Below are 230686 nucleotides of genomic sequence, written 5' to 3'. Positions count from 1 at the left end.
GTCGCCAGCAGCAGTTCCTCGGTGTGGTCTTCAGATCGGTCGCCTCGACCAGCACGCTGCTGAACCCGAAGAAGCTCCTGGATGTCGTCGACGCGGCCACCTCCGCCCTGACCCTGGATCAGAACACCTCGCTGGCCGACCTGCGCCTGCTGGCCATCCGGATGCAGGGGATCAGCAGCGGTGCGGTGACCTTCGCGACCGTGCCGGCCACCCCGGGGAGGGCGGGCGAGCAGTCGGTACTCCTGGCGAAGCCCGATGAGCTGGCGGAGCTGCTGGACAAGCTTGGCGGCTCCCCGCAGCGCAGCGCCGCGGCACCCCACACCGGCGACTCGACGACCACGTCCGCACGTGCGGTGAACTGGTCACCCGCCACGGCTGCCCACCCGGCCAGGACGGCCGGCCTCGTCACGCAGCTCGACGAGGGGGCTCCTGGCACCGTCACGTTGGCCCAGGCCGCGCCCGCGCCGGCGGAGGGAGCCGGCTGCACCTACTGAAGCCCGCGCGCACCTGCGCCTGCCCGCACCTGCGCCAGCCCCGCGCACCTGTGAAGCCCGCACCCGTGCTGACGTCCGCCCTGGCGAGAGCCGAGGCGGATGCCAGCACGCTAGCGCGGACGGGCCCGATGCTCACCGCCCCGGCGTGGGCGGGGCGGTCGTTCGTCCAGTGCGGCGTTCAGCTCCGCGCCGAGCAGTACCGCGAGCGCGGTGATGTAGAAGAACAGCAGCGCTGCGACCGGTGCCGCGAGCGAGCCGTAGACAAGCTCGTTGCTGAAGACCAGCTCCAGGTACATCCGAAGCAGATAGCTGCCCACCAGCCAGAGGAACAGCGCGAGGGCGGCGCCCGGCAGCGCCCGTCGCCAGGGGCGTCGCTGGGGCAGTGCGAGATGGTAGAGCGTCGTCAGCATGGCCAGCGCCACCACGCCGACCACGGGCCAGAAGACGTCCCGCAGCAGCTCGTCCACAGCTGGGTGCCGGCCGGCGTCGAGCAGGTCGGAGAGCAGGCTGGGCCCGAGTACCAGCGCGGGCAGCAGGATGACACCGGTCGCTACCTGGGCCATGAACAGCCACAGCGCGAGCAGTCGGCTGCGGACCGCGGAACGGAGGTCCCGCTGGCCGTAGGCGATCGTGATCGTGTTGACGAAGGTCGCCATGGCGGTGGACCCGGTCCACAAGGACAACAGGAAACCGATGGAGATGACGTCCGGGCGGCCGCGAGAGAGGATCTGGTCGATCGTCGGCCGGACCGTTCCGTCGACCACCGACGCGGTCAGCAGGTTGTCGGCACCGCCGAGGATGCTCTGCCGGACGTTGTCGACGGCGTCACCGCCGAGGACGTCGCCGAGGTAGCCGATCGCACCGAGCAGCGCGAGCAGCAGTGGTGGCATGGAGAGCAGCTGCCAGAAGCCCGCCTCGGCGGCGAGCCCGAGGACGCGGTGCCGCCACGCGTTGGCGACCGTCGCCCGGGCCAGTCGCAGCGCGCCCCAGGGAACCCAGGACCTCGGCTGCAGCAGCCGCCGGGCGAGGTCTCGCACGGCCTCGCCCCGATCCGGGCCATCCGACCGCGCGAACGCCCGGAACCAGGTGAGGGCGCGCAACGCCCGCCTTGCGGCGACCCGCGCGCTGGTCGACAGCGCACGGCTCGACAGAGCACGCAGCCCACCTTCCGGGGCAGCCAGGGTGCGGCCCGGCTCGTTCCCGGTGGTGGACACACACTTACCGTATGACTGCCCGGCTATGGCGCGGGCGAGGGCACCTGCGGGGCTCGGCAGCCGTCAGCGGCGGCTCGTACGCCCGGCCTGGCGGCCACGACACCAGGCCGGACGTGAGTCGGGGGCATGCCGTGCGATCACGGCATGCCCCCGGTTGCGTGATGTGTCAGGAGACACTCAGCTTTTCGGTCTCGTCGTGGTACTCGACCGCGACCGAGCGGAGCTTGGAGTCGTGCGACTTCGCGTGGTGGCGGCAGAACAGCAGGTCTCCGCCCCCAGGCAGAACGACCCGGACGTAGGCCTGTGCGCCGCACCTGTCGCAACGGTCGAGGTTGGTCAGCGTCGGCTTCGTGGTAGTCCCTGTCACACCTTCTCCAACTGTGTTGAGCGGCCAGACGTTCCGCCTGACCATGTGACGGTTTACTCACAGCCGGCTCTCTCGGCGTCGTTGCACCCAGAGCGGCTTCCGCCGCCGGTGCCCCGTGGTGGCGGACCGGTGGCGGACCTCGCCTTTGGTGCCCCCCCGCCGGTCAGGGCCGGCGAGCACCAAACACGATGTCGTCCCATGCTGGCACCGACTTGCGTCCGCGTCGACCGCCTGCGGGACGTTCGCTGCCACGACCTGTCCCGTTCTGGCGCCCACGATTACCCGCAGCAGTGGTCTGATTGCCCTTGGACGTCTTTGAGGTGCCGTCCGTGGCGTCTTCCGCACTGTCGGTATCCGCCGAGGTAGGCGCGCCTTCGGTCGCCGTTGCCGGTGCGGTGGCGGCCGCCTCGTCGAAGGCGGCGTCAGCGGCGGTGGCGGCGTCGGTGGCAGAGATGTCCACGGCGGCGTCTGCGGTGGAGCCTGAGCCCTGGGCCGCGCCGGCGTCAGCAGGCACCCGCTCGTCCGGAACGATGTCACCGGCTGGCGCGGTGCCGGCTGGCGCGGTGCCAGCGGCGCGTGCGGCCGATGTGGGCGTGCCGGTGGCGGAGGCCTGCGGCCGTCCGGTCGTGGCCCGGGCTGCCGGCGCCCGGCGGGCCCCTCCGGCCGCCGCGGCGGGGCGCCGCGCTGGCCGCCGACTCGCCCCGGCGTCGTGGGTCTCGGCGGCGGGCGCAGCGGCTGCAGGCGCGGTCGGGGCGGGTGCCACGGGCTCCGCGGGCGAGACCGCCGCCGGCGGCCGGGTGGCCGCGGCCGCGCGTCGCGGCGCTGCCGGCTCGTCCGCCGCCGCAGCCATGCTCGCGGCAGCGGCAGCGGGTTGGCCTGGCAGGCCCGCGTGTGGCGGCTCGCTGCCCGCCTCCCGGGCCGGGCCGGCCTCGCCGTCTGGGACGGTCTCGGCCGCGAGGCCGGCGTCGAATGCCGCCGCTGTGCCGTCGAAACCGTTGCCCTCGAAACCGTCGCGGTCGAGCCGCTCGTCCTCGAATCCGAGCCGTTCGTTCTCGAACTGTTCGCCGGCGGCGCCTTCGTTCCCGAATCCCTGGCGGTCGTCCGGCTCGGCCCAGCTCTGCGTAACCTCGCCGCCGACCGCCTCCGCCGGCTCACGGACCTGCGCGGGCCGGTGCGGCGTGATCCGGGCGGGACCGACCGAACCGGCCCGGTCGCTGACCGGAGCATCGTGGCCGGTGGGCACGCTGTGGTCGGCAGGAGCATGGCTGTCGACCGGAGCGTGGTGTTCGACCGGAGTGTGGTGTTCGACCGGCGACACCTCGTCGGATCCCGCGACCGCACGGTCGCGGGATCCGAACCTGCCCGTCGGCGGCGTCGTGCGCCGGCCGGCTGCCTGCCGGCTGGGGACGCCGGGCAGCCCACCGGGGCCTCCGGGCCACGGGGTGGCGGCCGCGCGGCGCGAGGCGGGTGCTGGGCGGCTCGGCGCGGAGGGCGCGGCGGGGGTGCTGGATGGGGCCGAGAACTCGTCGGAGGCGCTGGCAGCGGGGCCGGTACCGGCGAGGTATCTGCCTGCGGCGCGTTCCCTCCTGGATCCGTCGGCGGGGACGCGTCGTTCCGGCGCCGCGCCGGTTTCCGTGGTGGGGCGCAGCCCGCCGTTGCGGCCAGCGCCGATCCGGGTCGGCCCGGTGTGCTCGGGCGACCTGGAACGGGGGGCGCCGTGGCCGGAGTTGCCGCCGCGGTCGGGCGCATAGCCGGTGGGCCGGTATCCGTCCGCGTCGCCATCGGCCTCGTGGCCGGTGCGGTACCCACGGGCCTCGTTGCCGGTGGTCTCGTACCCGGTGGTGTCGTATCGGCCGGTGCCGTAGCCGTTGGCCTCGTAGCCCGTGGCGTCGTAGCCGTTGGCGTCGTTGCCGTACCCGGCCTCGGGCCCCGGCCGACCGGGCGCGGCCGGGGCGTAGCCGGCCCGCTCGTAGTCGTTGGCCTCCCGGCCGGCGGTGGTCGCCGGGACGGATGCGCTGGCCGTGGCCGGCCCGGGCACGGCCGGGGTGAATCCGTCGCCGTCAGGCTGCGGTGAGTAGTGGTCGGCGGGCTGGTAACCGGCCTCGTCCGTGGTGGATCCGTACCCGGCGGTGGAGCCGCCCGGCGGGTAGCCCGTCGCGTTCGCGACCGCCGCGGACGGGACGGCCGCCGGCGTGGCGGGAAGCGACGACGGCTGGCTGTAGCCCGCGGCAGCGCCCATCGCGCCCGGGTGGGCCGGTGCGGCCCCCTGGTCATGCACGAGTGTGAGCGCGGGTCCGCCGGCGCGTGCCGGTGGCTGTGCGGGCGGCTGCGCCGGCGGGAGCTCGGCGGACTCGGGGGCGACCAGCGCGCGGGCGGCGTCGTCGTGCGGGCGCACGCGACGGACCACCGGGTCCCACGTCCAGCGGGCGCAGCGACTGTCGGAGGTGAGCTGAACCAGCCAGATCCCGTCCACGCGGCGCCAGGCGTCCCACTGGGCGGTCTCCGGGTCGTCCTGGACGCTGAGCAGGCGTGAGTCGACGACCTCACCAAGCGGGCGCCCGGGGATCCCGCCGGGATCCTTCGGTAGCAACGCCGCCCGGGCCTCCTGGACCACTCGGGCACGTTCGGCGAGCACGGGACCCTCGTACCGCTCGACCCGCTCGACCGGGATGCCGGCGGCGCGCGCGACGTCCGCCGCGGTCTCGCCGGCTCGCAGCCGCGCCTGGATCTCACGGGGGGTCAGCGCGCTTTCCGCGCGTACTTCACTACGTCGGGCCCCGCGCAGGGCCGCCCGTAGTCGATCATCGACGGCGACACGGAACTGTTCCGCGTCGCTCCGCCCGGCTGCGTCGGCGAGTACGAGGTAGCCGCCGTCCTCGCTGAGTGCGACCGCCCGCAGCTCGCGCATGGCGCCTTCTCCTCCCGTCGATCTCCTGCCGTGGGGCCGCCGCGGCGCACACACCGTGCCGCGGCGCCCGCACGGGGCCGAACACCGGTGTGCCCCGCTGGACACCCTGAGGGCGCACCGGAGCACGGAGTGCGCGCGCAACCGCCTCGCCGCCATGCGTCCCGGTAGGTGACAGCCTGCCATTGATGGCGCCAGACAGTCGCATTGCGGCGGACGACACGCACAGTCTGACTCTCGCGGAAGGTTCTGGACACGTCGGGGGCTTGTCGGCGGGGCCGGTGTGACGAATCACCGCCCGAGGTGCCACCCGTTCCGGATGGCCCGTTCGGGTGGTGTCGGTATCGACGCCGGCTTCGATGCCGGATTCGTCGGGCGCCAGGGGCACCGGCCGCCTCAGGGGCGCCGGCCGCCTCAGGGGCGCCGGCCGCCTCAGGGGCGCCGGCCGCCGGGGGGCCTGGTCGCCGGGCCGCGGCGGCGGGTCGGTCGTGGCACCGGCCGCGGGCGGGTCTGGTCACCGACGGCGACGAGGGCGGCGCCGATGATCCCCGCATCGTTCTGGAGCTGCGCGGGGACGACCTTCGTCCGCAGCTGGAGATGATCGAAGAACTTGTCGGCCTTCTTGCTCGCACCGCCGCCGATGATGATCAGATCTGGCCAGAGCAGGGCCTCGACCGTGGCCAGATACCGGTTCACACGCTTGGCCCACTTGTCCCAGGAGAGGTCCTCGCGCTCCCGGGCCGCCTCGGAGGCCTTCGTCTCCGCGTCGTGGCCGTGGATCTCCAGATGCCCCAGCTCGGTGTTGGGGACCAGCTGCCCGTGGAGGAACAGCGCAGTGCCGATGCCGGTGCCGAAGGTCGTCATGACGACGAGGCCGGACGTGTCGCGCCCGGCGCCGAAGGCCATCTCGGCGACTCCGGCGGCATCGGCGTCGTTGACGACGGAGACCTCGGTACCGCCCAGAGCCGAGCCGAGCGCGGTGGACAACGTCGCGGACACATCGGTGTCCACCCAGCTTGGATCGACGTTCGCCGCGGTGCGCGCGACCCCGGACTTGATCACTGCGGGGAAGGTCGCGCCGACCGGGCCCGACCAGTCGAAGTGCTCGACCACCTCGGCGACGGTCCGGGCCACCGACTCCGGGTCCGCCGGACGGGGCGTGGGAATCCGGAAACGGGGCGCGGCGAGCGTTCCGTCCTCGATGTCAACCGGGGCGCCCTTGATGCCGGTTCCGCCGATGTCGACCCCGAAGACCCGCATCTACCCCGTCCTCTCCGTCGTGCTCCGCAGTGTTCCGCAGTGTTCCGCTTCAGCGCGCCCCACGGTGCGCCGGGGCGCCGCAGGCCGTTCGTGGTCCGTTGTACGTACGTCCCGTCGCGGTACATCAGGTCGACGTACCGTGTCTCGCGATGTCGTTGTGTCGCCGTGCGTCCGGCATGTCGCTCTGTGTGCCCTCCGCTGGAGGTCGGCGCTGACCCGGCCGGGCCTCGGGCGCGGAGGCCGCCCGGTACCGGGCCGGTCGGTGTAGCGGGCCGGCCTGCTGGCACCTGTTGTAGTTTCGCAGGCCGGCGGGGCGTCGTGGCAGCGACGGGCGCTTTCGGCGGTGACGGTCGTTCATATGTGGCACGGTCAGCTCGCGCCGGTCGGTTCCCTGCGCCGCGCCTGGTACCTTGCGCTGCGTCGTCGTGCCCCGCGGTTGGTTCGGCGGTCGGTTCGGCGGTCGGTCCGCGGCTGGTGGCGGGCCAACGCGTGTGCCGGGTCCGCGGCCCACCTACTCTGGCCAAATGCGGCTAACCGATTCCTACGGGCGAGTCGCGACTGACCTGCGGGTGTCGCTGACCGACAGGTGCAATCTGCGTTGCGCCTACTGCATGCCCGCCGAAGGCCTCGACTGGCTCCCGAGCGCCGAGGTGCTGACCGACGACGAGGTGCTGCGGCTGGTCGGGATCGCGGTGACCCGCCTGGGCGTCACGGAGATCCGGCTGACCGGCGGCGAACCCACGCTGCGCCCCGGCCTGGTGCACCTGGTCGAGCGGATGTCGGCGTTGTCGCCCCGGCCCGAGATCTCGCTCACGACGAACGGCCTGCGGCTCGGTGGCCTGGCTGCCGACCTCGCGGCCGCCGGCCTCGACCGGGTCAACGTCTCCCTGGACACCCTGCACCCGGACCGTTTCGCCCGGATGACCCGCCGTGACCGGTTGGACGACGTTCTGGCGGGCCTGGCCGCGGCGGCCGAGGCCGGTCTGACTCCCGTCAAGGTCAACGCGGTACTCGTCCGCGGCCTGAACGACGACGAGGCCGCTGCCCTGCTGCGCTGGAGCCTGCGGCTTGGGTACGAGCTGAGGTTCATCGAGCAGATGCCGCTCGACGCGCAGCACGGCTGGCGCCGCACGGAGATGGTCACCGCCGGCGAGATCATGGAGCTGCTGCGGGCGGAGTTCACCCTGGAGCCGATGCCCGGGCGGGGCAGTGCCCCGGCGGAGCGGTTCAGCGTTGACGGTGGCCCTGGCACCGTCGGCGTGATCGGCTCGGTGTCGGCGCCGTTCTGCGCCGCCTGCGACCGGGTTCGGCTCACCGCCGACGGTCAGGTGCGCAACTGCCTGTTCGCGCGGGAGGAGTCCGATCTGCGCGGGCCGATGCGTGCGGGCGCCGACGACGAGGACCTCGCGGAGCTGTGGCGGCGTGCGGTCTGGGGCAAGCATGCCGGCCACGGCATCGACGCCCCCGGCTTCCGCCAGCCGCAGCGGCCGATGTCCGCGATCGGCGGATGACCGCGCCCGTCCCGGGAGCCCTCGGAGCCACCGGTACCCAGGGAGCCCCCGGAGCTCAGGGATTTCAGGGAGCCCTCGGAGTGCAGGGATTCCAGGGCGCTCAGGCTGACGTCGAGCCGTGGGACGCACTCGTGCTGGCGGGTGGGGCGGCCCGGCGGATGGGCGGTGACGACAAGGCGGCGCTGAGCGTCGGCGGAGCCCGTCTGCTGGACCGGGTGCTCGGCGCCGTGGCGGCGGCCCGCACGGTGGTCGTCGTCGGGCCGCGGCGCCCGCCGGTACCGGGCACGCGCGCGGTCAGGTGGGCCCGTGAGGACCCGCCCGGGGGCGGTCCGGTCGCCGCGATCGCCGCCGGCCTGCGGCTCGTCACGGCCACCCGGGTCGTCGTGCTGGCTGTGGACCTGCCGTTCCTCGGCGCCCCGGAGGTTCAGGGCCTGCTGGACGCGGTGGCGGCCGGCCCCGGCGGCCCGCAGGTGGCGCTGCTGAGTGACCCGGCCCAGCGGCCGCAGTACCTTGCCGCCGCCTGGCGCACCGTCACGCTGCGAGCCGTACTGCCGGTCGACCCGGCTGGGCAGTCGGTGCGGTCGTTGCTCGCGGGCCAGTCGGTGCGCACCGTCACCGCGACCGAGCGCGTCTGCCTGGACTGCGATGATCCGGCTGCCCTCGCCGTCGCCAGGGCCTGGGCCGTCAGCCCGGTCCCGGTCCCGCTCCCGGACTCGGACCCAGGACCGGGACCGCTCCCCGAGTAGGCGCCGGCCGCGGGCGAGCGGTAGAAGGCAGGCGGCAGGCGGCCGCGGTGTCGGACAGGTGAGGTGGCTGATGGCGAGCACGAACACGAACACGAAGCGGCCGGAGGACGGCGGGATCGAGGCCGTCCTGGATGAGTGGACGGCCCGGGTGGTCTCCGTGCTCGGGCTCGCGCCCGACAGCGTCGACGCCGCGCTCGTTCTCGACCTCACCCGCGATGTGGCGCACGGTGTCGCCCGGCCGGCGGCTCCGCTGACCGCGTTCCTGGTGGGGCTGGCGGCCGGGCGGGCCGGCGGCGACTCCTCCGCTGTCCGGGCCGCCGTCGACACCGTGCTGGCGCTGCTGCCGTCCGGCGACGGTGCCGGAGATGGCGGTGCCGGAGATGGCGAGCCGTGACGGCCCGCGTGTCGGGACCTGGGCGGTCGGCGTGCCGTGACCGGCGGCTGTGCTGCGGTCAGCGCATGCGTATCGCGCCGGTCTCGTCCAGGTAGCCCCGCATGTCGATGGCCATGGTGTGGACGTCCTCGGCCGCGGGTTCGGGGGCGTCGTCGGGCCCCGGGGCGTAGCGGAACGCCAGCCGCGGCAGCATCTGGGTGGGGGCGTCGACCAGCCCGGGGGCGGCTTCGATCAGCCCGGACTCCCAGTCGAGCTCCTTGCCGCTCAGCGGCCCCGACGRCAGGCTCTGCGCCGCCGGTGAGGTCGTGACCAGCACGAAATCGACAATGCCCAGGACCGCGATCACCGCGAGCGCGGGCAGCGCCGCGATCGGTTGCCACGCCGCCAGGCCGACCATGACGAAGACGGTGACGACGGTCAGCCCGCCGACGATGTGCCTGCGCACCGGGGGCAACGCGGGCACTTTGCGGCCACGCCGGTAATGGGCCATACCCAACAGTGTGCCCCCTGGGCCGCAACTGTCCGGAACGTGGGTCGCTGTTCGTCGCATGGCGGTATGCCCCGCCTGGCGTCGGTGGCTGTCGGTGACTGTCGGCGGGGCCGTCGGCAGTGCCGTCGGCAGTGCCGTCGGCAGTGCTGTTGGCGGYGCTGCCACGGGCCTGCGCCGGTGCTGCCGTGGGTCTGCCGGCCATGGGTCGACCGTGGTGGTCACTGTGGGTAGTTACCGAGTGGCGCCCCCGGGGAGGGGACCGCAGGGTGGAACCCGGCGGGGCCCGCGAACGGAGGAGTAGGCCGCGACAGCGGAGGGTATCCGCAATGACCCTTTCCGGCGAAATCCAGGTGATGTTGCGCCGGAACGAGTCACACTTGTCATGGGAAATGTGGATCCATGGCCCGGTGCCGCACCATGGGATCGACCTCGCGAGGCTGGAGGATCGCCGTGGAGGTTAAAAGTCGTGGCCACCTGCCGCGGCCACTGCCACCAGCCCGGCCGAGACGCGGGCCGCGGTCGCGTCTGAGGTCAGGCCCCGTCCTGGTCATCGCGGCGGTGGTGGCGCTGCTGGCCGGAGCGGCCGGATGTGGTTCGCCTAGTTACCAGTATGTGACGAACAAAAAAGACGGCGCGTTCCTGAAAGTGCCGGCCGGCTGGACGCATCAGGAGATGCCCGGCCCCGCGCTGTTCGGAATCGATGCCCGCAATGTGAGCCCGGAGATGCTGCGAACCCTCATGTCGAGGGAGTGGGTGGTCGGGCTTGACGCGTCGGAGAAGTTCGACGAGACGAGTCTGTTCGTTCCGGATGCCGCGTTGCCCAAGGGTTTCGTCCAGGTTCGTCACCTCCTCCCGGAGGAGGCCCGTTCGGTCTCCACCAATGACCTGCGCAACTTCGTCGTGACCGTCGACGACGCGGTCGCGGCGCAGGAGGAGGCGGTGCGCCGCGACCCCTACGGCGCGCGGCTCGCGCCGAGTTTCCTTCTGCTGCGGGACGAGTCGGTCTCGCGGGACGCCGGCGTCCATGGCGTGCATCTGATCTACCAGGTCGCGACCGCGGCCGGTCTGGTGACCATCGACCAGACGAGCCTGCTGGACCAGAACCAGACCGTGCTCTACCAGCTCGTCCTGGCTTGTTCGGCGTTGTGCTACGCCCAGCACGGCGTGCAGATCAGCGAGGTGACGGGCTCGTTCACGATCAAGCCGACGGACCGAGGGCAGAAGGCATGAGCACAGGCGACCGGGCGCGAGGCACAGCATCCTCCGCCACCGGCAGTGCGACCGAGCCGACGCAGCCGAAGCTGCCGGTGCAGCCGAACAGGCCGGATCAGTCGGAGCCCGACGGAGGCTCGCCGGCCGGTGCCGGGCAGCGCCGCCGCCCGGCGGCGTTCTGGGACAGGGCGAAGTTCCTGCTCCTGCTCGGAGCGCTGTTCATGTTCGTGGTGGCGGCGGATGTCTCCGGCAACCCGCTGATGACCTGGGGCGACGCGTTCCGCATCCAGGCGGAGTCCAGCTGGTGGATCCTGGCGCTGCTCGGCCTGGAGATCGTCCACCAAGTCCACATCTTCCTCGGTGAAAGATCGTCCGCCTACTACCTGTTCTGGACGGACAAGGTCTTCGGCCGCGCCGAGCGCCGGCTGCTGCGCCTCAACGACTGGAACCGGTTCCGGGTCAGCCGTGCGCTGAAGCTCGTGACGGCGTTCGCGCTCTTCCTGTTCGTCTACGCGCGGATCGTCGACCAGTCGGTCTTCGAGGCCATGGTCGGCCTTCCCGGCGCCGCATGGGACGCGATCCCCTACGTGCTGCAGCTCGTGCTGCTGCTGCTCGTCGTGGTCGGCCAGTTCGTCGCGATCTTCTGGTTCCTGTCCAAGGGCGGTGTCGAGGTCTACTTCCCGGAGGACATCAAGACCCGCTTCTCGGACGTCTGGGGCCAGGACCACGTGGTCAGCCGGGTCCGGGAGAACGTCTTCTACCTGGAGCGCCCCGAGGAGATCGAGGACCGGGGCGGCTACGTCCCGGGCGGCATCCTCCTGTGGGGCCCGCCCGGGACGGGTAAGACGCTGATCGCCGAGGCGGTCGCCGGCGAGACCGGCAAACCATACGTCTTCGTCGATCCAGGCGCCTTCTCCGCGATGTTCGTCGGCGTCGGCATTCTGAAGGTGAAGTCGCTGTTTCGGCGGCTCCGCAAGCTTTCGCTGCGTTACGGCGGAGTGATCGTCTTCTTCGACGAGGCCGACACCCTTGGTAACCGAGGTCAGCTCGCCACCGGGTTCGGTGGAAAGCTCGGCGGTGCCACCGGGGCGTCCACTCGTGGGAACGGGGTCTTCTCCGGCGGGCCGGGCACGTTTTCCGCCGCGCACAGCGCGTTCGGGGTTCCCGTGGGCCCGCACTCGCCCGACGTCTGCAATGGATTCTCCTATCTGGACCCCTCCGCGCAGGCCCGAATCGCCCGTGACCACACCGAGCGGCACAACTTCGTGATGGGTGGAATGGGTGGCGGCGGCGGGAACTTCGACGGAACCCTGCAGGCGCTGCTGACCGAGATGTCCGGGCTGAAGAAGCCCCGTGGATTCCTCAACCGGGTCGTCCGGCGCACGCTCGGAATGCGCCCGAAGCCGCCGCCGAAATACCGCATCCTGGTCATGATGGCGACGAACATGCCCCAGTCGCTGGACGAGGCGCTGCTGCGTCCCGGTCGTATCGACCGCATCTACAAGGTCGGCTACCCCAGCAAGGAAGGCCGCATCCGGACCTTCGAGGGGTACCTGGCCAAGGTGAGCCACGAGCTGACGCCCGAGCAGATCGAGCGCCTGGCGATCATGAGCCCGGAGGCGACCGGAGCCACCATCAAGGACACGGTCAACGAGGCCCTCGTGCAGGCCATCAAGGATGGTCGGGAGGTCATCACCTGGCAGGACATGCTACGCGCCCGGGTGATCAAGGAGTACGGCCTCGCCGACGACCACGAGCACATCGCGCGTGAGCGGCACAGCATCGCCCTGCACGAGGCCTGCCACGCGGTGGTCGCCTACCGGACCCAGCGCGGCCGGGTGATCGACCTGGCGACCATCGAGCGGCGCGGCGGCGTCGGCGGCTTCGTCGCGCACGTCGCGGTCGAGGACCGCATGTTCATGTGGAAGTCGGAGATGGAGACCCAGGTGATGGTCTCGCTGGCCTCCCTGGTCGGCGAGCGCATGTTCTTCGACGGCGACAACACCGTCGGCGTGGGTGGTGACCTGCGCACCGCCACGCTGCTCGTGTCCGGCCACATCTCCGCGTCGGCGATGGGCGAGACGCTGGCCTCCCGATCGGTCATGATCGAGAGCCAGCTGGGGCAGGCGTCCATAGATGTCGACCGGCCCTTCGGTGAGCAGGTCGAGGCCAAGCTGCGCGAGCTCTACGAACGCACCGAGGCTGTGCTCGCCGCGAACCGGCGTGAGGTGCTGGCCATGACCCATGCCCTGGAGAAGTACAAGACGGTCAGCGGGGAGGACATCGAGGCCATCATGGAAGGGGTGGCCGGGCCGACCATCGACGGCAGCAGCTACCTCGACCCCGGCTTCCTGGTCCTGGTGGAGGACTACCACCGCACGGCCGCGCTGGCACATCGCGGGCCGCAGCAGCGGGACCTTCCCCGGGAGCTGCCCGGGCTCGGCAAGGCGGCGGCCCGTGAGGCGCGGCAGCCCGCGCCGCAGGTGCTGCCGGAGATGCCGTCGCCCTCCGAGAACTGAGCTGACGGCGCGGAACGGTGCCGACGGCTGACCCGGGCATGGCCACAGGTCAGCCGTCGGCGCCGTCTGCCGTCAGCGCCGTCTGCCATCAGACGTCCTGCAGGGCGGTGGCGGAGCGGCCCGCTGCCGGGACCTGCCCGGCCGCTCCGGGACGCCCGGCGCTCCCCACCTCCAGGGCCGGCCTGGCCGCCGGCTCGTCCGGTCCATCCGGTCGATCCGGAACATTCGGGACGTCCGGGTCGTCCGGGACGGAGCCGGCGGGCACAACCTGGCACGTCTGGGCCCGCTCGGATGCCACCGCCGCTGTCGTGCGGTCGGCGGCCTTGCGTAGCGAGGCCAGGGCATAGAACGCTCCGGCGACGGCTGCGGCGCCGGCCAGCACCAGCCCGGCACGGGCACCGAAGGTCTGGGCCACCCAGCCCGCGATCGGCCCGCCGACCGGCGTCGAGCCCAGGAACGCGACGGACCACAGCGCCATCACCCGGCCGCGCATCTCGGGCGCGGACGACAGCTGCACGGTCGCGTTGCCGGTCGCGATGAAGGCGACGCTGGCGGCACCGACCAGGACCAGCGCGACGACCTCCAGAGCCAGCGTCGGAGCCGCCGCGGCGAGCAGGAGCACCACGCCGAACAGCCCGGAGGCCAGGGCGAGGGCGGCGATGCCGACGCTGCGGCGCCGGGCCACGAACAGGCCGCCGACCACGGCACCGGCGCCCATCGCGCCGGTGAACAGGCTGTAGGTCGCCGCCGACCCGTCGAAGGTCTCGCGCGCGACCAGCGGCAGGACCACCTGGAACTCGTACGCGAGTGCGCCGACCACCGCCATCATGATCAGGGGGACCCGCAGCCCGGTCGTGCGCATCGCATAGGCGAGGCCGGAACGTACCTGGCCGGGGGCCCGCGGCACCGGCTTGCTGGGCACCAGCGCGCTGGCGTCCATCCGGCGCAGCGCCAGGACGACGGCGGCGAACGACGCCGCGTTGAGCAGGAAGCAGCCGCTGGTCCCGATCAGGCTGATCACCAGTCCGGCGATGCCCGGGCCGACGACCCGGGCCGCGTTCACGGTCACCGAGTTCAGCGTGACCGCGTTGGGTAGATGCTCAGCCCCGACCATCTCCTGGACGAAGCTCTGCCGGGTCGGGTTGTCCACCGCGGTGATCAGTCCGATCGCCGCCGCGAGGGCCGCGACCATCCACAGTCGTGCGACGCCGGTCAGATCCAGGATCCCGAGCACCGCGGCGAGCGCGGCCAGCGAGACCTGGGTGCAGATCAGCAGCCGGCGGGAGTCCGAGCGGTCGGCGATCAGACCGCCGTAGGCACCGAAGAGCAGGACGGGCAGGAACTGGGCCGCGGTGACGAGGCCGAGCTCGGTGCCCGACGCGCCCAGCGAGAGGACCAGCCACCCGAGGGCGATCATCTGCATCCAGGTGCCGCACAGCGAGACCACCTGACCGCCGAGGAAGAGGCGGAAGTTGGGTACCTGGAGCGCGGCGAACGTGCCGGTCCGCGACCGTGTGCTCTCGGATGCGCCGACCGTGTCGCGCTGGACCACCCTCGACGTGACCGTGCGTCTCATACAGTGCACCTCCGTTCCGGTCAACGTCTCCGTGCTGCCAAATTATTTCGCGCTGCTAAGTAATTTTGCGGACGGCTCTGGCCCGGATGGGCGCCTCGCCGGCTCGGCGACCCGGCGCCGCCTGTGTGTGGCGGGGCGGGGTGGCGCCAGGGCGTGTCGACGAGTAGCATCGAACATACGTTCGATGACAATGCTGTCGGCGGCGCGTGGGCCTGCGGGCCAGCGGGAGTCGGGAGGTCGCGATGAAGGACGTCGACGAGCAGGTGGCTCACCTGGCCGCGGTGGATCCAGCCGAACTGCCGGACGGCGAGTTGGCGATGCTCATGACCGATGTGCGGCGGCTCGTCGACGCGACGGATGCCTGCTGGGTCCGGCTGCTCGCCGAGTTCGACCGCCGTGGTCTGTGGCGGCGCGACGGTACCCGGTCGGCCGCAGCCTGGCTGCGCCGGGAATGCAGGCTTGTGCACCCGTCGACGACGGCCGCGCTGCTCGTGGCGAGCGTGCTGCGGGTCCTGCCAGTGACGGCGGAGGCGTTCCGGGTGGGCTCGATCAGCTTCGAGCACGTCAGGGCGATCGCGCCGGCGGCGGAGGGCGGCCGGGTCGACCTGGTGCGCAACGCGGATCCGATCTTCGCGCGTGCGGCGCTGTGGATGAATCCGCGTCAGATGGGCAACGTCGTGCGGACGTGGATTCGTCTCACCGAGACCGAACATCCGGAGCCCGCGGCGCCCGCGGAGAACTCAGCGCCCGCGGAGAACTCGGCGCCCGCGGAGCGCCTGGAGCCGCCGGAGGGGGCGCCCCGCGGTCCCTGAAGGCGACCTGCGTCGGCCCCGCCGCGACGGCGGGGGCGGGCCCGAGAACATGGGCGGCCAACTACCGGGGCGGCCGAGAGCGGGGAGTCCCGGCCGGGCCGGGGGCGGCACCCGGTGTGCGTCCGCCCCGCTGTCAGCCGCACACCGGGTGCGACTGACAGCGGGGCGGAGACGAGCACAGAGCTACAGCGGGATGTTGCCGTGAACGTTCTTGTCCGTGCGGGCGGCGGCCAGCGCCTCGGCGAGCACGGTCGCGACCGCGCCGCGGGTCTCGCCCGGGGTGACGACGGCGTCCACCACACCCAGCTCGACGGCACGGTCGACGCCACCGACGGTGCGGACGTGCTCCTCGGCCAGCTCGGCCACCACATCCGGGCGGCGCTGCGCGGGAACCTCGGCGATCTTCCGCCGGTGGATGATCCCGACCGCGGCCTCGGCTCCCATGACCGCGAGCTGCGCGGTGGGCCAGGCGTAGACAGCGGTCGCGCCCAGGCACCGGGCGTTCATCGCGATGTAGGCGCCGCCGTAGGCCTTGCGCGTCACGACGGTGACCCGGGGAACGGTGCACTCGGAGAAGGCGTACAGCAGCTTCGCGCCGCGGCGGACCACGCCCTCCCACTCCTGGCCCACTCCGGGCAGGTAGCCGGGAACATCGACGAGCACCACCAGCGGGACCCCGAAGGAGTCACACATCCGCACGAAGCGGGACGCCTTCTCCGCCGACAGCGCGTCGAGGCAGCCACCGCGGCGCAACGGGTTGTTCGCGACGACGCCGACGGTGCGCCCGCCGATGCGGCCGAGGGCCGTCACGATGTTGCGGGCCCACTTCGGGTGCAGCTCGATGACCTCGTCGTCGAGCAGCCCGGCGACCAGCGGGCGGACGTCGTAGGCCCGGCGCGGGTTCTCCGGCAGCAGCGCACCGAGCTCGCGCTCCGGGACGTGGCCGATGGAACCCTGGTCGGCGAGCAGCGAGGTGATCGCCCGGGTCTTCTCGAAGGCGGCGTCGTCGGAGTCACAGGCGAGGTGGACCACACCGCTGCGGGTCGAGTGCACCTCGGGCCCGCCGAGGCTGTCCGCCGTGCACTGCTCGCCGGTCACCGAGCGGACCACGTCCGGGCCGGTGACGAACACCTTCGCGTCGGGCCCGGTGATGACCAGGTCGGTCAGGGCCGGGCCGTAGGCCGCGCCGCCGGCCGCGGCGCCCAGCACCAGCGAGATCTGCGGCACCAGACCGGAGGCCCGGACCGTCGCCGCGAACACCCGGCCGACCCCGTCGAGCGAGGCCACACCTTCCTGGAGGCGTGCTCCGCCGGAGTGCCAGATCCCGATGACGGGGCAACGCATCCGGACGGCCGACTCGATCGCGTGCACGATGCGGGCGCAGCCGTCCCGCCCCATCGCGCCGCCCTGGACGGTGGGGTCCGTCGCGAAGGCGACGACCTCGTTTCCGTCGACAAGGCCCTGGCCGGCGACAACTCCCGAGCTGTCGGCGGCGGCGAACAGAGAAAGGGAATCCGGGTCAAAAAAACGGCTCAGCCGCGCGACAGGTGTTCTCGGGTCGGTGCGATCGATGGTGGACAGACTCACCGTAGGTCTCCTAGGTTGAGCGGTATCAGTCTGCTCCTGCGCAGATGGCAGCGATGGACCTGGCTGCCGCGGGCTGTGGAGGGCGGCTACAGCCTGAGCCGGCGAAGCTGTGCTGTGAGCAGTTTCCGTCCACGTCTGTCGAATGCTGTTGAGGCAGGTTCAGCGTCGACGATGGAAAAGGCTCGGTAAAGCGGAAAAGCTGTGTTGTCATGCGAAACCGTGCGGTGACAGATGTGTGTCCGGGTTTCCCAGGCATGCCGTCGCCGATACGCCGGCATGATGCCCTGGGAAGACGCCGAACTCTGTCACACCGTGAATCCGTCTTGCGTCGTGAATCTGTTACACCGTGAAGGCGAGGCAGACGTCGTGCCCGCCGAACCCGAACGAGTTCGACAGCCCGGCGCCTGTTCCGAGCTCACGGTTGTCGATGCTCACGACGTCGAGAGCGATCTCGTCGTCGAGCGCGTCGAGGTTGCGCGTCGCCGGAACGATCCGCTCGCGCAGCGAGAGGAGCGTGACCACGGCCTCCAGCGCGCCAGCCGCCCCGAGCAGGTGGCCTGTCATCGACTTGGTCGAGGTCACCGCGATCGAGTCGAGGGCATCGCCCAGCGCCAGCCGCAGGCCCACGCCCTCGGCGACGTCGCCGATCGGCGTCGACGTGGCGTGCGCGTTGATGTGGATCACATCCGTGGGCTCCAGCGAGGCCGAGCGCAGTGCCGCCCGTACCGCCCGGGCGGCACCCGCACCGGTCGGATCCGTCGCGGCCACGTGGTAGGCGTCCGAGCTGATACCCGCGCCGGCGAGGGTGCCGAGCACCCGCGCTCCCCGGGCGGCGGCGTGCTCCGCGGACTCCAGCACCAGAACGGCCGCGCCCTCACCGAGCACGAAGCCGTCCCGGCCCTTGTCGAACGGCCGCGACGCGGTCTCCGGCGCGTCGTTGCGCTTGGAGAGCGCCTGCATCTGGGCGAAGCCGGCGATCGGCAGCGCGGCGATCGCCGCTTCCGTGCCGCCGGCGATCACGATGTCCGCCCGTCCGGCGCGGATGATGTCCAGCGCCAGCGCGATCGCCTCCGAGCCGGAGGCGCAGGCGCTGACCGGAGCGTGCACACCGGCCTTGGCGCCGAACGCGAGGCCAACCGTGCTCGCCGGGCCGTTCGGCATCAGCATCGGGACGACATGCGGGGAGACCCGCCGCGGCCCCTTCTCCCGCAGCACGTCGTGCTGGTGAAGGAGAGTGAGCACGCCGCCGATCCCCGACGCGACGCACACCGCCAGCCGCTCGGAGTCGACCTCCGGCGAGCCCGCGTCAGCCCACGCCTCCCGTGCGGCCACCAGTGCCATCTGCTGGYTGCGGTCGAGGGTTCTCGCCTCGACGCGCCCCAGCGGAGGCTCCACGGCCAACGGGGCGGCGATCTGGACGGGGAGCTGTTCGACCCAGTCCTCGGTCAGGCGACGCGCGCCGGAGCGGCCGGAGAGCAGCCCCTCCCACGTGGACGGCACGTCGCCGCCGAGGGGAGTGGTTGCCCCGAGGCCGGTGACGACGACCTGCCTGGGGGTGGGTGTCACGCGGCGACACCCGCCCGCTGGATGTAGGAGACGGCGTCACCGACGGTCTTGAGGGTCTTGACGTCCTCGTCCGGGATCTTCACACCGAACTTCTCCTCGGCCGCCACCACGACCTCGACCATGGACAGGGAGTCGACGTCCAGGTCGTCGATGAAGGTCTTGTCGGCGGTGACGTCCGCCGGCTCGACACCGGCGACTTCCTCGAGGATCGCGGCGAGGCCGTCGAGGATATCCGCTTGCGACATTGCTTTCCTCCTGGTTGCGGGATGCTGGTTACGCGAACCGGTCGAGCCGGTGGCTGACGGCCGGCCCGAAGTGGGCCGGCCCGGTCAGCGATGGTGCGTGCGGTGCCTCGTCACGGGGGCGATGACACAGCGGCTATGACACAGGGGAACGGGTGCTCGGGGGCAGTCGACGCACCCGGGGACATGGTGTTCAGGGGCATCGAACCACCTGCCCGCAGTAGGTCAGGCCGGCGCCGAAGCCGAACAGCAGTACCGGGTCTCCCGAGACCACCTCGCCGGCTTCCATCATCCGGTCAAGTGCGAGGGGGATGCTGGCTGCGGACGTGTTGCCGGAGTCCACCACATCGCGGGCGATCGGCACGTCGGGCACGCCGAGGCCGCCGGCGAGCGCCTCGACAATACGCAGGTTTGCCTGGTGCGGCACGATCGCGGCGAGCTCCTCGGGCGCGATCCCGGCCCGTTCGCAGACTGTGCGCAGGGTGGGGACCAGCGAGATCGCCCAGCGGAACACCGCCGGGCCCTCCATCCGGAAGGCGTTGTCGCCGCGCCCGGGGACCTGGATCGCCTCCGGCCGGGAGCCGTCGTGCCCCCAGACGGCCGGGCCGATCCGGTCGGCGTCGGCCGGGCCGATCACGACCGATCCGGCACCGTCCGCCAGCAGGATGCAGGTGGAGCGGTCGCTCCAGTCCGTGTAGTCGGAGAGCCGTTCCGTCGCGACGACCAGGACGTGGCGCGCGCTGCCGGCCCGCACCATGTCGGCGGCGGTGGAGACCGCGTAGCAGAAACCGGCGCAGCCGCCGTTGATGTCGAAGGTGCCGGCGCTGGACGCACCGAGACGAGCGGCGATCTGCGGCGCGGTTCCCGGGATCTGTGACGGCGCGGTGCAGGTCGCGCCGATGACGGCGTCGATGTCCGCGGCCGCGAGCCCCGCGGCGGCCAGCGCCTTCTCCGCGGCGTTGGCGCCCATCACGACCGTCGACTCCTCGCTGTCGGCGATGCGCCGCGTCGCGATGCCGGTCCGGGTCTGGATCCACGCGTCGGAGGTGTCGACCTGGCGGGTGAGGTCGTCGTTGGTGACCAGCCGGGCCGGCCGGTAGGTGCCGAGCCCCAGCATTCCCGCGCCGGTCATGAGCTCGCCCCGACCAGCGGGGCCGCCTGGGCGGGCACCGCCGCGGCGGCGGGCAGGTGCTCGGCGACGAGCTCGCGGGCCGCGTCGAGATCGGCCGGCGTCTTCACCGCGACGATCTTCGTTCCGCGCAGCTCACGGCGGGCGATGCCGGCCAGCGTGCCGGCGGGCGGCAGCTCGATCACCGCGGTGACGCCGGCTTCCCGCATGGCGGCGAGGCACAGGTCCCACCGCACCGGCGCGGCGACCTGGGTGACCAGCCGGGCGACCAGGTCGGCTCCGTCGTGGACGAGTGCGCCGTCGGCGTTGGAGAGCTGGCCGAGCGCCGGCGTACCGGGCTGGATTCCCGGGGCGACGGCGCGCAGCGCGTCGCGGGCGGGCGCCATGTGCTGGGTGTGGAACGCGCCGGCGACCGACAGCGGACGCAGCTTCGCTCCGGGCGGCGGCGTGTCGGCCAGCCGGGTGAGGTCCGCCAGGGTGCCGGCGGCGACGATCTGCCCGGCGCCGTTGCGGTTCGCGGCGGTCAGGCCCAGCGCCTCCACCGCGGTGGCGATCTCCTCGGGGTCACCGCCGAGCAGCGCGGTCATGCCGGTCGGCGTCCGCGCCGAGGCCTCGGCCATCGCGCGGCCACGCAGCCCGACGAAGAGCAGGGCGGCCTCCGGGGTGAGGGACCCGGCGATGGCGGCGGCGGTGATCTCGCCGACGCTGTGCCCGGCGACCAGCGCCTGCCCGCCGGCGGCGATGGCCGGCGATGCCGGCAGCAGGCCGAGCTGCTCGACGGCCAGCAGGCCGTTCGCGACGATCAGTGGCTGGGCGACGGCGGTGTCCCTGATGGTGTCCGCGTCTGCTTCGCAGCCGAGGTCGATGAGGTCCAGCCCGGCCGCGGTGGAGTACCAGCGGAGCCGGGACTCGACGCCGTCGAGCTCCAGCCATGGACGTAGCTGTCCAGGCGTCTGAGCACCCTGTCCCGGTGCGAGGATCGCGAGCACGTATCCACCTAACCCCGTGTGGCCGGTCGTTGTCGCTGGTGACGAGTCACCGATGTCTCGTCAGCTCATTGTGGATGCCCTACAAAGGGCCGGCACTGACGGTACGTTAGTCCTGGTGCGGGTCACCTGGTTGTAATGCGGTGACCCGGCAGTAAATCTGCTTGCTGTGACCGTTGTCGCACCGCCGGCGCCAGCCGGGTGGGGCGGTCACGGACGGGGTCGTGGTCCGGGGCGATCTGTAGGTTGCGCACCGTCGAGACGGCCGAGAACAAGGGCGATGTGCAGGACGAATCGCTCCCGGTGATCGGCCGGGTCGAGCCCGCAGAGATCCGCGGCCTTGCGTAGTCGGTAACGCACCGTGTTGGGGTGAAGGTAGAGGGCCCGCGCGGTCGCCTCCAGCGACGCGCCGTAGTCGAGGTATGCGCCGGCGGTCTCCAACAGCGGGCTGCCGGCGTTTTGTAGCGGCAGATACACCTTTCGGATGAGGCTCTGGCGCGCCTCCGGATCGCCGGCCAGGGCCAGCTCGGGCAGCAACGCGCTCGCCGAGACCGGGCGCGGCGCGGCGGGCCAGGCGCCGACGACATCCGCGGCGGCGAGCGCCGCGCGGGCGCAGTCCGGGGCTCCGGTGAGATCCGCGGCGATCGGCCCGACCACCACCGGGCCGGGGCCGCACGACGGCAGCAGGGCCCGGCCGGCGTCGAGCGCGGTCTCGGTGCCGCCGTGGCCGGCGCCACCACCCGAGGCGCCCGAGGTGCCCGCGCCGCCGGCTGCGCCGTCCGCCGGGCCGGCTCCCGAACCGCCCGCCGCCGCGGAGGCGGCGTGGGAATCTCCGCCGGCGGGGCCGAAGGCCCCGCCGACCACCATCACGAGCCGGTTGTGGTGCACACCGGCGAGCACTTCGAGCCCGGCGGCCCGTGCTCGCCGGTGGACCTCGTCCACCGCGGCCTCCGGGGACGTCGGCGGTGCCGGACCGACCACGACGGTGACCGCCGGCGGGTTGCGCCAGCCGACCGCCGCGGCCCGGGACGGCAGGCTGCGGTCGACATCGCCGCGCACGACCTGGTCGACGACCAGGGCCTCGAGCCGTGCGTCCCAGGCCCCGCGTTCCTCGGCGGCCCGCGCGTAGACCACCGCGCCGGCGAAGGCGATGTCCCTGGAGTAGCGCAGGACGTCCGCGAGCAGGTACTGCTCGTGCTCCGGCCCGGCGAGGGCCGGTACCTCCACCTCGATCGCCTCGACGGCGACCCGCACCAGGTCCACGAGGCGGCGGAAGGTGACCGCGCGGACCAGCTCGCGGGGCGCCACCCGGAAGACGTCGCCGGACAGTTCCCGGGCATGCTCGGGGCGCCGGCACCAGGCCACGAAGGAGGAGATCCCGGCCTGCACGACCAGCTGGATGTCAGCGCGGTGGCGCGCGGACATCCCCGGATACCAGGGAAGCACCTCGGTCATCCGGGCCGCGGCCCGGGCCGCGAGATGCCCGCTGGCCCGCTCGACCCGGCGGATCACCTCGTCGGTCGTCCCACGGGTGTGCGCCGGCCCGCCGGCGGCGGCGGCCGCCCGCCGCCCGCCGCCCGCCGCGCTGCTGCCGTCACCGCCGTCGGCGTCGCTGTCGGGATGCCAGGCCGGTGTGGTCACGTGACCAGGGCCCGCGGTGGACGACACCGGTGTGGACGAGGAGAAGGACGCGGAAGTCGCGGGGGAGAGCGACGGCGGCAGCAGCGGCGGCTCCGCCAGCGGTTCGTCGGCCCGCACACCTGCGGCCGGGTCGAGGTCGAGTGCGGCGGCCGGGTCGAGCCTGCCGCGCGGGGACGCCTCGCCTACCTCGCCTACCTCGCCTGCCTTGTCGACCGCCACGACATCCAGGATGACATGACGTCAGAGCTGGTCGGAGTAAGTGGCTGCCCAGTCATGCACCCGTGCGACGTACGCCCGGGTCTCGTCGAAGTCCGGGATGCCCCCAGCGGTGCGGACGGCGACCGGGCCGGCGTTGTAGGCGGCGAGGATCAGCGAGATGCGGTCGCCGGGAAGATCTGCCAGGGACTTGGCGAGGTGGGCCTCGTAGTTCGCGGCGGACGGGATCGCGTCCCGTGGTTCCAGCGGATCGGCCAGCCCGTCGCCGCTGCCGTCGACGCCGAACTGCGCCCAGGTCGTGGGCAGGAACTGCATCATTCCGCGGGCGCCGGCGTGCGACACGGCCCGCGGGTCGAAGCTGCTCTCCACCCTGGCCTGGGCGGCGAGCTGGGCAGCCGTCAGCACTCCGTAGGTGGCGGCGGCGGCCTGGAAAACCGGAACGAGGTCGGCGGGCACGTCCTCGAAGGACCGGTCGAAGATGTGGCTGCAGCCCGAGAGCAGTGAGATCACGATGACGGTGATCAGAACCGCGGGGGCAGGTGCGCGCCGGATCATGCCCCTCATTGTCGGTTCCGCCTCGGCGATGTGTCCGCGTGGTCGGGAACTTTCGGGTTACAACCGTGGCACGGCAGCAGGCGGCTCGACACACGTCTGCCCGGCGCACGTCTGCCCTGCGCGCATCGCGCCGGCACCTGTCGCCCCGGCCGGCGTCGACGCGGCGGTGCGACACCCTCACTCGACAAGACGGGTCCGCAGCGAGTGCAGGTCGGCCTCGGTGACCCCGGCGTGCAGCGCCCATGCCGTCGGCCCGCCCCAGATCCGGTCGACGGCGTCGAGGAAGCCGCGCATCACCTCCGGCCGGCAGCTCAGACTGTCCGCCGTGATCGCGTTGTCGGGCCGGCGGTAGGAGGGGCGCCGCGCCAGCCGCGCGTCGACCAGCGCGATCCGTTCGTTGGTCAGCGTGTAGTCGCTGATGATCGATTCCCGGTCGACCCCGACGATGTCGAGCACGAGCGCGGCCAGCACGCCCGTGCGGTCCTTGCCCGCCGCGCAGTGGAACAGCGCCGGCCCGGTCGTCGGCTGGGCGAGCAGGCGGACGGCGCGTGCCGCGGCGTCCCCGGCCAGCCGCAGGTAGCCCAGGTAGCGCTCGACCCGAGCGGCCGAGTCGAGATCCACGACGATGGCCGCGTGCCGCGGGTCGCCCGGCATCACCCACTGGCCCGGCAGGAACGAAAGGTGGTGGTAGGCGACGCTCTCGAACTCCAACGGCCCGCGCCCCTCGTGCGCCACCTCCTCCTCGGCCCGCAGGTCGAGAACGGTGCGCAGGCCGAAGGTCTGGCGCAGCCGCACCACATCCGCCGGGGTGAGCTCCTGCAGCGTGTCGCTGCGCAGGAGCACACCGTGGCGGGTCAGCCTGCCACTGGATGTCGGCATCCCGCCGAGGTCACGGGTGTTGTCGGCGCCTGCGAGATCGAACCACCGATGCACCCGTTGATCATAGAGCCATTCTCGTCGCCGTTCTGGGCTCGTGGCAGGCCTGACCCTGGCCCGTGAGAGGTAACAGGCTCTACAGGTCGGCCCGTGGGGTGCCCGGCTCGGGTTCGGGCTTCCGCGGCGAGACGATCGGGGGGCGCGCTTCGGAGACGCGGCCGTCCGACGCGTCGATGGGGCGCGCCGGGACGCCGGCCACGACGAGCCCCGGCCGTACGTCCTCGGTGACGACGGCGCCCGCGCCGACGACCGCACCGGCGCCGATCCGGGTGCCGCGCACGACACTCGCCTGCATGCCGACCCACGCTTCGGGGGCCACCTCGACCGCGCCACCGAGACGGGCGCCCGAGGCGACGGTCGTGTAGTCGCCGAGGCGGCAGTCGTGGGCCACCCCGGCGCCGATGTCGACGACCACGTGCCGGCCGGTCTCGATGTTGGTCGTGAGGCTGGCGAGTGCGCAGACGATGGTTCCGGGCCCGAGCTTGACGTCGCCGCCGAGGTAGGCACGGGGGTGCACGAGGGTCGCCGGGCGGCGGCCACAGGCGCTCGCGTAGCGGTCGATGCGTGCGCGCGACGCACCGGCGGCGACTCCGATCAGGTAGTCGGCCTCCAGCCCGGTCAGCAGGTCGAGCCCGCCGAGCACCGCGGTTCCGCGCCGCGCGAGTGGGTCGGGGTCGACCTCGCCGTCGTCGAGAAACCCCAGGAAGCGGTAGACATCCTCGGCGGCGGCGGCGTTGATCGCCTCGACGAGGTCCAGGAGCTCGCGGCCGTGACCGCCGGCTCCCACGATGACGAGCTGGCGTCGGTCGTCGGACACGGGGCGACCGTAGAGCGATGACCGCTCTCGTTCAATCGGACACTCTGAGTAGTCAGAGTGCGAGTGAAGATGCCGTTCGTGCACATCGGGTGGACGTGTCGGGCCGGTCGGGATGCGCTTCTCGGGAATGGTGCCGCCGCGCTACTACTATGAGTGTTCGGTCGACTTCTTATGGTGTCCAGATATGCGCGGGGCTGGTTGACCTCAGGGCCCATGCGCTTCGCAGGGAGTGATCCGGACGATGCAGGTGGGACTCGTGGAACCGGTGGGGCGGGCTCGGTGAGGGTCGTGGTGACCGGCGGTGCCGGCTTCATCGGCGCCCACCTGACCAGGGCGCTGCTCGCCCGCGGCTGCGAGGTGGTCGTCGTCGACGACCTGAGCACCGGTGCCCGGTCGAACCTGACCGGGCTGTCGGTGAAGCTCGTCCTGGGCAGCGTCACCGACCGGGAGCTCATGGAGGAGGCCTGCACCGGGGCCGCCAGCATCGTGCACCTGGCGGAGCGGCCGTCCGTCGAGAGATCGCTGCTCGACCCGCTGGCGACCCACCATGTCAACGCGACGGGCACGCTCACCGTGCTCGACGTCGCGCAGCGCAGCGAGACGCACGCCGTGATCGTGTCCTCGTCGGCGGTCTACGGCGACCGTGACGGCCGCCCCTGTGCCGAGTCCGATCCGCCCTGGCCGTGCAGCCCGTACGCGGCCAGCAAGCTGGCCGCCGAGGCCTACGCGCTCGGCCACCAGGCGAGTTTCGGGCTCCCCGTGCTGGTCGTGCGGCTGTTCAACGTCTACGGCCCGAACCAGTCGGCCCGGGCGGCGCATGCCGCCGTGATTCCGTCGTTCATCGACGCGGCGCTGCGCGGCCGTCCGCTGAACGTGCACGGCGACGGACGTCAGACCAGGGACTTCACCTATGTGGGCGCGGTCGCCGAGCTGCTCGCGGAGGCGGCCTGGCGCCGGATGACCCACCCCGGGCCGGTCAACCTCGCCTTCGGGAGCAGGACGGACCTGCTGTCGCTGGTCGGCCACCTGGAGGTGGTCCTCGGACGCCGGCTGGAGGTCGCCCACAGTGCTCCCCGCACCGGGGACATCCGCCACTCGCGCGCCAACACGGACGTCATGCGATCGCTTTTCGGTGCTGTCGAGGGCCAGGACCTGCGTGCGAGCCTTGCCGCGACGGCCCACTGGCACCGGGCCCGCCTGCATGAGAGCGCGGCCGGCACGACCCGCGCTGTCGGTGGCCCGCGCCGCTGATCGATCTACCGCGCCGGGCTCCCGTCTCCCGCTCCCGCCGGCTCGGGAGCAGCCGTCCGTTCGGGGGTGGCCGGCCGCCGGGGCGCCGGGATGCCGAGCCCGTGCTCCGCGACGTGTGGTTCGCGGACGTGTGGTTCGGAGATGTGTGGTTCGGAACTGTGCGGGTTGGCGGCGAGCGTGTCCGCGGCGAGCTGGTCGGCGGAGTGGTGGCTGGCGGTGTGGTGTCTGGTGGCGAGCTCGGCGAGGGTGGCGCGCAGCGCGTCCGGTTCGGTGTACGGGTCGACGGACCAGGCGTTCGCCGGGTCCAGCGGTGGCACCGGGACCTGCGAGATCAGCGGGTGACGCGGTCGGGTGTCGAGCTCGTCGGCGCCGAGCAGATCCTCGTGCAGCTTCTCGCCCGCGCCGAGGCCGGTGTACACGATGCCGACCGGCTTGGGTGCCCGCAGCGCGAGGCGGCGGGCGACGTCCGCGATGCGGACCGGTTCCCCCATGTCGAGGACGAGTGCCTCGCCGGGCGAGCCCAGCGCCGCGGCCTGCAGGACCAGCTGGACGGCTTCCTGGATGGTCATGAAGTACCGGGTGACCTCCGGGTCGGTGACGGTCAGCGGCCCGCCGGCGGCGAGCTGGCCCGCGAACACCGTCAGAACCGATCCGTTGCTGCCGAGCACGTTGCCGAAGCGGACGCTGACCAGCACACCGGTGGCCCGTGCGGCGATGTGCGCGGTCAGCCGCTCGGTGATCCGTTTCGAGTAGCCGAGCACGCTTCCCGGGTTCGCGGCCTTGTCGGTCGAGATGTTGACGAGCCGCAGCACCCCGCTGGCCGCCGCGGCCTCCAGAACGTTGAGCGTTCCCCAGAGGTTCGTCTTGACGGATTCTCCGGGAAAGCGCTCCAGCAGGGGCAGATGCTTGAGAGCCGCCGCGTGGAAGACGACCTCCGGCCGACGCCGCTCGAACAGGCTGGTGATCAGATCGGCGTCCCGGATGTCGGCGAGAACAGTGGAGTCGTCGTCGAGCATCGCCCGGCCGTGCAGGGAGAGCTGGACCGCGCGCAGCGCCGACTCGTCACGGTCCAACATGATCAGCTCTGCCGGGTCGAACGCATGGATCTGTCGGCACAGCTCGGAACCGATCGATCCGCCCGCGCCGGTCACAAGGACCCGCCGGCCGGTCAGGTACGCCCTGGCGGCCGTCATGTCGGTCTGGACCTGGCGGCGCCCGAGCAGGTCGGCGAGGTCCAGGTCACGGATGTCGCCGACACCGACGGTGCCGTCGATCAGGTCGACGACCCGGGGGAGAACCTTCACGGCGAGCCCGGCCGACTCGGCGAGCGTGCTGATCTCCCGTAGCAGGGCGGCGTCGGCGCTCGGGATCGCCACGAGCAGCGTGCGGGCGGCCGTGGCCGCGGCGACGGCGGGGATGGCCTCCCTCCCACCGCGGACCCGGACCCCGGAGAGCTGCAGGTTCCAGGTGCTGGGGTCGTCGTCGAGCAGCGCCACCGGCAGGTAGGGGCTGTCGGGCGTGCGCAGCATGGCGGCGATCACCAGGTGACCGCCGTCGCCGACGCCGAAGACGATCACCGGCTCGGCGGCCTCCGGTGACGGCCGGCGCAGCCGCTCCTCGATCCGCCGCCACAGATAGCGGATGCCGAACATCAGCACCAGGGTCACCGCGCCGCCCAGCGGCGGGACGCTCAGTGGAATCGCGCGTGGTGAACCGAATGCGAGAACCACGACGAGTACTCCGGCCACGGTGAGTGCAACCGCGATCACAATGCCCAGAATCTCGTCGAACCCGCCGAACCGGTACCGGCCGAGGTAAAGGTGCAGTGCGGTGCCCAGGAAGTGCAGCAGACACACCGCGAGAAAGAGAATGACCCAGAAGTCGGGGTCCGCGAGTGCGGCCGGATCCAGGTCGAGCCGTCCGACCTGTGCCGCGATGAGGCCGAATGCCAGCGAGCAGACGTCCAGGGCGATCTGCAGGCCGACACGTTGACGGAGATTGAGCCGCGACACGCGCTGTGCCAGGCCTGTCGTCCACAGACCGTGACGCGGCCCGTCTACTGTACGTCTCCACATGAGTCCACAGAGTAACTGTCGCTGTGGGTAAATGACCGGCTACCAATTGGTAAGTTGCGTTTGCTGAGTGTCACGGTGAGTGTTCGGGTGAGCTTCCCGGGAAGGCGGTCGACGAGTGGAACTGCGCGAATATGTGCACGTCCTGCGTCGAAGTTGGTTGCTTGTGCTGGCGTGTGTGCTGCTGGGCGGTCTGCTCGCGGCGACGGCCAGCTGGCGTCAGACGAAGATGTACGCGGCCTCGGTGACGATGGTGGTCTCCTCCTCCGACGAGGCCGTGAACGCAGCCAGCGCGTACCAGGGCGGGCTACTCTCGCAGCAACGGGTCAAGTCGTACGCCAACCTCGTCGCCAGTGAGCGGGTCGCGAGTGATGTGATCGCCCGGCTCCACCTGGCGGAAAGCCCCGCTGATCTGCGTGCGCGGATCGAGGCACAGGCCGTGCCGGACACCGTCCTGCTGCGGGCGGTCGTGCGTGACGCCGACCCCCAGCGAGCGAAGTTGATCGCGGACAGTGTCGGCGAGGCCTTCTCCGCCGCGGTCGAGCGGATCGAACGGCCGTCCGAGGACGAGCCGCCGTCGGTGCATGTGCGGGTGTGGGAACGAGCCAAGGCGCCGACCGCACCGATCTCTCCGCAGCCCGTCCGCAACGTGGTCATCGGCCTGCTCCTGGGCGTGATCGTCGGGATTGCCGCCGGCATCGGCCGGCACCGTCTCGACACCAGCATCGGCGGGGACTCCGACGCGAGCGTGATCACGGGCGCCGCGACCCTCGGCATGATCGGCTACGACTCGGATGCCAGCCGCCACCCGTTGATCGTCCACCTCAGTCCTCACTCGCGGCGCGCGGAGGCTTTCCGCCAGCTCCGCACCAACCTGCAGTTCGTCAACATCGACACCGGCCCGCGGTCGATCCTGGTGACCAGCTCGGTCGCGCAGGAGGGCAAGAGCACGACCGTCTGCAACCTCGCGATCGCCCTCGCCCAGGGTGGGGCGCGCGTGTGCCTGGTCGAAGGCGACCTGCGGCGACCGTCCTTCGGTGAGTACCTGGGAATCGAGTCCGCGGCGGGGCTGACGTCGGTGCTGATCGGCGCCGCGGAGCTGGACGACGTGCTCCAGCCCTGGGGCGAGGGCCGGGTTGGTGACGGACGGGTCGAGATTCTGCCCAGCGGCCCCGTCCCGCCGAACCCGAGTGAGCTGCTCGGCTCGCGCAACATGGCCGAGCTGCTCGAGGTTCTCGACAGCCGGTTCGACATCGTCCTGATCGACACGCCGCCCCTGCTGCCGGTGACGGACGCCGCCGTTCTGGCCACCCGGGTGGATGGTGCGCTGCTCGTCGCCCGTACGGGCCGGACGCGCCGCGAGCAGCTCCGCCGGGCGGTCGGGGCGCTGCGGGCGGTGGACGCGAACCTGCTCGGCACCGTGCTCACGATGATGCCGACAAAGGGCGCGAACTCTCATTACTACGGCAGCTACGAAACCTACGCCCCGCATCCTCGGCACCTGCGTTCCCGCGGGGAGGCAGGCTTCCCGAACGAGTCGTCGCCCGCCATCCCGGCCCAGGGCCGGGCCCGGGCCACCTCCGCGGCGGGCACGTCGTCGTCCGATGGCAGGCCGACCGACGGCAGGCCGGTCGATGGCAGGCCGGCCGACACCCGGGTGGCCGACGGCCGCGCCGCCAAGCCGACGGCGGCTGCGCGCAAGGCGGCGACCAGGGCCGCGGTCGATGCTGACAGCCGGCTCGGCGGCCGTAAAGGCTCCCGATCAAAGCCGCGTTCGGCCCCGCAGCCGTCCACGCAGCCAGCGACGTCGTCGTCGGCGGCGGAGGGGACGGATCAGGTGAGCGCCGAGGATTCCCCGGCGGTCGAGATCGCCGCGCAACGGCAGCCGGATGAACCCACGGCGCCGCTGGCCTACGGCACGGCCGACTATCCGGACCACCCGGCGGGCCGGTGACGGAGCGGCCGACGGGGGGAGCGGAGCAGCCGTCCGCGCCGTCGGCACCGCCGGCGGCGCGGACCGCGCCGCCGGTGCGGGAGACGGCAAGGCCAGTGGGCGAGCCGGTGGGAGGGGACGGCCCCGGACGCCCGAGAGGCGGCCGGGGCCGACTGCAACACCCGCGGCGACGGTTCATCCTGGCCGCCGCCTTGCTTGCCGTGGTGGTGTCTGCCGGTGCCTGGGTGGGTGTGCGAGGGCTGCTCGCCCGGTCGCAGTTGGAAGCCGCCCGGGCCCAGATCACCGGGCTGCAGTCCGCGCTTTCGGGCGGCGCTGTCCCCGGGGCGGCGGACCTGCGCCGGACAATGGACGAGATCGTCGCGCGGACGAGCTCGGCCCGGTCGCTGACGTCCGACCCGCTGTGGTCGCTGGCCGGGCATCTCCCGTTCGCGGGCTGCCCGCTGCGTTCCAGCGCAGCGCTCGCCGCCGCGCTGGACGGGGTGGCGACGAACGCGCTGGGGCCGGTCGTCGAGCTGGGAAACCGGTTGGACCCCAGCACCCTGCGGTCGGGTACGGCGATCAACGTGACGGCGCTGGCCTCGGCCCGGGTTCCCGCCGAGCGGGCGCGAGTGGCGGTCACCTCGTTCGAGAACGCGGTGCGGCGGGTGTCGCCCTGCGACGGCCTCGGTGATCAGCTGGGCGTCGACGCGGCCCGGAGCGAGGCGGCCGCGACCGGCGAGAAGCTGCACGGCGTCCTGGACACCCTGGTGCTCGCCACCCGGCTGGGCCCGGACCTGCTCGGCGCCAGCGGGCAGCGCCGCTACCTGCTGGTTGTGCAGAACCCGGCGGAGTCACGTGCGAACGGCGGCATCATCGGCGGGTTCGGCGTGCTGACGGCCACCCGTGGCCGGCTCGAGCTCGACGACATCTCCGGTAACGGGAACCTGCCGGGCGGTCCGACACAACAGCTCCCGGCCATGAAACTGCCCGCGGAGTTCGCGACCCGCTACGGCCAGTTCTGGCCGGCCCGGGTGTGGGCGAACGCGAACCTGACGCCGGACTATCCGACGGCGGGGCGGCTCTACTCCGCGCTCTACCGCGCCGGCACCGGTGCGACGGTGGACGGGACGATCAGCCTCGATCCGACGACCCTGGCCTACCTGCTGGCTGTGACCGGCCCGGCGGTCCTGCCGGACGGCCGAACGGTGCCGGCGGATCAGCTGGTCGAACTGGTCGAGTCCCGGGTCTATGCGCAGATCGACGATCTCGACCGGCGTGACGAGTTCTTCGCCTCGGTCGGGGAAGCCGTCTATCAGGCCGTGATTACCGGTGGGGGTTCGGCGGGCGACACCGCGAAACTTCTCCGGGCGTTGGCGCGCGCTGCCGGCGAAGGGCGCCTGCTGGTGTCAAGTAACCACGCCGAGGAGGAGGCGACGCTTTCGACGACCGCACTCGGCGGGGCGCTGCTGGATGTTCCCGGGCCTTTCCTGGGAGTGGTGACCCAGAACGCGTCGGCGAGCAAGCTCGACTTCTGGCTACGGCGCAGTACCGAGTACCGCATCGACCGCCGTCCGGACGGAACCGGACTTGCGACGATCACTGTTTCGCTGACGAACGCCGCCCCGGAGGGTCTCAGCGATTACGTCCGCAACCGCGGAGACGTCGACATCCCCGGCTGGCGTAATGAAGGGGCGCAGAACAACATCTGGATCTCTCTCTATACCGGGCGCGGGAGCGTGCTCGTCGATGCCAGCGTCGACGGGAAGCCGATCTCGCTGGCGGTGGGGGAGGAGAAGGGACGCCCGGTCCTGTCGAGCTATCTGACGGTTGACCGGGAGCAGACTCGGACGCTGCGGGTCCGGGTACTGGAGCCTTCGGCCGGACCCGTACTGACTCTCCGCAGTCAGCCTCTGACGTTTCCTGAGCGCCTCGTGGTAGAGGGGCTTCCTGTGGAGCGACCGTGGTCACGGAGAGTTATTGGATGACGGCTGCGGGTCGTAGACACGGAGAGTAACTCTCTGTAGTCTCCCTGTAGTCAATCATCCGACTGCTTGAACTGATCACCCGCAGGGAGAGTATCTGAATGAAGTTCCGAACTCTCGGCGTCGCGCTGGTAGCGGGCGGCGGGCTGGCGCTCGCTGCGCTGCCGGCTTCTCCGGCGACGGCATTCGATGACAAGGACACGCCCTACCCACCTGTCTCCTGTGCCGGAGACAGCGGGGAAGGTCATGTCACCAAATCCCTTCTCCTGTTGGGTGAGCACACGACCTTCAGTGGATGTGGATTCCGGCCGAACACATCAGTCGACATTCAGATCGACGGAATCAGCACCATCTCGGCCTTCGTCAACGGCTCCGGGCGCTTTAGCCAGCAGATCACACCCGGCACCGTGGGCACCCACATTCTCACTGGCGTGGGCGTGGCGGGCGGGCCCACGACGGCGTTCGGCGCAGACGACGAGGAGTTCTCCGACTCGGCCGGCGGCGACACGTTCACTGACCCGGCCGGCGACGAGTTCGACGACGGCTTCGGTGACGGGTTCGACGACGACTTCGACGACGAGGGGACGCCGCCGGCGGACGATCTGCCCGTCGACGGCGCATCGTTCGGCGGTCCGGACGCCGGTGGCCCGGTGGTCGACGTTCCGCCGACCACCAGCGACGTCCAGCCACCCGCCGCGGTGGACAGCCCGGCCGAGGACTCGCCGGGTGGGCTCGCGTCCGTCGTCCATCCGTGGAAGAAGACCCGGGTCGTCACCGCCAAGGTCACCGTCATCGGTCTCGGCCAGGGTGGGATCGACCCGATCGTGGCGGCTGATCTGATCAGCGACTGGGTCCGCTGGGGCTTGGACCGGAACGACAAGGACCGGTTCCGGGACGGGAACGGTTCCTGCTTCGGTGACGGGTTCGACAAGGACCGCAACAAGGACTTCGACAAGGACCGCAACAAGGACTTCGACGACAAGAACATCCGCAACGACAAGGACTTCAACGACAAGGACCGCGTGCACCGTGACGGCCTTGCCGCCCCGGTGGTGACTCCGCTGGCCGATGGTGACAAGGACGACCGCTTCAACGACAAGGATGGTCTGTTCAACGACAAGGACCGGCGCCGGGACGGTGACTGCATCATCGCTGGTGGAGTCGTCGGCGTGGGCGTCGGTGGAGCCGGGGTCGGTGCGGCCGGTGCCGGTGCTGGTGCTGGTGCTGGCGCGCTGCCCTTCACCGGTGTCGAGACCGGCGCGATGATGTCGATCGCGATCGCGCTGCTCGGTGGCGGTGTCCTCCTCCGGGTTGCCGCCCGGCGGCGTCGGCTGGCCGGCCGGGTGCAGGGCTGACCTGGACGGACAACCAGCGGGGGACAGAGACCACATCCCCAGGGTGGAATAATGATCCAACCCGGCGACTGAGGACGATCGTCCGCAGCCGTGGCGCGGACACGCGGCCACGGGCCGTGGTCAGGACAACCGGAACCGTTGGTTGATTCACGGTGCATCCGGTGCCACCCATGAAAGGCACGGGCCGCCCGCGTAGAGCGCGGGCGGCCCGTCGCCATGCCAGCCGTCGGCGCCGGTCAGCGGGAACCGCGGCGCAGCGGATCGAACGGAGCCAGCTCGGCGGGCAGGCGCCCGTCGACGAGCGTCTCCGCCACCAGCCGGCCGGTGATCGGCCCCAGGGTGATGCCCCACATGCCGTGCCCCCCGGCCACATGCACCCGCGGCGAGAGCGTCGGCCCGATGAGGGGGAGCCCGTCCGGGGTGCATGGCCGTGGCCCCACCCACTCCAGGGCGCGGGCATCGAGATCGACACCGCGCAGCAGCCTGCGCGCGGCCGTGACGATCGCGTCGATGCGGCGCGGGTCGGGCGGTGCGTCCGGTCGGCGGAACTCCATCATTCCGGCGACTCGCAGCTCGGCGCCGATCGGTGTGCACGCCACCCGGGCGGCGGGAAAGTAGAGCGGCCCGGTGGGCGGCTCCTTCACCGCGACGCTGAAGCTGTAGCCGCGCCCGGCCTGCACGACGGTCCGCACGCCGAACCGGGCCGCCAGCGGTGACAGCCAGGCCCCGCCCGCCAGCACCACCGCGTCGAACCGCACCGGCGGACTGRCATGGTCGGCCATGGTCAGCACCACCCGGGAGCCCAGGTCGATGACCTTGTCGACGGTGATGCCCTCCCGGATGACCCCACCGCGCTCGCGCACGGCGTCGGCCAGCGCGGCCACGAACCGGCCGGGATCGCAGTAACGCTGGCCGTGGATCTGGATCACGTCGGTGATCTGGTCGGACAGCAGCGGTGCCAGGTCCCGAGCCGTCAGCGGGTCGAGATCCTCGGCGTCGACGGGCTGGCCGCAGTGGCGCACCTCGTCGAGCTCGGTGCGGAACGCCTCGGCGCCGGCCCGGTCCTGAAAACAGGCCAGGAACGGGGCGGCTGCCCTGGTCGGTGCCGCGACTCCGCCGTCGGCGAGCTCGTCGAAGGCTTCCAGGCTGCGCTGGGTGAGCGACGAGAGGGCGCGCATCGCCCGGCGCCAGCGGGCCTGGGTGCTGTGCCGGACGAACCCGGTGAGGAAGCGGGCGAGAACGGGGTCGGCGGCGGGCGGCAGGAACACCGGGGAGTCCGGGCGCAGGAACATCCGCAGCCCGTAGCTCAGCACCGCCGGCTCGGGCAGTGGGGTGGCCAGGCCCGGAGTGAGCCATCCGGCACTGCCCCAGGACGCACCGGCGCCGCCGTGCACCGGACCGGGCGTCACCCGGTCACGTTCGAGGACCGTGACGCCCACACCGCGCTCCTGCAGGTACCAGGCGGTGCAGAGGCCGACCATGCCGGCACCGACGACCGCCACCTGATCCGGGCGCGGATCAACAGACAAACCAGACGGGGGACGAGGGTCCACGCCCCAGATGTTCCCCCGCGCGGGCGGTTCAGCCGTCCGGCCCGGGTGAGCTGGCCCAAAAGGGCCCGCCCACGGGCGGCGACAGGCACAGAACGTGCCGGCCGCCGCCCGTGGGCGGGGGTTGTGCGGGTGCGACCGCGGGTGCGGCTGGCTACCGCTTGGTCAGGGCCCGCAGGTACTCGCGGTTGAGGTTGCCGATGCTGGTCAGCGGGATGCCCTTCGGGCAGGCGACGGTGCACTCGCCGGTGTTCGTGCACCCGCCGAAGCCCTCTTCGTCCATCTGCGCGACCATGTCGCGCACCCGGCTCTCGCGCTCCGGGGCGCCCTGCGGCAGCAGGTTGAGGTGGGTGACCTTGGCCGAGGTGAACAGCATCGCCGAGCCGTTCGGGCAGGCCGCCACGCAGGCACCGCAGCCGATGCAGGTCGCGTTGTCGAACGCGGCGTCGGCGATCGGCTTCGGCACCGGCGTCGCGTGCGCCTCGGGGGCGCTGCCGGTGACGACCGAGATGTAACCGCCCGATCCGATGATCCGGTCGAAACCGGAACGGTCGACGACCAGGTCGCGCATCACCGGGAAGGCGGCGGCACGCCACGGCTCGACGTCGATGACGTCGCCGTCGGCGAACTCGCGCATGTGGAGCTGACAGGTGGTCGTCCGGTCCCGCGGGCCGTGCGCCTGGCCGTTGATGACCATGCCGCACATGCCGCAGATGCCCTCGCGGCAGTCGTGGTCGAAGGCCACCGGGTCTTCGCCCTCGAGGATGAGCCGCTCGTTGAGCACGTCGAGCATCTCAAGGAACGACATGTCCGGGCTGACGTCTGCCAGCTCGTAGGTGACCATGGCACCGCGGTCCTCCGGGCCGCGCTGCCGCCAGATCCGAAGGGTGAGGTTCACGGTCGGGGCTCCTTCGAGTGCTGTGTGGCTCGTCGCGCGGCGTGCGGACGTCCGTGATCGCGCCGCCTGCGGCGCTGTGGAAGCGGATGGCAGGAAACAGGGGCAGGGGCGGATGCACAGGCGGCTGGTGCCCCCGGAGTAACCCCCGGAGCGGGTGCCCCCGGAGCCGGCCGCCACCGCGCCGCCCCGACGGGGGCGGCCGGGCGACGGCCGGCAGCGAGGATCACGAGTAGTTGCGCTGGGCCAGGTGGACGTAGTCGAACTGGAGCGGTTCCCGGTGCAGCACCGGGGCCCCGCCCGTGTACTCCCACGCCGCCGCGTACGCGAAGTGCTCGTCGTCGCGCAGTGCCTCGCCGTCCGGGGTCTGGCTCTCCTCACGGAAGTGACCGCCGCAGGACTCGGCCCGGTGCAGGGCGTCGATGCACAGCAGCTCGCCGAACTCGAGGAAGTCCGCGATCCGGTTCGCCTTCTCCAGCGACTGGTTCAGCTCGCCGGAGTCGCCCGGCACCTTCACCCGACGCCAGAACTCCTCGCGCAGCTCCGGGATGCGGGCGAGCGCCTTGCGTAGACCCGCCTCGGTGCGGCCCATGCCGCACTCGTCCCAGATGAGCTCGCCGAGCTCACGGTGGAACGAGTCGGGGGTGCGGTCGCCGTTGATCTCCAGCAGGCGGCCGAGCCGGCCGGTGACATCGCCGATGACGGACGTCACCGCGGGGTCGTCCAGGCTGACCGAGCCGAGCTTGGTGCTGGCGATGTAGTTGCCGAGCATGGGCGGCAGCACGAAGTAGCCGTCGGCCAGGCCCTGCATGAGGGCGCTGGCGCCGAGGCGGTTCGCGCCGTGGTCGGAGAAGTTGGCCTCGCCGACGACGAACAGGCCGGGGATGGAGCTCTGCAGGTCGTAGTCGACCCACAGCCCGCCCATCGTGTAGTGGACGGCCGGGTAGATCCGCATCGGGACCTTGTAGGGGTCCTCGCCGGTGATGCGCTCGTACATCTCGAACAGGTTGCCGTACTTCTCGCGGACCTTGTCCTCGCCCATGCGCCTGATGGCGTCGGCGAAGTCGAGGTACACGCCGAGGCCACCCGGGCCGACACCGCGGCCGTCGTCGCACTGGTACTTCGCCGCACGCGACGCGATGTCACGCGGGACCAGGTTGCCGAAGGCCGGGTAGATCCGCTCCAGGTAGTAGTCGCGCTCGGCCTCGGGGATCTGGTCGGGCGAGCGGGTGTCGCCCTTCTGCTTGGGCACCCAGATGCGGCCGTCGTTACGCAGCGACTCGCTCATCAGCGTGAGCTTGCCCTGGTACTCCCCGGAACGGGGGATGCAGGTCGGGTGGATCTGCGTGTAGCACGGGTTGGCGAACAGCGCGCCGCGCCGGTGCGCCCGCCACGTCGCCGTGGTGTTGGAGCCCTTGGCGTTCGTGGAGAGGAAGAAGACATTGCCGTAGCCGCCGGTGGCGAGCACGACCGCGTCCGCCAGGTAAGGCGTGATCTTGCCGGTGACCAGGTCGCGGGCGACGATGCCGCGGGCCTTGCCGTCGATCACGATCAGGTCGAGCATCTCGGTGCGCGGGTGCATCTCCACGTTGCCGGCGTCGATCTGGCGCGACAGCGACTGGTAGGCGCCGATCAGCAGCTGCTGGCCTGTCTGGCCCCGCGCGTAGAAGGTGCGCTGGACCTGCACACCACCGAAGGAGCGGGTGTCGAGCAGGCCGGAGTACTCGCGGGCGAACGGCACGCCCTGGGCGACGCACTGGTCGATGATCTGCGTCGAGATCTGGGCGAGCCGGTAGACGTTCGACTCGCGGGCGCGGAAGTCGCCGCCCTTGACCGTGTCGTAGAACAGCCGGTAGACGGAGTCGCCGTCGTTGCGGTAGTTCTTCGCCGCGTTGATGCCGCCCTGCGCGGCGATCGAGTGCGCGCGCCGAGGCGAGTCCTGGAAGCAGAACTGGATGACGTTGTAACCCTGCTCGGCCAGCGTCGCGCCGGCCGCGCCGCCGGCGAGGCCGGTGCCCACCACGATCACGGTGTGCTTGCGGCGGTTGGCGGGGTTGACCAGCTTGGCGGAGAACTTGCGGCGGTCCCAGCGGGTCTCGATCGGACCGTCGGGTGCCGCGGTGTCGGCGATGTCGTCGCCAACTGTCCAGTAGGCGCTTCCACCGGAGCCGAGAGACGTCGTCTCAGGCATCTCAGTCCACCAATCCGGCCAGCACGGCGATGGGAACGACCATGAAGCCCGCCGCGATGAGAACCGCCAGAACGGTCGCGGCGATCTTAAGGTTCTTCTCCCGTGCCGCGCTGTGCACGCCGAGGGTACGAGCAGCGCTCCAGAATCCGTGATGGATGTGTAGTCCGAGCGCTAGCATGGCGATGATGTAGAAAAGTGTGACCCACCACACAGAGAAGCTGGACACCACGTTGTCGTAAGCGGCGCCTTCGACTCCGTTGCGGTTCAGCGTCAGAGCCGTGAAGTCGAGGAGGTGGTAAACGATGAACAGGGCGAGGACGATGCCGCCATACCGCATCGTGTTCACGGCGTAGCTGGCCTCGAGGCGCTGCCGGTGTGAGTACTTCTGCGGCCGGGCCTTGAGGTCACGCCGGCTGAGCTGGTAGGCCGACGTCGCGTGCAGCACGACTGCCACCGTCAGGACGGCCCGCATGATCCAGAGGAACCAGGCTCCGTGGAGCGCGGGGTCGCCGATCGTGCGCAGCCAGTGCGCGTACTCGTCGAAGCTGGTGCGACCGAAGAAGATCTTCAGGTTGCCCAGCATATGGACGAGTAGATAGAGCAGCATCACTGCTCCGGTGACGGCCATCACGGCCTTCTTGCCGATGGTCGACCGCCAGAAGATGCCTACGGGGGACGTAGGCCGCGCGTCGTTCGTTACAGCCACGCTGCGAACCCTAGGGATAAGTTCCCGAGTGGTCCAAGACATGATGGACCTGAGCTCGATAGCCTCTGCCTATCCTCGGCTACTCTTAGGTGTGCAGCTTCATCAGCTTGCGTATTTCGTCGCCGTCGCCGAGACCAGGCATTTCACTCATGCGGCAGAGCGTGAGCACGTGGCGCAGCCCTCCCTCTCGCAACAGATCCGTGCCCTGGAACAGGAGCTCGGAAGTCCACTCTTCAACCGAATGAGGGGGAACATCACACTGACGGTGGCGGGTGAGACCCTGCTGCCGCTGGCACGTCGGATCCTCGCCGACACCGAGACGGCCCGCCGCCAGGTGCAGGAGCTGCTGGACCTGCGCACCGGCACCGTCCGGCTGGGCGCGACGCCCAGCCTGTGCACCGGCTTCCTGCCCGACGTGCTCTACGCCTTCCATCGAGAGTACCCGGGTATCCGGCTGATCGTCGAGGAGGGCGGCTCCCGTGACCTCGTCCGTAACCTCGCGCAGGGGAACCTGGACCTCGCGCTGATCATCCTGCCGCTGCACAGCTCAGACCCGGCGCTGTCGACGACTCCGCTGCTGCGCGAGGACCTCGTCCTGGTCACCTCGGAGAACTCGCCGCCACCCGCACGGGACGGCCAGCTGCGGGTGGGCGACCTGCGCGGGCGGCCACTGGTGATGTTCCGCCGCGGCTACGACCTGCGGGAGTTCACCGTCGGGGCCTGCCGGCTGGGCGGGTTCGAGCCGACGTTCGCCATCGAGGGCGGGGAGATGGACGCGGTCGTCGGCTTCGTCGAGGCCGGTCTGGGCGCGGCCGTCATCCCGAGCATGGTCGCCCGGCGGCAGCGGCTGCGCAGCACCTCGTTCGCCCCGCCGGGCCTGCACCGGACGATCGGGCTCGCGCACCGGCGCGATGTCGAGCCGCCGCAGGCGGCCCGTGAGCTGCGGCGCAGCCTGCGGGCCTACCTGAAGAGCACGGCCGCGGCCGGAACCCTCCCGCCTGGAACCGATCTGCTGCCGGGCTGACCGTGTGGTGGCGGGTCGTCCGTCTGCCGGCGGGCTGACCGCCGCGGGCTTACGCCATACGGTAAGATTTTTCGTTCAATTGTGATCATTGCCGTTCGTGGGTGATCCGGACCTGGCTAGCGTTGCCGAGATCAGAGCTTTTGTCGGTGGGTGACGGGTTCGTGCACCCGAAGGTGGGTGCGTGGACGTGACCGTGCTCGGCGATCGGGCCGAGCGCATCGGCCTGTGGGCCGGGATGCGCCGGCGGGCGGAGAACACCCGGACCGAGCGGTCGAAGGTCGCGGTGGCCGCGGTGGCCGCGGTGGCAGCGGTGGCCGCGGTGGCGCAGCCGGAAAGCTCGTGGGAGCTCTCGGAGCGTGATGCTCCGAACGCTCGGGAGACTCGTGCGGGAGGAACTGTGAACAGCGTCGACGTAGCCCTCAAGGAGGCGATGGCCACCGAGGGCGCCATCGGGGTCGCGCTGGTGGACTTCACCAGCGGGATGACCCTCGGCACCCTGGGCAGCAGCCACACCTTCGACCTGGAGGTGGCCGCCGCCGGCAACACCGACCTGATCCGGGCGAAGATCCGGACGATGGAGAGCCTGGGGCTCGCCGACACCGTCGAGGACATCCTGATCACCCTCGGGCGGCAGTACCACCTGATCCGCCTGCTGCAGAGCCACACCGGGCGGGGGCTGTTCCTCTACCTGGTCCTCGACAAGTCGCGCGCCAACCTCGCGATGGCCCGGCACCGGCTGCGCACCATCGAGTCGTCCCTCGACATCTGAGCCCCGGACCGGACCACGTAGGCGGCGCCGAAAATTCTCCTCAAGGGGCACAAAAGGGGCGCAGGGCTGCCTGGCGACCCGCAAGAAAGAAGGATCGTGGTCGTTGGAACGGCCGAAATCGTTCACTCTTGCGACTCGCCGAACACGGGCTACCGGGCGGGCGCGGTGATGGTGGCGGTCCGACCCGGGTGAAGGATGGTGGCGTGACCACCACGCCGACACTGCGGATCACCGGGCGGGTTCTCGTCGGGCCCGAGGACGTGCGGGACGACCTCTGGGTCGTCGACGGGCGGGTGACCTTCACCGCGCCGGTCGGCGCCGCGGCGCGGGACGTCCGGACCGTCTCGGGCTGGGCGGTTCCCGGCCTGGTCGACGCCCACTGCCATGTCGGGCTCGTCTCCACCGGCGCCACCGACGCCCGGACCGCCGAGGAGCAGATCCTCACCGACCGGGCCAGCGGCGCCCTGCTGCTGCGCGACGCGGGATCACCGTCGGACACCCGGTGGATCGACGAGCGGCCGGAGCTGCCGCGGCTGATCCGCGCCGRCCGGCACATCGCCCGCCCCAGGCGTTACCTGCGCGGCTACGCCGCCGAGGTGGAGCCGGGCGATCTCGCGGCCGAGGTCGCCGAGCAGGCTCGCCGCGGGGACGGCTGGGTCAAGCTGGTCGGCGACTGGATCGACCGGGCCCAGGGCGATCTGGCGCCCTGCTGGCCGGCGGAAGCGGCCGGTGCGGCCATCGAGACCGCCCACGCGGCCGGAGCCCGGGTCACCGCGCACTGTTTCGCCGAGAGCTCGCTGGTCGATCTCGCCCTCGCCGGCATCGACTGCGTCGAGCACGCGACCGGGCTGACCGACGAGACCATCGGGCTGTTCGCCCAGCGCGGCATCGCGATCGTGCCGACCCTGGTGAACATCGCGACCTTCCCCCAGATCGCCGCCGGTGCCGAGGCGAAGTTCCCCGCCTACGGCCGGCACATGCGTGACCTGCACGCCCGCCGGTACGACACGGTCGCCAGCGCCTTCGAGGCGGGCATCCCGATCTACGCCGGCACGGACGCGGGCGGCTCGCTGCCCCACGGCCTGGTCGCCGAGGAGGTCGCGGAGCTCGTCGCCGCCGGGCTCCCGCCCCGCGCGGCACTCGCTGCGGCCTGCTGGGACGCCCGCCGCTGGCTGGGCCGACCGGGCCTGGACGAGGGCGCCTCGGCCGATCTCGTGGTGTACCCGGCCGACCCCACCGCCGACGTCCGCGTGCTGCGCGCCCCGGAGCTGGTCGTCCTGCGCGGTCGGGTGGTCTGACGGGCGGTCTGGCGGATCGCCTGGCGGGCGGTCTGACCTGGCCGGGTTGCGCCCGGGGAACCTCGGGCCCGGCCACTCGTTGTAGCCGGTGCGGGCTCTGGCCCGGATGGGCGGTGCGGTCGCGCAGTGCGGTCCGGTGCGGTCGCGCGGTGCGGGCGGGCGGTGCGGTCGCGCGGTGCGGGCGGTGCGGCGGCACCGAGGAGCAGGAGGCCAGATGGCGGAGCTCGTGTCCGGAGCCAACACCGAGCTGTCCGGCACCGTGATCTCCATGGAGCTGCCGGGCCCCTTCGATCTCTCGGCGCTCGTGCTCGGGCCGGACGGGCGGGTGTCCGGCGATCGGGACATGGTCTTCTACAACCAGCGGTCGGCACCGGGCGTCATGCTGCGTGCCACGCCGGGCTCGCCGGCCATCGAGCTCGACCTGAGCCGGCTGCGCCCGGGTGCCGAGCGGGTCGTGCTCGTCGCCAGCCCGGCGGACGGCGTCACGCCGTTCGGCCGGCTGCCATCGCCGCAGGCGACTGTCAGCGCCGCCGGCCGCACCGTCGCCACCCTGCGCCCGCCGCCGCTCGGCACCCAGACGGTCCTGCAGATCGCCGAGATCTACCGGCGCGGGCCGGGCTGGAAGCTGCGAGCGCTCGGCGCCGGGTACGCGGACGGGCTGGCCGGCCTCGCCCGTGACTTCGGCGTCGACGTGGACGACTCGCCCCCGGCGCCCGCTCCCGGGCGGTCGGTGCCGGTGCCCGCTTCCGGGCGGTCGGCGCCGGTTCCGCCGCCCGCGGCCCCGGGGGACGTCCTCGCCGAGGTGCTGGCGCTCACCAACGCCGAACGCGCCCGGGCGGGGCTGGCCGCGCTGACCGCCGAGCCCCGGCTGGCCGCGGCGGCCGCCCGGCACAGCGCGGACATGGCCGCCCGCGGCTTCTTCGCCCACGACACCCCGGAGGGGATCAGCGTCGCCGACCGGGTCCGGGCCGCCGGTTACGACTACTCGGTGGTCGCCGAGAACATCGCCGCCGGTCAGCGGACGGCACGCGAGGTCGTCGCCGGCTGGATGGACAGCCCGGGGCACCGGGCGAACATCCTGCGGCCGCAGGTTCGTCAGCTCGGCGTCGGCCGGGTCGAGGGCGGCGAGTACGGCGTCTACTGGACGCAGGTCTTCGGGTCGCCCAGGTGATCCTCCGGGTGCAGAGGTGATCAGGTACCCGGCCGTGGTGCCACCGACAGGTGTGCGCGGGGCCTGTGGCGGATGTGGCGTAGGTCCGATTCCGGTGGCGGCGCCGAGCCGAACGTCCTGACCACGCCGACCGCGAATCGGGCCGGGCGGGGCCGGAGATCGCAAATTGTGGATGGTTTGCTTGCCGAGCAGGTCTTTGTGACCATACGTTCCCAGCTGTCACCGTGATCCGTGATCAGGGTTGTTCGCGTTGATCAGGTGGGTCCACGGCGCGTTCGTGGGCCATGTCCGGAGGCGCTCGTGGCCCTCCTTGAGCGCAGGCAGACACCGGCCACCGGTGTGATGCGAGGTGGTGGCCGTGAACGACGTCATGGGCTACGTCCTGTTGAGCCTGGGCACCGGTGCCCTTTACGCACTGGTCGCCACGGGTGTCGTGGTGGTGCAGCGGGGCGCCGGTGTCCTGAACATGGCGCAGGGTGCGCTGCTGGCCTGGTCCGCCTACGCGTTCCACGGCGCGAGCAGTGTCTGGGGGCTGCCGCGGGCACTGGCGGCGCTGCTCGCCGTCGGCTCCACGATGGCCATCGGGGTCGCCTTCCAGCAGCTGGTGCTCCGCCCGATGCGCCAGGCGACGGCCGTGCTGCGGCTGATGGCCACGCTCGGACTGCTCATCGTCATCCAGTCGTCGCTGACGCTGATGTACGGCAGCGACGTGCGGAACTCGCCGACCGTTTTGCCGACGTCCAAGGTGACGTTGTTCGACACCGCGGTGGGTGTGGACGTCTTCACCCGCCTCGCGGTGGTGGTCGTGGTGGTGGCGGGGCTGTGGGCGGTGTTCCGGTTCACCACGCTGGGGCTCGCGGCGACCGCGGTGACGGAGAACGCACGGGCCGCGGCGACCCTGGGCTGGTCGCCGGACGCCGTGGCGAGCTGGGCCTGGCTCGCCGGGTCCGCGCTGGCCGGGCTCGGCGGTGTGCTGCTGGCGCCGCTGCAGAACCCGCTGTCCGCCGGTGGGCTGATGCTGCTGATCGTGCCGGGCCTGGCCGTCGCCCTGGTCGCCCGGTTCAGATCACTGCCGGCGGTGCTCGTCGGCGCGTTGGCGCTCGCCGCGGTGGAGCTGGAGCTGCAGGTCCACCTGGTGGCGGACCATCCCGTCTGGCGGGGCGTGGACCGGGCCGTTCCGCTGGCGGTGATCGTGTTCTATCTGGCGGTGCGCGGGCGCGGGATTCCCGACCGCGGGCATGTCGCCGAGCGTCATCCGTCGCTGGGCAGCGGCCGGGTGTACTGGCGGGCGCTGGGTGCCGCGGTGGCCGGCGCGCTCGTCTGTATCTGGTGGCTGCTGCCGGCGCCCTGGGTGAACGCGCTGAACGCGAACGCCATCTGGGCCATGATCATCCTTTCGGTGGTGGTGCTGGTCGGCTTCACCGGCCAGCTCTCCCTCGCCCAGCTCGCCTTCTCCGGCACGGCGGCCCTGATCGCCGGACGGCTCGTGGCGGTGCAGGGGTGGCCGCTGGAGGCGGCGCTCGTCGTCGGGGTCGCCGGGACGGCGCTCGTCGGAGTGCTGTTCGCGCTGCCGGCGCTGCGGACCCGTGGCCTGCAGCTCGCCGTCGTCACCCTCGGCCTCGGCGCCGCGGTGGACGCCCTGCTGTTCCAGCGCGGGTACCACTCGCCCGCGCCCGCGAGCCCGCTCGGTGACCTGTTCGGTGACCTCTCCAGGCTGGAGGGCACCGAGGTCGGCGACGCCACCCTCCTCGGCGTCCACCTGGACAAGGTCTCCGACCCGCGTGGTTTCGCCACCCTGTCCCTGCTGGCCTTCACCGTGCTGGCGCTGCTCGTCGCGAACCTGCGGCGCGGGCGGGCGGGCCGGCGGCTGATCGCTGTGCGGACGAACGAGCGTGCGGCGGCCGCCCTCGGGATCAGCGTCGTCGGGGCGAAGATCTACGCCTTCGCGCTCTCGGCGGCGATCGCCGGCTTCGGCGGGGTGCTGTACGCCTTCTACGCCTACGGTGAGCGGGGCAACATCGACTACGGCGGCGGGCTGTTCTCGCCGTTCGCGTCGATCCTGCTGATCGCCTACGCGGTGGTGGGCGGGGTCGGCTGGACCAGCGGTGCCTTCGCCGGCGCGACGATGGCCGCCGACGCGCTGGCGACCCGCATCGGCGCCTGGGTGGGAAGCCTGCTGGCGCAGCTGGGTGCCGTCCTGCGGCTGCTGCTGGCCGCCCTCGCCGCGATCATCGGCCTGGCCCTCGGGCGCGCCGTCGCGCCGCGCCGGCCGGCACCGGTGGGCGGGTCGGTGGGCGGGCCCGCGAGCGCGCCGGCGGGCAGGCCTGAGAACTGGGCGGCGGGTGAGCCGGCGCCGGGCGTGGGCGAGTCCGGGCCGCGTGGCGCCGGGCGCCTGGCCGGGCGTGCGCTGCCCTGGCTGACGGCCGCCGTCTGCGCGGGCGTCGCCTTCGCGGCGGGCGGGCGCATCGTCGACTGGCTCGCGGATCTCGACCGCTACGTCCCGCTGATCGGCGGTCTGGTGCTCGTCACCGTGCTGTCCCGGTCGGGCGGCGGCATGGCGCCGGAGAACGCCCGCACCGCCCGGCGCGTGCTCGAGCGCCGTTTCCCGGCCGCCCTCGAGCGGCGCGCGGCCGCGGATGCCGCCCGGGTCACCCGGCTGCTCGGCGCGGTACCGGCGATCGGCACCGTCGCCGCTACTCCGGTCGGTCCGGCCGGTCCGGCAGTCCGCGCCGCTCCGGTTGCTCCCGCCCAGCCCGCTGCCCCGGCCCAGCCGACTGCTCCCGCGGGGCCGGTGGCCAACGGGCTGGAGACCGGGCCGATGCGCCAGGTGGGATCGGTCGGCTATCCGGCCCGACCAGCGACGCTCTCCGCCTGGGGGCTCTCGGTGCGCTTCGGCGCGGTGGAAGTGATCCGCGGCGTCGATCTGCGGGTGGAGCCTGGCCAGATCGTCGGCGTCATCGGTCCGAACGGCGCCGGAAAGACCACAGTGATTGACGCGATCACCGGTTACACGGGGTCGGTCTCGCAGTCGCTGATGCTCGGTGAGGCCCGCCTCGACCGCCTGCCGGCCCATCTGCGCGCCCGGGCGGGGATCAGCAGGTCGTTCCAGAACCTGGAGCTCTTCGAGGACCTCACCGTCATGGAGAACATCCAGGCCGCCTGCGACCCGCGGGACGCCCGTGCCTACCTGGGGGACCTCGTGCTGCCCCGGGCCCGTCCGCTGCCGGCCGCCGCGGCGGCTGCGGTCGAGGCGTTCGGGCTCCGCGCCGATCTGCTCCGCCCGGTGTCGGAGCTGCCCTACGGCCGCCGCCGCCTGCTGGCGATCGCCCGCGCCGTCGCGACCTGCCCGTCCGTCCTCCTCCTCGACGAGCCGTGCGCGGGGCTGGACGAGAACGAGAGCGCGGGTGTCGCGACGCTGCTGCGCCGGCTCGCGGACCACTGGGGCCTGGGCATCCTGCTCAACGAGCACGACATGGAGGTGGTGATGCGGATCTGTGACCAGGTCGTGGTCCTCGACGGTGGCGAGGTGATCGCGCGCGGCACGCCCGGCCAGATCCGCGTCAACGAACGGGTGCGTGACGCATACCTGGGACCGGCCGACCCGGCCGTCGCAAGCAGCTCGTCCGGCCCGGCCGGCTCGTCCGGCCCGGCCGCCGGGACCAGACGATGACCCCCGACAGGGGGCTGCGCGCGATCGCCGACGCGGGATCCCGGAGCGGCACACCCGTCCTGAGCACGCGCGGGCTGTCGGCCGGCTACGGGGATGCCGGGCCGGTGGTGCGTGACCTCGACCTGGAGCTGTGGCCAGGCGAGGTCGTCACGTTGCTCGGGCCGAACGGTGCCGGCAAGACGACGACGTTGCTGGCCCTGAGTGGTGCGCTGCAGCCGCGCGCCGGCGTCGTCCGCTGGGGCGGCCAGATCACCACCGCGCCGCTGCACCAGCGCGCGCGGGCCGGGCTCGCCCTCGTCCCCGAGGACAAGTCGGTGATCATGAATCTCACGGTTCGGGAGAACCTGCGGATCGGCCGCGCGGACGTCGGCCTGGCCCTGCAGACGTTCCCCGAGCTCGAAAGCCATCTCGACCGACGGGCCGGGCTGCTCTCCGGCGGACAGCAGCAGATGGTGGCCCTGGCTCGGGCCCTCGCCCGCCGCCCCGCCGCGCTGCTGGCCGACGAACTGTCCCTCGGCCTGGCCCCGCGCCTGGCCGAACGGCTGCTCGGTGTCGTCCGGGCCGCGGCCGACGGGGGGCTGGCCGTGCTGCTCGTCGAGCAGCACGTGCGCAGCGCCCTCGCCGTCGCGGATCGGGTGGTCGTCCTGCGGCACGGGCAGATCTCCTGGTCCGGCCCGGCGCGGCAGGCGCGGGAGAACCCCGACCTCCTGCTCGGCGCCTACCTTCCGCTCGCCTGAGCGCGGGCGGTGGCGGCCCCGTTCAGCCGGGACCGCCACCGCCCTGTTCCGCGCCCTGCGTTCCCGCCCTCGTGCTCAGGACGTCCTGCTCAGGACGCGCCCTGCTTCAGCAGGGTCATCGCGTCGTAGGTCTCCGGCCCGAGCGACACGAACCCGCCGGTGGCGCTGTCCCACCGGGCACCGCGCATCGTCGTGTTGAAGACCCGCTCGACGCCGGGAACGGGGTTCGGGGTGGTGAAGTCCAATGGCGGAACCAGGCCGAGGTCGAGCCCCTTGGTCTTCCCCAGCTGGTCGAGCAGGGCCTGCGAGGTCAGCTCGCCGGGGACGGCGTTGCCGACCTTCTCCGCCACCTGCACGGAAAGCCAGGCGGCGGTGGTCCCGGTCGCCGAGCGCAGGTCGGCGGCGGCGTCGGCGTCGCCGGCCTTCTCCTCGTCGTCGAGCTCGGAGATCATCCGGGCCAGCTCGGGGAACTCGCCCTGCTGGCTGAGCTCGGGGAACGGACTGGCGACAACGAGGTTGTCGGCGGCCGCGCCGAGGCTGGCCAGGTACTTCTCCGAGAGAGTGCCGGCCGCGTGGCAGGTCCGCAGGCTGGTGCCGGCGCCCTTGATCACGGCGTAGGCGGCCTGGTCGAACACCACGAGCACCGCCCCGTTCGCCTTCGCCCTGGTGAGCTGGGTGACGGTCGGGGTGAAGTCGCTGGTGGAGATCGGGATGCGCAGCTCGGGGGCGAGCGGTGTGCCGACTGCCCGCGCGCCCGCCTGGGCCATCGTGATCAGCCGGTCGCTGTAGGACAGGTCGTACCCGACCAGGCCGATGCTCGACGCGCCGGCCTTGCGCAGCAGCGACGGGCAGACGGCCGGGTAGAAGGTGAGCGGGCTGAGCATGAAGCTCACCTTCGAGCTGAGCTCGGAGCCATCCGCGGCGATGCCGGCCGAACCGATGGCGGGGATGCCCGCCTGCTCCAGGATCGGCATTATCCCACCGGAGCCGGAAACCGCCGACACGACGGCCAGGACCTTCTCGTCCACGGCCTGCTGGGCGCATTCCTTCGCGGCCGCGGCGTCGTTCTTCTCGTTGCAGTGCACGATCTCCACGGGATGGCCCTTGATCCCGCCGCGGACGTTCACCGCGCGGGCGGCCGCCTTCGCCGCCGCCACCAGCTCGGGATAGTTGCTGCCGGTGGTCCCGACCGGTGCGATGACCATGAGCTTGACCGGGGTGCCCGATCCGGCGGCCGTGCCATCGGAGGCCGCCCCGCTGCTGTCGTCGCTCCCACCGCAGGCGGCGAGAGCCATCGCGGCTCCGATACAGGCTGCGCCGAGCCGCAGGCCCAGACCTCGTCTCACCGGCTAGTCCTTCCTTGTGCTGCTGGCGGGCTGGCGGGGCGGCGTGTCGGGCGCAGGCACCCGCGCAACCCCGGAAAGCCACGCCACGGTAGCCCTGTCCGGATGTGATCCCTACGGCAGGTGAGTCGAGAATCCGCTGGTGTGGCGTTTACCTAACGCTACGCACAGTTTTCGGGGATCTGCGGCCACGCCGGGGCGAGGCCGCACACACCCGTCCGGAGCAACCGCGGATACGCGGCCAGGCGGCGCAACGAGGCGTCCAGAGCCTTCCAACGGGCCGCTGCGCTCGCTCAGGTCGCGCTCAGCTGGCCAGGTGGCTCAGATGACCTGCGACCAGGCGTAGGTGAAGCCCATGACCTGGTCCGTGAGCGTTTCCAGATGGCTCGCGGCCCGCCGGTCGAGCACCTCGCCGCCCGCGCCGAAGGGCGCCGTGGAGGTGTCGATCGAGACGCCGAGGGGAGTCGGCCAGCCGCGCAGCGCGTGGACCGAGGAACGCAGCGCCGCGAGAGTGGTGCCCGCCGTCTGGGGGCCGTCCGCGCAGACGATCAGCCCGACGGCACGTCCGTCGAGGTAGGGGCGCGGTGCGTCCCGGAGATCCTCCAGGTAGTCCAGCGCGTTCTTGACCAGCCCCGACACACCGCCGTGGTAGCCGGGAGTGGCGATCACCACCGCGTCGGCCCGGGCGATCTCGGCGACCAGCCGGCGAGCCGCGGGAGTGCGCTCGACCTGGTCCGGAACGTACATCGGCAGGTCGATGTCGACCGAGCCGAGCAGCACCGTCTCCGCGCCCGCCGCGGCCATGGACCGCAGCACCGTCTCCAGCGCGCGCAACGACGCCGACTCCGGCCGGGTCGTCCCGCCTAAGCCCACGATCGTCGGGCGCCGCCGACGATCCGGGCGGGCGGCCTGGCCACTGCGCACGGCCAGTGCGGCGAGATCCCCGAGGACGTCCCCACCCGCCCGGTCGGCGGGGCGTGATCGCCTGCTCGTGTCCCGGCGGGCGAGCGGCTCGCCCGCACCCGTGTGCACACCTTCACCGCTCGACGTGAACGCGCTGTGCGCGTCGACCATCGACTCCTCCTCGTCGCAAACCGCTGCCGATCTCGCCCGCGGGACCTCGTGGACGAAATCTGCCTACCGCAAGGCGTGGGGCGGAAGCGACGGAAAGCGTACTGGCAGGTGTTCAGTGCCGATCGGCGCGGCGTCGCAATGCGGGCGGCAGCGCCACGGCCCCGGGGCCGAAGACGGCGACGTGGTCGTCGGGGTTCGACATGTGGCAGCGCCGCAGCGACAGGCAGCCACAGCCGATGCAGGTGTCGAGGCCGTCGCGCAGCCGTTCCAGTGCCTCGATCTGCTCGTCGAGCCGGCTGCGCCAGGCCCGCGAGATCGCGGTCCAGTCGGCCTTGGTGGGAGTACGTTCGGCCGGCAGGCGCTGCAGCGACTCGCGGATCTCGTCCAGGCTGAGCCCCACGTTGCGGGCCGCGCGGATGAAGGCCAGCCGACGCAGGGCGTGGCGCGGGTACCGGCGCTGGCCGCCGCTGGTCCGTGTTGTGCTCAGCAGCCCTTCCCGCTCGTAGAAACGCAGCGCCGAGGCACTGAAACCACTGCGGCGCACGACTTCACCGAGGGTCATGGCGTCCGAGGCGTCCATTTCCCGACCGTACAGCGGTCAACATGAAGTGAGCTTTAGGTTTCTGGGCCGGCGGCCTGACTCCGGGCTCGCTACGATTTGACCGTGCTTGCCGCGGTTCCCCGATCAGATGACGGTCCCGTGCCGGACGGCCGTCCGGGCTCGAGCGGTACGGGTCCGAACCGTGCAGCCCCGAACGGTGAAGCTCCGAACGGTGAAGCTCCCAACGGTGAAGCTCCCAACGGTGCGGGCGCGAACGGTGCGGGCGCGCAGCCCGGTGTGCTGGCCCTGCCGGAGGCGGCCGGCGGGCCGGAGGCGGCCGGCGAAGGCGCGCATCGGCGCTTCGACCCTCTTACCGGGCGCTGGATTCTCGTGTCGGCGGGCCGGGTCGCGCGCCCGTGGCGCGGCGGCGAGGAGAAGGTCGCCACCGACCTCCCCGCCTACGATCCCGAATGTCATCTCTGCCCCGGAAACGCGCGGGCCTCCGGCATCGGGAATCCGGACTACGACGGCGTCTACGTGTTCGAGAACGACTTTCCGGCGCTGCGGCCCGGATCCTCCGACGCGCCGGGCGGCTGGCTGGGTGAGGCCGCGCCGAACACGGCGAACGGTGCGCTGCCGCACATGGCGGACGGTGCGGCGCCGATGTCCGATGCCCGGGCGTCCGCGCTGCTGCGGGCGGCTCCGGGTGCGGGAACCTGCCGCGTCGTCTGTTTCGACCCACGCCACGACCTCACCCTGGCCAGCCTGCCCCTCGAGCGGGTCCGCGCCGTCGTCGACACCTGGGCCGACCAGGAGCGCGACCTGGCCCGTACCTGGACGTGGGTGCAGATCTTCGAGAACCGCGGGGCGGCGATGGGCGCGTCCAGCCCGCATCCGCACGGCCAGATCTGGGCGTCGTCGTTCATGCCGGACCTGCCGGCCACCGAGGACCGCTCCCAGCGGGCCTACCTGCAGGCGCAGGGGACCTCCCTGCTCGTCGACTACGCGGCGCTGGAGTCCGACCTCGACGCGGCGGGCGCGGCCTCCGGTCCGAGCCGGGTGGTGGTGGCGGACGACCACTGGGTCGTCGTCGTGCCCTACTGGGCGCTGTGGCCCTTCGAGACGCTGCTGCTGCCCCGCCGCCCGGTGCGCCTGCTGCACGACCTGACCGGCCCGGAGCGTGACTCGCTGGCAGGCGTGCTGCGTTCGCTGCTGCGCACCTATGACGCCTTGTTCGACAGTCCCTTTCCGTACTCGATGGGCTGGCATTCCGCCCCGGGCCCGCACAACGGCTCCGCCGGGCAGGCGACCGAGCACTGGCAGCTCCATGCCCATTTCCACCCGCCGTTGCTGCGGTCGCCGACGGTGCGCAAGCACGTGGTGGGCTACGACCTGTTCGCCGGGATGCAGCGCGACATCACGCCTGAGGACGCCGCCGCCCGCCTGCGCGCCGCGCGCCGCCGCGTGACAGAGCCGCCCGCCGCTGTGTGAGCCTGCCGGACAGGTCCCGAGCTCCGGCCGGCTGCTGCCGCCGGACAGGACTTGAGGATCGTGGTCGTGGGGACGACCGAAATCCTCGGATCTTGGAGCCGCTGTGGCGGGCCGGGGTGGGTCGGGCCGGGTCGGTGGCCGGTCAGGGTGTGCCGGGAAGGGCGTCGTCGGCGTCGCCGTCCACGCCTTGCTGGCTGGCCAGGCGTTGCTGGGAGGAGAACTCCCAGAGCTTCCCGGTGGCCCACCACGGCCAGTCGTGACCGCCGTCCCAGGGCACACCGACCACCACCGACGAGCTGGTCACCCGCGAGGATTCGGTGCGTGAGTCGGGGAACGTGACCTTCACGTAGTCCGACCAGCCTCCGCGCCAGGGCACGGTCGTGTCCTGGGTGCCGTGGATGTGCATCATCCGAATGGGCGCCTGCTGACAGGGCACGAGCAGCGCGCCGGCGACGACTCCGGCGGCGGCGAAGACCTCGGGCGCCTCGCAGACGGCCCGCGCCGCCATCATGCCGCCGTTCGAGTAGCCCCAGACGTAGACCCGGGCCGGGTCGACCGGGGTTCGTCGTTCCACGTCCGCCACGAGCTCTCGCAGGTAGGCGACGTCGTCGACACCGTTCACACCCGCGCAGCAGGTGCCGGAGTTCCAGGCCCCGTCGATTGCGTGCCCGTAGGCGAGGACGAATCCGTGCTCGTCGGAATACGGGGTCGCGCCGCTGAGGTCGCGCATCGCGGCCGCGTCGTGCAGGTACGCGTGAAGGAGGATCACCAGCGGTCTGCGCTGCCCCGCCTGGACGGTGGTGTGCAGGTCGTAGCTGCGCCCGGACGCCAGTGTGACGAGCTCGGTGTAGGTGGCGCCCGCCGCGGCGGTGGCGGCGGTGGCGGCCGGCGTCACGGTCGACGACGCCGCACCGCTGGTGGGCGAGGCCGCGGTCCCAGCGGCCACGGTCCCAGCTGATGAGGAGGCCGAGGCCCCCGACTTGGCGGCGGCGGTGCCCTCGGGCGCCGCGGCGTGCCGCGCCGCACCGGTCGTGGTGCCCGTCGCGGGGGCGGTCGCGGTGCCCGGGGAGGCCTCGGCGACCACGTGCGCGGCGGAGGCGGCGCTCGTCGCGGACGGGAAGCCGGTCGCCTCCAGCGCGACCTGTGTCGCGAGGAGGGCTGCGAGTGGCAGGCCGACGGCGACGAGGAGCGCGATGACTCGTCGGTGGCCGAACGCCACTGCACCCCCCACCCGGGCTCTCGATCAGGCAGATACAGGCAGATAGATGTATGTCGCTGACTTCGCCGCGGGGCCGCGGCCGAGGTCATCGTAATAGCGCCTCGGATCGGTGCTGACGGCCCTACCAGCCGTGATGCGGGCCGCGGCGGCACCGCCACCCCGGGTGGCGCCCGATGGTCATCCGCGGGGTGCGGTCGGCGGGCGAGCCGCCCATCCATACCCCACGGCCGCGGTTCGAAGATCTGCCGCTTTTGGTCGTTGGAACGACCGAAAGCCGCAGATCTTGTCGGGCAGCAACGCCAGCCGGCGGCGGCCCGCAGTCGTGGGAGCCGGCGACCCGGCGTCGTCAGAAACCCGTTGTCGTCAGACCCGTTGTCGTCAGACCCGGTGCCGTCAGGGATGACGAAGGCCGTCGATCGCCCGGTAGATGCGTTCCTCGGAGACCGGGTACGGCGTGCGCAGCGCCTGCGCGAACAGGCTCACCCGCAGTTCCTCGATCATCCAGCGGACCGCCGCGACGGGCTCCGCCGCGGCGGCGGCCGGGCCCAGCTCCTTGACCAGCTCGCGGTAGGCCGTCAGAACATGGCCCACCCGGGTGGTGAGCTGGCGATCCCGGGCGGCGTCGCCGGGCAGCCGGTCGACGCGCCGGGTGGCGGCGGTGAGATAGCGCTCCAGATCGGGCAGCCGCTCGAAGCCCGTCCGGGTCACGAAGCCGCGGTGGATCAGGTCGTCGAGCTGGCCGCGCAGGTCTGCCGTGGTCGCCAGCAACGCCGGGCTGGTCAGGGTGCGCAGGCTCCGGTCGACCTGGTGCGCCAGCGCCAGCACCCGCTCGGTGGCCCGCACCACCGCCAACGAGCGCTCCGGCAGCTCGGCGCGCACGACCTCGAGCAGGGCCCCGAAGCCGGCCTCGTCCCGGGCGGGCCCGCCCGCCCGGCGCAGCAGCGTGTCCGCGGCGCAGGCGACGCAGTCGTCCAGCAGGTCGCTGACGTCGCGGTGCGGATTGTTGCTCAGGGCCAGCTTCGCCGCGTTCGGCAGCCGACCGATGATGCCCCGGACGGGGGATGGCACGCCCAGCAGGAGCAGCCGCCGGGTGCCGGCCCACATCGCGGCGTCGGCCTCGTCCGGGTTGTCGAAGACCCGGACGGACACCGACGTGCTCTCGTCCACGAGCGCCGGATGGGCCCGCACGACATGCCCGCCGCGGGTGCGCTCGATCACCGTCGGCAGGGTGCCGATCTCCCAGGCCCGCAGGCCCGAACGCTCCACCCCCGCGGCGGCGGCGGAGACCACGGCCCGGGTCTTCGGCCGCAGCCGGGCCCGCAGCTCCGCCAGGTCCTTGCCCTCGGCGAGGGTCGCCCCGCGGTCGTCGACCACCCGGAACGTCATCCGCAGATGGGGCGGCAGCATCTCCACCAGCCGGGGCGGCGCCCAGACCCCGGGCGGCAGCGCGGCCCCGCTCATCCGGTGCAGCTCCGCCGCGACCGCGTCGGCCAGCGGATGGTCGTCCGGGGTGATCCGGTCGAGCACGGCCCGCGCGTAGTTCGGCGCGGGCACGAAGCCGCGCCGGACGACCTTGGGCAGCCCGCGGATCATCGCGGTGATCAGCTCCTCGCGCAGCCCGGGCACCTGCCAGGTGAACGGCTCGGCCGGCAGCGTCCCCAGCACCGGCAGCGGCACCCGCACGGTCACGCCGTCGGCGGCCTCGCCGGGCGTGAACTGGTACGTGAGCGGCAGCTCCACTTCGCCGGCGACCCAGACGTCCGGGTAGTCCTGCGTGCGGATCGCGCCGGCGCGGTCGTTGACCAGCATCGCCGCGGAGAAGTCGAGCAGGTCGGGCTGCGTGCGCCGGGTCGCCTTCCACCAGGTGTCGAAATGGCGGCCGGAGACGACGTCCGCGGGGATCCGCTGGTCGTAGAAGTCGTAGAGCGTCTGGTCGTCGACGAGGATGTCGCGGCGCCGGGCCCGGTGCTCCAGCTCCTCGACGTCCGCGAGCAGCTCCCGGTTCGCCTGGAAGAACGCGTGCCGGGTGTTCCAGTCGCCCTCCACCAGCGCGTGCCGGACGAACAGCTCCCGGCTCACCACCGGGTCGATCCGGCCGTACTGCACCAGCCGCGCGGTCACCAACGGGACGCCGTAGAGCGTGACCTTCTCGTAGGCCAGTGCCGCCGCCTGCCGGCGCGACCAGTGCGGCTCGCTGTAGGTGCGGCGCAGCAGATGCTCGGCCAGCGGCTCGACCCAGTCGGGCTCGACCCGCGCCACCGTGCGGGCCCACAGCCGGGACGTCTCCACCAGCTCCGCGGCCATCACCCAGGTCGGGATGCCGGGCCCACGCCGGTCGCCCTGGGCGTCCGGGCCCACGTCGGCCCCGCCGCCCGCGCCACCGGCGTCCGCGCCGGCTGCCTGCGGGCTCTCCGGCCGCGCCGGCCGCCGGCGGGCCAGCCCGGAACCCGGGAAGATCGCGAACCGGGCACCGCGTGCCCCGAGGTAGTCCTTCTTCTCGGGCTCGTAGCGGCCGATGTGGGACAGCAGCCCGGTCAGCAGCGCCTGGTGCAGCGACCGGTCGTCCGCCGGGCTCTCGTTCGGCGTCAGCCCCAGGTTCCGCGCGATCGAGCGCAGCTGGCCGTGGACGTCCTGCCACTCCCGGATGCGCAGGTAGTTCAGGAACTCGGTGCGGCACAGGCGGCGGAACTGGTTGGACGACCGCTCCTCGCGCGCGGTGCGCAGATGTCGCCACAGGTTCAGGATCGACACGAAGTCCGACGTCGGGTCGGTGAACCGGGCGTGGGCCAGGTCGGCGGCGGCGCGCTGCTCCACCGGCCGTTCCCGCGGGTCCTGGATCGCCAGCGCCGACGCGATGACGAGGACCTCCGACAGGCAGCCGAGCTCGCCGGCGGCGAGCACCATCCGGGCCAGCCGCGGATCGACCGGAAGCTGCGCCAGGCTGCGCCCGACCGGGGTGAGCCGCCGGCCGGGCTCGGCCTCCTCGACCAGCGCGCCAAGCTCGGTCAGCAGCCGAACACCGTCGGTGATCTGGCGCGTCTCGGGTGCGTCGAGGAACGGGAAGTCGGCCATCTCGCCGAGGCCGAGCGCCTCCATCTGCAGGATCACCGACGCGAGGTTCGTCCGCAGGATCTCGGGATCGGTGAAGGCCGGCCGGGCGAGAAAATCGTCCTCGGCGTACAGCCGGATGYAGATGCCGTCGGACGTCCGCCCGCACCGGCCGGCGCGCTGGTTCGCCGAGGCCTGGGAGACCGGCTCGATCGGCAGCCGCTGCACCTTCGTCCGATGGCTGTACCGGGAGACGCGGGCGAGCCCGGGATCGATCACATACCGGATGCCCGGGACCGTCAGCGACGTCTCGGCGACGTTCGTGGCCAGCACGATCCGCCGCCCGGTATGCGGGCTGAACACCCGGTGCTGCTCGGCCGAGGACAGCCGCGCGTACAACGGCAGCACCTCGGTGGCCGGGCGGTCCTGCCGGGCCAGCGCCTCCGCGGTGTCCCGGATCTCGCGCTCGCCGCTGAGGAACACCAGGATGTCGCCCGGTCCCTCGGCACACAGCTCGTCCACCGCGTCGCAGATCGCCGAGACCTGGTCCCGCTCGCTGTCCCGGTCGGGCTCCCGCTCCCGGCCTCGGTCCCTGGCGCGGTCCCGGTCCCGGTCGCGGTCGCGGTTCCGCTCCCGTGCGGGGCTTCGATCCGAGCCATCGTGCCGGTCACCGCGGTCACCGGCGTCGCCGCCGTCGGAACCGGTGAGAGGTCGATACCGCATCTCCACCGGATAGGTGCGGCCCGACACCTCGATCACCGGCGCTCCGTGGAAGTGGCGGGCGAACCGGTGCGGATCGATCGTCGCCGAGGTGATGATCACCTTGAGATCCGGGCGGCGGGGGAGAAGCCCGTGCAGGTAGCCGAGAATGAAGTCGATGTTGAGGCTGCGCTCGTGCGCCTCGTCGATGATGAGCGTGTCGTACTGGCGCAGCATCCGGTCGGCGGCGAGCTCGTTGAGCAGGATGCCGTCCGTCATCAGCTTGATGAGGGTGGTGGGCCCGACCCGGTCGGTGAACCGCATCTGATAACCCACCAGGCCGTCAGTGGCCGCGCCACCCGGCTGGTCGGGCTGATCGCTTGGATCGCTTAGATCGATTAGATCGTTTGGGTCGGGCTGGTCGGTTTCGGCGGGTTGGCTGGGCTGGTCGGGTCGGCCCTGCGCGGGGGCGGTGATCCGCTGGTCGCGCCCCGCGATCGTGCTGCCCAGCTCCGCCGCGATCCGTTCGGCGACGGTGCGTGCCGCGATCCGCCGTGGCTGGGTGTGCCCGATCATGCCGAGCACCCCGCGGCCCAGCTCCAGGCACAGCTTGGGGATCTGGGTGGTCTTTCCCGAGCCGGTCTCACCGGCGATGACCACGACCTGGTGGTCACGGATGGCGGCCAGGAGCTCGTCCCGGCGCTGGCTGACGGGCAGCTCCTCCGGGTAGTGGATGAGCGGCACGCTCGCCTGCCGCGTCGCGACCCGAAGGCGTGCGGCTTCGACGTCGGCCGCGATGCGTGCGATGGAGGACTCGCGCGCGCCGGCGTCCCGCGTCTTGCGAGCCCGGTCGAGGCGGCGGCCGAGGCGATGCGCGTCGACGGCCATCAGCCGGGGGAGGTGAGCGCGCAGCTCCGACAGCCGCGGCGGCGGCGATTCGGCTGGAGAGATCACTGGCAGCGTGTGTCCCGGGCGGTCGTCGGATCGGCGTTCCTGGCTGCCTCGGCGGACGCGGGTGGCGACCAGCGGACTACCCGACCGGTCACACTCCGCCCGCGCCGAGGCGGGTGGGCGCCGCCGTGGCGTGGCGGGGCTCCCGGGGGAGCATTGTGCCCGGGACGCCGCGTGCGGGCACCTGCTTTTCCAGCGTTCGGGTGGACGGACACATTCCCGCCGGGCCCCGCGGTGGCCGGAAGCGGTGGCGCTGCGCGCTGGTTCCGCGCGCTGGCGCTGCGAGGTGGCCTGGCGCCGCGGTCTGACTGCGCGTGGTCGAAAGGTTGTCGGTGCGGCTCCCTGGCCGGTCTTCGCCATCGAACGCTTCTGCTGGCCATGTCGACAATCCATGACAAGTCGGATGAAAGGGCTGCGGAGTCATCTGCTAATCCGCAAGAAGGAAGGATTTCGGTCGTCCCAGCGACCGAAATCCTTCACCCTTCGGACTCGCCCCACCGGGCCTCCGCGTTCGGGGGCCCGGCCGCGTTCGAGCACCGGCGTCGAGCGGGGGGAGGCCAGGACTCGGTACCGGCCAGGGTGCTGTATCAGGCGGCGGTTGCCGCCACGGCGAGGAGCACCAGAGCGCTGACGGCGGCGGTCGTCCGGATCGAGTTGAAGAAGTCCCAGCGGGCACGCTGGTCCTGCCAGTCACTCGGCGGCGCCTCCGGCTCCCAGCTGGCCATCGCGTTGTTGATCGGAAGGTCACCCCGCACGGTGACGAGGATGTTGGTGAGAACCGCGGCCGAGGCCACCGCCGCGAAGATCGCGGAGGTGGTCGCGCCATCCACCGCCGCGGCCACGGTCAGGGCCACGGCCGAGAGCAGGCTGGTGATCTGAAGCGGCTTCATCAGCTTCGGGTAACTGATGTCGAAGGCCTGCTTGACCAGCACATATGAGGTTGTGGGCAGCGAGTGCAACGCGGGTCGAACCGCGACGAGGCCAATAGTCATCGTCCCCGCGACGAGCCCGGTCAGAACGAGGGAGACCACGACGAGTGCCGAGACCATGGCTTCCGGCTCTCCATCCTTCAGGCGTGGCTGAGTGGATGCATTCATACCAAGCCGGGATGGTCCGGGTGACCCACTGTCCTTTTCATGCAAAGCACCTGGCCAGGACCCTGGACGGGCGGCGCTCGCACTGCTCGCGGCCGCGGCGCGCCCGCTGTGCCCTCGCACCCGGGGCGATATGCCGGGTTGGCATGTCACGGCCGGATCGGGCCAGGGCCGGCTGGGCGGGACCGGGCTGAGCCGGGTCGGGCGGGACCGGGCTGAGCCGGGTCGGGTGGAGCCGGGTCGGGCGCGGCGGAGCCGGGTTGAGCGGTTCCACGCGGCGGTTCCATGCACAGCGGAACCATGCGGAGCTGCGCGGATCCAGATCGGCGCAGGCGTGGGCGGATATCAGGCCGACCGGCGGACCGGCCCACCAGCCGATCGAGCGGCGGGGCGGCGGGCGGCGCGGTGGTTCAGAGCTGGGCGACGATCCGGTTCAGGAGATCGGGTGTGGCGGCCGGCGGCGGGCTGTCCACCGTGAGACGGTTCATCGCATTTGCGTAAATGTCTACTTCTTCCCTTTTATCCATATAGACGGCGCCGGTGAGCTGCTCCAGGTAGACCACGTCAGGCAGGTCCGACTCGGGGAAACGCAGGATCGTGAAGGCGCCGCCCTCCGCCGCATGGGCGCCGAAGGTGAACGGCATGACCTGCAGCGTCAGGTTCGGCAACGCGCACATCGTGATCAGGTGTTCGAGCTGGCGACGCATCACCTTGGGGCCGCCGATCGGCCGGCACAGCGCGGCCTCGTCGATCACCACCCACAGCCGGAGTGGGTGCTCACGGTAGAGGATCTTCTGCCGGTTCATGCGCACGCTCACCCGGCGTTCGATGACGTCCTGGGGGTCGCCGGCGCTGCCCTGGGTGATGACGGCCCGGGCGTATTCCTCGCTCTGGAGCAGGCCTGGGATGAACTGCAGCTCATAGGTTCGGATGAGCTGCGCCGCCTCCTCCAGCCCGATGTAGGGCTGGAACCAGTTCGGCAGGACGTCGCCGTAGCCGTGCCACCAGCCCGGGCGGTTCGCCTCGCGGACGAGGGTCAGTAGCGGCTCGCGTTCGTCCTCGTCGGTGACTCCATACAGGGTGAGCAGGTCCTCGACGTCGCGGCCCTTGAAGCTGACCCGGCCCAGCTCCATCCGGCTGATCTTCGATTCGGAGGCCCGGATGTGGTAGCCGGCGTCCTCGCGACTTATGCCCTTTTCCTCCCGAAGGCGACGCAGCTGCGAGCCGAGCAGGATCCGACGGACGGTCGGACCGCCTCCCGGCTGAGTGCTGGTCACTGTCGGCCCCCTTGACATAGGTCAATACAAGAGTACGTCATTCGATCTTCTGCCCTCGTTCACCCCGCGGCCTCTCGACCCGGTTCAACCGGTTCCGCCTTCGCGCTGTGAACTAGATACGTATACACGGTTTACGTTGAGTGTTCGGCACCGGCTCGGCTTGACGAGCCACAAGCAGGCGTGATCAGGCCCTTCCGAGTACCGCCTGTTTCATTGCCGCCCACACACCGTTGCATTCCTCCTCGACGTGGACCGTGTCGGGGGAGGCGCGACCGGGTGGCTGCGGCATCGATGGCGGCCCGGCCGGTCGGATGGGTCGGTCGCTGATTCCTGCAAGGACGCCACCATCCCGGGGAGGCTTCTTTGCCATGGCCGGCGCACAGGCCAGGTGCCTGGCCCGGGGCCTGTCTCCGAACCCCCTCGAACCGGTCGGTGTTGCCGGAACCTCACTGTGGCAGAAGGGTCACGCTGTGGTCGAGCAGTAGTGCTCCGCCGGAGGGTTTTCCGCAACGGCGCGTGTCCTCTTCCACTGTCGGGCCGCGAAGCCGCCCGCGGCCGCATGGCGCGCACCGCCTTCCGTTGTCCTTCTGTGTTGTTCATGTGGGGCGCCGTTCATTCGGTGCTGTCATCTCGGCAGGCCGGTCGGCACCGTGCCGCTTCACGCTGCTGCGGTGTCACATCCTGCCGGCCCGGCGAATACCCGGCGTGCGGACCCGGTGTACCCGCTGGAGTCGGACGGCGTGTTGACCGTACAGGCTCGCCGTGGCGCGTCCGGCGGGTGAGGGGACCTTCGTCGTTGCCTGGAAGGTGGGCCGCCGCCGCCCTGTCGAGGAGGCCGCGGTGAGCTGGCCGGGTGCCCGCAACCCAGCTCGGAGCACACATCGCGGCATCCGCGGGGCGTATGCCGGTGCCATTTCCGTGGCGTGCGGGGGAGTCGTTCGTCATCGGAGGCATCCGGGTCGAGAGGGCACGATCGGGTAACCGGCTGCGATGGAGTCGCGTCGAACGGGTTACCCCCGCGGGCCGTGTTCACCAGGACCGTCGTGGGTCGGGTGGAGATCGGCGCCGGCCGCGGACTTTCGATTGGTTGCTCCCGGCCTCCTCGTCGCCCCTCGTGGAGCCCGCGGTGGGCCGGAGGCTGCGGATGCCGCGCTGTCATGGTCGGTGTGAACTGGTTGCCGGTGGGTGTGGCCTGGTCGTTTCACGGTGCCTGAACTTTGATCCTGTGTTGCTTTGCTGTCTCAAAGGGGTGGCGCGGTGGGGGAGGTGGGGGCCTCGTGAGCGAACGCTGGATGCCGCAGGCGAGCGTCGTGTGCACATGGATAGCGGTCCGATGCACGTGCACACGCGCGTGCTGTATCGTGAGCCGAAGTCCGTGCAAGCGCACGAGCTGACCCCCGGAGGGAGGTAGGACGAGGCCTCTCGTCGGCTTGGACCCCTTGCGCGTGGGGCGGTTTCGTGGCCGCGGGCGAGCCGTGAGCCGCCTGAGAGAAAAGGCTCCCAGACCCTCGGTAGCACTCGCCTGGCTCCGGACGAAGGAACTTCAGGAGATCGACCTTGTCCAAGATCTACAGTGGTATGCCGGCCACAGCACTTCAATGGGTCACGTGGCAGAAGAGCCGGCGGAGTAACTCCCAGGGCAACTGCGTCGAGATGGCGCGGCTACCCGGAGACGCTGTGGCTGTTCGGAACTCCAGGCATCCCGACGGGCCCGCTCTGGTCTACACGCGGGCCGAGATTGAGGCACTCATCCTCGGTRCCAAGGATGGGGATTTCGACAACCTGCTCATCTGATGGGAACGACCGTGTCGGTACTCGGTGAGTACCGGGGGACTGCCTCTGGGGGTGGCGGTCACCGTGAACCACGCTCTATCCCCGTCCTGGGCGGGTACTCGGAAAAGCCGGGGCGGGGCCCCGGTCGCACTACCTGTAACCGCACCACCTGTAACCCGTATCGCCTGTAAGTGCAGCACTGATAACGCCGTGCCATCGTCAGTGCACCACCTGCTAACGCACCAACGCCGACTAGCGGGTAACCGGATTGTGCGGGGACCAGCCGACTGCTCGGCGCTACGACGGGATCTTGCGATCTCGAGGTAGTCCGCCCCGCTGGGTCGCGACCGGACACCGGCGTCCGGTCGGCGATCTCGTCAGGGGCTGGCRGATCTCCCCGCCGCGGTTTTCCCGCTGAGCCATGCACGGGTCTCCACGAGCCCTGTGCGGCCTGTCTGGAGGTTGTTGGTGTGAGCCGGTACGGCAGCGATCTGGCAGGTTCCTGCCGGCTCGGGCCTTCTCGACTGCCTGCCGCTGATCCTGCGGCGTCCTACCGCCGCGTCGCGGCTGGGTTCGACACCTACCGATTCGACCTCGACCCGCCGGGGCTGCCGCGAGCGCTGCCATGCCCTGTGCGCGCACCGGAGAGCCGAATGACGCCGCCGATCACCGATCGGATCTTCACGTCCGGGGATCTCCCGCTCCTGTCGCTGCCACGGGCCGACGGTCTGATCGTCTGCCGGTGGCTGCCCGACCCGGCCGTGGCCCGGCTGGGAGGTCCCGCCGACGTCGATACCCTGCTGGAGCGGCGCCGCACACAGGTGAGTTTCGACATCGTGGAACCGAGCTGGCTGGCGCGGGCCGCCGCCGAGCGGGTCCGCGGGCCGGGTGTCGACGCGGTCGTGATGCACGAGCATGGCGGCCTGCCCGGCCGAAGCGCCCTGGCGCTGGCCTTCGCCTCGCACCTGCGATCGGTGTTCCTGCGTGCCGAGCGGCAGGTCCACGTCGTCACCTCCGGCACCCGTCCGGACCTGACCGGCCTGGCCGAGCTGGTCCGCGTGCCGCATCTGGTCACCGTCACGGATGCCACGGGCGCCGTCGCGGATGCCGTCGTCTGGGAGGTCATGACCGGCGGCGAGTTCGACGCCTGGCTGGGCGGCGCACCACGCCCGGACCAGTGCGCCATCGAGTCCCACCTGCCGGGCCTGCTGCGGCTGCGAGGCCTGCACCGGGCCGGCCGGCTCGACCGGAGGCGCTGCGCGGTCCTGGCGGAGGTCTTCGGCGAGAGCGGGGAGAAGACGATCTCCGCGACGTTGATCCACCGGTTTCCCGATGTGGTCCTTCCGCTGGCGGCCGCCACAGTGGCCGCCTAGGGAACCGAAGCCTGGACGGTCGGCCGATGATCGCCGACCGACGCCTGCGCCGACGATTACGCCCCGCCGATGGCGCTGTCCCAGCGTGCCCGAACCGCGGCTGTGTGGGTTCCTGGATTTGCCGAGTGTAGTCGGACGAACACTCTTCGCGCTGGTCGGGCCGAGTGTGACCAGCCATCGCCGCCGCCCCATTGCATTGGACGGCACGAGGGTGCAAACATGTACCAGCTGCCCGGGGATCCCCCCGTACCCCGGGCGGCCTTTTTTATGTCCGTTCCCGGCCATCGCCGCGTTCCGGGCCGGACCAGGCCCAGCCCGGCCGCCAACCGTCAGCTAGGGCCAAGGGCGACCTTGCCGCGAGGCGGTCCCTGGCCGTGTGGTCCTCAGATTGCCCGTCTCCTCAGCTGTGACGCTGGTGCGGTTTGGGACGAGGCGGTCGGGTATCTGGACGAAGGTCGGCGTGCCGGGTACCGACCCGTCCGCTCGGATCTGCCCGACTGCCTGGTTCAGCGCGGCCTCGACGAGGCCAGGCAAGCCGTCGATCATCGACGGAACCGCGTAGATCGCCCGAGGGAACCTGCGCAGCAGGTCCACGGCGGCGGTGACCACCGAGGGCATCTCGCGGAACACCCGTTCGACCTGGACGGCGGCGCTGGAGCCGTCGGCGAGGCGGGCGACGCCGTCCGGCACGAGCGCGCCGGCGGCGACCACCGCCTCGTTCTCCGCGCGCCATCGGCGCGGGCTCACCCAGCCGACGACCGCGACGCCCGCCACCGGTGTCTGGTGTTCCAGGAGCAGCCGGGTCCGTGCGGCCTCGGCCGCATGCACGGCCGCGGTCACCGGCTCGTCGGCGCGGTGGTCGACCTCGCCGACGAGGCGCGCACCGTTCTCGGTGAGGCGGACGATCCGGCCCCGGTTGGCGAACAGGCCGTCCGCGTGGACCAGGTCCGCCTGCATCCAGCGCCGAACCACCGCCCGCGCCGCGTCGCGGGAGGTCTGCATCGCGGGGTCGAGCACGATTGCCAGGTCATCCTCGTAGGCCGAACCCATCTCCAACAACCAGGTCAGGCATCGAAAGTCCCGCGCGTTTACCCGTACGCGCCCTTTGTCCGATCTTTGCTTTCTGGCCGCCTGTACCATTTTGTGCCTTTCCTTGGCGCCGGTGCAGGCGCCGCCACAGTGTCCCCGCTGGGGCATCGAACACCCATAAGGGACGCCCCGGCTGGGCCGGGCAGGCTCGGGCCGGGACGTTCGGGGTCGATTCCACGGCTGGCCAGCTTGCGCGGGGGTCCTGCCGCGAGCCGGTTCATTTTTAGTGCAAATAGCTAGACGATATTTGTCTTTGCTGGACCTCAACGCTTCCGTGTTCCGAGTACTGGCCGGACCGCGAAGGGCCGAACCTGAACTCTGCTCGGGGGGTGCTGTGACCTGGGCCGATGCTGCTTATATGGGCTCGGTCCACTGTTGCCCGCTCCGCGTTCGAACGTCGGGATGTTTGTCGGGTGCCCGATTGTGTCAAAGGGGTGCATGCTGTCAAGGGGGTGTGGTGTGCCGGTCGGAATCGGTCGGTTTGCACATGCATTTTGCAGCCTACTCCTGTCGGTCGCGCGCGAAGTGAGCAGTAACGGGCTTCCGTGCGCTTTCCGACCCCCTGGCTGATGCCGGCGCGGCCCGGCGGCAGCTGAACACGGGGCGGCCGTGGCGCGTGGATCCTTCGGGCTTACCGGCCGGGCGGCGGGACGCCCGGCCGGGTGCGGACTACGGTTCCCGCCATGCCGTCAACCGTGACACTGCCAGCGTGGACCCAAACCGCGAAGTATCTCGCTCTGACCACGTTCCGCAAGGACGGACGTCCCGTCTCGACGCCGGTCTGGTTCGTGGTCAACGGCGCGGAACTGTTGGTCCTGACGGACGAGAGCAGCGGGAAGGCACGCCGGCTGCGCAGCTCGCCGCGGGCGACCGTCGCCCCGTGCGACGCCCGCGGGCGGGCCTCGGAAGGCCCGATCGAGGTCATGGCGGAGATCGTGCCGGAGCGGACCGGCGCGACCCGGGCCATGGTGAACCGCCGATACCGGTTGGCGGCCCCGCTGGTGGCGGCGACGTCGAAGGTCGTACGCACGGTGCGCAGACGTGATCCGGAGCGCCCGACCGCGATCCGGATCACGATGCCCGGCTGGTAGGGCTGGCAGGGCGGGAAGTTCTGGTAGGTCGCCGGCCCGCGTGCCTGGGCCCGGTGCCCGGTGCCCGGGGCGGTCAGGTCCGGTCGGGGGCGGCTATCGCCTCCGAGCGCAGCCGCTGGCCGACGGTCCCTTCAACGATCTTCCGCAGCACGGCCGGTCGGGGATCACGCCCGAGGACACCCTTGATTTCCAGGTCGGCCGCCAACTTCCGCAGCGCCGGGACGGTGAGCGGGCCCAGGTCGTCGATCAGCCCCATGGCGGCCTCTCGGCTGGGGGCGGCCCGCAGCGACCGGCCCAGCGCCGCCAGCATCGCCCCCGCGGGCGGCTCCACCGGCCCGCCGTGTCGGGTGGCAGCGGCGGCCCGGCGCGGGCGGTGGCTGGCCGCCCGGGCGGCAGCCGTCGCGCTGCCGCGCGGCTCCGCGCTGCGCGGACCGGTGTTGCCCGCGTCGCTCGCCTCGACGGCGTCTGGTGCGACGGGCACCACCGTGAGACGGGCGCGGCCGGTCGCGAGGTCGCCGACCTGCCGTGCGTCGAGGGTGGCCAGCAGCTCCGAGAGACGCCTCAGTACGAGAATTCCGATGTCGGCCGGGTCCGTCGCCCCGAGCGGAGCGTCACGGGCCACCGCGCGCGGGGATATCCCGGTGTCAGTACCCACGGTTCGCCGCCCCGATCCGCCGCAGGAACTCGTCGACAAGGGCGCGCAACTCCACCGCCAGCACCCGGGGTATGCGCTCGGAAAGTACCACGGGCAGCCGCGTACCGGCCGCTCCGGCGAAGTAGGTGTTGCTCTCCCGGACCATTGCCTCGAAAACCGGGACATCGAGGCTGCGCACCAGGTCGATGTGCGGCTGCATGGCGTTGATGGGCTGGCCGCCGTAGTACTGCACCATGGTGAAGACGATGCCCAGAATCCGCGGGTCGAGCCTTTTGACCTCCGGATGCCGGTCCGACTGCAGCCCGGCCACCCGGTTGTACTCCCAGGTGAAGCGATGCAGCCGGCTGAGGAGATGCTCGATACCCAGGGTCGACAGCTCGTCCGGCCGCGCCGGGATCAGCAGGTGGTCGCAGGCGGCGATCGCGGTGCGGGTGATGACACCGAAGTTCGGCGGGCAGTCGATGAGAACCAGGTCGTAATCGTGCGGGTGCAGCGTTGCCAGGCCGGTGACGAGCCGCTGATAGACGTCGAAGTAGTACCGGGTGGACCGCTGGGCCTGCGCGCCCCCCAGCCGGGCGGCCAGGTTCATCTCCACGTCCCCGAGGGAGAGATGGGACGCGACCAGCCCGAGCGCGCCGCCGTTGTAACTGATGGCCGAGTTGACCACCGGCGGTGAGGTGATGAACGGCGAGAGGTGCGGGACATAGGCCTCGCCGCGCCACGCCTCGAACCACTCCTTGATGGTCCGGTCGTCAGCGAGATTCGCACGCCATTCGTCGGGGCGGTAGAAGGAGAAAGTGAGACTTGCCTGCGGATCGAGGTCGATCATCAGGACGCGCTTTCCCCACCGGGCTATGTCCGCGCCGATGTTGGCGGTGAGTGTCGTCTTTCCTACCCCACCCTTGTAGTTGACGACTGCCACGACTTTCACGGCATCCTCGCTCCCGTACCCCGGCTGGCGCTGCTAAGAGGTAACCACATGCCGGTTCGAGGGCATTCGTGTGGCATGCCGGGAGCCGCTGACCGCCGGCCACCGGCTGCGCGGTGCCCGATCACCGGCCGACCTGTGTACGGATCCGCCCGGAGGTGCCCGGTAGGCGTTCTGACTCTCCGTGCATCCGTGCCGGCCCGAGCATCCGATGTCCTCCCGATGTCCGTCTGACGTCCTTCCGGGGCGCCTGATGCGCCTGAGGCGTCTCTCGGGGTGGCTGGCGTCCCCCAGGTGCCTGGGGTAGGCAGGCGTCCCGCGAATGCCGACCGCCGACCGACACTTCGGCGTACATCGTGCTGAACAGGAAAAATTATGGCGTAGGTACTGATCGGGCCCGCGAGTGGCTCTTCCGGGTGACAGGGGGCCGATCGGATCGTCCGAGGGACGCGACATCATGGGACGTACCGGCATCTGGCCGGCGACCCGCATCGGCGCGGCATCAGGGAGCCACCATGTCCGATCCATCTGTTGATCTAGCTGCCGACCCGGCCACCCTGGTGGACCGGCTGGCCTCGCTGTCGGAGTCCCAGACCGAGGAGCTCCTGCGGGGGCAGCGCGGGGACGCCGTCCTCGACGAGTTGTTCGCGCGGATGCGCGACAGCTTCCAGCCCGAGAAGGCCGGGGGCGAGGACGCACTGGTCCAGTTCGAGCTCGGCGGCGGCCCGGGCGGTGTGACTCGGGTCTTCGCGCTCTCCATCCGCGCCGCGGTGTGCGAGCTCACCATCGATCCGCCCGGCGGTGCCGTGCCGGCTGACGATCGCACCGTTACCGTGCGCACGGATCGGGTCCGCCTGGTTCGCGTGGTCACCGGTCAGGCGAACGCGGCCAAGCTCTTCCTCACCCGCAAGATCAAGATTGATGGTGATCTGAAGTTCGGTGGGCAGGTGGTGTCCTGGTTCGGGGTCACTCCGGAGAACTGAGAGGCGTGTCGGGGCGTGGGGCGTGGGGCGTGGGGCGGCCGGCGGCCGGCGGGTGATCCGGCTGCCGTGCCTGCGGCTGGCCCTCGCTCCGGCGAATGAATGTCCGGTGTAGGGCCACTTGTCTGGCATGGGTCATTCGTGAACTGGCGTGTCGGGCGAAAATAATCCATCCCGCGGTGGTGGTGGTCCGTGCATCGGTACCCTGCTCGAAGGGCGGTCGGCCGTGCACCCCGTGGCCGCCTCGCCGCTGGCTTCCCACGGTTCGCGCCTGATGTCAGTACCGCTGCCGCCGCGCTGTCGCCTTCGCGCTTTGCCTTCATCCGACGCTGTCGTCACGTCGCCCTCATCACATTGAGGTTCAGTGCCTCAGGCTCTTGTGGCTGGATGCCAGTGCCGGGTAGCTGCTGGCGGTCGAGTACCACCACGCCCGAAAATCGCGCGCACGCACGGTTGCATTTGTGTACTGACCGTAGATGGGTCGAGGGTGCTTCACGGCGCCAGCCCGGTTCTACGCAATCACTGTTGCCCGGGGTGTTGCCAAGACTTCCCATACACGCAACCATCTATCACCGTGACCTGTGACGACGTAATGCAAGTGGCCGACCCGGTCGAACGGGCAGCGCTCGCCGACCAGCTCATGTGGACGGCAAGCCAACAGCGTTCCGCGCTACGCGGTGTCCGGGCCGCCGCGATCAGGCAGGCTCTTGAGGATGGGTCGACCACGGCCGAGCTGGCCCGCCGGATGCGGGTCACCGAGGCCGACGTCGCCTGGATGGCTGATCATCCGGTGTCCACGCTGCGGGTTGTTCCGCTGAAGCCCGAGCGAGCGATGCGCATCGCCTGAGCGGGTCGTTTCCGCGGTATGAGGGACGTCGTCCGGTCAACGGCGACCGGGCACACTCCCTCGCTGTCCCTTCCCCGATCCGCCCCGGATGGGCGGAGCGGCCACCGGCCGCACCGTCGACTCCGCCCCGGCCGTGTTTCCCCCGTCGGGCTCGCACCTTCTTCGACGCCCTTCTCGTGCGTCTTCGTCCCCACTTTCCCGATGGCATCGATAGTGAGCCTTTTCCGTCTCACGGTGCACGGCCAGGGATGCCGAAGGCCCGAGCCGACGATATAAGGCGCAGTCGCACCCGTGGCTTCCAATGCCCGAAATCGCTGCAGCGGCCCGCTTCGGCAGTCGCCTTGCCCTCGTCGCCACCGCCTTCTCGGCCGTGGTTCGCGGCCATGCCGCACCGGCCTTTTCCCAGCGTCTGTGGCTGTTCATCTTTTCTGTCATAATTTGTCGGCAAGCAGGCCGTTGAAGGACCGGTGGCCAGGTAATACGCAGGCCTTTCGGTCGCCGCGGACGGCTTCGTCGGTTCCGCCGGCACGCACCCGACGTGCCGCCTGCGCGCGGGCGGGGCTCGCCCGTGCTTCGGCCTCGACCTGCGCCCGCGCCGCCGGCTCCGCATCCAGGTCTGCCCGCTCCGTCCTGGCCAGTCCCGGCCCGAAAAGCGTTTGACCTCAAGCTCGGTTGAGGTCTTACTGTCGCCGCACGTGGCCGGGATCGGCCGTCCGAGGCGGCCGCGTGGGCACACGAAACTGTCGGTACGGCGTGCTTCCATGCCTGCGACAGAGCTGGATCCCGACGCGGACAAGGTGGTGTTGTTGATGAGCCTGGAGTCCACGGCCTGGCACTCGATGTACTCGATGATGCACGCGCAGCGGGAACGGCGGCCGTTCTCCCGCGCCACCGTTCGCCGCATCGCGGGCTTCGCGGTGCCGCACCGGCGCAGGCTGGGCTGCTTTCTGGTGACGAGTGTCGCGATGGCTGTCCTGGCGGTCGTCACACCGGTCCTCGCCGGCCGGGTCGTCACCGCGATCGTGGACGGGTCGCGTCCCCGGGTGGTCGTGGTCCTGGCCCTGGTGATCGCCGCGATCGCGGTGGTCGAAGCCGGGCTGGGAATCCTCAACCGCTGGCTGTCCGCGGGCATTGGCGAGGGGCTGATCCTCGACCTGCGCACCGCCGTCTTCGACCACGTGCAGCGAATGCCGGTCGCGTTTTTCACCCGGACCAGGACGGGCGCCCTGGTCAGCCGGTTGAACAACGACGTCATCGGTGCTCAACGGGCATTCAGCGACACGTTTTCCGGCGTTGTCGGCAACCTGGTGTCACTGCTGCTCACGCTCGTGGTGATGGTCAGCCTCTCCTGGCAGGTCACGCTGTGCGCGCTCATTCTGCTTCCCGTGTTCGTCCTGCCCGCGCGGCGGATGGGTTCCCGGCTGGCCGGGCTGGAGCTCGAGGCGGCCAACCACAACGCGGCCATGGGCTCGCGCATGACGGAACGCTTCTCCGCCCCAGGCGCCACCCTGGTGAAGCTGTATGGGCGGCCCGCGGAGGAATCCGCCCAGTTCGCCCGCCGGGCCCGCCGGGTGCGCGACATCGGCGTACGTTCCGCGATGCTCCAGTGGGTGTTCCTGTCGGCGCTCACGCTGGTGTCGGCGCTCGCGCTGGCCCTCGTCTACGGGCTCGGCGGGTACCGCGCGCTGCGGGGCGACCTGGAGCCGGGTGCGGTTGTCGCGCTCGCCCTGCTGCTGACCCGGCTGTACGCACCGCTCACCGCCCTGGCCAACGCCCGTGTCGAGATCATGAGCGCGCTGGTGAGCTTCGAGCGGGTCTTCGAGATCCTCGATCTGGCGCCGCTCATCGTCGAGTCGCCGAACGCGCGGCCGGTGCCCGACGGGCCGGTCAGCGTGGAGTTCGACGAGGTCGACTTCGCCTACCCGACCGCCGAGGCCGTCTCCCTGGCGTCGTTGGAGGAGGTCGCCGTCCTCGACGAGCGCGGCGGCGCCGAGGTGCTCCACGGCGTGTCCCTGCGGGCGGAACCGGGCCAGATGATCGCCCTGGTCGGGTCGTCGGGCGCGGGCAAGTCGACGATCGCCCAGCTCATCCCGCGTCTGTACGACGTGGGCGCGGGCGCGGTGCGGCTGTCCGGGGTCGACGTCCGGGAGCTCGGCGCGGACTCGCTGCGCCAGGCCGTCGGCATGGTCACCCAGGACGACCATCTCTTCCACGACACGGTGCGCGCGAACCTGCTGCTGGCGCGGCCCGAGGCGGGCGACGAGGAGCTCTGGGGCGTCCTGCGCCGGGCCCGGCTCGCGGAGCTCGTCGAGGAGCTTCCCGACGGGCTGGACACGGTGGTCGGCGAGCGGGGCTACCGCCTTTCCGGTGGGGAACGCCAGCGGCTCACCATCGCACGCCTGCTGCTCGCCCGGCCCCGAGTCGTGGTGCTGGACGAGGCGACCGCGCACCTGGACTCGACCTCCGAGGCCGCCGTGCAGGCAGCGCTCGCCGAGGCCCTCGCGGGCCGCACCGCCGTGGTCATCGCCCACCGGCTGTCGACCATCCGCTCCGCCGACCAGATCCTGGTCGTCGAGGCCGGCCGGATCGTCGAGCGGGGCAACCACGCCGAGCTGCTGGCGGCCGGCGGGCGGTACGCCGAGCTGTACCGCACCCAGTTCGACCAGCGGGACCAGACCGACCAGCGGGACCAGGCTGGCCAGCAGGACCAGGCCGGGCAGCTGCCCGCCCAGCCCGGTCCCACCCTCGTCGGCGCGGGCTGACCGCGCCGACGAGACGTCAGCACAGGTCAGCCGGCCTGCAGGCCCTTCGACCAGAGGACGTTCCCGGCGACGTCGATGAGCTGGGCGGTCAACGCGCGCGAACGGCCGTCGATCGCCAGCCGGCCGAAGAACTGCAGGCCCGCGGACGGCGGCAGGTTCGACTGGCCCGCCGGTGGGGCCTTCACGAAGACCTGCTCGGGGCCGAACGTCGAGTCGAGCGTGTTCGGCCCGAACGTGCCGGCGTTCGCCGGGCCGGCGACGAACTCCCAGAACGGGTCGAAGTCGCGGAACGCGGCCCGGTCCGGGTGGTAGTGGTGCGCCGCCGTGTAGTGGACGTCCGCGGTGAGCCACACGGTGTTGCGCACCTTGTTGCGGCGGATCGACGAGAGGATCTGCGCGATCTCGACCTCACGCCCCAGCGGGGCGCCGGCGGCGCCCTGGGCGACACCCTCGATGGCGGTGCCGTCCGGGACGAGCAGGCCGATCGGCAGGTCGTTGGCGATGACCTTCCAGGTGGCCTTGCTCTTCTTCAGGCCGTCGATGAGCCAGTCCCGCTGGGTCGCGCCCAGGATCGCCGCACCCGCGGGGTCGTTCTGGCCGTCCGGGTTGGCGTTCTTGTAGCTGCGCATGTCCAGGACGAAGACGTCCAGCAGCGGGCCGTAGGAGATCTTCCGGTAGATCCGGCCGTTCGGGTCGCCGCGGCCCTGCAGCAGCGGGGTGTACTCGTACATCGCCTGCTTGGCGCGGGCGGCGAGCACGTCGACGCGCTTTTCGGTGTAGCGGGTGTCCGTGGTGAGGACCTCGCCGGGGTACCAGTTGTTCGTGGTCTCATGGTCGTCCCACTGGAACAGCCACGGCACCTCGCGGTTGAACGCCTTCAGGTTCGCGTCCAGGAAGTTGTAGCGGAAGTTGCCGCGGTACTCGGCGAGGGTCTCGGCGACCTTGCGCTTCTCGTCGATGACCAGGTTGCGCCACACCGTTCCGTCGGCGAGCGTCACGGTCTCGGCGAGCGGGCCGTCGGAGTACACGAAGTCACCGGAGCAGATCGCGAAGTCCGGCGACGTCCGGCGCATCGTCTCGAAGATCTTCATGCCGCCGAGGTCCGGGTTGATGCCCCAGCCCTGCCCGGCGACGTCGCCGGTCCACACCAGCGACACGTCCCTGGCGCGAGCCGGTGCGGTCCGGAACCGGCCGACCAGCGTCTCGCCGCCGCGGCGCGGGTCGTCCGCTGCGGTCAGCTTCACCCGGTAGAAGACCTCGCTGCCCGGGGGCAGACCGTCGACCGCGACGATGCCGGTGCGGTCCGTCGCGTCGGTCAGGCGGGTCACGCCCACCGTGCGCGCCGAGCGGAACGACTCCGTCCCGGACACCTCGACGGTCATCAGCGCCGGCCGGTCCGAGCGCGCCCAGATCACACCGCTGCGGGCGGTGACCTCACCGGACTGGATGCCCGAGGTGAAGGTCGGCCGACCACCCAGCACCTGCCCGGGGGTGCTGCCCGAACCCGAAGCCGAACCTGAGCCGGCCCACGCGGCCGGCGAGCCGAGCCCGCCAGCCAGGCCCATGGTCCCCGCGGTCGCRATGACGGCGCCACCGCGCAGCAGTGCCCGGCGCCCGATCGCGGCGGACCCGAGCGACCCGGCCTCGATCGCCCCACCAGTTTCGCCCGCGTCGGTGGCAGGTGTCCGGTGGTCAGGTGCGGTCATGGAGTGTCCCCATTCTCGGTGCCGCACCGTGCACCGCGCCCCCGGGCGTCATCCGCGCCACCTGCGCGGCGGCTCCGGCACGGCGTCAGCGTCGTTGCCCCCAGCGGGGAAAAGAGTGGCAATCATGGCGGACTGTCCGTCGACAGCCGACCGACGACGTGGTGAACGTTGCGGGACGGGACAGTGGGGACCTGGCGAGCGCGCCGATGCCGCACCCGATGCCCCACTGACGCCGCCCCGCACGTCAAGTGGACCGATGACCAGCGGCGACGGGACCACCGGGTGGTCTTGCCGTGTCGGGCATCGCCTAGAATTTCCGGCCCAAGCGCTGTTTGAGCAGGGCGGCGGAGGGAGACCGTGGGTTGAGCGGGCTGCCGGGAGCGACACGAGATCCACAGTGGCGTCCGAGGACGCTTCCGTTCGATCTTCGTGCTGGTGGTATTCCGCGACGCAGCGCGTCATCGCGGCTCGCCAGGGTGACCCTGGGGATGCTGTCGGTTCTGGTCTTCATCGTCACGGCCAGCGGTTGGGCGTTCTACACCTACGTAAACGAGAACACCGACCGGGTCAACCTCAGCCTGGGCAGCGACCGTCCCGAGCAGACCGAGGGAGCCACCAACTACCTGATCGTCGGCACCGACAGCCGGGCGAACAGCGGCGGAGCCTACGGTGACGTCGAGGGGCAGCGCTCCGACACCACGATCCTCGTGCACTTCAGCGAGGACGAGACCGTGACGATGCTGTCCTTCCCGCGTGACACCTACGTCCAGATCCCCAAATACACCGACAGCGCCGGCAAGGTTCACGCCGCACACAAGAACAAGTTCAACTCGGCCATCTCCGACGGCGGGCCCTCGCTGCTCGTCCGTACGGTCGAGTCGCTCACCAACCTGCGCATCGACCACTACGTGTCGATGGACCTGGAGGGCTTCAAAGCGATCACCGACGCCATCGGGGGCGTCGACGTGTGCGTCCTGCCGTCGACCTTCAAGGAGTACGTCTCCGAGAACGGCCGCACCAGCCGCAACACGAACGACCCGATGAGCGGCTTCGTGGGCGGCCCCGGGACCGTGCACGTCAACGGTGAGCAGGCCCTCGCGTTCGTCCGGCAGCGCCACGGCCTGCCCGGCGGCGACCTCGACCGCATCCACCGCCAGCAGCAGTTCATGGGAGCGGTCTTCCACAAGGTCATCGGTGGTGGGGTGCTGAAGAGCCCCAGCAAGCTGGAAGGGCTGATCAGCACCGCGACCGGGGCACTCACCCTCGACGACAGCACCGACATCATGGACCTTCGCAAGCTCGCCAGCCGGCTGACGGGCATCGCCTCCGGCGGCATCGCCATGCAGACCCTGCCGACGCACGCACCGGGCCCGACCGAGGGCGGCAACGAGCGAGGCGAGATCCTCATCGGCGGCCAGCGAGTGTCCGTGCAGCTGTACAACCCCGCAGACCTTGAGAAGATCATCGCCCCGCTCGGCGGATCCACCGGAGCGGCCACCACCGGCACCGGCTCGGCCGCGATGACCGTGCGGGTCCTCAACGGCACCACCATCGCCGGCCTCGCCGCGGGCGCCGTCGACGAGCTCACCGCCAAGGGCTACCAGGCGACGAACGCGGGCAACACCACCGACAGCAGCAACTACGTGACCTCCCGGGTCCGCTACGGCGCCGGTATGCAGGACGCGGCGACCGCCCTGCAGGCCCTCGTGCCGGGCGCACGCCTGGAAAGCGACGCCAGCATCACCGGCCTGCAGCTCATCCTCGGGACGTCCTTCGACGGCCTCACGGACGCCCCGGTGCCCGCACCGTCCGCCGCGGCGCAGTCCACCGTCGCGGACACCGGTTCCGCCGCGGCCACCGGTCCGGGCACCCAGGCCCCCGCGGCCGCAGGGGCAGGCGCCGGCGCGGCCGGTACGGCACCCGAGGCCGCCCCGCCAACCGCACCGAACTGCACCTACTGATCCCGGGCCCACCGGCGGCTGATCTCAGGCCTGCCGGTGGCTGCTCAGGCCTACCGGCGGTCGGGCTCGTCCGAGGCGTGGCTGCTGGAGCCCTTCGGCACCCGCTGGCGTGGGCTGAGCGATGTCCACTCCTGCGCCCAGCCGGCCAGCGGCTCCAGCACGCCCAGGAGCCGCCGCCCGTGGCTGGTCAGGCGGTACTCACCCGCCTCGTCCACCTCCACCAGGCCCGCTTCACGCAGCTCACGGGTCCGCTGGGAGAGCTGGGACTCCGCCGCACCCACCCGCGCGGCCAGCCCCCGAAACGAGGACGAGCCGCCGCGAAGACACCAGAAGACCGCGAGCGCGTGCCGCCGGCCGAGCAGGTCCACCAGGGTGAGCAGCTCGTCCGGCGCCCCCGAGCCGGACGGACCACTCACGCCATGCGTGTGCCGGCTGCTCAGTGGGTTCGCACCCCCGCCCCGTTCGAGCTGTGCGCGTCGCGGGGGAGCGCGAACGGGGCACTGTTCACATCGGGCTCTGTTCCACCGAGCATCGCGCGCACCCGGTGGAACAGAGCCCCGGCCTGCGCGGACACCACACCGGCCACGCTCTGGACCTCGGGACGCTCCCGCACCTCGCGGGCCTGGCGCATGATCGCGTCATAGTGCTCGCGGCCACCACGCGCACCCAGGACATATCCGACGCCAAGGGCGATGGCCACACTGGGCCTGATGCGCATGGTTCCTCCCGGGGGGCAGGACCGGGCGGGCGCGGCCGACTCCGCTGGCGCTCCGGCATGTCACTAGGCTTGTTTACTACCCCACCGGCAGCACCCGGGGAACCTCAGGTAGGCTGACGGACGTCAGACACGATCTGGACCGCCGATCTGGGCCGCGAGGTCGCCGATCTACCCGGAGCTGGTTGCCGGGTGACTGGTGTACGATCTGCGAGGGTTCCAGGTTCGTGGATGGCGCCCCGAACGGTCCTGCGTAGCTCAATTGGCAGAGCAGCCGGCTGTTAACCGGCAGGTTATAGGTTCGAGTCCTATCGCAGGAGCATCACCGCAGGTCGGGCGTTTGGCCGACTCTTTCGTGTAGATCATCTCTACAGAGTATCCACACTTTTTGTATCGTTCCTGGCCACAGGTCTGCCATGTTGGGTCTGCCTGGGTCCGCTCCGCACGGGCCGTGCGTACGCCGCTCGATGTGGTGGCCGTCACATCAATCTGGGTCTGATCTGTCGTCGCGGCGGGCTCCCGCATCGGGTCGCCAGCCGTCTGATGATCTCCCTCGGAGGTCCGCCGGAGGCGGACCTCCCTATGCCGGTGTCGACCGGGTGACCACGGCGGCGCGTGGAAGGCCCGGGGTCAGCGCTTCGCGGTCGGGTTCTGATCGATCAAATGGGCGTGGTTGTGGTGCGGGCCCGATGACCGCGGGGCGCGGCCGCCATCGCGCCGGGTGGCTATGCCGGTCACAACAAGCACCAAGGGGTGTGCCGGTAAGAAACGCGTCGCCAGACGTAGAGATCGGTCAATGTCCTTTCGGCCCGGAAGGCTGGCAAATTGATGTTCATTTGGCCCTGCATGACCACTGGACCCGAACGGCTCATGTTGGAGAGCATGCTCGACCGCAACCGGCAAGCGCTCGTCGACACCGTGCGAGGGCTGTCCGAGACCGACGCGCGGCGGCGCCTGGTCGTCTCACTCACCACACCGATCGGGCTGATCAAACATGCCGCCACCGCCGAGCGCATCTGGTTCCAACGCACCCTGCTCGGCCTGGACGAGTCCGCATGCGACGGCTACGCCACCGGTGACGACGGCAGTTTCGTTGTCGCCGACGGCGAAACCCTTGCAGACGTGATCGCCGAATTCGAGCGCGCCAGCGAGCGCTCCCGCGTGATCGCCGCCGACTTCGAGCTCGACGACACCAGGGCGCACCCCCGCGCCGGCAATGTCAGCCTACGGTTTGTCTACCTGCTCCTGATCGAGGATTTCGCCCGTCACGCCGGCCACGGTGACATTCTCCGAGAACAAATCGCCGCCGCATGATAGGCGTTGGCGGGGTTGCGCAGGATCTGGTTGCAACCCAGGTATCGGGCCCGGGCCTTGGTCGTTCGTCGGGTGGGTGGGCGGGCGCCGGAGTTCACTGTCGACTCGATTGTCGAGGTACTCGTAGTACTCCGCGCGTCTGACCTGTACTATCGCGCGGCGGGTGACGACATCGTGTGCCCGCGCCACGGAGGCTTCGACAACTGCTGTGATCGGCAGGACGAGCACATCCCGGTCCTGCGCCTGCCCGACTGCTCCCGCGTGTCCGGAGGATGCCGCGCGGTGAATTCTCCTGTCGTCTCCCCGACAACGCAATCCGGCCCGAGGTCTGACCAGCGGCTGCGGGAGCTGGCGCTCTGTCCGGTCATCGATCCGGGGGACTTCGTCGGGGGGATCATTGCTCTCGGCCATGCACCTCCGGCGATAATCAGCCGCGTGGGGCGCCACCCGCCTGACGGATGACGGCTGCGGCCGTTCCTGTGGTCAGGTAGCGGGGCCTGCGGCCGGCCTTCCGGCAGGAACCATTCGTTCGACGGGCCCAGGTGGGTGAAATGGCTGGCAGGGAGACGGGGCCGCGGCGGCTGTGGCTGCTCCGCGCGTCGCTGGGTTTCCTGCTGGTCGCGTGCGCGGTGACCATCGCTGTCTGGCGGTCGCCGGGTACACCCCCGGCCCGGGCCGCGAACCTGGACGACAGCTCCGCCTGGCTGCCATCCACGCCCGCCTGGGCCGGAGTGCTGGTGGACGGGGCGTCGGCAGCGGTGATCCGTCGAGTGTCTCTCCTGGGAGAGCCGTTGGCGGTCGCCCAGTCGGGGCCGGACGCGTTCGCCGTCCTGAAGGACGGTGCCGTCCAGCGCATCGATGGTGCGACGTTCGACCTGGGCGCTCCGGTGTCGTTCGTCGACGCTGGAACCAGAAACGCGGATGTCGGGCAGCTCGCCGACGGGCAGCCGCGGCTGGAGATCCGGGCCACGCCCAGTGCGGTCTTCGTCCGGGACCGGCTGACCGGCGTGGTCAGCATCGCCGACCCGAAGACGCTGCGGACCGTGCGGACCTACTCGCTGGCGGCCCCCGCCGGCATGGCTGAAGGGGCGACGATCAGCGACGCCTCGGCGGGTGCCGACGGCCAGGCACGGCTCTGGGCTGTCGACGGCACCGGCGGGCTCGTCAGAATCGACGCCGCCGGCACCCGCGTCTGGCGGAACGTGGTCAGCAACCCGGCGCTGGTGCAGCTGGTGACGGTGGCAGACAAGCCCTATCTCGTCGACTTCGCCGCCGGCACGGTGCGAACGATCGGGGCGGACGGTCTCGGCGACGAGCACGCATGCGTCGAGCCGCTGTCCGACCTGCGGACGGTCGAGGTCATCGGCTCCAGCCGGGGGACGGCGCTGTACCTGGTCAACAGCCAGCGGGGGGTGCTGGTGGTCAGTGACGTCGCGGCGGGCGGTTGCGCCACGGCGGCACTGCCGATCGCACCCGAAGGTCACACGCTCGGGCAGCCGAAGGATGCGGCGGGGCGCGTGTTCATCCCCGATCTGAGCACCGGTGCGATCATCGTCGTGGACACGACGGACCCGGCCCGCCCGCGGGTTCTGGCCCGCTCGGAAGTCGTGCACGGGCCGAGTGCCGCGCTCGAGCTGGTCGCGCAGGGCACATTGATGTTCTACAACGACCGTAATCGTGACATCGCCGGTGTCATCCGCGCGGACGGCACCGCTTCCGAGGCGCACGAGTTCGACCGGGGCGCGGCCGGCGTCGCCGCGAACACGCCGTCCGGCCCGGCGCAGACTCCGCCCCCGGCGCAGACATCCCCTCCGGCGCAGCCGTCACAGCCTGCGCAGACCTCCGCCCCGGCGCGGACGCCCCAGCCGACGCGTACCGCCGAGTCAAGGCCGGTCGTCCCGGTCGTCCCGGTGGTGCCGTCCTCGTCCCCTTCGACGCAGGCTTCCGAGCCGCAGCCACGCACAGCGCCGCAGGTCAGCAACTCGCCGACCGCTGCGCCGCGGACCTCGGCGCGGCCGCCCGCACGGTCCGGTGTAGAGATCCGCGTGACCGCCCAGCAGGTCACGACTGACAGCGCGGTGACCCTGCGGGTCGTCCCGCTGGGCGACACAGCACCGGTGGCCAGTGCCAGCTGGTACTACGGCGACGGCGCGAACGGGATGGGTCTCGACGTCACCCATTCCTGGGCCGCGGCCGGGACCTACACCGTCAGCGTCAGCGCCCAGCTCGTCGGCGGTGGTACTGCCACGGAGCAGGTCTCCATCACCGTGCGGCCGCGGACGGCCGCCCTCCCGTCGTCGCCGCCCGCGCAGCTGCCGACCGGAACGCAGCAGCCGTCGTCGGCCCGCCCGACAGCGCCCGGCGCGTCGCCGACGTCCCCGACGACGACCCGGTCGACGACTTCACCGGTGCGGACGACGCCGCCGCCTGCTCCGACTCCGACCCCGTCGCCGTCGACGGCTCCGCCGGTGCGGACGACGCCGCCGCCGTCGCCGAGCCCGTCCCCGTCGCCGACGACGGTGCCGCCGACGACGGTGCCGCCGACGACGGTGCCGCCGACGACGGTGCCGCCGACGACGGTGCCGCCGCCGACGGTGCCGCCGGCGCCGTCCACCTACTCGGAGACGTCCAACCACGGCGGGCACACGTGGACGAACTACCAGACCGCTGGTGGTACGCGCGGCCCGGACATCGCATACCACCAGACGGTGCAGGTGTCCTGCCGGGTGCGTGGCTACGTCACCCCGAACGGGAACGACTGGTGGTACCGGATCGCATCGTCGCCGTGGAACAACGCGTACTACTCCGACGCGGACGGCTTCTACAACAACGGCCAGACCTCCGGCCCGTCGAACACAGTCTGGGTCGACACCAGGGTTCCGCTGTGCTGATGGCGCGATAGAGGAGGCGGCGGGCGGCGGGCGGCGCGTGGCCGACCGCCGCCGACAACGCGAACGGCGCCGGCGGGGCTTTCCGCGGAACGGTGTATTTTCGGCCGTGTCGACTTTGCTGTGCGCTGACAGCATGGTCGGGTCACGGGGGGAATACGATGAAGGTAATGGCGTGCGCGCTCCGTGTGATGGCTGCGGCCATCGGAGTAGGCCTGGTGCTGTCGACGGGTGCCTGCGGCGGCGGATCGGCCGGGTCCGGCGAGGCTGACGGGGCCGGCACCGTCACCACATCGCCAGGTGCCTGGGCGACCGACATACCCGTTGAGCTGGCCGGAGGTGCTTCGTCACCGTCAGCCGCCGCGGCTGCGGATCCGGTCGCGGCGCCAGGTGCCGGGGGCGGTGCGGCGACGCAGTCGGCGGGGGCCGAGGGAACCGGTCCGCTCGCTGGAACAATCGTCCCCGCGGATTTTCCCATTCCGCCGGGAGCGACCGTGACGGTTTCCGAGGCAAAGGCGACCGACGCGACCATCAGGCTTGAGGGAATAGCTCCCGCCGCGGCCGTCGCCTACTATCGCGCGGCTTTGCCTGGCGCCGGGTACAAGTTCTTCCAGGAGGCCGGTTCCGAGGGGCGGACGAAGGTGACCTTCACCGGGCGGAGCCAGAGCGTTCAGGTGCTGGCCGGTGGTACCCGGACTCCCGACCTGGTCCTCGTCATCTTCACCCAGTGCACGAGCGCGGTGAGCGGTGGCGACATCGAGGGCCGGCGTAGCGACCGGGTCGCCTGCGTCTGATCCGGCCTGCGTCTGATCCGGCCGGTGGTGCTGGCTGGCCTGTGGTGCTGGCTCGTCCCACTCGGTTTCATGCTCCACCAGCGCGCCCCGATCCGTGATCGACGTCGGGACGAGTCCGAAGATCGGCGGGTGTTCCGTCGTTCTGACGACCTTAGTCCTCAGATCCTGCTCGCCGGCAGCCGCAGCCACGGTGACAGCCCGCGACGGCGGCGCGAAGTTCCTATGATTCTGGTCGTTCCGGAGTCCGTGGCAGAAGCCTGAGACGCGGCGGATCCGGGCCACCTGCAAGGGCCTGACGGAGCCGTGCTGACGGAATGCGAACCCCACCCACACGGCCACCCATCGAGGATCCCGCGCCGCCGCGCGTGCACCGGTAATTCACCTCAAGAGGCGCAAAAGGGGTGCAGAGTCGCCTGGCAACCCGCAAGAAAGAAGGATTTTGGTCGTCGGAACGACCAAAATCGTTCACTCTTGCGACTCGCCAAACCGCGCTGCCGGGCTGCCGGCTATCCGGCTACCGGGCGCCGGGGTGTCGGGCGCTCGGAGGGTCGGCCGCGTTCGCGGAATGCGAGCCTCCCCGCCCAGCGCCCAGCGCCCAGCGCCCAGCGACCGGCCCCCGGCGCCCGGCGCCCGGCGATCTTGATCGATGCCGGTCGGCGACAGGCTTCCTGGCGATCGCGGCCCGCAGGTCCTGCTCGGTAGCGGCGGTAGCTCGAAGCTCGGGAATCGCGATCGCGCCCGCCCTGCCGTCCTCGTCGTCTCGGATATTGAGATTGCGGTTTCGAACTATGAGATAGGCTGGGCGTGGAGAGACGGATCGATCCGTAGCGAGAAGGGCGAGGTGCGATGACGACACCCGCGAACACCTACACACACGGCCATCACGAGTCGGTGCTCAGATCCCATCGCTGGCGCACGGCCGAGAACTCGGCGGCCTACCTGTTGCCGGCCCTGCGGCCCGGGATGACGTTGCTCGACATCGGTGCCGGGCCGGGCACGATCACCGTCGACCTGGCCGAGCGGGTGGCGCCCGGGCAGGTCACGGCGGTGGAGATCAGCGAGTCCGTACTGGAGCTGGCCCGGGCGGAGGCTGCCCGTCGCGGCGGCACTGCCGCCGGTGGAATCGTCTTCGCCGTGGCCGACGTCCACTCGCTGCAGTTCGACGATGATTCGTTCGACGTCGTGCACGCCCATCAGGTTCTTCAGCACGTCGCCGACCCGGTGCTCGCGCTGCGCGAGATGCGTCGGGTGTGCCGCCCTGGTGGTCTCGTCGCCGCTCGGGACGGCAGCTACAGCGACTTCGTGTGGACACCGAGGCCGCCCGAGCTCGACGAGTGGCTCGATGTGTATCTGCGTACCGCGCGGGCGAACGGCGGGGAACCGGATGCGGGGCGCCACCTGGCGCAGTGGGCGCGCGACGCCGGGTTCACCGAGGTCGCGGCGACGAACGACGACTGGGTGTACGAATCAGAGGCTGATCGGCGCTGGTGGGGGCAGATGTGGGCTGAGCGGATCCTGCGCTCGGACATGGCGTCCCAGGCCCTGGCCGGCGGATTCGCCAGCCAGGCCGATCTGGAGCGGATCTCCCGGGCGTGGAGCGCGTGGGCGGCCACGCCTGGAGCGTCCATCACGATTCCGAACGGCGAGATCCTAGCCGTCGCCTGAGCCTGAGCCTGAGCCTGAGCCTGCGTCGCACCGCGCGGTGCCGTGCCCTGCCACGCTGCGCGGTGCCGCGCCCTGCCACACTGCGCGGTGCCGCGCAGTGCCCCGTGCCGTGCCGGCGGTTGGTCGAGTCGAAGTCAGGAGTGGTGGCCCGACGTCGGTTCCGCGGAACCGCCTGTGAGGGTCGCCCACCGGGCCCGCCAGGACATCACCGACCAGCCTGACGCGGCGCTCATCACCGAGCCGAAGCTCGCCCAGGAACCGACGCTCAGGACGGACACGGCCGAGCCGATCGAGCCGATCGACAGAACCGAGCCGATCGAGCCGATCGAGAGCACGGAGCCCTTCGACCACAGGCACAGGACGGAGTCCTCCGAGCCGATCGACAGCCGTGAGCCCTTGCGTGCTGACAAAGCGGAACCACTCTGCGTGCGCATGGGTCCATCATCGCGCCGCCGGGGCTGGCGGGCAGCGCTGCCCGCCAGCCCCGCCAGCCCCGGCGGCGCTGCGGGCTCCGTCAACGGCCGGCCGCGTGGGCGGCGGCCCGGCTGCGCTGGTTGGCGACCCAGCGCACCGCCGAGCGGCGCAGCAGTCCGGGGGCGAGCCGGTGGAAGCGCCAGGCCATCCGGGCTGACCGGGGCGCGATGAGCAGGGCCCGGTCGGCGGCGACGGCGGCCAGCACGTCCGCCGCCAGCCGGTCGACGTCGTAGGGCTTCCGAATGCCCTGGTCCTTCAGGAAGAGATCTCGGCTGTCGAAGCTCCCGATCGCGCCCTTGTCGAGGATCGGCGTGTCGACACTGGACGGGCAGACGACCGTCACGCCCACGCCGTGCGCGGCTGCCTCGGCCCGCAGTGCGAGGGACAGCCCGACGACGGCATGCTTGGTCATCACGTAGCTGGTCAGCAGACCGGAGGCGACCAGGCCGGCCAGCGAGGCCACGTTGACGATGTGCCCGCTGCCGGCGGCGATCATCCGTGGGTACGCCGCGGTGACACCGTGCACCACGCCGCGGATGTTCACGTCGATGATCTGGTTCCACTGGGCGGGGGTCAGCTCGGTCGTCTCGCCGCCGAAGACGATGCCGGCGTTGTTGACCAGCAGGTCGAGCCGTCCGTCCTGGGCCACGACGTCGGCGACGGCCTGCTCGACCGCCGCCGCGTCGGTGACGTCGAGCCGGGCGGAGCGGGCGCCGGGCAGGCCGCCCGCGGTGCGGGCTGCGGCGGCCTCGTCCAGGTCGGTGCAGATCACGGTCGCGCCGGCGCCGGCCAGGGCGCGGCACAGGGCGGCCCCGATGCCCGACCCGCCGCCGGTGACCAGTGCCGTTGTTCCGGCAAGCCGCCCCGTACGGCTCTCTGTACGGCTCCCCGTGCGGCTCCCGGCGGGCTTCCCTCCGTTCGCGGCGGAGGCTGTCCCGTCGGTGGCTGTCCGGTCGGTGGCTGTCCGGTCGGTTGCGGCCGGGGCCGGGCCGGGCGCGGAGGAGGCCGGGGCCGGCGTCGGGGTCGGGGCCGGGTCTGCTGTGGGGTCGGCTGCGGGGTCGGTCGTGGCCATCTCAGCTGTCCCCGAACGCGCGGGCGAGGTGGGTGAGCATGTTCGGGTAGCGGAGCATGTGCGCGCCGCCGTTGATGTCCAGGATCTCCCCGGTGATCCAGGCTGCTGCGTCCGAGCACAGGTAGAGGGCGGCCTGCGCGATCTCCTCCGGTGTGCCGGCCCGCCCCAGCGGGGTGTTGGCCAGGTAGTCCTCGGTGATGCCGGGGATTGCGGCGGCGGGGGCGGTCAGCGGGGTGGTGACCAGGCCGGGCGCGATCGCGTTGACTCGGATGCCTCGTTCGGCGAACTCCAGGGCGGCGACCTGGGTGAGCATCGACAGCCCCGCCTTGGCCGAGCAGTAGGCGGCCAGGCCCACGCCGGGCTGGCGGGCGTTGAGCGACGACAGTGACACCAGCACCCCGCCGCGGCCGAGGTGGCGCCCGGCGTGCTTGGCGACGAGGAAACCACCGGTGAGGCTGACGTCGACGACGGCGCGGAACTCCTCCAGCGACTGGTCGGCGATCAGGCCGAGGCTGCCGATGCCGGCGCTGTTGACGACGGCGTCCAGCCGGCCGAGCCGGTCGTGGACCCCGTCGAACAGGCCCGCGACCGATGCTTCGTCGGTCACGTCGGCGGTGGCGCTCTCATGTGGCCTGCCCAGTCCGCTGGCGACCTCCGCCGCCAGCGTGCCGTCACGGTCGGCCACCACGACCTGGTAGCCGTGTGCGGCTAAGACCTCGGCGGTGGCGCGGCCGATGCCGGAGGCCCCGCCCAGGACGACCGCGACCCGACCGGCTTCGCGCCCGCCCCCGCCTCCGTCCCCGCCTGCTTCTGCCTGCGTGCCTGCGAGCGTGCCTGCCGCAGTCCCGGCCTGCGGATCCTGCTGCGCCCCGGTCTCCACCGCTGTCTCCACGGTCGGCTCCACCGTCACCCCTCACGCGTGTCAGCTTTTATTGACATGTGTCAGGTCAGTTCCTAGTCTGTGCCCGGCACCTCTGTCCAGTCCCCTGGAGGAATCCATGAACGGGCCTCGCACGGCGGTTATCGGCGCGGGCATCAGCGGCCTGACCGCAGGCAAGATGCTCGGCGACTACGGAGTGCCGTACACCTGTTTCGAGTCGTCCGACCGCCTCGGCGGCAACTGGGCCTTCGGGAACCCGAACGGGCACAGCAGCGCCTACCGCTCGCTGCATATCGACACCTCGCGGCACCGGCTCTCGTTCCGGGACTACCCGATGCCGGACGACTATCCGGACTTCCCGCACCACACCCAGATCAAGGACTATCTGGACGGGTACGCCGACGCGTTCGGGCTACGCGAGCGAATCGAGTTCGAGAACGGTGTGACGCACGCGGAGCATCTCGACGGCGGCGGCTGGCGGCTGGCCACAGCCGACGGGAGCACCCGTACGTTCGACTTCCTCGTCGTCGCCAACGGCCACCACTGGGACCCGCGTTACGCTGACTTCCCCGGCACGTTCACCGGCCAGACCCTGCACTCCCACCACTACATCGACCCGGAGAACCCGCTGCGGTTCAAGGACTCGCGCATTCTGGTGGTGGGCATCGGCAACAGCGCCGCCGACATCACCGTCGAGCTGTCGTCCCGGACGCTTCGCAACCAGGTGACCATTTCGACCCGGTCCGGCGCCTGGATCGTGCCGAAGCTCGTCGGTGGCCAGCCGGGGGACAAGCTCTACCGCACCCTTCCGTACGTGCCGCTGAACTGGCAGCGAAACGTGCTCCACTTCTTCAACATCCAGTCGGCGGGGCGGCCCGAGCGGTGGGGGCTGCCGGCCCCGAAACACCGCCTTTTCGACGCCCATCCGACGCAGTCGGCGGAGCTCCCCGTCCGTCTCTCCAGCGGGGACGTCACCCCGAAGCCGAACGTCAGCCGGCTGGACGGATCAACCGTCCATTTCGAGGACGGGACGTCCGGCGAATTCGACATCATCATCTACGCCACCGGCTACAACATCACGTTCCCGTTCTTCGACGAGGACTTCGTCAGCGCGCCCGACAACCGGATCCGCCTGTACAAGCGGATCCTCCTGCCGGGGCTGCCCGACCTCGCGTTCGTCGGTTTCGCCCAGTCGACACCGACCCTCTTCCCGTTCGTCGAGTGCCAGTCGCGCCTGGTGGCCGCCTACGCGGCCGGCCAGTACCGCCCGCCGTCCGACGCCGAGATGGAACAGGTGATCACGGCGGATGAGCAGAAGTACATCGGCCGGATGGTCGACCGTCCACGGCACACTCAGCAGGTGGACTACTTCCTCTACGAGCACGACATGCGCACCAGGGAGCTGCCGCGGGGGCGGCGCCGGGCACTCGCCGACGGCCCGGTCCCGCTGACAGCGGCGACGGCCCTGAGTTGAGCGGTGGACAGGCCGGCGTCGGCGATCCGCTCGACCGGCGCGCACCCCAGCGCGGTGACCAGCGCCGGGCCGCGATGATGCGGGCGCTGGACGAGCTGCTCAAGGAGCACGACCTCGACGAGATCAACGTCGCCGCGATCACGGCCGAGGCCGGGGTCAGCCGGTCCGCGTTCTATTTCTATTTCGAGGACAAGGCGGCCTGCGCCGCCGCGCTCGGCTCGGACGTCTACCAGGAGGTCCTGACCGCCACCCACGCCCTCATCACCACCGGCGGGCCGCCGAGGGAACGGATCGGCAGGACGATCCGGGCGGTGCTCACCAGCGGTGAGAAGCACCGGCACCTGATCCAGGGAATGCTGGTCGCCCGCCAGCGCAGCGAGACCGTCCGAAGACTGTGGGACGAGTACCGGGAGTCGTTCATCGGTCCGCTCGCGGAAATGATCGACGCGGAGCGGGCCGCTGGCACCGCCCCCGCCGGGCCGGACAGCCGGGCGCTCGTCACCGTACTGCTCGAGCTCAACGAGCGCAGTCTCGAACAGCTGAGCACGGGCGGTCCGCTCAGTGCGGAACAGCGCGCCGAGGCGCTGACGGCGATCTGGCTGCGCACGATCTACGGCACCGATCCCGATCCCGGCCCTGGCCCCGATCCCGGCCCTGGCCCCGATCCCGGCTCTGGCCCCGAATCCGGCGCCGATCCCGATCCCGACGAAGTGACCAGCCCCTAGCCATGCCCCGGCTCGCCGCCGCCCACCCCGCCTCCGCCGCCACCGCTGCCGGCGGAGGCGGGTGGGTGACGGCGGCAAGCCACGACGATCGGACCGCAGATGACGAACACGCAGCTCACCTTCGAGGAACGTACGTTCCGTTCCGGGGACGCGGACTGCGCGGCCTGGTGGTTCCGGGCCGCCGACGACAGCCTGGCGACGGATTCCGGCCGGCCCGCCGTCGTGATGGCGCACGGGCTGGCCGGCACCATGGACTCCGGTCTGGAACCGTTCGCCGTCGGTCTCGCCGCGGCCGGGCTGGACGTCCTCACCTTCGACTACCGCGGTTTCGGCGCGAGCGGCGGAGGCCCGCGCCAGACGGTGTCCCTCGCCAGGCAGGCGGACGACTACCGGGCCGCGCTGACCGTGGCGGCCGGGACCCCCGGCGTCGACCCGTCCCGGCTGGTGCTGTGGGGGGAGTCGCTGTCGGGTGGCACCGTGCTGCAGGTCGCCGCCGGCCGGGCCGACATCGCCGCTGTCATCTCCATGGTCCCGCTGCTGGACGGGCCGGCCGCCGCGCTGTACGCGTTCCGGACCCAGCCGCCGCTGATGGTGGCCCGGACCTCCGCCACATCCCTGGCCGCCCGGCTGGGTGGGCTGGTCGGCCGCCCCGCGCCGATGATCCCGGTGGTCGGGCCGCCAGGCCGGCCGGCGGCGCTGACCCCGCCCGGCTACTACGACGACTACCTGGCGATCGCCGGACCGACGTGGCGCAACGAGGTCGCGGCCACCCTCGGCGGTGAGATCGGGCCCTTCCGCCCGGGCCGGACGGCGGCCTCGGCGCTGCGCAGCCGCTGGCTGGTCCAGATAGCCGACTTCGACCGGGCCGCACCGCCGTACGCGACCGCGAAGGCCGCCTTCCGCGGCCGGGCCGAAGTACGGCACTACCCGTGCGACCACTTCGACCTGCACGCCGGCAAGCCGTGGCACGAGGCCGCGCTCGCCCACCAGGCCGCCTTCCTGCGGCGGGCACTGCAGCCATAGGCACCCCGCCCGCCGCCACAGCCACCGCGGCTGCCAGCCACAGGCGCACCACGTGCCAGCCGACACCCCGCCCGCCTCGGGAAGGACGTCCCCCCGGGCCCTCAGGTCAGCTGGTGAGCAGGGCTGTCGTGGCGAGGCCGAGCACCGTCACCGCGATGGCGGCCCGAATGGGAAGCTGGGCCCGCTCGACCACCGAGGATCGTTCCGAGAGCGCGGACAGCGGGCCGGCGATCATCGCCAGCAGGGCACCCGCCCACACCAGGGCGGACAGGTCGGCCACGTCCGGGTCGAGCCCGACCACGACGATGGTGGAGATCAGTGCGGCGGCGAACAGGGCCTGGGGGAGCAGCAGAAACGACATCCGGGGCAGTGCGGTCTTCGCGGTGGCCCCGGATTCGGGGCGGCCGGCGAGCACGACGCGGACGAAGGCCAGCGCGTAGAGCGGCGCGTTGAACAGAGTGCTGGCGATCGTCCGGTGCGCGCCGCGCAGGCCGGTGTGGCGGGCGACGACCAGCATCGACCCGACCAGGTAGGGCAGGGCGTGCAGCACGTAGTCGGTCAGCGAGACCCCGGCGGCGATCTGCACCCCGGCCAGCGCGTTCATCGGCGGCCCGAGCAGGAACATCATCTGCGCGCACGCCACCAGGTAGCCGACGCCGGTGTGCAGGTAGTGGGCGCGCTGCCAGCCGGTCAGCCCCGGTTTGCGCAGCGGGTTGTCGAACAGCAGCAGGCGTAGCCCGTCCATCGCCCACCGGCTGCGCTGCTTGGCGTACTCGGCCGCGGTCGCCGGCGCTATGCCGACGGACACCGGCTGCGGGTGGTAGACGCTGCGCCAGCCGCGGGAGTGCAGCTCGTAGGAGGTGTGCAGGTCCTCGACGATGTTCCACTCGCTGAACCCGCCGGCGGCCGTCAGCGCCGACCGCCGGTACAGGGTGCCGTTGCCGCAGGAGGAGGCCGCACCGTCCCGGTCCTTCGCCGGCTGCACCGCCCGGTACAGCATCGGTTCGGCGTTGTTGAGGACGTCGTACCGGCCGACGTCGAAGCGCTGCTCGGTGCAGACGAAGCCGACCTGTGGGTTGCGCAGGTAGCCCAGGACCCGTTCCGCCAGGTCGGGGACGGCGACGTGGTCGGCGTCCAGCGTCATGATCGCCTCGGAGCCGGTGCGTGCGAGGGCGTGGTTGAGATTGGCCGCCTTGCCCTTCGCCCCGGTCGTGCGGGTGAAGCAGGTCAGCCCGAGCCGGGCGGCGAGCTCGTCGATCTCGCGCCAGTTCTCCCGGCGGGCGATCCGGCCGTCGTTGAGCACGTAGGTGCGGTGCGGGTAGTCGATCGCCAGCGCGGCCCGCAGTGTCGCCTCGACGATCTCCACCGGCTCGCCGCAGACGGTGACGAAGACGTCGAGGGTGCCGGTGGGCGTCGGCGGACGCCGCACCCGCCCGGGCCGGATCCGGGATGTCATCACCGCCGTCCACACGATCGTGAGGTAGCTGGCGACCTCCGCGCAGTAGAAGAGGAACCCGGTCACCCCGGAGCCGCCCAGGGTGCCGGCCCGCCAGGTCAGGTACCCGGCGCCGATCAGGATGACCGCGATCGCCAGGCCGGGCCCGGCGACGGCCGTGAGCCGTCCGACCGGCACCCGCTGCCAGGTGTCGTCCTCCGTCAGCGGCGCGGGACCGGCGAGGGTTTCGAGCGCGGTGGCGCGCCGTGCCGCGGGGCGTGTCGCGATGGACGTCCGCAGGTTGGATCCCTGTGCGGTGGGCCCCTGTGCGGTGGGCCCCGGTGCGGTGGACCTCTGCACGGGAACGGGAGGGGCTGCCGGAATCGTGGTGTTGACCGCTGCGGGTCCGGCGGACGCGCCTGGAACAGTGGAGAAAGCGGGGGCCCTGGACAGGGAGGTGGCGCTCCCGCTGATTCCTGACAACTGAGGCCGCACGAAGGCGTTTTCCACCGCCCAGGACGTGACGTCGTGGTCATCCGTACTGTTTGTGTCCTCGGGCCGGGCCTGGTCCACCACACGATCTCCTCTCGGTGTTCGGCGGCATCCTCCCATCTCGTCTTTTGTTCGAATGCACCGCCTGGTGGCTGGCTCGGCCCGCCCATGAGAAATCGACCGCCTTCTGGGGGTTCCGTTCGCGGGGCGCGTAAATGTCCAGAACATGGCATTAGGGCCGGCTTGGCCTGTACGGGTTCCACGCCTCGGCATCGTCTGATCCGCGGCATTCCGACATGCCGTTAAATTCAGGTGATGAGGATGTTGCTGTGATCTTCTGGATCGGGTGCGGCGGGTGAATGCGGTTGCGTAAGTGAGAAGCCCGTCGCAGGCGTCCGGGATGTGGCCGGGGCCCTTCGGGGCAGGTTGGTCGTCCGTGGCCGGGCCGTCATCCGCCGTAGATCGTGATCATGTTGGCGGCCGGGTGAACACCCGGCGCCGATGCGCCGTAGCGTCGAAGATCCGCATAGGCTGGGCGGCGTTAGGGGGACTTTTGGTCGCCGGGCGAGCCTGTCGCGGATCCCCGGGTTTCGGCTTCCATCCATTGTCGCTGTCGCTGTCGAGCAAGAAGTGATGATTTCGGCTGCTACAACGACCGGAATCCTCGTTTCTTGCGGATTGTCAAACCGGCTCCGCCCTGTTTGCGCCTGTTGAGGTGAACTGCTGGCGCTGGGTGGCGGCGCGGAATCCCGGTGGATCATTCAATGCAGGACAGTATTCTTTCGACCTCGTCTTCGGTCGGTGCCGCAGGTGCGGCCGTACCTACCCGGTCGGAGTCCTGGAGCATGAAGCCGTCGATGATGGATTCGACGTAGCGCCGCCAGAGATCGGGGCGTATGTCGACGGGGTAGCCGAGATTTCCCGTGAGCAGGAAGATCATTGGAAAGTCGGTGGCGGTGAAGTCATCTCGGAGGCGACCGCTGGCCCTGGCTCGGGCCACGATGCGCGTGATGACCGGCAGCAACCGCTCGCGTGCGAGCTCCTGGTTTCGTTTGGCGGCGGACATCATCGCCTGCCACAGCGCACGGTCGGAGAAGTGGTACTCGCAGGTGCGAACAATCGCCGCGCGCAATGCCTCGATCGGGTCGGCGACCTGCTCGGCCGCGAGCATGATGTCGCGCGCGGTGTCGAACCGCTGCTCGATCAGGGCGCCGAGTAGTGCTTCCTTGTCGGCGAAGTGCCGGTAGACCGTGCCGACCCCCATGCCTGCCGCGGCGGCGAGCTGATGGAACGTGACGTCGAGTCCGCGGATGGCGATGAGCCTGTCGGCGGTCTCCAGCAGGATGGCGCGATTGCGTACCGCATCCTTACGTGCACGTGGAGCGTCGGAGCCGCTGACCGTAGGTGTGGCGGACATGGGTGCATTCACTCCCGCGGGTGGGGTCGATGTCGTAAGGCTAGCTACCCGGTGTAGCGGGCGGGTCGGTAGGCGGTGGTGCGTCGAGTTCTACGGACCCGGGGCTGGGCCCAGCGCGACCGATCTGTCGATCAGTGTGCTGCTCGTCGTGAACAAGGCCACCACTTCACAAGTGGACCGGAGGTGTCCGCTTCCGTTAGCTTGGCTGAAGCGGACCGATGATGTCCACTTCGATCAGGCGGGATGGTCATGTCGCTAACAGGTACGGAAGCCGGCGTCGCAACACAGGCGCCGCCACGGGCGGACGCGGGCTCCGCCAGCCTCACCGACAAGCGCTGGTGGGTGCTGTGCGTGCTCGGCCTGGCCCAGCTGATGGTCGTCCTGGACGGGACGGTGGTGAACATCGCGCTGCCATCGGCCCAGCAGGCACTGGACTTCAGCAACGACCAGCGCCAGTGGATCGTGACGGGCTACGCGCTCGCCTTCGGCAGCCTGCTGCTGCTCGGCGGCAGGCTGGCTGACCTGTACGGGCGCAAGCGGATGTTCCTGCTCGGTCTGATCGGGTTCGCCGTCGCCTCGGCCGTCGGGGGCGCGGCGACCAGCTTCGCCATGCTGGTGGCGGCCCGGGTCGTGCAGGGTGCGTTCGGCGCTCTCCTCGCCCCGGCCGCCCTGGCGCTCCTGAGCACCACCTTCACCGACGTGAAGGAACGCTCCAAGGCGTTCGGCATCTACGGGGCGATCGCCGGTGGCGGCGCGGCCATCGGGCTGCTGCTCGGCGGCGTGCTCACCGAGTACCTGTCCTGGCGCTGGTGCATGTACGTGAACCTCTTCTTCGCCGCGGTGGCGTTCGTCGGCGGCGCCCTGTGGCTGCGTCACGAGATGGAGCAGGAGCGGCCGAGGATCGACATCCCGGGCATCGTGCTCGTCTCCACCGGCCTGTTCGCCCTGGTCTACGGGTTCTCGCGGGCCGAGACCGACGGCTGGTCCGACCCGGTGACGATCGGCTGCCTCGCCGCCGCCGCGGTGCTGCTGATCGCGTTCGTCCTCGTCCAGCAGCGGGTCGCCCAGCCGGTTCTCCCGCTGCGCGTCGTGCTCGACCGCTACCGTGGCGGATCGTTGGTGGCGATGCTCATGTCGGGCGCCGGCATGTTCGGGGTCTTCCTCTTCCTCACCTACTACCTGCAGCAGAACCTCGGGTTCAGCGCGGTGAGGTCGGGCCTCGCGTTCCTGCCCATGACGGCCGCGCTCATGATCTCGGCGCAGTTCGGGTCGGCGGTGCTCACGCAGCGAGTCGGGCCGCGCTACATCATCGCCCCTGGGCTGGCGATCGCCGGCGTCGGTCTGTGGATGCTCACCAACATCGATCTCGGCTCGACGTATCTGGGCAGTGTCCTGCCGGCGACCATGATTTTCGGGGCCGGTATCGGTGCCGTCTTCGCCTCCGCGATGAGCCTGAGCACCGCGGGCGTCGAGGCCAAGGACGCCGGCGCCGCGTCCGCGATGGTCAACACCGTGCAGCAGGTCGGCGGTTCGATCGGCACCGCGCTGCTGAGCACCATGGCGGCCACCGCCGCCGACAACTACATCGACTCACACGCGCCCGGCCCGATGCTGCCGGTGCTCGCCTCGCTGGAGAGCTACACCACCGTGTTCTGGTGGAGCGCGGGAATCATGATCCTCGCCTCCGTGATCACCGCCGTCGTCCTGCCGGGCCAGGTGCGTCAGCCGGGCGAGAACGAGGAGGAGGTCGTCGCCATCGGCGGCTGACCGACTCCGCTCACGGCCCCCGCTGACCACCCCGCCCGATGGGGGCATGCCCGGCATCACCCAGCGTCGCTCGTCAGCATGGGGGCCATGCGGTCGGCCGCGGTCAGCGGTCGGCCGCGGTCATTCGTAGATGGCGTAGTTCCACTGCGTCGCTGCCGCGTACGTATCCGCCGGCCTTCCCTGCAGGCAGAACCGGTAGTCCATCCGGACCGTCTCACCGCGGCCGACCGGCGGTATCTGTGCGGTCACCGAGTCGGTGGCCTTCGTGACCTTGATCTGGTCCAGCCAGTTCACGTAGATGACCAACGAGCCGCCTGCCGTCCCCCGGTCACCGCTGTTCACGAAGGTGATCGAGGTGCGGAAACAGGACGGGTCCGGGTCGGTCTGAGTCCAGCTCGCAGCCATGGTCAGGGTCAGCTTGGCCAAGGGCTTCGGCCTGGTCGGCACCGGTGGCAGGGGCGTGGGGGAGTGCAGGAGCACGGCACTGGACGTCGGCGGGGCCGCTGCCATCGCCGAGGCAGCCGGTGGCTGCTGGGCCGGTGTCGCCCCACCGCCCTGCCCGGCCGGTCCGTTGGAAGCGGACCTGGGCTGCGGCGCCGGAGCGGTCCGCGTCCCGTCCGCCGAACGTGCCGTGGACGATCTGGTGCCACCTGGAGCGGTGCCGGCGCTGGCACCGGTGACGCCTCCGACCGGTGCGCTCGCGGTGGACCCGGCCCGGCCCGGCCCCGGAGTCGGCGTCGGTAGGAGGCCGGGCTCCCGCCCGGACGGCGTCGGAGGCGACAGCCGCGCGCTGTCGCTGCTCGACGAGGCCCGAACCTCGGCGGAGCTTCCAGCCTCCTCGTGCCCGGGCCCCGTGCCACAGGCGGCCAGCGGCAGACCGACTGTGAGCAGAGCGGTCAACACGGCTGCGCTCGGACGGCGGCTGCCCCGACGCGTCGGCCTGATTCGCACGGAGCGCTCCCCGGATGAGTCGTCCGCATCCCACTGAGCTGACGGCGGGGAGCAGCCTAGTACCCGGGTGCCGCGCCACGGATGTGGAGTCCCTCGGCGTGGAGAAAGGCCGCGACATTGTCGGGGCCTTTCTCGACCAGCCCCGGCGAGGATGCGAGGCGATTTCGTGGCCGCACCGGCGGGACCGTGGGCAGGCGCGCAGACGCCGCGGTGTCGGTCAGTGCCTGCGGCGGGCTGCCGGGGGTCGAGCCGGCGCAGGCGCTGCTGAGGGCGCGGAAGGCTCCGACCAGGTGGCCTTGCCGAGGCATCGCAGGGCGTGCTGCGGCGGGCCGAAGCAGGCGGCGTGCCCGCCCCGGCCGGTAGCCCGGCAGTCCGGTAGCCCGCCCCGGCCGGTAGCCCGGTAGCTCGGCACTCCGGTAGCCCGGTTTGGCGAGTCGCAAGAGTGGAGCATTTTGGTTGTCCCGACGACCATCATCCTTCACTCTTGCGGGTTGCCAGGCGAATCTGCGCCCTTTTTGCCCCTCTTGAGGTGAAATGCCGGTGCTGCGTGGCGGTGCGGGATCCTCGATGGGTGGCTGCCTGGGCGCGGTCCGCCTTCCGTTGGCACGGCTCCGTCAGGCCCATGCCGGTGGTCCGGATCCGGCGTTGTCTCGGGATTCTGCTACGGGCTCGGCCGCAACCGAAATTCCGCACTTTCTGCGGATCRCCAAGTGACTCGGGATCGTTTCTATCCCTGTTAATTGTCAGACGGATCGGTGCGGCTCAACGGAGCCGGCGGGCACGCAGCACCACGTCGTCGGTGTGGTGCGCACCGGCACCGCCCTCGGGTGCGATCCGTGGGCGCTGCTCGTCGCACTCCACCACCCAGTCGTCGTCGAGCAGCGCGGCGACCATCGAGGGCCAGACGTAGTCGGCCGGGTTGAAGCCGCCGTCGTGCACCGGCTGGACGTCCATGCCGGCGTGGTGCACGAGCAGCAGCAGGCCGCCGGGCGCGACGGCGGCGAGCAGGGCCCGTTCGGCGGCGGCGTCGCGGGTGCGCAGCAGGGCCGGGTACTGCGCGGAGACGAGGTCGAAGGACGCCGGAGGCAGCACTGCCGGCGCTGCCTCCGTCAGCTCGGCGTGCACCCATCGCACTGTGACACCGGCGTCACGGGCGTGCTCGGCCGCTCGCCGCAGCGCCACACCCGAGACCTCGAGCGCGGTCACGTCCCAGCCGCGGTTCGCGAGCCAGACGGCGTCCGCCCCCTCGCCGCAGCCGACGTCGAGGACCCGTCCAGGCGTGAGCCCGGAGACCTCGGCCACCAGCCCGCCGTTGGGCTGCCCGCTCCACAGCTGCTCCCGCTCGACGTACCTCCGGTCCCACTCCGCCTGCACCGCGAGGTTCCCGAGATAGCCATCGGCGGGGGAGAGGGCGTCGGGCGAGGCGACGTCGGGTGCGGGCGCGGGCGATTCGGCGGTCAGTCTGTCGATCATTCGGCCACTCTCGCCCAGGGTGCGTCCGTCCTCCAACATTGTTTGCCGAACTGGCAAACCTGCGTTGGGCTGTCCGCTCACCCTGTCCGCTCACCCCGCGGGGGAGACCGGAGATCAGGTGCCGCAGGGGAGGGCGGCGGGCGCCCGGGCGGCCGAGGTCGATGCCGCCCATTCGGGCAGTGCCCGATCGTCCGGAGTCGGAGCCCAGCCGCCCGGGCCACACGCGTAACGCCAGCGGGGTCCTTCGGTCAGGTATTCGTCCAGTGCCTCGATGAGCTGGTCGACATCGGCGGTGGTCGAACCGACGCCGACACTGGCGCGCAGCGCGCCGCCGGGGGCTCCGAGTCGCCGCAGCAGCGGATGCGCGCAGAACCGGCCGGCGCGCAGGCTGATGCCGTGCTCGGCGGCGAGATACCCGGCGACGGCGTCCGGGTGATGCCCGGAGAGCGTGAACGTGACGACACCGACCGGAGCGCGCGTCCCGTCCGTGCCGGCGGTGGGCCAGCAGGCCAGCACCCGCACGCCGGGCAGGGCGCCGAGCCCGTCCGCCAGGCGGTGCCGCAGTGCCAGATCGTGCGCGGCGAGTGCCTCCGCGGGCAGTTGGGCCAGTGTGCGGCAGGCGGTCGCCAGCGCCGCCACGCCGGGCAGGTTCGGGGTGCCGGCCTCGTGCCGCGCCGGCGCGTCCGCCCAGGTGACGGAGTCCGGTGTGACCTCGCGGACCGCGCCACCACCGGCCAGGTAGGGCGGAGCGGCATCGAGCCAGTCACGCCGGCCGACCAGCGCCCCCGCCCCGAACGGGGCATACAGCTTGTGGCCGGAAAGCGCCAGGTAGTCGATGCCGAGGCCGGCCAGGTTGATCCGGGCATGCGGGGCCAGCTGGGCCGCGTCGACGAACAGGCGGGCGCCGGCGTCATGGGCGACGGCCGCGAGCTGGGCCAGCGGCAGCCGCTCCCCGGTCACATTGGAGGCCCCGGTGACCGCGAGCAGCGCGGTCGGCTCGGCGCGCAACGCCGCGGCGAGCGCGTCCAGCGTCTCCTCCGGAGTCGTTCGGGACTCCACCACCTCCCGGCGCACCGCCGACCATGGCAGCAGGTTCGCGTGATGTTCCAGATCGAGAACCACCACCCGGGCGGCCCGGCCCACCGCGTGCGCGACGCAGTGCGCGAGCAGGTTCACCGCATCGGTGGTGTTGCGGGTGAACACCACCGTGTCGTCCGTGCGCACACTCAGGAAGTGGCCCACCTCGTCGCGAGCGGTCTCGTACACCGCGGTGCAGACCTGCGAGCCGAAGCCGGCTCCGCGGTGCACGCTCGCCGAGTACGGCAGCAGCCGGGCCACCTGGTCGGCCACAGCGACGAGGCTGGGCGCGCTTGCCGCGTAGTCGAGGTTCACATGCCGGACGCGGCCACCGCCGACCAGTGGGACGTCCAGATCGGCTCCGACGACGGGCAGCAGCGCGTCGTGCCCCGCGCCGGCTGCCGCCGGGCCAGCCGAGGGCGGCAGGACCTGACGGTCGCGGAACCTGGCCGGGACAGCCCGCGCCGTGGTCGTGGCCCAGGCCGCGGGCGCGGTGCGAGAGGCGGGAACGGTTTGTGCGGCGGGCGCGGCGGCGGCGCGGGCGGCGGGATGGTCAAGGGCAGGCTGAACAGACGGCACAGCCGTGACTCCTTCGGGTCCATCGGACCCCGGTGAGGGTCCGCACTTGCCACGCCCGACACCCGGACGCGGCCTGGTCACAACCGGGGGCACCCCGCCGCGGAGGAGGGTTGCCGGCCAGCAAGCCCGGACTTGACGCTGGCACTCTTGACCTGGATGAGCGCAATGTGGCCTGATCGATCACCGTGCGCTCGCCGTGCTCCCACACGAAGACGGGACCACGACGCCGCCTGAGGCCACATACCGAGACTCAGAGCGACGCAGACAGACTACCTCTCCGACCGGCCAGGTCGACAAGCGCCTGAGGGTGCCGTATCCGTCCCGGCCGCCCTGCCGCGCGTTCCGGCAGCCCGCTGAACCTGGCCAGACCCGTTGTGGGTCCTTTGGGTCGCGGGTCCTTTGGGTGGCACAGCTGCCAGGGTGCGACCGGTCACGGCGCGCGGCCCGCCCAGATCCGTCACATCTTCCTTACACGAAGCGATGAGCAGGCTGTCGGTGACACAGACACCCCGACCGGATGACCGGCCGTGCTCCATCGCCGGCGTGGCGGACCAGAAAAGAGACCAATGACCAGACAGCGCAGCCTGGCCCGCGCGGACCAATCTCCCGCGCCGGTCCGTCAACGGCTCAGCAAGGTCCCGGAGGTGACCGCCCTTTTCTGGATCATCAAGGTACTGTGCACGACGGTCGGTGAATCAGCCGCCGACTTCCTCAACGTCAACCTCGGTCTCGGCCTGACGGGTACATCCGTCGTCACCGGGGTTCTGCTCATCGGTGCCCTGATCGTTCAGTTCACCGCCCGCCGCTATGTGCCGGTGACGTACTGGCTCGCGGTGGCGCTGGTGAGCGTGTTCGGCACGCTGGTGACCGACAGTCTCACGGACAATCTCGGCGTTCCCCTGGAAACGAGCACCCTGGTCTTCGGCGGTCTGCTCGGGCTCACCTTCCTGGCGTGGTACCTGGTCGAAAGAACCCTCTCGATTCACTCCGTCCTCACCGCACGGCGTGAGGCCTTCTACTGGCTGGCCGTTCTGGTCACCTTCGCGCTCGGCACGGCGACCGGCGATCTCATGGCCGAGGTGCTGGGGGTCGGCTACCTGATGACGGGAGTCATCATGATGGCGATGATCGCGGCCCTCGCGGCCGGATGGCGAAACGGGCTCAATCCTGTTCTCGCCTTCTGGCTCGTCTACGTTCTGACCAGACCGCTCGGCGCGTCGATCGGCGACTATCTCTCCCAGTCTCCGGACGTGGGCGGTCTGGGCCTGGGCGCGACAGTGACAAGCCTGATCTTCACGGCCGGCATCATCGGTATCGTCGTCTATTTCTCGGTCACCAGAGCGGACGTCATTCCGGCCGCCCCGGCCGCCCGTTCGGCCGGGGCCGGCTCGGGTTCCGCTTCCGACGCGAGGCCGGGGCGGGGCGGCCTGGTGCAGACGATCGTCGTCGTCTCCCTCGTGCTCGTCACCGCGGGGACGGGATACTTCCTGCGCAGGTCCGCGCTGGAGTCCGACACGTCGGGCCTGGCCTCGGTCGGTGGTCAGGCCTCCGGCGGTGGTCAGACGGCACCGTTCTCGCCCCTCGGGGACCTCTCGAAGTTCGCGATCATCACTCAGGACACGCTGGACCGCCTGAACGCCGGCCATCAGTCGGCGGCCACGTCCCGCGTCGGTGACCTCGAGACCGCGTGGGACAACGCCGAGGCCCGCCTGAAGCCGCGAGACGGCGCCGCCTGGACCGTGATCGACGACAGGATCGACACGGCCCTGCGCGCGCTCCGCTCGACGCATCCGGACGTGAACCGTGAACGGTCAGCGCTGACCGGCCTGCTGACCGACCTGCGCCCGCAGGCCGGTACCTGAACGACGGCGGCGCGGGGCCCGATCCGCCTGGTTTCATGTCGGTGTGCCGCATCAGCTGAGCCACCCCGGAGCCCGCAACGCGGTCCGCCTGGTCGGGCGGGTGCATCGATCGAACCGCCTCCGGCCGGCGTCATGACAGGTGTCACCCGCGGGGCGATCCCGGCGGGCCGTTCGCAGGCGGTGGTCAGGCCGGCGAGGCTGTCCGACGCCGCCGCGATCCGGGCCATCTACGCGCCCTACGTGCTGGAGACACCGATCACCTTCGAGGTGGAGGTGCCCGGCGAGGAGGTCATGCGCGCCCGCATGACCGCGCGGCCGCTGATGCCCTGGTTCGTCGCCGAGATCGAGGGCGAGGTCGCCGGCTACGCCTACGCCAGCCAGCACCGGGAGCGCGCGGCCTACCGCTGGTCGGCCGATGTCTCGATCTACCTCGCCGGCCGGCAGCGCCGGCGCGGGCTCGGCCGGCTGCTCTACACCCGGCTGATCGACGAGGTGCGCACGCTCGGCTATGTGACCCTGTTCGCCGGTATCGCCCTGCCGAACGAGGCCAGTGTGGGCCTGCACACCGCGCTCGGGTTCCGGCCGGTCGGTGTCTACCCCGCGGTCGGCCACAAGGCCGGCCGCTGGCACGACGTGGGCTGGTACGCGCTGCTGCCTCCGGGAAGCCCGCCTGCCGACCCGGCCGAGCCCCGGGAATGGGACGTCGACCACCAGGCGTCCGAGTCCGCCGCCGGCTGACCGGCTGACCGGCTGACCGGCTGATCGCCGCGGCCGGCCATCGCGCCGGGCGCTGCCAGACCCGCCGCGGGCACCCGCCACAGGCCCCGTGGTGCTGAGGCGCTGTGGCGCTGAGGCCCTGAGGTGCTGAGGCCCTGAGGTGCTGAGGCCCTGTGGGCGCTGTGGCGCTCCCGTCGAGCTCACATCCATCGAGCTCACATCGAACTCAAATTCGCGGCGACCTATCGTTCGGTCATGCGGGTGCTGGTGGTGGAGGACGAGACGCGTACCGCCGCGCTGCTGCGCCGGGGCCTGGCGGAGGAGGGGTTCGCGGTCGACGTCGTCGCGGACGGCGCCGACGCGGTGTGGCAGGCCACCGAGATCACCTATGACGTGATCGTGCTCGATCTGATGCTGCCGAGCCTTGACGGGTTCGAGGTCTGCCGGCGGCTGCGCGCCGCGGGGCGCTGGGCACCGGTGCTCATGCTCTCGGCCCGCGGCGCCGTGACGGACCGCGTCCGCGGGCTCGATGTGGGTGCCGACGACTACCTGGCCAAACCGTTCAGCTTCGACGAGCTGTCCGCCCGCATCCGGGCCCTGATCCGGCGCGGTGCCCACGAGCGCCCGGTCGTCCTGGACGTCGACGGGCTGCGCCTGGACCCGGCCGCGCGCACCGCGAGCCGCGACGGTGTCCCCCTGGACCTGTCGCCGAAGGAGTTCGCGCTGCTGGAATACCTGATGCGCCACCCCGGTGAGGCGCTGCGCCGTACTGCCATCCTCGAACACGTCTGGGACTTCGCCTACGACGGAACCTCCAACGTGGTCGACCAGTACATCGCCTATCTCCGCCGCAAGATCGACAAGCCTTTTGGTACGACGCAGCTGGAGACGGTGCGCGGGGCCGGCTACCGGCTGCGGACCAGCGCCCGGACGGACTGACCCATCGGGCGCCGCGGCGCCTCCCTCCGGGCACGGACGAATCACATCGTCCTCACATGATCCCGGTCCTAACGTGCACTTCCGTCACCGCGCGGCCGTTGCCGCCGCTGCCACCGGCGCGACCATCGCCGCCACCGGCGCGACCGCAGCCGCGCCCGATTTCGCCAGGAAAGGCGACCAGTGAGTGCCATCAGTGTTGGGCAGGCCCTTGTTCTCGGTGTCGTCGAGGGCGTGACGGAGTTCCTTCCGATCTCCTCCACCGGTCACCTCAAGATTGCCGAGGGGGTCATGGGCCTTCCCGTGGACGACCGGTCGGTCGTCGCTTTCACGGCGGTCATCCAGGTGGGCGCGATCGGGGCCGTGCTGGTCTATTTCTTCACCGACATCCGCCGGCTGGCGACCGCCTGGGTGCACGGGCTGACCGACCGGGAGCTGCGCCAGCACCACGAGTTCCGGTTCGCCTGCTGGATCTTCTACGCGACGCTGCCGGTGGTCGCCGTCGGGCTGGCCGCCAAGTCACTGATCGACGGGCCGCTGGCCTCGCTGTGGATTGTCGCGGGTTCGCTGCTCGCCGGAAGTGCCTTCATGTGGTTCGCCGACCGGTTCGGCCGGCGCAAACGGGGTGAGGACGACATCGATCTCACCGATGCCATGGCCGTGGGGTCGTCCCAGATCCTGGCCCTGCTCTTTCCCGGGTTCTCCCGTTCCGGGGCGACGATGTCGACGGCGCTGGTCCGCGACCTGGACCGGGTGGCAGCCACCCGGCTGTCCTTCTTCCTGTCGATTCCGGCGCTGACCGGCGCCGGGCTGTACGAGCTGAAAGACGCGGTCGGCGGCGGTGTCTCCATACTGCCGCTGGTGGTCGGCACCGTGGTCTCCTTCGCCGTCGCCTACGCCTCCATCGCCTGGCTGCTGCGGTATGTGGCCCGGCATTCGTTCGACGTCTTCGTCGCCTACCGGATCGTGGTCGGGCTGGCCCTGTTCGGGCTGCTGGCCACCGGCGCGCTGGCCGCGTGAGCGCCCGCCGTCCTGGTCATCATCGTGGGGAGCCGGCATTCCGCCCGGACATCGGAAGATCACAGAGGAAGCGTCGTTCGTGCCACTGCGAGTGAGACTGACCCTGCTGTTCGCGCTCGGCACCTCGCTCGTGCTCGTCGCCGCCGGCGTGCTCTTCTACCTGCTGCTGCGCAACGACCTGCAGAACTCCGTCGACGCCAGCCTGCGCACCCGCTTCTCGATCCTCGCCGCCCAGCTCCCGGAGGCGTCCGATCCGGCGACGGAGCTGAAGGAGGCCGGAGCCGGGCCCGCTCAGCTCCTGCGCCCGGACGGCACCGTCATCGCCTCGACCGACGTCGCGGGTTCGGAGCCGCTGCTCGACCGGGACCAGGTGGCGGCCGCCCGCACGGGCCTGACCTCGCTCACGCTCGAGCTGGAGCGGCACCGGGGGACGGACGATGACGAACAGGACGTGCGGGCGCTGGCCGGGCCGCTGCCCTCCGCGCCGCGGCAGACCGTACGACAGCAGACCGCCCAGCAGCAGAACATCCTGGTGGTGGCGACGGAGACCGACCTCGTGGACGCCGCCGAGGACCGGATCCGCAACATCATGATCGCGGCGACGGCGCCGACGGTGGCCCTCGCCGGGCTCGCGGCCTGGCTCCTCTCGGGTGCTGCGCTGCGCCCCGTCGACCGGATGCGCCGGCAGACCGCCGCCATCAGCGAGTCCGACAGCGCCGCCGAGCTGGACGTCCCCGCCACCCGGGACGAGATCGCGGCCCTGGCGACCACGATGAACGACCTGCTGCGCCGACTGAACGCCGCCCGAGCCCGCGACCGGGCCTTCGTCGCCGACGCCGGGCACGAGCTGCGCACCCCGCTGACGAACCTCAAGGCCGAGCTCGACCTCGCCGGGCGCCCCGGCCGCACCCGTGACGACCTCGTCGAAGCCGTCGGCAACGCCGCCGAGGAGACCGACCGTCTCATCCGGCTCGCCGAATCCCTGCTCACGCTCGCCCGGATGGACAGCGGCATCATCACCCCGCGCCGGCTGTCCGTCGGTGACCTGCTCGACCGGGCCAGCCGGGCGGCAGCCGGCCACGCGCAGACCAGGGACGTCACGATCCGGACGGACGCCGACCGCATCCTGACCGTCGACGCCGAGCCCGACCTGCTGCGCCAGGCTGTCGACAACCTCCTGGCCAACGCCATCCGGCACGCTCCACCCGGCACCGCCGTGGAGGTGGCGGGCCACCTGGCCGAGGGTGGGTCGGCCGTCGCCGTGCAGGTCCGCGACCACGGCCCGGGCTTTCCCCCCGAATTCCTCCCGCACGCCTTCGAACGTTTCCGCCGGTCCGACAGCGCCCGCACCCGGGATCACGGCGGGACCGGGCTCGGGCTCGCCATCGTCGCCGCGACCGCCCAGGCACACCACGGGACCGCCACGGCCAGCAACCATCCCGACGGCGGCGCCGTCGTCACCCTCACCCTCCCGACCAGCCAGCCCCCCGACGTCGGGATTCCCGGCCCCGGGACCGACGAGAGCCCCGCCTGAGCATGCCCACCAGGCCGCCGCGTGACGGGGTTCGCCCGGGTGGGACGGACCGGTCGCGGCCGCGTTCCCGCCGGCTCGTTCAGGCGGGATTCAGCCGCCACGCGGAACCCTGACCGCCGTGCGGATTCTCGTGGTGGATGACGACCCGAGCCTGGTACGTGCGCTGAAGCGGGGCCTGGAGGCGGAGCGGTTCGCGGTCGACGTCGCCCTGACCGGCCCCGACGGGCTGTGGCGGGCCGCCGAACACCGCTACGACGCGATTGTGCTGGACGTGATGCTGCCCGGTCTGAGCGGCTACACGGTGTGCAGCCGCCTGCGGGAGGCCGGGAACTGGGCGCCGATCCTGATGCTGACAGCCAAGGACGGGGAGCTGGACGAGGCGGAGGCACTCGACACGGGCGCCGACGACTTCCTCACCAAGCCGTTTTCCTACGTGGTCCTGGTCGCACGCCTGCGGGCGCTGATGCGCCGCGGGGCCCGCGAGCGGCCGGTCGTGCTGACCGCCGGCGATCTGCGCCTCGATCCCGCGTCGCACCAGGCGTGGCGGGGCGAGACGCCGATCGAGCTGACCCCGCGGCAGTTCGCCCTGCTGGAATGCCTGATGCGCCGGCCAGGCCAGGTGATCTCCAAGCGGGAGATCCTGGGGCAGGTGTGGGACTTCGCCTTCGACGGCGACCCCAACATCGTGGAGGTCTACGTCCGTCAGCTGCGTCGCCGCGTGGACGAGCCGTTCGGCCGCGGCGCCCTGCAGACCGTGCGGCTGGTGGGCTACCGCGTCGACCCGGCCGGCGGGTGAGATGCGGGGCCTGTGGCGTCGGCGGGCGACGGTTCGCGCCCGGGCCGCCGCGGTGGCGACCCTGGTGGTTGCCACCGCCCTCGCGGCCGGTGCCGCGGGGCTGCTTCTCACCCTGAACAGGTCGCTGGTCCGAGGGCACGACGACGCCGACCGTGCCCGGCTGCGTGACCTGGCGACGATGGTCGAGGCGAACGCGGTTCCCCAGGTCGTCCCGGTGCCCGGTGATGACGATGTGGCGCAGGTGGTCGAGAGCTCCGGCCGGGTGCGCGCGGCCAGCGAGAAGGTGCTGGGCCAGCCGAGGCTGACCTCGTTCGAGCCGAACGGCTCCGATCCGGCCGTGCGGACCGTCCTGTGGACGTCCGGCGGGGAGTCCGAGAAGTACCGGATCTGGGCGCTGCGAGTGCCCGCCGCCACGGACGGCGAACACGACCTGGTCATCTATGTCGGAAGCAGCGTGGAGACCGTTCAGGAAGCCGTCACCACGGTGCAGGGGGCGTTGGTCACGGGCCTGCCGGCGCTGGTCGCGCTGGCGGCCGCGGGCACCTGGCTGGTCGTCGGCCGCGCGCTGCGGCCGGTGGAGGCGATCCGGGCCGAGGTCGCGGACATCACCGGGGACATCGGCGGGCGTCGGGTACCCGTGCCGCTCGCGCGTGACGAGATCGCCCAGCTCGCGTCGACGATGAACGACATGCTCGACCGGCTGCACGCCGCGGCCGAGCGGGAGCGGCGGTTCGTCGCCGACGCTGCCCATGAGCTGCAGAGCCCGCTCGCCGCCTTCCGGACCCACCTCGAGGTCGCCCTGGCCCATCCGGACTCCGCGGACTGGCCGTCGACCGCGGACGAGCTGCTCGACGGCAGCCGGCAGATGGAGCGCCTGGTGCGGGATCTGCTCTTCCTCGCCCGCACCGAGAACAGGCGGAGCCAGCCTGGCCGGGACGCCATGAACCTGCTGGATCTCGACGACGTCGTCATGGCGGAGGCCGCCCGGCTGCGCTCGCTTCGCCGGGTGGCCGTGGATGTCTCCGGTGTGTCGGCGGCCCCTGTCCACGGCCGGCGGGACGAGGTCGCGCGGCTGGCGCGCAACCTGCTGGAGAACGCCGAACGCCACGCCAGGTCGACAGTCACCGTGGCTGTCCGTACCACCGGGACCGCCGCGGTGTTCGTCGTGGCGGACGACGGACCAGGGGTGCCGCCTGAGGACCGCGAGCGGATCTTCGACCGGTTCACCCGCCTGGACACCGCCCGCACCCGCGGGACCGGCACCGGGCTCGGGCTCGCGATCGCGAAGGAGATCGCCCAGCGGCATGGCGCGACCATCCAGCTCGACGACGCCGATCACGATCTTCGGGACGGCGACATTGCGGTCGAGGCCGCCGTCGCCGTCGAGGCCTACGGCGGTGTCACCCCCGCCCGGTGTGTCGGCGGGCGCGGGGCGCGGTTCGTCGTGTGCTTTCCCCTGCCGGCGGTGCCAGGGGCGGCCGCCCCCGCCGCGGGGGGCTGATCCCCGCCCCTCGCGAGGGCGGGGATCAGCGGACCGGTTCGACGTCACCCGGCGACGGTCACCCGGCGACGTCGTCCGTGGGGTCCTCGGGACCTTCGGAGTCCGCGGGGTCGTCGGGACCGGTCTCGGTGTCCGCGACCGCGCCGGTCACCGTGAAGTCGCGGTCCAGGGCGACATCCACGACTGCCTTGTCGGGTGTGGTGACCTCGACCTGGTAGTAGCCGTCCTCGTCGCCGACCTCGGTCTCGGTCACCTTCCCGCCACCGGTGTACGCCAGCGCGGCCGCGCTGGCCTGCTCCAGCGCGGGCCCGGTGATGGGAGTCGCGTTGTCGTCACCGCCGCCCGATGCCGAGGCCGCGGTCACACCGCCGCCCACCATCGCGGCGATCAGCGCGCTTCCCGCCGCGCCGATGATCATCTTCTTCCGTCGAGTCATTGCCTGGAGCCCTTCGTCGTCGTCCTGACCTCAGCCGCGTGACCGCGACGACCGCAGCGTGACCGAGGACGCCTGAAGCACCGCTGAATGCGACGGCAGGCAGGAGGCGGCCGCAGGCGGTGGGGCCGGCCTGCCGCCGAGGGGCAGGGTGCTGCGACCGCGCGGGGAGAAAGGCGGTATGTGTTTCACATCGTCCGTACATGTCGGCTGTAGCAGTCTTCGGTCGAGCGTGCGTGCCACGCCCGAAACGACCGGGAGGGGCCGCTGGTGAGCTCGGCATCCGATCTGTCGGCGGGCGCACCCGGACCGGAGCGGACCCGCACCGAAACCGCGCGCCGCCTGGTGGCCGGTGTGTCGGGTCTCCTGCTGACCGGGCTGTTGTACGCGGTCGTCAGCAGAAACGGAAAGCCGTTCGCGCTTGACGCCAGGTGGCACCGCTGGGCGCTGGACCACCGCAGCGCCACGTTGTCCGACATCGCCGTCGCGGTCACCGACACCGGGGTCGGTGCCTGCGCGTACGGTCTCGCCGCGGTCGCCGGCGCGGTCGCGGTGGGACGACGTGGACGGTGGTGGCTGGGCGCCGTGGTCGGGCCCGCGGCGTTGCTGATGGCTCAGCTGCTCCGGACGTCCCTGGCGACCGTTGTCGGCAGGGCACGACCACCGCTCGCGGACTGGATGACCCACCCTTCGGGTTTCGCCTTCCCGTCCGGGCACACCACCACTTCGGCCCTGGTCGCCGCCGGTCTTGCCGCGGTGCTGTACCGCCGGGCGAGGCGTCGGACCACCCGGGTCGCCGCTGTCGTCCTCCCGGGTCTGTGGGCGTTCGCCGTGGGGATCAGCCGGATCCTCCTCGGCGTGCACTGGCCCACCGACGTTCTCGCCGGATGGCTGCTGGTGGCAGTCCTGGCCTGCGTCTTCCTGCCGCCGTTGGCGGCCCTGCTCACCTGGGTCGGGCGGGACCGACCGGACCCGCCCGACCCGCCGCACCAGCCGAAGTAGCCGGGGACACGCCCGCACCAGGCCGCCGGAGTGACGCCGGCCAGCGCATCCTGACCCGACCAGCCGAGCCCCCTCGGCGGCAGGCGCATCTCGGCGTCCGGGCATCTAAGCACCTCAGCACCTCAGCGCTTCGGCACCTCAGCGCTTCAGCGCCGGTGATCATCCGCACCGTTCCGCACGTCGGTGCGTTCGGCGGGCCGTCCGGTCATCCGGCGCGCCGCCCACCGGATGGCCAGCGGGGTGAGGAGCACGACGAGGAACAGCCGCAGGCTCTGCACGACGGCGACGACGGGGACGTTGGTGTGGGTGGCCGCGGCAGTCGCGAGGACGGCGTTGATGCCGCCGGGAGTGGTGGCGAGGTAGGCCTCCAGGAAGGGCACCCCGGCCAGGCCGGCCAGGATCCAGGCAAAACCGGCGCAGGCCAGGCAGATCACCACGATGCCGCCGAACAGGTGCGGTATGAGGTGCCCGATGTGCCGGATGGCCGGGCGGGTGAAGCGCAGGCCGACCTCGAGCCCCACGAGGACCCAGACGACGTCCTGCAGCGGGCCCGCGGGAGCGAACCCGGGGGCGATACCGGTGGCCAGCACGGCCGCGGCCAGCAGCATCGGCCCGAGCAGCGACGGCGCCGGCAGCCGGCAGCCCCGCCCGACGCGGCTGCCGGCCACACAGATGAACAGCAGGGTGGCCAGGCCGGCGAGCTGATGCGACGAGTCGACCAGATGGGACAGATTCGGAAACGACCCCGGGGCGGTGTGCCCGGCGCCCGGCCCATGCAGCGCCAGCACGACCATCGGGGCGGAGAAAGCGACCAGCCCGACCCGCAGGTACTGGGCGAAGGCGACCACGCGGCTGTCCGCACCGAGGTCCTCCGCGTAGGCGACGATCGCCGCGGACCCGCCGGGGATCAGGCCCAGGACCGCATCCACCGGGCGGGTCCTGGTCCGGTACGCGATCAGCACCGCGACCCCGGCGCAGACGGCCACCGTGGCAGCGGTGACCACGGTCAGCGCAAGCGCCTGGCCTGCCGCCGATGCCAGTTGCGACGGGACGAGATACGACCCCATGAGCGCCCCGAGCACCGCGTGCGACGAGCGGGCGGCGGAGGCCGGCACCTGGCGGTGCACCAACCCGGTGACGGCGAGGGCCGCTCCGACGGCCAGCGACACCACCAGCTGGGGTGCTGGCACCGAGGCCATCTCACCGATCTCGCTGAGCAGGTAGCAGGCGATGGTGAGCACTATCCAACCCGCGGCCTGCACGCCTGCCCGGGAGCGCGTGCCTGCTCGGGTGTGCGCGGATGCCCGTGGACCGGGGCATCTCGTCATCTCGGCATCGGCCCGCCGGTCCGGAACCTGGGAATCCGCGACTGTGGAGAAGGTCATCGTCACCGCCGGAAGGTTTCATCGTCCGCCAGCTGGCCCGGACGTCGTCTCAAACGAGGGACGTAACTAACCCTGCCCGCCGAAGATGTGAATTCTCTGAAAGCCGGGCACTTTTAGGTCGACGCTTTCGGTGGTTCGCGTCACCTCGTTCGCGAAGTGAGCTGGATCGCCCTTTCGGGATCTTTCCTTGTGCCCATTCGCGGTCCGGGTGTCAGTGGCCCAGTGGGTGGGGTGATGTGTCAGGCGACGCCGGCTGGGCACAGTTCGTCGCCCGGCCCGACGGCATTCATGTCTTCACGGTTTCCGGTGATCTCCCGGGTAGAGCGTCGCCCACCGACGATCCAAGGTCGGAGTCCGTCGGTGGGCGAGCGCCCCGGCTACCCGTCGCTGCCGGGAAAGATCGGAGACTGGTGGCTGGGGGTGCCTGTCGAAATCCCGATCCCGGGAAATGGCGGATCCGGGGTCGTCGATATCGACCTGGCGGGCGGCGCGGGGTGAGCACGGACCGCCGCACGGTGACCCACCGGAGATTCCGCGCCGCCACACGGTGTCAGAAATTCATGCCAATAGCGACAGGTGGGACACGGCGTCACTCGGTGATCCGCAAGAAATGAGGATTTCGGTTGTTGCGGCAGCCGAAATCCTCACTTCTTGCTTGGCGGCAGCGGCAGCGGCAGTGGCGGCGGGAGTGGCAGGAGTGGCAGGAGCGGCGGGAGTGGCTGTGGAAGTCCGAGGCTCTGGATTCTGTGTATAGATCCAGATCGCTGAGATCGGTCACCCGGCGTCGCCGCGAACGGCGTGCTCCCGAGATTCCGGGCGGGCTGCCACGGCCTTCCGGCGGCGGGCGCGCAGAACCTCGACCAGAATCGGGATGACCGAGATCGCGACGACGAGAAGCAGAATCGCCTCGACGTTCTGCCGGATGAAGTCGATCTTGCCGAGAAAGAATCCCAGGATCGTGACGCCGCAGCCCCACAGGACGGCGCCGACGATGTTGTAGACGACGAAGATCCGGTAGTGCATGGCGCTGACGCCCGCGATGACCGGGGTGAAGGTCCGCACGATGGGGACGAAACGGGCCAGGACGATCGACCGCGGGCCGTGCTTCTCGAAGAACCCGTGTGCCTGGTCGACGTACTCCTGGCGGAACAGGCGGGAGTCCGGGCGGCGGAAGAGCGCGGGGCCGGCCTTCCGGCCGAAGAGGTAGCCGACCTGGTCACCCAGGGCCGCGGCGGTGCCGACGAGGGCACAGGCGAGCCACAGCGGCGTGGACACCTCGTCCCGGGAGATCAGCAGGCCGAGGGTGAACAACAGCGAGTCGCCGGGCAGAAAGAAGCCGACCAGCAGGCCGGACTCGGCGAAGACCACGAGCAGGACCACGGCCAGGCCGGCCTTTGCCAGGCTGTCCGCACTGATGAAGCCCGGCCCCAGGGCCAGCGTGTTCGATGCGATGCCGGTCACTGCCGAGGGCCTCCCGCGAGTCCGGCGACGGGGCCGGGTACCCGTCGATCCGTGACCGCACGGTAGGCCGGCGGCGATGTGAGTTCGGTGTGAGCGCGCGCCGCTGTGCGAATGTGCGGCTGTGCCGTGCTGTGCGGCTGTGCCGTGCTGTGCGGTGCCGTCGGTCAGCCGCCCGTCGCGGCCTCGGAGACCTCGACGATGCCGTGCAGGTAGAGGACGACCGCGACCGTGCTGGCCCAGCACACCAGGGTCGCGACCGTGAGCAGAACACCCGCCCAGGTCCGGCGGGCCGGCGGCTCGAGAAGGTCCTGGACCCGGTCGACGACGTGGTCGTGGGCGGCACCGAGCAGGTGGGGCGGCACCGCGGGCCGGGCGAGCGCGGCCAGGCCCAGCGCCTGGGCCACGGTGGACGGGTCGCCCACCGCGCGGACCGCGGCGGCGTCGGCCCACCGCTCGATCGCGTGGTCGACGGCGCGGGTCACCATCGCCGTCGGGGGACTGGCCGCGGCGGCGAGGCGGGTCAGCTGTGCGTAGCGGTGGTGATGATGACGGAGGTGGGCCTGCTCGTGGGCGAGCAGCGCCCGGCGTTGCGGGCCGGTCAGCAGGCGCAGCATGCCGGTGGAGACGACGACGCGGCGGTGGCGGCCCGGAACCGCATAGGCGTGCGCGTCATCGTCGTCCACGACAGCCAGTTCGCCCACGGCGGGGAATGCTCTGACCGCGGCCGTTGTCCGGCGTGCGGCCATCACCACCCGGATCAGGTGGACGCCGGCCCGACCGAGCAGGACGAGCGCCAGCGCGCCCACGGCCAGGCCGACGATGCTCGGAACCGGCAGCATCGCGCGCAGGACCGGGATGGACCAGTCGCTCGGGTGCGCGGCGGGGAAGACGGCAACGGTACTGAGATAGGCGGAGTACGACAGCCCGGTCTCGGTGGCCAGCGACACCGTCACCGCGAAGGTGGTGAGAAGCACGGTCGCGGCTGCCGGCGGGAGCAGTCGGGCCGCGCGCGGCGCGGCCAGACCGCCGACGAGGCCGACCACGACCGGGATCATGATCAACCCGAACACGACGGCGATTCTGGTCACTGCGGCGCCCGTTCCTGCGCGTCGGATGCCGGCGTCGCCTGGTCGGGTCCGGGGTGGCGGGCGAGCAGTTCCCGCAGGATGCGTTCGGAGTCCTCGTCGAGGGTTCCGACGAACTGGGAGAGCACCCTGGCGCGGTCCGTGCCGGCGTCGAGCAGCTTCTGCATCTGGCGGGCGGTGAGCCCGGCCTGGGTCTCCGACAGGCTGCCGACCAGCTGGTATGCGTAGGCCCGGCCCCGCGGGACGCGGGTCAGCGCCTGTTTCTCGTGCAGGCGTCGTAGCGTCGTCAGGATGGTCGTGTAGGCCAGGTCATCACCCAGCTCGGCCTGCACCTGGGCCGCGGTCATCGGCCCGTCGGCGGCGGCGAGGCAGGCGACGACCTCGTTCTCCAGGCCGCCGCTGGGGCGGGGGTGAGTTCGGCCGGCCACTGATGCCTCCCGTCGCTCGTCACTCGCTGCCCGTCGACGCCTGGTATCCCGCGTCTCCCAGCCGATTGTGACAGTGCGTTGTGTGCGGGAGCCGCCCACTGGGGGCTCGTTGTGCCGGCTCGACCCGATGGCGGGCGGAAAGCAAGCTTGCGTTTTCCGTGAACATTAGGTATGCCTTACCTCCACAACTATCGTCAGATAGTTGTTGATCTGGAGGATCGAGCGCCGTGTTCGCCAACTACCTGATCGGCCTGCGTGAGGGCCTTGAGGCCGCGCTGGTCGTGAGCATCCTGATCGCCTACCTGGTCAAGGTCGGCCGGCAGGACCGGCTGGTGCTCGTCGGCGGCGGTGTCGCGCTGGCGGTCGCCGTCAGCGTCGGCTTCGGGGCGCTGCTGACCTACACGTCGACGACCCTGCTGGCCGACTTCAGAAGCCAGGAGATCTTCGGCGGAACGATGTCGGCGATCGCGGTCCTGTTCGTCACCTGGATGGTGTTCTGGATGCGCCGCACCGCCCGCGGCATGCGGGCTGAGCTGGACGGACGGCTCGCCTCGGCGCTGGAGCTCGGCGCGTTCGCCGTCGCCCTCACCGCCTTCCTCGCCGTGGCCCGGGAGGGGCTGGAGACGGCGTTGTTCTTCTGGTCGGCGGTGCAGGCCGCGGGGAGCACCACCACACCCGTGATCGGGTTCTCCCTGGGCATCGTCACCGCGGTCGTCCTGGCCTGGCTGCTGTACCGGCGGTCGGTCCGCCTGAACCTGGCCCGGTTCTTCACCTGGACCGGCGCCGGCCTGATCGTGATCGCCGCCGGCGTGCTGGCCTACGCGGTCCACGACCTGCAGGAAGGCGGCGTCATCGGCGGCCTCGGCACCCTCGCCTTCGACGTCAGCGACCAGATCTCGCCCGGCTCGTGGTACGGGGCGCTGCTCAAGGGCGTCTTCAACTTCACTCCGCAGACCACCGTCGCCCAGGCGATCGCCTGGACCGCCTACCTCGTCCCCGTCATGGCCGTCTTCTTCCTCGGCCACCGGCTCCGCTCCGGCCAGCCGAGCCAGCCGAGCCAGCCGAGCCAGCCGGGACCGGCGGGCGCGGCGGGCCAGGTACCGCCCATCCCGTCGGAATCGACCAGCTGACGGCGCCGTCGGCGGCCGCCGACGCGGTCCGCCTCCGACCGATCCTTCGCACCGCCCAGAACCCCTGAGGAGAACCAGTGAAATCGCCTGTCAGTCGTGTCCTGCGCGTGGCCTGTCCCGTCGTCCTGGTCGCGACACTGGCCGCGGCCTGCTCCTCGGACGAGACGGCCAGCTCCGGCTCGTCCGGGGCGGCCGGCGCCGGCGGGGGACCGGTGGCGGTCAAGGCGGGCGACAAGAAATGCGAGGTGGCCAGCGTGGAACTGGCCGCGGGCCGGCACACCTTCGCGGTGACCAACACCGCGTCGCAGGTCACCGAGGTGTACGTCTACGCGGCCGGCGACCGGATCATGGGCGAGGTGGAGAACGTCGGCCCGTCGACGAAGCGCAGTCTGATCGTCGACCTGCCAGCCGGCGAGTACCAGGTGGCCTGCAAGCCCGGGATGGTCGGCGACGGCATCCGCACCGCGCTCAAGGTCACCGGCAAGGCCGCGCCGCCGCAGACGCTCGACCAGAACCTGCAGACCGCGGTCACCTCTTACCAGACCTACGTCGAGTCCGAGACCCAGGCGCTGGTCGACACCACCGCGACCTTCGTCGCGGCGATCGGCTCGGGTGACCTGGCCAAGGCGAAGGAGGCCTACCCGGCCGTACGCCTGCACTACGAGCGGATCGAGCCGATCGCGGAGTCCTTCGGTGACCTCGACCCGCTCATCGACATGCGGATCGACGACGCCACCGGAGAGACGCCGTTCGTCGGGTTCCACGCGATCGAGCAGAAGCTCTTCGAGCAGAAGACCCTGGACGGGACACAGCCGCTCGCGACCGCGCTGACCACGAACGTCGGCAAGCTCAACGAGCTGGTCAAGACGGTGGAGCTCACCCCCCTGGTGATGGCCAACGGGGCGAAGTCGCTGCTGGACGAGGTCGCCGCGTCCAAGGTCACCGGCGAGGAGGAGCGGTACTCCCGCATCGACCTCGTCGACTTCGCCGGCAACGTCGACGGCGCCAAGTACGTCTACAGCGCGCTGCGCCCGGCCCTGCAGGAGAAGGACCCCGAACTGGTGTCCACCCTCGACAAGCGCTTCCCGGCGCTGGTGAGCCTGCTCGACACCCACCTGGCCAAGCCGGGAGACAACGGCTACATCCCCGGCAGCCCTTACGTCTCCTACGACACCCTCACCCCGGAGCAGGTGAAGGCCCTCGCCGTCGAGGTCGACGCGATCTCCGAGCCGATCGGGCAGATCGCGGGAGTCGTGACCAGCAAGTGAGCACCGCACCCGACCCCGGCGGCCCGCACGGCCGCGAAAGTCAGCCAGCACCGGACTCGGCGCCGACTCCGGCGTCAGCGGCCCCGGCCCCAGCCCCAGTGCCGGCCCCGGCCCCAGCTCCGGCTCCGGCCCCAGCTCCGGCTCCGGACCCGGCTCCCGCGTCGCGCGGCTTCAGCCGTCGCCGCATCGTCGGGCTCCTCGGCGGCGCCGCGGTCGTCAGCGCGGGTGTCGGCGCAGGTGGCACCGCCGCCGCCTTCGCCGTCTCCACCGGGGACGACGGGTCACCGGAGTCGGGCCAGACGGTGCCGTTCTTCGGCCCGAACCAGGCCGGCATCGTCACCCCGGTTCAGGACCGGCTGCACTTCGCCGCCTTCGACCTCGGCGCGACCGCCACCCGCGAGGACCTGATCGCGCTGCTCACCGCCTGGACGAACGCGGCCACCCACCTGACCGTCGGGACGGATGTCGGCACCGGCGCGGTGACCGGCGAGCCAGGCGCACCGCCGGACGACACCGGTGAGGCACTGGGGCTGTCGCCCGCCCGGCTGACCCTCACGTTCGGCTTCGGCACCAGCCTGTTCACCGACGCCAAGGGCAAGGACCGCTTCGGGCTCGCCGCCTCACGCCCGCCGCAGCTCGCCGACCTGCCCGCCTTTCCGGGCGACGCGCTCGACCCGGCCCTCAGCGGTGGCGACCTGTGCGTGCAGGCCTGCGCCGACGACCCCCAGGTCGCCGTGCACGCCATCCGCAACCTGGCCCGGCTCGCCCGCGGCACCGCCTCGGTGCGCTACTCCCAGCTGGGGTTCGGCCGCACCAGCTCCACCTCGAACGCCCAGGTCACCCCGCGCAACATGATGGGTTTCAAGGACGGCACGGCCAACATCAGGGCCGAGGACACGGCCATCATGAACACCCAGGTCTGGGTTCAGCCCGGCGACGGGCCGGCCTGGATGACCGGCGGCAGCTATCTCGTCAGCCGCCGCATCCGCATGCTCATCGAGCCCTGGGACAGCACGCCGCTCACCGAACAGGAGCGGGTCATCGGCCGGGCCAAGGGAAGCGGCGCGCCGCCCGGAAAGAGCGACGAGTTCGACCCACTGGATTTCGGGGCCAAAGGTGCCGACGGTGAGCCGCTCGTCGATCCCAACGCCCACGTCCGACTCGCCCACTCCTCCCATAACGGCGGCGCCGTGATCCTGCGCCGCGGGTACTCGTTCACGAACGGCACCGACGACCTGGGCCGGCTCGATGCCGGGCTGTTCTTCATCGCCTACCAGCGCGACCCGCGCAAGCAGTTCGTGACCATCCAGAAATCGCTGGCCGGCAAGGCCAACGATGCCCTCAACGAATACATCCAGCATGTCGGCAGCGGACTGTTCGCCTGCCCGCCGGGCGTCCAGCCCGGAGAGTACCTGGGCCAGAAGCTTTTCGAACAGGCCCCCTGACGGCTTGTCCGGAAGCAGCTGCAACCGAGGCGGCGGGGGGAGGTGCGGGCGGGGCGCCTCGAAGCGTGAGGGATTTCGGTCGTTCTGGCGGCCAAAATCCTTTGTTCCTGCTTGGGGGCGGCCGCGTTCGCCCGGCTACCGATCCTGGTCGGCGCGATTCCGCGACAATGAGACGGGTCGGGTTGCCTCGGTCATGCGCGGTGGGGGAGAAATCGTGGTTGGCCGGTACGAGTGACGTCGTGGAGCTCCTGGTGGATTCCCTCCCGGCCTGCGCCCGGCAAAGTGACAGAGGTGTCTGAAACCCGAATCGTCCCGATCTGTTGAACGAATCGCGGGCGGCCCGCAGGCGGAAATCGCGGGCTCGCGGTGGCCGCGGACGGCCCCCGGCCGCGGCATAGCCGGCCCGGCACGACGTCCGGGTGTCTGCCGAGACCCCGACGAACCCCGTGACCAGCGGCTCGAGGGGCCGCTGGCGGTGCTCTCGGCGTGCTGGACGGGGGAATCCCCACCCCGCGGGGCCCGGCGAGGTGCGCGGAGACGACTCCTGAAGGGCTCTTCGTTTCTCTTCCGATCGCCGTCCCTCGGACGCTTGTGAAAATGGCGGAGAAGTGGATGTCAAGAGATGTGGAGAAAGGGAAACGCGGAGCCCTCTAGTCGCGGGGATGGAACAGGCCTGCCAGCGTCGAAAGCTGACCAGTGCTGTCAGAAACCAGAAGATCGGCCAGGTGAACAGGTCGCGGCCCGCGGCGCGGGAAAGCCAGCGACCCAGAGCAGCCCGGAGTCGCCTGGAACAGTCCGCAACCGATGTGTTGAGGATTGTGGTCGTTCCGACGACCACAATCCTCAGGTCCTGCTCGGCAGCAGTAGCAGTAGCAGTAGCAGCGGCGGCGGCAGCAGCGGCCAGCGACAGCGACAGCCGTGGGGGGAGTGGCAGCGGTGGGGGAGCGTCAGCCGGGGGTGATCGAGTAGCGCGGCATCGGGCCGGCGGGCTCGGTCAGCAGCCGGCCGATCTCATCGAGCGGCACGGGTGCGGCGACAAGGTCCGACCACGGAAGCTTCTCGTGGGTCTCGCCCAGGAAACGGAGCGCCGCCCCCAGGTGCCGGGGCTCGTAGTTGTGCACGCCGAGGATGGACAGCTGACGGCGTACCACCGCCTCCGGGTCCAGTGCGACGGCGGCGTCGGGCGCGACGGAACCGGCGAGGACGGCGGCCCCCTGGACGTCCAGGGCGGCCAGCCCGTCCTGCAGCGCCGCGGACGAGCCGGAGAACTCCAGCAGCATGTCGCAGGTCCCCGCCTCGAGCACGGTCGGCCGCGCATCGGTGGCGCCGAGCAGCCGCGCCAGCTCACGCCGCGCCGGGTGGTGGTCGATCGAGGTCACCGTGGACGCCCCGGCCCAGGCGGCCGCCGCGGCGGCGGCGAGCCCGAGCATGCCGGCACCCACGACGACGACCCGCCGGCCGGTCAGCGCGCCCGCGCGCTCGATGACGGCCATCACCGTCGCCGTCGCGCAGGCGGCGGGTGCCGCGACGGTGTCCGGCAGCTCGTCGTCGACGACGGCGATCGGCAGCCCGTGCGGGAGCAGCACATGTTCCGCGTATCCGCCGGACAGGCTCCAGCTGGAGCCCAACGCCTCGTGGCCGGCCTTGCGCACGGTGCGGCACTTCGCCGAGAATCCCGCGGCACAGCGGTCGCACGAGCCGCAGGGCAGCGTCACCGACCAGATGACCCGCTGGCCGAGCCGCAGGGGCTGCCCGTCCACCGCCGAGGCTTCGCCCGGGCCGAGCGCGACGATCTCGCCGACGGTCTCGTGGCCGAGAATCGAGGGGCAGGGCTGGCGGCGCCGGCCGCTGACGGTGTGCCGGTCGCTGCCGCACACGGTGGCCAGCCGAACCCGCACGAGCGCGTCTCCCGGCCCGAGCACGGGAACCGCGACGGGCTCGACGGCGACCGCGTCGCCCCCACGCCAGACAGCGGCACGCGTGTCGGACGGCTGGGCGGTCGCGGTGTGTCGGTCGATCGCGGCGCGTTCGTCCGCGGTGCGTTCGTCCGCGGCGCGTTTGAGGGTCACGGCGCGCCGACCAGCCGGCCGCGCACGCCGAGCAGCGCCGGCAGGTCGGCGACCGACGCCAGCAGGTGGGTGTGCCGGTAGGCGCCGAGCTCGTCGACGCCGCAGGCGCCGGTCAGCACGCCCACGACGAAGCCGGCACCGGAGTTGACGCCGGCTTCGAGGTCGCGCGGGGTGTCGCCGGCGACGAGCACGCGGGCGATGTCGGTGACACCCGCCCGCTCCATCGCCCGGAAGATCATGTATGGCGCCGGGCGGCCCGCCGCCACCTCGCTGCCGCACACGACGGCGTCGGCGATGGCGTCGCCGTCCCAGCCGAGGGCGGGCAGCAGCGCGTCCACGATGTCGCGGTCGAAGCCGGTGGTGAGCGCGACCCGGATGCCGGCGGCGCGTAGCTCGGCGAGCGCCTCGGGCACGCCGGGCAGCGGCCGCGGCGGGCGCTGGGCGTACGCGGCGGTGAGCCGGGCCCGGAAGTCGGCGACGACCGCGGCCAGCACCTCGTCGCTGGGGGGCGTGCCGCCGCTCGCGGTGAGCATGGTGCGCAGGGCCTCGCTCTTGGTGGAGCCGTGCCACCGGTCGATGTCGACCGCGCTCGGCGCGACCCCGTTCGCGAGCGCTGTCTCCCCGAGGACGCGGTAGACCTCCTGCCCGTCGTCGATCGTGGTACCGGCCATGTCGAGGACGACCAGGTCGATCGACGGAGCGATCGACGGAGCGATCGAGGGGGCGGTCGAGGGTGCTGTCATGTGAGGGTGCCCTCCAGGCTCAGCGGGTCGGAGTCGCGGCCGCGTTGCGGACGAGCGCGCAGCGCGCGTCGAAGGTGTTCTCGAGGGTGAAGCTGACCACCGCTGGCAGGTACCGGTCGTCGTGGTATTCGAGGACCTCGCCGTCGGGGTCGCGGGCGGTGCGCTGCTGGCGGAGCAGCGGGGCCCCTGCGACCACGCCCAGGTGCAGCGCGTCGACGGGGTCGGCGGCGACCGCGTCGATGACGTGTGAGGCGGTGGCGAACCGGACCCCGCGCGAGATCAGGTGCGCCCACATCGACCCCGAGCTGGTGTCGAAGTCGAACAGGTGCCGGCCGACGTGCTCGACGAACGTGCCGCGTTCGAGCATCGCGCGCTCACCGTCCAGGTAGCGCAGCCGCAGCACCTGCACGACCGGTACTCCCGGCGGGACGTTCAGCACCGTGCAGGCGTGTTCGTCGGCCGGGCGCAGTGCCAGTTCGAGTGTGTGCTGTCCGGGCTGGCGCCCGATCGAGTGCGCCCAGGCCGAGTACGACAGCAGCGTGTTGAACGACTGCCCCAGCGACGAGCTGCACACCACCGGCGGCTTGCCGGGCCCGCCGGTGATGACCCCTTCGGCACGCAGAGCGGCGAGCGCCTGGCGTACCGGCCCGAGCGAGGTCTTCCACTGGGCGCGCAGCTGGGACGCCGATGGCAGCGCGGTGCCGACCGGCAGCGCACCCGAGCGGATCTTCTCTCGGATGTCCTCGGCGATCATGGTGTGCAAGGCGGCGGCCACGAACCTGACTATATAGGTTGGCGAGCCGCTTGCCGCCGGTGTTGGAAGGCAAAAAGCTGTGCAAATGAACGAGAGGCGAACTCTCGACGACGTCACTTCCGGCCTGTTGACCAGGCTGTGGAGCGTGGCCGACCCTGCCTCTCATGACAGGTTTGGACGGCGTTCGAGCGGACGTCGTGGTGGTCGGCGCCGGCATCGTCGGGCTGGCTCACGCCTTCGACGCCCACACCCGTGGGCAGTCGGTCGTCGTCGTCGAGCGTGACGACCGGGCCGTCGGAGCCTCCGTGCGCAACTTCGGGCACGGCTGCGTCACCGCACAGTCCGGTCCGGCGCTCGACTACGCGCTGCGGGCCCGGGCCCGCTGGACCCAGCTGGGCAAGGACGCCGGGTTCACGGTGCGCGAGGCGGGCACGCTCGTCCTCGCGCGCCATGCCGACGAGCTGGCCGTGCTCGACGAGTTCGCCCAGATCCGCGGTGACGACGTGGTGCTGCTCGACGCCGCCGAGACCAGCCGGCGGGCCCCGTTCGCCGGGCCGGCGCTCGGCGGCGCCTGGTTCCCGCTCGACCTGTGCATCGACGCGCGCGCGGCGGCCGGCGCGATCGCGGCCTGGCTGGCCGCCCACGGCGTCCGCTTCCACTGGAACACGGCGGTCGGCGGCATCGAGACCGGCGCCGTGCACACCTCCCGGGGGACGATCGGCGCTGGCCGGACGGTGGTCTGCGTCGGTCACAACGTCGACCGCCTGTTCCCCGACCTGGCGGCCGACCACGGTGTCCGCCGCTGCGCCCTGCGCATGCTGCGGGTGCGTGACCCGCACGAGCTGCCCATCGACCCGGCCATCCTCACCGGGCATTCACTGCTGCGCTACAGCGGTTTCGACGAGTGCCCGAGCCTGCCGGCGCTGCGCGACCGGATCGCCCGGGAGGCGCCGCGCGCGGTGGAGGCCGGCCTGAACCTGATGTTCACGCAGCGCCCCGACGGCAGCCTCACCATCGGCGACACCCACGACTACGCCCTGACCCCAGCGCCCTTCACCGACGAGCGACGCGACGAGCTGGTGCTCGCCGAGACGGCCAGGCTGCTCGGGGTCGCGCGGCTGGACGTCCTCGAACGCTGGCGTGGCGTCTACGCCTCGGCGCCGCAGCCATTCCTCATCGCCGCCCCGACGGCCGGCGTGCGCGTCGTCTCCGTCACGTCGGGGATCGGGATGACCACCGCGCTCGGCCTGGCCCCGACGGTCCTCGACGACCTGCTCTGACTCACGGCCTGCTCTGACTCACGACCTGCTCTGACCCACGGCCTGGTCAGTGGCCTGCCCTGTTTCCGGCCTGTTCTGGTGCACGGCGGTCCCGACTCACGGCTCGGCCTGATCCGCCGTCGTTTCCGCTCCGCTCTTCTCCGCGCCCTTCCGCTTCTTTCCGCTCTGCTCCGCGTATCTTCCCCACTCACAGGAAGTCATCGTCATGATTGTTCGTCGTGGTGCCGCACTCGTGGCAAGCGCCATGGTTCTCGTACTCGCCGCCGCCTGCGGCTCCGACGACTCCGGCTCGAAGACGGACACCGCCGCCGGGAAGGTCGAGTGCCCGAACGGCGGCACGGTCCAGATGGCCGTCGAGCCGTTCGAGGACCCGGCCAAGCTCACGCCCGCGTTCAAGCTCGTGGGCGAGGCCCTGAGCCGGGAGCTCGGCTGCAAGGTCGAGACCACCGTCGTCACGGAGTACTCGGCCGAGGTCGTGGCGATGCGCAACAAGAAGATCGACGTCGCGGTGTTCGGCCCGCTCGGTTTCGTCTTCGCGAGCAAGAACGCGAACGCCGAGGCCGTCGCGTCGTTCGGTGACTCCACCGGGAAGCTCAGCTCCTACAAGGCCGGCATCTGGGTGCCGAAGGACTCCCCGATCACGAAGGTCGAGGAGCTGAAGGGCAGGAACCTGGCGCTGTCCAGCGCCGGCTCCACCTCCGGCGACGCGTTCCCGCGCTACGCCATCCGCACCGCCGGTCTGCAGGAGTCCGACGTCAACCTGACCTACGCGGGCGGGCACCCGCAGGCGCTGCTCGCGCTGAAGAACGGCAAGGTGGACGCCGCCGAGATCAACACGCAGCAGCTGGCCACCGCCACCGAGGCGAAGGAGTTCGACCCGAGCGGCTTCCGGCAGATCTGGGCCTCCGACCCCATCCCGAACGACCCGATCACCGTTCGCGGCGACCTGAGCCCGGAGTTCAAGAAGGCCGTCGCCGACGCGCTGCTGCACCTGTCCCCGAAGGACGTCGGCAAGCTGGGCGCGCTGCTGGACGTCTCGCCGCCCGGGCCGCTCGTCGCCGTCACCAGGGACACCTACCAGCCCATCTTCTCGCTGGCGCAGACCCTCGGCCTGACCGAGAAGGACGCCTGACCGTGTCACAGCCGTCCGGGCGGCCCGCGCCGCCCGGACCCGGCGCCGGCACCCTCGTCGCCGCCGGTGATCCGGGTGAGCTCGGGGATTCCCGTGAGCTCGGTGAATCCGGCGCGATCGGGGAAGCCGAGGCGCCGGTGCTGCTCGAACTCGTCGACGTACGCAAGTCGTTCGGGGCGCAGGAGGTTCTCGCCGGCCTCGACCTGTGCGTGCGGGCCGGGGAGTTCGTCGCCGTCCTCGGCGCGAACGGCTCCGGGAAGTCGACCGCCCTGCGCTGCGTGGTGGGCCTGCTCGAAGCCGACGGCGGGACCATCCGACTCGCCGGTGTCCCGCTGGACGCGGCGGACCTGCGGCGGACCGCCCAGGCGCGCCGCCAGGCCGCCATGGTCTTCCAGCAGATCCACCTGGTGCGGCGCCTCAGCGTGATCGACAACGTCTGCTGCGGGGCACTGGGACGGCTGCCGCTGTGGCGTTCCCTGCTGCCGATCACCTTCCCGAGGTCGGTGCGGGTCGAGGCGATGCGGTGCCTGGATCGGGTCGGGCTCGCGGCGCGGGCGGGGGAGCCGGCCGGTCGGCTCTCCGGCGGCCAGCAGCAGCGGGTCGCGATCGCGCGGGCGCTGWGCCAGCGCGCGTCGGTCCTGCTCGCGGACGAGCCCGTGTCGGCCCTCGACCCGGCGGCCGCCGAGAACGTCATCGGGCTGCTGCGTGACCTCGCCGCCGAGGGCTACGCGGTCGTCGCCGTCCTGCACCAGCCCGATCTGGCCCTGCGGTACGCGCACCGGGTCGTCGGCCTGGCCGCGGGCCGGGTCGCGTTCGACGGCGCCCCGAACGACATCCACGCTGACGAGATCGAGCGGCTGTACGCCGCCGACCGCGCCCGGGCCGGGGAGGCTCCTTGACCGCGACCGTGGACGAGACCGCCCTCGACGGGCCGGCGCCGGAACCGCCGCGGCGCCGCCTGATCGGTGCCGGTGGGCTGGTGCTGCTCGGGCTGGTCGTGGCGGTGCACGCGCTGGCGTGGCGCGAGACCGACATCTCGCCCGGCGAGCTGATGGCGGGCTGGCGGGGGATGGGGGACTTCCTGTCCGGCGCGTTCCCGCCCGACTTCTCGTGGTCCGAGGTGGTGCGCCCCGGCCTCACCGCCGCGCTCGTGACCTTCTACATGGGGCTGCTGGGGACGACCTTGTCGGTCCCGCCCGCGTTCGTGCTCTCCCTGCTCGCGTCGCGGGCGACCACCCGCAACGTGTGGGTCTACCAGGTGTCCCGCACCCTGCTGTCGACGTTGCGGGCGATCCCGGACGTCGTGTTCGCGCTGATCTTCGTCGCGGCGGTCGGGCTCGGGCCGTTCCCCGGCGTGCTGGCCCTGGTCGTGCACAACACCGGGGTCATGGGCAAGCTCTGGGCCGAGGCGATGGAGGAGAGCGACCCGGGGCCGCGCGACGCGCTGCGGGTCGGTGGGGCGTCCAGCCTGCAGATCGCCACCAACGCGGTGCTGCCGACGGTGCTGCCGCAGATCGTCGGGCTGCTGTTCTACCGGCTGGACGTCAACGTCCGTTCCTCGCTGGTGCTGGGCCTGGTCGGCGCCGGCGGCATCGGCTTCCTGATCAACCAGTCCATCCAGTTGTTCCAGTTCGACGAGATGCTCACCCATATTCTGATCGTCCTGGTTCTCATCATCGTGGTCGACCAGGTGTCGGCGCAGGTCCGGAAGCGTTTCGCGGAGTGACCGGCGCGGTGACCCGGGTCGAGGTCAACGGCCGTGAATACCTCTTCGGCGCCGATCCGGTCGTGGTGATCTGCGTCGACGGCAGCGCCCCCGCCTACCACGAGCGAGCCGTCGAGGCCGGTCGGATGCCCTGGCTCGCGGGCCTGCTGGCCAGCACCGGGGCCGGGGCCGGGGCAGGCACCGGCACCTCGTGGCCGGCGCACGGCGCGATGCCGGCGCTGACCAACCCGAACAACCTCTCCATCGCCACCGGGCGCCCGCCCGCGGTGCACGGCATCAGCGGCAACACCTACTGGGACGACGCGAGCGGCACCGAGCTGCCGATGACGTCCCCGGACCTGCTGCGCGCCCCGACGCTGTTCGCCGCCGCCCACGCGGGCGGGCTCGGCGTCGCCGTCGTCACCGCGAAGGACAAGCTTCGCCGGCTGCTGGGAACCGGCCTGGACGCACCCGGACCGGCCAGGACCGGTGCGCCGCGGCCGGGCGCGGTCTGTTTCTCCGCCGAACAGGCCGGCGCGGCGCGGATCGAGACCAACGGCATCGCGGACGTGCCGGGGCTGATCGGCCGGGCGGTGCCCGAGGTGTACTCCGCCGAGCTGTCCGAGTTCGTCCTCGCGGCCGGCGTCGCGCTGCTGCGGGACCGCCGGCCGGACCTGACGTACCTGTCGCTCTCCGACTACGTCCAGCACAAGCATGCTCCCGGCACCGCCGCGGCGAACGACTTCTACGCGATGATCGACCGGTACGCGCGGGCGCTGGACGAGCTCGGCGCGACCATCGTCCTCACCGCCGACCACGGGATGAGCGCCAAGTCCGACGCGCACGGCCGGCCGCGGGTCGTCCACCTCTGCGACGAGATCGCGCGGCTGCTGGACGGGCGGGCCGATCTACGTGTCGTCCTGCCCATCACCGACCCGTATGTGGCCCACCATGGCGCCCTCGGCTCACTGGCGAACGTCCACGTGGTGGGCGGCGTCGAGTCCGCGGCGTCAGCCGGGACGGCCGCGGCGGTGGCCGAGGCGCTCGCGACCCTCGACGGCGTGCAGGCGACCTACCTGCGCGCCGACGCCGCCCGGGAGTTCGCGATGCCCGCGGACCGGCTCGGTGACGTGGTCGTGCTCGCCGACGCCGCGACCGTGCTGGGGAAACGGGCCGCCGCCCACGACCTGAGCGGTCTGGACGTCCCGCTGCGGTCGCATGGCGGGCTCGGCGAGCTCGCGGTGCCGTTCATCGTCAACCGGAAGCTGATCCGCCCGCCGGCGGCGCTGGGGCTGGGTGCCCCCGCCCGGCACGGGAACCCGGCCGCRGTCGTCCACAACTACGACGCCTTCTACGCCGCCACCACCCTGGCGTGGCTGTCCCGGACCGCCGCCGAGGCGGCGCCCCGACCCCGCCCGGCGCCCTGACCCCGCCCGGCGCGCAGCCCTCAGCCGGTGCCGCCCGGGTCGGGATGATCGCCGACGGCTCGGGACTGCTCAGGACGGCTCGGGCCGCCAGTGCGGGTCGCGGCCGATGAACCCGAGCAGGCGGGTCTGGGCGTCGGCGCCCGCGGGCACGGCGACCGCCGGCCCGTACTGCCCGGATGACCGCAGGACGTCCTCCATCTGCGCCATTCCGTCGACGAGCTGGGCGCAGAAGGCGAGGTCGAGCCGGTCGTCCTGCCCGGTGGCCCGGGCGAGATCCCAGGTGTGCATGAAGACGTCGGCGGTGTAGATCATGTCGGTCGCGGCGGTGACCGACAGTTCGCCCACGTGCGGATTGCGCAGGATGTGGGCAGCGGTGGCCGGATCGTCGAGGAGCCTCTGCACGCCGGCGGTATGCACCTGCCAGGCGCCTGCCGGGTCGTCGTCGACGGACGGGCCGTGGGGCAGCGCCGGTCCGCCGCTGGCTTCGAGGAAGCCGGCGAACCACTCGCACAGGTGCCGGACCACGTCGCGTGCGGCCCACCCGGCGACGGGTGTGGGGGCGTCCCAGTCTCGGGTGCCGAGCACCCGGTCGGTGAACGCGCCCGCGATCAGCCGATGGCGCTCGGCGGGTGAGAGCCCGGCGGGTGAAACGGAGAGCGTGGAGTTCTCGGTCATGGATGTCGTCCCTTCGCCCGGCTGGTTCCCGGTTCAGACGGTGCCCGAGGAGACCAGGGCGGCCAGCTTGGCGTAGCCCTCGTTGATGCCGGTCTCCATTCCGCTGCGCAGCCAGGCGTCGCGGCCGTCGAAACTGTCGACCAGCGACTGGGCGTGCAGCCGGGCCCGGCCGGCACCGAGATCCTCGAACCAGATCGTCTCCAGCGCCACGTGGTCCGGCTCGCCCTCGAAGCTGAAGGTCTGGACGATCCGGTTGGGGCGGACGTCGTGGAAACAGCCGCGGAAACGGAAGTCCAGGCCGTCGCGGCGTGCGACGTAGCGCCAGCTTCCGCCGTTGCTTGCCTCCCAGTGCTCGATGGTGGTGACCATCCCGTCCGGCCCGACCCAGCGGGCGAACAGGTCGGGGTCGGTGTGCGCGCGGAACAGCTGTTCCKGCGTGGCGACGAAATCCCGGGTGAGCCGGATCAGCGGCACGTTCGGGTCGGCCTCGATCCGGGTCGTCTCGATGGCGGCCGTGGCACTGCTGCTGCTGGTACTCATCAGTCTTTTACCTTTCTCAGGCCGACTTCTCGCCGGCGATGTGGGACGGGTCGGCCGCCGCGGGGTCGTTCAGGGCGGCGAGCACCGCGTCGAGGCGGCGGTAGCGCTGCTCGGCCTGGCGGCGGTAGCGCTCGATCCACCCCGTCATCAGGTCGAGCACCTGTGCCTCCAGGTGGACGGGGCTGCGGTGGCCGGGGCCGGTGCGGCTGACCAGGCCCGCCTGTTCAAGGACTTTCAGGTGTTTCGAGACCGCCTGGATGCTCATGTCGTAGGGCGCGGCGAGCTCGCCGACGGTGGCGTCGCCCGCCGTGAGCCGGGCGACGAGATCCCGCCGCGTCGGGTCGGTGAGGGCTGAGAAGAGCCGTGACAGCTGATCCACCATCACCCCATCTAAACTCAACCGGTTGGTTGAGGATGAAGGTAGAGCGGGTGGGCGGCTACGTCAACCATCTGGTTGACGGGAGTGTCCCGGCGAAGGTGCGAAGGGGGCCTCAGCCCCGCTGCGGCGGGGCCGTCGTGGTGAACCTCGTCCACAGGCGTACCGTGCCGTCCTCGCCGGCGCTGGCGAGGATGTCGCCCTGCGGGCCGAAGGCCACCGAGCGCACCCGGTCGGTGTGGCCGCGCAGTGGCTCGCCGAGGGGCTGGGGCGCGGCCGGATTGGTCGTGTGCCACAGGCGCACGACATTGTCGAAGGCCGCGGCGGCGAGAATCTCCGCGACGGGTGAGAAGGCCATCGCGTTCACCCCGGCGCGCCCGCGGCCCCGCATCGGCTGGCTGAGCGGCCGCGGATCGGCCGGATCGGCCACATCCCACAACGTCACCGTCGCCCTGCCGACCCTCGTGGCGCCGGCGCTCGCGCCGGCGAGGGTGTCGCGACGCCGGGAGAACGCCACCGCGTCCACCTGACCGAACTGGTTGCCGAGCCGGTCGTGGATGAGCTGGGGGTTGGTCGGCTCGGTGAGATCCCACAGCCGAATCCTCTGGTCGGCCCCGCCGCTGGCGAGGATGCGCCCGCTCCGGGAGAACGCCAACGAGCACACCGAGCCCTGGTGGCCCAGCAGTGGCTCGCCGACCGGTCGCGGGGCAGTGGGATCGGTGACGTCCCACAGCCGGATCGCGGTGTCCCTGCTGCCGCTGGCGAGGATGCGGCCGTTGGGCGAGAACGCCACCGAGCTGACCTGGCCGGCGTGTTCGAGCGGTCGCCGGCCGGAAAGGCGCAGTGCTGTCGGGCCGGTCGGTCTCCACAGCTGGACCGTCCGGTCCGCGCCGGCGCTGGCCAGGATGCTGCCGCTCGGGGAGAAGGCCAGCGACAGGACGGTGCCGTCGTGGCCCTGCAGCGGCCCGCCGAGGGGCCGGGGGCTGACGGGGGCGGTGAGATCCCACAGCTGGATGCGCTGATCGGCGCCCGCGCTGGCGAGGATCTTCCCGCGCGGGGAGAACGCCACCGCGTGCACCGGCTTCTCGTGGCCGCGCAGCGGGGCCCCCAGGGCTCGCGGGTCAGAGCCGCGAGATGTGTCCGAACGGTTCAGGCGTGGAGTCCTGATGACGTTGGGCCCGGTGGGGCGAAGGATCTCGATCAGTTCAGGCAGGTCCGTCAGATGCAGCGGGAGGCCCGTGCGCGCCTTGTCGGCCCAGCCGGGGCCGTAGGCGTCGGTGGCGGCGTGGGCCAGGGCCAGGGCAAGCTCGGCGGCGCTGGAGTAGCGGTCGCCGGGCCTTCTCGCCAGGGTGCGCAGGACGACCCGGGCGATCCGGTCGTCCACGGCGCCCATCGCCGGCGGCTGGTCCCCGGCCCCGGTTTCCGGTCGCGCGATGTTCCCTTTGGGGCCGAACGGGAGCTGGCCGGTCAGGAGCTGGTAGAGCACGACACCGAGGGCGTAGATGTCGGTCGCCGGGGTGAGCTTCCCCGCGGTGATCTGCTCGGGCGCCATGTAGGCCTGGGTGCCGACCACGTTGTCGGTGTGGACGGCCTGGCCCACATATGACTTCGCGAGCCCGAAGTCGCCGACCTTCAGCGTGTTGTCCTCGGCGAACATGATGTTCGCGGGCTTGATGTCGCGGTGCAGCAGTCTCTGGTGGGCGTGGTTCAGCCCGGCGGCGACCGCGAGCCCCACTGCGCACGACTGCTCGGGTGAGAGCCGCTCGCGCCGCCCGTTCAGGGTGGCACCCGGAAGATATTCCATCACGACCACCTGCAGGTGGTGCTGCCCGAAGATCTGGCTGAACGAGTCGTATACCTGCACCACATGTGGATGATTCAGCTCGGCCAGTCGCTGCGCCTCGTCGGTCGCGCCGAGAATTCCCTTGACGGCAACCCGGCGATTCAATTGTTTCTGGGTTGCCTCCAGCACCAGCCCGTACCCACCCGAGCCCAGTTCGGGGCCCAGGACGATCTCCGGTCGCCGCGCTTTTACCGCAGCTGGTATCGCCGACCTGAGCCACCCGCGGCGCTGCTCTAAATTGGCGAGCAGGTAGTGGTTAGACCAGTTCGCCTCGTGGTCGTTCGCCCCCGTCATAGTGCCGCCATCATAGTGGCTGGCCGGGGCCCTGCCCGGGGCTTGCTCCGAGGATGGCCAGAGCCTGTCCGAGGTGGCTCGCGGGCCCGCCGGCCGGTTGATGCCGTGGTCTTCCGGTCCGTGGCCCGGTGGATTTCTCAAAGCGAGGGCAACCGTGGGCGGAGGTGTAGCGGGTGCGTGGTTGTCGGCCTGGCGGCCAACCTTGGTTGCTATGAGGCAAAGGCTCTGCCTGCTGGTTCGGTTATAGGCCGGGCTCGCGCCCCGGCCTCGGCTGTGATTTGCCCGCGGTGTGCGGTACGTTCATTCCGAGAGTCGGTATGCGGGTGTCGGGTGCATCGGCCTGAGCTGCGTACACCTGAGCTGCATTGGTCTGAGCCGCCTGCACGGGAGCGATGGTTGGTCGCCCCGCGGCGGGCCCGCGGGGGAGGGGAGTGGTCGGGTGGCGCGGCAGGGCCGCCGGCCGGCGGGTGCCGGCACGCCTCCCGTCGGCCCCCGCGGCCGCGGGGAAATGCGGGCGGGGCTCTGAGGGGCACCTCAACATCGGGCTGGGCGAAACATCGGGCTGGGCGGGCCACCGGCCACCCACACCGACAGATGGCGTAAACGGGGAGCGTCATGTCGAACGACAGTTTTTCGCAGGACCGGGGGTCGGGGCTTTCCGGGGGTTCCTGGCCGGGCGGTCTGCCTGACGAGGACCCGTGGGCGGAGGGTGGCAAGCGCCGGTCGCGTCCGACCCGGGTGCTGCTGTGGCTCTCCGGCGCCAACACCGATATTCTGGATCGTTTTCCCTCCGACGTCCCGAAGTACGTGGGCATCGGCGCCGCCGTGCTCACCACGTCGACCATGGCCGGTATCTCCTGCGCCTTCGCGCTACGGATGGCGCTGGGCCTGAGCCCGTTCTTCTATCTGCTGCTCGGGGTGGCCTGGGGTTTCGCCATCATGAGCCTCGACCGGTGGCTGGTCGTCTCGATGCAGCGCCGGGACCACTGGTATCAGATTCTGCCGATCGCGATTCCCCGGCTCGCCCTCGCGATACTGATCGGCGTCGTGATCTCGACACCGCTCGTGCTGCGAATCTTCGAGGCGGAGATCACGACCGAGCTCTCGCTCATGCGCAGCGAGCGCGACAGCGAATTCCTGGCCACCACGCAGACCGACGAGCGCGGCACGCGGATCAAGGCGCTGGAAGCGGAACAGAAAACGCTGCAGGCCACGATCGACACCAGCACCGACACCGTGGACGTCAGCACGGACCCCGACGTCGCGCGCATACAGAAGCTGGTCGATGCCAAGCAGGAGCAGTACGACGCCGCCGAGCAGGCTGTCATCTGCGAGAACGAGGGGACCTGCGGTAGCGGCAAGGTCGGCCGTGGCCCGGCCTACGCGGAGAAGGTGGCGCTCCGGGATCGGTACCGGGATGAGCTCAGTGTGCTGAACGGCCAGCTCACCACCGCCCAGGCGACCGCGCGGTCGAAGGCCACCGACACCAGGGGCGCGGCGCAGAACACCGCGAAGGGCCGGCTGAAGACGGTCGAGACGGAGCTCACGGACCTCAGGACGGCGCGCACGGCGGCCATCGAGAACTTCCGCAAGGAGAACGGCAAGGAGAACGGCCTGCTGATCCGCATCGAGGCGCTGGACAACCTGACCGCGCACCGGCCGGCCCTGGGCCTCGCGCACCGGTTCCTGCTGGTGTTCATCACGGCGATCGAGTGCCTGCCGATCATCGTCAAGTTCATCATCTCCGTCGGCCCGGCGAACGACTACGAGCAGGCGGTCGCCCTCGACGGGAAGAGCCGGCTGCGGGCCGAGGAGGAGCGCATCCGGCACCGGCGGGCGGCGGCGATCATGGCGAACGCCGGGCTGCACCGACGGCGGGCCATCGGCGTGGAGATACAGACCGAGGCGGCTGAGCACGCCAGCGAGGCCGCCCTCAACCAGCTCAAACGCCGGATGACCCGGGATGCGAGGCGCAACCCGCAGGCCTACATGGATCCGACGGCGTTCTCGACCCGGCGCCCCGCTCCGGTGCGGCCGGTCCCGGCACCCCGGCGGTCGCGGCTCGACAACCTGCTGGCGCGGATCGGGCTGCAGCAGGTCTCCGGCGGGCAGCACCCCAGCGCGGACCAGTACCAGCCCTACCCGAGCAACGAGCCGATCCCGCCCTCAGGCCCGTTCTTCGACGGCGATTCCGGCAACGGCTACGGCCAGTGGCGGAACTGACCAGCCAGGCGTGACCGGGCCCCGGGCCGCAGGGCCCGGGCCCTGCGGCCCGCGGGCGAGACCGGCGGGTGTGTACCGCACGGCTTGTGACGGGGATCCGGCCGGACGGCTGACTTCGACGACTCATGAGGGACGACGACGCGGTGAGCTGGAGCGCGGCCGAGGCCGCGGTGGGCTGCCCGGTGTGCCGGCGGCGGGTGGCGGAGCGGGACACCGCCTGCCCGCGGTGCGGCTGGCAGCTGCGGAGCCCCCAGGTGCTCGGCGAGATCACGGCACAGCTGCGACAGGCGTTCGACACCCGGCTGGCGCAGGCCAGGTGCAGCCACGACCTCCGGTCCGCCGCCCGGGTGCTGGCCGCGGCGGAGCAGGCCGACCCCGATCTGCCGGTCCGTCTCGCCGCGTTCATCCGCGGCGGGGACAGAACCGCCACAGAACTCGCCGCCGAGCTGGTTGAGCTGGCCGAGCGGGCCGCCACCCCGGCGGCCGCGGCGGCCGACCGGCCGGGTCTGCGCGGGCCCGAGATCGTGCTCGGCCCGCTTTTGCGGCGGATGGCCTCGGGTGGCCCCGCGCGGATCGCGGTCATCGAGCTGCGGCCCGACGCCGTCGTCGTCAGCACCCTGACGACCGGCTTCGACGGGCAGCCCGGCCGGCTGGCGGCCGCCCGGGAGTGGGCCTGGCCGGACCTGCTGCCAGCCCTGCCCACGGACCCCGACGCCCGCCGCCTGCGCCTCGCGGCGGGTCTGGAGGAGGACATCGCGCTCGGTCCGCTGGTGCCGGTGCTCGCCGCGGTGGCCGAGACGCTGGCCACCGAGATCCTGCTGATCCGGCCGGCGGTCGACTGGCCGGTGACCAGCCAGGTCGCGGACGTCCTGGCCGGCGAGCTGGGTCGGGCTGCCGGGCCGCGCCGGGCCGACGGCGTGCCGGCGGTCCAGCAGGCCCGGGCCCGGCCCCGGGAGCCCTTCGCCACCGCACTCGAGGCCGCGCGCCGGCAGCTGCCGCTCGCCGTCGGCTACGGGCTGGTCGTGGCGGACGTCGACCGGGTCACCCGTGGGGTGCGCCTCACCACCCGGATGCTCTTCCCGCCCGGCACCGTCATCGCCGACGGGCAGCCTCCCACCGCCGAGATCACCGTCTCGGTGCCGGCCGCCACCCCGCCCGAGCTGGCGTTGGTGATCGTCGCGGGCGGGGTGGCCGGCGCGGGCGGGGTGGCCGGCGCCGAACCGCATCCGGACGGCTGGGCACCGATCACGGTCGGCTGGGTCGCGGCGACCCCACGGGCCGACCTGCGACTGCGGTTCGCCCTGGACGGGCCGGGCCGGATCCGCTTCCTCGAACCAGCCGGAATCCGGGTGCACAATCCGGGCTGGCCGGAGCTGCTGGCCCGCGTCCCGCGGCGTTACGGCGCGGACCCGGTGGACGTGGTCTGCCTGGTGGAGATGGCGGGAACGGCGCAGGACGTGCTGCGCCGACTGGGGCTGGTCGACGATCTGATCGCCCTGGTCGTGGCCGAGCATCCCGACGCCGACGCGGTCCGCTTCGTGGTGCTCGGCTACGACGACCACGACTACCTGGGCCAGGGGTGGCCTGACCAGGGGCAGGTGGTGCGGACCGTCGGGCCGGCAGCGGGCCTGCAGGTCCGGGTGGCGCTGCGGGAGTGGGGCCCGAGCGTTCCCCAGCATGACCTCGCCGCCCCGTTGGAGGACGCGCTGGCCGTGGCGGCCCGGCTGCCGTGGCGGCCGGGGGCTGCCCGCGCGCTGGTGACCGTCGCCGCCAGGCCTCCGCATCCACCGAGGCAGCGACCCGATGATCTCACGCTTCCCTGCCTGGACCGGCACGACTGGAGAACACTCATGGACAGCCTGGCCACTGTGCAGCGCCCGCGTCGGGTGGCCGTTTGCGGGCAGGAAGCGTTCCTGGCCGGCTCCGGCTCCGGCGTCGGCTTCGGCGCTGGTTTCGGTTTCGGCGTGGGTGGCGGTGGGCGTGCCGGTGGTCCGTCCGGGGCCGGTGCGGTCTGGCGGGTGCTGGGTGCGGACGCGCTGCTCCTGCTCGAGACGGCTTCCGCGCAGGAGGTGGCCGACGCGCTGGGGCTGTTCGCCGGGTCCGCCGGGCAGCCGCTGCCGCTGCCGCTGGCACCGGCGTCGGCGTCGGCGTCGGGCGTCGCGGCGCCGGGTGGCCCGCGTTGACGCGTCCGCCGGCGGGCCCGCGCCCGTCGCCCCGGGGCCGGGTGCGCCTCGGGCTCTGGGGAGCGACGAGCAGCGGGAAGACGACCCTGATGGCCGCCATGCAGCTCGCCGCCATCCAGCACAAGCCCCGCGAGCCGGGGGGCAGGCACGTCCGGTGGACCATCACCAGCGCGGACCGGGCGACCGGAAGCGCGTTGGAAAGGCTGCGGAGCACCCTGGTCCAGGACCACCGTTTCCCGCCGGCGACGCTGGCCAACACACCGTTGCGGCTCATCTTCGAGGGCCGCGTGCTGCGGCCGGGCTCGAGTCCCGCGCGGCCGAGGCCTGAGCGCACGCCGCCGATCGATTTCACCCTCGACTTCCTGGACGTCTCCGGTGCGCTGTACTACCGGGGCGGGGGAAGCGAGATCAGCACCCTGGACGGCGGCAGCGGCAGCGGTGGTGGCGGTGGCGGTGGCTTCGAGGACGACGGGCTGAGGTTCGACGACGACGAGACCAGCGCGCCGACCCCGGCTCGCCGCCCTCCGGACCGGGGCGCGGCGCAGCACGAGGAGCTGGTCGACCATCTGGTCCGCTGCGACGGGATCGTCCTTCTCTTCGACCCGATCCGGGAGCGGGACCGCGCGGACGGCGACAACTACGCCTATTTCGATGCCATGATCAACCGTGTGCTCGAGAAGGTCCGCACCGCGGGGCGAAGCCGGGGCGGGCTGCTGCCGCACCACCTCGCCGTCTGCGTCACGAAGTTCGACGACCCCCGGGTGCTCGGGGTCGCCCTGGACGGCAGGCTCAACACGCTGGCCAACGGATCGGGGCCGCCCAGGATCGAAAACGATGTCGCCCATCGCTACTTCGATCAGCTCTGCAACAGATCGACCGGCGCCTCCCATCTACGAGACGCGATCGGCGGATTCTTCGACCCGTCGCGGGTTCGTTTCTACGCGACTTCCTCCATCGGCTTGTTCGTCGGCCCGGACGGCCGGTTCAACCCCGTCGACTACTCGAACATCGTGATGACCGGTGGGGTGCCCCGCATCCGCGGCCGGGTGGCGCCGATGAACGTCCTGGAGCCGGTCGTGGGCCTGGTGACCCGGATCAACGGGGAGCGCCGGTGACCGGCACCGTCGGCTTCGAATGGGCGCTGCTGGGCAAGGAGCCCGGGCAGCGCGAGGATTACCAGATCCTGTGCGCCGGCGGGGCCCGGCTTCGACCGGCGACGCTGGAACGCATCATCCAGCATTTCTCGCCCGGCTCGCCGGCCGGTGAGCGCGCGGGCGAGCCGGACGCGCTGCCGTGGATCACCTTCACCGCCGCGACGTCCGGCGAGACGCCCTACGTGGGAGTCGCGATCCGCGAATGGCCCGCGGACCCGGCCATGGCGGTCGACGCCACCGGCCGGGTCGTCATCCCCACCCGCTTCTTCTGCCTGCCGCTGGACGACTTCCGCCGTCACCTGGGGAGTTTCACGGCGCTGTACGAGGCGGTGCGGGTGGCGACCGTGAGCCAGCTGCGCCGGCTTCCCGAGGTCACCGGCGGCCAGGCGCTGTCCCTGCGCCCCGCCGCGTCGCCGCCTCGCCGGGCGGGTGCCCTGGCCAGCCCGGCCCTGCGCTTCCTGCGCGGCGCGGTCGTCACCGCCGCGTTGGCACTGGACGGTCCGGTCGTGGTGCGTGCCGTACCCGAGCTGGCCACCCATTCGGCCCGGATCGCCTTTCTCGATCTGGTGGCCGCGCTGCTGCCGGCCGGTGCCGAGGGCGCTCTCGCCGCCGGTACCTGGGTAGACGTCGCGACCAGCCACCGGCTGCGCGTCGCGTTTGGACAGGACCTCGGCGGCACCGGCCGGCTGGTCGACCCGACGGCACCCCCGCGGTTCGGCCCGCCGAACCCGAACGACGAATGGGCTCCCCGCTACGCCTCCCTGCTGGCCTACCTGATCGACGGCAACCGGCCGGCCGACCACGGCGCCGGTCACGGGCTCGGCCACGACGCGGGCCACGACAACGGGATCGGCCGCGACAACGGGCTCGGCCACGACCACAGCCACGGCGACGGCGAAGCCGGGTTGCGCACAGTCCTGGGATGGCTCGCCGAGGACATCACGCCGCGCAGCTTCAGCCGGCCCGGGGAGATCTTCCAGGCTCTCACCGAGACCGCCGCGCTGGACCTGGCCACCCGGTTCGCCGCCGGGAGGGCAGGCCCGGAGCACCTCCGGCGGCACCTGGCCGCCCTGCCCGCGCCGGCGGACCCGACCGGCGTCCTCCTCCCGTTGCTGCTGCCGTTCGCCCGGCCGGAGGACCTCACCCTGGTCGCCCGCCACTGGGCCCCGGCGCTGGCCCCGGCGGTGGTCGACCTCGTGGTCCGGCTCTGCGCCGCGGGTGGGCGGGAATACCGGGACCTGGCCTCGCACCTGCAGGGTGCGCCCGAGGCGATGTTCGCCGCGATCGTCGGCGGGCTGCTGGAGCCGGGAGCGGACGACGACCCGCCGCCGCTGGACGCGGTCGAGCTCGCCGCGGACATCATCCGGGAGCACGGAGGGGCGACCGGGGACCGGGCGACCTGGGCCCCGGTCCGCAACGGGCTCGCCGCCAGCCCGGCGCGCACCCTGCAGGTGCTGGTGCGGTACTTCGCCAGCCGGGGAGTGCCCGGGCTGCTCCAGCTGGTGGAGTGGCTGGCCGCCGCCGGGCAGCCGCAGACCGACGCGGTGCTGCGCCCGTTCCGCGTGCTGGGCGGCAACAGCGGCAACAGCCAGGAGTCCGTCGGTCACCCGGATCTCACCGCGGTCGGAGCCGCGGACGGGATCGGTGAGGCGGCGATGCTGACTGTCGTCCGGCTCGCCGGGTGGAGCGGCCGGGCCGAGGCGCTGACACCGGCGCTCGAGGAATGGCTCTGGGCCGAAGCCGACCGGGCTCCGTTCAGCGTCGCTCGCCGCAGAACCTGGACGGCTGCCCTGGACGAGCTGTGGCCGGACCGCCGCGCCGACGAGCGACAGCGGCTCGGCAGGCTGATCGGCGAGCCCAAAGCCCGCCGCCGGCTGCTCCGCCGGAACACGGAGCCCACCGACGGCGAGGCGGTGCCGGACGACCCGTCGTCCCGGCTGGCGGCGGGCACCCGCGTCCAGCTCGGCGCCGGCTGGGTCGATCCGGCCCCGTCACCGCAGCCCGCCTCGGCGGACGGCCGCGGAATCTGGGAGCTCGCCCGGCTGTACACCCCCGGCGTGCGCCGTGACGGTCCACCGGGCGGGACGTCCGACGGGCTGGTGCTGTTCGGTGACGGCGGTGGGCGGCTCGCGGTGTGCGGCGCGGACTGGTGCTGCCACACCGGCCTCGCGCGGTTCGTGGATTCGGGGGTCGGCATCACCGGCCTGAGCCTCGCGGCCGCCGCGTCGGCGGCAGCCGGCTCCCGGCCGAGCCGGCTGCAACTCGTCGCCGCCGACCAGCGCCTGGGTGCCCTGGACGTCGACGCGTTCGGCTTCGGCGCGGTCGCCGCCGTCGCCGCGGGGCTGCTCGACGGCCCGGTGTCGGTGGTCGGCGCCCCGCCGGCCCTGACCACCGAGCAGCGCCTGCGCTTCATCGAGGCGGTGCTCGCCCTGCTGCCGGCCGGTCTGCTCGCCGGGGTGGCCGTGACCACCGCGACCGACAACCCGACCCCCTTCCGGCTGGCCTTCACCACCCAGGGGCAGATCTCCGGCGGGCGGTCGAGGCTGCTGGTTCCCTGGGGTGACCTGCCGGAAGCCGCGGAGCCGCCGAGCAGCTACGGCCGTGAGTACTTCCGCCGCCTGCTGTCGGCCCGCGCCCTCTTCCAGGACACCGCCGGCCTGGTCCACGCGTTGTCCGCCTGGCGTGACCCACTGGACGTCGACCAGGCCGAGGACCTGCTCGACGTGCTCACCGACACGAACCCGGCCTTCGTCTCCCCGCTGCCGGCCAGCAAAAGCCTGGAGAAGGCCCGCAGYCGACGGCGGGCGGCGATGGCCGGCAGGTTCGCCCGGGAGCCCGAGGAGGCCGACGCCCTGCGGATCCTGCTCTCCGGCGGCACCATGGCCGACCTGCAGGACGCCGTCGTGTTCGCCAACCGCCTCGAGACGTTCCAGCGCCTCGACGGCATCCTCGCCCGACTGATCCGCGGCGACGGGAGGGACACCGACCGGGTGGCACGCACGCACGCCGGAGCGCTCCTGCTGCTGCAGCTTTCCGGCGGCGGAGAGGCCGTCCGGGCGGCGCTGCAGGAGCTGCCCGAGGCCGCGGTCTCCTGGATCATCCATCTCACCCGGTCGGGCAGCTTCGCGGCGCTGAACGCCGCGCAGGGCGGATGGCTCCGCTGGCTCACTCCGCCGAGCGGGCAGCTGCCGCCGGCGCTGGCCGTCTTCCAGGCACTGGTGACCCCGCGTCCCGCGCCGATCGATCTGCGGCTGCTGGCGGTCCATGGGGATGATGCGCTGTTGGCCGCGCTGCAGATCGCCCGCTACGGCGAACGGCACGGGCCGCCGGGCCGGTTCGCCCAGCTGCTGAGGGCCCTGCATCACACTCGCCCAGCACTGGTGGACTCGTTCCTGCGGAGCGGGGCCGCCGGTTCGAGTGCCGCCGTGGCGGGGCCGCCCAGATGAGCGCCAGGTCACCGGGCCACCGGGCGGGCGTCGACTTCGGCACCCAGTTCACCAGGCTCGTCATCCTGGACACCGACACCGACACCGACACCGACACCGACCGCGACCGCGCTACCGACGCTGGGCCTGGCACTGGCACTGGCACTGGCGCTGGCGCCGGCGGCCGGGCCGGGGCGTGGATGGTCACCGGTCCCGCCGCTGCGCGACCGCGCGGTCCGGTGGCGGCCGGGCGGGACCTCCTCTCGACGCTGGCCGCGGACAGCGAGATCACGATCGCGGGTGAGGCCGGCCCGTGGGATCTGCGGTCCGCCGCCGGCCTCGCCGTCGCCGTGACCGGTGACTGCTTCGCGACCGACTCCGGAGCGCAGGTCCGGACGCGGCTCCAGCAGGCGCTGGCGGCCGGGCTGGGGCTGCCCCAGGACGCCGTCGCCGTCCACAGCACGGCGGTGTGCGCCGCGGCCGTCCGGGCCGACCAGCTCGCGGTGGACGGGGGGCCGGGGATCCCGGGGCGCCTCGTGCTGGTCTGTGACATCGGCGCGGACTCGGTCGAGGCAGCCCTGGTCGAGGTCGCCACCGCCCCGGCTGGCACCGCCTCGGCCTCGGTGGGCATGGGGACCGTCCGGCTGCTGGAACGCTGGATCCAGCCTGGGTACGCCGGCCGCGGTTTCGCCGTGGACGCGGTCCGGCGAGCTGGCTCCGCCGGTCCCGCCGGACGCGTCGGACCCGGGGCATTCGGCGGGATCGGTGACGACACGGTGCCGATCAGGACGGAGAACGACCTGGTCCTGACGTTTCTGCGGGGTGCGCGTGCCGGCCGGGAGCCGGTCCGCGCCGGCCCGGTCGGGACCACGGCCGATCCGTACCGGGACGCCGGCAGCGCGCTGGTCTTCGGACCCGGCCGGGAGCTGAGCGCGGGCCAGCTGGCGGCCGCGTTCGAGCCGGTCGCCCAGACGGTGCGGGCCGCCGTCGGCGGGCTGCTGCGCCGGCGGGGTGACCTGCGCCGGCCGGAGGACCTGTGCCAGCCGGAGGACCTGTGCCAGCCGGAAGGCGGGGATGCCGTGGCGCGGGGCGGAGCCTCCTGGCCGGAGGTGATCGTCGTCGGCGGCCTCGGCTTCCTGCCGTCGGCGGTCGAGGCGGTCCGGACAGCGGTCGCCGAGGCCTGGCCGGCCGACCTGCCCGGCGGCTCCGACGCCTCCGGCGTCTCCGGTGTCTCCGGCGTGTCTGACGTCTCGGGAGTCCTCGGCGAAGCTGAGGCCGCCGGCGGCGGGGAGGCGCAGGTGCCGGTGTGGCCGGTCGCGGAGCCCGAGTACGCGGCTGCCCGGGGAGCCGCGCTGCTCGCCGCGGCGAGGGTCCGCGGGACGGAGCTCTACCCGCACACGGTGAGCCTGCGCGTCCACCGTGTCCTGGCCGGCCGGCTGACCGGCGGGAGCCTGCGGGTGATCTCGGCGGGAGACGTCCCGCTGGAACGGTGTGAGCTGGCCGGCGAGCTGATCACGGTCCACCATGACGGGTCCGCGGGCGGCGTGCTCGTCGTGGACGTCCAGGCCGACGGCGACCCGCCGCGGGCGCTGCGGGTGCGGCTCGGCGCCGAGCTGCCGACCGGCGACTACCACGTCGGGGTCAGGTCGGACCGCTCACAGCTGGGTGCGCTGCTGCTGAGCCCGGCCCGCGGCGGCCCGCCCACGGTGCTGCCGCTGGGCCGATACCAGCGCCGGCCTTAGAGCGGCGTCAGGCAGCGTCGGCTCTTCGACGACCTGGCGTGGGTCCGGCACTCCCGCGCGGGCCACAGATCCAGGGCGTCAGCCCCGGCCGGTCCATGTCGTGCCAGGTACGGCGGGCTGGGCCGTCACTCCGTCCCACAGCACCAGCGGCCGTAGCACGTCGTAGGTCTGGCCTCCATCGAAGCTCGTGAACACGGCGGGATCGGTGCCGTCGACGTAGGCGAAGCTCGGGCAGTCCTCGATCCCCGCGCCCATATCGGTGACCTGGACCACTTTGCCGGTATGAGCTTCCAGAACCGTCATCCGGTAATTACTGCGCAGCAGTCGAACGTTGCTGCCGAGGTCCTCGCACACGATTCCGGACGGAGACGAGCCGGTCCGGGTGACACACACGACGAGCTGTGTCCGGATGAGATCCGGGATGAGGGCACCGGACTGATCGCGGGTGAGAACATTGAACGCACCACGAAGGTCGTCCGGTGGATCGCTCCAGAGAATGGAGGTGAGGGCGACGGCACCGGTGTTCTGGCCAGGCTGGAGACCTTCGATCGGATGTGGCGCGGGCCCGGCATACGCCGGCATCGCCGGTATGTATCCGCCGTACCTGCACATGGCCTGCAGGCCCTCGCTGCTGGCCGGATGCGCCTGGGGCGGCCGGGCGGTCGGCGGCGGCGCCGCGGAGTCCGGTCCAGTCGGGCCGCTGGTCCCGGAGCAACCCACAAGCGCGGCCACCGTCAGCGCGAACAGTGCGGCGCCGATGAGACGGCCGCGAGGCCGTGACCGCGTCACATGACTGGCGGCATATCTTTGAAAGTGCACGAAGCAACCTTCCCTGTGCGGGTCAACGCAGGTTCGATCCTGCACCTGGGAACGGGGCACGAACACCGGACTGGAGGATTCTGGTCGTTCCAACGACCAGAATCCTCCGTTGTTCGCTTGCGGCCTCCGCCTGCGCCGCATCCTCCTCGGCGGCAGGTCTACCGGTCAGATTTTCGGTAGCCAGATACGCCACTGCCGGCCGGCTGGCAGGTTCCTGGCCCACGGGTTCCTGATCAGGAAGCGGCCGACCACCTTGATCATCACGGCCAGCCCGGGTGGTCGATCACGCTGGTCGATGTTGGCCTGGACCAGGCGGACGAGCTGCTCCAGCACCCTGAGCATGAGGTCCACCTGCGCCTCGTCCTGGGGCCAGCCGGTGTCGAGGATGGAACGGGCCAGGGCGGTCAGGGCCTGGTCGACCCGCCCGTCCGCCCGCCCGTCCGCCCCCTGCTCCCGCACCAGGGTGGCGAAGTGCTCCTGGAACGCCGCCGTGTAGTCCGTCGCCATCGTGCTGATCCGGCGTCCCAACGGCCTGCCGGGGGCTTCACCCAGGATCAGCAGGAGCAGGTCGTAGCGGGCCGCCCTGCTCGGGGTGCCGAAGCGGAAGCCGCGGATCTCGGTGGCCCAGTCCTGCCGGTGCCGCGGCGACAGGGCTGGGACGGTCTGCCACAGCCAGGGATCCAGCAGGACCACCATGGCGGCGCCGGTGCCGCGGAGCCGGGCGAGCTGGGAGAGCGACAGCAGGTAGCGGGCCCGGCCGTGCAGCGTTTCGACGACGTCCGGGTTGGGGGAGCCGTCGAGAACGGCGCGGAAGGGGCGCGTCTGGTCGGCGAGCTCGGGCGCGCCCTCCAGCCAGCGCAGCCAGCGTCGCGTCGACGCCGTCGCCTGACGCTCGCCGGCGGTTCTGGCGTCCATGGCTGTGCCTGTGCCTGTGTTCGGGGCGCCGTCGAGGCCGAGGTCGTCGAGAACGGCCAGGCGGATCAGTTCGAGGGCGAGGTCGTCCCGGGGCACCTGCGCGACCACGGCCAGCAGCCGCCGGCTGAACGTCCGCGCCGCGTCGTCGTCGCGCGGCCGCTCGTCGTCCCAGGCGGCGCGTACCAGCTCGGCGACCTCCTCCACCGCCTTCTCCTGGACGGCCTGCCACTGCTCGGCGTCCGTCGGGGCGGTGTCAGGCAACAACCGGCCCGGGGCCAGCCGCCGGGCGACCAGGGCGGCCAGTGCGTCGGCGGTGTCGCCCCCGCCCATCTCGTGCAGGTGGAAGTAGGCGCGTGCGGTCGCCCTGAGCCGGTGCCAGGCGGCGGGGTAGGCGGTCGGGTAGCCGGTGAGGTGGGCGACGAGGGCGGCCAGCGATCCGCCTGCCTGGTCGCGCAGCCGCAGCAGCAGATCGAAGTAGTCGGCGGCCGGGCCCGGCAGCTGGGCGGGCCGCGGTCTCGGGTCGCGCCAGCGCAGGACCAGGTCACCCTGGCGGGGCTGGTCGGTGAAGGCGAGCCGGATCCGGTGAGCGGCGCCGCTGACCGCCCAGGTGCTGGCGGTCAGCCGGGCCCGCTGGCCGTAGGGCAGCAGCGCCGCTACCGCGTCGAGGAATCGCAGCCGTGCCCGCGCGGTCGGCTCGTCGCGGCTGGGAGCCGGGAAGCCGAGGATGGCCACCCTGCCGGCCAGGACGAGCGCCGCGGCCTCGGCGGCCAGCAGGAACCACTGCTCGTCGTCGGTGGCCAGGCTTTCGGCGATCCGTGCCGGGTCGAGGCGCGGCACGGTGACGGGCAGGCTGCCCACGGCGGTCCCCGGCACCGCGGGCTGGGTTCCCGTCGCCGAGTGCTGGAGCATCGGGCGCTGGATCGTCGGGCTGGCCAGAGCGGTGTGCAGGCCCGTGTAGGAGACCGGAGCGGCGGCGAGCGCGCTGAACGGGACGCAGAGGTAGCGGGTGTGCGCGATGGGGCGCCCGGACGCGTCGGCCTCGTCGGACCAGGTGCGTTCGGCGATCCCGAGCACGGTCTGCCCGGTGTCGCGACCGAGTGGGGCGTAGCTCACCGTCACCCAGGGCAGCGACCCGGGCAGGCTGGTGCGCTGCGCGTGTGGCGGTGTTCCGGGGGAGTACCGGTGCAGGATCGTCTGGTAGGCGGACCTGCTGAAGTAGGCCTCGTTCGACCGGAGGACGACGTAGTCGGTGAAACCGCCGCGCTCCTTGCCCATGAGCGCCCACCCGACCCGCAGGGTGGGCCCGGCCGGCGTTGGCGGTCCGGGTACTGCGGCCGGCGGGCTCACAGCTTCGGCCTCACAGGTCTGGCCTCACAGGTCTGGGGGTGGGCCGGACCGGGTGAAGTCCGAGAAATCCGAGTCCAGCTCCGCGTCCAGCTCCGAATCCGGCTCCGGGGATTCCGGGGATTCCGCGGGTTCCGGGATGATCGGCGGTGGCAGCGGGTTCCGCCGGATCTCGTCCTCCAGCCACAGGAACGGCTCGAGCACGTTTATCGGCCGGATTTCGCCGCGGATTCGTGGGCGCCCGTCCGGCCCGGAGATCACGTTCTGGTTGTCGCGGTGCCGGAACAGCCGGCCCGGCTGCACATAGAACCCGATGGACGAGGTCGCGAAGTAGGCCACCCGATCGGGGTCGAAGAACCGACGGATGATCCGGCGAACCTGGGCGGCGCCGCCTGCCTCCCGGCCGTCGCACAGCCGCTCGAAGAGTTCGGCGGCGTACTCGCGGGGCACCTCGGGCAGCAGCAGGTCGTTGTCACCGCTGAGCATGTAGCCGTTCTGGCTGGCAACCCGGTAGATACCCGGATCGTCGATCTTGTTGACGCAGACCGCCAGGTAGTGCGGAAGCCGGCCGTTCCGGATCCGCCCGGATTCGTGGGACAGCCGGCCGATCTGGTCGAGCACCCGGGCGAAGTACTGGAAGGAGTTCTGTTCCCGGTGCTCGGTGACCGGGTCGAACAGGTAGACCAGCCCGTCGCAGTCGGCCATGGCGCGCATGACCTCGTCGGCGTCCGCGCCCGCGGTCTGCTCGGGGTCGAAGAGCGGGAGCCCCTCGTCCTCGTCGTCGTAGTAGTCGTGGTATGGGTCGTCGAGAACCTCGCCGAGATGGTTGCGGAACATGTAGCCGCCGACGTCCAGCGTGTTGACCTCGAACACCTGCTGGCCGGTGGCCAGCGGGCGCCGAAACCGCCTGCGCAGCCACGCGTTCAGCCCGCGCGGCGCCGGGTCCGGGCGGTAGAAGAGCCAGGAGAGCGGCTCGGCGGCCTCCGTCGCCACCGGGAACTTCTTGTCCGTGGTCAGGACGTCGACGTTTCGGCTCAGGAACGTCGACGACGCCGGGTTGGCCCCGATGACCATCCAGCGGTCTTCTCGGACCTGCTGGCCGGCGGCTATCTGCAGGGCGGCGAGCATGGTCGTCTTGCCGCTCTGGGTGGCTCCCCACAGCCCGATGCGCCGCTGGACCGGCGGCCCGCTAGGCGCCATGGCCGGACCTCGGGCTGGCTCCCGCGGTACTGCTGCTGGTGATGCTGCTCATGTGCCCCGTACCGCCCCCGATCCGGTTACCGACTGGGGCAGAACCGCCAGCGGCGGGGCAAATCTACCATCATCGTCACGCCCGCCCGGCTACTGACGGCGACCGGGACGCCGTGGCCGCCAGCTGTCCGGGTGCTGACGGACGCAGGACCCTCACTGTTGTGAGTAATCTTCGCATCATAAGATGACAATCTGCACTGCTCGTGTACCGGGGGGCCGGCTGTGTATATGGGGGACAGGCGCGCGTGAGGCTCGGGCCGGAATGGGACCGTTTACGCGAATGGGCCAGGCACAAGGCCGTCAGCGCACGTGGTCACTCTTCATCTGACGTGCTGGAGCAGATCGCCTGGCGAACACTCGACGAAAGTCGGCGGGCGACCTGCGGCCCGGCACTCGTCGCCCCCCGCCGGGTCCGGGTGCGGCTCAACTCGGACGATGCCAGGCGGGCCGAGGCGTCGCTACGGACTCTCGGGCTCGAGCTGAGCCAGGCGGGCCCGGCGGTCCAGGACGTCCTCACCGCCGCCCTGGAGCGGGAGGGCCGGCGACAGGTCTGGTTCCACGACGACTTCGCCGTGATCCTCGACGGCACTCCCGGGGTCCGGCAGGGCCGGCCGCAGCTCACGGTGGAGTCGCGGGCCGACTGGGGCCTGCAGGCGTTTCTCACCGACCCGCGGGACCCCGGCCGGGACCGCTCCCGGTCGCTGGGCCCGGCCACCGTCATCAACCGGGACCTGGTGTTCGGCGTCTCGCGCCGGCGCGACTCGCACATCTCCGCCGAGGCACATGCCGAGGTCCGCGTCAATCCCGACGGCCGGGTCACGATCACCCCGTCGCGGGACCCGCGTCACCAGGCCGTCGTCGGTGACACCCCGCTGGTCGCGGAGGTCACGCTGTCTCCCCGCGATCCGGGCTACCCGTTGCAGGTGGGGCACACCTGGCTGAATCTCTTCTGGGACCAGGGCTGGTTCATCTTTGACGACACGGCCGGGCGGGCGTCGCCGGCGCGGAGCGTGGGGCACCGGTGAGCAGAATTGATCATGCAGATGGCTCTGTTGGTGCTCCTGCTGGGGAACGTCGCGTTCGTCGCCTGGTGGGTGGTGCATGACCATGACTGACAGCGGCCTTGCCGGCGGTATCGACGGCGACACCCCGGAAGGCCCCCGGGGGAGCTGGTGGGTGCAGTTCGACCCCGAGGACGAGGTCAGCGGCCCTCCGTACCAGGTGCAGCGCGGCACGCTGCCCGGCCCGGGCGGTGCGGCGCAGGCCGTCGCCCGCAAGCGGGTCTCCCCGGCCGACGGGCAGGCCGCGGAGGATCTCCGCGCGGAGATCGAGATCCTGCTGACCCTCTGGCACGCCATGGAGCGCAACGGTCCGCGCCCGGACCGCCACCGCCCCTTCCGGTACCCGGACCAGCTCGTCCGCCTGATCGGTTTCAGTGAGCACGGCGACGCCCCGTTCTTCCTCACGACGTCGCTGTCCCACGGCGAGACGCTGGGGCGGCGGCTGCGGCGCGCGGGCCCGCTGGGCGCGGACGAATGCCGTCGGTTCGCGGCCAGCCTGTTCCACGGGCTGTACTGGCTGCAGGCCGCCGAGATCGTGCACCGGGACCTCACCCCGGAGAACATCCTCTGGGATGGCCAGACCGCGCTCATCTTCGACTTCAGCCACGCCTGCTGGGCGGGGGCGCACCGGCCGCACGTGGAAGCGCCGCCGTGGAGCACGCTGGACCCGCCCCGCGCCGACCTGATCGCCGATTTCACCGAGGACGTCTCCCGCGCCTGCTGGCTCATCCTGCACGCCGCGACCGGCGAGCCGCCGGAGTCGCTGCCCAGCTGGCGCCCTGATGCCGACGGCTACTGGCCCCGAGGCGAACAGCAGTACCCGGACCCGGACCCGGTTCCGGGCTGGTCCGGTGGAAGCTCGTCCGTCACCGAGCCGAACATCTCGACCTGGTTTCCCGAGGGCTTCTTCGCGGGTGTCTTCGAGCCCGGTTCCCCGGTGGTCGCGGCGGAAATGCTCGCGCGGCTGCGCGAACGGCGGCCCGAGCACCGGACGCGGTATGACCCCGCGGGGATGCTGGCCGGGCGGGACCGGTTCAACGGCCTGGTGAAGGACAAGGAATGGCGCCGGGCGCCGGTTGCGCCGTCGTATCCTCCGCCGGGCCGCAGGCGGCCCGGCCACAGCCGCCGCCGGCCCGAACCCGGGCCCGGGCCCGGGTTCGAACAATCCCACGACGAGACGATCACCCACAGGCAGCCTCCACCGGATCCGTATCCGGATCCGAGACCGGGACCGGTCTCGGGTGATCTGGCCATGAAGGTGATCGTCGCCATCGTCACGATCGTGGTGTTCCTGCTTGTGGTGATCGTCGGTCTGGGCAGCCTCTAGCGGTGGTGAGGAACGGGGGACAGAGCTGTGCCTGAGGTACGATGCCCGATCTGCCTGTACGTCTTCGATGAATGGCCGGACGCGTACGAGGGCGAGTTCTACGAGTACGACGCCGAACGGGATGTGTACGAGCCCGTCGACGAAAGCCTCCTGCGCAGTTTCCGGGAGGACGACCAGGACCAGCACCGGCGGCGTTTCCAGGCCTGGCTGGCAAGCAAATACCTCCGGTGCCCGAATCCCTTCAAGGACCCGACGCACTACCTTTTCTATCCCTACGGCTGGTACGGCGAGCCGTTCGTCATCGGGATGGTCGGGGCGACGACGGTAGGTAAGAGCCACCTGCTGGCGGCGATGATAGGCCAGCTGGTGAACCAGCGCGGCCTCGACGATCTCGGCCTGTCGGTGACGGTGGCCGACCCGCGCCGGCACCGCGAATACGTGCGTGACCAGGTGGACCCGCTGCTGGGCAGGTCGGCGGTACTGCCCGCCACCCTGACGCCGGAGGACGAGGCGGTGTCCTTCGTGGACGCCGTGATCATCACCAATCTCCGGACCCGGCGGGACCGTCTCGTCACCTTCTACGACATCCGGGGCGAGGATTTCGCCAGCAACCGGCGTTCCTCCGATTTCGTGAACGCCGCGGGGGCCCTGGTCTTCGTCGTGGACCCGCACCACAGCGGGCTGGCGGGCCGCCCGGGGAAGATCGACGACGAGGCCTTCAACGCCGTCCTCGGGAAGCTCAAGCTCGTCGGCCGGATGGATCAGCGCACCGGCCTGTTCGACATCGACGCCGCCGTCGTCGTGAACAAGTCGGACGTCCTGCGGTTCCAGCCTCCGGTCCAGGACTGGTACCGCCGGGAGCGCACCCGCGGCGAGGTGGACCTGGACGACATCCTGGACGAGAGCACCGTCGCCTACGGGCTGCTGTACAGCCGGAACGCCACGGCCTGGCTCGCGCCGGTACGTGAATGCCGGCGGGCGACCCTGCACTTCGCCTCGGCGACCGGAACCGAGGAAGCCCTCGACCGGCCCGGGTACTACCGCCGCCGCGTCCAGCCCAACCGGGTGCTGGAACCGCTGGTGGCGGTACTGGCGATGGCCGGCATCATCGACCGCTCGGTCTTCGTCGGCGACCGGACCGGAGAGGTGGGCATCTGACGTGTCCAGCCCTGGCAGCGCCGCGGACCCGCACCCGATCCATCAGATCGTCTACCACTGGGTGCCGGGCCGGCAGTCGCCCCTCGGCCAGGAGGGCGTCGGGCCGGCGCTGACCTCGCTGGAGGACCTGCGGCGACTCGCGTCCTGGAACACGCGGCTGCTCAGCACCGTGCTCGCCGCCTCCGGGCAGGGACCGGACGGATCGCTGTGCTACCTGCGCTTCGGGCCGGACGAGGCCGAGGGGGAGGCGGCGGTCATCCGCAGGGTCCCCGCACTCGACCCACAGGGCCGCGTCTCGGTCCTCGCGCATGCCCTCGTCGGCCCGGAGCACCTCCTGCCGCCACGCCTGGCGCTCGCCCTGCGGGCCTGGCCGCGCTGGTTCGGCGCGGGGTGGCACGGCGGCCTCGGACCGGCCGCCGGGCAGGTCGACGCCGTCCGGCTGCGACGTCCGACGTCCGCGGCGGGACTGCGTACCCCGGACGTCGAGACGTCGCTGCGCGGGCTCGGCGTGGCCGCACGCGAGCTGGACGAACCCCTGGTCCAGCTGGTGGCCGGAGTGCTGGCCGACCCGGCCGGCCAGGTCAGCGCCGTCGGATACCCGGGCCGGGTCGACCCGCTGATGTTCGGCCTCATCGAGGTTCTCGACGACCTGCTGGGCGGACTGCCCGGCCACGACTGGTCGTTCTCCACCGCCGAGACGGCGGAGCGCCGGTCCCCGCTGCGGCACATCTTTCTCGACCGCACGAGCCACTCCGACTTCGAGCAGACCCGGCTGCGGGTGCGATACGGGTCCGCGTTGCCGCCGGAGGACTTCGGCGCCGCCGCGGAGGTCGCCGTCGAGCTGGTGGAGGCCTATCGGGAGTACGGGCCGGGCGGAATGACCAGGGTTGCCCGCGCGCTCGCCGACCCGCTTCCGGACTCGCTGCCCGCCGTGGCGCCCTGGGTCGTCCGCGCCGCGAGCGCGCCGATGGCGGCCTCCGGTCACCTCTGGTCCCTGCGCCGGGTGCTGCAGGGCCGTGGTGGTGAAAGCGACTCGGCCGAGATCGGGCGGCCGGAGACCGCCGCGCTGCTGCGTGACGAGATACGGCGCCTGCGCGCGGACGGCTTCGGGTGGCTGCGCAGCGGCTGGCGGATGGGGACGGCCCCGGTGCTGGTGGCGTCCGCCGAGCCCGTGTGGGCGATCCTCGGTGAGCGACTCGTCGAGGCTGTGCTCGACGAGTCCCTCGCCGCCGCGTCGGACGACGTGCCTTCCGCGGCCGGCGCCGGTGACGGCCCCGACCCGGGCGTGGGCGACCTCGACCGGAATGTCGAGCGCGCGATCCAGCGCGCGGTGAGCGAATGCGGCCTCGGTCCGGCCGCGGTGCGGACCGTCGTGGAACGCTGGTGGGAGCAGATCGGTGCGAGCGAGCCGGGCGCCGCCGGCCGGCTGCGCGCCGCGCAGACCGCCATCAGGATCTGGGCCGAGGCCGGCCACCCCGACCGGGACCGCCCATGGGCCGGGAACCACCCGCCGGCCGGCCTGCCCGACCCGGTGCAGCGGCGGGAGCTCGGGGTTGTGCTCGCGCTCGTGCTGGCCGGCGTGCCGCTCGGCCGCGTCGCCGAACAGCTTCCCACCGGGACGGACGCCGCAACCCTGGCGACCACGCTGGCCGTCACGCTGCATGTGCTCAACAACCGGCTCGGGCACGGCGGGGACGCTCGAGTCATCGCGGACAGCGTGCTCGAGCCCGCCAGGGCGCGTGGGCAGATCCGCCGCCACCTCGTCGGCCCGAAGCTCGACCCGCTGTGGGCCGAGCCCGCGCAGCTGCCCGAGCCCGCGCTGCCGGAGTCCGCGCTGCTGCCGGAGTCCGCGCAGCTGTCGGGGTCCGTGCTGCTGCCCGAGCCCGTCGTGGAACGCCGGCTGATGGTCGACCTGCTGTTCCGGCCGGAGCTCGAAGATCCACGCACCGACAACGGCTGGCAGTTCGCCGAGGAGCTGCGCGGCCTCCTCCAGCACGGTCTCCCCCCGGGCCTGGTCGCCGAGCTTCTGACGGTCGCGCGGGACGCGGCGTCCTCCCCGCCGGCCGAGCCGGTGCTGAGCGCGTTCGTCGTCGACCAGTGGCTGGCGCGGCTCGGCCACCCCCCGCTCACCCCCCGCCAACGCCAGCCGCGCAGGCCCGCTCCGCCCCGGTCGGCGCGGGCGATCCGGCCGGCCGCTCCGTCCCGGCCGATGCCTCCCGCCGTGCACGCGCCCCCGGCCCGGAAGGCCGCTACGGCCCCGCCGCCCGCCGGCGGCCTCGCGGGCAGGCGGGCACCGGGCCAACAGCGGCGAATCCCGCAGGCGCCCGACCCACTTGACCAGATGCGCGCCGAGGACGCCGAGCGCCGGAGAAGCTGGCTGATCTTCTGGCTCTGCATGGCCGGGGCGACCGTCCTCGTCATCGCGATCTTCCTGCCGCTGCTCACGTGAGCACCGCCGCCACGGGTTTCGGCACGGTGGGCGGACGTCGATCGCGGGACCCGGTCGCGCCCTCGCACGCCGCGTGGCCGGGCCTGTTCTTCGCCGCGCTGGTCTTCGCCCTCTGGTGGCACCGGCCGGCCATGGTGGACCCGATGTGGGCCGTGGCCACCGTCGCCCTCCACACCATGATCACGGTGCTGCTGCTCCGGGGCGCCCGCCGCGTCGGCGACCCGGCCCTCGGCCTGCTGGTGGTCACCGTCCAGGCGCTCACGGCGCTCGGGTTCGTCCTGCGGATGCGGGTCGGTGTCGGGGACCGGATCTCGCTCGGCGCCTACCTGGTCGCCGTCGCCGTCGGCGTCGGGCTGTTCCACCTGGGCCGGTCGCTCGCGCAGACCGACCGGCGCCGGGAGGGCCCGGCGCGGAACCGGTGGATCAGACGGAACGGGCGCACCGGCAACGCGCTGCTCATCCTGGTGGTCGTATCCGGGGTGTTGGCGCTGAGAGCACCCATCGAGCGGGGTGCCCAGATCGGCCTCACGCTGGGCCCGCTGCACGTCCAGCCGACCGAGGTGTTCCGGTTCAGCCTGCTCGGCTGGATCGCGTTCCGGCTGAAGGCGCCGCCGGACGCCCCCCGCCTGTTCGGCTCCTACCGGCCCCCCGGGGCCGGCCGGGCGCTGATCGAGTACGCGCTGGTACCAGCCGTGGTGGCCACCGCGCTCTTTGTCAAGCTCTCCGACCTCGGGCCGGCGGTGGTGCTCTTCATCGGCATCGTCGGCCTGGTCGTCCACCTCACCGGCCGCTGGCGCTACGCCGCGGCGGCGACCGCCTCCTTCGCGGTGCTGGCAGCGGTCGCGATGCTGCTGGGCGTCGGTGTGCTGGGCGACCGGTTCGCCCTCTGGAAAGACCCCTTCTACATGGGCGAACACGGCTCGGGCCGGGCGCTGCAACAGCCCGGGAAGGCGCTGCTCGCCTACGCCCGCGGCGGGCTGCTCGGCGCCGGGCCTGGCCTCGGCCGAGTGGACAGCATCGGCACCGAGCGCCAGAACGACTTCATCCTCGCCGTGCTCGGTGAGGAGCTCGGCCTCGTCGGCACCCTGCTGACCGGTGTCCTGTACGCGCTGCTGCTCATCCAGCTGTTCCGGCTGGCCCGGCGGGCCGGTGAGGAGTCCTGGCTGCGGGCCTGGCTGGTCGGGCTTTCCGTCATGCTGGCGGCCAACATCGTCTGGCCGGCGCTGGCGACGACCAGGGTGCTGCCGATCTCCGGCATCACCACCCCGCTGCTCTCGGCCGGTGGGACGTCCATGCTGGTGGTGCTCGGCATCGTGGGGCTGGCCGCGGGCTGCGCCGGCCCCAGGCCAGCCGCCTCCGCCTCCGCCTCCGCCTCCGCCACTTCCGCCCCCGTTCCCGGTTCCGTCGCTCCCGCTCGCGGTGCAGTCGGCGCGGCCGGCCGCCACGTGACGAGGGCCGGGCGTCGGTCGCCGCTGACCTGGCGGGCGCCGGCACTCGCCGGGCTGCTGGCAATCGTCACCGCCGGCTCGCTGCTGAACGCGCAGCTGGTCACCGCCGGCGCCTGGCTGGGCGACCACGACCGCAGCCGCGGGATCGCCCGCACCGAGCGGGCGACGTTCAACCGGGGCCGGATCCTCTCCGCCGACGGCACGGTCCTCGCCGCAACGGTGGGGTCCGGCGTCGACGCCACCCGCCACGGGACGTCCACGGGCCTGCCGATCGGTGATTTCCGGCCGTCCAGGAAGGACACCGACGGCACCGGGCTGGAGAACACCTGGGCGCTGCAGCTCGAATGCGGCACTCGGCCGGAGGAGGGCCTGGCCGGCCCGCGCGGCCTGCTGGGGCAGCGATGCCAGCCCGCCGACGTGCGGACGTCGTACAACGCCGAGATCCAGGAGGCGGCGGTCCGCGCGCTGGCGGAGGCGAAGCAGGCCGCCCCGGGATCCCGCGGCGCCGTCGTCGCCCTGGACCCACGCACCGGCGGTGTGCTGGCGATCGCCGCCGACGACGACCTCGCGACCACCGTCACCGGGGACGCCAGCCAGCCCGGCTCGGTGTTCAAGATCGTCACCGCCGCCGCCATCGACCCGGCCAGGCTGAACGCCTACCACCTGGCACCGCACAGCAGCCTGCCCCTGCCGGACGGCCATTCGCTGCGGAACTTCGGCGGAAGCATCTGCCCCGACAGGGACATGGTCGGGATCCCGGCCCTGGTGGACGCGCTGCGCCAGTCCTGCAACACCGCCTTCGCCATGGTCGGCAAGGACATCGGCCCGGAAGGCATCACCCGGGCGGCGGCTGCCTTCGGGTTCAGCACGCCCGGCCCCGGCCCCGCCGACAAGCCCGGAGGCCAGCCCGCCGACAAGCCCGGCGCCGGGCCCGGCGGGCAGCCCGCGGACAGGTCCGGTGCCGCGTCCGCCTGCCGGGCCCTCGGGCTGGAGCCGCTCGGAAAGCACCAGTGCGACCTGGACGGCCTGTCCGTCGACGTGTCCTCCGTCGAGTCCGGCACCGCCGACGGCGAGCGCTGCCTGCCGGAGCACCTGGCGATCGGCCAGGCCTGCGTCTACGCGACGCCGCTGCAGATGGCACTGGTCGCCGCGGCTGTCGCCGCGGGAGGCCAGCTGCGTCCACCGCACATCGTCGAGCAGGTCGAGCGGGATGCCACCGTGCTCTGGAAAGCGCCCGCGGTCGCGCCACGGCCGGTGATCCCGCCGGAGAACGCCGAGATGATCCGAACCGGCATGGTCGAGGCCGTGAACGCGGGCACGGCGAAGGGGGCTGCCGTCCCCTGTGCCCAGGTCGCCGCGAAGACCGGAACGCCGGAGACCGGGCCGCCCTCGGCCAACCCCGACACCAACGCCTGGACGGTGGCGTTCGCCCCGGCGGAGGAGCCGGAGGTCGTGGTGGCGGTCTACCTGAAGGCACCCGCCGGTGGCCATCTCACCGGAGGCGCGAACGCGGCCCCGGCCGCCGCCACGACGCTGCGGACCGCGCTGGTCGCCCTGAAACGGGCTGACCACTGCTGAGCCCGCACCACCGGATCAGGTGCTCAGGGCAGGAGCGCGTCGGCGAACCTGCCCAGCCACTCGCCGACGGGCTGGCTGCCCGTACTGATCCGCAGAACGACCTGGTCGGCGCCGGCGGCCTGGTATTCGCGGATGCGGGCGACGATGGTGTCGAGGTCGCCCCATGCTGTCACCGCGTCGAGAAGCCTCGCATCGAGACCCGCGATCTCGGGCTCGGTGAATCCCATGCGCCCGAAACTGCGCCGATAGCCGGGCACGGTGCTGAGAAACCTGATGTTGTCGGCGGCGATGGCCCGCGCGGTCGCCGGATCCTTCTCCGGGATGACACTGAGCAGGACGGCGATCGCCGGGCCGGCCCCGAGCGTCACCCGTGCCTGCGCGACATATTCGGGGGTGACCAGGAACGGATAGGCGCCGGCGGCACGGTCCCGGGCGAGCGTCAGGACCCTCGGGCCGAGCGCGGCGAGGATCCGGGCCGACGCCGGTACCCCGGGCTTTTCGGTGTCGAGAACGTCGAGATAGGAGCTGAGCGTGTGCAGCGGCCTGGCACCGTGCGCGCCACCGAGGCCGACGACGAACCGGCCGGGGAAGGACTCCTCCAGATCCGCGTAGGTCCGCGCCACCTCGCCGGCCGGCACCACATCCACGGGGACAATGCCGCTGGCGACCTGGATGCGTTCCGACCCGCGGACGACCCGGTCGATGACGGGCAGGTTGTTGCCCTGGCCTCCCGCCAGCCACAGAGTCGAGTAGCCCGCCGCCTCCGCCTCGCGCGCGAAGGCGACTTCGGCGTCGGGCCCGTCAGTCGGCAGGCTGGCGGCGGCGATGCCAAGGGATCCGAGAGTGACCATGCACAGCGCAACCTCACCCTGGCGGCCTGTGTTCCGCGTCACCGGATCCGATCGCGGTCGGCACCTCCCGCATCGCCGGCACCTCCCGCATCGCCGGCACCTCCCGCATCGCCCGTGGCTCCCGCATCGCCCGTGGCTCCCGCATCGCCCTTCGGCCGTCCCAGGACGCGGCTGTGTGTCACATTCGCGCGCCGTGCGGTGCTGTGTGGGTATGGACCTGATTCGGCACAGGCAGGCGGCGGGTGTCCCCGTCCTGGCGGGCCCCGGGGCGGCTGCCGTCACCGCGGCTCGCCGGGGCGGCGAAGGGGGCATCGCCGCCGGCGGGGGCAGGGGCGCCCGGGTGGCGCGATCCCGTCCGGCGCGCGGCGCGGCGGCAGGCGAGGCGGCAGCGGTGCGGCCTGACCTCGACGAGGTGTTCCGGCGTGACTACCAGGTGGTCGTCGGCGTGGCCGCCCGCGTGCTCGGCGACCGGGACCAGGCAGAGGACGTCGCCCAGGAGGTCTTCCTGTCGTTCAGCGGCTGCTCGGTTCCCGGGGCCCGGGCCCGCGGGTGGCTCTGCGTCGCCGCCGCCCACACCGCGCTGAACACCATCCGCTCGCGTCGTCGCCGCACCGGGAGGGAGGAGGCCGCCGCCACGGCCGAGCACGCCACCGTGCCGGATGTGGCCGACGCCGTGGTCCGGCGGGACGAGCACCGCCGGGTGCGCGCCGCCCTCGCCCAGCTTCCCCGCACCCAGGCGGTGGCGCTGGTCCTGCGTCACAGCGGCCTGAGCTACGCCGACGTCGCCGCCGCTCTCGATCTTTCCCCGACCAGCATCGGCACCACGGTGCGCCGCGCCGAGTCGGCACTACGCAAGGAGCTGAACCGCCATGGGTCACACGTCTGACGGCGTGCTGCGCCGCCTGCTCGACGAGCCGGCCGGAGTGACCGACGCCGACCGCGAGCACACCGCGGCCTGCCCACGCTGCCTGGCTGTGCTGGCCACCATGCGCGCCGACGCCGACGCCGTCCACGCCGCACTGTCCTTCGCCGTTCCCGCGGGCGGCGAGCACGCCGTCGGTGAGCACGCCGTCGGTGAGCATGCCGCGGGTGAGCACGCAGCCGGCGAGCATGCCGCCGGTGACGTCGATGCCGCCTGGCGGCGCCTGGTCGCGTCCATGCCCGCCGCGGGAACGGGGCGTAAGGCGTCCGCCGGCGAGCGTGGCCGCGCGCACGCCCGTCCGCGCACCGGTCGGCCGTCGTTCGGGCGGCGGTTCGCGGGTCGCCCGGCCGTCGCCGCGCTGGTCGCCGCCACGGTTCTCGCCGGCGCCGGCACCGCCGCCGCGAACGGCTGGCTGCAGATCTTCCAGACGGAACGGGTCGCGGTGATCGGCCTGGGCCCCGAGGACCTCGTCGCGCTGCCGAACCTGGGCGCCTACGGTGACCTCGACATGGTCAGCGAACCCGACCTGCGCGACGTGGACTCCGCGGCCACCGCCACCAGGCGGACCGGCCTCGACCTGCCCGCCGTGACCAGACTGCCGGGCGGCATCGTCGGCGAACCGGTCTACGAGACGATCGACCAGGTCGAGGCGGTGTTCACCTTCTCGGCGCAACGCGCCGCCCAGGCTGCGGCCGACGCGGGCGAGACCCTGCCGCCGGTACCTCCGGGTCTGGACGGCACCCGGGTGCGGATGGTCGCCGGCCCGGGTGCGGCCCGGGTCTGGTCCTCCGGCTCCGGGGMACCCGGCCTCGTCGTCGCCCGTGCCGTCGCGCCCCGGGCCTTCTCGACCGGCGTCCCGTTCGAGACGGTCCGCGACTACATGCTGTCGCTGCCCGGCCTGCCGGCCGACGTCGCGGCCCAGCTGCGCACCTTCGCAGCCGACGGCTCGACCCTGCCGCTGCCGGTGCCCACCGAGGAGGCCACCACCCGGGAGGTGAAGGTCAACGGCATTCCCGCCACCGCGCTGACCAGCCGCGACGGTGCCCTCACCGCGGTCGTCTGGGTGCAGGGCGGGGTGGTGTGCGCCGTCGCCGGCTCGCTGACCGAGAACGAGATCCTCACCGTCGCCAGGGAGCTGCGTTGACGACAGTCGCCGAAGGATCCGCGCTCGACGCGGCAGCACGACTGGTCGGGGACCTGCGACCGTCGTCCGCCGTGTGGGCCTCGGGCCTGCGCAAGCGGTACGGCCGCCGCACCGCGGTCGAGGACGTCTCCCTGGAGGTCGGCCGCGGGCAGGTGGTCGGGCTGCTGGGCCCCAACGGTGCCGGCAAGACCTCGGTGATCAAAATGCTCCTCGGCCTGGTCCGCCCGGACGCCGGCGAGGTGCTGCTGCTCGGGCGGCCGGCGACCGACCCGGCCGCGCGAGCCCGGGTCGGCTACCTGCCGGAGCTGTTCCGATACCAGCCGTGGCTCAGTGCGTCCGAGGTGATGGCCCTGCACATCAGGCTCTCCGGCGCCGACGTCACGGCCGGGGAGCGGCGTGACTGCCTCGGCCTGGTCGGCCTCGCGGGCCGCACCGACGACCGGGTGGGCGGCTTCTCCAAGGGCATGCAGCAGCGGCTGGGGCTGGCGGTCGCGCTGGTCGCCCGCCCCGAGCTCGTCATCCTGGACGAACCGACCAGCGCGCTGGACCCGCTGGGCCGCGCCGACGTCCGTGACATCGTGCTGGACCTGCGGTCGCGGGGCGTCGCGGTGCTGCTGAACTCGCATCTGATCGGCGAGGTCGAACGGGTCTGCGACCGGGTCGTGATCCTCGACCACGGCCGGGTCGCGGCCGCCGGCACCCTGGCGGAGCTCCTCGGCCAGCGTGAGCTGCGGCTGCGGCTCACCGACGTCCCACCCGCGGCGCAGCGACGTCTCGCCGCCGTCGGCCGGGTCGAACAGTCCGGCGACTGGTACACCGTGGCCCTGCCGCCCGACGAGGCCGGGGCCACCGGGGCCACCGGCGCCACCGGGACCGTCGGGGCCACCGGGGACGTCGTCCCCGGGCTGGTCGCCGAGCTGGTTGGCCTGGGCGTGCGGGTGCACGCGGTCGAGCCGGCGCGGATCAGCCTGGAAGAGCGCCTGCTCGGCATTCTGCGAACCGGCACCGCCGGTCAGCCGGAGGGGAAGCGATGACAGCGCAGCAGGCGACGCCCGCCACGCAGCCGACGACGCAGGCCAGACAGCCGGCGCCGCCCCGGCCGACGCCGGGGCGGACGGCATCCCGGACGACTCCGGAACGGCTGATGCCGGTCCGGACGGTGCTCACCATCGCCGGGCTCACCCTGCGGGAGGCGTCGCGGCGCAAGGTGATGCGTGCGCTGGGGGCGCTCACCGTCCTGCTGCTGGCGCTCAGCGCCTGGGGGTTCTCCCAGCTCGGCGCCGCGGCCGACGACGGCGGGCTCACGTCCGGCGAGAAGCTGATGGCCTGCTCCCAGATCCTCAACCTGGTGATGTTCGGCTTCAGCCTGATCGCGGCCCTCGGCACCGCCTTTCTCGCCGGGCCCACCCTCGCCGGTGAGACGGAGTCGGGCATCGCGCTGGCGATGCTCGCCCGGCCGATCCGGCGCTCGGCGTTCCTCCTCGGAAAATGGCTCGGGCTGGTCGTGTTCGGCACCGTCTACGTGGTGCTCGCCGGTGTCGCGCAGTGCCTGGTCGTGCTGGCGACGTCCGGCTACTGGCCGCCGGAGCCGGCGACGGCACTGGCCCTGCTCGCCGCCCAGGCGATCGTGCTGCTGACCCTGGCCGTCCTGCTGTCGACCGCGGTGTCGCCGATGGCCTCCGGCGTGGTCTCCATCGGGCTGTTCGGGTCGGCCTGGGTCGCCGGGGTGATCGGCGGCGTGGGCGCGGCACTCGACAACGAGGCCGTGGAACGGGTCGGCACCGTCTCGCGGATCCTGCTGCCCACCGACGGACTGTGGCGCGGGGCGATGCACGGCTTCCAGGACCCGTCGGTGCTGCACAGGTTCGCCGCGGGTGAGTTCGAGGCCTTCCCGTTCCTCAGCGTGCATTCGCTGACCGCCGCCTATCTGGCGTGGGCGGTGGTCTGGGTGGTCCTGGTCTGGAGCGTCGCGGCGGCCTCCTTCCGGCGCCGCAACCTCTGAACGACCCAGCTTCTGAACCACCCAGCTCCGTCCGGCGCCGGGTCAGTGCCCGATACCGAGGTACTTCTCGTAGATGTCGTCCGCGGTGATGTCGTTCGCCCTTCCGGCGTGAATGACCGCGCCGTGGTTGAGGATGTAGACAGTTCGGGCCAGTGCCAGCGCGCGCTGCACGTACTGCTCGACCACGACGAGCGAGACGCCGCGCTCGGCCAGCCGAGCCAGCAGCTCGTAGATCGTGTCCGTCACCCGCGGCGAGAGCCCGAGTGAGGCCTCGTCGACGACGACGAGCCTGGGGCTGGTGATGTAGGCACGGGACAACGCGAGCATCTGCTGCTCGCCGCCGGAGAGGCTGCCGGCGGCCTGCCGGAGCCGGGTACCGAGAGCGGGGAAGAGGTCGACGGCCTCGGCCACCGCCTTCTCGGCATCGCGGCCACGGGCCTGGATGGTGATGTTCTCCCGGACGGTGAGCGAGGGAAAGATTCCTCGCCCCTCCGGGAGATGGCACACCCCGCGCCGGGCAAACCGGTGCGCGGGCTCTGCGGTCATGTCCTTTCCGTCGAGGGAGACCCGGCCGGACCGCGGTCGCAGGAATCCCGTGGCGGCGCGCAGGAGTGTGGTCTTCCCGGCGCCGTTCGGGCCGAGGAGCGCCACGACCTCACCGTCGCCGACGGTGAGGCTCACGCCGCGCAGAACTGTCGTGTCGCCGTAGCCGGCGGTCACCTCGTGGAGAGTCAGCATCGCCGGCTACTCGTGTGCCGGGAGGGCCAGGCGCTGGTCGGCGGCCGATTCAGGCCTGTTCCCGGCCGGCTCGGGTCTGGCCGGCTCGGATCCGTCCGGGGCCGGTTCGGGTACGTCCGCCGTGGTGAGGGCCGCGCTGCCGAGATAGGCGGCGCGTACCCGGTCGGAGCTCTCCATCTCGCTGGGAATCCCCTCGAAGATCAGTTTGCCGAAATCGAGCAGATAGACGTGGTCGCAGATGCTGCGGACCAGGGTCATGTCGTGTTCGACGAGCAGGACGCCGCAGCCGCGCTCCCTCACCACCGTCTGGAGAACCTGGCCGAACTGCTCGGTCTCATGTTCGTCGAGCCCGGAGGACGGCTCGTCCAGCAGCAGCATGTCGAACGGGCCGGCGAGGGCTCGGGCGAGCTCCACCAGCCGCCGCTGCCCGATGGGCAGCAGCCCGACCTGGACGTCGGCGATCCGCGTCGTCCCCGTGAGTGCCAGTGCCTCGTCGACCGCCTCGGACAGCAGGCGGCTCGACGGGCGCGATCCCATGAGGTGGGTGAACGGGTTCGCGCCGGCCAGGGAGGCCTCGCGGCCCATGCCCACGTTCCGCCGCACGCTCAGGCTGTTGAACAGCTCGGTCCGCTGGAACGTCCGGCCGAGCCCGCGCCGGGCCCGGCGTGCCGGCCCCTCCCGGGTGACGTCGAAACCGTGCAGGAGGATCTGCCCGGAGCTCGGGCGGTTCAGCCCGCTGCACGCGTTGAAGGTGGTGGTCTTGCCCGCGCCGTTCGGGCCGATGAGGCCGGTGATGGCGCCGGGTGGTGCCTGCAGGCTGACGCCGGCCACGGCCTGGACCCCACCGAAACGCACGGACAGATCACGGACGACCAGCCCGTCCCTGCCGGTGGGCTCGCGGCGGGACGAAGCGGATCGTTGCCGTGCGAGCGCCAGCCCCGGCCCGGCTGTTGCCGGTGGCTCAGCTCTTGCCGGTGGCCCGGCTGTTGCCGGTGGTTCAATCGTTGGCGGTTCAGCGGAACCGGCTGGCTCGGGTGCTGTAGTGGTCGGGGCTATGTCCAGCGGGGCGGCGGGAATCGGCGCCCGGCCGCCGAGGTGGTCGAGGAGGCGCCGCGCGGGCGCGGGCATGGTGCCGCCTCTTGTGCCGTACGCCGCGGTGGCCGCGCCGAGCCCGAAGAGCAGGGTGAGGATGTCGCCGGTCGTGTCCCCCGAGATGTAGGCGGGCAGCACGCTGTAGCCGATCGCCGCGACGATGGCGTACCACGGCTCGCCGACGGTGACGATCACCACCAGCACGACGAGGGTCAGTGAGTTGAAGGACGGATAGTAGGTGCCGACGCCGTAGTAGAAGAGCATGGCGTTGAGCGCCCCCGCCAGGGAGGCCACCGCCGAGGCGACGCAGAAGACGATCACCTTGAGCACGCTCGACGTCGTCCCGTGCGTCTCCAGCGCGAGTGGCGAGTCGGCCAGCGCCTCCAGCAGGCGGCCGAGCCGGCCGTGGCCGATCGCGGTGATGCCCACGGCAACGAGCACCGTGATCACGAGTAGCAGGTAGTAGAAACCCTCGTCGCCGGCGAGGTCCAGGCCCGCGATCGACACCGCGGGGCGCGGCGCCTCCAGCCCCAGCGGTGACTGCCCGAACATGAAGCCACGGGTGTAGAAGACCTGCTCCGCGAGGATGCCGAAACCCAGCGTGGCCAGCGCGAGGAACACTCCGGACACCCGTACGGCCGGTATCGAGATGAGGGCGCCGACCGGCACTGCGACCAGTGTCGCCAGGATCAGCGCCGGCAGCCACGGCATCGTGCTCGCGAAATGCCCGAACGCCGCCGCGCCGACGGCGGCGAACGCCAGGTGACACAGCGAGATCTGGCCGGATCGGCGGACGAGGAGCCCCAGCGAAAGAAAGAGCATGATGTTGATGAGCGCCGCCGACCACACGGAGACGTAGCCCGCCTGGATCGTGGGGACCGCCGCGAGCAGGCCGACCGCCACCACGCCCGCCGACAGGCGCACTCGGATCGGCGCCTGGTAGGAGCGGCGGACACTCGCGGCCGCCACGAGCCGCCGCTGCGTGAGCAGGCGGCGCGGGAGCACGATGAGGACCACGAAGAGGACGACGAACGGCAGCGCGGGTGCCAGCCCACCGATCCAGGTGGACGTCGCCGAGTACTTGTCGACCAGCGCGCTGGCGACGCCCATCACCAGACCGCCGACGAAGGTCAGCGGCAGGTTCGTGAAGTAGCCGATGGCTGCGGCCCCGAACGCCGCGAACACGACCGTCGTCAGGGTGACGCCGTCGACGAGCTGCCCCGGCGCCAGCAGCAGGCCCGCCACACCCGAGAAGAAGCTGCCGATGAGCCAGGCCCAGCGGCGGACCAGGACCGGATCGTCGCCGCTCATGGACACGAGCTCGTGGTTGTCGACGACGCCGCGCATGACGATGCCGATCCGGAACGCCTGGAAGAAGCGGTACAGAATGGCCGCGGCCGCCGCGGACAGTACGAAGAGGATGATTTCTTCCCAGGTGATGTTCACCCCGGCCAGCCGGATCGTCGACTGCGGCAGGAAATGCGGGAACTCCGGCGGGGTGGCCTCATGCCACAGCAGCCCGAGACTCGAGACGATGAGGATCAGGCCGACCGTCGCGACCACCTTGACGGTTTCGCTGGCACCCGCGAGCGACCGGGCGAGCAGCTCGAGCGCCAGCCCGAGCAGCGGCGCGAACAGGAGCAGGGAAATCGCGGCGGCCACCGGCCAGGGCAGGCCGTGGTCGACCCGCAGGAAATAGAAGCAGAAGGCGACGAGCGCCGCGACGGCACCGTAGCCGAAGTTGAAGATTCCTGACGTCTTGTAGGTCAGTACCAGGCCTATTCCGGCCAGGCCGTAGACCGCGCCGGTCGCGAGACCGACGACGATGAAGGGAAGGAAGTCGTCCACGGTGAGATCCGGCCTCCGGTGGCGAACAGACGGTTCGACGAGGGCGTGCCGGCCCGGATCTGTCCTGAACCGGGCCGGCACGCCCGCTGGCTGGTGCTGACGGGGCTGCCGGGGTTGCCGGTGCTGACGGGGCTGGCAGCGCTGGCAGGTGCTGGCCGGGCCTGCGTAGCTGCCTGCTACGAGGTCGAGCCGTCCTTGCAGCTGCGCTTTCCGTCGTTGACCAGTGCCGGCTTGCCGTCCTGGACCCGTCCGACGTACCAGCAGTTGACCTGGTTCGCCTTGCCGGCGGTGAAGGTGAGCGGGGGCGCCCAGCCGTCCAGCGTCTCGTCCTTCAACGAGGTGAGGCCCTTGGTGATCGCCGCGGCCGACACGTCCTGCCCGGCGCTGACGCCGGACGACTCGACGCCGCGCTCGACGAGCAGCCCGCCGGTCCAGACCTGGGCGGCCAGGGTCGTCCACGACTGCGGGTCGGTCCGCAGGCCGGGGGAGTACCGGTCGACCGCCTCGTTCAGCTTCTGGACCTGCGGCTGGTCCACGAAGAACGGAAGAATGGGGAAGGCGATCCAGAGGTTGTTCTTCGTCACGGCGTTGTCGACGAGCCGCATCGTGAAACCCGTTCCGGCCTCGATGAGGGTCGGGTGGAAGTCCTGGCGGGCGCAGTCGCCGGCGACCTTCTCCAGCACCGACGCGGAATGGCTCACATACAGTGCGGTGACGCCGGCCTGCTTGGCCGCGACACACTGGGATGTGTAGTTGGCGGCGGTCGCCGAAATGGACGCGCTGTGGATGACCGGGAGTCCCAGCTCCTCGCCGACGCCCTTCATCAGACTGACGGTGTCCGCGCAGCTGGATGACTCGGCGCAGTACAGGATGCCGAGGTTGGTCGCCTTCGCGAGCTTCGCGGTCGAGATGATCGCGTACGGCAGGGCGTTGGTCGTCTGCCCGGAGGGGTAGGCGTTCGGGTCCTTGCTGAACACCGCGTTGAAGAAGTCACCGCCGACAACCGGGATGCCGGCGTCGTCCGCAGCCTTGATCCAGGTCGAGACGAGCGTGGTGAGGTTGATGATGACGTCGACCTTGTCGGAGATCGCCGCCTTTGCCTTGGTGACGGAGTTTCCGGGGTTTCCGGCGTCGTCGTACAGTTTGAGCTTGACCGGGTGCCCGTTGATGCCGCCGGCGGCGTTTACCGACTTCGACCAAGCCTCAGCGACCTTGCTGGCGGGGCCGATGCTGTGCGCGAAGGATCCTGTACAACTGCAGATCACCGCCACGTTGACCGGTGTTCCAGCGGCTGCCGAGCTGTTCGCGTCGGCCGAGTCGCTCGATCCTGAATCGCCACACGCCGCAACCGTCATGGCGACGAATGCCAGCATGGCTATCAGGAGCCTGCGTAAGTGCATTTCTCTCCCCTGGTTGGAGCGGCTAGGTGGGGGACTCTAGTGAATATTCACTCACCAATCAAGGCTAAGGAGTGCACTTCTTTTGCATCGATTGCCCGTCGAATGCCCAGATTTGTCCGCATTTTCTACCTCCCCTGGCCGTGGTTCGACCACTTTCCGTAGTCAAGCGCGTACGAAATTCCRCCTGGCGGTGTAGATGGTCGGATGCCCTGGGTGGGGTGGTGAGCGCGAATTGCCTACAGCAAAGGTCTAGCGGAGTACATGCTTACTCTGCTACTTTGCGAACGCTGCAGGCCAGCCGCGTCGGCCGCGGGTTGGTCGACGTCCCTCCCCGCCGACGGCACCGCTTTGCCCGCCAATTTGAATGGGGGTTGTCATGGCAGACACCGGGATGGACCGGACACGCCCACCCGTACATCTGTGCATCGGCGCCGAGCGGCTCGCCGCGGGGTCGGGTGGCACGTTCGAGCATGTCGATCCGTGCACCGGTGAAGTCGACGCGATCGTTCCCCTTGCCGGGCCGGCAGAGGTGGAGCAGAGCGTGCGATTAGCGCACGAGGCCTTTCTGCGATGGCGTGACGTGCGTCCCGCCGAACGACGCAGGTTGCTCTTCCGGCTGGCCGACCTCATCGAGCAGAACGCGGCCGAGTTCTCCCGGCGAGCGATTCTCGACAACGGTATGGCGGTGAGCTCGGCGGTCGGGCTGGTCGGCGGTGCGGTGGAGTGGACCCGGTACTACGCCGGTTTCGCGGACAAGATCTCCGGTCGGGTGGCGTCCTCGTTCGGCCCGGACGGCGAGTTCAGCTACACCCTCGCGCAGCCCTACGGCGTCATCGCCGCGATCATCACCTGGAACGGCCCGCTGACCTCCCTGTCGATGAAGGTCCCGCCGGCGCTCGCCGCGGGCAACACCGTCGTGGTCAAACCGTCGGAGCTGACACCGTTCGCCGCCGAGTTGTTCGCCGACCTGGTGGAGGCCGCGGGGTTCCCGCCGGGCGTCGTCAGCGTGCTGCCCGGCACCGGCGAGGCAGGAGCGGCGCTCGTCGAGCATCCACTGGTCCAGAAGGTCTCGTTCACCGGTGGTCCGGTGACCGCGAAGGCCATCCTGCGGACCTGTGCCGAGCAGATGAAACCGGCCTGCCTTGAGCTCGGTGGCAAGTCGGCCAACCTCGTCTTCGACGACGCCGATCTCGACGCCGCGATCGCCTGGGGGACGCTGCGCGTCCTCGGCACGGTCAGTGGGCAGGGCTGCGCCTTTCCGACCCGCATGCTCGTGCAGGAGTCGATCTACGAGGAGGCGATCGATCGGGTCGCGCGCCTGGTCAAGGGGATCCGGGTGGGTGACCCGTGGGACACCGCCACCGACATCGGCCCGGTCGTCAACCAGGCCGCGGTCGACCGCATCCTCGGCATGATCGAGCAGGCCGGGCTGGACGGCGCCCGGCTGGTCGCCGGTGGCGGGCGCCTGCAGGGGCCGCTGTCCGGCGGGTACTTCCTCGAGCCGACGGTGTTCGCCGACGTGGAGCCGCACAGCGAGCTCGGCCAGGTCGAGGTGTTCGGCCCGGTGCTGTCGATGATGCCGTTCTCCACCGAGGAGGAGGCCGTCGAGATCGCGAACTGTACCCGGTACGGGCTGTCCTCCTACGTCCAGACCACGGATGTGCGCCGCGCGCACCGGGTCGCCGAGCGGCTCGTGGCCGGCGCGACCATGATCAACGGTGCGCCGAACATGATGGTGAACCGCCCGTTCGGCGGTCTGGGCCTCAGCGGCTACGGCAAGGAGGGCGGCCCGGACGGCCTGGCCGAGTTCCAGCGGATCAAGACCGTCGCGATGGTCTGACCCGTGTGACCGAAATCCCAGACCAGAAAACCGTGAACGCGGCGGCGTTCTCCGGGGAAGGGAGATCCATGGCCACTGGATCCGGTTCGGCGGGTGGAAGGATTTTCGGGCCGCCCGGCGCACATTCATCGGGCCAGCTGGTTCCGACTCTCGGCGTGATGCTTCCGGTGTTCGGCACCATCGACGGGAGCATCAGTCCGTCGAGCATCGCCGAGGCGGCGGTCTACGGCGAGCGGCATGACATCGACGGTCTGTGGCTGGGTGACCATCTGGTGCATCCGCTCCCGCTGCTGGAGTCGATCGTGACGCTTGAACACGTGGYGAGCGTGACCACGCGGGTGCGCGTCGGAACGTCGGTGATGCTGCTCGCCCTGCGAAACCCGCTCGCGGCGGCGAAGCAACTCGCGACCATCGCCGCCTATCACCCGGGGCGTCTCACGCTCGGCGTCGGCGTCGGCGGTGAGCATCCGGCGGAGTTCCGCGCCAGCGGGGTACCACTCGACCAGCGAGCCGCACGGTTGGAGCAGTCCGTGCTGCTCCTGCGTGAGCTCTGGTCCGGCGAGCCGGTCACTTCCGACGGCCCGTTGCAGGGGGTGCGCATAGCACCGATCCCGCCGCGGATACCGCTGCTTTTCGGCGGGCACACGCCTCCCGCACTGCGGCGCGCGGCTCGGCTCGGTGATGCCTGGGTCGGCTTCTACAAGGACGTCGACGGGTTCCGCGCGGCCAGGGACACGATTGTCCTCGAACGAAAGCGGCTCGGCCTGGAAGACATCGACTTCCCGCTCGGGATGGTGCTTCCGACACTGATCACCGAGCGGGACACCGGCGCCGACGACCGCGCGGCCGAGTTCATGCGCGGCGCCAGTACGAAGAACTTCCAGGCCAGCCCGGCACAGTACGTGCTCGCGGGCACTCCCGAGCGGGTCGTGACGCGGCTCGCCGAGTACCACGCCGCCGGGTGCGGGCACTTCATCCTCGCGATTCTCGACCAGGGACCCGCCTATCTGGAGCAGCTCGCGGCCGTCTGCGAGCAGGTTCTTCCCGCCGTGCGGTCATGGGTGAGCGGTTAGCAGGCACGACGGCCCCGGCGCGGACGCCCGGCGCGGACGAGACCGGATCTGATCAAGGGGATCAAGGGGAGAACATGGCACGTCTGGATGGCAGGATCGCCATCGTCACCGGCGCCGGAATCGGGCAGGGCCGTTCCACCGCGCTTCGCCTCGCGAAGGAGGGCGCCAAGGTACTCGCCGTCGACGTGAGCGGCGCCGAGAGGGACACCGCTGCGCAGGCACCGGATCAGATCGAGCCGGTCCACGCGGATGTCACCCGCGGCGACGAGGTTCAGGCGCTTGTCGCGGAGGCGGTCGGGCGRCATGGCCGACTCGACATCCTCTGCAACGTGGTCGGTGTCGCCGGCATCGCCCAGGCGCCCATTCCCGACATCGACGAGGACGACTACGACAGGCTCCTCGCCATCAACCTCAAAAGTGTCTTCCTCGGCATGAAGCACGCGATCCCGGCGATGGTGGCATCGGGCGGCGGATCGATCATCAACTGGTCCTCGGTCGGTGCCCTGGTCTCGTCGCCGCAGACGGCCGTCTACGGCGCTTCGAAGGCCGGGATCCTCGCGATGACCCGTGCCGCGGCTCGTGAATGGGGAAAGTCCGACATCCGGGTGAACGCCATCTGCCCCGGCTTCGTCTACCCGACCGRCATGACCCTCATGGGCGAACGGGAATTCCCCGAAGCGGTGTCGCGGGCCGCCTCGAAATCGGCGCTCGACCGCCCCGGCCACCCTGACGAGATCGCCGCCGTAGCCGCGTTCCTCGCCTCGTCGGACGCCTCGTACGTGACCGGAACCTACCTTGTCGTGGATGGCGGCTGGACCGCCGGCTAGACAACCTGCCTGGCGGTCACCCGCCTGTTCGCCCGGTTCCCGGCCCTCGCGCTGGCCACCGACGAGCCGGTGTTCCGGCCGCATCTCACGGTGCGCGGCTTCGAGACGCTGCCCGTCATCCTCTGACGGCATCCTCTGACTGGCTCTGTCCTGAAATCCGTCCCTACCGGTGCCGCGGAGCCGGTTCGTGTACCGAGACGGGAAGGCGTTCCGGACCGCGCAGGATCACGTTCGGCTTGAAATCCGGCTCGTCGGTGAGCGGGTCGATGGTGATTCCCCGTTCGATCACGCGGCGCAGCAGCGTCTCCATCTCCAGCAGGGCCAGCCCGGCGCCGAGGCAGAAATGCACCCCCAGGCTGAACGCGAGATGGCGCGGGGGAGCCGCCTGGCGTCCGTGGAAGCGGGTGACGTCGAGGCGGTCCGGGTCCGGGTAGGCGGCCGGGTCGCGGTTCGCGGCGGCGAGCAGCACCGCCACCCCGGAACCGGGCGGCAGCAGCTCGCCGGCGAGCTCCAGCTCGGTCAGCGCGTCGCGGGGGATCAGCTGGATCGGCGCGTCGAAACGCAGCAGCTCCTGGACGGCGCTGGGAACCAGCTCCGGCTCGGCGTGCAGGGCGGCGAGCTGCTCCGGGTGGCGCAGCAGCGCGAGCAGGCCGTTCCCGATCAGATTGACGCTGGTCTCGTGCCCGGCGTTGAGCAGCAGGTTCCCGGTGCCGAGCAGCTCGGTGTCGGAAAGCCCGTCACCGTTCTCGTCGACCGCGGCCAGCGCGCTGATCAGATCATCGGCCGGATGGTCGCGCCGGGAGCGGGCCAGCTCCCGGAAATAGTCGTAGAAGGCGGCCGTCGACTCGTCCCGCCGGGTCTTCTCCTCCGGGCTGAGCAGGATTTCCGGGTCCAGCCCGCGGGCGATGGCGATCGACCACTTGTGAAAGACCGGGTAGTCCGTGGCGGGAATCCCGAGCAGCTCGCACACGATCGTCATCGGCAGTGGATAGGCGAGGGCGGCGATCAGATCGGTCTCGCCGGCGGAGACCATGTCGTCCAGCAGCTGGTCGACGAGCCGCTCGATGCGCGGCGCCAGCCCCGAGATCATGCGCGGGGTGAAGGTCCGGCTGACCATTCCTCGCAGCCGGGTGTGCTGCGGCGGGTTCATGAAAAGAAAAGAGTCGCCGCCCCGGAAGGCGCCGTCCGGGCCCTGGTTGTGCCCCCAGGACGGGTTCTGCAGCACCGCGGTGCATTCCGCGTGCCGGGTCACCAGCCGGATGCCGAGCGGCGTCTCGTGTACCGGCCCGCCCTCGCGCAGCTGTGCGAACAGGGGGTAGGGGTCGGCGCGGTGCGCCGGGCTGAACAGATCCAGCAGGATCCGGGTGACGTCGTCCGCGGGCAGGGTCGAGGCCATCGGTCCTCCCTCCGAGATCGGTGTCGGGCGATCGGTGTCGGGCGATCGATTTCGGGCGATCGGTGTCAGGAGACCGGGGTCAGGCCCGGGCGGCCATCTGCAGGGCGGCCAGACCACGAACGACGATGTTCGGCTTGTAGGGCGGGTCGTCGTCGAGCAGTTCGAGCGTCCCGGCCCGGCGCAGCAGGCGGTCCAGCAGGATCTCCATCTCCAGCTGCGCGAGCGGGGCGCCGAGGCAGTAGTGGATGCCGAGGCTGAACGCCAGCTGGTGCGGCGGGACGGGGGTCCGCTGGTGGAACCGGGTGACGTCGAGGCGGTCCGGATCGTGGAACGCCGCCGGGTCACGGTTCGCCGAGTTGATGAGAACGACGACTCCCTCGCCCTCGGCGAACGTGCGCCCGCCGATGGTCAGCGGCCGGGTGGCCGACCGGGTGGTCAGATGCACCGGCGGGTCGTAGCGCAGGAGCTCCTCCACCGCGGCCGGGACGAGCTCGGGCCGCTCGCGCAGCACCTGGATCTGGTCGGGATTGCGCAGCAGCGCGAGGATGCCGTTGCCGACCAGGTTCACCGTGGTCTCGTGGCCGGCGACCAGCGTCGTCACACAGGACGTCAGCAGTTCCAGCTCGGTCAGCACGTCGCCCTGGTCCTCGACGGCGGCGAGCGCGCTGAGCAGGTCGTCCGCGGGCTGGCGCTTACGCTCGTCGATGAGCTCCCGGAAGTAGGCCTGGAAGTCCCGGGACGCGGTGCTGCGGTCGGCCCGCTCCTGCGGGCTTAGCAGGGCATCCGGGTCGAAGCCGCGCCCCAGCCACTGGGACCACTGCTGGACGAGCGCGTGGTCGGCGGCCGGCACCCCGACCAGCTCGCAGACGACGGTCAGCGGCAGCGGGTAGGCGATCGTCTCGATGAGGTCGAACTCGCCCGCGGCCAGCGCGTTGTCGAGCAGACCGTCGACGAGCCGTTCGATGCGTGGCCGCAGGCCCGCCACCAGCCGCGGGGTGAAGGCCTTCCCGACCAGCCGGCGCAGCCTGGTGTGGTCCGGCGGGTCCATCCACAGGAACGACGTCGGCAGCTCGGCGGCCGCCTCGTGCGCCTCGACGTCCCCGTGCAGCTGCGCTGCCTCGTCGGCGTGGCTCCAGGCCGAGTTCTGCAGGACGGTCACGCAGTCGCTGTGCCGGGTCAGCAGATACAGGCCGAGCGGAGTGCGGTGCAGGGGGCCGGCCTCGCGCAGGCTCCGGCACAGCGGATAGGGGTCGGCCCGGTGCTCCAGGCCGAACAGCGCGAGAATGGTCTCGGTCAGGTCGATCGTGTCCGAGTCGATCGTGTCTGATACGCCGGGTGATGCGGCTGACGCGTTCACCGACAACCTCCTGCTGCGGAAAGYCGTGCGAAAACCGTAAGGCGCCGGATGTCGAGACGGCGAACGATAGGTGGTTTTCATAATGTGATTGATTTCGGTCGAGCGCCTTGACCGGTGATTTTCGCGGTGGGCAGGATTTCGCTGCTGAATCCTTGTGGATCGCGCGGCTGATCGCAGGCCGACAGCTGTGGGAGGGCGATGTGGCAGACGCCGGTAGCTCGGAGCGCCGTGGGCGGGCGGTGGTGCTCGGAGCGAGCATCGCGGGCATTCTCGCCGCCCGGGTCCTCGCCGACAGCTACGAGCAGGTGGTGGTGCTCGACCGCGACGACCTCACCGGGGTGCTCCAGCGCCGCGGCACCGCGCAGGGCCGCCACCTGCACGGGCTCATGGAACGCGGCCGCCGGATCATCGAGGACCTGTATCCCGGGGTGACCGCGGAGCTCGTCGGCCTCGGTGCGCCGACAACCGAGGTCCTGACCCGATCCCGCTGGTACCTCAGCGGCCTGCGGGTCCATCCGACGTCCACCGGCCTCACCACGGTGCTGGCCAGCCGGCCGCTGCTGGAAAGCACCCTGCGGGCCCGCACCGCCGCGATGCCTGGGGTGGAGATCCATGCGGGTGTCTCCGCGTCCGGCCTGGTCGCCGCACCCGCGGCACCCGACGGCGCGCGGCGGGTGGTGGGCGTTCGGGTCACGGCAACGGACGCGGCCACCGCCGCCGCGATCGACCACCTCAGCCAGGAAGCACCCCGCCTCCTCCAGGACGCAGCTCGCCTCGACGGAGACGCGACCGGCAACGGCCAGGACGCATCCCAGGGCGCCCGCGGCGGAGCCGTCATCGCGGCCGACCTCGTCGTCGACGCGACCGGGCGGGCGTCCCGTGCTCCCGACTGGCTTGCCGAGATCGGCTGCGACCGGCCGGTCGAGGAACGTATCGACATCGACCTGGGCTACGCCTCACGCACCTACGAGCGCCGCCCGGAGCACCTCGACGGTGACCTCGGTGTGGTCGTCTCGACCATGCCGGGCTGGCGCGGCGGCGGCGCGATCGTGCTCGAGGGCAACCGCTGGCACGTCACCCTCGGCGGCATGCTCGGCGACCACCCGCCCCTCGACGAGGCCGGCTTCCAGGCATTCGCGTCCACCATGCCGGTTCCGGACGTCCACCAGATCGTCACCACCGCCCGGCCGCTGGAGGATCCCGTCCCGCACCGGTTCCGCGGATCGGTGCGCCGCTACTTCGAGCGGCTGGCCGCACCGCCCGAGGGCTTCCTCGTCATCGGCGACGCCGCCTGCAGCCTCAACCCGATCTACGCGCAGGGGATGACCGTCGCCGCCCAGCAGGCCGAGGCGCTCGCCGGCTGCCTGCACGCGGGCCGCGCCGACCTGCCGCGGCGCTTCTACCAGGAGGCCGTCACCCGCATCGAGTTCGCCTGGCAGATGTCGACCAACGCCGACCTGAACTACCCGGGCGTCGTCGGCAACCGCACCCCGCGGGTCCGGATCATGAACGCCTACATCCGCCGGGCCCACATCGCCGCGCACCTGGACCCCACGGTCGCCCGTACCTTCATGCGCCTGGCGAACCTGGTGGAGCCACCCTCCAGCCTGCTGCGGCCGCCGATGGTCGCCCGCATCCTGCGCCACGGCTTCTCGGCCTCCGTCCCCACTCCACGGACCGGTGCGTCGTCCGTTTCGAAAGCCTCGCCGGGCACCGCGGCGGCCCGGGCCTCCCGGTGAGAACTGGCTGATCCGGTCCCGCTGTCGCCGCTGTCGCCGCTGTCGCCGCTGTCGCCGCTGTCGCCGAGCAAGATGTGAGGATTTCGGCTGCTGCAACAACCGTAATCCTCACTTCTTGCGAATTGCCAAAACCCTTATGTCGCTATTGGTGTGAATTGATGGCGCTGTGCGGCGGCACGGGATCCACCCTCAGCCGGCGCGGCGGTCTCCCGGGGCGTAGCCGCGGACGAAGAGCCCCACCGCGGAGCGCAGCGCCGCGTCAAGGGCCGGATCGTCGAGCCCGGGCGGGTGGTAGACGGCGAAGGTGCCGAGCTCGGTCATCTCCCAGACGGTGCCGCTGACCAGGGCGATGAAGTGGCCTGCGGCGCGGGCGGGGTCGTCGATGCGCAGCGCGCCGCCGTGGGCGAGGCGAGCGAGCTGGCCGATCAGCTCCGACCAGACGGGCGCCGCGACGCGCTGGCGCCACAGCTGCATGAGCGGTGGGTTGCGCGGGCCTTCGGTCTGAACGAGCACACGGAGCGAGGCGCTGCGTGGGTCGAGGAAGGTCGCCATGATCCGGCGCGCCAGCTCGTTCAGATAGACCTCGGGGTCGGGCAGCTCGCTGGGGAAGTGCGCCGTCGCCTCGCGCAGGGTTTCCAGCGTCGCGGTGATGTGCTCGTCGATCACGGCGAGGAACAGTGTCTCCTTGTCGCCGAAGTGGTTGTAGATGGTCTGGCGGGAGACCGGCGTGGCCGCGGCGACGTCCTCCAGGGTGGTGGACGCGTAGCCCTGGCGGACGAAGAGCTCCAGCGCCGCAGCCATGATTGCTTCACGTTTGGCCGGGCGGCCCCGTGCGGGCGCACGCGGGGCTGGTGGGACTCGCTCGGGCACCCCTTCAGCCTAGTCTTGGACGTCGGTGTCTAAAATTCTAGACGATCACGTCCTGATTGGTGTCCGGGTGTGTGGGCGCGGCGTCGCCGGCCACCACGGGGCCCTGGCGAAGGAGACGAATTGACCGAGGCTGAGGCTGAGCGTTCGCACACCGCCGTCATCGGTGCCGGCCCCGCGGGGCTGACCGCCGCCTACCAGCTCGCCGCCCGCGGCGCGGCCGTGACGGTCTTCGAGGCCGACGACGTCGTCGGCGGGATCAGCCGCACCGTCGTTCGTGACGGCTGGCGGTTCGACATCGGCGGGCACCGGTTCTTCACCAAGGTGGCCGAGGTCGAGGTGCTCTGGAACGAGATCCTGCCCGCCGACGACTTCCTGCTCCGGCCACGGATGAGCCGGATCTACTACCAGGGCAAGCTTTACGACTACCCGCTGCGGGCACTGAACGCCCTCGGGAATCTCGGGCCGCGCGAGGCCGCCCTCGCCATCGGGTCCTATCTGCGGGCCCGAATCCGTCCGCCGCGAGACCAGGATGCCAACTACGAGTCGTGGCTGGTGGCCAGGTTCGGTTGGCGTCTTTACCGGACGTTCTTCAAGACATACACGGAGAAACTGTGGGGAATCCCGGTCAGTGAGATGCCGGCGGACTGGGCCGCCCAGCGGGTGAAGAACCTCTCCCTGTCCGCGGCGATCGTGAACGCGGTCCTCCCGAAGCGCAACCAGAAGAACATCACCAGCCTCATCGAGGAGTTCCGCTACCCGAAACTCGGGCCGGGGATGATGTGGGAGGAAGCCGCCCGCAAGGTGGAGAAGATGGGCGGAGAGGTCATCATGAACTCCGCGGTGACGACGATTCACCGGGCCGACGGGCGAGCCGTCGCCGTCACCGTCACCAACCGGTCCGGGCAGCGCCAACGGGTGCCCGCCGACCACGTCATCTCCTCGATGCCGATGTCGGCACTGCTCAGGAGCATCGACCCGCCTCCGCCGGCGGATGTCCTGGCGGCGGCGGACGACCTGCGTTACCGCGACTATCTGACGGTCGCGCTGATTGTGCCRCAGGAGTTCAGCTTCCCGGACAACTGGATCTACATCCACGATCCCGGAGTTCGGGTCGGCCGCATCCAGAACTACGGGTCATGGTCGCCGTATCTGGTCAAGGAAGGCCGCACCTKCCTCGGCCTGGAGTTCTTCGTGTTCGAGGGCGACGACATGTGGACGAAGCCCGACAGCGAGCTGGTCGTGCTCGGCACCGCGGAGCTGGAGGCACTCGGGCTGGTCCGCCCGGGCATGGTCGAGACCGGCTATGTCGTGCGGGTCCCCAAGGCGTACCCCACCTACGACCAGTTCTACCGGCGCAACGTCGACGTCATGCGGCGCTGGCTGGAGGAGAACGCTCCGAACGTCTACCCCGTCGGCCGCAACGGAATGCACCGGTACAACAACGCCGACCATTCGATGCTGACCGCCATGCGCACCGTCGAGAACATTCTCGACGGTACCGGGTACGACGTGTGGGAGGTCAACGTCGAACAGGAATATCACGAGGAGAAGTCGGCCACCGGCGCGAAAGCCCGGGCGACCGGCGGAACCGGCCGCGACGCACCGGTCATCCCGCGCCGGTAGCAGCGGCCCCTGGGCCCCGCAGGCCCCCGGCAGGCACCCTGGCCCCTCTGGGGCAGGGCTCAGATCGCCGAGATCGCGTCCCAGATCGGGGGCCAGCAGGCGACCGCGGTGACCACCGCCGCGGCGGCGAGCAGGCCCGTCGCCAGCAACGGACGGGCCTGGCGGCGCAGCCGGACGGCGAAGGGCGCGCCGCCGCCTGGCGCGGCCCTGACCTCCTGCGCCACGACGAAGCCCAGCACCAGCAGGAACACCAGCGTGTCCTGCAGGGCGAACAGGAGGTACCCCGCCGTCGCGCCCGCGTCGTAGACGGCGAGGTGAAACCAGCAGACCGCCAACGGCAGCACGACCATGGCGATATAGGGAGCGACGAGCCGCAGCGACATCGCGCCGGCATCGTCACCGACACCCTTCTTGGTGATCATGTACGGCTTCTTGACCCGCAGCACGACCTGCACCAGCGCGGAGAGGACGATCACCCAGCGGGCCGCGTGCAGCACGATTCCGCGCCAGGTGAGACGCACCCGGCGCGGCACGTGCCACGGCCGGCTCCACCACCAGACACCCGCCCCGACCGCGCTCAGCGGCAGGCTGTGGACGACGAACTCCAGGTAGTGAATCGTCGCKATGCGCCAGTTCAGGCACAGCGCCGCCAGCGGCAGCGCGAAAAGGGTCACCATCGACAGGCACCAGAAGGTGTACCAGGTCTGCGAGAAGAGGAACTGCACCGCCTGCCGTGGCCGGTAGTTCCGCAGCAGGCGCGGCGTGTGCCACAGCAGGACCTCGATCATCGAATAGGCCCAGGCGAACTGCTGCGAAAGATAGGTCTCGAACGTCTCCGGCCCGTCACCCACCGCGATGATGTCGGGGACGAAGACGCCCTGATACCCGCGCGCGGCGAGGCAGACCGTGTCGAGATGATCCTCGGCCCGGGTCGGCTGGAAGCCGCCGATCTCACGGATCGCCGCGGTGTCGTAGGTGCAGTGGGAACCGATGATGAAAGGAGTCCGGGAGAAGCCGTAGAAGCCCATCTGCAGCGGGCCCTGCAGCCCCAGCTCCTGCTCGGCGGCGCCGCGGGCCGTCCAGTGCTCGAAGTTGCCGTAGACGCTCGGTGCCTGGACCCACTTCACCATTGGGTCGGCGAAGTAGCCGAGGACCTGGTGCAGGTAGTCCGGGTTGGGAATGTGATCGATGTCAAGCTGGGTGAAATGGCTGTACCCGCGGCCGTGGGCATCGAGCCAGGCGTTGACGTTCCCGGCCTTCGTCTTGCGCTTGAAGGGCGGGAAGCGCCGGTTCCAGCCCGCCACACCCGCCTTCCCCCAGCGGGCCTCGTCATGCCGGCAGAAATATCGGACGCCGACCGAGCGGGCCATCTCCTCGATCTCCGGCGAGGGGACCTTGTCCACCAGGATCCAGCTGTCGTGCGGATAGGCGATGCGGCTCATCGCGACCAGCTGACGCCGGACGATCTCCAGCGACTCGGAGCCGGGAACGGTCAGGCTGACGACCGCGACCCGACCGATCGCCCCGGCATCCTCCGCCCGCCGCACCGGGATGCGAACGGGCCGCCGCATGTTTCCCACGAAGATCAGGTACATCGTCGCGAGGAACGTGCCCACGTAGAAGAAGGACAGCGACATCAACACGAACAGCGGCGCGGAGCCGATGTTGCCGGGACGCAGCCACCACTGCCAGAAGAAGACGACCGCGGCGATCCAGCAGACCACGACCAGCCGGTACTGCCAGGCCTGCGACCGGCTCATCACAGCCGCCGCCCGGACCCGAATCCCAGCGCCGTCCGCCGCCCCCGGCGTCCGCCCGCGGCCGGGGCTCGGCACCCGCGGGCGACGCTGCACCCGCACGGTCACCTGGTCGACACCACCGACCGAAAGCGGCACCGTGACGTCATCCAGATCCAGGAAGGCCGTCACATCCGCGGCCTGGGAGGGCACTGTGGCTTCGGCCGGCCAGGGCGGCGCAGCCCTGGTGCCTGCCGCTGCCCCGGGCCCGGGTGAATACGCCGACGTCGTGCCGTCACGCAGCGGGCTACGCACCTGTCTCTCCCCCCACGAACCGCGCGACTGATCACGCGGCGGAAAACAACGAGCGAGCGGCTGGTCGGTCTCGGGGGTCGCCGAATGCGCGGACAGGTGCCAGGGTCCGTCGCGGGCCCGAATCCGCCGCAGGCCCGAAAGAGATGTCCGGCAGCGCGGGCAGGATTCGCCTGCCGGCGGCCCACCCGGGCCGCCGGCGAATGGCGCAGGTCACATTGCTCGGGCCCGTCGGTATGGACGTGCGGGTGACCGAGGAATTCCCTTTCGTTGCACGTCCAGCCCCCTCCCGCATCCGATCGAGCGCCGAGGTATAGATCGGCGTAGTCCGGACAGATGGTCACGCTAAGGCATCCCGGGCGGCTTGGCAAAATTGATGCACACAGCGTCCGGGTGGACGCTCTCCGGTGTCGGAGCGGAATGTGGTAACGCAGGTCACTTTGTTTTTCTGCTCACACTCTCCGCTGTCCGCGCTGATAGCTGAGATCACTTTCAGGTGGCGGCGGAATGCTTTTCGTGGCCAGGTATCCTGCGAGATCTGAGGCGTTGCCCGAACGGTGGGCCCGGGAGTCTCCCGGCGAAGCCGCCGGGGCCCGAGCCGTCGTGCGGGCCCCGCGGCCCGAGATCGCGGCGCCCGCGGGCCGCTCGGCCGGGAGGGGGGCGGGAACCGATGCGGGGACGGAGCGTGCGGGTGGCCCCTCCTGCGCGGGTGGCCCTGCCGCTGATCCTGGTCGCCGTTCTCGCCGTTCTCGTCGTGGTGTCGGTGCTGGTCACAGCGCTGAGCGGGCCCGGTGCGCGCCCGGCGGAGGTGCTCGGTGTCCGCGGCGCCGACATCTCCTTCACGCTGCAGGAGGAGGCCGCCGGCACTGCCCTGTCTGACGGCGGGCAGCGACGTCCCGTCGAACGGATACTCGCCGCCCGCGGCGCGAACTACGTCCGGCTGCGGGTCTGGGTCAGCCCGCCCGCCGGTTACAGCGACGAGAAATCGGCGCTGACACTCGCCAGAAGAGCGCACAGTGCCGGGCTGAAAATCATGCTGGTGCCGCACTACTCGGATTTCTGGGCCGATCCGCACGCACAGGAGCCGCCGGCCTCATGGCCTCGGTCCGACCTGGCGGCCATGAAGCGGAGAATCGGCGATTACACCCGGGATCTCGTGTCGAGGTTCGCCGCGCAGGGCACCCCGGTCGATATGATCCAGATCGGCAATGAGATCACCAACGGAATCCTCTGGCCGCTGGGCTCCGTCCAGGCCGGCACCGCCGACGAATGGGCGAGGCTCGCGGACCTGCTGAACAGTGCCATCGCCGGCGCCCGCGAAGGCGCCCCGGGCCGGCATCTCCCGGTGGTCCTTCATGTCGACAGCGGCGGGGACAGCGGCCTGTCCCGATATTTCTTCGACAGCCTGATCCAGGCCGGTGTCACATCCTTCGACATCATCGGCCTGAGCTACTACCCGTTCTGGAACGGCTCGCTGGCCGCCCTGCGCGCGAACCTCGACATGCTCGCCTCCCGCTACCACCGCGGAATCCTCATCGCGGAGACGGCCTACCCGCAGAGCCTGGCCGCGGCGAAGCCCGGTGACTGGGTAAACACACCCGACCAGCTACCGGACGGCACCGCCCTGCCGGCGACACCAGCCGGCCAGGAACGGTTCTTCGCCCAGCTGCGCCAGATCCTGAGTGACGTGCCCGACCATCGCGGCCTCGGCTTCTTCGTGTGGGAACCGGCCTGGCTCACCGTGAGCCCGAAACCCGGCGAACCGATGCCCGCGGCGAACCTGGCCATGTTCGATCGCGATGGCACCGCGCTGCCCAGCCTCAACGCCTTCGCGGCCATCCCGGCCGCCGCATCGGGCGCTGCTCCGGGCGCGAGCTGATCCCGGGCCCGCGCGCGGCAGTGGAGGAGCCGGGTTTCGCGGCCGTGCGGCTGATCGGAGCCAAGGATTCATCTCGGTTTTGCAGTTTTCGGACCCAGTTTCACTTTCGGTTGAAATGCGCCGCGAAGATTTACTGCATATTCGCTCTCGGGTTGCTCTGCCTGATCGACTGTCTGGGATTCTCCTGGACGGGTTTCGCCGGACCTGGACCGGAATTCCCTCCGGCCCCGGCGGGGCCAGTCAGGAGAGCGTGGTGTCCCCTCGTGTCTTCAAGGCGGCGGCTGTCGCCRTCGTTGCCATCCTGGTCGGCGTGCTCCTCGCCGCCGCGCCGGCGAACGCGACGCCCCCGAACATCCCCTCGGCAAGCACCGCACTGAGCCGGCTGAACTCCCTGACGGTCGCCGCCGAGTCGCACTCCTCCACCTACGACCGTGACCTCTTCCCGCACTGGATCACGATCTCCGGCGCCTGCAACACCCGTGAGCAGGTCCTGAAGCGCGACGGCACCGGTGTCGTCGTGAACAGCAGCTGCGCCGCGACCTCCGGCTCCTGGTACAGCCCGTACGACGGCGCGACCTGGACGTCCGCCTCCGACGTCGACATCGACCACATGGTTCCGCTGGCGGAGGCGTGGGCGTCCGGCGCCTGGGCCTGGACCACGGCGCAGCGCCAGACCTACGCCAACGACCTCGGCGGCCCCGAGCTGTGGGCGGTCACCGACAACGTCAACCAGTCGAAGGGCGACAAGGACCCGGCCGAGTGGCAGCCGTCGCTCACCTCGTTCCGCTGCACCTACGCGCGTGCGTGGGTCCAGGTGAAGTACTACTACAGCCTCACCGTCGACAGTGCGGAGAAGTCCGCCCTGACGACCATGCTCGGCACCTGCTGAGCCCYGCAGAACTGACTTCCGCGTGACTACGCCTGGCTGCCCACATCCGAACCCGCGGGCAGCCAGGTCCTGGCGTGGTCAGAGCAGGCCAGGGAGAACCTTCTCGAAAAACGGATGGTCGCCGGCGAAGGTGGGTTCCAGCTGGAGGAACTCGGCCGGGGTAACCCAGCGGGCGGCACTCACCTCGTCCGGGTCGAGTGCGAGCTCGCCGGTCTCGGCCGACGCCGTCCACCAGTGCAGCCGGAAGGTTCCGTTGTCGGTGTCRCACTCCCAGACCTTGGCGCCGGGGGTCACCGTGAGCCCGACCTCTTCCTTGACCTCTCGGACCAGCGCCTCCTCCTGGTTTTCACCGGGTTCGATGCGCCCGCTCGGCGGCGCCCAGTAGCCGGATCGCTCCGTCCGCGGCCCCCGCTCGATGACGAGGACCCGCCCGGCTCTGGTCAGCACGGCCACCACTGCCTGTTTCTGCGCCACGGCGTTGATGCTGCCACGGCGTCCGGTGCCGGGTCAGCCCAGCGAGGGGGCAAGGCCGGAGGGTGTGGGCAGGTCGCAGGCCGGTTCCGCGGAACCGGCGGTGAGGCGGACCGGGATCACGCCGGCCCAGTAGCCCGAGTCGAGGTCGGCCTCGTCGTCGTTCGGTGGTCCGGTGCGGGCCTTGAGTGCGACGTCCGTCGACTCGGCGTCCAGGTCGAGGGCGAGCACGGCGGTCGCCGCCAGCTCCTTCGAGGTGGGCGGGCGGCACTGCGTCGAGCGGTCTACGGCAACCCGGTCGACCAGTGCGGCCAGCGCCCGTTCCTTCGCCGCGGGGTCGAGAACGTACTCGGCGTTCCCGTGGATGATGACGGAACGGTAGTTGAGCGAATGGTGGAAGGCCGACCTCGCGAGGACGAGACCGTCGAGCAGCGAGACGGTCACGCACACCGGCAGCGGTTCCGGCCGAGCCGCGGTGAGCAGGCGGGCCGCGGTCGAACCGTGGACGTACAGTACGTCGCCGATCCGCGCGTGGAGGGTGGGCAATACGTGCGGTCGGTCCTCGGCGGCGAAGCCGACGTGGCAGGTCAGCGCCTCGTCGAGCACGGCGTGCACCGCGGCGCGATCTCTGGTCACCCGCTGGGTGGCCCGGGTGGGTGTCAGCATGGCGGAATTCTGTCCCGCCGCCGTGGCCCGTGACGACTGCTTTTCGGCGCCGGCCGCACCGGTGCCGCGGTACCGCAGTGCCTTGGAACGGCGGTGCCGCGGTACCGCAGTGCCTTGGAACGGCGGTGCGGCGGTGCCGCGGAACCACGGCACCGCCGCGCTTGCGCTGAACCTGCCTCGTTAGCCCCGGCCTACCTGACGATGACCCGGGCGCGGGCGATGTTCTGGACGAGTGTGTAGGGCGCCGCCGCGTCGCCGTTGCGTTCGGAGGTCACCCGCACGACCGCAAAATACGTCCCGGGCCTGGTGAAGGCGTGGCTGATGGATGTCTGGACGGTGCTGCCGGGGTTGTCGATTTCGGACTGGTCCGGGTAGGTGCCCCTGCCGTCGAAGTCCCATTCGACGCGGACGATTTTCCCGCTGCCGGGTGGCGCCTGGGCGGAGACGGCGAGCGTGACGGCCTCGTCCGGCCTCGCGTCGGCGCGCACCGCTGCCGGCCGGACGTCCCGGGTGCCGACCTTGCTGATGGTCAGGTTGACGACGGGCTGTACTCCCTTCCGCTGCTCGGCGGTGGGTGCGAGGTTCACCTGCGAGTCGCTGTCGACGGTGTACGAGCTGCTGGCCGGTGGCGCGGTGCCCTGGGTGACCCAGGCGTCCAGGTCGAGCAGGGCCTGCTGGGCCTCGCCGCCGTAGCTGACGACGTGCGTCTCGGCCGCGTCGTCGCGCGGTGAGCTGTGCACCGCGTTGTCCATGTACCACAGGCGGTAGCTGTCGTTCAGCTCCGCGCCGAGGGTGGTCTGTGCCTGGGTGCGGTACCAGTCCGCGGGCCAGGGGAACGCCTCGACATCCAGCAGCGAGGCGAGCATGATCATTTTTCCGTGGAACTTCCCGGTCGGGACGGCTCCGCTCGCCGCCTGGGCGAAGGTCGGCCCGGCGAGGACCGGCCGCTGCGGATACAACGGCGCGCCGTCCGAGCCGCGGAACTGGTTCCAGCCGTACATGTCCGCCGAGGGGACCTGATAGCGCTGGTAGTACTGCAGCGCGAGCAGCCACGAGTTGTCGAGGCGCACGTGGTCGCCGGGGCGGATCGTGCCGATCGCGGCAGTCGTGGCGGCGTCCGCATCCTTGCGGAAGGTGACCTCGGTGCCTTTCGAGCCCGCGGCGATGACGGACTTGCCGGCCGCGGCGCCGCTGGTGACGACGATGTCCGCGCCGGTCAGGTCACCGGCCGGCACACCGGACAGCCGCAGCCCCGTCGGCGGGCTCCCGACCAGCTCCGTCACCTCGGCGTCGTACTGGAAGCGGGCGGCGCCGGCCGAGGACGCCGGATCGGTGCCCGCGTAGCCGGGCTTGCTCCAGAAGTCGTCGACGTAGGTCGGGTCGAGGATGCGGACGCCACCGGCCACCGCGTAGAAGGCGCCGCCGTCCATCTCGGCGTGGTCCCACCACCCGCGCGGGGAGAACCCGAGGCGGGTGGCCTCCCTGAGCACCGCCTGCTGTTCGGTGTTCAGCCCGGCGTAGGGATCGCCGCTGCCGCCGGGCTCCATCGCGTCCACGATCTGGGGGAACTTGTCACGAAGCACCCGCAGCGCGAGCAGTTGCGTGGTCATGCTGCTCGGAATCGCGTTCGGGGTACCGGGGACGATGGGCACGCCGCCGTCCCACACGCCTTCGGTGTTCTCCAGGGCGCCGATGGTCTGGTAGGCGCCGCCGCTGGCGCCGTAGATGTAGCCGCGGGGCCTGGCGGAGTCGGCGTACACCTGGGCGGCGACGGTGCGCGAGAGGTTCGCGGCGGCCGCGTTCGCGCGGTAGCCGCCCAGCTCGCCGGCCTTCGGCAGGCCGCCGGCGTTGTTGGTGCGGACCAGGTAGGCGCCGTTCGAGAGGGCGAAGGCGATCGTGGCCGGCCCGGCGTCGTCGGTGGTCAGGGTCGGGTAGGTGTACTGGAAGAACCGCCCCGCGTAGCGGTCCGGGAAGTAGAAGGCGAACGTCGCCTCGGTCCCGCTGAAGCCTCCGTGCACGTAGCGGAAGTCGACCTTGACCTTGGTCTCCGGGTCGGTGACCGTGCGGCGTTCGTCCTTGTCGACGTAGGGCTGGTTCAGCTTCGGGTCGACGCAGGAGCCGGTGACCACGGGCGTCGCGTCATCCCTGGTCCGGCACGGCTGGCCGGGCAGCGGCGTCGAGATCTGTAAGGGACGCCCGACGTTGCTCTTCCACGACGCGGTCGTGGCGGGCGTGCCGGTGGTGTCGGCGTCGGGCTTTCCGTCCGATGTGCAGGCGGCCGCGAGCAGGCCCGCTGCGAGCGCGCCCGCGGCGAGCCGGATCGTCGCGCCGCGGGGCGCGGGCTTCCTGAATGACCTCATCGCATCGCTTCCTCGGGTTCCTTCGTTGCCGATCGTCGATCATGATCGCTATGAAAACTGAGCGAACCATAAAGAACTGCCGTCAACAAGGAGGAGTAAAGGTATAAATCGGACTTAACGGGCGAGAATCGGCTGCAGGACCTTCATGTCAAATCAGGTTCGGGATGGGCGATGCTCGGTACATGGCATCGACGGCCAGCCGCTCGCGCGGCCGCTACGCCCGGACGGCCGGGCGCCGACGAGAGATCGCTCAGACGGTCCTCGATCTCGTCATGGAGAAAGGTCACGCGCAGGTGACGATCGCCGAGGTCGCCAGGCGGGTCGCGACCAGCGAGGCCACCGTCCTCTACCACTACCCGAGTAAAGATCATCTGCTCGTGGCCGCGCTGGAGCGGGACGACGAGCTGGCGGTGGATCGGGCCGAGCGCGACGGTGTGCCGCCCAGCGCCGGCCTGCCCGGCCTTGACCTGGACGCCCTCGGCGCGTACGCGGGTGGCGAGGGCGTCCGCGAGGCGGTTATGCGGCTGCGTGTCGTTCTCGCCGGTCAGGCCGCGATCCCCGGCCACCCCGCCGAGGAGTACGTCGCCCAGCACCACCGAGCCGCGGTCGAGACCTACGCCCGGCTGGTCGCCGATCGCCAACGTGACGGGAAGGCGCATCCGAGCCTGGACCCGGTCGAGGTCGCACGGCAGTTCATCGCCCTTTGGGGCGGCCTGCAGGCCCAGTGGCTCGTAGCCCGTGACTTCGATCTCGGGGCGACCCTGGTCAGCGCCTTTCGCCGGCTCTCCGGCCAGAACTGGATGGAGGCGACCCGCGCCGTGCTGGAGCCGCCGAGCGGCATCTGAACGACGCGGCGGCCGGGCTGGGTCGGATCACGGGCCTGGTCGGATCAGGGCTGGGCCGGATCAGTCGCCGCCGCGCAGCTCCAGGGTGCAGCATTTCGGGCCGCCCCCGGCCTTCTGCAGCTCGGACATGTCCACGCCGATCGGTTCGAAGCCGCGGTCGCGCAGCTGCGCGATCACCCCGGTGGCGCCGTGGGGGAGCACGACGTGACGGCCGTCGGAGACGGCGTTGAGGCCGAACGCCTCGGCGTCGTCGGTGGAGGCGGTGATGGCGTCCGGGTAGAGCTCCTGCAGCCGGCGGACGCTGTCGGCGCTGAAGGCCTGCGGATTGTACATGATCAGGTCGTCGTCGAGGACGGCGAGGGCGGTGTCCAGGTGGTAGTAGCGCGGGTCGGTCAAGGTGAGGGTGACCGTCGGCAGGCCGAGGAACTCCTGGATCTCCGTGTGGGCTTCGGGGGTCGTCCGGAAGCCGGAACCAGCCAGGATGCGGGCCCCGGCGGTCAGGCAGTCGCCCTCGCCCTCGTTCGTCCACTGTGCCTGGCGGACCACGCTGAACCCGTGGTCGGTGAACCAGCCGCGGAACACGTCGGATTCGGGGCGCCGCTGCGCGTGGCGGAACCGCGCGACGAGGACCCGCCCGTCGACGACGGTCGCGCCGTTGGCGGAGAACACCATGTCGGGCAGGCCGGGGCGGGGTTCGAGGACGTCCACCCGGTGTCCGAGCTCGAGATACAGGTCGCGCAGCGTGGTCCACTGCTCGAGCGCGACCTTGGGGTAGGTCGGCAGCTCCGGGTGCATCCAGGGGTTGATCGAGTACTCGACGTCGAAGTACGTCGGCTCGACCATGAGGTAGTGGCGGCCGGTGGCGGTCCGCTGCATAGGCCCTCCGAGTGCCTCAGGTGCGCGTGTCCCTGTCCCTGTCCCTGTCCATTCTTACGGGCATGGCACGTGCTCCCTGGTGCGAACCACCGCGAGTCGGGTGATGGGTCACATTTCGCACCCCGACCGGCGCGCTCGAGCCTGCGCCTGGGTGCCGCCTGCGCCTGCGTTGCCGCGGGGCCTTCTGCGGAAGGGCACAATGAGCCCTACAGGACCGTGAACGCGACAGCCGAACCTGCCGCGAAAACCAGCCATTGGTGTCAGATTTCCAGAGGAGCCCGGGGCTGCGCCCGGGCGTCATCCGGCGGTGCGGACGGGCGCCCGGCGGTGGCGCCAAAGGACCGGCGCGGCGGCCCCGATGGCGGTGAGGGCGGACGTCCAGGCGAGGTGGCGCAGGTCCGCCCAGGAGAACCGCTCCGAGAGCAGCTTCGCCAGCAGCAGCTCGACGGCGCTGACCGCGAGGGTGGCGATCATCCACCACAGGACCGCCGCACCGATCTCGCGGGAGACGCTGCGTTCCCGGGCTTGCTGCACCGATCGGATGAGAACGCCGCGGGCGGCGTATTCCGCTGTCCGGCGGGCCCGCCGCCGGCGTACGGGCCGTCCGTGCCCACCGGCCACCCACTGGATGTAGGTCTGGCGCAGGTCGTCGCTCTGCTGTGACCACTGTTCCCAGGCGCCGGGGGCGCGCCGCAGCGCGTCGGCAAGCTCGACCGGGAGCTCTGGGCCCGCTTCGTCTCCAGCCATCCGGGCATTGTCGTGGCGTGCGGGTGTCCCGGATGGCTGAATGCGTGAAGGACCCCGCATACCGGACGTACGTGGGCTTCGCGCCTGACACGGACAGCGTGGAAGGCTGTTCCGTAGATGCGGAGGAAGAGCTATAGTTGATCCGCAAATAAGGATCAGAGCCTTCTGTGTTGCCGTGACTGCGGCTCCATCGGGTGGGAGTGGAGGGTCGACACCATCACGACCGCCCAGACCGTGTCGGGCAGGCAGCGGCGATCGCCGGTCGAGAGGGCTGTTCTCGGCCTGCTGATCGGGTGCGTCCTGTTCGCCTCCTCCGCTTTCGGGGTCCTGCTGCTCATCGGGCCCTTCGTGAAGTCGCTCGGCGAAAGCGAGGCGACCTACGGGGCACTCTGCGCCRCGGCGGCCCCGACAACCGCGATCGCGCTGCTGCTGTTGCTGCGGTACCCGCGCAAGGTCGCACCGCACCGGCTGCTGGCCGTGGCCTGTGTGATGTACGCCGCCGCCGCGCTGCTCGCCGCCGCCACCGACTCGGTCGGCGCGTGGCTCGTGGTGGCCTGTGTCGTGCTCGGCACGGCCTGGTCGGTCACCTACACGGCCGCACCGATGATCGCCTCCGATCTGGCGACGGACGCCGACCGCGCCACCCTCATCGGCTACGCGACGGGGACGATCCAGGTCGGTTTCGGGATCGGGCCGGTGCTCGGCAACGCGCTGCGCCGGGCCGGGCTGTCCTACCAGGAGGTCTTCGTCGCCGGGGCCGGGCTTGCCGTGGCCGCGGCCTGCCTGGTGGTTCCGCTGGCGATCTTCCTGGGGCGCCTTCGCGTCGGCGCCTCTCCCGCCGAGGCCGCGGTTCGCGATGCTGCCGCTGATGGTCCGGCCCCGGCCCCGGCCCCGGCGTCGGCACCGGCGGCCTCGCGCAGTGTTTTCCGGTCGCCCAGCATCGTGCCGCTGGCGATGGTCCTGCTGTGCGCCTGCGTCTTCACGACGATGAACAGCTTCCAGACGACCTTCGCCGACAGCCGTGACCTCGATTTCGACATCTTCTACGTGACGTACACGATCGCGGTGATCGCCGTCCGGCTGGGGCTGTCGCGCTTCCTGCCGGACAGCGCCTCGGACCGGGTGGTGGCCGTGACGACGATCGGCATGATCGGGTCGGTCACCGCGTTCGTCTTCGTCGGTTCGAGTCCGGTGCTCTACTGCGTGGCCTCTCTCGCGCTGGGCTGCACCTACGGCCTGGGCCTGCCGGCCTTCCAGGCACGGGCGGTGAACCTCGCCGGCCCCGCCGAACGGGCCCGGATGCTGCCGATGGCGGGCCTGCTCTTCGAGGTGGCGATCCTGGTCTTCCCGCTGGTCGCCGGCTCCGTCGTCGGTGCGAGCGGCTACCGCGGGCTGTTCGCGCTGCTCATCGGCATCACGGCAGCCGTCACCGCGCTCGGCCAGATCCGCGGCCGCCGCCCAGAACGCGTGGCGCCGCCGCCGCTGCCGTCCGTCCCGACTGCCGCGGTGGCGGATGGCGGTTCCGCGGAACCGGCCTGAACACCCCGGTTCCGCGGTTCGGGGCGGTTCCGCGGAACCGCCCCGAACCCGAACCCACCCGAGCCGCGCCCCGCGATCGTCTGGAGGGCTGGATGTACTTCTCCACCACCTACGCCGAGGCCCGCGGCCGTCTGCTCGCCGCCGCGGCCGACCGGGGCGGGCGGATCACGTCGCTGCGCAACGACACGGCGAGGGGGGCCGGCGGCGAGGAACTGTTCACCGACGTCATCCAGCTCGGCCAGCTCCCCGGCGCCGGCGCCGGCAGCGGCAGCGGCAGCGGCAGCGGTGGCGGTGGCGGTGGCGCAGCGCTGGTGCTGGTCAGCGGCACGCACGGGACGGAGGGCTTCGCCGGCTCCGCCTGCCAGCTCCGGTTCCTCACCGAGTTCGACCCGGCCACCGCCCCCGGGATGTCGGTCGTGCTGGTGCATGCGCTGAACCCGTTCGGTTTCTCCCACCGGCGCCGGGTCAACGAGGACAACATCGACATCAACCGGAACTTCGTCGATCATGACCGGCGCCCGGTGAACGAGGGGTACTCGGCGCTGCACCGGGGGCTGCTGCCGGCCGACTGGGAGGGGCCCGCGCACGCCGCGGCCGACGAGCAGATCTTCGCGCACCTCGCCGCGGTGGGGGAGCGTGCCACCCAGCTCGCGATCACCGCCGGTCAGTACCACCACCCCGACGGCCTGTTCTACGGCGGCGCCGAGCCCTGCTGGTCGAACACGACCTGGCGCTCGATCATCCGCGAGCATCTGACGGGCTACGACCGGATCGCCTACCTCGACCTGCACACCGGTCTGGGAGCGCGCGGCGCCGCGGAGCCGATTTTCCGCGGCGGCGAGGACCCGGGCGCGTTCGACCGGGCCCGCGCCTGGTACGGGCCGGCGCTGACGGACTCCGACGACGGGACGTCCAGCTCGACGCGCATCGGCGGGAACTCCGCGCGGGCGCTGATGGACGAGCTGCCCGACACCGAGCTGACCGCGATCACCCTGGAGTTCGGCACCCAGGACGCGATCACGGTCCTGCGGGCGCTGCAGGCCGACAACTGGCTCTGGCTGCACCGCGCCGCGGCGGGCCGCGAGGCGGCCAAGGAGGCCGGTGACGCGGTCGAGGTGACCGAGGAAGTTGAGGTGACCGAGGAACAGGTCGCGCGCATCGCCGGGCTCGTCCGCGCGGCGTTCGACCCACCGGACGAGGCCTGGCGCACCGAGATCCTCGACCGCGGCCTGGCCGTGATCGCCGCAGCCGTGACCGGCCTGACCGGTGTGACCGGCCTGACCGCGAGCTAGGCGCCGGAGGTCAGGACAGCAGCTCGCGGATGTCGTCGGCGTCCAGCGCCGTGTCGACGAACTCGCCGCTGTCCATCACGCCGGAGAACAGCTCGGCCTTGCGTGCCTTCAGGGCCATCACCTTCTCCTCGATGGTGTCCCTGGCGACGAGCCGGTACACCATGACATTGCGGGACTGGCCGATGCGGTGTGTACGGTCCACCGCCTGYGCCTCGGTCGCCGGGTTCCACCAGGGGTCGAGCAGGAAGCAGTAGTCCGCCTCGGTCAGGTTCAGTCCGGATCCGCCGGCCTTGAGACTGATGAGGAAGACCGGCGCGGAACCTTCCTTGAACCGTCGCAGGACCTCGGGGCGGTCGCGGGTCGAGCCGTCGAGATAGCAGTGTTCGATACCGGCGGCGGTGAGTGTTTCCCGGACCCGGCCGAGGAACCGGGTGAACTGGCTGAAGACGAGGGCCCGGTGCCCGCCGTCGGCGACGTCCCGCAGCTGCTCGAGCAGGACGTCGATCTTCGCGCTGGGCGTGTCGTCGTGCTCGTCGTCGACGAGGCCGGCGTGCAGGCTGAGCTGCCGCAGCGCCGTGAGCGACCGCAGGATGGTGAACCGGTTACGGTTCAGGTCGCCGATGAGGCCCAGGATCTTCTGCCGTTCACGCTGCAGGTGGGTCTGGTAGATCCGCCGGTGCCGGGTGTGCAGCTCGACCTCCAGGATCTGCTCCTGTTTGGCGGGAAGCTCCGGCGCGACCTGTTCCTTGGTACGCCGCAGCATCAGCGGCCGGATCCGGCGCCGCAGCTGCGCCAGGCGCTCGGCGTCACCCTGCTTCTCGATCCGGCGGGCGTAGTAGGCGTCGAACCGGCCGCGGTTCGGGAAAAGCCCCGGCGCGGTGATCGACAGCAGTGACCACAGCTCCATCACGTTGTTCTCCAGCGGCGTTCCGGTGACCGCCAGCTTGAACGGCGCGGGCAGCAGCCGCGCGCACTGGTACGCCTTCGACTGGTGGTTCTTGACGGTCTGCGCCTCGTCGAGAACCAGGCCGGCCCAGGAGACGGCGGAATACGCCTCGATATCGAGGCGGAAAAGCGTGTAGGACGTCACGACCACATCGGCGCCCGCGATGATCTCGGGGAGGGATCCGCCGCGGCGGCGCAGCGTGTCGGTGATGGCGGCCACCCGCAGCGACGGTGCGAACCGGGCGGCCTCCGCGGCCCAGTTCGCCACCACGCTCGTCGGCGCGACGATGAGGAACGGCGGCTGCCCCGGGTCGGTCTCGCGGGCGTGGCAGATCAGCGCCAGTGACTGCACCGTCTTGCCGAGCCCCATGTCGTCGGCGAGGATGCCGCCGAGCTGGCATCCCCACAGGAAGGTCAGCCAGCGAAACCCGTCCGCCTGGTAGGGCCGCAGCGTGGCCTGGAGGGTGTCCGGCGGCTCCTTGGCGCCGGCGGCGTCGAGGGCCAGCAGGCCCGACACCTGCCGGCGCCACGCCTCCGCCTGGCGCACGACCACGCCGATGCCGGTGAGCTCCTCCCACAGCCCGGCCTGGAAGCGGCTGATGCGCAGCTCCCCGCCGGAGCCGGCGCCGGCGCCGGCTCCGGGGGTGTCCCGCAGCGCCTTCGCCTCCTCGACCAGGGTGCGCAGCGCCCGCAGGTCCGGCCGGTCCAGGCTGAGGTAGGCCCCGTCGTCGAGCAGCAGGTAGGGCTCCTGCCGGCTCAGTGCCGCCAGCAGCGCCGCGAACGGGATCTCGCGCCCGGCCAGTGTGACGGCGACACCGAGATCGAACCAGTCCGTCTCACCCGGGACGTCGTCCGTCGACACCTCGATCCGCAGCAGCTCCCCGGCCTCGCGGTAGTCCGCGGGACGTCCGCCGACCTCGACGGTGAGACCGTCGACCCCGGTCAGCTGCGGGAGCAGCCCGGTGGCGAACCGCATCGTCTCGACACCGGCGAGGCGCACCGGAGCGGCCGAGACGTACTCCTCGCCCGGCGGCCGGGGGACGTCGCCACCCCCGCCCGGCGCCAGCAGCGCGGTGGACCCCGGTGGCAGCCGCAGCCCGGCGAGGATCTCGGCCTCGGCCACCTCGTCACGGAACCCGCCCGTGGCGGCGGTGGTGGAGGCGCTGGCCAGCGGTGTGCGCTGCCGAGCGCCGCCGACCGTGTAGGCCCATTCCCAGGCGATCTCGACGGCGTGGCCCGGGCCGAAATCCGCCCGCATCACCAGCTCCGGCGGTGTGATCACCGGCGGCTCGAACGAACCGTCACTGGAGATGATCCGGGCCACCCGGCGCAGCCGCGGGTAGAACTCGTCGACGAATCGCGGCTGTTCGGCGGCCGGAATCCGCAGGACCTCGGTCTCCATCGTCATCTGGATCAGCGCGGCGGAGGCTGGCACGCTCAGCCGGACGAGTCGCAGGTGCCAGTCCTCAGGACGATCCGAGGCCGCGATCTCCGCCCCGTCGATGCCCACGACGCCGTGATCGCCGATGAACGCGATCGGCGCGACCGCAAACGCGGCATCCGCGTCCGCATCCGCGTCGACGTCTGGGGCGAGGCCCCCGTCGATGTCCGCGTCGACGTCGGTCAGGCACAGCAGCGGAGCGACGGTGAGTTCCGCAGCACCGGCACCGGCACCGGCTTCGCCTTCAGCACCGCCTTCGCCTTCGGCTGAGGTCACGTCCAGGTACAGCTCCGCGGAGCTGTACCGCTCGATGTCGGCGAGCCGCCGGTTGCCGTGCACCAGCCGGACTCCGGCCGCGGCGGCCTCGTCGAGCAGCGGCCACAGCCGCGGACTCGTGAAGGCGCCGAGGTCGAGGTATTTCACGTCGCCGTACACGTAGGCGCCGTACCCCGTCTCCTCCTGCCCGGAAAGGTAGACGGCGTACATCTCCCGCAGAATTCGCAGGTGCGCCGGGAGATAGCTGTCGCGCTGAGCGCCGTACGGGGAGTTCAGCTTCGACCAGGGGAGCGCGTTGATCCAGCCGGTCTTCCCCGCCTTCACCAGCCGTGCCCGCACACCCACTGACGGCCCGCCGCCGCGACCTGCGCCGCCCCTTCCATCACTGCGCCGACGGCCCCGCCCGCCACGGCTCGACCGCGCCGCCGGCACTTCGGCGGACTCGGCGGAGAGGGTCAGCTCGATGGCGAGCGGCGTCGTGCCGTGCGGCTCGTTCGTGGCCGATCGTTCGCCGATCAGGGCCGCCAGCGACGACGCCCAGTCCCGTGCACCGGTGGCGTCAGACCGGTGAGCAGGGGTGCCACCGGCGCGGCCGGCACCGTTCGAACCGGCACCGCCCGAACCGGCGCCGGTATCGCCGGCGCGGGTGGCCGCCGCCAGCACCAGCGCGACGGCGTGCTTGCAGTCGAGGCCGACCGGGCAGGTGCACCGCCCGCCCTCGAACCACCACTGCTCACCGGAGCCGACGCCGGTGAACTGCACGGTGGTCAGGTACCGCTCTCCGTGGCTTCCCGCGACCACACCGGCCAGGGTGTTCCCCGCCGGACGCCACGACACCTGGAGGACGGCTCCCTCCTGGGCGTACCCCAGCCCACGCCGGTAGGTGGTGTCACCCACAGCGACCCGCAGATGGCCCCGATCGACGTCGCACAACTCGGCGGGCAGCATGCGTACGACGCTAAACCCGTCCCATCCCGACCCAGGCACCCCTACCTGCGGAGACCACGTGGGGGTCGACCCCGGGAGGCCCGCGATACCCGCGTCGGCGTGGAAGGGGCACACGCGGTGGGGACGGACGACTGGGCACCGCTGAGGATCCGGCCCCGGTCGCCGCGGTAGACGCATTTCCGCAGGTCAAAGGGTCCGTCCGGAGAGCGGCTCGGTGAGCTTGCCGCGGATCGGAGTTCGGGCCGAACCCCGACGGTCTTTTTCTTGACCCTTCCGAGTACCCCTAATGGGGTTATGGGAAGGTTTGCAATGACTTATGGGGCCTGAGTGGGGGGCCGGAGGCAGGGGGATCTGTGACTGCAAGTGACGAGGGGTGGAACTCCGGATCGGCTGCGCCGGACTGGGTGCCGGCGGGCGTGGATCTGAGGACTGACGTTCCGCACTCGGCCCGGGTTTACGACTACATCCTGGGCGGCAAGGACAACTTTCCGGCGGACCGTGCCGCTGCCGAAGATATTGTGAAGGACTGGCCGCATCTCCCGGTATCCATGCGGTCGAACCGGAGTTTCATGGCCAGGGTCGCCCGCGTCCTGGCCGAAGAGCACGGCTTCCGCCAGTTCCTGGACATCGGAACCGGCCTGCCGACCCCGCCCAACCTGCACGAGGTCGTCCAGGAGGCCGCGCCCGAAGCGCGGATCCTCTACGTTGACAACGACCCCATCGTGCTGGTGCACGCGCGTGCCCTTCTCACCAGCTCGGCGGAAGGGCGGACGTCCTATCTCGACGCGGACTTCGGCGACCCGGCGGCAATCCTGGGCTCGGCGCAGCTTCAGGAGACCATCGACCTCTCCCAGCCGGTGGCGGTGAGCCTGATCGCGATCGTCCACTTCATTGTCGACGACGATGTCGTGCGGTCCCTCATCGAGCAGCTCATGGCGCCGCTGGCGCCCGGGAGCGTTCTGGCGCTGTCCACCTGCACAGCCGACAGCGCGCCGGAAGAAGTGCGGGTGGGTGTGGCCGCGTACAACGCCAATGGAATCCCGCTGGTCGCGCGGGACAAAGCCCGGGCGGAAAGCCTGTTCACCGGTCTCGAGCTCATCGATCCCGGCGTGGTTCTCGTCAACCACTGGCACTCCGACGAGGCAGCGGCCGCCACGGACGACGCGCACGTCCACATGTACGGCGGAATCGCCCGGAAGTCCTGAGTGCCTCTCGCGCGGGGCTTTCCACGGCCCCGCGCGAGCCCCGGCGACGTCGGAGCGCCCACAAGCGCACTGTCCTGTCCGCGCTGCCACTGGCCAGCAGGTCGCCGTCCCTGCTGGGCGTACTGCAGCCCAGGCCGGTAGGTGGTGTCACCCACAGCGACCCGCCATGCGTCTGACGCTGAACCCGTCCTATCCTCGCGCAGGACACCCGTACCTGTGGAGACCACGCGGGGGCCGACGCCGGGAGGCCCGCCACGCCCACGTCGGACCCGTTGCCCCGGATCCGTCTGGTGCCTGCTGATCCGCTGGTACAACAGGCCGGTGGTCACCTTTCGTTGTGCAAGCTGTAAGCAGCCTCTGACCAGCGAGGTGAGGGCAGGTAAACCGCTGGGAGAGCTGGCAGGCCCGGGGCCGTCTGGCCATGGAGCCGCGCCGCCGTTGATCGCGCAGGGTACATTCATGGTCAACTTTGATGGCAGTTTGTTGATTCTGAACCCGAATGACCTTCTGGGAACGGCATGTCACGCCGACCCTCGGCGGCGCATTGGTTGCTGCGGCCCTGACGGGCAGAATGGCCCCAATCTGGTTTGCTCGGGCTGTGGCGTCGAAGTCGCAACGGAGGAGCGCGACTGCTGGACCGACAATCTGGTCGCGCTGATTGCCGCTGCGGTTGTCGAGGAGCCAAAGAACCAGTAGCAGAGGGCGGCTTTCCACAGCCCCGCGCGGCCCCCGGCGCCGCCAGTGGTCGGCGACGAGTCTGGTCAGGTGCTGATGACGAGGTCGTGCTGGGCCTGAGCCATCGCGGTGACCTCGGACGCCGGTACCAGCCGCAGGTCGGTCCGGCCGTCGGGGAACATGGTCGTGACCAGGCGCAGGTCGGTGCGTCGCAGGGAGAGGCCGGACAGGTCCCGCAGGGCGTCGGCGACGACGAGGTGGGCCACCGCGGAGCCGGCGGCCGGGGGGACAACGACCACGTCACCGTCGGAGCGGCCCACTCCGTTCACCCACTTCACCGCCGAACGGATCTGCTCTGCGGCTCCTTCCCACACCACACCGGTGCGGTGCACGACGACGGCGCCGCCGCGGGCCGGCATCGGTGCCCGCGCCGCGGTTTCGCGCTGGCGCGGTTCCGCGGAGCCGCCCACTGGGTCGCCCACTGGGTCGCCCGCTGAGTCGCCCACCACCGAGTGCAGCTGCCCGTCGGGTAGCAGGGAGCGGCACCGGATGTCCACGCCGTGGGTGCGGGCCCAGGCGACGGCCGAGTGGTGCAGCACCTTCGCGCCGTGCCGCGACATCGTGATCATCATGTCGTAGGGCAGGTGTGCCAGCGTGCGGGCGTCCGGCACCAGGTGCGGGTCGGCGGTGCAGATGCCGGGGGAGTCGGAGAAGATCTCGCAGGCCGGCGCGCCGAGCGCGGCGGCGGCGGCGATCGCGGAGAGGTCGGAGCTGTTGCGGCCGAGCATGACCGGGTGCCCGTCCGGCCCGATGGCCTGGCCGCCGGGGATGACCAGCACCTGGCCCGGTTCGGCGAGCTTCGTCAGCATGGCCGGGTCGATCTCGGCGAGGTCGGCGTGGTGCGGTTCGCCGGTTCCGCGGAACCCGGTGTCGGCGGCGGTCAGCGCGAGGGCGGGCAGGCCGGCGTCGCGCAGCGCGGCGGTCATGAGCGCGACGTTGACGGTCTCCCCGGTCATCAGCGCGGTGCCGAGCAGGTCCCGGTCGGGGTCGGGGGAGACGGACCTGACCAGGGCCGAGAGCCGGTCCGTCTCGCCGGCCACGGCACTGACCACGACCACCGCCCGCGCGCGGCCCCCGGCCCCGGCCCCGGCGCCGGTTCCGGTTCCGGTTCCGGAACAGCCGTCACTGAGGCGGTCCGCGACGTACCGGGCGATGAGCCGGTGCGAGCCGGGGGCGGCGAACGACGCGCCCCCGAACTTCAGGACGATGGCGGAAGCGGCTGCGGGTCCGCCGGTCAGATCCATGTGGACTCGGTGGCGAGCCGGGCGATCTCCACGGCGGTCAGCGCGGCGCCGACCATGAGGTTGTCGGCGACGACCCACATCAGCAGCGAGCACGGGTCGTCCAGGTCGGCGCGGATCCGTCCGACATGCACCAGCGAGCTGGACTCCACCGAGGAGCACACCTGCCGCGGCCGCGGATATCCCTCGTCCTCACCGTAGGCCCGCACGCCGGGGGCGGCGCGCAGCGCGTCGAGCGCGTCGGCGGCGGTGACCGGCCGGTCGAAGGTGATGTGCACCGCCTCGGAGTGCCCGTTGACCACCGGCACGCGCACCGCGGTCGCGGCGACCCGCAGCGCCGGCAGCTCGAGGATCTTGCGGGGCTCGCGGCGCAGCTTGTGCTCCTCGTGGGAGATCCCGGCGTCGTCGCGCAGGCCGATCTCGGGCACCAGGTTGAACGCGAGCGTCCGCCCGAACCTGCTCGGCGTCTCGGCCGGCTCACCGCCGTCGAGGACCTCGCGGGACGTCGCCGCCAGCTCCTCCAGGCCGCGCAGCCCACCACCGGACGCCGCCTGGTAGCTCGCCACGACGAGCCGTTCCAGGTTGCCGAGCGCCCGCAGCGGGTGCAGCGCCCGGACCAGCTGGATCGTCGAGCAGTTCGGGACGGACACGATCCCGCGCGCCGGGCGGGTCGCCATCGTGTGCGGGTTGACCTGCGGGACGACCAGCGGGACGTCGTCCTCCATCCGGAACGCCGAGCTGTTGTCGACGACCAGCGCGCCGGCGGCGGCGACCTTCGGGCCCAGCTCCAGGCTGATCGGCGCGCCCGCGCTGAAGATCGCCAGGTCGAGCCCGGCGTGCTCGGCCCCGGCCGGGTCGAAGTCCTCCAGTGCCACGACCTGCTCGACCTTCAGGTCCAGGCCGTACTCGGCGGCGAGGTCGCGGCCGGCGGAACGGCCCGAAGCGACCGGGACCACCCGCTGGACGCCGGGCAGCGCCCCGGCATCCAGCAGCTGCAGGCACTGCTTGCCGACGACGCCGGTCGCGCCGATGACGGCGATGTCCACTGTTCTCGTGCCCCTTCTCGGTCTGCGCGGTGCTCGGTCTTGCGCGGTGCTCGGTCTTGCGCGGTGCTCGGTCTGCGCGGTGCTCGGGCGGTGGACGCCCGGGTGGTGGACGCTCAGTCGGTGGCGACGGCGTCCTGGTCGGCGAACTGGGCGTCGAGGTCCACCCAGCCGCCGTCGACGAACATCAGCTCACCGGTCACGTACGTCGCGGCGTCGGAGGCGAGGAACACCGCCGGGCCGGCGATCTCGCTGGGGCGGGCCCACCGGCCGAGCGCGACCTTCTCCGCGTAGGCGCCGGCCCAGGCGCTGCTGGCCCGGATCGGCTCGGTCAGCGCCGTCTCGACCGGGCCGGGGGCGATCGCGTTGACCCGCACGCCGGCGCGGCCCAGCTCGGCGGCGAACACGCGGACCATCTGGGCGAGCGCCGCCTTCGTCCCGGCGTAGATCACCTGGCCGGGCTCGACGACGCGGCTGCTGATCGAGGAGATCACGATCATGCTGCCGCTGCCCTGCGGGGCCATGATCCGTCCCGCGCCGCGCAGGACGTTGAAGCCGCCGCGCAGGTTGACGTCGGTGACGGCGTCGTACTCGGCGTCGGTGTACTCGATCAGCGGCTTGCGGATGTTGATCCCGGGGGTGCAGACCGCGACGTCGAGCCGGCCGTGCTCGGCGACGACCCGGCCGAGCCAGCTGTCGACCTCGGCGGAGCTGCGCACGTCGACGATGCTGGCGTCGGTCGGCCCGCCGGCGGCCTCGATGGCGGCGGTGGTGGCCTTCAGCCCGTCGCCGTCGACGTCGGAGCAGGCCACGACGGCGCCCTGCTCGGCGAACGCGACCGCGATGGCCTGGCCGATTCCCGACGCCGCCCCGATGACCGCGGTGATCTTTCCTTCGAGTCCCAACATGCGCGCTCCCGTTCAGGTGACCGATGTGATCGACGTGACCGACGTGATCGACGTGACCCACGTGATCGGCACGGCCTACGTGGCCGGTACGGCCGACGCGGCTGACGTGCTCGTGGACGGATCCGCGGAGCCGCGGGAACGGCCGAGCCGGCGGGTGAACCCGTCGAGGATCGCCGTCACGGTCTCCGAGGACCGGATGTGAACCATGCAGAGGATCCGGTCGCCGGGACGGGTGTGGCGCCGGAAGTAGTCGTTGACCGCCGGGTCGTCGCAGGTGGGCCTGGCCTGGTAGAGGTCCGTCGGCACGCCGATGCCGCTGATCCGTCCGCACCGGCGGTCGAAGGGTGCACCCGGCGCGACCGCGTCGGCGACCCGGGAGGCGAGCTCACCGAGGCGGGCGTCGCGCTGCTCGCGCCGCGGGTCGGGGTAGAGCACCGCGCCGGGCAGCTGGCCGTACGCGCGCATCGCGCAGTAGGCGACCGGGTTGTAGGTGCGCAGCACGTTGATCCGCGGGAACTCGGCGGTGGCGACGACCTGTTCGAGCAGGGCCAGCCAGCTGGAGCTGAACGCGGCACCGCCGCGCAGGTCGCGGTCGACGAACTGGATGCCGATGTGCAGGAACCGTTCGGCGGCGGCGGTCGACGCCCAGCTCGCACCGAGCGCGGCGACGGGACGTCCGTCCGCGCGGGTGCAGACGACGAGGTGCTCGGTGGAGCGGAACAGGTCGGGCCGGGCCTCGAACAGCGCCGTCATGCGCAGGTCGGGCAGCGCGGCCGCGAGGCCTTCCTTGAGCCACCGGTCCGTCCCGGTGTCGAGCGGATTGTCGTCAGAGTGGAAGCGCAGCAGGTCCAGGGGCGGGGCCGGGGCCGGGGTCGGAGTCGGGGCGGGATCCGGAACCGGGTCAGAGGCCAGGCCCGTCCCGGCCGGCACGGAAGGAGTCGTGCCGGCCGGGACGGCGGGCGCGTCGGCCACCGCCGAACCGGCTGGTGGAGCCGACGGCGCCTGGGCGGCCACCATGGCTCAGACGAGCCCGGCGGCGAGTGCCTTGCCGGCGGCGAACGGGTCGGCGTCCGCACCCGTACCCGCTGCCGCCTCGGTGGTCGCTGCCGTGCTGGTGGCCGCGGCCTCGGCCGGGCCGGTGTCCGCTCCGGCGTCGGCCGTCCCGCTCGCGACGACGTGCTGGTAGAGCTCGAGGAAGTAGGCGACCCAGAGGTTCGCGACGACCTCCATGTGCTCGATCACCCGGGCCTCCTCGGCCGGCGACCCGACCAGGGAGACGAGGACGTCCCAGACGAACGTGGCGTGCTCGTCCTCGATGTCGGTGCCGACGTGGCGGCGGGCCCCGGCGAGCTTCTCCCGGCCCAGCGCCTGCTCCAGGTTGCGCACCCAGGAGGGCTGYGTCTTCGTCGTCACGTACTCGACGAAGTAGACGCTGCACAGCAGCGCCAGCGGCGTTCCCTCGAACTCCATGCCGTACTGCAGGTAGCCGGTCAGCAGTTTGGTCGAGGCGAACGGCTCGGTGGAGTAGATCTCGTCCTTGCTGACACCGATCTTCGCGAGGTCGCCGGCGAACCACTCGTCGTGGAGCATCTCGTCCTCGACGTAGTGCGCCCATTTCGCGCCCCGGACCGGGTCGCGCTTCGAGAAGTAGCCGATCGCCAGCGCGTCGATGGTCCGCTTACGGCGCAGCCGCAGGATCGTCTCGATGTTGTGCCGCTTGTAGTACTCGATGTTGATTTCCTTGCCGGACATCTGGTGGTCCGCGTACGGGATGTCGGCGTAGAACTTCGCGATCCGGGCGTCGAGCGTGTCGTCGATCTGCTGGCGCAGACCGGGTGAGACCTGACCGGCCCGGGCCTTCGCCGCGGCACGCGGCTCGCCGTACCAGTCACGCGGGTTGTCGTCCATGGTGCGCTCCTTTCGGAAAGCTCTGGCTTCAGAAGAAGTCCGGTTCTCGGGACGGATCTGCCGCTCGACGCTCAGCAGCCGCAGTCCGGGGTGCGCCGGCGTACCAGCCGCCGCGGCGGGACGGGGCCGGCCACCGTGGTCCCGGCCTCGTCGGTCATCACCGTGTCGACACACGTGAACGTCAGTGCGTAGCGGGTGGTGGGGGTCAGGCCGAAGCCGAGGTGCACCACGCCGTTGTTCGCGCCGAACATCTCGTTCAGCCCGCAGTTGCCGGGCTGCTGGCGCAGCACCGGGTTCAGGCCGATCCCGAACTCCCACAACACCCGGTAGGCCTCGTCGGCCGCGTACAGGTCGGTCAGCGCCGCCACCGCGCCCTTTCCGGCCGGGTCGGTCGGACGGACGTCCGTCACCAGGCCGTTGGTGAAGGTCATGATCACCGGGTTGTCGCGCAGCGCGTCCAGGTCCTTGAACAGCGTGGCCTGCTCCTCGACACAGTCCGGATCGTCACCGCGGTGCACGATCGGGGCGCCGAGCAGGGTGATGGTCCCGTTCAGGTCGAGGCGCTGGGACGTGTCGAACCGGTACAGGCCGGTCGGGGCGGCACTGGCCTCACCCGACGGCGCGATCTGCTGCTCGCCGGGGCCCAGCGTGCCGGCCTGCTGGTTCCACTCGTAGTCGGCCGAGATGGCGAAGGTCGCCGACGTCGCCTCGCGGGGCGCGGTCAGCCAGACGTACGGGGTCTCGCTCAGTGCGCCGAACAGCCGGTCCGCCCGCGCCTCCAGCGCCACCGGGTCGGTGCTCTCGACGACGGTGAGGAAGTAGGCCACCTGGGCGTCGGTCACCGGCGTCGACCCGCAGGGCATGGCGACCAGACGTCGCCCGGGCCCGAGGGACGCCGGTTCGGGGGAGGTCACGAACCGGTCCGGGCAGACCACGAAGATGTCAGCGCTCGCCGGGCAGCGATCGGAGCGCAGGACGTCGTCGAGCGACTCGTCGGCCTCGATCGTGCCGATGGCGGCCCGACTGTACCGGGTGCTCGGGGCGAGGGCGAAGTCCTCGACGCGGTCGGCCTGGGTGAGGAGGAGGAACGTCTCACCGGGATTCCCGAAGACGTGATGCCGGTCGGGATGGACGACGAACTGTGCCATTGAGTCCTCCCGATTTCGGGAATTCCGGCCCACCTGGGCCGGCAGGGAAGTCATGAAACGACGTTCTGTGTACGGTCCGGAACCTCGATCTGGGGCGGGTCGGCCCGGTCATAGCCGGCCCGCCCCAGTCGACGGCATCAGCCGAGGAGGGTGCCCAGGTAGCGGTCGTTCTTCTTGACCTGGATCTTCTTCTGCTCCATGCTGCACCTCCTTCGCGGGTCTACGCGGTGGGCGGGAAATCGGCGAGAGCGATGCGTCTCGCCGCCCGGTCAGCCGAGGAGGGTGCCCAGGTAGCGGTCGTTCTTCTTGACCTGGATCTTCTTCTGCTCCATGCTGCACCTCCTTCGCGGGGTCTACGCGTCGGGCAGGAAGTCGGCGAGGGTGGTGCGTCTCGCCGCGCCGGTCAGCTGGCCAGGCCTACCGGAGTCTGGGGCGGCAYCTGGGTGATTTCGTTGTCCAGGACGCCGAGGAGGACGTCGCCGCGGTCGTTCGTGACGACGGTGCCGGGGGCGATGATGTCGAGGTGGTACTGGGTGAAGGGGGTGAGCCCGATTCCCCAGTGCAGGCAGCCCTGGGTGGCGCCGTACACCTCGTTCATCGCGTGGTTTCCGGGCAGTAGTTCGAGGGTCGTGTTCACCGCGTGGCCGATTTCCCATACCAGGCGGTAACGTGAGTCGACCTTGAAGAGCGCCGCCAGCATGTCGACCACCTGCTGGCCGGCCGGGCCGATCGCTTGGAGTGCTGTTATCTTACCGTTCTCCACGGTGGCCCGTACCGGGTTTTCGCGCATTGGCCACAGTTCGCTGTGAACGCGCTTCTGGTCGAGCCGGGAGAAGGACGGGGTGCCTGAGTGGAGAATCGGGAGGCCCGCAATGATTATCTCGCCGTCGAGAGGCAGGGACAAGTGCTCCTCGAATTCGATTATTTCGATCGGCAGCACGCTGATCTCGCCGGCCGGCACGATCTGCTGCTCGCCCCAGTCCACGCGGCCGGCCTGCTGGTTCCACACCAGCTCGCGGTCCCAGAGCCGCATCCGGGCCACCGTGCCGTACTGCTCGTTCCGGTATTCGAGCACGTCACCGCGCTCGGCCAGCTCGAAGAAGCGGTCGGAGAACGCCTCCTGGGCATCGGGGTCGGTGGCCTCGATACAGCGCAGGAAGTGGGCCAGGACGGACAGGTCCGTCGGAGTGGAGTTGCAGGCCATGCCCAGCAGCTTGCGGCGCGGGCCGAGCACGTCCGGAGGTGGCGACTGGAAAAAACATTCTGGCGACATGACCAGCACGTGTGCCTGTTCGGGAACCTCTTCCCGCATGATGCGCGCAAACTCCTCGGTCCCGCCGGTGAACACGATTATTCGTGTTCCGACGTAGCCCTCGGTGTTGACGACCTGCACCTTGTCCAGCAGAGAGGTGTTCGTCACCAGGCAGAACTCGGTGTCGGTCGGATCGCCGAACTGGCGAATTCTGGTCGGATCGACGACGAGTTCCGTCATGAGATCTCCTCCGGGACGAGGATGACTGAGTTGGCTTCGCGATGGGAACCGCGGCGTTTCCGTCGTTCCTGGCTGAACGACAAGGACGGTGCGGTGCGATGATGGCGGCGGCCGGGCGCAGCCCGCGTCCGCCGTGCCACCTCGGTGTGGCGATCGGTGCTGAACCGGGGAAACTGATCGCGCCGGGTGTTCTTTCCACCGGGTCGGGCCTGCGTCATTGGCGGCCCTGGATCATCGGATAACATCCGGCCGGTGGTGGTGTGACCGCGGCGACTTCGTGCCGGCGAGAACTTCTTCCGCTCTCCACATTCCGCTGGGAGAACCTGCCAGAATGTGTCGACCCGCTGACCGGGCGGATCTGTTGAATCGGATTCTAGCGTGTTCTGGAATGGGCTGGAAGGGGTTCACTGTGAAAACTTCATGTTTCGCGGCGGCTGTTGGGCCGGATGGTTTCCCGGTCTCCTCCGATCCCCCATCGACGGATCGGGAAACCATCCGGCCGGCCCTCATCCCCGTGGTCCCGAGACGAGTCGGGTCGGGATCGGGACGCAGGTGCGTACCTCGTGTGTTCCGTTCCCGGCGGGCAGCTCGATTCCGGTCACGTGGACGTCCACGCCGTAAAGCCGGGTCAGGCTCTCGCCGGTGACGACGTCCGCCGGCCGGCCGGCGGCGACGACCTGGCCGTCGGCCATCAGCACCGCCCGATCGGAGTACGTCAGCGCATGCGACGGCTGATGCGACGTCATGACCACGGAATGGCCGTGGCGGGCCAGCTCCTCGACCACCCGCAGGATCCGCACCTCGTTGCCGTAGTCCAAGGCGGCCGTCGGCTCGTCCAGCACGAGCACCGGTGCCTGCTGCACCAGGGCCCGCGCGAGCAGGACGAGCTGTCGCTCACCTCCCGACAGGTGCGGGAAGGGGCGGTCGGCCAGGCGGATGATCCCGAGACGGTCGAGCTGGTCGCGGGCGAGCCGGCGGTCCGCCTCGCTCGGAGCGGACAGCGGCGGGAGGTGCGGCGTGCGGCCCATCACCGCGATGTCCAGTGCGGTGAAGGGGAACGGGGTGGACGCGGTCTGCGGCACATAGGCCACCCGCCTGGCCAGGTCGCGGGCCGACATCGAGCCGACGTCCCGCCCGTCGATGCGGACGGTGCCCCGATGCGGCCGGAGCAGGCCGAGCAGACAGCGCAGCAGCGTCGTCTTCCCCGCGCCGTTCGGTCCCAGCAGGCAGCAGACCTCGGCCTCGGCCAGGGTCAGGCTGACCCCGGTCAGCCGATGGCCGCCCCGGGGATAGCTGAACGTCAGATCATCCATCTGTACTCGCGGCGCCGCGGCCGTGCGCGCGGCCGCGGCGCCGCCCGGGGAGTCCCCGGTCTGTGGTGTCGCCGGCCCGGCGGCCTCGATCACAGCCACTGTCGGCCCGCCCTGGCCAGAAGCGCGACGAAGAACGGCGCGCCGATGAGTGCGGTCAGGATGCCCAACGGAAGGTCGAGCTCGGTCGCGGTGCGGGCGACGTCGTCGACGGCCAGCAGATACCCCGCCCCGAGCAGCGTCGTCACCGGAAGCATGCGGTTGAACGACGGGCCCGCGGCGAAACGGGCCAGGTGCGGGACGACGAGCCCGACCCAGCCGATGATGCCCGCCACGCTCACCGCCGTAGCGGTCATCAGCGTCGACGCCGTGATCGTCACGGCCCAGATCCGGGTGCGGTTCACGCCGAGCGAGCGCGCCTCGTCGTCACCGGTGGCGAGCACGGTCAACGGCCAGCGCACCGTGTAGAGCACGACCAGGCACACCCCGATGATGATCGCCGGCACGAGGAGACTGTGCATGCTGGCCCGGCCCAGGTTGCCGAAGAGCCAGAAGGTGATCTCCGGCAGGGTCGTCTCCGGGTTGGCGAAGTACTGTGCGCTGGAGATCAGCGCGTTGAACATGGCGCCGATGATGACCCCGCCGAGCACCAGGATGATCAGCGAGCCGCGGCCCACGAGCCGCGCGATGCTCACCGCGAGGACGGCCGCGAGCAGCCCGCAGCCGAACGAGATCGTCTGCAGCGCCGCGGTGGGCAGGCCGATGAGGATCGACACCGAGGCTCCGAAGCCCGCGCCCGCCGCCACCCCGAGAACCTCCGGGGACACCAGCGGATTACGGAACATCGTCTGGTAGGCGGCCCCGGACGACGCCAGCGCCGCGCCCACCAGCAGCGCCGCGAGGATCCGCGGCAGCCGGATGTTCATCACGACGGCCCGCTCCTGCCCGCCGATCTCCGGGCCGATGCCCGCGATCTCATGGGCGAGGATCTTCACGACGGTCTCCGGGCTCAGCGAGAAACGCCCCAGCCCGAAGGAGACCACGACGAGCACCGCGAGCAGCACCGCGAGCAGTCCGACGCGGCCGCCGCTCACCAGCAGCGCCACGACCCTGCCGCGCGCGGCCCGGGGTTCGGAGGTCGTCCCAGGCCCGTCAGGCACCTCCGCCGAACCTTCGGATACCGAGCCGTCAGCGACCGAGGCGACAGAGGTGTCTGCGGTTGCGGCGGTGCCTGTGGTGTCTGCGGTGTCTGCGGTGTCTGCGTTGCCGGAAGTCCCGGCGGAACCGGCGGCACCAGCGGCGTCGGTGGCGTCGGCGTCCGTCTCACCGGACGGCTTCGCGAGCTCGCCGGGCATCGATGGGGCGCTCATCGGCGGGCCGCCAGACTCGCCGGCAGGTTCTCCAGCCGGGGGACGACCTCGCCCGCGAAGAGCCGGACCGTGTTCTGCTGGATCCGCAGCGGGACGGAGGCGCTGAACGAGGGGCGGAGGCTGACCCGTTCGATGCCGAGCGAGTCCCGCAGCTCCGCCATCCGCCGCGCCACCGTCTCGGGACCGCCGACGATCGCGGTCTCGTGCAGGAACCGGGCCGGGTCGAGGTCCGGCTCGCCGCCGGTCAGGTGCCCGTGCTCGTGGACGCCGTGGGCGGCCAGCCGCGCGGTGAGCTTCTCGACGAGCGGGCGGGCGATCGCAACGGCCTCGCTGTCAGTGCGAGCGACCAGGCAGAACCGTTCGATCCGCAGGTCGCAGGCGCGGCCGCCATGGGAGGTGAACACCGCGACACGGCTGGCGAGTGACGGCCCCGACTCGACCGCGGCGAGGATCAGGCCGTGGCCCCGGCTCGCCGCCCACGCGACCGACTCGTCGGAATGCGCCGCGACCTCGACCGTGGGATGCGGGTGCTGTGCAGGCGTCGGCCCGACCCGGTACTGCGCGCCGTCGGCGACGACCGGATGCCCGCGCCAGTACCGCAGCACGGTGTCGAGCGCCTCGGGCAGATCCACACCGTTCCCACCCGGGGACCGTGCGACCCGCGCGTATTCGGGGATGGGCCAGCCGACACCGAGAATCACCCGACCGCCCGAGATCCGGTCGAGCGTCGCGAGGTCGGCGGCGAGCCGGATCGGGTCGTAGAGCGCCAGGTGCAGCGCGGTGAACCCGATCCGGATCCGGCTGGTGGTGGCCGCGACGGCCGCCGCCATCGGAACGGGCGCCGGCCGCGCCCGCAGCGTGCGTGAGCCCACCGAGGTCAGATGGCCGTCGCTGAACCAGAGGCTGTCGAAGCCGAGCTCCTCCGCGACGCGCCCCAGCTCCGCCAGGGAGTCGGGTCGCGTCGTGTCGAGGTCGCCCCGGCCACCGGGAAGGCCGAACTTCATGATCGTCGTCGCAGGCTGGGTACCTGTCTGCGACGCAGACTGCGAAACTGGCGTGTACTCAAGCGTTTCCCCCCGACCAGCCATGCCCTGACGGCGTTTGGTGATCAAACAGTTGCTGAAGGTGTCCGCGGGGGGAGTGCGTCCCTAGGGCAGCGGTGCGCAGGGGGTGGCGTCGGGCTCTCGTTGCCCGTCACTCCTCAGATGCGGAACGAATCGAGAGTAGCTCACGCATCTGCGGATGTCATGGCGGTCATCTCCCTAATCCACGGATCCGCTGGCGTGACCGGATGTCCAGGTAACGGGCGAGTATTGCGGAAGTACTCGCCTTGTAACGCGGCTGGCGAGCGACGTCGCAAAGGGGTGAGAAGTCGTCCGATACGTCACGGTTCGTCCGATTTTCTGAGAGGGACTGTCGGATGCGACCGGATGGCAACGTGACGTCTTCGTATCCGCAGATACGGCTATCTGCAGATGCTTGCTCCTTAGATGCGGAGATTCGCTAGGGCGCGGGAAGCAAGCACGGTATGGAGCCTCTTGCGCCTCGTCCCTTGCCTGACCCTGCTCGGGGCGGCGGGCGCTCTCGCACCGCCATCGCATCGAGCCCGCTCCGCTCGATTCACTTCCCCGGCACACACAGAGAGACGGTCAGATGTCGCCGCACCCCATCCGCAGGGTCCTGTTCCGGCGGTTCACCGCCATGCTCGCCGTTCCCGCCCTCCTGATCGCGGCCTTCGTCGCGTTCGTCCCGGGCGTGGCGGCCCAGGCCTCCGGCGGCTCCTCGTCGCACAGCAGCGCGCCCGAGCACCCCTCGAAGCCGAAGCCGACGCCCAAGCCCGGCTCCTTCGTCGTGAAGGGCGAGGTCGAGAAGACCCTGCGTCTCACCGTCGCCGACCTGGCGAACTACCCGCAGTACACCCAGACGGTCTCGTTCGTCAGCGGCTCCGGCACGCAGACCCACACCTACACCGGTGCGAAGCTCGTCGACCTGATCACCGCGGCCGTGCCCAAATTCCGCACCGAGGTCAAGAACGACCTGCTGCGCTACGCGGTGCTGGTCAAGGCCAGCGACGGCTACGAGTCAGTCCTGTCCTGGCCCGAGATCACCACCGGCTTCGGTGGCGTCCAGGCCCTCGTCGCCTCGACCGAGGACGGCGTCTCCCTCGCCGACGTCGGCCCGCGGCTGACCGTTCCGTCCGACACCAAGGGCGGCCGGTACGTCTCGTGGATCACCTCGATCACCCTGGTGCGCGTGGGTTCCTGACCCCCTCCCACACGCCAGGTCCGCGCGCGGACCTGCGCCGGGCCCGGTGCCGGAACCGGGCCCGGTCCGGAGGCGAGCTGGGCGATTCCCGGGTCGGAACAGTGCGGAAATCCTCGGGGGATTCAGGGGAGCCTCGAGGATCCGCGAATTCCCGAACCCGACGACCACCACCTCCGGAATCGGCGATTCCGGAAGCCCGGCCCATGGAAGCGGGAAACCGGGACCCGATTCGGGATGTGCGCGCGGCCACGCCGGTCGGGCCACCGGCCGGTCGTGCGGGTGGGGCGGACGATGACGTCCCCCACCCGCACGATGGTGTGGATCCAACCAGCTCAGGTGACACGGGCCACGGCACTTCCGCGCGGACGCAACCGGGCCGCAACAGGACCTCGTTACTGTCCCAGACATGACCTTGAGCATCCGTAACCGGCTGACCGGGACCGTGTCCGACATAACCAGCGGCGCGGTGATGGGTACCGTTCGCATTGAGCTCCCGAACGGTGAAATCGTCACCTCCGCGGTCACCATGGACGCCATCAAGGAGGTCGGCGTCGGAATCGGCTCCGCCGTCGAGGTGCTCGTGAAGGCGACCGACGTCTCCCTCGCCACCGGCGAGACGTCCGGGCTGACCATCCGCAACCAGCTCAGCGGCACCCTGGTCGGCCTCGACACCGGCGGCGCGATGGCCCTCGCCCGTATCGCCCTTTCGTCCGACGTCGAGCTGACCGCGGCCATCACCCGCGCCTCCGCCGACGACCTGGGCCTCGCCCCGGGCACGCCGGTGACCGCCCTGATCAAGTCGACGGAGGTCGCCTTCTCCGCGCTGTAGAGCCGCGGGGCACAACCGGCCGCGCTGTTGCGCTGCTCGCGGCATTACATCTTGCGGAAGTCCCAGCTGGTGAGCTTCTCCGGGGTGACCCGCAGCCACGCGTGCCGGCCGTCGTAGTGCATCTTGTCGCCGCCGGTGTACTTGCGGGCGTACAGCAGCTCCGGGGTTTCCAGGTCGGGGTCGGGGGCACCGCCGCGCGGGACGTCCCCGACGCTCCCCACTCGTCCGCGGATCTCCACCCCGCGCAGCTCGGTGAAGGCGTCACCGGTGTCGACGACCACCGCCACCCGCGGATCCCGCTCAAGGTCCGTCCAGCGCTGGCTCTTGACGACCGAGTTCAGCCACAGCGACGTGCCGTCCCAGGCGAACCACAGCGGCGTCAGATGAGGGCCACTCGGGCTTGAGGTCGCCACCCGGCAGGTTCGCTGCTCGGCGAGGAAGACGTCGATCTCGGCCTGGCTCATGGCGATCTTGCGGCCTCGGCGCTGCTCTCTCATCGTTGTCCCTTCGTGGGCTGGGTGCCCGCCGTACACGACGGTGCCGAACGAACGTATGGCTGGCAGTACGCCCGGCGCATCGCCTTCGCCGGGGATTCGCGCTCGGGATTCGCGCTGGGATTCGCGCGGTGAACCCGCATCGCCCGGCCGGAGGGTCCGCCACGGTTCCGCGGTGCCGCGGGTGGGGCGGTTCCGCGGTGCTGTGGTGACCTACGCGGTGCGGCGGTTCCGCGGAACCGCCGTGGCCTACCCGGTGGGCCCGCCGACCGCGTGGCCGAGTGCCACGCCGAGGAACGCGGCGCCGAGACCTGCACCGACGCTCAGCGCGACATTCAGGACGGCCTGGCGGCGGTCGCCGTCCCGCGCCAGCCGCACGGTCTCGTACCCGAACGTGGAGTACGTGGTCAGCGCGCCGCACAGCCCCGTGCCGGCAGCGGCCCGGACCGCGGCGGACGCCGGCAGCCCGACCAGGAACCCCAGCAGCAGCGACCCGGCGACATTGACCGCCAAGGTGCCCCAGGGCATGACCGAACTGTGCCGGGACTGGACCGCCCGGTCGGTGAGATACCTCAGCGGCGCGCCGAGCGCCGCCCCCAGCGCGACCCACAGAACGGTCACCGCGCACCACCTCCGCTCCCGCTCCCGCACCCGTCTCCGTCGCCGTCGCCGTCGCCGTCTCGAGCGACGCCGCCCGCGTCGGCATGGGTGTCGGCGCTGAGAGCAGGGCTGAGGTCGGGGCCGACGTCGGCGACGAGGCCAGGATTCGCGACAACGCCGAGATCTGCGCCGAGGTCGGGGCCGGGGTCGGTCGGAGCGTGCCGGCGCAGGGCACGCTCCGCCAGGGCGGAACCCGCTGCGACGGCGGCGAGTGCGGCAACGACGGACACGGCGAGGAACACCAGCGCCGTGTCGACCGCGCCCGCGTCGACCGACTGCTGCACGTCGACGACGTAGGTGGAGAACGTCGTGTAGCCGCCGAGCACACCGACGCCGAGAAATGGCCGGACCAGCCGCCGCCCCGCCCAGACGGTCGCGACCAGTTCCATCAGTACACCGATGAGAAAGCAGCCGGAGGTGTTGATCGCCAGGGTCGCGCCGTCGAAGTCGCCCGGCTCGTGCGGGAAGGCCACCGCCAGCCCATGGCGGGCGAGTGCCCCCAGCGCACCACCGACGGCGATGGCCCCGAGCACCGGCCAGGGGGCGGGCCGCAGTTCCGCCCGTTCGCCAGGATCGGACAGGTCGACATCGGGGTCGACCGGACGAGGGTGCGACGGCGACGGCGACGGCGACGGCACTGACCACTCCGATCCCACTGAAGACACAGCTCAGACGCAGTTTCGCACCGCTGGCCGCACATCGTCGCCCGGGACGCCCGACACAGGACATCCGGTCACGGTCAGGCATCATCGATCAGTTCACGGTGAAATTCCCGATCCGCGTATGCGGTCAGAGCAGCCAGTGATTCTGAGCTCCCGGCTACCGCTGCTTCTGTTACCGAGCAAGACCTGAGGGTAATGGTTGTTGGGGGCCGGCCGCGGAATCCCGAGCCCTAGCCTCGGGCTACCGTTGCCGCCGAGCAAGACCCGAGGATTTTGGTCGTTGGAACGACGAAAATGTGCAGATCTTCGAGTCGTGGCCCACGGCTGCCGATTCGGCTGCCGTTGCCGCGTGGCAAGAATTAAGAATTTTGGTCGCTGGAACGACGAAAATCCTCAATTCTTCGGGCTGTGGCTTGGGGTTGCCGCTGCTGCCGGGCGAGATCTGAGGATATGGTCTCCAGGGAGTGTGCACCGCCCGGTGCGGACGTCCATGGACGTCGTGCATGCCGACAGGAGGCGCGGTTGAGTCCTGCCTGGGTACCGGTCGACGGTTCGCGGGCGCGCTCGGCGCTGGCGAGCCTTGCCGCCATCAGCCCGTACTTCGAAGCCGACGTTCTGGACGCAATCGAACGCCCCGCGCCCACGGCCTCCGCCAGCGACGTCGAACATGCTCGGTTCGAGCCCGTCGCGGTCGCTGAGCTCAACAGCGGGGGCGCCGCGCTCGCCGCGGCCGTCGACGGGGTCAACGAGCGGCTGGGCGGCGTCGAGCGGCGGGTGGCCGCGTCGACGCTCGCGCTCGGCCATGCGGCCCGGTTGTGGTCGGTGGCGCTGGGCACGTGGGCGACCTCGGGCATCGTCCCCGACCTCGACCCGGCGGTGCTGCGGGTGCAGCCGCGGCTGACAGCCCCGCTCCGGCTGATCGTCGACCGGCCCGCCGGCTGGCGACCCGCACCGGCCGCATCGGCCGCACCGTGGACACCGGCCGCATCGGCCGCGCCGGGGACACCGGCGACGCCGACCACGGCCGCACCGACGTTGGCCACACCGACCTGGCCGGCTGTGCAGGCCGAGGGCCACCTGGAAGCGGCGGACCTGATCCGCGAGGTGATCGTCGAGCGGAACCTGCGGCCGTACTTCGCGGCCGTGCGGGCCGAGACCGGGCTCGCGCTCGGCCTGCTGTGGGGGAATGCGGCCTCCGCGCTGGTCGGCGCCACGGGGATGCTGATCCGGTTCCTCCGCACCCAGCCGAATAAGGCCAGCACGGCTCCGGCCACGGCTCCGGCCACGGCCGCGCGTCTGGCTCGGGCCTGCGCCGAGGACTCGGGGGCAGGCATTGGCCGGCTGACCGCGCGGCTGCTCGCGACCCCGCCGCTGGCCGGCACAACCGTCCACAGTCTGACCCCGGACGGTCAGCTGGTGGTCCCGTCCGTCGTGCGGCGCAGCTGTTGCCTGTTCTACCGGGTACCCGGTGGCGGCACCTGCGGAGACTGCCCGCTGGACCGGCGCTGAGAAACGGGTGGCGTGACACGCCCTTCCTGCCCTTCCTGCCCGACGGGGCGTGGGCGTGCGGGCGCCCCGCGGTGAATCCTGCGCCATTATTCAGTACGCGGCAATAAAAGAGGAGACCGAATTGCCGCTGGTTCATCGCGGTGGTTGATTTTTGCTCGTCAAGTCGTGATCAGAATCGGCCTGGTCAATTCTTGCTCCTGATTCCCGTCCGGTTGTCGGGTTCGTGTTAGCGTTACCGACTCCCAGGGGGGTGTGATGCAGGTCTCCGACCATGACCCGGACTACGACGTCGGCCCCGGGCCGCTGGCGTCGCTCTGGCGTTACCGGCTCGCCTCATCCGTGGTCATAGTTCTGGCCGTACTCGCCGGCGTGATTCATGGTTTGCTCGCCGCGCCGCCCACGAAAGCCCTCGCCCGGATCGGCCTGGCGAATCCCCGCGGCCTCACGGTGATTCTGGGTGGCAGTGCGTCCGGTGCGGATCTCGGCCGGTACGCGAGTGCCCGGGCCCGGTTCGCCGAGAGCACCGACGTGCTGGCGACGGCGGCGCGGTCACTGACGGACGGGACGTCGCTGGCGACACTGCAGACGGCGGTCGAGGTCACCGCCACCGCGGATGCGGACGTTCTGGTCGTGACGGCCACCGGCTCGGGTGCCGAACAGGCGGAACGCCGGGCGGACGCCGTCGTCGCGGCGTTCCGCGAGCTGACCCTGCAGTCCACCAACGACACGGTGAACAGCCAGCTCGCGGCGGTGGCACGGGCGCAGACCCAGCTCGACCAGCTGTTCACGCCTGGCCCCGGCGACAGCGCGCGGGCCGCCGCGGCGRCCACCGCGCTCGGCGAGCTTCAGCAGACCGCCGCCCGGGCCCAGACGGAGGCGGCGCTGTTCGGCTCGGGAACGGTCTTCGTCGAGAACGCGACGGTGCCGCATCCGTCCAGTGACGCGGCGCGGGCGGAACGGGGCGGCCTGCTCGGGCTGCTGCTGGGAGTGCTGCTCGCGGGCACGGTGGCCTGGCTCCGGGCCGGCCGGCGGCGCGAGGTCGGTGACGGCGAGGCGGCCGCCCGGTTGTTGGGCACCCGGCTGCTGGGCGAGGTCCCCACCACCGGGGAACGCGGCCGTTTCGGAGAACGCGGCCGTTCCACTGAGCGTGGCGATGCAAGGGAGCGTCGCGGTGTCAGGGAGCGCGGCGGTATCAGGGGACGCGGCCGTTCCGTTGAACGTGGCCGCGCCGACGAGGCTGACGGGCCACGGAGCTCTCCGCAGCCTGGCCACCACGCCGCCGCCGGCGTGCTCACCGCCGTCGGCGGGCGCGGGCTGTACGTCCTGGCCAGCCCTGGACGCCAGGACGGGCGGACGGCGACAGCCCTGGGCCTCGCGACGGCGCTGGCGGCCGGCGGCTGCCGGGTGGCGCTGGTGGACGGTGACCTTCGAACCGGCCGGCTCACCGCCCGGTTCGGGCTCCCCGCGGCCGCGGTGGGGCTCGCCCAGCTCGCGCGGGGAACCACCGACCTCGCCACCGCCATCCGGACGTATTCGACCGCGGAGGGCGGCGAGCTCGCCTTCGTTCCCCGCGGCCAGCTGGCCACCGACCCGGCCGGGCTGCTGGGCAGGGCGGAGCTCACCGAGACGATGAGCCGGCTCAAGAAGCTCTTCGACATCGTCCTCGTCGACACACCGGCTACCGGTCCGACCGCCGACGCGTTCCTGCTCGCCGCGACCGCGACCGGGATCATCGCGGTGGCTCGTTGGCGCACCCCGGGCGGTCCGCTGCGGCGGCTGCGCGCGCAGGCCGACGCCACAGCCGTTCCCCTGGTCGGAGTGGTGCTCACCCATGGCCGCCGGGTGCGTGGCGGCTACCAGGACGCCTACGGCGAGCAGATCGCCTTCGACGTCGAGCGGACCCAGACGCTGCGGCCGCGGACGTCCGGGGACCGGCCTGACCGAACCCCGCCGCACGAAGCCGCCGCCCCGCACAAGTCACCCGTGCACAAGCCGTCGGTGCACAAGCCGTCCGTCGCCGCCCGGCTCTGATGCCCCACAGCGACGGCCTGCCACAGCCGCCAGAGCCGCCAGAGCCGCCAGAGCCGGCAGGGCGGCCAGAGCCGGCAGGGCGGCCAGAGCCGGCAGGGCGGCCAGAGCCGCCAGCGCGGCGAGAGCGGTCGCGGCCGGTCGGCGGACGTCCCGGTGGACCGTCCGGTGGACCGCCCGGCCGATCCGTCGCCCGACGGATCGGTGGACGGGCCGGCGGTGCGGTCGCTGCGCAGGCCATCAACGCGGGCGGAAGCCTGGTGGTGCAGCTCGCCGCCGCCCGTGCCCTCGGCGCCGACCGGTTCGGCGCGCTGGYCCTGCTCGTCTCCTGCCTGGTCCTGTGCACGGCGCTCTACACCGCGTTCGTCGGTGACGCACTGACCGTGCTCGGTCGGGACGATCCGGCGGTGCGCGGCGCCGTGCTGGTCGCGCACGGGGTCCTGGTGACGTCCGCCGCGGGGGTCGGTTTCGGGGTGGCGATCGGGCTCGCCGGCCTCGGGCCGGGTGTCGGGGCCGCCTACGCCGGGCTGATCGTGCTCTGGCTGCACGAGGAGCTCGGGCGCCGGGCGCTGATGGCCGGGCTGTCGTTCTGGAAGCTGGCGGCGAACGACGCCGGCTACGTCGCGGTCACGCTCCTGACTCTCACCGCGGCGGGCGCGGCCGGGATGACGGTCAGCCTGCTCATGGTGATCCTCGCGATGGGCGCGGGGGCCGCCGTCGCCATCGGGCTCGCGTTCGGGCAGCTCCCGCTCGCCCAGCTGCGTCCCGCCTGGCCCACGGCGGGCCTGGTGCGCGAGGTCGCCGGTTTCGCGGTGTGGCGTTCGCTGCAGGCCGGTCTCACCCCGGCGCTGCTGTTCACGGCGCGGGTGCTGATCAGCGCCGTCGCCGGGCGGGGCGTGCTCGGCCAGGTCGAGGCGGCCCGGCTGATGATCGCGCCGGCGCAGACGGTGGTCGCGGCGGCGGGGAACGTCCTGCTGCCGGCGTTCGCGGCGGATGGTGCGACGTCCGCCCGGCGGGCCCGTCGCGCGAGCGTGGCGCTGATCGGGGCGACGGTGCTGGTCGGCGCGGTCGCCCTGCTTGTCGTCGGCCCGTTCGCGGATCTGGTCGTCGGGCCGGGGGTCGAGGTGCCTCGCGGCGCCGTGCTCGCCTGGTCGGTGTACTGCTGCGCGCTCGCGGCCGGCCTGCCCGCCGCGACGGCGCTGGTCGCGCGCCGGCGCACCCGGACGGTGTTCCTGGCCTGGCTCGGCGACGCGCTGGTCGGGGTCACCCTGGTGGTCGTCATCCTGGCCGCCGGGCATCCGGTCGCGGTCCCGGTGGGCCTGGCGGTCGGCCGGCTGGGGAGCGCGCTGTGCCTGCACGTCCTCGCCAGCCGCACGGACGAGCAGGCTCGCTCCCGGCACCGGCACCGGTCCCAGCAACCGGGCTGGCAACCGGACCGGCGTCCAGGCCGGCAGCCAACGCTGCACCGAAGCCGAGGCTGGCCCCGCTCGCGGGCCCGGGCCTGGAACCGAGGCCTTCGGTCGCCGGGCACGGGCGCGGGTGCGGGTGCGCGGCGGCTGCCCCGGCTCCTTCCCAGCCCGAACCGGTGGGCGCTGGCCGCCGTCGTGCTCCCGCTCATGCTCGCCAGCGACTACAAGGTCCGGCTGCGCGGCAAGGAGGCGACGACGTCCGGGCAGGCTGACCTGTTCATCCTGGTGGAGATGGCCGTGTACGCGACGGTCGGCGTGGTGCTGCTGCTGACCGTGGCGCGGGCGCCCGCGCAGCGGCGCAACGCCACCGTCGTCGTCCTGGCCTGGGTCTTCGGGTCCTACTGTGCGCTTTCCGTGGTCTGGTCGCCGTACGGCAGCCTGGCGGTGGTGCGTGCGGCGCAGCTGCTGCTCACGGTGGCCGTGGCGCAGACCGCGGCGCGGTACGCCAGCCGCGCCCAGCTGCACGGCCTGGCCCACGCCTTCGCCGCGACCGTCGCCGGCTCGGTGCTGTTCGGCGCGCTGCACCGGTTCCCGCCGGTGAGCGGCGAAACTGCCGGACGCTTCACCTGGCTGTACGTCCACCCGGTCGTCGCCGGGATCTACCTGGGCGCCGCGACGGTGATCCTGACCGTCTACCTGACCCGGCCGGGCCGGGGGCACCGCATCTGGCCGACCTGGACGTACCAGGTGCTGCTGGTCGTCGTCGGGTCCGGGCTGCTCGCCTCGCGGACCAGGGGCGCCCTCGGCGGGGCGGTCGTCGCCGCGCTGCTGGCGATGGTCTGCGGCGCCCGCGGTGCGCGCCGGCTCGACCTGCTGGCCACGATCGGTGTCTTCACCGCGATCGCGGCGGTCACCTCCTCGGACGTCGTGCTCTCCTACCTGAGCCGGGGCGAGTCCGCCGAGAAGCTGGCCACGCTCAACGAGCGCACCAACCTGTGGTCGCTCGCCCTCGACGCGTTCGAGCAGAAACCGATGACCGGCTGGGGGCTGACCGCCTCCCGCGGGATCTTCCTCGACGCGATCGGTCTCGGCGGTGGGCACAACGCGTTCGTCAACGTCCTGGTCGACGGAGGTGCGATCGGTGCGCTGCTCTGGCTGGCGCTGCTGGGCGGGATCGCGGTCACGCTGCGCGGGCTGTGGCGCCGGGCCCGGCCGGACGAGCGGGCGGACGAGAGGGCGGACCTGACGTTGCTGACCGCGCTGCTGCTGTTCCTCCTCTTCGACGGCCTGACCGCCGAGCACATGGCGGCACCCGCCAACGTCGCGAACATCCTGCTGGCGGTGATCGTCGGCTGGACCGGCGCGTTGACCCGCCGACGGGCCGGTTCCGCGGGGCCGGCACCCGAGCGAGGTCCGGTGACAGCGGGACGTTCGGTGCCCGTGCGAGGTCCGGTGCCTTCGGGACGTTCGGTGCCCGAGCGAGATCCGGCGTCGGCGGGACGTCCCGGAGGTTCGGGCGGTTCGGGGCCGGCGCGCCCGACGGGCCGGCCGGCGCCGGAGCGGATCCCGGCCGGGGCCGGCTGATGGCCCGCCGGACGGTCCTGTTCGCGCACCCCTCCGCCGAGCTGTACGGCGCGGACCGGATGCTGCTCGACTCGGTGCGCGGGGTCGTCGCCGCCGGCGCACGTGCGATCGTGGTCCTGCCGGACCGGGGGCCGCTGTGGCCGCTGCTGGAACAGGCCGGGGCCGAGGTCCGGGCCGGCGACGTCCCCGTCCTGCGCAAGCGATACCTGCGCCCGCATCGGGCCTTCGGCCTCGCGGTGCGGATGGTGGCCGCGGTCGGGCGGCTGGTCCGGCTGATCCGGCTGGTCCGGCCGGACGTCCTCTACGTGAACACGATCACGATCCCGGTCTGGCTGGTGGCCGCGCGGCTGTGCCGGCTGCCGAGCCTGGTCCACGTGCACGAGGCGGAGCGCACCGGCCGGCTCGTCGGCGTCGCGCTCACCGCCCCGCTGCTGCTGGCCCGGACGATCGTGGTCAACAGCTCCGCCGCGGCGGCCACCCTCGCCGCGGCCATGCCGGCGCTGGCCGGACGGACCGAGCTCGTCTACAACGGGGTCGCCCGCGCCGGCGGCCCAGCCCTGCCGCCCCCGCTGTCACCGCCGGTGCGGCCGGGCACTCCGGCTCGGCTGGTTCTCGTCGGCCGGCTCTCCCCGCGCAAGGGGACCGACGTCGCCCTCGACGCGCTGCTCAGGCTCCGGGAAGCCGGCCGCGACGTAGAGCTCGACCTCGTCGGCAGCACGTTCGAGGGGTACGAGTGGTACGAGCGCCAGCTGCGGGACGCCACCGCCGACCCACGGCTCGCCGGTCGGGTGCGCTTCCACGGCTTCCAGCCCGACATCGAGCCCTTCCTCCGCGCGGCGGACGTCGTCCTGGTCCCGTCCCGGGTCGAACCGTTCGGGAACGTCGCGGTCGAGGCCCTGCTCGCCGGACGTCCGCTGGTCGCGAGCGCCGCCCAGGGGCTCGTGGAGATCGTCAGCACGGAACGCACTGGCCTGCTGGTCCCCCCGGACGACCCCGCGGCCCTGGCGGCGGCGGTCAGCGCCCTGCTCGACGACTGGCCGTACGCCGCCCGACTGGCGGAGGCGGGGCGCGCCGACGCCGCCGAACGGTTCGGCATGGAGCGCTACCACGCCCAGATCAACGCCCTGATCGGCACACTGACCGCGGCCCGAGGTCGCCGCTTGAAGATCATGGGATTTTGGTCGTTCTGACGACCAGGATCCTCAACTCTTGCCCGGCAGCAACGGCTGCCCGAGGCTCGGGAGCCCGCGACGGGCTTCGGAACGAGGCCACGGGTATTCCGCGGTCCCATCGGAAATCTGCGGGAAAGGTGGCACGGAAGTGCCGGTCGGCCCGGCGGCCAGAAATCCTGTGAACCATAACGGAGGTTCGGGTGTCGGTATCTCGTCCGTGGCCTCAGGAAAAGGTCGCAGGAATCGATGGAATTCGTCGGTGTCGCGGGCGGGAACTGGCTGGTGAAGCGCGGTGGGTCGTAGGGTTTCCGGCGTGAGATCGTTATCCGTCCTTGGGAGCGGTGTGCTGGCCGGGGTTCTCGCGGCCGTGGTCGCGCTGGCCGGTTGCGGAGGTGGCGACGACGACGGGGCGGGGGACGACCCCTACCGAAAGCAGGGCCCCTTCCCGACCGCGCTCGCCGCCGTGCCGAGCGCGCCGGCGCCGACCGCCGGCCCGGCACCGTTCACGGCGCCGGCGTCCGGGGCCGGCAAGGTCGTCGTCTCGGTGGCTGACATAAGCCCGGTGCGCTCGGCCGGCGAGGGGCCGGGGCAGTTCGTCGGCCGGCCCGCGGTCGCCTTCACGCTCGCCCTGCGCAACGACTCCGGGCAGGTCGTCGACCTGAACGGGGCCAACATCACCGTGTCCTACGGTGCGGACGACACACCGGCGCAGCCCGACGACGGCGGCACGGTGCGTCCCCTGGCCGGCCCGCTGCAGCCGGGGCGCACCGCCGACGGCGTCTACGTCTTCCTCATCCCCGAGGACCAGCGCGCCAGGGTCACAGCTGTCGTCAGCTACGACCCGACGAAACCCGCGGTCGTCTTCTCCGGTCCGGTCGGCTGACATCCCGGTCGGCTGACATCCCGGTTGGCTGGCGGGGCGGTCCGCTGGCGCGCGGGTTGGCGCGCATCCACCGCGGGCATCGGTCTCAATAAGCGGCCTGATCTGTTTATCGGGTCGACGAAATCCCGGTCGAGCTTGTTGATTCTCCGTTGACTTTCTTTGGTTTCCGTGGCGTGCTGCCATGCAAGGCTAATTCGTCGCAATGCTGAACGGTTGAGCTGCTGCGGGTCGCTGTGTAAGGTTCCCCGAAAACCGGCGCAGCTGTGAATTCATGCTGGTTAATGGTGGGCGTGCTTCCGGTCGCGCTCGGCGTAGGAAGAGCGTGATGCGGGTGACGCGGCGAAAGTCAGGGCGAGACGGAGATTTACCTGCCGGCGGCGCCGGCCAGCCTGCCGGGCGTGGCGGGTTCGCCGGGCGCGGCACGGTCGTCGGGCATCGGGGGTTCGCCGGGCGCGGCGGGTTCGCCAGGCGCCTGGTCGGTTTGGCCGCGGTCGCCGCCCTGGCCGTCGTCGGCACCGGCGCGTCCGTCCTGCTGACAGCGCCGGGAGCCGCGGCGGACACCGCGCCACCCGACCCGTCGACACCGGCGACGGTCAGCGCGGACGCGCTGCCGACCGTCCAGGTGAACGGTGTCGTGTGGGCGCAGGCGACCGTCGGCAACACCGTCTTCGTGACGGGCAGCTTCACCGCGGCCCGGCCCGCCGGCGCCGCCGCCGGCGTGAACGAGACCCCGCGGGGCAACCTGCTCGCCTACGACATCACGACCGGCAACCTGATCGCGGGCTTCAACCACACGCTCAACGCCCAGGGCCGGGCGATCACCGCCTCACCCGACGGCCGCAGGATCTACGTCGGCGGTGACTTCACCGCCGTCGACGGGCAGACCCGTAACCGGATCGCCGCGTTCAACACCGTCGACGGCTCCCTTGTCAGCGGCTGGACGGGCGGCGCCGCCGCGTCGGTACGCGCCCTGACCGCCTCCGACTCGACCCTCTACGCCGGCGGGGTCTTCGCCTCGGCGATGGGGAACACCCGCTCCCGCCTGGCCGCCTACTCGACGTCCACCGGGGCTCTGCTGAACTGGGCGCCGGCGGCCGCGAACGGCCAGGTCAACGCGATGGTCCTGACCCCTGACCGGTCCCGGGTCATCGTCGGCGGCCAGTTCAACTCCCTCAACGGCGTGTCCGCGACCGGGCTCGGCGCCGTCGATGCCACCACCGGCGCGACCCTGCCATGGGCGGCGAACAAGATCGTGCGCAACTCGGGTGACAAGGCGAGCATCGACAGCCTGCGCACCGACGGCACGAACATCTACGGGTCGGGCTGGGTCTCCGGGGCGACGAGCGGCAACCTCGAGGGCAGCTTCGCCGCGAACCCCACCACCGGTGACCTGATCTGGATCGAGGACTGCCACGGTGACACCTACGACAACTTCGCCGTCGGCGGCGTCCTGTACAACGTGGGGCACGCGCACTTCTGCGGCAACATCGGGGCGTTCCCGCAGACCGATCCGATGTCCTATTACCGGGCGCTGGCCTTCACCACCAAGGCGACCGGCACCGTCGGGCGCAACACGCTGATCGGCTACGCCGACTTCGCCGGCAACCCGGCCCCGACGCAGCTCAACTGGTACCCGAAGCTCGCCGCCGGCACGTTCACCGGCCAGGGCCAGGCCGCCTGGTCGATCACCGGGAACAGCAGCTACCTGTCGCTGGGCGGTGAGTTCCCGTCCGTGAACGGGACGCCCCAGCAGGGCCTGGTCCGTTTCGCGATCCGCGCGGTGGCGCCGAACCGGGTCGGCCCGGTCTACTCCGCCGCGGCTCTCACCCCGACCGTCCAGGCGGTGGGCGCGGGCTCGGCGCGGGTCAGCTGGACGACGACCTACGACAACGACAACGAGGCCCTCACCTACCGGATCGTCCGGGACGGCAACACCGCGAGCCCCGTCCACACCACGACGATCAACGGGCGGTTCTGGAAACCGCAGCCGGCCACGTTCGTCGACACCGGCCTGAGCGCCGGCACCCACACCTACCGCGTCTACGTGTCCGACCCGCTCGGCAACGTCACGCCGGGCCCGACCAGCGCACCGGTGACGGTGACGGGCGCGGGCCCCGCGCCGACCAGCGCCTACGCCCGGACGGTCCTGGCCGACGGGCCGGCCAACTACTGGCGTCTCGGCGAGACGGCCGGCACCACGACCTCCCGTGACCTGGCCGGCGGCGCGGACCTGCGCCTGGGGAGCACCGTGACCCGTGGCACCCCGGGCGCGATCGCCGGTGACGCGGACACCGCCTCGACCTTCAGCGGCACCTCCACCGGTTTCGGCGCCACGCCGACGGCGGTGACCGCGCCGGCCACGTTCAGCGCCGAGGCCTGGTTCAACACCACCTCGACCCGTGGCGGGAAGCTCCTCGGCTTCGGCGGCAGCAACACCGGGACGTCCTTCAGCTACGACCGGCACGTCTACCTGACCAACGCGGGCCGGGTCACGTTCGGCGTGAACCCGGGCGGCTTCCGGACGATCACCAGCGCCGGTGCCTACAACGACGGGCGGTGGCATCACGTGGTGGCCACCCTGTCCAGTGCCGGGATGTCGCTCTATGTCGACGGTGCCCAGGTCGGCCAGGATCCGGCGACGACGTCCGCCCAGGCGTTCAGCGGCTACTGGCGGGTCGGCGGGGACGCCCTGGGTTTCTGGCCGGACCGGCCGACCAGCAACTTCCTCGCCGGTGCGATCGACGAGGTGGCGATCTACCCGACCGCTCTGACGCCGGCCCAGGTCCAACGGCACAACCAGGCCGGCAGAACAAATTAGGAGACCTTTCTCGGCCTTTCCTAGAATGCTGGCACCAGTTTTCCAGAAATTGAACAAGAGGTGCCGCTCCGTGTACCATTGATTTTCCAGAAAATGACGATCCCTGCCATCTGCGGATAAGGGTGACGGCTACGTTCGCGTTGCGGGGCATGCACGGAATCTGAACGTGGGGTGGGGCGCAATGCGAATAGCCATGCTCGGTACCCGTGGTGTGCCGGCGAACTACGGCGGCTTCGAGACGGCGGTGGAGGAGGTCGGCCGCCGGCTCGTCGAGCTGGGCCATGACGTCACCGTCTACTGTCGTGGCAAAGGCCCGGACGAATTCCTGGGAATGCGCAGAGTCGAGCTGCCGGCCCTGCGCCGCCGATCGCTGGAGACACTCAGCCACACCACGGTGAGCGTCGCGCACGCCCTGCGGCACCGGCCGGACGTGGCACTGCTCTTCAATGCCGCCAACGCCCCGCTGTTACCCCTGCTCCGGTTACGGAGGATCCCGGTGGCCGTGCACGTCGACGGGCTGGAGTGGCGCCGCGGCAAATGGGCCGGTGCCGGCCGGCGCTACTACATGATGGCCGAGGCCCTCGCGGTGGCCTGGGCCGATGACCTGATCGCCGACTGCACCGCCATCGCGGACTACTACCGCTGGAAGTTCCACGCGGACTCGACCGTGCTCACCTACGGTGCACCACTGCTCGAATCCGCCGCGACCGCCCGGGTCGCCGAGCTCGGCCTGCGCGCGAGAGAGTTCCACCTGGTCGTCGCCCGGATGGAACCCGAGAACAACATCGACCTCATCGCCCGCGGATACCTGGCGAGCGGCTCCCGACATCCACTCGTGGTCGTCGGCGGAAACCCCTACCCGACGCGGTACACCCGCGACCTCACCCAGCTCCTCGCCACCGACCCGCGGGTCATCTCCCTGGGCGCGGTCTACGACCAGGAACTGCTCAACGCGCTCTACGCGGCCAGCCTGACCTACCTGCACGGGCACAGCGTCGGCGGCACCAACCCGTCGCTGCTGCGCGCGATGGGTGCGGGCGCCACCGTGATAGCAACCGGGAACCGCTTCAACCGCGAGGTGCTCGGCGACGCCGGTTTCTATTTCACCGAGCCGGACGAGCTGGCCCGCCATCTGGAGGCGACCGAAAGGAACCCGATCATCGGTGATCGGTACGGCCTGCTCGCGCGAAACCGGGCCGCCGCGAAATTCGACTGGGACGAGGTCGCGATCGGCTACGAGAAACTCTGCCTGCGCCTCGCCGGCCGTGACCCACACTGGCGGCCCACTCTGACCAGCTCCCTTCGCCGATTCACCGAGAGCGGGGACCTTGCGCCCGTCACCGCTCCCGGTCCCGTCCCCGTTTCGGTTCCTGCCGCTGTTCAGCTTCAGCTCCCGCTCCAGCTTCCACTCCCGCTTCCGCGCACGCTTCCGGGCCCGCTTTCGGCCCCGCTTTCGGCCCCGCTTTCGGCTCCGCTTTCGCTTCCGGGTTCGGTGCCGCGGCGGCAGGCGCTGCGCCTCGCGAGCCGGCGGCACGCATGAGCGTCTCCCCACCGGCCGGTTTCCGCGCGGCTCTGGACCGGCTGAGCTCCGCGCAGAAGTCACCGAAAGGCGCGCCCGCCTACTCGCGTTTCGTGAACCGGCGGCTGGGCCGGCTGTTCGCCGCCGCCGGCTACACCGCCGGGCTCACCCCGAACCAGGTGACCGCCATCAGCGGGCTGTTCACCTTCGGCGGCATCGCCCTGCTCGCGTACGCCCGCCCGACCGCACTCGTCGGCGTCGCCGTCTGCCTCGCCCTCATGATCGGCTACGCCCTCGACTCGGCCGACGGCCAGCTCGCCCGGCTACGCGGCGGCGGCAGCCCGGTCGGCGAATGGCTCGACCACGTCTGCGACTCGGCGAAGATCCCGCTGCTGCACCTGGCCGTCGCGGTCTCCTGCTACCGCTTCTCCGCCCTCGGCCGCGGCGAGTTCCTCCTGGTCCCGCTGGCCTTTGCGGCAGTCGCCACGACCACCTTCTTCTCGATGATCATCAGCGACTTCCTGCGCCGGACCCGCCCAGCGGCCGCCGCGGGCCCTCCGGCTTCGGGGAGCCCTCCGGCTTCGGGGAGCCCTTCGGCTTCGGCAGGCTGTTCGGTTGCGGCAGGCCAGCCGGTCCCGGGGAGCCAGCCGGTCCCGGGGAGCCAGGCGGTCGCGGGGAGCCAGGCGGTCGCGTCGGGCGCCGCGGCCGGGACACATGCTCCGATCTGGCGGTCGCTTCTCGTACTGCCCAGCGACTACGGGCTGCTGTGCCTGATCTTCGTCCTGCTCGGCGCCGGCACCGCGTTCAGCGCCCCGTTCTGTGTCGCCTACGCCGCCCTCGCCGCCGCGAACGCGCTCTACCTGCTCGGCGTGCTGCTGCGCGGCTACCGGGCGATGACCGCACTGGGCGTGACCGCCCCGACCACTGCCACCGCTGCCACCGCCGCGACCGGCGCCGTTGCGACCTCGGCGGCTCCAGGGCCGCTCGCTCCGCCGGCGCCCGCTCCGACATCGTTCATGCCCGGGGTGAACGTCCGCGTCGTGAACACTGCGCGGGGCGGTCGACGATGACCACCGTCGGCTACGTTCCCGGTGTCTACGACATGTTCCACATCGGGCACCTGAACATCATCCGCCGTGCCCGCGGGGCCTGCGACCATCTCGTCGTGGGTGTGGTGACCGACGAGGTCGTACTCGCGGTGAAAGGCCACCTGCCCGTCGTCCCGCTCGCGGAACGCCTCGAGATCGTCGGCAGCCTGCGCCTGGTCGACGAGGTTGTCGTCGACCCCCACCACGACAAGTTCGCCATGTGGCCGGCGGTTCACTACGACGTCCTGTTCAAGGGCGACGACTGGCAGAACACCCCGAAGGGACGGAAGCTGGAAGCCGACCTGGCCACGGTCGGCGCCCGCGTCGTGTACTTCCCGTACACCGTCCACACGTCCAGCACGGAGCTGCGCCGCTTCCTCAACCAGCAGCGCGACGACTTCGCGAGCAGCAAGGCACGCGACCCCGTCCCCTCGGCGTCGGCGCGAACACCACGGCGAACCTGAACATGTGCCCGCCGCCGGTCGTGCGGCCTGGGCTCGGTGGCCCGGTAGGCGGGTGACTCTGCCCCTGAGGTCAGACGATGCCGCCGTTGACGCGGATGTTCTGGCCGTTGACCCAGTGGCCCGCGGGGCTCGCGAGGAAGGCGATGACACCGGCGATGTCGGCCGGGGTGCCCAGGCGTTCCAGCGGCGGCTGCGCGGCCAGCCGGGCGATCGTCTGCTCGTCCTTGCCGTGCAGGAACAGATCGGTCGCGGTGGGGCCGGGTGCGACGGCGTTGACGGTCACGTCCCGGCCGCGCAGCTCCCGGGCCAGGATCAGGGTGAGGCCCTCGACGGCGCCCTTGCTGGCCGCGTACGGGCCGTAGCGGGGGAGGGCGAGCCCGAGAATCGACGTCGAGAAGGTGATCAGGCTCCCGCCCCGGCGCAGCCGGCGGGCTGCCTGCTGGGCGACGACGAAGGTGCCGCGGATGTTCGTGCGGTACAGCTCGTCGAGCACCGCCAGATCCAGGTCGGCGACGGTCGACAGGGGCATCCTGCCGGCGGCGTGCACGACGACGTCGACCCCGCCGAACTCCGCCCCGGCGGCCTCGAACATGCCCGCGACGGCGTGCTCGTCGGCGACGTCGGCCTGCGCGGGGATCGCCGCACCCCCGGCGGCCTCGACGGCGGCCACGGTGTCCTGCGCCGCGTCCGTCCGACCGGCGTACCCGACGACGACCGCGAAACCGTCCGCGGCGAGCCTCAGGGCCACCTCGCGGCCGATGCCGCGGGAGCCACCGGTGACGACCGCAACACGGTGCGTCGATGTGTTCGTCATGCGCCCACCATCGGCGCACCTGGCCGGTGCGACCAGTGGATGTTCAGCCCACCGCAGCAGGCGGGCCGCCTCCGCTCAGCGCGGGTCGTCTCCGCTCAGCGGGAACCGACTCCCACCCGCTCGGGCTTGGTCATCACGTCCGCGATCCTGCCCGTGAGGGATTCGATCAGCCGGACTGCCTGGGAGAGAGACAGATTCAAGACGATCTCACTGCCGGCCTCGGCCGGCAGACGCACCGATACATCCGCCATCGTCGTGCCTTTCCTAGCGAAACAGGTCACCCCATCCGCATTGCGGGGCCATGGTGACGCTACGAGGGAACACCGCCGTGGTGTCAGCAAAGGTGGGCAGTAGCACTCTCGCCGACCAGGGGGAGACGGCCGTGCCGGGCGGCCAGGGCAGGTGGCCGGGCCGAGATCGCCGTGGCACGGCGTGCGGAAGGTCTCAGCGTGGCCGGAAGCKAAGGATGTACCAGTCGGCGACCTCGCAGGCGACTTCCTTGAGGATCAGCGCCTTGGCCACACCGACGTTCTCGTTCTGCCCGTGGGCGATCTTGTTCCGCAGCTCGACCAGATAGTTCAGCTCACGTCTCAACCGCTGGTCGTTCGCCCCGAGCAGGGCTCTCAGCTCGGACTTCAGCGCCGGATCGAAACGCAGCGCCAGCTCTCCCAGCGCGTCGGCGCTGGGGTTCGGCGCGCGTTTCAGCGCACCCAGCGCGAAGTTTCGCACCATGCCGTTGGACGTCCGGCTGATGTAGGCCCGGGAGGTCACGACGACGGTCTGCTCCAGATAGCCGCAGCTGCGGACCACGAGCAGCCGGGCCAGCCACGACGCGACTTCCTGGTTGTCGGGCATCCGCGCCTGTTCCTGCACCAGGGCCGATAACTCCCCGAGGCGACCGAGAATGAGCTGGGTCTCGGCGGGCGGCCACTCCTCGCGGGCATGGCGACGCGGCCCTCTGCCGCCCGTCTGGCCGCTGCCTGTCTGGCCGCTGCCTGTCTGGCTGTCGCCCGTCTGGCTGGTGCCCATCTGTCCGGTGCCCATCTCAGATGCGGGAGAAGGCCCTCGTGGCCAATCCGAGCCGCCTGCGCACACTGTCCTCGTCCGCGGTGGCGCGGGTGGTCACGTAGTCGATCCCGGGTTCGCCGAGCAGGTTCGTGATCGCCAAGCTCACCTGGCCGGCGCTCGGCTCGTCACCGGCGTCGAGCCGGCGGGCCAGGCCCACCAGCAGAGCCTCGGTGAGAGAGGCGTTCAACTGGCGGCCCCGAGCCCGCAGCGCGTTTCTCCCGGCGTCGGCCAGCACCAGCTCCGTCGCCCGGGTGAAACGCCTCTCGATGAGCTCCACCGGCAGGTCATCGAGGTCCCGGTGGGTTCCGACGAAGTCGTTGAGGTACTTCTTGAGCGGACGCCGGTAGTTGCCGGGCGAGATGTAGAGCGCGATGAACCTGAGCACGATCTCCTGGTCGCGCAGGCGAGGGGAGCGCGGGCCGTAGAGCGCCCGCCAGGCCGGCTTGTCGTTCAGCGTTGTCAGGAACCTGATGAACTCGCCGGCGTAGAGCGCGACACGGATCTCGTGCGGGGTGAGCTGGGTGCCGCCCGAGTTCAGCCGCTCGAAGATCTGGTAGACACCGTCGAGCGACTGCGTCGTCCCGTCCGTCCGGACGACGGTCGCCTGGATGAAGGTGTTGTCGAGGGTGCGGCGCTGTTCGTCCGACAGTGTGTTGTACGTGAGATCCCGGAAACGGGGGGCGACGTTCTGCAGCGCGAACTCGCGGTTGCCGATGCTGCCACCGTAGAAGAGGCTCAGCGTCCTGATGCGCTGCTGCCCGTCCAGGACGAGATAGCGGCGGTCCTGCTGCTGGACGAGGAAAATTCCCGGGATGGGGTAGCCGAGCAGCAGCGACTCGATGAAGCGGTCCATCTGGCTGCGCTTCCAGACGAACTCGCGCTGGAATCCCGCGGTCTCGATGCTCGGATCGTCGTTGCCGAACGACGGCACCACGATGTCGCCCCGGTCGTGCCGGCGAACGATTCCCTCGATATCGAAGTCGGTGCCGCTGTAGCTGATCTGGGGCGGATCGGGATCCACCTCCTGCAGCTCGGCGACATCCTCGGCGAGCAGTTCCTCCGAGTCGCGGCCAGCTGCGGATCCTCGGCCGTCTGCGGGACCACGGCCATCTGCGGAATCGCGGCCTTCCTCGGCGGGAGGCAACGGCACGGTCCCGGTCGTCTCAGTCACCTTCTTCGAACCGCCGACCCGCTGGCGACCTCGCGGGCGCCAGCTCATCGGCGAGGAGCGGGTTCTCGTGGCCCAGCCCGCTACCCGACCATCGAGCGCGTCGTCTCGATCCCGCGCCTCATCCCGGCGAGAAGCCTACTACCGGCCCGGTTCTCGTCGCCGGCCGCGGAGGCGAGGGCACCCGGTGCCGGACTGCCACCTGGTCGTTCGATCCGGCGCCGGCTACTTCAGGTGATCGGTGCCGGCCACCGGTCGCGTTTGGTCGGAATTCACGACTCGCGCTTCCAGGGTTCGTCCCTGACTGTTTCCGCACGTCAACGTGCCCTGGCGTCGGCAACTCGGCCGGTGTTGTCGAGAAACACGTGCACTTGTCTGTCTGACCTAACGTGATTGTCGGTCGGGGATGCCGGTCCCCATGCCAGCTCTTCGGTGTCGACGCGATCGACGCGATCGACGCGGTGACACGTCCCGGCTTGCCATGCTCGGTCGTTTGGCGGTGCTTATGCACATGCATCAGCACAATCGTGCTACGGTCTGCATCGTCGGATCATGAGGGCGGAAAGCACGAGGTCTGTCCATGGAGCATCGTCCGGAGGTTCCCCATCCGGGGTCGAACCGGAGCGGGCCCCACTCCTGCGGCACGTAGGCAGCGCGAGGAAACGCGGGCGGGGCAGTCTCGATCCGCGCAAGAGCGTCGATATCGGCGCCGGTGCCAACGCACCGGAACGCCCTGACATCGGCTTCTCCTTCTGACCGGTGGTTCGGCCATCCATGGCCTGGACAACACCGGTGGTAACCCCAGGTCCATCCAACTTGAGGTGGAAATACTTCAATGTCGCGGATTTCGCGCTTCCGGCAGGTCAACCGAGCTCGGCTCGTCGGCCTCACCGCCGTGATCGGGAGCGTCATCACCCCCGCACTCCTGTGGAACTGGGCCGGGGTGGACCGCCTGCTCGCCGCGGCGAGCCTCGCCCTGGCGATCATCGCCTTCGTCGGCGGCTCGTCGGTCGCCGCCACCGCGGAGCACTCCGCCGAGAACCTGCCGCGGCTCCTGACCGAACTGGCAGCCCGGGTGCGGGTGCGGTGGGAGGACGAGCTCGTCCACCGCGGCCTCACCGGCGGCGCGATGTACTCGCTTCGGCTGGCGGCGACGAACGCGTCGGCGAGCGTCAGCGCCCCCACCTGTGCGGTGCGCCGGCTCGCGGCGGTCGCCCCCGGACGCGTCCGGAGCGGGAACACCGCCCCGGACTGGCAGCCCCATCTGCTCGACGGTCGCCAGGAGAACCTCGCCGACCGGTACCGGCAGATCCCGACCCGGCGCCTGGCGATAGTCGGCGACAGTGGAGCCGGAAAGACCGTGGTCGCCATCCACCTCGTCCTCGACCTGCTGGCCGCACGGGAAACCGCACAGGCACCGGTACCCGTCCTCGTCGACGCCGGATCCTGGGACCCGACGAACCAGAGCTTCTGGGCGTGGTTCGAAGCAGAGCTCGTCCGCTGCCATCCCGCGCTGGGCGCGCCCGTCTCGAGCGCCAGTGGCTCGAGTGCCGGTGGGACGGTCACGGCGGTGCGAAGGCTCCGCGAAACCGGCCTCCTCCTGCCGGTCATCGACGGCCTGGACACCCTCGCCCCCGCCTCCCAGACAGACGCGATCCGGTCGATCAACCGCGCGCTGCGGGCAGGAGACCCGCTGGTGGTGATCTGGCAGACCGCCGCCTACGCCGCGGCGATATCACCGGACGGAGCCGGAACCCCGATCGAGGCGACCCCCGCCGTCGAAGTCCTCCCACTCGACGGCGACGAGATGATCGCCGTCCTGGACGCCGCGGCCGGAACCGACCCGAACCGCTGGTCCGCGGTCTGCTCGCTCATCGCGACGTCCACCACCGCGACGTCCGCCGCCACCCCGTCCGCCACCGCCCCGCTCGTCCGCACACTGAGCCTGCCGTTGATGCTCTCCCTTGCCCGCTCGAACTACCACCGCTCCTCGGCGGCCCACCCGGCGGAGCTCTGCGACCAGGCCAGGTTTCCCGACCAGGAATCGATCGAGAAACATCTCCTGGACGGACTGATCGGCGCCGTCTATCCCGGAACCGAAGCGACCACACGTTCCGGAAACCGGCGCTCCGCCTGGAACGCCGACCAGGCGCTGCGATTCCACCGCTATCTCGCCCGAAGACTGGTCCACGAGGAACGTCCCGGAGCAACCCCCGTCTACGACCTCGCCTGGTGGCGGCTCGGAACAGCGGGCTCACGGCTGCTGCTCGCACTCGTCACCGGAATCCTGGCGGGAACAGCGGCCACCCTGATCGCCGGCCTCGCAGTCGGCGTCGCCGACGGCACCATGGCCGCGTTCATCCAGGCCTACGCGGTACGCCGGTCAGGCGGACTGTTCACCGAACCGCGCAGAGTCGCCCTCACCTGGCCCGCCACGGCGGACATCCGTACCGGCCTGCTGTTCGCGCTCCCGCTCGGCGCACTCGGCGGCATCCTGGCCGGCTGCGTCTACGGCCTCGCCGCCGGTCTCGGGACGGACCCCGTCCACGCCCTGACCGAGGGCGTCGCCGGCGGTGTCGCGGGAGGCCTCGCAGGCTCCGTGCTGGTCACCGCCACCCTGGCGAGCCTGACACCACCCGCAGACCTGACCCGCGCCACCGCCGCCCGGGCGCTGCTTCGGTACGACCGATTAACCGGGCTGGTCAGCGGAACCGCGACCGGCCTCGCGGTCGGCCTCGCCGTCACCGTCGTGAACGGCGCGGCGACCGGCCTCGCCGGCGGAATCTCCGTCGCCCTGGTCGGCCTGGCCTCCACCCGATCATCGCTGTACTCCGCCACCGTCTGCTGGCTGGCACTCACCGGCCGAACCCCGCTCCGGCTGATGGCCTTCCTGGACGACGCCCGCCGCCGTACCGTCCTGCGCAAGGCCGGCCCCTACTACCAGTACCGCCACGCCGCCCTCCAACGCCGCCTGGCGACCCGCGAACCAACGGACGAGCCCAGACCCTGACCCACCAACCGCCCCACACACCCCGGACCCGTCGCCGGGCCACATCGACGGCACCGCGCCTGGGGCGCACCGCACCGCACCGCGCCTGGGCCGCAGCAGGTCGAGCGGCCTACACCCCGGACCCGCACCCGATCACCGACCGCGTGCCCCACGCCCGATCCGGACCGCTACGCTTGCAGTGCCATCCTCACACCGAGGGTGGCTCATCGGGGGCGGTAGCTCAGCCGGTCAGAGCAGCGGACTCATAATCCGTCGGTCGTGGGTTCGAGCCCCACCCGCCCCACCCAGTCTGACCTGGTCTTTTGTGGGGGCCAGTCCTCCGTGGAGATCGATAACCGGCGCTGGTGATGACGTGCCGGTGACGTTGCGATGGCAACCAAATTTCGAGCCCCTGTCCTTGGTTGCAGAGAGTAGTCGCAGGTGGTGAGGGGTTCGGCCGGGAACTGATTCTTGTTGTCCCCACATGTCCAGGCCGGGCCCGTTATTGAGGGTCGGCGAAGCGAGACTCTTGGGCTGCGCCGGTGCTGTAGAGCCCGGTCGATGCCGGCGGGGGACGATGGCGGCGGCAGCTTTGGCCGCTGCGGGGTTGGCGTCGGCGAAAATCGACGTGTCGATGTCGCCGGTGAAGTGGATGGAGGCGTGCCCGAGTGGTCCGGAGACCACCTTGAGCAGCGGGGTCATGGACCCGTCGCTGCCCTGGCTCATCGCGTTGAGCATCGGGATCACCTCGGGCCCGCGCGCCTCGCCGACGATCACCCGGTCCGGGAACATCCGCAGCGCCGCGTGCACCAGCTCAGCCGCGGAGATCGCGCCCTCACCCTCGGTGTTGGCTTCGCGGACCTACACCGCGACCACGTCCGGGTGGGCCTGCTCGTAGGTCCTCCAACCCCAGCTCGTAGACGATCGTATGGGGAACACCCCGTGTGCGCGGGGACGATGGGGCCGGCTCCTTCAACACCCAGTGGGCGCAGGGAAGACCCTCGCGTGCGCGGGGACGACACGTTCACCCACGACACCACCGGCGTCTACGTCGGAAGACCCCCGCGAGCGCGGGGACGACCGGGTGGTGACCGTGAAGCCGTCCTTCGCCTGCGGAAAACCCCCGCGTGCGCGGGGACGACGTGTTCGTCCACGACCCGGACGAGACGACCGCGGGAAGATCCCCGCGTGCGCGGGGACGACGCCGTGAGCGCTTCGAACGAGATGACGCCGTAGGGAAGACCCCCGCGTGCGCGGGGACGACCATAGGGAGGCCGGAGATGGCTCCGGCGCGACGGGAAGACCCCCGCGTGCGCGGGGACGACCGCACGTTGGAGATGGAGGTGACCGCGGCGTCGGGAAGGCCCCCGCGTGCGCGGGGACGACTGGGAGGAGCGCCAGCGCCAGGCGTCGATCCCGGGAAGACCCCCGCGTGCTCGGGGACGACTCAGTGACGGATATTGACGGATCATGACGGATGGGAAGACCCCCGCGTGCGCGGGGACGACACCATGATGATCCCGCCCGCGTTGGTGAGCAGGGGACGGCCCCCGCGTGCGTGGGGACGACCGCGCAGTTGCTCGTCCACTGGCCCCAGTGGGAAGACCCCCGCGTGCGCGGGACGACTAGCCGATCATGCCGCCGAAGACGCTGCCCACGGGAAGACCCCCGCGTGCGCGGGGACGACCGCTCCCAGCTCGCGACCACCGCCGGGGTGAGGGGAAGACCCCCGCGTGCGCGGGGACGACGTGCGCAGCCACACCGATCGGGCCCACCGCGAGGGAAGACCCCCGCGTGCGCGGGGACGACCTGGCGCAGGGCGTCGGCGTGATCAAGTTGGCGGGAAGACCGCCGCGTGCGCGGGGACGACCTAGGGGAGGGCGCCGCGGGTGGCCTCGAGGGGAGGAAGACCCCCGCGTGCGCGGGGACGACCCGACCTCGAGCACGTCGCGGCCGACAACCTCGGGAAGACCCCCGCGTGCGCGGGGACGACCACGAACTGGCAGCCACCGGTTGCCTATGTCGGGGAAGACCCCCGCGTGCGCGGGGACGACAAGGTGCGGTACCGCACGCTGGACGTGATCGACGGAAGACCCCCGCGTGCGCGGGGACGACGGCCCTCCTCAGTCGGGAGGGGATGCGAAA

At 71.5% G+C, this 230686-nt stretch carries 177 protein-coding genes, 2 tRNA genes, 1 pseudogene, 1 CRISPR repeat array and 1 riboswitch (1 of these 182 cut by a window edge); of the genes and pseudogenes, 92 read left to right on the top strand and 88 right to left on the bottom strand.

Annotated elements, in window-relative coordinates:
• Nucleotides 1-494: the 3' portion of an LCP family protein gene (locus CcI49_RS12860; RefSeq protein WP_054564934.1), read on the top strand. The gene continues 676 nt to the left of window position 1, outside the view; 494 of the gene's 1170 nt are visible here — the last part of the coding sequence; the start codon falls outside the window, past its left edge; its stop codon occupies nt 492-494.
• A 110-nt stretch (nt 495-604) separates the two neighbouring features.
• Here CcI49_RS12860 and CcI49_RS12855 read toward each other — a convergent pair whose 3' ends face one another.
• The 4 genes from CcI49_RS12855 to ppgK form a co-directional block, all read right to left on the bottom strand.
• Nucleotides 605-1708, bottom strand: coding sequence for a YihY/virulence factor BrkB family protein (locus tag CcI49_RS12855; RefSeq protein WP_054564933.1), 1104 nt, complete (start codon nt 1706-1708; stop codon nt 605-607).
• Nucleotides 1709-1874: 166 nt separating this feature from the next.
• Entirely contained in the window at nt 1875-2075 is a 201-nt protein-coding gene (locus CcI49_RS12850; RefSeq protein ID WP_006542635.1) for a hypothetical protein, read from the bottom strand.
• Nucleotides 2076-2238: 163 nt separating this feature from the next.
• A complete protein-coding gene (sepH, locus tag CcI49_RS43250) occupies nt 2239-4983 on the bottom strand; it encodes a septation protein SepH (protein WP_076826715.1) in 2745 nt (914 codons plus the stop codon).
• A 429-nt stretch (nt 4984-5412) separates the two neighbouring features.
• Nucleotides 5413-6240: a polyphosphate--glucose phosphotransferase gene (ppgK, locus tag CcI49_RS12840; RefSeq protein ID WP_054564931.1), complete on the bottom strand. Its 828-nt coding sequence runs from the start codon at nt 6238-6240 to the stop codon at nt 5413-5415.
• Nucleotides 6241-6764: 524 nt separating this feature from the next.
• Between ppgK and moaA the strand changes: the two genes are divergently transcribed.
• The 3 genes from moaA to CcI49_RS12825 all read left to right on the top strand — a co-directional run bounded on the left by moaA (nt 6765) and on the right by CcI49_RS12825 (nt 8891).
• Nucleotides 6765-7751 carry a GTP 3',8-cyclase MoaA gene (gene moaA / locus CcI49_RS12835; protein WP_054564930.1) on the top strand — a complete coding sequence of 329 codons (987 nt, stop codon included), beginning with the start codon at nt 6765-6767 and terminating at the stop codon, nt 7749-7751.
• A complete protein-coding gene (locus tag CcI49_RS12830) occupies nt 7748-8497 on the top strand; it encodes an NTP transferase domain-containing protein (protein WP_076826713.1) in 750 nt (249 codons plus the stop codon). The genes moaA and CcI49_RS12830 overlap by 4 nt, the downstream gene beginning before the upstream one ends.
• A 70-nt stretch (nt 8498-8567) precedes the next feature.
• The gene (locus tag CcI49_RS12825) at nt 8568-8891 is read left to right on the top strand and encodes a DUF6457 domain-containing protein (protein WP_076826711.1); all 324 of its coding nucleotides are present in this window, start codon (nt 8568-8570) and stop codon (nt 8889-8891) included.
• A gap of 58 nt (nt 8892-8949) precedes the next feature.
• Here CcI49_RS12825 and CcI49_RS12820 read toward each other — a convergent pair whose 3' ends face one another.
• Nucleotides 8950-9381 carry a hypothetical protein gene (locus CcI49_RS12820; protein ID WP_076826709.1) on the bottom strand — a complete coding sequence of 144 codons (432 nt, stop codon included), beginning with the start codon at nt 9379-9381 and terminating at the stop codon, nt 8950-8952.
• Nucleotides 9382-9831: 450 nt separating this feature from the next.
• Between CcI49_RS12820 and CcI49_RS12815 the strand changes: the two genes are divergently transcribed.
• Both CcI49_RS12815 and CcI49_RS12810 read left to right on the top strand, forming a co-directional pair.
• Nucleotides 9832-10611: a hypothetical protein gene (locus tag CcI49_RS12815; RefSeq protein WP_235497657.1), complete on the top strand. Its 780-nt coding sequence runs from the start codon at nt 9832-9834 to the stop codon at nt 10609-10611.
• Complete coding sequence (locus CcI49_RS12810) at nt 10608-13112, top strand: AAA family ATPase (RefSeq protein WP_076826707.1); 2505 nt, start codon at nt 10608-10610, stop codon at nt 13110-13112. The genes CcI49_RS12815 and CcI49_RS12810 overlap by 4 nt, the downstream gene beginning before the upstream one ends.
• 88 nt (nt 13113-13200) lie before the next feature.
• Here CcI49_RS12810 and CcI49_RS12805 read toward each other — a convergent pair whose 3' ends face one another.
• On the bottom strand, nt 13201-14688 hold the full coding sequence (locus tag CcI49_RS12805; RefSeq protein WP_076826705.1) for an MFS transporter: 1488 nt from the start codon (nt 14686-14688) through the stop codon (nt 13201-13203).
• Nucleotides 14689-14930: 242 nt separating this feature from the next.
• Between CcI49_RS12805 and CcI49_RS12800 the strand changes: the two genes are divergently transcribed.
• Nucleotides 14931-15500 carry a DUF222 domain-containing protein gene (locus tag CcI49_RS12800; protein WP_054564925.1) on the top strand — a complete coding sequence of 190 codons (570 nt, stop codon included), beginning with the start codon at nt 14931-14933 and terminating at the stop codon, nt 15498-15500.
• 183 nt (nt 15501-15683) lie between these two features.
• Here CcI49_RS12800 and CcI49_RS12795 read toward each other — a convergent pair whose 3' ends face one another.
• The 9 genes from CcI49_RS12795 to CcI49_RS12755 all read right to left on the bottom strand — a co-directional run bounded on the left by CcI49_RS12795 (nt 15684) and on the right by CcI49_RS12755 (nt 25175).
• Nucleotides 15684-17087: a carboxyl transferase domain-containing protein gene (locus tag CcI49_RS12795; RefSeq protein ID WP_054564924.1), complete on the bottom strand. Its 1404-nt coding sequence runs from the start codon at nt 17085-17087 to the stop codon at nt 15684-15686.
• 339 nt (nt 17088-17426) lie between these two features.
• Nucleotides 17427-18653: a beta-ketoacyl-ACP synthase II gene (gene fabF, locus CcI49_RS12790; RefSeq protein ID WP_076826703.1), complete on the bottom strand. Its 1227-nt coding sequence runs from the start codon at nt 18651-18653 to the stop codon at nt 17427-17429.
• Nucleotides 18650-18898 carry an acyl carrier protein gene (locus CcI49_RS12785; protein ID WP_006542261.1) on the bottom strand — a complete coding sequence of 83 codons (249 nt, stop codon included), beginning with the start codon at nt 18896-18898 and terminating at the stop codon, nt 18650-18652. The genes fabF and CcI49_RS12785 overlap by 4 nt, the downstream gene beginning before the upstream one ends.
• A 190-nt stretch (nt 18899-19088) precedes the next feature.
• Complete coding sequence (locus CcI49_RS12780) at nt 19089-20027, bottom strand: beta-ketoacyl-ACP synthase III (protein WP_054564922.1); 939 nt, start codon at nt 20025-20027, stop codon at nt 19089-19091.
• The gene (locus CcI49_RS12775; protein ID WP_076826701.1) at nt 20024-21013 is read right to left on the bottom strand and encodes an ACP S-malonyltransferase; all 990 of its coding nucleotides are present in this window, start codon (nt 21011-21013) and stop codon (nt 20024-20026) included. Before CcI49_RS12775 ends, CcI49_RS12780 begins: the two co-directional genes overlap by 4 nt.
• A 207-nt stretch (nt 21014-21220) precedes the next feature.
• Nucleotides 21221-22870, bottom strand: coding sequence for a helix-turn-helix domain-containing protein (locus CcI49_RS12770; protein WP_076826699.1), 1650 nt, complete (start codon nt 22868-22870; stop codon nt 21221-21223).
• Nucleotides 22871-22891: 21 nt separating this feature from the next.
• Nucleotides 22892-23422 carry a lytic transglycosylase domain-containing protein gene (locus CcI49_RS12765; protein ID WP_054564919.1) on the bottom strand — a complete coding sequence of 177 codons (531 nt, stop codon included), beginning with the start codon at nt 23420-23422 and terminating at the stop codon, nt 22892-22894.
• Nucleotides 23423-23599: 177 nt separating this feature from the next.
• Complete coding sequence (locus CcI49_RS12760) at nt 23600-24355, bottom strand: tyrosine-protein phosphatase (protein WP_054564918.1); 756 nt, start codon at nt 24353-24355, stop codon at nt 23600-23602.
• Nucleotides 24356-24434: 79 nt separating this feature from the next.
• On the bottom strand, nt 24435-25175 hold the full coding sequence (locus CcI49_RS12755; protein WP_006542270.1) for a NeuD/PglB/VioB family sugar acetyltransferase: 741 nt from the start codon (nt 25173-25175) through the stop codon (nt 24435-24437).
• A gap of 279 nt (nt 25176-25454) precedes the next feature.
• Here CcI49_RS12755 and CcI49_RS12750 point away from each other — a divergent pair, with 279 nt between their 5' ends.
• The gene (locus CcI49_RS12750; protein ID WP_054564917.1) at nt 25455-26426 is read left to right on the top strand and encodes an NAD-dependent epimerase/dehydratase family protein; all 972 of its coding nucleotides are present in this window, start codon (nt 25455-25457) and stop codon (nt 26424-26426) included.
• Nucleotides 26427-26431: 5 nt separating this feature from the next.
• On the opposite strand, the gene CcI49_RS12745 is transcribed toward CcI49_RS12750, so the two are convergent.
• Entirely contained in the window at nt 26432-28501 is a 2070-nt protein-coding gene (locus tag CcI49_RS12745) for a nucleoside-diphosphate sugar epimerase/dehydratase (RefSeq protein ID WP_054564916.1), read from the bottom strand.
• 115 nt (nt 28502-28616) lie between these two features.
• Here CcI49_RS12745 and CcI49_RS12740 point away from each other — a divergent pair, with 115 nt between their 5' ends.
• The 3 genes from CcI49_RS12740 (at nt 28617) to CcI49_RS12730 (ending at nt 33768) form a co-directional block, all read left to right on the top strand.
• The gene (locus CcI49_RS12740; RefSeq protein WP_076826697.1) at nt 28617-30452 is read left to right on the top strand and encodes a polysaccharide biosynthesis tyrosine autokinase; all 1836 of its coding nucleotides are present in this window, start codon (nt 28617-28619) and stop codon (nt 30450-30452) included.
• Nucleotides 30453-30676: 224 nt separating this feature from the next.
• Nucleotides 30677-32416, top strand: coding sequence for a DUF4012 domain-containing protein (locus CcI49_RS12735; RefSeq protein WP_241840040.1), 1740 nt, complete (start codon nt 30677-30679; stop codon nt 32414-32416).
• Between the two features lie 98 nt (nt 32417-32514).
• Nucleotides 32515-33768, top strand: coding sequence for a hypothetical protein (locus CcI49_RS12730; RefSeq protein ID WP_076826695.1), 1254 nt, complete (start codon nt 32515-32517; stop codon nt 33766-33768).
• 236 nt (nt 33769-34004) lie between these two features.
• On the opposite strand, the gene CcI49_RS12725 is transcribed toward CcI49_RS12730, so the two are convergent.
• The 4 genes from CcI49_RS12725 to CcI49_RS12710 form a co-directional block, all read right to left on the bottom strand.
• Complete coding sequence (locus CcI49_RS12725; RefSeq protein ID WP_083749480.1) at nt 34005-35270, bottom strand: FAD-dependent oxidoreductase; 1266 nt, start codon at nt 35268-35270, stop codon at nt 34005-34007.
• A gap of 202 nt (nt 35271-35472) precedes the next feature.
• On the bottom strand, nt 35473-36216 hold the full coding sequence (locus tag CcI49_RS12720) for a succinate dehydrogenase/fumarate reductase iron-sulfur subunit (RefSeq protein ID WP_054564912.1): 744 nt from the start codon (nt 36214-36216) through the stop codon (nt 35473-35475).
• A 223-nt stretch (nt 36217-36439) separates the two neighbouring features.
• Complete coding sequence (locus tag CcI49_RS12715) at nt 36440-38404, bottom strand: fumarate reductase/succinate dehydrogenase flavoprotein subunit (protein WP_054564911.1); 1965 nt, start codon at nt 38402-38404, stop codon at nt 36440-36442.
• A 1-nt stretch (nt 38405) separates the two neighbouring features.
• Nucleotides 38406-39110: a succinate dehydrogenase cytochrome b subunit gene (locus CcI49_RS12710; RefSeq protein ID WP_076826691.1), complete on the bottom strand. Its 705-nt coding sequence runs from the start codon at nt 39108-39110 to the stop codon at nt 38406-38408.
• A gap of 91 nt (nt 39111-39201) precedes the next feature.
• On the opposite strand from CcI49_RS12710, the gene CcI49_RS12705 reads away from it, so the two are divergent.
• The 6 genes from CcI49_RS12705 to CcI49_RS12680 all read left to right on the top strand — a co-directional run bounded on the left by CcI49_RS12705 (nt 39202) and on the right by CcI49_RS12680 (nt 47779).
• The gene (locus CcI49_RS12705) at nt 39202-40134 is read left to right on the top strand and encodes a LysR substrate-binding domain-containing protein (RefSeq protein ID WP_054564909.1); all 933 of its coding nucleotides are present in this window, start codon (nt 39202-39204) and stop codon (nt 40132-40134) included.
• A gap of 397 nt (nt 40135-40531) precedes the next feature.
• Entirely contained in the window at nt 40532-40903 is a 372-nt protein-coding gene (locus tag CcI49_RS12700) for a hypothetical protein (protein ID WP_054565426.1), read from the top strand.
• Nucleotides 40904-41106: 203 nt separating this feature from the next.
• Nucleotides 41107-42201 carry an amidohydrolase family protein gene (locus tag CcI49_RS12695; protein WP_076826861.1) on the top strand — a complete coding sequence of 365 codons (1095 nt, stop codon included), beginning with the start codon at nt 41107-41109 and terminating at the stop codon, nt 42199-42201.
• A 214-nt stretch (nt 42202-42415) separates the two neighbouring features.
• The gene (locus CcI49_RS12690) at nt 42416-43372 is read left to right on the top strand and encodes a CAP domain-containing protein (RefSeq protein WP_076826689.1); all 957 of its coding nucleotides are present in this window, start codon (nt 42416-42418) and stop codon (nt 43370-43372) included.
• A 358-nt stretch (nt 43373-43730) separates the two neighbouring features.
• Nucleotides 43731-47042, top strand: a complete 3312-nt coding sequence (locus CcI49_RS12685; RefSeq protein ID WP_076826859.1) for an ATP-binding cassette domain-containing protein — start codon at nt 43731-43733, stop codon at nt 47040-47042.
• A complete protein-coding gene (locus CcI49_RS12680; protein ID WP_054564905.1) occupies nt 47039-47779 on the top strand; it encodes an ATP-binding cassette domain-containing protein in 741 nt (246 codons plus the stop codon). The genes CcI49_RS12685 and CcI49_RS12680 overlap by 4 nt, the downstream gene beginning before the upstream one ends.
• Before the next feature lie 89 nt (nt 47780-47868).
• On the opposite strand, the gene CcI49_RS12675 is transcribed toward CcI49_RS12680, so the two are convergent.
• The 3 genes from CcI49_RS12675 to soxR form a co-directional block, all read right to left on the bottom strand.
• The gene (locus CcI49_RS12675) at nt 47869-49125 is read right to left on the bottom strand and encodes an ABC transporter substrate-binding protein (protein ID WP_076826686.1); all 1257 of its coding nucleotides are present in this window, start codon (nt 49123-49125) and stop codon (nt 47869-47871) included.
• Between the two features lie 318 nt (nt 49126-49443).
• Complete coding sequence (locus CcI49_RS12670) at nt 49444-50196, bottom strand: NADPH-dependent FMN reductase (RefSeq protein ID WP_054564903.1); 753 nt, start codon at nt 50194-50196, stop codon at nt 49444-49446.
• A 112-nt stretch (nt 50197-50308) separates the two neighbouring features.
• Nucleotides 50309-50776 (bottom strand): redox-sensitive transcriptional activator SoxR, encoded by a 468-nt coding sequence (gene soxR / locus CcI49_RS12665; RefSeq protein ID WP_054564902.1) that lies wholly within the window; start codon nt 50774-50776, stop codon nt 50309-50311.
• A 258-nt stretch (nt 50777-51034) separates the two neighbouring features.
• Between soxR and CcI49_RS12660 the strand changes: the two genes are divergently transcribed.
• Nucleotides 51035-52228 carry a UDP-glucose--hexose-1-phosphate uridylyltransferase gene (locus tag CcI49_RS12660; RefSeq protein ID WP_054564900.1) on the top strand — a complete coding sequence of 398 codons (1194 nt, stop codon included), beginning with the start codon at nt 51035-51037 and terminating at the stop codon, nt 52226-52228.
• Nucleotides 52229-52370: 142 nt separating this feature from the next.
• On the opposite strand, the gene CcI49_RS12655 is transcribed toward CcI49_RS12660, so the two are convergent.
• From CcI49_RS12655 to CcI49_RS12640, 4 genes are all read right to left on the bottom strand, one after another.
• Complete coding sequence (locus tag CcI49_RS12655; protein ID WP_235497654.1) at nt 52371-53459, bottom strand: PHB depolymerase family esterase; 1089 nt, start codon at nt 53457-53459, stop codon at nt 52371-52373.
• Nucleotides 53460-53840: 381 nt separating this feature from the next.
• Nucleotides 53841-58082 carry an ATP-dependent RNA helicase HrpA gene (gene hrpA / locus CcI49_RS12650; RefSeq protein ID WP_076826857.1) on the bottom strand — a complete coding sequence of 1414 codons (4242 nt, stop codon included), beginning with the start codon at nt 58080-58082 and terminating at the stop codon, nt 53841-53843.
• A gap of 650 nt (nt 58083-58732) precedes the next feature.
• Nucleotides 58733-59194, bottom strand: a complete 462-nt coding sequence (locus tag CcI49_RS12645; protein ID WP_054564898.1) for a DUF1772 domain-containing protein — start codon at nt 59192-59194, stop codon at nt 58733-58735.
• A gap of 455 nt (nt 59195-59649) precedes the next feature.
• Nucleotides 59650-60516: a helix-turn-helix transcriptional regulator gene (locus tag CcI49_RS12640; protein WP_054564897.1), complete on the bottom strand. Its 867-nt coding sequence runs from the start codon at nt 60514-60516 to the stop codon at nt 59650-59652.
• A gap of 1557 nt (nt 60517-62073) precedes the next feature.
• Here CcI49_RS12640 and CcI49_RS12635 point away from each other — a divergent pair.
• Complete coding sequence (locus CcI49_RS12635) at nt 62074-62310, top strand: DUF397 domain-containing protein (RefSeq protein ID WP_076826684.1); 237 nt, start codon at nt 62074-62076, stop codon at nt 62308-62310.
• Nucleotides 62311-62942: 632 nt separating this feature from the next.
• Nucleotides 62943-63662: a hypothetical protein gene (locus tag CcI49_RS12630; protein WP_054564896.1), complete on the top strand. Its 720-nt coding sequence runs from the start codon at nt 62943-62945 to the stop codon at nt 63660-63662.
• Nucleotides 63663-63995: 333 nt separating this feature from the next.
• On the opposite strand, the gene CcI49_RS12625 is transcribed toward CcI49_RS12630, so the two are convergent.
• Nucleotides 63996-64712, bottom strand: a complete 717-nt coding sequence (locus CcI49_RS12625) for a hypothetical protein (RefSeq protein WP_083473021.1) — start codon at nt 64710-64712, stop codon at nt 63996-63998.
• Nucleotides 64713-65434: 722 nt separating this feature from the next.
• Here CcI49_RS12625 and CcI49_RS12620 point away from each other — a divergent pair.
• A complete protein-coding gene (locus tag CcI49_RS12620; RefSeq protein ID WP_054564894.1) occupies nt 65435-65842 on the top strand; it encodes a PPOX class F420-dependent oxidoreductase in 408 nt (135 codons plus the stop codon).
• A gap of 73 nt (nt 65843-65915) precedes the next feature.
• Here CcI49_RS12620 and CcI49_RS12615 read toward each other — a convergent pair whose 3' ends face one another.
• Together CcI49_RS12615 and CcI49_RS12610 are read right to left on the bottom strand one after the other, a co-directional pair.
• On the bottom strand, nt 65916-66497 hold the full coding sequence (locus CcI49_RS12615; protein WP_116437388.1) for an oxidoreductase: 582 nt from the start codon (nt 66495-66497) through the stop codon (nt 65916-65918).
• Nucleotides 66487-67428 (bottom strand): ParA family protein, encoded by a 942-nt coding sequence (locus CcI49_RS12610; RefSeq protein ID WP_076826681.1) that lies wholly within the window; start codon nt 67426-67428, stop codon nt 66487-66489. The genes CcI49_RS12615 and CcI49_RS12610 overlap by 11 nt, the downstream gene beginning before the upstream one ends.
• A gap of 512 nt (nt 67429-67940) precedes the next feature.
• Here CcI49_RS12610 and CcI49_RS12605 point away from each other — a divergent pair.
• The 3 genes from CcI49_RS12605 (at nt 67941) to CcI49_RS12595 (ending at nt 72014) form a co-directional block, all read left to right on the top strand.
• Nucleotides 67941-68408 (top strand): SCP2 sterol-binding domain-containing protein, encoded by a 468-nt coding sequence (locus CcI49_RS12605; protein WP_006544860.1) that lies wholly within the window; start codon nt 67941-67943, stop codon nt 68406-68408.
• Between the two features lie 589 nt (nt 68409-68997).
• Complete coding sequence (locus CcI49_RS12600) at nt 68998-69252, top strand: hypothetical protein (protein WP_006544861.1); 255 nt, start codon at nt 68998-69000, stop codon at nt 69250-69252.
• Nucleotides 69253-70061: 809 nt separating this feature from the next.
• Nucleotides 70062-72014, top strand: coding sequence for an ABC transporter ATP-binding protein (locus tag CcI49_RS12595; protein WP_076826855.1), 1953 nt, complete (start codon nt 70062-70064; stop codon nt 72012-72014).
• Between the two features lie 26 nt (nt 72015-72040).
• Here CcI49_RS12595 and CcI49_RS12590 read toward each other — a convergent pair whose 3' ends face one another.
• On the bottom strand, nt 72041-73720 hold the full coding sequence (locus CcI49_RS12590; protein WP_083473020.1) for an alkaline phosphatase D family protein: 1680 nt from the start codon (nt 73718-73720) through the stop codon (nt 72041-72043).
• A 488-nt stretch (nt 73721-74208) separates the two neighbouring features.
• Here CcI49_RS12590 and CcI49_RS12585 point away from each other — a divergent pair, with 488 nt between their 5' ends.
• Nucleotides 74209-75681, top strand: a complete 1473-nt coding sequence (locus tag CcI49_RS12585; RefSeq protein ID WP_241840039.1) for an LCP family protein — start codon at nt 74209-74211, stop codon at nt 75679-75681.
• 50 nt (nt 75682-75731) lie between these two features.
• Here CcI49_RS12585 and CcI49_RS12580 read toward each other — a convergent pair whose 3' ends face one another.
• On the bottom strand, nt 75732-76097 hold the full coding sequence (locus CcI49_RS12580; protein WP_054564891.1) for a winged helix-turn-helix transcriptional regulator: 366 nt from the start codon (nt 76095-76097) through the stop codon (nt 75732-75734).
• A 20-nt stretch (nt 76098-76117) separates the two neighbouring features.
• Nucleotides 76118-76399 carry a hypothetical protein gene (locus CcI49_RS12575; protein ID WP_076826676.1) on the bottom strand — a complete coding sequence of 94 codons (282 nt, stop codon included), beginning with the start codon at nt 76397-76399 and terminating at the stop codon, nt 76118-76120.
• Nucleotides 76400-76643: 244 nt separating this feature from the next.
• Between CcI49_RS12575 and CcI49_RS12570 the strand changes: the two genes are divergently transcribed.
• From CcI49_RS12570 to CcI49_RS12550, 5 genes are all read left to right on the top strand, one after another.
• A tRNA-Asn gene (locus CcI49_RS12570) sits at nt 76644-76716 on the top strand.
• A 508-nt stretch (nt 76717-77224) separates the two neighbouring features.
• Nucleotides 77225-77710: a DinB family protein gene (locus tag CcI49_RS12565; protein ID WP_076826853.1), complete on the top strand. Its 486-nt coding sequence runs from the start codon at nt 77225-77227 to the stop codon at nt 77708-77710.
• 551 nt (nt 77711-78261) lie between these two features.
• The gene (locus CcI49_RS42075) at nt 78262-80601 is read left to right on the top strand and encodes a PKD domain-containing protein (protein ID WP_076826674.1); all 2340 of its coding nucleotides are present in this window, start codon (nt 78262-78264) and stop codon (nt 80599-80601) included.
• Between the two features lie 158 nt (nt 80602-80759).
• Nucleotides 80760-81392 carry a hypothetical protein gene (locus tag CcI49_RS12555; RefSeq protein ID WP_076826671.1) on the top strand — a complete coding sequence of 211 codons (633 nt, stop codon included), beginning with the start codon at nt 80760-80762 and terminating at the stop codon, nt 81390-81392.
• Nucleotides 81393-82238: 846 nt separating this feature from the next.
• On the top strand, nt 82239-83057 hold the full coding sequence (locus CcI49_RS12550; RefSeq protein WP_054564885.1) for a class I SAM-dependent methyltransferase: 819 nt from the start codon (nt 82239-82241) through the stop codon (nt 83055-83057).
• 134 nt (nt 83058-83191) lie between these two features.
• Here the strand turns inward: CcI49_RS12550 and CcI49_RS12545 are convergent, their stop codons facing one another.
• The 3 genes from CcI49_RS12545 to CcI49_RS12535 all read right to left on the bottom strand — a co-directional run bounded on the left by CcI49_RS12545 (nt 83192) and on the right by CcI49_RS12535 (nt 85495).
• Nucleotides 83192-83491, bottom strand: a complete 300-nt coding sequence (locus CcI49_RS12545; RefSeq protein WP_054564884.1) for a hypothetical protein — start codon at nt 83489-83491, stop codon at nt 83192-83194.
• Between the two features lie 80 nt (nt 83492-83571).
• Nucleotides 83572-84603, bottom strand: coding sequence for an SDR family oxidoreductase (locus CcI49_RS12540; protein WP_116437387.1), 1032 nt, complete (start codon nt 84601-84603; stop codon nt 83572-83574).
• A 1-nt stretch (nt 84604) separates the two neighbouring features.
• Nucleotides 84605-85495 (bottom strand): SDR family NAD(P)-dependent oxidoreductase, encoded by an 891-nt coding sequence (locus CcI49_RS12535; RefSeq protein ID WP_235497647.1) that lies wholly within the window; start codon nt 85493-85495, stop codon nt 84605-84607.
• 106 nt (nt 85496-85601) lie between these two features.
• Here CcI49_RS12535 and CcI49_RS12530 point away from each other — a divergent pair, with 106 nt between their 5' ends.
• The 3 genes from CcI49_RS12530 to CcI49_RS12520 all read left to right on the top strand — a co-directional run bounded on the left by CcI49_RS12530 (nt 85602) and on the right by CcI49_RS12520 (nt 88705).
• On the top strand, nt 85602-86957 hold the full coding sequence (locus CcI49_RS12530) for an NAD(P)-binding domain-containing protein (RefSeq protein WP_076826669.1): 1356 nt from the start codon (nt 85602-85604) through the stop codon (nt 86955-86957).
• Nucleotides 86954-87682, top strand: coding sequence for a TetR/AcrR family transcriptional regulator (locus CcI49_RS12525; RefSeq protein ID WP_076826667.1), 729 nt, complete (start codon nt 86954-86956; stop codon nt 87680-87682). Before CcI49_RS12530 ends, CcI49_RS12525 begins: the two co-directional genes overlap by 4 nt.
• A 99-nt stretch (nt 87683-87781) precedes the next feature.
• Nucleotides 87782-88705: an alpha/beta fold hydrolase gene (locus tag CcI49_RS12520; RefSeq protein WP_076826665.1), complete on the top strand. Its 924-nt coding sequence runs from the start codon at nt 87782-87784 to the stop codon at nt 88703-88705.
• Between the two features lie 106 nt (nt 88706-88811).
• On the opposite strand, the gene CcI49_RS12515 is transcribed toward CcI49_RS12520, so the two are convergent.
• Together CcI49_RS12515 and CcI49_RS12510 are read right to left on the bottom strand one after the other, a co-directional pair.
• Nucleotides 88812-90500, bottom strand: a complete 1689-nt coding sequence (locus tag CcI49_RS12515; RefSeq protein WP_241840037.1) for a glycosyltransferase — start codon at nt 90498-90500, stop codon at nt 88812-88814.
• Nucleotides 90501-91389: 889 nt separating this feature from the next.
• Nucleotides 91390-92049, bottom strand: coding sequence for a TetR/AcrR family transcriptional regulator (locus tag CcI49_RS12510; protein ID WP_076826661.1), 660 nt, complete (start codon nt 92047-92049; stop codon nt 91390-91392).
• A 249-nt stretch (nt 92050-92298) separates the two neighbouring features.
• Here CcI49_RS12510 and CcI49_RS12505 point away from each other — a divergent pair, with 249 nt between their 5' ends.
• Complete coding sequence (locus tag CcI49_RS12505; RefSeq protein WP_076826851.1) at nt 92299-93816, top strand: MFS transporter; 1518 nt, start codon at nt 92299-92301, stop codon at nt 93814-93816.
• 120 nt (nt 93817-93936) lie between these two features.
• On the opposite strand, the gene CcI49_RS12500 is transcribed toward CcI49_RS12505, so the two are convergent.
• Nucleotides 93937-94221 (bottom strand): hypothetical protein, encoded by a 285-nt coding sequence (locus CcI49_RS12500; protein WP_054564870.1) that lies wholly within the window; start codon nt 94219-94221, stop codon nt 93937-93939.
• Between CcI49_RS12500 and CcI49_RS12495 the strand changes: the two genes are divergently transcribed.
• Nucleotides 94220-94804, top strand: coding sequence for a hypothetical protein (locus CcI49_RS12495; protein ID WP_076826659.1), 585 nt, complete (start codon nt 94220-94222; stop codon nt 94802-94804). The two genes, CcI49_RS12500 and CcI49_RS12495, sit on opposite strands and share 2 nt — an antisense overlap.
• Nucleotides 94805-95529: 725 nt before the next feature.
• On the opposite strand, the gene CcI49_RS12490 is transcribed toward CcI49_RS12495, so the two are convergent.
• Nucleotides 95530-96240: a class I SAM-dependent methyltransferase gene (locus CcI49_RS12490; RefSeq protein WP_076826656.1), complete on the bottom strand. Its 711-nt coding sequence runs from the start codon at nt 96238-96240 to the stop codon at nt 95530-95532.
• A gap of 114 nt (nt 96241-96354) precedes the next feature.
• Complete coding sequence (locus CcI49_RS12485) at nt 96355-97896, bottom strand: aminotransferase class V-fold PLP-dependent enzyme (RefSeq protein ID WP_076826654.1); 1542 nt, start codon at nt 97894-97896, stop codon at nt 96355-96357.
• Between the two features lie 37 nt (nt 97897-97933).
• A riboswitch (SAM riboswitch) is annotated at nt 97934-98049 on the bottom strand.
• A gap of 491 nt (nt 98050-98540) precedes the next feature.
• On the opposite strand from CcI49_RS12485, the gene CcI49_RS12480 reads away from it, so the two are divergent.
• From CcI49_RS12480 to CcI49_RS12450, 7 genes are all read left to right on the top strand, one after another.
• Nucleotides 98541-99758, top strand: a complete 1218-nt coding sequence (locus CcI49_RS12480) for a hypothetical protein (RefSeq protein ID WP_241840036.1) — start codon at nt 98541-98543, stop codon at nt 99756-99758.
• A 132-nt stretch (nt 99759-99890) separates the two neighbouring features.
• Nucleotides 99891-100496: a GNAT family N-acetyltransferase gene (locus CcI49_RS12475; protein ID WP_054564866.1), complete on the top strand. Its 606-nt coding sequence runs from the start codon at nt 99891-99893 to the stop codon at nt 100494-100496.
• Between the two features lie 234 nt (nt 100497-100730).
• Complete coding sequence (locus CcI49_RS12470) at nt 100731-101414, top strand: response regulator transcription factor (protein WP_054564865.1); 684 nt, start codon at nt 100731-100733, stop codon at nt 101412-101414.
• Between the two features lie 180 nt (nt 101415-101594).
• A complete protein-coding gene (locus tag CcI49_RS12465) occupies nt 101595-102431 on the top strand; it encodes an undecaprenyl-diphosphate phosphatase (RefSeq protein WP_076826650.1) in 837 nt (278 codons plus the stop codon).
• 79 nt (nt 102432-102510) lie between these two features.
• Nucleotides 102511-103965, top strand: a complete 1455-nt coding sequence (locus tag CcI49_RS12460; RefSeq protein ID WP_076826648.1) for an ATP-binding protein — start codon at nt 102511-102513, stop codon at nt 103963-103965.
• Nucleotides 103966-104083: 118 nt separating this feature from the next.
• Nucleotides 104084-104761 carry a response regulator transcription factor gene (locus CcI49_RS12455; RefSeq protein ID WP_054564862.1) on the top strand — a complete coding sequence of 226 codons (678 nt, stop codon included), beginning with the start codon at nt 104084-104086 and terminating at the stop codon, nt 104759-104761.
• Between the two features lies 1 nt (nt 104762).
• On the top strand, nt 104763-106262 hold the full coding sequence (locus CcI49_RS12450) for a HAMP domain-containing sensor histidine kinase (RefSeq protein ID WP_054564861.1): 1500 nt from the start codon (nt 104763-104765) through the stop codon (nt 106260-106262).
• A gap of 58 nt (nt 106263-106320) precedes the next feature.
• On the opposite strand, the gene CcI49_RS12445 is transcribed toward CcI49_RS12450, so the two are convergent.
• Nucleotides 106321-106698 (bottom strand): PepSY domain-containing protein, encoded by a 378-nt coding sequence (locus tag CcI49_RS12445; protein WP_116437386.1) that lies wholly within the window; start codon nt 106696-106698, stop codon nt 106321-106323.
• Nucleotides 106699-106965: 267 nt separating this feature from the next.
• Here CcI49_RS12445 and CcI49_RS12440 point away from each other — a divergent pair, with 267 nt between their 5' ends.
• Nucleotides 106966-107697 carry a phosphatase PAP2 family protein gene (locus tag CcI49_RS12440; protein ID WP_076826644.1) on the top strand — a complete coding sequence of 244 codons (732 nt, stop codon included), beginning with the start codon at nt 106966-106968 and terminating at the stop codon, nt 107695-107697.
• A 146-nt stretch (nt 107698-107843) separates the two neighbouring features.
• Here CcI49_RS12440 and CcI49_RS12435 read toward each other — a convergent pair whose 3' ends face one another.
• Nucleotides 107844-108938, bottom strand: coding sequence for an AbrB family transcriptional regulator (locus tag CcI49_RS12435; RefSeq protein WP_083749475.1), 1095 nt, complete (start codon nt 108936-108938; stop codon nt 107844-107846).
• A gap of 504 nt (nt 108939-109442) precedes the next feature.
• On the opposite strand from CcI49_RS12435, the gene CcI49_RS42070 reads away from it, so the two are divergent.
• Complete coding sequence (locus tag CcI49_RS42070) at nt 109443-109580, top strand: hypothetical protein (protein WP_158230760.1); 138 nt, start codon at nt 109443-109445, stop codon at nt 109578-109580.
• Between the two features lie 276 nt (nt 109581-109856).
• Here the strand turns inward: CcI49_RS42070 and CcI49_RS12430 are convergent, their stop codons facing one another.
• The 3 genes from CcI49_RS12430 to CcI49_RS12420 form a co-directional block, all read right to left on the bottom strand.
• Nucleotides 109857-110543 (bottom strand): VTT domain-containing protein, encoded by a 687-nt coding sequence (locus CcI49_RS12430; RefSeq protein ID WP_054564858.1) that lies wholly within the window; start codon nt 110541-110543, stop codon nt 109857-109859.
• 164 nt (nt 110544-110707) lie between these two features.
• Nucleotides 110708-111631, bottom strand: a complete 924-nt coding sequence (locus tag CcI49_RS12425) for a M56 family metallopeptidase (RefSeq protein ID WP_054564857.1) — start codon at nt 111629-111631, stop codon at nt 110708-110710.
• Nucleotides 111628-112056 (bottom strand): BlaI/MecI/CopY family transcriptional regulator, encoded by a 429-nt coding sequence (locus CcI49_RS12420; protein WP_054564856.1) that lies wholly within the window; start codon nt 112054-112056, stop codon nt 111628-111630. The genes CcI49_RS12425 and CcI49_RS12420 overlap by 4 nt, the downstream gene beginning before the upstream one ends.
• A 227-nt stretch (nt 112057-112283) precedes the next feature.
• Between CcI49_RS12420 and efeU the strand changes: the two genes are divergently transcribed.
• The 3 genes from efeU to efeB all read left to right on the top strand — a co-directional run bounded on the left by efeU (nt 112284) and on the right by efeB (nt 115899).
• Nucleotides 112284-113186 (top strand): iron uptake transporter permease EfeU, encoded by a 903-nt coding sequence (gene efeU / locus CcI49_RS12415; protein WP_076826642.1) that lies wholly within the window; start codon nt 112284-112286, stop codon nt 113184-113186.
• Nucleotides 113187-113263: 77 nt separating this feature from the next.
• Nucleotides 113264-114454 carry an iron uptake system protein EfeO gene (efeO, locus tag CcI49_RS12410; RefSeq protein WP_054564854.1) on the top strand — a complete coding sequence of 397 codons (1191 nt, stop codon included), beginning with the start codon at nt 113264-113266 and terminating at the stop codon, nt 114452-114454.
• A gap of 98 nt (nt 114455-114552) precedes the next feature.
• The gene (gene efeB / locus CcI49_RS12405; RefSeq protein WP_241840035.1) at nt 114553-115899 is read left to right on the top strand and encodes an iron uptake transporter deferrochelatase/peroxidase subunit; all 1347 of its coding nucleotides are present in this window, start codon (nt 114553-114555) and stop codon (nt 115897-115899) included.
• A 947-nt stretch (nt 115900-116846) separates the two neighbouring features.
• On the opposite strand, the gene CcI49_RS12400 is transcribed toward efeB, so the two are convergent.
• The 3 genes from CcI49_RS12400 to CcI49_RS12390 are packed head-to-tail and all read right to left on the bottom strand — an operon-like array spanning nt 116847 to nt 119486.
• Nucleotides 116847-117917 carry an alcohol dehydrogenase catalytic domain-containing protein gene (locus tag CcI49_RS12400; RefSeq protein WP_076826848.1) on the bottom strand — a complete coding sequence of 357 codons (1071 nt, stop codon included), beginning with the start codon at nt 117915-117917 and terminating at the stop codon, nt 116847-116849.
• 47 nt (nt 117918-117964) lie between these two features.
• Complete coding sequence (locus CcI49_RS12395) at nt 117965-118711, bottom strand: phosphonatase-like hydrolase (RefSeq protein ID WP_076826638.1); 747 nt, start codon at nt 118709-118711, stop codon at nt 117965-117967.
• Nucleotides 118712-118730: 19 nt separating this feature from the next.
• The gene (locus CcI49_RS12390; protein ID WP_054564852.1) at nt 118731-119486 is read right to left on the bottom strand and encodes a GntR family transcriptional regulator; all 756 of its coding nucleotides are present in this window, start codon (nt 119484-119486) and stop codon (nt 118731-118733) included.
• Between the two features lie 143 nt (nt 119487-119629).
• On the opposite strand from CcI49_RS12390, the gene CcI49_RS12385 reads away from it, so the two are divergent.
• The 5 genes from CcI49_RS12385 to phnA all read left to right on the top strand — a co-directional run bounded on the left by CcI49_RS12385 (nt 119630) and on the right by phnA (nt 125009).
• Entirely contained in the window at nt 119630-120745 is a 1116-nt protein-coding gene (locus tag CcI49_RS12385; protein ID WP_054564851.1) for a TIGR03364 family FAD-dependent oxidoreductase, read from the top strand.
• Between the two features lie 205 nt (nt 120746-120950).
• Nucleotides 120951-121877, top strand: a complete 927-nt coding sequence (locus tag CcI49_RS12380) for a phosphate/phosphite/phosphonate ABC transporter substrate-binding protein (RefSeq protein ID WP_076826636.1) — start codon at nt 120951-120953, stop codon at nt 121875-121877.
• 140 nt (nt 121878-122017) lie between these two features.
• Complete coding sequence (locus CcI49_RS12375) at nt 122018-122776, top strand: ATP-binding cassette domain-containing protein (protein WP_076826846.1); 759 nt, start codon at nt 122018-122020, stop codon at nt 122774-122776.
• A gap of 59 nt (nt 122777-122835) precedes the next feature.
• A complete protein-coding gene (gene phnE, locus CcI49_RS12370) occupies nt 122836-123603 on the top strand; it encodes a phosphonate ABC transporter, permease protein PhnE (RefSeq protein WP_347280117.1) in 768 nt (255 codons plus the stop codon).
• Nucleotides 123600-125009 (top strand): phosphonoacetate hydrolase, encoded by a 1410-nt coding sequence (gene phnA, locus CcI49_RS12365; RefSeq protein ID WP_083749474.1) that lies wholly within the window; start codon nt 123600-123602, stop codon nt 125007-125009. The genes phnE and phnA overlap by 4 nt, the downstream gene beginning before the upstream one ends.
• Nucleotides 125010-125078: 69 nt before the next feature.
• Here phnA and CcI49_RS12360 read toward each other — a convergent pair whose 3' ends face one another.
• The 4 genes from CcI49_RS12360 to CcI49_RS12345 form a co-directional block, all read right to left on the bottom strand.
• Nucleotides 125079-125684: a TIGR03086 family metal-binding protein gene (locus tag CcI49_RS12360; RefSeq protein ID WP_076826632.1), complete on the bottom strand. Its 606-nt coding sequence runs from the start codon at nt 125682-125684 to the stop codon at nt 125079-125081.
• Between the two features lie 33 nt (nt 125685-125717).
• Nucleotides 125718-126224, bottom strand: a complete 507-nt coding sequence (locus CcI49_RS12355; RefSeq protein ID WP_076826629.1) for an SRPBCC domain-containing protein — start codon at nt 126222-126224, stop codon at nt 125718-125720.
• Nucleotides 126225-126240: 16 nt separating this feature from the next.
• Nucleotides 126241-126606 (bottom strand): metalloregulator ArsR/SmtB family transcription factor, encoded by a 366-nt coding sequence (locus tag CcI49_RS12350; RefSeq protein ID WP_054564846.1) that lies wholly within the window; start codon nt 126604-126606, stop codon nt 126241-126243.
• Nucleotides 126607-126715: 109 nt separating this feature from the next.
• The gene (locus tag CcI49_RS12345) at nt 126716-128737 is read right to left on the bottom strand and encodes a serine/threonine-protein kinase (RefSeq protein ID WP_076826627.1); all 2022 of its coding nucleotides are present in this window, start codon (nt 128735-128737) and stop codon (nt 126716-126718) included.
• Between the two features lie 615 nt (nt 128738-129352).
• Here CcI49_RS12345 and CcI49_RS12340 point away from each other — a divergent pair.
• The 5 genes from CcI49_RS12340 to CcI49_RS12320 all read left to right on the top strand — a co-directional run bounded on the left by CcI49_RS12340 (nt 129353) and on the right by CcI49_RS12320 (nt 139464).
• On the top strand, nt 129353-130960 hold the full coding sequence (locus CcI49_RS12340) for a DUF4407 domain-containing protein (RefSeq protein WP_076826625.1): 1608 nt from the start codon (nt 129353-129355) through the stop codon (nt 130958-130960).
• Between the two features lie 125 nt (nt 130961-131085).
• Nucleotides 131086-133143 (top strand): hypothetical protein, encoded by a 2058-nt coding sequence (locus CcI49_RS12335; protein WP_076826622.1) that lies wholly within the window; start codon nt 131086-131088, stop codon nt 133141-133143.
• Entirely contained in the window at nt 133140-134258 is a 1119-nt protein-coding gene (locus tag CcI49_RS12330) for a hypothetical protein (protein ID WP_241840034.1), read from the top strand. Before CcI49_RS12335 ends, CcI49_RS12330 begins: the two co-directional genes overlap by 4 nt.
• Nucleotides 134255-137743 (top strand): hypothetical protein, encoded by a 3489-nt coding sequence (locus tag CcI49_RS12325; RefSeq protein WP_241840033.1) that lies wholly within the window; start codon nt 134255-134257, stop codon nt 137741-137743. The genes CcI49_RS12330 and CcI49_RS12325 overlap by 4 nt, the downstream gene beginning before the upstream one ends.
• A complete protein-coding gene (locus CcI49_RS12320; protein ID WP_076826617.1) occupies nt 137740-139464 on the top strand; it encodes a hypothetical protein in 1725 nt (574 codons plus the stop codon). The genes CcI49_RS12325 and CcI49_RS12320 overlap by 4 nt, the downstream gene beginning before the upstream one ends.
• 78 nt (nt 139465-139542) lie before the next feature.
• On the opposite strand, the gene CcI49_RS12315 is transcribed toward CcI49_RS12320, so the two are convergent.
• The 3 genes from CcI49_RS12315 to CcI49_RS12305 all read right to left on the bottom strand — a co-directional run bounded on the left by CcI49_RS12315 (nt 139543) and on the right by CcI49_RS12305 (nt 143742).
• Entirely contained in the window at nt 139543-140283 is a 741-nt protein-coding gene (locus CcI49_RS12315; protein WP_131831079.1) for a hypothetical protein, read from the bottom strand.
• 165 nt (nt 140284-140448) lie between these two features.
• Nucleotides 140449-142473, bottom strand: coding sequence for a hypothetical protein (locus CcI49_RS12310; protein WP_241840032.1), 2025 nt, complete (start codon nt 142471-142473; stop codon nt 140449-140451).
• A 96-nt stretch (nt 142474-142569) separates the two neighbouring features.
• The gene (locus CcI49_RS12305; RefSeq protein ID WP_076826609.1) at nt 142570-143742 is read right to left on the bottom strand and encodes a hypothetical protein; all 1173 of its coding nucleotides are present in this window, start codon (nt 143740-143742) and stop codon (nt 142570-142572) included.
• A gap of 380 nt (nt 143743-144122) precedes the next feature.
• Between CcI49_RS12305 and CcI49_RS12300 the strand changes: the two genes are divergently transcribed.
• The 5 genes from CcI49_RS12300 (at nt 144123) to CcI49_RS39620 (ending at nt 152814) form a co-directional block, all read left to right on the top strand.
• Nucleotides 144123-144818, top strand: a complete 696-nt coding sequence (locus CcI49_RS12300) for a hypothetical protein (RefSeq protein WP_054564837.1) — start codon at nt 144123-144125, stop codon at nt 144816-144818.
• An 82-nt stretch (nt 144819-144900) separates the two neighbouring features.
• Entirely contained in the window at nt 144901-146181 is a 1281-nt protein-coding gene (locus CcI49_RS12295) for a protein kinase (protein ID WP_076826606.1), read from the top strand.
• A 27-nt stretch (nt 146182-146208) separates the two neighbouring features.
• A complete protein-coding gene (locus tag CcI49_RS12290) occupies nt 146209-147339 on the top strand; it encodes a hypothetical protein (RefSeq protein ID WP_054564835.1) in 1131 nt (376 codons plus the stop codon).
• A gap of 1 nt (nt 147340) precedes the next feature.
• On the top strand, nt 147341-149788 hold the full coding sequence (locus tag CcI49_RS12285) for a hypothetical protein (RefSeq protein WP_076826604.1): 2448 nt from the start codon (nt 147341-147343) through the stop codon (nt 149786-149788).
• On the top strand, nt 149785-152814 hold the full coding sequence (locus CcI49_RS39620; protein ID WP_083749472.1) for a penicillin-binding transpeptidase domain-containing protein: 3030 nt from the start codon (nt 149785-149787) through the stop codon (nt 152812-152814). The genes CcI49_RS12285 and CcI49_RS39620 overlap by 4 nt, the downstream gene beginning before the upstream one ends.
• A gap of 23 nt (nt 152815-152837) precedes the next feature.
• On the opposite strand, the gene CcI49_RS12265 is transcribed toward CcI49_RS39620, so the two are convergent.
• Nucleotides 152838-153665: a TIGR03620 family F420-dependent LLM class oxidoreductase gene (locus CcI49_RS12265; protein WP_076826839.1), complete on the bottom strand. Its 828-nt coding sequence runs from the start codon at nt 153663-153665 to the stop codon at nt 152838-152840.
• Between the two features lie 211 nt (nt 153666-153876).
• Here CcI49_RS12265 and CcI49_RS12260 point away from each other — a divergent pair, with 211 nt between their 5' ends.
• The 4 genes from CcI49_RS12260 to CcI49_RS12245 all read left to right on the top strand — a co-directional run bounded on the left by CcI49_RS12260 (nt 153877) and on the right by CcI49_RS12245 (nt 157733).
• Nucleotides 153877-154551: a sigma-70 family RNA polymerase sigma factor gene (locus CcI49_RS12260; RefSeq protein ID WP_235497627.1), complete on the top strand. Its 675-nt coding sequence runs from the start codon at nt 153877-153879 to the stop codon at nt 154549-154551.
• Nucleotides 154535-155731, top strand: a complete 1197-nt coding sequence (locus CcI49_RS12255) for a DUF4367 domain-containing protein (protein ID WP_076826601.1) — start codon at nt 154535-154537, stop codon at nt 155729-155731. The genes CcI49_RS12260 and CcI49_RS12255 overlap by 17 nt, the downstream gene beginning before the upstream one ends.
• Complete coding sequence (locus tag CcI49_RS12250; RefSeq protein ID WP_076826599.1) at nt 155728-156765, top strand: ABC transporter ATP-binding protein; 1038 nt, start codon at nt 155728-155730, stop codon at nt 156763-156765. The genes CcI49_RS12255 and CcI49_RS12250 overlap by 4 nt, the downstream gene beginning before the upstream one ends.
• A 110-nt stretch (nt 156766-156875) precedes the next feature.
• On the top strand, nt 156876-157733 hold the full coding sequence (locus CcI49_RS12245; RefSeq protein ID WP_076826596.1) for an ABC transporter permease subunit: 858 nt from the start codon (nt 156876-156878) through the stop codon (nt 157731-157733).
• A gap of 42 nt (nt 157734-157775) precedes the next feature.
• Here CcI49_RS12245 and CcI49_RS12240 read toward each other — a convergent pair whose 3' ends face one another.
• From CcI49_RS12240 to CcI49_RS12230, 3 genes are all read right to left on the bottom strand, one after another.
• Nucleotides 157776-158471: an ABC transporter ATP-binding protein gene (locus CcI49_RS12240; protein WP_054564828.1), complete on the bottom strand. Its 696-nt coding sequence runs from the start codon at nt 158469-158471 to the stop codon at nt 157776-157778.
• Between the two features lie 6 nt (nt 158472-158477).
• A complete protein-coding gene (locus CcI49_RS12235; protein ID WP_083749471.1) occupies nt 158478-161411 on the bottom strand; it encodes an ATP-binding cassette domain-containing protein in 2934 nt (977 codons plus the stop codon).
• Between the two features lie 176 nt (nt 161412-161587).
• Nucleotides 161588-162811 (bottom strand): ABC transporter substrate-binding protein, encoded by a 1224-nt coding sequence (locus CcI49_RS12230; RefSeq protein WP_076826594.1) that lies wholly within the window; start codon nt 162809-162811, stop codon nt 161588-161590.
• 376 nt (nt 162812-163187) lie between these two features.
• Here CcI49_RS12230 and CcI49_RS12225 point away from each other — a divergent pair, with 376 nt between their 5' ends.
• The 3 genes from CcI49_RS12225 (at nt 163188) to CcI49_RS12215 (ending at nt 166551) form a co-directional block, all read left to right on the top strand.
• Entirely contained in the window at nt 163188-164651 is a 1464-nt protein-coding gene (locus CcI49_RS12225; protein WP_198955514.1) for an aldehyde dehydrogenase family protein, read from the top strand.
• A 68-nt stretch (nt 164652-164719) separates the two neighbouring features.
• On the top strand, nt 164720-165724 hold the full coding sequence (locus CcI49_RS12220; protein ID WP_083749470.1) for an LLM class flavin-dependent oxidoreductase: 1005 nt from the start codon (nt 164720-164722) through the stop codon (nt 165722-165724).
• A 74-nt stretch (nt 165725-165798) separates the two neighbouring features.
• On the top strand, nt 165799-166551 hold the full coding sequence (locus CcI49_RS12215; protein WP_076826590.1) for an SDR family NAD(P)-dependent oxidoreductase: 753 nt from the start codon (nt 165799-165801) through the stop codon (nt 166549-166551).
• A gap of 163 nt (nt 166552-166714) precedes the next feature.
• Here the strand turns inward: CcI49_RS12215 and CcI49_RS12210 are convergent, their stop codons facing one another.
• Nucleotides 166715-167947: a cytochrome P450 gene (locus CcI49_RS12210; RefSeq protein ID WP_076826588.1), complete on the bottom strand. Its 1233-nt coding sequence runs from the start codon at nt 167945-167947 to the stop codon at nt 166715-166717.
• Nucleotides 167948-168026: 79 nt separating this feature from the next.
• Nucleotides 168027-169304, bottom strand: coding sequence for a cytochrome P450 (locus CcI49_RS12205; RefSeq protein WP_076826586.1), 1278 nt, complete (start codon nt 169302-169304; stop codon nt 168027-168029).
• A gap of 200 nt (nt 169305-169504) precedes the next feature.
• Here CcI49_RS12205 and CcI49_RS12200 point away from each other — a divergent pair, with 200 nt between their 5' ends.
• Entirely contained in the window at nt 169505-171043 is a 1539-nt protein-coding gene (locus tag CcI49_RS12200) for an FAD-dependent oxidoreductase (protein WP_198955513.1), read from the top strand.
• A 189-nt stretch (nt 171044-171232) separates the two neighbouring features.
• On the opposite strand, the gene CcI49_RS12195 is transcribed toward CcI49_RS12200, so the two are convergent.
• Nucleotides 171233-171844: a TetR/AcrR family transcriptional regulator gene (locus CcI49_RS12195; protein ID WP_054564822.1), complete on the bottom strand. Its 612-nt coding sequence runs from the start codon at nt 171842-171844 to the stop codon at nt 171233-171235.
• Nucleotides 171845-172033: 189 nt separating this feature from the next.
• Here CcI49_RS12195 and CcI49_RS12190 point away from each other — a divergent pair, with 189 nt between their 5' ends.
• Nucleotides 172034-173536, top strand: coding sequence for an NAD(P)/FAD-dependent oxidoreductase (locus CcI49_RS12190; protein WP_076826584.1), 1503 nt, complete (start codon nt 172034-172036; stop codon nt 173534-173536).
• 59 nt (nt 173537-173595) lie between these two features.
• Here the strand turns inward: CcI49_RS12190 and CcI49_RS12185 are convergent, their stop codons facing one another.
• Nucleotides 173596-175587: a glycosyltransferase family 2 protein gene (locus CcI49_RS12185; RefSeq protein WP_076826581.1), complete on the bottom strand. Its 1992-nt coding sequence runs from the start codon at nt 175585-175587 to the stop codon at nt 173596-173598.
• 688 nt (nt 175588-176275) lie between these two features.
• Here CcI49_RS12185 and CcI49_RS12180 point away from each other — a divergent pair.
• Nucleotides 176276-177463 carry a glycosyl hydrolase 53 family protein gene (locus CcI49_RS12180; protein WP_241840030.1) on the top strand — a complete coding sequence of 396 codons (1188 nt, stop codon included), beginning with the start codon at nt 176276-176278 and terminating at the stop codon, nt 177461-177463.
• A gap of 253 nt (nt 177464-177716) precedes the next feature.
• On the top strand, nt 177717-178352 hold the full coding sequence (locus CcI49_RS12175) for an HNH endonuclease family protein (protein WP_076826837.1): 636 nt from the start codon (nt 177717-177719) through the stop codon (nt 178350-178352).
• A 78-nt stretch (nt 178353-178430) separates the two neighbouring features.
• Here CcI49_RS12175 and CcI49_RS12170 read toward each other — a convergent pair whose 3' ends face one another.
• The 3 genes from CcI49_RS12170 to CcI49_RS12160 all read right to left on the bottom strand — a co-directional run bounded on the left by CcI49_RS12170 (nt 178431) and on the right by CcI49_RS12160 (nt 181849).
• Entirely contained in the window at nt 178431-178826 is a 396-nt protein-coding gene (locus CcI49_RS12170; protein WP_054564818.1) for an NUDIX domain-containing protein, read from the bottom strand.
• Nucleotides 178827-178859: 33 nt separating this feature from the next.
• Nucleotides 178860-179489, bottom strand: coding sequence for a pyridoxamine 5'-phosphate oxidase family protein (locus tag CcI49_RS12165; RefSeq protein WP_054564817.1), 630 nt, complete (start codon nt 179487-179489; stop codon nt 178860-178862).
• Between the two features lie 191 nt (nt 179490-179680).
• Nucleotides 179681-181849, bottom strand: coding sequence for a PKD domain-containing protein (locus tag CcI49_RS12160; protein ID WP_076826577.1), 2169 nt, complete (start codon nt 181847-181849; stop codon nt 179681-179683).
• Between the two features lie 182 nt (nt 181850-182031).
• Between CcI49_RS12160 and CcI49_RS12155 the strand changes: the two genes are divergently transcribed.
• Entirely contained in the window at nt 182032-182694 is a 663-nt protein-coding gene (locus CcI49_RS12155) for a TetR/AcrR family transcriptional regulator (protein WP_054565407.1), read from the top strand.
• 60 nt (nt 182695-182754) lie between these two features.
• Here CcI49_RS12155 and ddaH read toward each other — a convergent pair whose 3' ends face one another.
• Nucleotides 182755-183570, bottom strand: a complete 816-nt coding sequence (gene ddaH / locus CcI49_RS12150; RefSeq protein ID WP_076826574.1) for a dimethylargininase — start codon at nt 183568-183570, stop codon at nt 182755-182757.
• 297 nt (nt 183571-183867) lie between these two features.
• Complete coding sequence (locus CcI49_RS12145; RefSeq protein WP_054564814.1) at nt 183868-184317, bottom strand: YdeI/OmpD-associated family protein; 450 nt, start codon at nt 184315-184317, stop codon at nt 183868-183870.
• 234 nt (nt 184318-184551) lie between these two features.
• Here CcI49_RS12145 and CcI49_RS12140 point away from each other — a divergent pair, with 234 nt between their 5' ends.
• Both CcI49_RS12140 and CcI49_RS12135 read left to right on the top strand, forming a co-directional pair.
• Entirely contained in the window at nt 184552-185856 is a 1305-nt protein-coding gene (locus CcI49_RS12140; RefSeq protein ID WP_076826572.1) for an MFS transporter, read from the top strand.
• Nucleotides 185857-185948: 92 nt separating this feature from the next.
• Nucleotides 185949-187148 carry a M14 family metallopeptidase gene (locus tag CcI49_RS12135; protein WP_076826570.1) on the top strand — a complete coding sequence of 400 codons (1200 nt, stop codon included), beginning with the start codon at nt 185949-185951 and terminating at the stop codon, nt 187146-187148.
• A 10-nt stretch (nt 187149-187158) separates the two neighbouring features.
• Here the strand turns inward: CcI49_RS12135 and CcI49_RS12130 are convergent, their stop codons facing one another.
• Entirely contained in the window at nt 187159-190758 is a 3600-nt protein-coding gene (locus CcI49_RS12130) for a DEAD/DEAH box helicase (RefSeq protein WP_076826568.1), read from the bottom strand.
• A gap of 416 nt (nt 190759-191174) precedes the next feature.
• Between CcI49_RS12130 and CcI49_RS12125 the strand changes: the two genes are divergently transcribed.
• Together CcI49_RS12125 and CcI49_RS41510 are read left to right on the top strand one after the other, a co-directional pair.
• Nucleotides 191175-191963 (top strand): SAM-dependent methyltransferase, encoded by a 789-nt coding sequence (locus tag CcI49_RS12125; protein WP_235497621.1) that lies wholly within the window; start codon nt 191175-191177, stop codon nt 191961-191963.
• A 459-nt stretch (nt 191964-192422) separates the two neighbouring features.
• Nucleotides 192423-192659, top strand: a complete 237-nt coding sequence (locus CcI49_RS41510; protein WP_131831078.1) for a hypothetical protein — start codon at nt 192423-192425, stop codon at nt 192657-192659.
• Between the two features lie 65 nt (nt 192660-192724).
• On the opposite strand, the gene CcI49_RS12120 is transcribed toward CcI49_RS41510, so the two are convergent.
• From CcI49_RS12120 to CcI49_RS12070, 10 genes are all read right to left on the bottom strand, one after another.
• Nucleotides 192725-193942: a hypothetical protein gene (locus CcI49_RS12120; RefSeq protein WP_076826566.1), complete on the bottom strand. Its 1218-nt coding sequence runs from the start codon at nt 193940-193942 to the stop codon at nt 192725-192727.
• Nucleotides 193933-194985 (bottom strand): aspartate-semialdehyde dehydrogenase, encoded by a 1053-nt coding sequence (locus tag CcI49_RS12115; protein ID WP_054564808.1) that lies wholly within the window; start codon nt 194983-194985, stop codon nt 193933-193935. Before CcI49_RS12115 ends, CcI49_RS12120 begins: the two co-directional genes overlap by 10 nt.
• Nucleotides 194986-195098: 113 nt before the next feature.
• On the bottom strand, nt 195099-195890 hold the full coding sequence (locus tag CcI49_RS12110) for an SDR family oxidoreductase (RefSeq protein ID WP_076826564.1): 792 nt from the start codon (nt 195888-195890) through the stop codon (nt 195099-195101).
• A gap of 75 nt (nt 195891-195965) precedes the next feature.
• Nucleotides 195966-196862: a hypothetical protein gene (locus CcI49_RS12105; RefSeq protein ID WP_131831077.1), complete on the bottom strand. Its 897-nt coding sequence runs from the start codon at nt 196860-196862 to the stop codon at nt 195966-195968.
• A gap of 48 nt (nt 196863-196910) precedes the next feature.
• Nucleotides 196911-197798: a hypothetical protein gene (locus tag CcI49_RS12100; RefSeq protein ID WP_198955512.1), complete on the bottom strand. Its 888-nt coding sequence runs from the start codon at nt 197796-197798 to the stop codon at nt 196911-196913.
• A 71-nt stretch (nt 197799-197869) separates the two neighbouring features.
• Entirely contained in the window at nt 197870-198946 is a 1077-nt protein-coding gene (locus CcI49_RS12095) for a hypothetical protein (RefSeq protein ID WP_076826560.1), read from the bottom strand.
• A gap of 403 nt (nt 198947-199349) precedes the next feature.
• On the bottom strand, nt 199350-200438 hold the full coding sequence (locus CcI49_RS12090) for a hypothetical protein (RefSeq protein ID WP_076826557.1): 1089 nt from the start codon (nt 200436-200438) through the stop codon (nt 199350-199352).
• A gap of 506 nt (nt 200439-200944) precedes the next feature.
• A complete protein-coding gene (locus CcI49_RS12080) occupies nt 200945-201751 on the bottom strand; it encodes an ABC transporter ATP-binding protein (RefSeq protein WP_076826835.1) in 807 nt (268 codons plus the stop codon).
• Between the two features lie 89 nt (nt 201752-201840).
• Nucleotides 201841-202908, bottom strand: coding sequence for an iron ABC transporter permease (locus CcI49_RS12075; RefSeq protein ID WP_083749485.1), 1068 nt, complete (start codon nt 202906-202908; stop codon nt 201841-201843).
• Between the two features lie 206 nt (nt 202909-203114).
• Nucleotides 203115-204122, bottom strand: coding sequence for an LLM class flavin-dependent oxidoreductase (locus tag CcI49_RS12070; protein ID WP_054564802.1), 1008 nt, complete (start codon nt 204120-204122; stop codon nt 203115-203117).
• A 649-nt stretch (nt 204123-204771) separates the two neighbouring features.
• Here CcI49_RS12070 and CcI49_RS12065 point away from each other — a divergent pair.
• The gene (locus CcI49_RS12065; RefSeq protein WP_241840028.1) at nt 204772-205383 is read left to right on the top strand and encodes a hypothetical protein; all 612 of its coding nucleotides are present in this window, start codon (nt 204772-204774) and stop codon (nt 205381-205383) included.
• 406 nt (nt 205384-205789) lie between these two features.
• Nucleotides 205790-206212 (top strand): TOBE domain-containing protein, encoded by a 423-nt coding sequence (locus CcI49_RS12060; RefSeq protein WP_054564801.1) that lies wholly within the window; start codon nt 205790-205792, stop codon nt 206210-206212.
• Between the two features lie 44 nt (nt 206213-206256).
• Here the strand turns inward: CcI49_RS12060 and CcI49_RS12055 are convergent, their stop codons facing one another.
• From CcI49_RS12055 to CcI49_RS12045, 3 genes are all read right to left on the bottom strand, one after another.
• Nucleotides 206257-206709 carry a pyridoxamine 5'-phosphate oxidase family protein gene (locus CcI49_RS12055; RefSeq protein ID WP_076826555.1) on the bottom strand — a complete coding sequence of 151 codons (453 nt, stop codon included), beginning with the start codon at nt 206707-206709 and terminating at the stop codon, nt 206257-206259.
• Nucleotides 206710-206955: 246 nt separating this feature from the next.
• Nucleotides 206956-207327, bottom strand: coding sequence for a fluoride efflux transporter CrcB (gene crcB, locus CcI49_RS12050; protein WP_076826553.1), 372 nt, complete (start codon nt 207325-207327; stop codon nt 206956-206958).
• Entirely contained in the window at nt 207324-208004 is a 681-nt protein-coding gene (locus CcI49_RS12045) for a CrcB family protein (protein WP_241840027.1), read from the bottom strand. The genes crcB and CcI49_RS12045 overlap by 4 nt, the downstream gene beginning before the upstream one ends.
• Before the next feature lie 320 nt (nt 208005-208324).
• Between CcI49_RS12045 and CcI49_RS42065 the strand changes: the two genes are divergently transcribed.
• From CcI49_RS42065 to CcI49_RS12000, 10 genes are all read left to right on the top strand, one after another.
• Nucleotides 208325-208474, top strand: a complete 150-nt coding sequence (locus CcI49_RS42065) for a hypothetical protein (protein WP_158230759.1) — start codon at nt 208325-208327, stop codon at nt 208472-208474.
• A 76-nt stretch (nt 208475-208550) separates the two neighbouring features.
• A complete protein-coding gene (locus tag CcI49_RS12040; protein WP_076826551.1) occupies nt 208551-209537 on the top strand; it encodes a (2Fe-2S)-binding protein in 987 nt (328 codons plus the stop codon).
• A gap of 255 nt (nt 209538-209792) precedes the next feature.
• A complete protein-coding gene (locus CcI49_RS12035; RefSeq protein ID WP_076826549.1) occupies nt 209793-211568 on the top strand; it encodes a hypothetical protein in 1776 nt (591 codons plus the stop codon).
• Between the two features lie 257 nt (nt 211569-211825).
• Entirely contained in the window at nt 211826-214558 is a 2733-nt protein-coding gene (locus CcI49_RS12030; RefSeq protein ID WP_241840026.1) for an O-antigen ligase family protein, read from the top strand.
• On the top strand, nt 214558-215748 hold the full coding sequence (locus CcI49_RS12025; RefSeq protein WP_083749465.1) for a glycosyltransferase family 4 protein: 1191 nt from the start codon (nt 214558-214560) through the stop codon (nt 215746-215748). The genes CcI49_RS12030 and CcI49_RS12025 overlap by 1 nt, the downstream gene beginning before the upstream one ends.
• 295 nt (nt 215749-216043) lie before the next feature.
• Nucleotides 216044-216613: a hypothetical protein gene (locus CcI49_RS12020; protein WP_076826545.1), complete on the top strand. Its 570-nt coding sequence runs from the start codon at nt 216044-216046 to the stop codon at nt 216611-216613.
• Nucleotides 216614-216944: 331 nt separating this feature from the next.
• Nucleotides 216945-219431, top strand: a complete 2487-nt coding sequence (locus CcI49_RS12015; protein ID WP_241840025.1) for a LamG-like jellyroll fold domain-containing protein — start codon at nt 216945-216947, stop codon at nt 219429-219431.
• A 181-nt stretch (nt 219432-219612) separates the two neighbouring features.
• A complete protein-coding gene (locus CcI49_RS12010; RefSeq protein WP_076826539.1) occupies nt 219613-220971 on the top strand; it encodes a glycosyltransferase in 1359 nt (452 codons plus the stop codon).
• Nucleotides 220968-222020 (top strand): CDP-alcohol phosphatidyltransferase family protein, encoded by a 1053-nt coding sequence (locus tag CcI49_RS12005; RefSeq protein ID WP_076826537.1) that lies wholly within the window; start codon nt 220968-220970, stop codon nt 222018-222020. Before CcI49_RS12010 ends, CcI49_RS12005 begins: the two co-directional genes overlap by 4 nt.
• Complete coding sequence (locus tag CcI49_RS12000; protein WP_076826535.1) at nt 222017-222502, top strand: adenylyltransferase/cytidyltransferase family protein; 486 nt, start codon at nt 222017-222019, stop codon at nt 222500-222502. Before CcI49_RS12005 ends, CcI49_RS12000 begins: the two co-directional genes overlap by 4 nt.
• Before the next feature lie 70 nt (nt 222503-222572).
• Here CcI49_RS12000 and CcI49_RS11995 read toward each other — a convergent pair whose 3' ends face one another.
• The 4 genes from CcI49_RS11995 to CcI49_RS11985 form a co-directional block, all read right to left on the bottom strand.
• Nucleotides 222573-223316 carry an SDR family oxidoreductase gene (locus CcI49_RS11995; protein WP_076826533.1) on the bottom strand — a complete coding sequence of 248 codons (744 nt, stop codon included), beginning with the start codon at nt 223314-223316 and terminating at the stop codon, nt 222573-222575.
• Nucleotides 223317-223411: 95 nt separating this feature from the next.
• Nucleotides 223412-223552 (bottom strand): hypothetical protein, encoded by a 141-nt coding sequence (locus CcI49_RS42540; RefSeq protein WP_198955521.1) that lies wholly within the window; start codon nt 223550-223552, stop codon nt 223412-223414.
• 208 nt (nt 223553-223760) lie between these two features.
• The gene (locus tag CcI49_RS11990; protein WP_241840024.1) at nt 223761-224360 is read right to left on the bottom strand and encodes a HEPN domain-containing protein; all 600 of its coding nucleotides are present in this window, start codon (nt 224358-224360) and stop codon (nt 223761-223763) included.
• A gap of 1 nt (nt 224361) precedes the next feature.
• Complete coding sequence (locus CcI49_RS11985; RefSeq protein ID WP_241840023.1) at nt 224362-225555, bottom strand: DUF262 domain-containing protein; 1194 nt, start codon at nt 225553-225555, stop codon at nt 224362-224364.
• A gap of 832 nt (nt 225556-226387) precedes the next feature.
• On the opposite strand from CcI49_RS11985, the gene CcI49_RS43245 reads away from it, so the two are divergent.
• Both CcI49_RS43245 and CcI49_RS11975 read left to right on the top strand, forming a co-directional pair.
• Entirely contained in the window at nt 226388-228562 is a 2175-nt protein-coding gene (locus CcI49_RS43245; RefSeq protein ID WP_076826531.1) for a hypothetical protein, read from the top strand.
• A 209-nt stretch (nt 228563-228771) separates the two neighbouring features.
• Nucleotides 228772-228845: transfer RNA gene (locus CcI49_RS11975), tRNA-Ile, on the top strand.
• Nucleotides 228846-229240: 395 nt separating this feature from the next.
• Here the strand turns inward: CcI49_RS11975 and CcI49_RS44435 are convergent.
• Nucleotides 229241-229426 (bottom strand): annotated as a pseudogene (locus tag CcI49_RS44435) (ATPase, T2SS/T4P/T4SS family); the annotation flags it as partial.
• A gap of 45 nt (nt 229427-229471) precedes the next feature.
• Nucleotides 229472-230656: a CRISPR direct-repeat array (repeat unit 28 nt; unit sequence GGAAGACCCCCGCGTGCGCGGGGACGAC).
• Nucleotides 230657-230686 lie beyond the last annotated feature (30 nt).

The organism is Frankia sp. CcI49 (assembly GCF_001983215.1).
GTDB lineage: Bacteria > Actinomycetota > Actinomycetes > Frankiales > Frankiaceae > Parafrankia > Parafrankia irregularis.
The sequence above is the reverse complement of the archived record's forward strand: the minus strand, read 5'-3'. Positions and strand labels throughout refer to the sequence as shown.

What these genes read in the sequence shown, in the direction of transcription:
- sepH (WP_076826715.1), bottom strand. Translation starts at nt 4,983, where the DNA reads ATGCGCGAGCTGCGGGCGGTCGCACTCAGCGAGGACGGCGGCTACCTC.
- ppgK (WP_054564931.1), bottom strand. Translation starts at nt 6,240, where the DNA reads ATGCGGGTCTTCGGGGTCGACATCGGCGGAACCGGCATCAAGGGCGCC.
- moaA (WP_054564930.1), top strand. Translation starts at nt 6,765, where the DNA reads ATGCGGCTAACCGATTCCTACGGGCGAGTCGCGACTGACCTGCGGGTG.
- CcI49_RS12830 (WP_076826713.1), top strand. Translation starts at nt 7,748, where the DNA reads ATGACCGCGCCCGTCCCGGGAGCCCTCGGAGCCACCGGTACCCAGGGA.
- CcI49_RS12825 (WP_076826711.1), top strand. Translation starts at nt 8,568, where the DNA reads ATGGCGAGCACGAACACGAACACGAAGCGGCCGGAGGACGGCGGGATC.
- CcI49_RS12810 (WP_076826707.1), top strand. Translation starts at nt 10,608, where the DNA reads ATGAGCACAGGCGACCGGGCGCGAGGCACAGCATCCTCCGCCACCGGC.
- CcI49_RS12805 (WP_076826705.1), bottom strand. Translation starts at nt 14,688, where the DNA reads ATGAGACGCACGGTCACGTCGAGGGTGGTCCAGCGCGACACGGTCGGC.
- CcI49_RS12800 (WP_054564925.1), top strand. Translation starts at nt 14,931, where the DNA reads ATGAAGGACGTCGACGAGCAGGTGGCTCACCTGGCCGCGGTGGATCCA.
- CcI49_RS12785 (WP_006542261.1), bottom strand. Translation starts at nt 18,898, where the DNA reads ATGTCGCAAGCGGATATCCTCGACGGCCTCGCCGCGATCCTCGAGGAA.
- CcI49_RS12780 (WP_054564922.1), bottom strand. Translation starts at nt 20,027, where the DNA reads ATGACCGGCGCGGGAATGCTGGGGCTCGGCACCTACCGGCCGGCCCGG.
- CcI49_RS12765 (WP_054564919.1), bottom strand. Translation starts at nt 23,422, where the DNA reads ATGATCCGGCGCGCACCTGCCCCCGCGGTTCTGATCACCGTCATCGTG.
- CcI49_RS12745 (WP_054564916.1), bottom strand. Translation starts at nt 28,501, where the DNA reads ATGTGGAGACGTACAGTAGACGGGCCGCGTCACGGTCTGTGGACGACA.
- CcI49_RS12730 (WP_076826695.1), top strand. Translation starts at nt 32,515, where the DNA reads ATGAAGTTCCGAACTCTCGGCGTCGCGCTGGTAGCGGGCGGCGGGCTG.
- CcI49_RS12715 (WP_054564911.1), bottom strand. Translation starts at nt 38,404, where the DNA reads ATGCCTGAGACGACGTCTCTCGGCTCCGGTGGAAGCGCCTACTGGACA.
- CcI49_RS12690 (WP_076826689.1), top strand. Translation starts at nt 42,416, where the DNA reads ATGGCGGAGCTCGTGTCCGGAGCCAACACCGAGCTGTCCGGCACCGTG.
- CcI49_RS12680 (WP_054564905.1), top strand. Translation starts at nt 47,039, where the DNA reads ATGACCCCCGACAGGGGGCTGCGCGCGATCGCCGACGCGGGATCCCGG.
- CcI49_RS12670 (WP_054564903.1), bottom strand. Translation starts at nt 50,196, where the DNA reads ATGGTCGACGCGCACAGCGCGTTCACGTCGAGCGGTGAAGGTGTGCAC.
- soxR (WP_054564902.1), bottom strand. Translation starts at nt 50,776, where the DNA reads ATGGACGCCTCGGACGCCATGACCCTCGGTGAAGTCGTGCGCCGCAGT.
- CcI49_RS12645 (WP_054564898.1), bottom strand. Translation starts at nt 59,194, where the DNA reads ATGGTCTCGGCACTCGTCGTGGTCTCCCTCGTTCTGACCGGGCTCGTC.
- CcI49_RS12630 (WP_054564896.1), top strand. Translation starts at nt 62,943, where the DNA reads ATGACGCCGCCGATCACCGATCGGATCTTCACGTCCGGGGATCTCCCG.
- CcI49_RS12625 (WP_083473021.1), bottom strand. Translation starts at nt 64,712, where the DNA reads ATGGGTTCGGCCTACGAGGATGACCTGGCAATCGTGCTCGACCCCGCG.
- CcI49_RS12620 (WP_054564894.1), top strand. Translation starts at nt 65,435, where the DNA reads ATGCCGTCAACCGTGACACTGCCAGCGTGGACCCAAACCGCGAAGTAT.
- CcI49_RS12605 (WP_006544860.1), top strand. Translation starts at nt 67,941, where the DNA reads ATGTCCGATCCATCTGTTGATCTAGCTGCCGACCCGGCCACCCTGGTG.
- CcI49_RS12600 (WP_006544861.1), top strand. Translation starts at nt 68,998, where the DNA reads ATGCAAGTGGCCGACCCGGTCGAACGGGCAGCGCTCGCCGACCAGCTC.
- CcI49_RS12595 (WP_076826855.1), top strand. Translation starts at nt 70,062, where the DNA reads ATGAGCCTGGAGTCCACGGCCTGGCACTCGATGTACTCGATGATGCAC.
- CcI49_RS12585 (WP_241840039.1), top strand. Translation starts at nt 74,209, where the DNA reads ATGCTGTCGGTTCTGGTCTTCATCGTCACGGCCAGCGGTTGGGCGTTC.
- CcI49_RS12575 (WP_076826676.1), bottom strand. Translation starts at nt 76,399, where the DNA reads ATGCGCATCAGGCCCAGTGTGGCCATCGCCCTTGGCGTCGGATATGTC.
- CcI49_RS12565 (WP_076826853.1), top strand. Translation starts at nt 77,225, where the DNA reads ATGTTCATTTGGCCCTGCATGACCACTGGACCCGAACGGCTCATGTTG.
- CcI49_RS42075 (WP_076826674.1), top strand. Translation starts at nt 78,262, where the DNA reads ATGGCTGGCAGGGAGACGGGGCCGCGGCGGCTGTGGCTGCTCCGCGCG.
- CcI49_RS12555 (WP_076826671.1), top strand. Translation starts at nt 80,760, where the DNA reads ATGAAGGTAATGGCGTGCGCGCTCCGTGTGATGGCTGCGGCCATCGGA.
- CcI49_RS12550 (WP_054564885.1), top strand. Translation starts at nt 82,239, where the DNA reads ATGACGACACCCGCGAACACCTACACACACGGCCATCACGAGTCGGTG.
- CcI49_RS12545 (WP_054564884.1), bottom strand. Translation starts at nt 83,491, where the DNA reads ATGCGCACGCAGAGTGGTTCCGCTTTGTCAGCACGCAAGGGCTCACGG.
- CcI49_RS12540 (WP_116437387.1), bottom strand. Translation starts at nt 84,603, where the DNA reads ATGGCCACGACCGACCCCGCAGCCGACCCCACAGCAGACCCGGCCCCG.
- CcI49_RS12530 (WP_076826669.1), top strand. Translation starts at nt 85,602, where the DNA reads ATGAACGGGCCTCGCACGGCGGTTATCGGCGCGGGCATCAGCGGCCTG.
- CcI49_RS12520 (WP_076826665.1), top strand. Translation starts at nt 87,782, where the DNA reads ATGACGAACACGCAGCTCACCTTCGAGGAACGTACGTTCCGTTCCGGG.
- CcI49_RS12510 (WP_076826661.1), bottom strand. Translation starts at nt 92,049, where the DNA reads ATGTCCGCCACACCTACGGTCAGCGGCTCCGACGCTCCACGTGCACGT.
- CcI49_RS12505 (WP_076826851.1), top strand. Translation starts at nt 92,299, where the DNA reads ATGTCGCTAACAGGTACGGAAGCCGGCGTCGCAACACAGGCGCCGCCA.
- CcI49_RS12495 (WP_076826659.1), top strand. Translation starts at nt 94,220, where the DNA reads ATGGTCAGGGTCAGCTTGGCCAAGGGCTTCGGCCTGGTCGGCACCGGT.
- CcI49_RS12500 (WP_054564870.1), bottom strand. Translation starts at nt 94,221, where the DNA reads ATGGCTGCGAGCTGGACTCAGACCGACCCGGACCCGTCCTGTTTCCGC.
- CcI49_RS12490 (WP_076826656.1), bottom strand. Translation starts at nt 96,240, where the DNA reads ATGATCGACAGACTGACCGCCGAATCGCCCGCGCCCGCACCCGACGTC.
- CcI49_RS12475 (WP_054564866.1), top strand. Translation starts at nt 99,891, where the DNA reads ATGACAGGTGTCACCCGCGGGGCGATCCCGGCGGGCCGTTCGCAGGCG.
- CcI49_RS12470 (WP_054564865.1), top strand. Translation starts at nt 100,731, where the DNA reads ATGCGGGTGCTGGTGGTGGAGGACGAGACGCGTACCGCCGCGCTGCTG.
- CcI49_RS12450 (WP_054564861.1), top strand. Translation starts at nt 104,763, where the DNA reads ATGCGGGGCCTGTGGCGTCGGCGGGCGACGGTTCGCGCCCGGGCCGCC.
- CcI49_RS12445 (WP_116437386.1), bottom strand. Translation starts at nt 106,698, where the DNA reads ATGACTCGACGGAAGAAGATGATCATCGGCGCGGCGGGAAGCGCGCTG.
- CcI49_RS12395 (WP_076826638.1), bottom strand. Translation starts at nt 118,711, where the DNA reads ATGACAGCACCCTCGACCGCCCCCTCGATCGCTCCGTCGATCGCTCCG.
- CcI49_RS12385 (WP_054564851.1), top strand. Translation starts at nt 119,630, where the DNA reads ATGACAGGTTTGGACGGCGTTCGAGCGGACGTCGTGGTGGTCGGCGCC.
- CcI49_RS12380 (WP_076826636.1), top strand. Translation starts at nt 120,951, where the DNA reads ATGATTGTTCGTCGTGGTGCCGCACTCGTGGCAAGCGCCATGGTTCTC.
- CcI49_RS12360 (WP_076826632.1), bottom strand. Translation starts at nt 125,684, where the DNA reads ATGACCGAGAACTCCACGCTCTCCGTTTCACCCGCCGGGCTCTCACCC.
- CcI49_RS12350 (WP_054564846.1), bottom strand. Translation starts at nt 126,606, where the DNA reads ATGGTGGATCAGCTGTCACGGCTCTTCTCAGCCCTCACCGACCCGACG.
- CcI49_RS12345 (WP_076826627.1), bottom strand. Translation starts at nt 128,737, where the DNA reads ATGACGGGGGCGAACGACCACGAGGCGAACTGGTCTAACCACTACCTG.
- CcI49_RS12340 (WP_076826625.1), top strand. Translation starts at nt 129,353, where the DNA reads ATGTCGAACGACAGTTTTTCGCAGGACCGGGGGTCGGGGCTTTCCGGG.
- CcI49_RS12335 (WP_076826622.1), top strand. Translation starts at nt 131,086, where the DNA reads ATGAGGGACGACGACGCGGTGAGCTGGAGCGCGGCCGAGGCCGCGGTG.
- CcI49_RS12320 (WP_076826617.1), top strand. Translation starts at nt 137,740, where the DNA reads ATGAGCGCCAGGTCACCGGGCCACCGGGCGGGCGTCGACTTCGGCACC.
- CcI49_RS12310 (WP_241840032.1), bottom strand. Translation starts at nt 142,473, where the DNA reads ATGGGCAAGGAGCGCGGCGGTTTCACCGACTACGTCGTCCTCCGGTCG.
- CcI49_RS12305 (WP_076826609.1), bottom strand. Translation starts at nt 143,742, where the DNA reads ATGGCGCCTAGCGGGCCGCCGGTCCAGCGGCGCATCGGGCTGTGGGGA.
- CcI49_RS12295 (WP_076826606.1), top strand. Translation starts at nt 144,901, where the DNA reads ATGACTGACAGCGGCCTTGCCGGCGGTATCGACGGCGACACCCCGGAA.
- CcI49_RS12265 (WP_076826839.1), bottom strand. Translation starts at nt 153,665, where the DNA reads ATGGTCACTCTCGGATCCCTTGGCATCGCCGCCGCCAGCCTGCCGACT.
- CcI49_RS12260 (WP_235497627.1), top strand. Translation starts at nt 153,877, where the DNA reads ATGGACCTGATTCGGCACAGGCAGGCGGCGGGTGTCCCCGTCCTGGCG.
- CcI49_RS12245 (WP_076826596.1), top strand. Translation starts at nt 156,876, where the DNA reads ATGCCGGTCCGGACGGTGCTCACCATCGCCGGGCTCACCCTGCGGGAG.
- CcI49_RS12240 (WP_054564828.1), bottom strand. Translation starts at nt 158,471, where the DNA reads ATGCTGACTCTCCACGAGGTGACCGCCGGCTACGGCGACACGACAGTT.
- CcI49_RS12230 (WP_076826594.1), bottom strand. Translation starts at nt 162,811, where the DNA reads ATGCACTTACGCAGGCTCCTGATAGCCATGCTGGCATTCGTCGCCATG.
- CcI49_RS12225 (WP_198955514.1), top strand. Translation starts at nt 163,188, where the DNA reads ATGGCAGACACCGGGATGGACCGGACACGCCCACCCGTACATCTGTGC.
- CcI49_RS12210 (WP_076826588.1), bottom strand. Translation starts at nt 167,947, where the DNA reads ATGGCCTCGACCCTGCCCGCGGACGACGTCACCCGGATCCTGCTGGAT.
- CcI49_RS12195 (WP_054564822.1), bottom strand. Translation starts at nt 171,844, where the DNA reads ATGGCTGCGGCGCTGGAGCTCTTCGTCCGCCAGGGCTACGCGTCCACC.
- CcI49_RS12165 (WP_054564817.1), bottom strand. Translation starts at nt 179,489, where the DNA reads ATGCTGACACCCACCCGGGCCACCCAGCGGGTGACCAGAGATCGCGCC.
- CcI49_RS12160 (WP_076826577.1), bottom strand. Translation starts at nt 181,849, where the DNA reads ATGAGGTCATTCAGGAAGCCCGCGCCCCGCGGCGCGACGATCCGGCTC.
- CcI49_RS12155 (WP_054565407.1), top strand. Translation starts at nt 182,032, where the DNA reads ATGGCATCGACGGCCAGCCGCTCGCGCGGCCGCTACGCCCGGACGGCC.
- ddaH (WP_076826574.1), bottom strand. Translation starts at nt 183,570, where the DNA reads ATGCAGCGGACCGCCACCGGCCGCCACTACCTCATGGTCGAGCCGACG.
- CcI49_RS12145 (WP_054564814.1), bottom strand. Translation starts at nt 184,317, where the DNA reads ATGGCTGGAGACGAAGCGGGCCCAGAGCTCCCGGTCGAGCTTGCCGAC.
- CcI49_RS12135 (WP_076826570.1), top strand. Translation starts at nt 185,949, where the DNA reads ATGTACTTCTCCACCACCTACGCCGAGGCCCGCGGCCGTCTGCTCGCC.
- CcI49_RS41510 (WP_131831078.1), top strand. Translation starts at nt 192,423, where the DNA reads ATGGTCAACTTTGATGGCAGTTTGTTGATTCTGAACCCGAATGACCTT.
- CcI49_RS12120 (WP_076826566.1), bottom strand. Translation starts at nt 193,942, where the DNA reads ATGGATCTGACCGGCGGACCCGCAGCCGCTTCCGCCATCGTCCTGAAG.
- CcI49_RS12110 (WP_076826564.1), bottom strand. Translation starts at nt 195,890, where the DNA reads ATGTTGGGACTCGAAGGAAAGATCACCGCGGTCATCGGGGCGGCGTCG.
- CcI49_RS12095 (WP_076826560.1), bottom strand. Translation starts at nt 198,946, where the DNA reads ATGGCACAGTTCGTCGTCCATCCCGACCGGCATCACGTCTTCGGGAAT.
- CcI49_RS12080 (WP_076826835.1), bottom strand. Translation starts at nt 201,751, where the DNA reads ATGGATGATCTGACGTTCAGCTATCCCCGGGGCGGCCATCGGCTGACC.
- CcI49_RS12070 (WP_054564802.1), bottom strand. Translation starts at nt 204,122, where the DNA reads ATGAAGTTCGGCCTTCCCGGTGGCCGGGGCGACCTCGACACGACGCGA.
- CcI49_RS12065 (WP_241840028.1), top strand. Translation starts at nt 204,772, where the DNA reads ATGTCGCCGCACCCCATCCGCAGGGTCCTGTTCCGGCGGTTCACCGCC.
- CcI49_RS12060 (WP_054564801.1), top strand. Translation starts at nt 205,790, where the DNA reads ATGACCTTGAGCATCCGTAACCGGCTGACCGGGACCGTGTCCGACATA.
- CcI49_RS12055 (WP_076826555.1), bottom strand. Translation starts at nt 206,709, where the DNA reads ATGAGAGAGCAGCGCCGAGGCCGCAAGATCGCCATGAGCCAGGCCGAG.
- CcI49_RS12025 (WP_083749465.1), top strand. Translation starts at nt 214,558, where the DNA reads ATGGCCCGCCGGACGGTCCTGTTCGCGCACCCCTCCGCCGAGCTGTAC.
- CcI49_RS12010 (WP_076826539.1), top strand. Translation starts at nt 219,613, where the DNA reads ATGCGAATAGCCATGCTCGGTACCCGTGGTGTGCCGGCGAACTACGGC.
- CcI49_RS12005 (WP_076826537.1), top strand. Translation starts at nt 220,968, where the DNA reads ATGAGCGTCTCCCCACCGGCCGGTTTCCGCGCGGCTCTGGACCGGCTG.
- CcI49_RS12000 (WP_076826535.1), top strand. Translation starts at nt 222,017, where the DNA reads ATGACCACCGTCGGCTACGTTCCCGGTGTCTACGACATGTTCCACATC.
- CcI49_RS11995 (WP_076826533.1), bottom strand. Translation starts at nt 223,316, where the DNA reads ATGACGAACACATCGACGCACCGTGTTGCGGTCGTCACCGGTGGCTCC.
- CcI49_RS43245 (WP_076826531.1), top strand. Translation starts at nt 226,388, where the DNA reads ATGTCGCGGATTTCGCGCTTCCGGCAGGTCAACCGAGCTCGGCTCGTC.